The 230686-nt window shown below is 65.1% G+C and carries 190 protein-coding genes, 6 tRNA genes and 1 pseudogene (2 of these 197 cut by a window edge); 126 read left to right on the plus strand and 71 right to left on the minus strand.

What is annotated here, in order from left to right; all coding sequences use genetic code 11:
- From KY496_RS03670 to KY496_RS03680, 3 genes are all read right to left on the minus strand, one after another.
- A protein-coding gene (locus tag KY496_RS03670) for a dienelactone hydrolase (protein ID WP_219863929.1) crosses the window boundary here: on the minus strand, positions 1 to 585 show its 5' portion. It extends 450 nt beyond the left edge of the window; 585 of the gene's 1035 nt are visible here — the first part of the coding sequence; the start codon lies at positions 583 to 585; its stop codon lies off the left edge, out of view.
- 85 nt (positions 586 to 670) lie between these two features.
- Complete coding sequence (locus KY496_RS03675) at positions 671 to 1480, minus strand: alpha/beta fold hydrolase (protein ID WP_184237374.1); 810 nt, start codon at positions 1478 to 1480, stop codon at positions 671 to 673.
- A gap of 1 nt (position 1481) precedes the next feature.
- Positions 1482 to 2792, minus strand: a complete 1311-nt coding sequence (locus tag KY496_RS03680; protein WP_219863931.1) for an O-acetylhomoserine aminocarboxypropyltransferase — start codon at positions 2790 to 2792, stop codon at positions 1482 to 1484.
- A 200-nt stretch (positions 2793 to 2992) separates the two neighbouring features.
- Between KY496_RS03680 and KY496_RS03685 the strand changes: the two genes are divergently transcribed.
- Positions 2993 to 3445 carry a CBS domain-containing protein gene (locus KY496_RS03685; protein WP_005670324.1) on the plus strand — a complete coding sequence of 151 codons (453 nt, stop codon included), beginning with the start codon at positions 2993 to 2995 and terminating at the stop codon, positions 3443 to 3445.
- 59 nt (positions 3446 to 3504) lie between these two features.
- Here KY496_RS03685 and KY496_RS03690 read toward each other — a convergent pair whose 3' ends face one another.
- Complete coding sequence (locus tag KY496_RS03690; RefSeq protein WP_184237368.1) at positions 3505 to 5751, minus strand: EAL domain-containing protein; 2247 nt, start codon at positions 5749 to 5751, stop codon at positions 3505 to 3507.
- 203 nt (positions 5752 to 5954) lie between these two features.
- Here KY496_RS03690 and aroC point away from each other — a divergent pair, with 203 nt between their 5' ends.
- Positions 5955 to 7049: a chorismate synthase gene (gene aroC, locus KY496_RS03695; RefSeq protein ID WP_005670328.1), complete on the plus strand. Its 1095-nt coding sequence runs from the start codon at positions 5955 to 5957 to the stop codon at positions 7047 to 7049.
- Positions 7050 to 7103: 54 nt separating this feature from the next.
- Here the strand turns inward: aroC and KY496_RS03700 are convergent, their stop codons facing one another.
- A complete protein-coding gene (locus KY496_RS03700; protein ID WP_219863932.1) occupies positions 7104 to 8621 on the minus strand; it encodes an HDOD domain-containing protein in 1518 nt (505 codons plus the stop codon).
- On the minus strand, positions 8618 to 10369 hold the full coding sequence (locus KY496_RS03705; RefSeq protein WP_143054593.1) for a bifunctional diguanylate cyclase/phosphodiesterase: 1752 nt from the start codon (positions 10367 to 10369) through the stop codon (positions 8618 to 8620). Before KY496_RS03705 ends, KY496_RS03700 begins: the two co-directional genes overlap by 4 nt.
- Positions 10370 to 10717: 348 nt before the next feature.
- On the opposite strand from KY496_RS03705, the gene KY496_RS03710 reads away from it, so the two are divergent.
- From KY496_RS03710 to KY496_RS03725, 4 genes are all read left to right on the plus strand, one after another.
- On the plus strand, positions 10718 to 12409 hold the full coding sequence (locus tag KY496_RS03710) for an isovaleryl-CoA dehydrogenase (RefSeq protein ID WP_219863934.1): 1692 nt from the start codon (positions 10718 to 10720) through the stop codon (positions 12407 to 12409).
- A gap of 95 nt (positions 12410 to 12504) precedes the next feature.
- A complete protein-coding gene (gene upp / locus KY496_RS03715) occupies positions 12505 to 13155 on the plus strand; it encodes a uracil phosphoribosyltransferase (protein WP_005670336.1) in 651 nt (216 codons plus the stop codon).
- Between the two features lie 9 nt (positions 13156 to 13164).
- Entirely contained in the window at positions 13165 to 13536 is a 372-nt protein-coding gene (locus tag KY496_RS03720; protein WP_005670338.1) for an Hpt domain-containing protein, read from the plus strand.
- A gap of 342 nt (positions 13537 to 13878) precedes the next feature.
- Positions 13879 to 14082 (plus strand): cold-shock protein, encoded by a 204-nt coding sequence (locus tag KY496_RS03725; protein WP_005670341.1) that lies wholly within the window; start codon positions 13879 to 13881, stop codon positions 14080 to 14082.
- A 111-nt stretch (positions 14083 to 14193) separates the two neighbouring features.
- Here KY496_RS03725 and KY496_RS03730 read toward each other — a convergent pair whose 3' ends face one another.
- The gene (locus KY496_RS03730) at positions 14194 to 15099 is read right to left on the minus strand and encodes a LysR family transcriptional regulator (protein WP_005670344.1); all 906 of its coding nucleotides are present in this window, start codon (positions 15097 to 15099) and stop codon (positions 14194 to 14196) included.
- A 171-nt stretch (positions 15100 to 15270) separates the two neighbouring features.
- Here KY496_RS03730 and aceB point away from each other — a divergent pair, with 171 nt between their 5' ends.
- Positions 15271 to 16860: a malate synthase A gene (gene aceB / locus KY496_RS03735; protein ID WP_219863936.1), complete on the plus strand. Its 1590-nt coding sequence runs from the start codon at positions 15271 to 15273 to the stop codon at positions 16858 to 16860.
- Positions 16861 to 16909: 49 nt separating this feature from the next.
- On the opposite strand, the gene gloB is transcribed toward aceB, so the two are convergent.
- Positions 16910 to 17710 carry a hydroxyacylglutathione hydrolase gene (gene gloB, locus KY496_RS03740; RefSeq protein WP_005670348.1) on the minus strand — a complete coding sequence of 267 codons (801 nt, stop codon included), beginning with the start codon at positions 17708 to 17710 and terminating at the stop codon, positions 16910 to 16912.
- Positions 17711 to 17736: 26 nt separating this feature from the next.
- On the opposite strand from gloB, the gene KY496_RS03745 reads away from it, so the two are divergent.
- From KY496_RS03745 to KY496_RS03775, 7 genes are all read left to right on the plus strand, one after another.
- Entirely contained in the window at positions 17737 to 18507 is a 771-nt protein-coding gene (locus KY496_RS03745; RefSeq protein ID WP_219863938.1) for a class I SAM-dependent methyltransferase, read from the plus strand.
- Entirely contained in the window at positions 18504 to 18974 is a 471-nt protein-coding gene (gene rnhA / locus KY496_RS03750) for a ribonuclease HI (protein WP_219863940.1), read from the plus strand. Before KY496_RS03745 ends, rnhA begins: the two co-directional genes overlap by 4 nt.
- Before the next feature lie 73 nt (positions 18975 to 19047).
- Positions 19048 to 19755 (plus strand): DNA polymerase III subunit epsilon, encoded by a 708-nt coding sequence (gene dnaQ, locus KY496_RS03755; RefSeq protein ID WP_005670354.1) that lies wholly within the window; start codon positions 19048 to 19050, stop codon positions 19753 to 19755.
- 37 nt (positions 19756 to 19792) lie between these two features.
- Positions 19793 to 19867 (plus strand) — tRNA-Val (locus tag KY496_RS03760).
- Positions 19868 to 20030: 163 nt separating this feature from the next.
- Positions 20031 to 20105 (plus strand) — tRNA-Val (locus KY496_RS03765).
- 480 nt (positions 20106 to 20585) lie between these two features.
- Entirely contained in the window at positions 20586 to 21023 is a 438-nt protein-coding gene (locus tag KY496_RS27415; protein ID WP_081589991.1) for a BPSL0067 family protein, read from the plus strand.
- A gap of 12 nt (positions 21024 to 21035) precedes the next feature.
- Complete coding sequence (locus KY496_RS03775; protein WP_005670356.1) at positions 21036 to 21482, plus strand: STY0301 family protein; 447 nt, start codon at positions 21036 to 21038, stop codon at positions 21480 to 21482.
- Between the two features lie 91 nt (positions 21483 to 21573).
- Here the strand turns inward: KY496_RS03775 and KY496_RS03780 are convergent, their stop codons facing one another.
- Positions 21574 to 22203 (minus strand): class I SAM-dependent methyltransferase, encoded by a 630-nt coding sequence (locus KY496_RS03780; RefSeq protein WP_219863942.1) that lies wholly within the window; start codon positions 22201 to 22203, stop codon positions 21574 to 21576.
- A 143-nt stretch (positions 22204 to 22346) separates the two neighbouring features.
- Between KY496_RS03780 and KY496_RS03785 the strand changes: the two genes are divergently transcribed.
- Positions 22347 to 24341 carry an MHYT domain-containing protein gene (locus KY496_RS03785; protein WP_219863944.1) on the plus strand — a complete coding sequence of 665 codons (1995 nt, stop codon included), beginning with the start codon at positions 22347 to 22349 and terminating at the stop codon, positions 24339 to 24341.
- Here the strand turns inward: KY496_RS03785 and KY496_RS03790 are convergent.
- Entirely contained in the window at positions 24338 to 26347 is a 2010-nt protein-coding gene (locus tag KY496_RS03790; protein WP_229520409.1) for a GGDEF domain-containing protein, read from the minus strand. The genes KY496_RS03785 and KY496_RS03790 overlap by 4 nt on opposite strands.
- A gap of 373 nt (positions 26348 to 26720) precedes the next feature.
- Between KY496_RS03790 and KY496_RS03795 the strand changes: the two genes are divergently transcribed.
- The 7 genes from KY496_RS03795 (at position 26721) to KY496_RS03825 (ending at position 37832) form a co-directional block, all read left to right on the plus strand.
- Positions 26721 to 28118, plus strand: a complete 1398-nt coding sequence (locus KY496_RS03795) for an amino acid permease (RefSeq protein ID WP_273163547.1) — start codon at positions 26721 to 26723, stop codon at positions 28116 to 28118.
- 111 nt (positions 28119 to 28229) lie between these two features.
- Positions 28230 to 28844 (plus strand): isochorismatase family protein, encoded by a 615-nt coding sequence (locus KY496_RS03800; RefSeq protein ID WP_005670365.1) that lies wholly within the window; start codon positions 28230 to 28232, stop codon positions 28842 to 28844.
- A gap of 95 nt (positions 28845 to 28939) precedes the next feature.
- Positions 28940 to 30715, plus strand: coding sequence for a thiamine pyrophosphate-requiring protein (locus tag KY496_RS03805; protein WP_184237337.1), 1776 nt, complete (start codon positions 28940 to 28942; stop codon positions 30713 to 30715).
- Between the two features lie 146 nt (positions 30716 to 30861).
- A complete protein-coding gene (locus KY496_RS03810) occupies positions 30862 to 32316 on the plus strand; it encodes an iron-containing redox enzyme family protein (protein WP_157225697.1) in 1455 nt (484 codons plus the stop codon).
- 89 nt (positions 32317 to 32405) lie between these two features.
- A complete protein-coding gene (cphA, locus tag KY496_RS03815; protein ID WP_219863946.1) occupies positions 32406 to 35039 on the plus strand; it encodes a cyanophycin synthetase in 2634 nt (877 codons plus the stop codon).
- Positions 35040 to 35412: 373 nt separating this feature from the next.
- Positions 35413 to 36426 carry an IS110 family transposase gene (locus KY496_RS03820; RefSeq protein WP_005664362.1) on the plus strand — a complete coding sequence of 338 codons (1014 nt, stop codon included), beginning with the start codon at positions 35413 to 35415 and terminating at the stop codon, positions 36424 to 36426.
- Between the two features lie 77 nt (positions 36427 to 36503).
- On the plus strand, positions 36504 to 37832 hold the full coding sequence (locus tag KY496_RS03825) for an IS4 family transposase (protein WP_219863948.1): 1329 nt from the start codon (positions 36504 to 36506) through the stop codon (positions 37830 to 37832).
- 106 nt (positions 37833 to 37938) lie between these two features.
- Here the strand turns inward: KY496_RS03825 and KY496_RS03830 are convergent, their stop codons facing one another.
- The 5 genes from KY496_RS03830 to KY496_RS03850 all read right to left on the minus strand — a co-directional run bounded on the left by KY496_RS03830 (position 37939) and on the right by KY496_RS03850 (position 43712).
- A complete protein-coding gene (locus KY496_RS03830; protein WP_229520521.1) occupies positions 37939 to 38787 on the minus strand; it encodes an IS3 family transposase in 849 nt (282 codons plus the stop codon).
- Positions 38788 to 38798: 11 nt separating this feature from the next.
- Complete coding sequence (locus KY496_RS03835; RefSeq protein ID WP_005671221.1) at positions 38799 to 39116, minus strand: transposase; 318 nt, start codon at positions 39114 to 39116, stop codon at positions 38799 to 38801.
- Between the two features lie 224 nt (positions 39117 to 39340).
- Positions 39341 to 41929: a cyanophycin synthetase gene (cphA, locus tag KY496_RS03840; protein WP_219863950.1), complete on the minus strand. Its 2589-nt coding sequence runs from the start codon at positions 41927 to 41929 to the stop codon at positions 39341 to 39343.
- On the minus strand, positions 41926 to 42804 hold the full coding sequence (locus tag KY496_RS03845; RefSeq protein WP_219863952.1) for a cyanophycinase: 879 nt from the start codon (positions 42802 to 42804) through the stop codon (positions 41926 to 41928). The genes cphA (KY496_RS03840) and KY496_RS03845 overlap by 4 nt, the downstream gene beginning before the upstream one ends.
- A complete protein-coding gene (locus tag KY496_RS03850; protein ID WP_219863954.1) occupies positions 42801 to 43712 on the minus strand; it encodes an isoaspartyl peptidase/L-asparaginase in 912 nt (303 codons plus the stop codon). The genes KY496_RS03845 and KY496_RS03850 overlap by 4 nt, the downstream gene beginning before the upstream one ends.
- A gap of 184 nt (positions 43713 to 43896) precedes the next feature.
- Here KY496_RS03850 and KY496_RS03855 point away from each other — a divergent pair, with 184 nt between their 5' ends.
- The 4 genes from KY496_RS03855 (at position 43897) to KY496_RS03870 (ending at position 49799) form a co-directional block, all read left to right on the plus strand.
- The gene (locus KY496_RS03855; RefSeq protein ID WP_219863956.1) at positions 43897 to 45162 is read left to right on the plus strand and encodes an Hsp70 family protein; all 1266 of its coding nucleotides are present in this window, start codon (positions 43897 to 43899) and stop codon (positions 45160 to 45162) included.
- Positions 45163 to 45203: 41 nt separating this feature from the next.
- Positions 45204 to 45869 (plus strand): PolC-type DNA polymerase III, encoded by a 666-nt coding sequence (locus KY496_RS03860; RefSeq protein ID WP_219863958.1) that lies wholly within the window; start codon positions 45204 to 45206, stop codon positions 45867 to 45869.
- Positions 45870 to 45993: 124 nt separating this feature from the next.
- Positions 45994 to 47418, plus strand: coding sequence for a tetratricopeptide repeat protein (locus KY496_RS03865; protein WP_219863960.1), 1425 nt, complete (start codon positions 45994 to 45996; stop codon positions 47416 to 47418).
- Positions 47419 to 47630: 212 nt separating this feature from the next.
- The gene (locus KY496_RS03870) at positions 47631 to 49799 is read left to right on the plus strand and encodes a prolyl oligopeptidase family protein (protein ID WP_219863961.1); all 2169 of its coding nucleotides are present in this window, start codon (positions 47631 to 47633) and stop codon (positions 49797 to 49799) included.
- Between the two features lie 107 nt (positions 49800 to 49906).
- Here the strand turns inward: KY496_RS03870 and KY496_RS03875 are convergent, their stop codons facing one another.
- Positions 49907 to 50482, minus strand: a complete 576-nt coding sequence (locus KY496_RS03875) for a helix-turn-helix domain-containing protein (RefSeq protein WP_005671205.1) — start codon at positions 50480 to 50482, stop codon at positions 49907 to 49909.
- 236 nt (positions 50483 to 50718) lie between these two features.
- Here KY496_RS03875 and KY496_RS03880 point away from each other — a divergent pair, with 236 nt between their 5' ends.
- The 6 genes from KY496_RS03880 (at position 50719) to moaD (ending at position 57538) form a co-directional block, all read left to right on the plus strand.
- Positions 50719 to 51921 carry a glycine C-acetyltransferase gene (locus KY496_RS03880; protein ID WP_005671204.1) on the plus strand — a complete coding sequence of 401 codons (1203 nt, stop codon included), beginning with the start codon at positions 50719 to 50721 and terminating at the stop codon, positions 51919 to 51921.
- Positions 51922 to 51956: 35 nt separating this feature from the next.
- Positions 51957 to 52919, plus strand: coding sequence for an NAD-dependent epimerase/dehydratase family protein (locus KY496_RS03885; protein WP_184236496.1), 963 nt, complete (start codon positions 51957 to 51959; stop codon positions 52917 to 52919).
- An 89-nt stretch (positions 52920 to 53008) separates the two neighbouring features.
- Positions 53009 to 54397 carry an L-serine ammonia-lyase gene (locus tag KY496_RS03890; RefSeq protein ID WP_219863963.1) on the plus strand — a complete coding sequence of 463 codons (1389 nt, stop codon included), beginning with the start codon at positions 53009 to 53011 and terminating at the stop codon, positions 54395 to 54397.
- A 153-nt stretch (positions 54398 to 54550) separates the two neighbouring features.
- The gene (gene thrC, locus KY496_RS03895) at positions 54551 to 56026 is read left to right on the plus strand and encodes a threonine synthase (protein ID WP_219863965.1); all 1476 of its coding nucleotides are present in this window, start codon (positions 54551 to 54553) and stop codon (positions 56024 to 56026) included.
- Positions 56026 to 57273 (plus strand): gephyrin-like molybdotransferase Glp, encoded by a 1248-nt coding sequence (glp, locus tag KY496_RS03900; protein WP_219863967.1) that lies wholly within the window; start codon positions 56026 to 56028, stop codon positions 57271 to 57273. Before thrC ends, glp begins: the two co-directional genes overlap by 1 nt.
- Before the next feature lie 7 nt (positions 57274 to 57280).
- A complete protein-coding gene (gene moaD / locus KY496_RS03905; protein ID WP_005671194.1) occupies positions 57281 to 57538 on the plus strand; it encodes a molybdopterin converting factor subunit 1 in 258 nt (85 codons plus the stop codon).
- Between the two features lie 31 nt (positions 57539 to 57569).
- Here the strand turns inward: moaD and dctP are convergent, their stop codons facing one another.
- The 5 genes from dctP to KY496_RS03930 form a co-directional block, all read right to left on the minus strand.
- Complete coding sequence (dctP, locus tag KY496_RS03910) at positions 57570 to 58610, minus strand: TRAP transporter substrate-binding protein DctP (protein WP_005671192.1); 1041 nt, start codon at positions 58608 to 58610, stop codon at positions 57570 to 57572.
- 230 nt (positions 58611 to 58840) lie between these two features.
- Positions 58841 to 59059, minus strand: coding sequence for a hypothetical protein (locus KY496_RS03915; protein WP_184236484.1), 219 nt, complete (start codon positions 59057 to 59059; stop codon positions 58841 to 58843).
- A 13-nt stretch (positions 59060 to 59072) separates the two neighbouring features.
- Positions 59073 to 60038 carry an alpha/beta fold hydrolase gene (locus tag KY496_RS03920; protein ID WP_219863968.1) on the minus strand — a complete coding sequence of 322 codons (966 nt, stop codon included), beginning with the start codon at positions 60036 to 60038 and terminating at the stop codon, positions 59073 to 59075.
- A complete protein-coding gene (locus KY496_RS03925) occupies positions 60035 to 60238 on the minus strand; it encodes a helix-turn-helix transcriptional regulator (RefSeq protein ID WP_005671186.1) in 204 nt (67 codons plus the stop codon). Before KY496_RS03925 ends, KY496_RS03920 begins: the two co-directional genes overlap by 4 nt.
- Positions 60235 to 60633, minus strand: a complete 399-nt coding sequence (locus KY496_RS03930; protein WP_005671184.1) for a hypothetical protein — start codon at positions 60631 to 60633, stop codon at positions 60235 to 60237. Before KY496_RS03930 ends, KY496_RS03925 begins: the two co-directional genes overlap by 4 nt.
- A gap of 137 nt (positions 60634 to 60770) precedes the next feature.
- Here KY496_RS03930 and KY496_RS03935 point away from each other — a divergent pair, with 137 nt between their 5' ends.
- From KY496_RS03935 to KY496_RS03955, 5 genes are all read left to right on the plus strand, one after another.
- Positions 60771 to 62021 (plus strand): TIGR03862 family flavoprotein, encoded by a 1251-nt coding sequence (locus KY496_RS03935; RefSeq protein ID WP_184236475.1) that lies wholly within the window; start codon positions 60771 to 60773, stop codon positions 62019 to 62021.
- Positions 62022 to 62111: 90 nt separating this feature from the next.
- On the plus strand, positions 62112 to 62534 hold the full coding sequence (locus tag KY496_RS03940) for a YsnF/AvaK domain-containing protein (RefSeq protein WP_184236472.1): 423 nt from the start codon (positions 62112 to 62114) through the stop codon (positions 62532 to 62534).
- A 24-nt stretch (positions 62535 to 62558) separates the two neighbouring features.
- Positions 62559 to 63674: a YsnF/AvaK domain-containing protein gene (locus KY496_RS03945; RefSeq protein WP_219863970.1), complete on the plus strand. Its 1116-nt coding sequence runs from the start codon at positions 62559 to 62561 to the stop codon at positions 63672 to 63674.
- A gap of 70 nt (positions 63675 to 63744) precedes the next feature.
- Entirely contained in the window at positions 63745 to 64926 is a 1182-nt protein-coding gene (locus KY496_RS03950; protein WP_219863971.1) for a tetratricopeptide repeat protein, read from the plus strand.
- Positions 64927 to 64980: 54 nt separating this feature from the next.
- Positions 64981 to 65310 (plus strand): hypothetical protein, encoded by a 330-nt coding sequence (locus KY496_RS03955; RefSeq protein ID WP_071363001.1) that lies wholly within the window; start codon positions 64981 to 64983, stop codon positions 65308 to 65310.
- 9 nt (positions 65311 to 65319) lie between these two features.
- Here the strand turns inward: KY496_RS03955 and arfB are convergent, their stop codons facing one another.
- Positions 65320 to 65715, minus strand: coding sequence for an alternative ribosome rescue aminoacyl-tRNA hydrolase ArfB (gene arfB / locus KY496_RS03960; protein WP_219863973.1), 396 nt, complete (start codon positions 65713 to 65715; stop codon positions 65320 to 65322).
- An 86-nt stretch (positions 65716 to 65801) separates the two neighbouring features.
- Between arfB and KY496_RS03965 the strand changes: the two genes are divergently transcribed.
- On the plus strand, positions 65802 to 67019 hold the full coding sequence (locus KY496_RS03965; RefSeq protein ID WP_219863975.1) for a YeeE/YedE family protein: 1218 nt from the start codon (positions 65802 to 65804) through the stop codon (positions 67017 to 67019).
- Positions 67020 to 67236: 217 nt separating this feature from the next.
- Here the strand turns inward: KY496_RS03965 and KY496_RS03970 are convergent, their stop codons facing one another.
- The 6 genes from KY496_RS03970 to hpnC form a co-directional block, all read right to left on the minus strand.
- A complete protein-coding gene (locus KY496_RS03970) occupies positions 67237 to 68031 on the minus strand; it encodes a GIN domain-containing protein (RefSeq protein ID WP_229520410.1) in 795 nt (264 codons plus the stop codon).
- 19 nt (positions 68032 to 68050) lie between these two features.
- The gene (locus KY496_RS03975; protein WP_005671164.1) at positions 68051 to 68848 is read right to left on the minus strand and encodes a DUF1700 domain-containing protein; all 798 of its coding nucleotides are present in this window, start codon (positions 68846 to 68848) and stop codon (positions 68051 to 68053) included.
- 17 nt (positions 68849 to 68865) lie between these two features.
- Positions 68866 to 69015, minus strand: a complete 150-nt coding sequence (locus tag KY496_RS03980) for a hypothetical protein (RefSeq protein ID WP_177185558.1) — start codon at positions 69013 to 69015, stop codon at positions 68866 to 68868.
- Positions 69016 to 69046: 31 nt separating this feature from the next.
- Positions 69047 to 70456, minus strand: coding sequence for a hydroxysqualene dehydroxylase HpnE (gene hpnE, locus KY496_RS03985; RefSeq protein WP_219863977.1), 1410 nt, complete (start codon positions 70454 to 70456; stop codon positions 69047 to 69049).
- Positions 70443 to 71276 (minus strand): presqualene diphosphate synthase HpnD, encoded by an 834-nt coding sequence (hpnD, locus tag KY496_RS03990; protein ID WP_219863978.1) that lies wholly within the window; start codon positions 71274 to 71276, stop codon positions 70443 to 70445. The genes hpnE and hpnD overlap by 14 nt, the downstream gene beginning before the upstream one ends.
- 108 nt (positions 71277 to 71384) lie before the next feature.
- Entirely contained in the window at positions 71385 to 72194 is an 810-nt protein-coding gene (hpnC, locus tag KY496_RS03995) for a squalene synthase HpnC (protein ID WP_219863979.1), read from the minus strand.
- Positions 72195 to 72336: 142 nt separating this feature from the next.
- On the opposite strand from hpnC, the gene KY496_RS04000 reads away from it, so the two are divergent.
- The 12 genes from KY496_RS04000 (at position 72337) to KY496_RS04055 (ending at position 86463) form a co-directional block, all read left to right on the plus strand.
- Positions 72337 to 73476 carry an efflux RND transporter periplasmic adaptor subunit gene (locus KY496_RS04000; protein ID WP_219863980.1) on the plus strand — a complete coding sequence of 380 codons (1140 nt, stop codon included), beginning with the start codon at positions 72337 to 72339 and terminating at the stop codon, positions 73474 to 73476.
- On the plus strand, positions 73473 to 76562 hold the full coding sequence (locus KY496_RS04005; RefSeq protein ID WP_219863981.1) for an efflux RND transporter permease subunit: 3090 nt from the start codon (positions 73473 to 73475) through the stop codon (positions 76560 to 76562). The genes KY496_RS04000 and KY496_RS04005 overlap by 4 nt, the downstream gene beginning before the upstream one ends.
- Positions 76563 to 76804: 242 nt before the next feature.
- A tRNA-Leu gene (locus KY496_RS04010) sits at positions 76805 to 76891 on the plus strand.
- A gap of 31 nt (positions 76892 to 76922) precedes the next feature.
- Positions 76923 to 78263, plus strand: a complete 1341-nt coding sequence (gene tig / locus KY496_RS04015; protein WP_005671148.1) for a trigger factor — start codon at positions 76923 to 76925, stop codon at positions 78261 to 78263.
- A 70-nt stretch (positions 78264 to 78333) separates the two neighbouring features.
- Positions 78334 to 78957 carry an ATP-dependent Clp endopeptidase proteolytic subunit ClpP gene (gene clpP, locus KY496_RS04020; protein WP_005671146.1) on the plus strand — a complete coding sequence of 208 codons (624 nt, stop codon included), beginning with the start codon at positions 78334 to 78336 and terminating at the stop codon, positions 78955 to 78957.
- A 182-nt stretch (positions 78958 to 79139) separates the two neighbouring features.
- Complete coding sequence (gene clpX / locus KY496_RS04025) at positions 79140 to 80408, plus strand: ATP-dependent Clp protease ATP-binding subunit ClpX (protein ID WP_184236437.1); 1269 nt, start codon at positions 79140 to 79142, stop codon at positions 80406 to 80408.
- Between the two features lie 272 nt (positions 80409 to 80680).
- Entirely contained in the window at positions 80681 to 83095 is a 2415-nt protein-coding gene (lon, locus tag KY496_RS04030) for an endopeptidase La (protein WP_005671142.1), read from the plus strand.
- Between the two features lie 166 nt (positions 83096 to 83261).
- Positions 83262 to 83573, plus strand: coding sequence for an HU family DNA-binding protein (locus tag KY496_RS04035; protein WP_162819654.1), 312 nt, complete (start codon positions 83262 to 83264; stop codon positions 83571 to 83573).
- Positions 83574 to 83655: 82 nt separating this feature from the next.
- Positions 83656 to 83732, plus strand: a tRNA-Asp gene (locus KY496_RS04040).
- 26 nt (positions 83733 to 83758) lie between these two features.
- Positions 83759 to 83835: transfer RNA gene (locus KY496_RS04045), tRNA-Asp, on the plus strand.
- Positions 83836 to 83950: 115 nt separating this feature from the next.
- Positions 83951 to 85870, plus strand: coding sequence for a SurA N-terminal domain-containing protein (locus tag KY496_RS04050; RefSeq protein WP_219863982.1), 1920 nt, complete (start codon positions 83951 to 83953; stop codon positions 85868 to 85870).
- Positions 85871 to 86067: 197 nt separating this feature from the next.
- Complete coding sequence (locus tag KY496_RS04055; RefSeq protein WP_219863983.1) at positions 86068 to 86463, plus strand: hypothetical protein; 396 nt, start codon at positions 86068 to 86070, stop codon at positions 86461 to 86463.
- Here the strand turns inward: KY496_RS04055 and mnmH are convergent, their stop codons facing one another.
- Both mnmH and KY496_RS04065 read right to left on the minus strand, forming a co-directional pair.
- Positions 86464 to 87519, minus strand: coding sequence for a tRNA 2-selenouridine(34) synthase MnmH (mnmH, locus tag KY496_RS04060; protein ID WP_219865041.1), 1056 nt, complete (start codon positions 87517 to 87519; stop codon positions 86464 to 86466).
- Positions 87520 to 87534: 15 nt separating this feature from the next.
- Positions 87535 to 88161, minus strand: coding sequence for an arylesterase (locus KY496_RS04065; RefSeq protein WP_219863984.1), 627 nt, complete (start codon positions 88159 to 88161; stop codon positions 87535 to 87537).
- Between KY496_RS04065 and KY496_RS04070 the strand changes: the two genes are divergently transcribed.
- Positions 88160 to 88888 (plus strand): ABC transporter ATP-binding protein, encoded by a 729-nt coding sequence (locus KY496_RS04070; RefSeq protein ID WP_051205201.1) that lies wholly within the window; start codon positions 88160 to 88162, stop codon positions 88886 to 88888. The genes KY496_RS04065 and KY496_RS04070 overlap by 2 nt on opposite strands.
- 5 nt (positions 88889 to 88893) lie before the next feature.
- On the opposite strand, the gene KY496_RS04075 is transcribed toward KY496_RS04070, so the two are convergent.
- The gene (locus tag KY496_RS04075; RefSeq protein ID WP_219863985.1) at positions 88894 to 90393 is read right to left on the minus strand and encodes an NAD(P)H-hydrate dehydratase; all 1500 of its coding nucleotides are present in this window, start codon (positions 90391 to 90393) and stop codon (positions 88894 to 88896) included.
- 108 nt (positions 90394 to 90501) lie between these two features.
- Between KY496_RS04075 and KY496_RS04080 the strand changes: the two genes are divergently transcribed.
- Positions 90502 to 94104 carry a hydantoinase B/oxoprolinase family protein gene (locus KY496_RS04080; RefSeq protein ID WP_219863986.1) on the plus strand — a complete coding sequence of 1201 codons (3603 nt, stop codon included), beginning with the start codon at positions 90502 to 90504 and terminating at the stop codon, positions 94102 to 94104.
- 19 nt (positions 94105 to 94123) lie between these two features.
- Here KY496_RS04080 and KY496_RS04085 read toward each other — a convergent pair whose 3' ends face one another.
- Positions 94124 to 94498: a hypothetical protein gene (locus KY496_RS04085; protein WP_219863987.1), complete on the minus strand. Its 375-nt coding sequence runs from the start codon at positions 94496 to 94498 to the stop codon at positions 94124 to 94126.
- A 481-nt stretch (positions 94499 to 94979) separates the two neighbouring features.
- Entirely contained in the window at positions 94980 to 96611 is a 1632-nt protein-coding gene (locus KY496_RS04090) for a tetratricopeptide repeat protein (RefSeq protein ID WP_219863988.1), read from the minus strand.
- A 209-nt stretch (positions 96612 to 96820) separates the two neighbouring features.
- On the opposite strand from KY496_RS04090, the gene purL reads away from it, so the two are divergent.
- The 3 genes from purL (at position 96821) to KY496_RS04105 (ending at position 103194) form a co-directional block, all read left to right on the plus strand.
- Positions 96821 to 100840, plus strand: a complete 4020-nt coding sequence (gene purL / locus KY496_RS04095; protein WP_219863989.1) for a phosphoribosylformylglycinamidine synthase — start codon at positions 96821 to 96823, stop codon at positions 100838 to 100840.
- A gap of 199 nt (positions 100841 to 101039) precedes the next feature.
- Complete coding sequence (locus KY496_RS04100) at positions 101040 to 102038, plus strand: hypothetical protein (RefSeq protein ID WP_219863990.1); 999 nt, start codon at positions 101040 to 101042, stop codon at positions 102036 to 102038.
- A gap of 100 nt (positions 102039 to 102138) precedes the next feature.
- The gene (locus KY496_RS04105; RefSeq protein ID WP_219863991.1) at positions 102139 to 103194 is read left to right on the plus strand and encodes a S41 family peptidase; all 1056 of its coding nucleotides are present in this window, start codon (positions 102139 to 102141) and stop codon (positions 103192 to 103194) included.
- Positions 103195 to 103203: 9 nt separating this feature from the next.
- Here the strand turns inward: KY496_RS04105 and KY496_RS04110 are convergent, their stop codons facing one another.
- From KY496_RS04110 to KY496_RS04140, 7 genes are all read right to left on the minus strand, one after another.
- The gene (locus KY496_RS04110) at positions 103204 to 103590 is read right to left on the minus strand and encodes a GNAT family N-acetyltransferase (protein ID WP_157225742.1); all 387 of its coding nucleotides are present in this window, start codon (positions 103588 to 103590) and stop codon (positions 103204 to 103206) included.
- Between the two features lie 118 nt (positions 103591 to 103708).
- Positions 103709 to 104485 carry a peptidyl-prolyl cis-trans isomerase gene (locus KY496_RS04115; protein WP_005671109.1) on the minus strand — a complete coding sequence of 259 codons (777 nt, stop codon included), beginning with the start codon at positions 104483 to 104485 and terminating at the stop codon, positions 103709 to 103711.
- 82 nt (positions 104486 to 104567) lie between these two features.
- Positions 104568 to 105347, minus strand: a complete 780-nt coding sequence (locus KY496_RS04120; protein WP_005671108.1) for a peptidyl-prolyl cis-trans isomerase — start codon at positions 105345 to 105347, stop codon at positions 104568 to 104570.
- A gap of 106 nt (positions 105348 to 105453) precedes the next feature.
- Positions 105454 to 105747 carry a BolA family transcriptional regulator gene (locus KY496_RS04125; protein ID WP_005671106.1) on the minus strand — a complete coding sequence of 98 codons (294 nt, stop codon included), beginning with the start codon at positions 105745 to 105747 and terminating at the stop codon, positions 105454 to 105456.
- A complete protein-coding gene (locus tag KY496_RS04130; RefSeq protein ID WP_219863992.1) occupies positions 105744 to 106379 on the minus strand; it encodes a septation protein A in 636 nt (211 codons plus the stop codon). The genes KY496_RS04125 and KY496_RS04130 overlap by 4 nt, the downstream gene beginning before the upstream one ends.
- Before the next feature lie 10 nt (positions 106380 to 106389).
- Complete coding sequence (msrB, locus tag KY496_RS04135) at positions 106390 to 106785, minus strand: peptide-methionine (R)-S-oxide reductase MsrB (RefSeq protein ID WP_005671103.1); 396 nt, start codon at positions 106783 to 106785, stop codon at positions 106390 to 106392.
- Between the two features lie 52 nt (positions 106786 to 106837).
- On the minus strand, positions 106838 to 108280 hold the full coding sequence (locus KY496_RS04140; RefSeq protein ID WP_219865042.1) for a YdiU family protein: 1443 nt from the start codon (positions 108278 to 108280) through the stop codon (positions 106838 to 106840).
- Between the two features lie 240 nt (positions 108281 to 108520).
- Between KY496_RS04140 and KY496_RS04145 the strand changes: the two genes are divergently transcribed.
- The 3 genes from KY496_RS04145 (at position 108521) to KY496_RS04155 (ending at position 112665) form a co-directional block, all read left to right on the plus strand.
- Positions 108521 to 110167 (plus strand): 3-(methylthio)propionyl-CoA ligase, encoded by a 1647-nt coding sequence (locus KY496_RS04145; RefSeq protein WP_273162475.1) that lies wholly within the window; start codon positions 108521 to 108523, stop codon positions 110165 to 110167.
- A gap of 115 nt (positions 110168 to 110282) precedes the next feature.
- Entirely contained in the window at positions 110283 to 110480 is a 198-nt protein-coding gene (locus KY496_RS04150; protein WP_005671099.1) for a YqaE/Pmp3 family membrane protein, read from the plus strand.
- Positions 110481 to 110574: 94 nt separating this feature from the next.
- Positions 110575 to 112665: a 3-hydroxyacyl-CoA dehydrogenase NAD-binding domain-containing protein gene (locus tag KY496_RS04155; protein ID WP_219863993.1), complete on the plus strand. Its 2091-nt coding sequence runs from the start codon at positions 110575 to 110577 to the stop codon at positions 112663 to 112665.
- 80 nt (positions 112666 to 112745) lie between these two features.
- Here the strand turns inward: KY496_RS04155 and KY496_RS04160 are convergent, their stop codons facing one another.
- Entirely contained in the window at positions 112746 to 114446 is a 1701-nt protein-coding gene (locus KY496_RS04160; protein WP_005671094.1) for an MFS transporter, read from the minus strand.
- Positions 114447 to 114758: 312 nt separating this feature from the next.
- Here KY496_RS04160 and KY496_RS04165 point away from each other — a divergent pair, with 312 nt between their 5' ends.
- Genes KY496_RS04165 through KY496_RS04175 form a run of 3 tightly spaced genes read left to right on the plus strand, consistent with a single transcriptional unit; the run spans position 114759 to position 116804 of the window.
- Positions 114759 to 115061, plus strand: a complete 303-nt coding sequence (locus KY496_RS04165; RefSeq protein ID WP_219863994.1) for a Dabb family protein — start codon at positions 114759 to 114761, stop codon at positions 115059 to 115061.
- Between the two features lie 38 nt (positions 115062 to 115099).
- Positions 115100 to 115882: an SDR family oxidoreductase gene (locus KY496_RS04170; RefSeq protein WP_005671091.1), complete on the plus strand. Its 783-nt coding sequence runs from the start codon at positions 115100 to 115102 to the stop codon at positions 115880 to 115882.
- A gap of 16 nt (positions 115883 to 115898) precedes the next feature.
- Positions 115899 to 116804, plus strand: coding sequence for an SDR family oxidoreductase (locus KY496_RS04175; RefSeq protein WP_005671089.1), 906 nt, complete (start codon positions 115899 to 115901; stop codon positions 116802 to 116804).
- Positions 116805 to 116939: 135 nt separating this feature from the next.
- Here the strand turns inward: KY496_RS04175 and KY496_RS04180 are convergent, their stop codons facing one another.
- The 3 genes from KY496_RS04180 to KY496_RS04190 are packed head-to-tail and all read right to left on the minus strand — an operon-like array spanning position 116940 to position 119040.
- Complete coding sequence (locus KY496_RS04180; protein WP_005671088.1) at positions 116940 to 117701, minus strand: NRDE family protein; 762 nt, start codon at positions 117699 to 117701, stop codon at positions 116940 to 116942.
- Positions 117692 to 117979, minus strand: coding sequence for a DUF4936 family protein (locus KY496_RS04185; protein ID WP_005671086.1), 288 nt, complete (start codon positions 117977 to 117979; stop codon positions 117692 to 117694). The genes KY496_RS04180 and KY496_RS04185 overlap by 10 nt, the downstream gene beginning before the upstream one ends.
- 2 nt (positions 117980 to 117981) lie before the next feature.
- On the minus strand, positions 117982 to 119040 hold the full coding sequence (locus KY496_RS04190) for a folate-binding protein YgfZ (RefSeq protein WP_219863995.1): 1059 nt from the start codon (positions 119038 to 119040) through the stop codon (positions 117982 to 117984).
- A gap of 125 nt (positions 119041 to 119165) precedes the next feature.
- Between KY496_RS04190 and mltG the strand changes: the two genes are divergently transcribed.
- The 5 genes from mltG to KY496_RS04215 are packed head-to-tail and all read left to right on the plus strand — an operon-like array spanning position 119166 to position 122757.
- On the plus strand, positions 119166 to 120185 hold the full coding sequence (gene mltG / locus KY496_RS04195; RefSeq protein WP_219863996.1) for an endolytic transglycosylase MltG: 1020 nt from the start codon (positions 119166 to 119168) through the stop codon (positions 120183 to 120185).
- 18 nt (positions 120186 to 120203) lie between these two features.
- Positions 120204 to 120812, plus strand: a complete 609-nt coding sequence (tmk, locus tag KY496_RS04200) for a dTMP kinase (RefSeq protein ID WP_219863997.1) — start codon at positions 120204 to 120206, stop codon at positions 120810 to 120812.
- 2 nt (positions 120813 to 120814) lie between these two features.
- Positions 120815 to 121831 (plus strand): DNA polymerase III subunit delta', encoded by a 1017-nt coding sequence (locus tag KY496_RS04205; RefSeq protein ID WP_307718465.1) that lies wholly within the window; start codon positions 120815 to 120817, stop codon positions 121829 to 121831.
- A gap of 10 nt (positions 121832 to 121841) precedes the next feature.
- Entirely contained in the window at positions 121842 to 122219 is a 378-nt protein-coding gene (locus KY496_RS04210; RefSeq protein ID WP_071362970.1) for a PilZ domain-containing protein, read from the plus strand.
- Positions 122220 to 122235: 16 nt separating this feature from the next.
- Entirely contained in the window at positions 122236 to 122757 is a 522-nt protein-coding gene (locus KY496_RS04215; protein WP_005671077.1) for a GNAT family N-acetyltransferase, read from the plus strand.
- Between the two features lie 83 nt (positions 122758 to 122840).
- Here the strand turns inward: KY496_RS04215 and KY496_RS04220 are convergent, their stop codons facing one another.
- Positions 122841 to 123341 carry a hypothetical protein gene (locus tag KY496_RS04220; protein ID WP_005671076.1) on the minus strand — a complete coding sequence of 167 codons (501 nt, stop codon included), beginning with the start codon at positions 123339 to 123341 and terminating at the stop codon, positions 122841 to 122843.
- Between the two features lie 221 nt (positions 123342 to 123562).
- On the opposite strand from KY496_RS04220, the gene KY496_RS04225 reads away from it, so the two are divergent.
- The 8 genes from KY496_RS04225 to KY496_RS04260 all read left to right on the plus strand — a co-directional run bounded on the left by KY496_RS04225 (position 123563) and on the right by KY496_RS04260 (position 129379).
- Positions 123563 to 124345 carry a TatD family hydrolase gene (locus KY496_RS04225; protein WP_040778189.1) on the plus strand — a complete coding sequence of 261 codons (783 nt, stop codon included), beginning with the start codon at positions 123563 to 123565 and terminating at the stop codon, positions 124343 to 124345.
- Positions 124346 to 124348: 3 nt separating this feature from the next.
- Positions 124349 to 125011, plus strand: coding sequence for an ankyrin repeat domain-containing protein (locus KY496_RS04230; RefSeq protein WP_219863998.1), 663 nt, complete (start codon positions 124349 to 124351; stop codon positions 125009 to 125011).
- A 127-nt stretch (positions 125012 to 125138) separates the two neighbouring features.
- Positions 125139 to 126077: a methyltransferase domain-containing protein gene (locus KY496_RS04235; protein ID WP_219863999.1), complete on the plus strand. Its 939-nt coding sequence runs from the start codon at positions 125139 to 125141 to the stop codon at positions 126075 to 126077.
- A 146-nt stretch (positions 126078 to 126223) separates the two neighbouring features.
- Positions 126224 to 126424: a hypothetical protein gene (locus tag KY496_RS04240; RefSeq protein ID WP_005671072.1), complete on the plus strand. Its 201-nt coding sequence runs from the start codon at positions 126224 to 126226 to the stop codon at positions 126422 to 126424.
- 121 nt (positions 126425 to 126545) lie between these two features.
- Entirely contained in the window at positions 126546 to 126773 is a 228-nt protein-coding gene (locus KY496_RS04245) for a DUF6139 family protein (RefSeq protein WP_005671071.1), read from the plus strand.
- Between the two features lie 180 nt (positions 126774 to 126953).
- The gene (lpxO, locus tag KY496_RS04250) at positions 126954 to 127853 is read left to right on the plus strand and encodes a lipid A hydroxylase LpxO (RefSeq protein WP_005671070.1); all 900 of its coding nucleotides are present in this window, start codon (positions 126954 to 126956) and stop codon (positions 127851 to 127853) included.
- Positions 127854 to 127975: 122 nt separating this feature from the next.
- The gene (gene wrbA, locus KY496_RS04255) at positions 127976 to 128575 is read left to right on the plus strand and encodes an NAD(P)H:quinone oxidoreductase (protein WP_071362965.1); all 600 of its coding nucleotides are present in this window, start codon (positions 127976 to 127978) and stop codon (positions 128573 to 128575) included.
- A 105-nt stretch (positions 128576 to 128680) separates the two neighbouring features.
- Positions 128681 to 129379 carry a glutathione binding-like protein gene (locus KY496_RS04260; protein WP_219864000.1) on the plus strand — a complete coding sequence of 233 codons (699 nt, stop codon included), beginning with the start codon at positions 128681 to 128683 and terminating at the stop codon, positions 129377 to 129379.
- 12 nt (positions 129380 to 129391) lie between these two features.
- Here the strand turns inward: KY496_RS04260 and KY496_RS04265 are convergent, their stop codons facing one another.
- Positions 129392 to 130129, minus strand: coding sequence for an SDR family oxidoreductase (locus KY496_RS04265; protein ID WP_219864001.1), 738 nt, complete (start codon positions 130127 to 130129; stop codon positions 129392 to 129394).
- 162 nt (positions 130130 to 130291) lie between these two features.
- The gene (locus KY496_RS04270) at positions 130292 to 132274 is read right to left on the minus strand and encodes a U32 family peptidase (RefSeq protein WP_219864002.1); all 1983 of its coding nucleotides are present in this window, start codon (positions 132272 to 132274) and stop codon (positions 130292 to 130294) included.
- A gap of 167 nt (positions 132275 to 132441) precedes the next feature.
- Here KY496_RS04270 and KY496_RS04275 point away from each other — a divergent pair, with 167 nt between their 5' ends.
- The 6 genes from KY496_RS04275 (at position 132442) to KY496_RS04300 (ending at position 140820) form a co-directional block, all read left to right on the plus strand.
- Positions 132442 to 134754, plus strand: a complete 2313-nt coding sequence (locus KY496_RS04275) for an FAD-dependent oxidoreductase (RefSeq protein ID WP_219864003.1) — start codon at positions 132442 to 132444, stop codon at positions 134752 to 134754.
- Positions 134755 to 134924: 170 nt separating this feature from the next.
- Positions 134925 to 136028: a LacI family DNA-binding transcriptional regulator gene (locus tag KY496_RS04280; protein ID WP_184236370.1), complete on the plus strand. Its 1104-nt coding sequence runs from the start codon at positions 134925 to 134927 to the stop codon at positions 136026 to 136028.
- Between the two features lie 150 nt (positions 136029 to 136178).
- Positions 136179 to 136985 carry an SDR family NAD(P)-dependent oxidoreductase gene (locus KY496_RS04285; protein WP_219864004.1) on the plus strand — a complete coding sequence of 269 codons (807 nt, stop codon included), beginning with the start codon at positions 136179 to 136181 and terminating at the stop codon, positions 136983 to 136985.
- A gap of 85 nt (positions 136986 to 137070) precedes the next feature.
- Positions 137071 to 138066 (plus strand): D-xylose ABC transporter substrate-binding protein, encoded by a 996-nt coding sequence (gene xylF / locus KY496_RS04290; protein WP_219865045.1) that lies wholly within the window; start codon positions 137071 to 137073, stop codon positions 138064 to 138066.
- Between the two features lie 72 nt (positions 138067 to 138138).
- Positions 138139 to 139662 (plus strand): D-xylose ABC transporter ATP-binding protein, encoded by a 1524-nt coding sequence (xylG, locus tag KY496_RS04295; RefSeq protein ID WP_219864005.1) that lies wholly within the window; start codon positions 138139 to 138141, stop codon positions 139660 to 139662.
- Positions 139663 to 139677: 15 nt separating this feature from the next.
- Positions 139678 to 140820, plus strand: coding sequence for a sugar ABC transporter permease (locus KY496_RS04300; RefSeq protein WP_219864006.1), 1143 nt, complete (start codon positions 139678 to 139680; stop codon positions 140818 to 140820).
- A gap of 22 nt (positions 140821 to 140842) precedes the next feature.
- Here KY496_RS04300 and KY496_RS04305 read toward each other — a convergent pair whose 3' ends face one another.
- Positions 140843 to 142420, minus strand: coding sequence for an aldehyde dehydrogenase (NADP(+)) (locus tag KY496_RS04305; RefSeq protein ID WP_219864007.1), 1578 nt, complete (start codon positions 142418 to 142420; stop codon positions 140843 to 140845).
- A gap of 191 nt (positions 142421 to 142611) precedes the next feature.
- Here KY496_RS04305 and KY496_RS04310 point away from each other — a divergent pair, with 191 nt between their 5' ends.
- Genes KY496_RS04310 through KY496_RS04335 form a run of 6 tightly spaced genes read left to right on the plus strand, consistent with a single transcriptional unit; the run spans position 142612 to position 153506 of the window.
- Complete coding sequence (locus KY496_RS04310; RefSeq protein WP_229520412.1) at positions 142612 to 144801, plus strand: exo-alpha-sialidase; 2190 nt, start codon at positions 142612 to 142614, stop codon at positions 144799 to 144801.
- Positions 144798 to 147092, plus strand: a complete 2295-nt coding sequence (locus KY496_RS04315) for a glycoside hydrolase N-terminal domain-containing protein (protein ID WP_219864008.1) — start codon at positions 144798 to 144800, stop codon at positions 147090 to 147092. The genes KY496_RS04310 and KY496_RS04315 overlap by 4 nt, the downstream gene beginning before the upstream one ends.
- A gap of 32 nt (positions 147093 to 147124) precedes the next feature.
- Positions 147125 to 148798 carry a DUF5597 domain-containing protein gene (locus tag KY496_RS04320; RefSeq protein ID WP_219864009.1) on the plus strand — a complete coding sequence of 558 codons (1674 nt, stop codon included), beginning with the start codon at positions 147125 to 147127 and terminating at the stop codon, positions 148796 to 148798.
- 26 nt (positions 148799 to 148824) lie between these two features.
- A complete protein-coding gene (locus KY496_RS04325) occupies positions 148825 to 151695 on the plus strand; it encodes a TIM-barrel domain-containing protein (RefSeq protein WP_219864010.1) in 2871 nt (956 codons plus the stop codon).
- 47 nt (positions 151696 to 151742) lie between these two features.
- Positions 151743 to 152828: an SGNH/GDSL hydrolase family protein gene (locus KY496_RS04330; RefSeq protein WP_219864011.1), complete on the plus strand. Its 1086-nt coding sequence runs from the start codon at positions 151743 to 151745 to the stop codon at positions 152826 to 152828.
- A gap of 42 nt (positions 152829 to 152870) precedes the next feature.
- Complete coding sequence (locus tag KY496_RS04335) at positions 152871 to 153506, plus strand: hypothetical protein (protein WP_005671042.1); 636 nt, start codon at positions 152871 to 152873, stop codon at positions 153504 to 153506.
- Between the two features lie 7 nt (positions 153507 to 153513).
- On the opposite strand, the gene KY496_RS04340 is transcribed toward KY496_RS04335, so the two are convergent.
- Positions 153514 to 153714, minus strand: coding sequence for a hypothetical protein (locus KY496_RS04340; RefSeq protein WP_005671040.1), 201 nt, complete (start codon positions 153712 to 153714; stop codon positions 153514 to 153516).
- Between the two features lie 203 nt (positions 153715 to 153917).
- Here KY496_RS04340 and KY496_RS04345 point away from each other — a divergent pair, with 203 nt between their 5' ends.
- Positions 153918 to 154694 carry a hypothetical protein gene (locus tag KY496_RS04345; RefSeq protein WP_005671038.1) on the plus strand — a complete coding sequence of 259 codons (777 nt, stop codon included), beginning with the start codon at positions 153918 to 153920 and terminating at the stop codon, positions 154692 to 154694.
- A gap of 4 nt (positions 154695 to 154698) precedes the next feature.
- Here the strand turns inward: KY496_RS04345 and KY496_RS04350 are convergent, their stop codons facing one another.
- The 4 genes from KY496_RS04350 to KY496_RS04365 all read right to left on the minus strand — a co-directional run bounded on the left by KY496_RS04350 (position 154699) and on the right by KY496_RS04365 (position 162834).
- A complete protein-coding gene (locus KY496_RS04350; protein WP_219864012.1) occupies positions 154699 to 156267 on the minus strand; it encodes a glycoside hydrolase in 1569 nt (522 codons plus the stop codon).
- A complete protein-coding gene (locus KY496_RS04355) occupies positions 156264 to 157559 on the minus strand; it encodes an AraC family transcriptional regulator (RefSeq protein WP_219864013.1) in 1296 nt (431 codons plus the stop codon). The genes KY496_RS04350 and KY496_RS04355 overlap by 4 nt, the downstream gene beginning before the upstream one ends.
- A gap of 9 nt (positions 157560 to 157568) precedes the next feature.
- Complete coding sequence (locus tag KY496_RS04360) at positions 157569 to 159761, minus strand: beta-glucosidase (RefSeq protein WP_219864014.1); 2193 nt, start codon at positions 159759 to 159761, stop codon at positions 157569 to 157571.
- A 70-nt stretch (positions 159762 to 159831) separates the two neighbouring features.
- A complete protein-coding gene (locus KY496_RS04365; RefSeq protein ID WP_219864015.1) occupies positions 159832 to 162834 on the minus strand; it encodes a TonB-dependent receptor in 3003 nt (1000 codons plus the stop codon).
- 353 nt (positions 162835 to 163187) lie between these two features.
- Between KY496_RS04365 and KY496_RS04370 the strand changes: the two genes are divergently transcribed.
- The 8 genes from KY496_RS04370 (at position 163188) to selB (ending at position 174777) form a co-directional block, all read left to right on the plus strand.
- Positions 163188 to 165065 (plus strand): patatin-like phospholipase family protein, encoded by a 1878-nt coding sequence (locus tag KY496_RS04370; RefSeq protein ID WP_219864016.1) that lies wholly within the window; start codon positions 163188 to 163190, stop codon positions 165063 to 165065.
- Between the two features lie 147 nt (positions 165066 to 165212).
- A complete protein-coding gene (locus KY496_RS04375) occupies positions 165213 to 165566 on the plus strand; it encodes a hypothetical protein (RefSeq protein ID WP_005671024.1) in 354 nt (117 codons plus the stop codon).
- 132 nt (positions 165567 to 165698) lie between these two features.
- On the plus strand, positions 165699 to 168773 hold the full coding sequence (gene fdnG / locus KY496_RS04380; protein ID WP_219864017.1) for a formate dehydrogenase-N subunit alpha: 3075 nt from the start codon (positions 165699 to 165701) through the stop codon (positions 168771 to 168773).
- 4 nt (positions 168774 to 168777) lie between these two features.
- A complete protein-coding gene (fdxH, locus tag KY496_RS04385; protein WP_184236321.1) occupies positions 168778 to 169707 on the plus strand; it encodes a formate dehydrogenase subunit beta in 930 nt (309 codons plus the stop codon).
- Between the two features lie 10 nt (positions 169708 to 169717).
- Complete coding sequence (locus KY496_RS04390) at positions 169718 to 170353, plus strand: formate dehydrogenase subunit gamma (RefSeq protein WP_005671016.1); 636 nt, start codon at positions 169718 to 169720, stop codon at positions 170351 to 170353.
- A gap of 15 nt (positions 170354 to 170368) precedes the next feature.
- Positions 170369 to 171388: a formate dehydrogenase accessory protein FdhE gene (gene fdhE / locus KY496_RS04395; RefSeq protein ID WP_219864018.1), complete on the plus strand. Its 1020-nt coding sequence runs from the start codon at positions 170369 to 170371 to the stop codon at positions 171386 to 171388.
- 2 nt (positions 171389 to 171390) lie between these two features.
- A complete protein-coding gene (gene selA / locus KY496_RS04400; RefSeq protein ID WP_219864019.1) occupies positions 171391 to 172842 on the plus strand; it encodes an L-seryl-tRNA(Sec) selenium transferase in 1452 nt (483 codons plus the stop codon).
- Between the two features lie 18 nt (positions 172843 to 172860).
- On the plus strand, positions 172861 to 174777 hold the full coding sequence (selB, locus tag KY496_RS04405; RefSeq protein ID WP_219864020.1) for a selenocysteine-specific translation elongation factor: 1917 nt from the start codon (positions 172861 to 172863) through the stop codon (positions 174775 to 174777).
- Here selB and KY496_RS04410 read toward each other — a convergent pair.
- Both KY496_RS04410 and KY496_RS04415 read right to left on the minus strand, forming a co-directional pair.
- Positions 174739 to 175329 (minus strand): PEP-CTERM sorting domain-containing protein, encoded by a 591-nt coding sequence (locus tag KY496_RS04410; RefSeq protein WP_184236309.1) that lies wholly within the window; start codon positions 175327 to 175329, stop codon positions 174739 to 174741. The two genes, selB and KY496_RS04410, sit on opposite strands and share 39 nt — an antisense overlap.
- Positions 175330 to 175351: 22 nt before the next feature.
- Complete coding sequence (locus KY496_RS04415; protein ID WP_219864021.1) at positions 175352 to 177595, minus strand: phosphocholine-specific phospholipase C; 2244 nt, start codon at positions 177593 to 177595, stop codon at positions 175352 to 175354.
- 182 nt (positions 177596 to 177777) lie between these two features.
- On the opposite strand from KY496_RS04415, the gene udk reads away from it, so the two are divergent.
- The 4 genes from udk (at position 177778) to KY496_RS04435 (ending at position 179450) form a co-directional block, all read left to right on the plus strand.
- Complete coding sequence (gene udk, locus KY496_RS04420) at positions 177778 to 178455, plus strand: uridine kinase (RefSeq protein WP_005671004.1); 678 nt, start codon at positions 177778 to 177780, stop codon at positions 178453 to 178455.
- 32 nt (positions 178456 to 178487) lie between these two features.
- Positions 178488 to 178583: transfer RNA gene (locus KY496_RS04425), tRNA-Sec, on the plus strand.
- A 37-nt stretch (positions 178584 to 178620) separates the two neighbouring features.
- Positions 178621 to 179067 (plus strand): glycine cleavage system protein H, encoded by a 447-nt coding sequence (locus KY496_RS04430; RefSeq protein WP_219864022.1) that lies wholly within the window; start codon positions 178621 to 178623, stop codon positions 179065 to 179067.
- Positions 179064 to 179450 (plus strand): hypothetical protein, encoded by a 387-nt coding sequence (locus KY496_RS04435; protein WP_219864023.1) that lies wholly within the window; start codon positions 179064 to 179066, stop codon positions 179448 to 179450. The genes KY496_RS04430 and KY496_RS04435 overlap by 4 nt, the downstream gene beginning before the upstream one ends.
- Here the strand turns inward: KY496_RS04435 and map are convergent.
- From map to KY496_RS04450, 3 genes are all read right to left on the minus strand, one after another.
- The gene (gene map / locus KY496_RS04440) at positions 179447 to 180229 is read right to left on the minus strand and encodes a type I methionyl aminopeptidase (RefSeq protein WP_219864024.1); all 783 of its coding nucleotides are present in this window, start codon (positions 180227 to 180229) and stop codon (positions 179447 to 179449) included. The genes KY496_RS04435 and map overlap by 4 nt on opposite strands.
- Positions 180226 to 180438 carry a ParD-like family protein gene (locus KY496_RS04445; RefSeq protein WP_184236298.1) on the minus strand — a complete coding sequence of 71 codons (213 nt, stop codon included), beginning with the start codon at positions 180436 to 180438 and terminating at the stop codon, positions 180226 to 180228. The genes map and KY496_RS04445 overlap by 4 nt, the downstream gene beginning before the upstream one ends.
- 129 nt (positions 180439 to 180567) lie before the next feature.
- Entirely contained in the window at positions 180568 to 183672 is a 3105-nt protein-coding gene (locus KY496_RS04450; RefSeq protein ID WP_229520413.1) for a di-heme oxidoredictase family protein, read from the minus strand.
- Between the two features lie 393 nt (positions 183673 to 184065).
- Here KY496_RS04450 and KY496_RS04455 point away from each other — a divergent pair, with 393 nt between their 5' ends.
- From KY496_RS04455 to KY496_RS04480, 6 genes are all read left to right on the plus strand, one after another.
- Positions 184066 to 184422: a DUF2946 domain-containing protein gene (locus KY496_RS04455; protein ID WP_219864026.1), complete on the plus strand. Its 357-nt coding sequence runs from the start codon at positions 184066 to 184068 to the stop codon at positions 184420 to 184422.
- Positions 184423 to 184535: 113 nt separating this feature from the next.
- Positions 184536 to 185150: an SCO family protein gene (locus KY496_RS04460; protein ID WP_184236290.1), complete on the plus strand. Its 615-nt coding sequence runs from the start codon at positions 184536 to 184538 to the stop codon at positions 185148 to 185150.
- A 34-nt stretch (positions 185151 to 185184) separates the two neighbouring features.
- Entirely contained in the window at positions 185185 to 185658 is a 474-nt protein-coding gene (locus tag KY496_RS04465) for a copper chaperone PCu(A)C (protein WP_005670987.1), read from the plus strand.
- Between the two features lie 141 nt (positions 185659 to 185799).
- Positions 185800 to 186480, plus strand: a complete 681-nt coding sequence (locus tag KY496_RS04470; RefSeq protein WP_219864027.1) for a hypothetical protein — start codon at positions 185800 to 185802, stop codon at positions 186478 to 186480.
- A gap of 126 nt (positions 186481 to 186606) precedes the next feature.
- A complete protein-coding gene (gene cyoE / locus KY496_RS04475) occupies positions 186607 to 187536 on the plus strand; it encodes a heme o synthase (protein WP_005670983.1) in 930 nt (309 codons plus the stop codon).
- Between the two features lie 91 nt (positions 187537 to 187627).
- Positions 187628 to 189259, plus strand: coding sequence for a trehalose-6-phosphate synthase (locus tag KY496_RS04480; protein WP_219864028.1), 1632 nt, complete (start codon positions 187628 to 187630; stop codon positions 189257 to 189259).
- 152 nt (positions 189260 to 189411) lie between these two features.
- Here the strand turns inward: KY496_RS04480 and KY496_RS04485 are convergent, their stop codons facing one another.
- Entirely contained in the window at positions 189412 to 190350 is a 939-nt protein-coding gene (locus tag KY496_RS04485) for an alpha/beta fold hydrolase (protein WP_219864029.1), read from the minus strand.
- Positions 190351 to 190482: 132 nt separating this feature from the next.
- Here KY496_RS04485 and KY496_RS04490 point away from each other — a divergent pair, with 132 nt between their 5' ends.
- Positions 190483 to 191076, plus strand: a complete 594-nt coding sequence (locus KY496_RS04490; RefSeq protein WP_219864030.1) for an ABATE domain-containing protein — start codon at positions 190483 to 190485, stop codon at positions 191074 to 191076.
- A 70-nt stretch (positions 191077 to 191146) separates the two neighbouring features.
- Here the strand turns inward: KY496_RS04490 and galB are convergent, their stop codons facing one another.
- Entirely contained in the window at positions 191147 to 193951 is a 2805-nt protein-coding gene (galB, locus tag KY496_RS04495) for a beta-galactosidase GalB (protein ID WP_229520414.1), read from the minus strand.
- Between the two features lie 145 nt (positions 193952 to 194096).
- A complete protein-coding gene (locus KY496_RS04500; RefSeq protein WP_219864032.1) occupies positions 194097 to 195797 on the minus strand; it encodes a glycoside hydrolase family 43 protein in 1701 nt (566 codons plus the stop codon).
- Positions 195798 to 196207: 410 nt separating this feature from the next.
- Between KY496_RS04500 and KY496_RS04505 the strand changes: the two genes are divergently transcribed.
- Positions 196208 to 196621 carry an Rrf2 family transcriptional regulator gene (locus KY496_RS04505; RefSeq protein WP_219864033.1) on the plus strand — a complete coding sequence of 138 codons (414 nt, stop codon included), beginning with the start codon at positions 196208 to 196210 and terminating at the stop codon, positions 196619 to 196621.
- A gap of 199 nt (positions 196622 to 196820) precedes the next feature.
- On the opposite strand, the gene KY496_RS04510 is transcribed toward KY496_RS04505, so the two are convergent.
- The 3 genes from KY496_RS04510 to KY496_RS04520 all read right to left on the minus strand — a co-directional run bounded on the left by KY496_RS04510 (position 196821) and on the right by KY496_RS04520 (position 199960).
- Positions 196821 to 197993 carry a zinc-dependent alcohol dehydrogenase gene (locus tag KY496_RS04510; protein ID WP_219864034.1) on the minus strand — a complete coding sequence of 391 codons (1173 nt, stop codon included), beginning with the start codon at positions 197991 to 197993 and terminating at the stop codon, positions 196821 to 196823.
- A gap of 10 nt (positions 197994 to 198003) precedes the next feature.
- Positions 198004 to 198606: an SRPBCC family protein gene (locus KY496_RS04515; protein WP_219864035.1), complete on the minus strand. Its 603-nt coding sequence runs from the start codon at positions 198604 to 198606 to the stop codon at positions 198004 to 198006.
- A 190-nt stretch (positions 198607 to 198796) separates the two neighbouring features.
- Positions 198797 to 199960 (minus strand): L-dopachrome tautomerase-related protein, encoded by a 1164-nt coding sequence (locus KY496_RS04520; RefSeq protein ID WP_219864036.1) that lies wholly within the window; start codon positions 199958 to 199960, stop codon positions 198797 to 198799.
- Between the two features lie 376 nt (positions 199961 to 200336).
- On the opposite strand from KY496_RS04520, the gene KY496_RS04525 reads away from it, so the two are divergent.
- A complete protein-coding gene (locus KY496_RS04525; RefSeq protein ID WP_219864037.1) occupies positions 200337 to 201485 on the plus strand; it encodes a glutathione-independent formaldehyde dehydrogenase in 1149 nt (382 codons plus the stop codon).
- An 82-nt stretch (positions 201486 to 201567) separates the two neighbouring features.
- On the opposite strand, the gene KY496_RS04530 is transcribed toward KY496_RS04525, so the two are convergent.
- Positions 201568 to 201768 (minus strand): hypothetical protein, encoded by a 201-nt coding sequence (locus KY496_RS04530; protein WP_005670960.1) that lies wholly within the window; start codon positions 201766 to 201768, stop codon positions 201568 to 201570.
- Positions 201769 to 202302: 534 nt separating this feature from the next.
- Between KY496_RS04530 and KY496_RS04535 the strand changes: the two genes are divergently transcribed.
- The 7 genes from KY496_RS04535 (at position 202303) to KY496_RS04565 (ending at position 212286) form a co-directional block, all read left to right on the plus strand.
- Positions 202303 to 203388: a hypothetical protein gene (locus tag KY496_RS04535; protein ID WP_219864038.1), complete on the plus strand. Its 1086-nt coding sequence runs from the start codon at positions 202303 to 202305 to the stop codon at positions 203386 to 203388.
- A gap of 209 nt (positions 203389 to 203597) precedes the next feature.
- Positions 203598 to 205391 carry a hypothetical protein gene (locus KY496_RS04540; RefSeq protein WP_219864039.1) on the plus strand — a complete coding sequence of 598 codons (1794 nt, stop codon included), beginning with the start codon at positions 203598 to 203600 and terminating at the stop codon, positions 205389 to 205391.
- A 1362-nt stretch (positions 205392 to 206753) separates the two neighbouring features.
- Positions 206754 to 207119, plus strand: a complete 366-nt coding sequence (locus KY496_RS27420; protein ID WP_109343494.1) for a helix-turn-helix domain-containing protein — start codon at positions 206754 to 206756, stop codon at positions 207117 to 207119.
- 158 nt (positions 207120 to 207277) lie between these two features.
- A complete protein-coding gene (locus KY496_RS04550) occupies positions 207278 to 207976 on the plus strand; it encodes a hypothetical protein (protein ID WP_162819335.1) in 699 nt (232 codons plus the stop codon).
- Positions 207973 to 209952, plus strand: coding sequence for a hypothetical protein (locus tag KY496_RS04555; RefSeq protein WP_219864040.1), 1980 nt, complete (start codon positions 207973 to 207975; stop codon positions 209950 to 209952). The genes KY496_RS04550 and KY496_RS04555 overlap by 4 nt, the downstream gene beginning before the upstream one ends.
- Position 209953: 1 nt before the next feature.
- Positions 209954 to 210934, plus strand: a complete 981-nt coding sequence (locus KY496_RS04560) for an ATP-binding protein (RefSeq protein WP_162819333.1) — start codon at positions 209954 to 209956, stop codon at positions 210932 to 210934.
- Positions 210931 to 212286 (plus strand): TniQ family protein, encoded by a 1356-nt coding sequence (locus KY496_RS04565; RefSeq protein WP_109343490.1) that lies wholly within the window; start codon positions 210931 to 210933, stop codon positions 212284 to 212286. Before KY496_RS04560 ends, KY496_RS04565 begins: the two co-directional genes overlap by 4 nt.
- A 103-nt stretch (positions 212287 to 212389) precedes the next feature.
- On the opposite strand, the gene KY496_RS04570 is transcribed toward KY496_RS04565, so the two are convergent.
- Positions 212390 to 213457 (minus strand): cation transporter, encoded by a 1068-nt coding sequence (locus KY496_RS04570; protein ID WP_109343489.1) that lies wholly within the window; start codon positions 213455 to 213457, stop codon positions 212390 to 212392.
- A 101-nt stretch (positions 213458 to 213558) separates the two neighbouring features.
- The gene (locus tag KY496_RS04575) at positions 213559 to 213972 is read right to left on the minus strand and encodes a helix-turn-helix domain-containing protein (protein ID WP_109343488.1); all 414 of its coding nucleotides are present in this window, start codon (positions 213970 to 213972) and stop codon (positions 213559 to 213561) included.
- A 68-nt stretch (positions 213973 to 214040) separates the two neighbouring features.
- Here KY496_RS04575 and KY496_RS04580 point away from each other — a divergent pair, with 68 nt between their 5' ends.
- The 9 genes from KY496_RS04580 to KY496_RS27025 all read left to right on the plus strand — a co-directional run bounded on the left by KY496_RS04580 (position 214041) and on the right by KY496_RS27025 (position 224288).
- Positions 214041 to 215288, plus strand: a complete 1248-nt coding sequence (locus KY496_RS04580; protein WP_205289051.1) for a TolC family protein — start codon at positions 214041 to 214043, stop codon at positions 215286 to 215288.
- A 3-nt stretch (positions 215289 to 215291) separates the two neighbouring features.
- A complete protein-coding gene (locus KY496_RS04585; protein ID WP_219864041.1) occupies positions 215292 to 216524 on the plus strand; it encodes an efflux RND transporter periplasmic adaptor subunit in 1233 nt (410 codons plus the stop codon).
- A 36-nt stretch (positions 216525 to 216560) separates the two neighbouring features.
- Complete coding sequence (locus KY496_RS04590) at positions 216561 to 219746, plus strand: efflux RND transporter permease subunit (RefSeq protein WP_219864042.1); 3186 nt, start codon at positions 216561 to 216563, stop codon at positions 219744 to 219746.
- A 48-nt stretch (positions 219747 to 219794) separates the two neighbouring features.
- Positions 219795 to 221231, plus strand: coding sequence for a dihydrolipoyl dehydrogenase (gene lpdA, locus KY496_RS04595; RefSeq protein ID WP_109343485.1), 1437 nt, complete (start codon positions 219795 to 219797; stop codon positions 221229 to 221231).
- Positions 221232 to 221255: 24 nt separating this feature from the next.
- Positions 221256 to 221759 carry a signal peptidase II gene (gene lspA, locus KY496_RS04600; protein WP_205289050.1) on the plus strand — a complete coding sequence of 168 codons (504 nt, stop codon included), beginning with the start codon at positions 221256 to 221258 and terminating at the stop codon, positions 221757 to 221759.
- Positions 221760 to 221959: 200 nt separating this feature from the next.
- Positions 221960 to 222280, plus strand: a complete 321-nt coding sequence (locus tag KY496_RS04605) for a hypothetical protein (protein ID WP_162819332.1) — start codon at positions 221960 to 221962, stop codon at positions 222278 to 222280.
- Between the two features lie 182 nt (positions 222281 to 222462).
- Positions 222463 to 222825, plus strand: a complete 363-nt coding sequence (locus KY496_RS04610) for a CzcE family metal-binding protein (RefSeq protein WP_109343484.1) — start codon at positions 222463 to 222465, stop codon at positions 222823 to 222825.
- 218 nt (positions 222826 to 223043) lie between these two features.
- Positions 223044 to 223718 (plus strand): hypothetical protein, encoded by a 675-nt coding sequence (locus KY496_RS27020; RefSeq protein ID WP_229520415.1) that lies wholly within the window; start codon positions 223044 to 223046, stop codon positions 223716 to 223718.
- Positions 223719 to 223742: 24 nt separating this feature from the next.
- Positions 223743 to 224288 carry a cytochrome P450 gene (locus KY496_RS27025; protein WP_229446441.1) on the plus strand — a complete coding sequence of 182 codons (546 nt, stop codon included), beginning with the start codon at positions 223743 to 223745 and terminating at the stop codon, positions 224286 to 224288.
- Between the two features lie 281 nt (positions 224289 to 224569).
- Here KY496_RS27025 and KY496_RS04620 read toward each other — a convergent pair whose 3' ends face one another.
- Positions 224570 to 225184 (minus strand): cation transporter, encoded by a 615-nt coding sequence (locus tag KY496_RS04620; RefSeq protein WP_184236247.1) that lies wholly within the window; start codon positions 225182 to 225184, stop codon positions 224570 to 224572.
- A gap of 174 nt (positions 225185 to 225358) precedes the next feature.
- Here KY496_RS04620 and KY496_RS04625 point away from each other — a divergent pair.
- Positions 225359 to 225559, plus strand: a pseudogene (locus tag KY496_RS04625) (IS3 family transposase); the annotation flags it as partial.
- 30 nt (positions 225560 to 225589) lie between these two features.
- On the opposite strand, the gene KY496_RS04630 reads toward KY496_RS04625, so the two are convergent.
- The 3 genes from KY496_RS04630 to cadR form a co-directional block, all read right to left on the minus strand.
- Complete coding sequence (locus tag KY496_RS04630; protein ID WP_184236242.1) at positions 225590 to 226543, minus strand: arsenic resistance protein; 954 nt, start codon at positions 226541 to 226543, stop codon at positions 225590 to 225592.
- 78 nt (positions 226544 to 226621) lie between these two features.
- Positions 226622 to 228550, minus strand: a complete 1929-nt coding sequence (locus tag KY496_RS04635) for a cytochrome c/FTR1 family iron permease (RefSeq protein WP_184236239.1) — start codon at positions 228548 to 228550, stop codon at positions 226622 to 226624.
- Positions 228551 to 228680: 130 nt separating this feature from the next.
- On the minus strand, positions 228681 to 229109 hold the full coding sequence (gene cadR / locus KY496_RS04640) for a Cd(II)/Pb(II)-responsive transcriptional regulator (RefSeq protein ID WP_219864043.1): 429 nt from the start codon (positions 229107 to 229109) through the stop codon (positions 228681 to 228683).
- A gap of 90 nt (positions 229110 to 229199) precedes the next feature.
- Here cadR and KY496_RS04645 point away from each other — a divergent pair, with 90 nt between their 5' ends.
- Positions 229200 to 230686 carry the 5' portion of a heavy metal translocating P-type ATPase gene (locus KY496_RS04645; RefSeq protein WP_109343483.1) on the plus strand. The gene runs 949 nt beyond the window's last position, so 1487 of the gene's 2436 nt are visible here — the first part of the coding sequence; its start codon is at positions 229200 to 229202; its stop codon lies beyond the right edge, outside the window.

Consider the following 230686-nt stretch of genomic DNA (forward strand, 5'->3'; position numbering starts at 1 on the left):
GGCGCAATGGTGTGCAATCTGGCGCAGGTCCGGCCGGGCGCCGGCGGAGGCCAGCAACGTGGCGCCGCCCGCGGAGAACCCATACGCCCCGATCCGGCCCGGGTCGATGGCTGCGCTGCCTCTCCACCTCGTGAACAGATGGTCGATGGCGATGCCGACCTGCCTGGTGCGTCCGCTGATCCAGGGCACGGTGCCGGCAGCGCTCTGGTCGATGTGATTGTCGCCGGGGTGCATGGGCGCCGCGACGACGTAGCCGGCATCGGACAGCGCGAGCGCCAGGTCTGCGTGGCTGCCCGGACCGCCGGCATTTCCGTGTGAAATCACCACCAGCGGCAAGTTCCGTCCTGATACCGGCGCATCGCGCGCCACTGCCATCAGCCTGAGGCCGAGCCAGGTGGTCGGCCAGGCGCGCGCTTCGGTCGGATACCAGATGGCGACCGCGAATGCCTGGCCATCGGTGTCGTTCACGCGGACCAGATCGAATCCAACGGGGCGCTCGGCGCGCAAGGCGGTCCCGACCAGGACGATGCCGAACGCAGTGGCCCCGGCGAGCAAGACGATCGACAGGCGGCGAATCCATTTCATCGTCATTTTCCGAATAGGAAAGAATCGCCTTGTATTGCCCCTAAAAACAGGAAAAGAACATCCTCCGGAAATAAATTTTCCCTTGTTATCGGCTCATTGCAACAAAGCCGAGCAAGGCGTCGAGCACCGCATCCGGCGCTTCGCTCATCATCGCGTGGCCGGCGTCGACGGTGACGATCTTGCCGTGCCGGAGCGCACCGGTCAGCAGCTTCGTCGAGCGCGGCGGCGTCATCATGTCCTTCATGCCCTGCACGAACAGCGTCGGACAGGCAACCGAGGCGGCGGCAGTCTCGCCATTCGCATACGCATTGCAGGCGGCGAAATCCGTATGGAACAGCTGCGGCGCGCCGCGCGCCGCCATGCGCTGCATCAGGCGCCGCGCCGTGTTGATCACGGAGATGCCCGGACCGGCGGTCGAGGGGCCGGGCAACCAGGAGGCATGCGACCAGGCGGCGACCATGTCGATGGCCGCGTCCTGTTCGGTGCGCGCGGCTTCCAGCAGCGCGTCCGATACCCGCATCGGGTAGGTGGCGCCCAGCAGGACCAGGCCGCTCACGCGCTCTGGCGCGCGGTGGGTCGCCTCCAGGGCGATGAGCGAGCCCATGCTGTGCCCGGCCAGGACGGCGCGCTCCACGCCGGCCGCGGCAAGCAAAGCCAGGATCCAGCCCGCCATCGCTTCGACGCGCTGCAAGGGCGGGCCGCTGCTGCGGCCGTGCCCCGGCAGATCCGGCGCCAGCACCGCGTAGCCGCGATGGGCGAGGGCGCGGCTCTGCAGGGCCCAGACGGAATGGTCGTTCTGCGCGCCGTGAAGCAGCACGACGGCCGGCTGGCCTGGGTCGAATGCCTTGCCGCCGGTGTAGCAATAGGCCTGATGACCATGAACGTCGAGCAGCATCTCAGGCCCCCTTCGCGGCCAGCTTCAGGCCGCGCTTCAAGTCGTCGATCAGGTCGTCCGGGTCTTCCAGCCCGATCGACAGGCGCAACGTGCCTTCAGTGACCCCGCTGGCCGCCAGGTGCTCGGCCGGCACCCGGAAATGGGTGGTCGATGCCGGATGAATGACGAGCGACCTGGCGTCGCCCACGTTCGCCAGATGCGAGAACACCTGCAAGCCGTCGGCGAAACGGCGGCCGGCCGCGCGGTCGCCTTTCAGCTCGAAGGTGAAGACCGCGCCGCAGCCTTTCGGCAGGATACGCTGCGCCAGCGCATGGTCCGGGTGGCTGTCCTGCTCCGGATAGGACACCGACGCCACCATCGGCTGCGCGGCGAGGAACTCGACCACGCGCCGGGTATTGGCGACGTGGCGCTCCATGCGCAGGCCGAGCGTCTCGACGCCCTGCAGGATGGCGAAGGCGTTGTGCGGGCTCATTGCGGCGCCGAAGTCGCGCAAGCCTTCGCGCCGCGCGCGCAGGGCGAAGGCGCCGACGGTCGACTCGTCGCTGAACACCATGCCATGAAAGCCGTCATATGGCTCGCACAGGGTGGCGAAGCGGCCGCTCCGTTCATGCGCGGCCTGCCAGTCGAAGGTGCCGCCATCGACCAGCAGGCCGCCGATCGCGGTGCCGTGGCCGCACAGGAACCTGGTGGCCGAGTGGAACAGCAGGTCGGCGCCCAGCTCGAAGGGGCGCTGCAGGTAAGGGGTGGTGAAGGTCGCATCGACCATCAGCGGCAGGTCGTGCGCGTGCCCGAGCCCCGCGATCGCCGGGATGTCGAGCACGTCCAGGCCCGGATTGCCCAGCGTTTCGCCGAACAGCAGCTTGGTCGATGGCTTGATCGCGGCGCGCCAGGCATCGAGGTCGCGCGGGTCGACGAAAGTGGTCTCGACGCCGAACCTGCGCAGGGTATGGGCCAGCAGGTTGTGCGAACCGCCGTACAGCGCGCGCGAGGCCACGATATGGTCGCCGGCGCCCACCAGCGTGCTCAATCCCAGGTGCATGGCCGCCTGGCCGCTGGCGGTGGCGATGCCAGCCACGCCGCCTTCGAGCGCCGCGATGCGCTCTTCGAGCACCGCATTGGTCGGATTCGAGATGCGCGAATACACATGGCCGCTCTGTTCCATATTGAACAGCGCCGCGCCATGCTCGGAGTCGCGGAAGGCGAACGAGGACGTGAAATGGATCGGCGTGGCGCGCGCGCCGGTGGCGGGATCGGGTGCGCTGCCCGCGTGCAGGGACAGGGTGTCGAAACCGGGAGGTCGGGGAGCGCTCATGCTGGACTCGTATCAAAGGGATGGCGCATCCTAGCAGTTATGGGTCTTTGCGCAATCTGCGCTGCACCATCTTGTCACTGAGCGCGCACCATGATGCAGCGCAACGCTGGATTTTTTGGCGGGCATAGGCTACAGTCGGTGTTATGCCTTATACAAATTTATCCAGTATCAGCAATATTGACGAAGCGGGGGTGGCGAACATGAAAGTTTCGGAAATCCTGCAAGTGAAGGGCAATATCCTGTACACCGTGACGCCTGACCAGCCGCTGGTCGACGCGGTGACCACGATGTCCGAGAACGATATCGGTTCGCTGGTGGTGATGGAGTACGGCGACCTGGTCGGGATGCTGACCTTCCGCGAAGTGCTCAAGGCGCTGCACGCGAACGGCGGCTCGGTCGGCGCCGGCACCGTGCGCCGCCACATGGACGACAGCCCGATCACCGTGACCCCGGACACCGAAGTCAACGAGGTGCGCCGCATCATGCTCGAAAAGCATGCGCGCTACCTGCCGGTGATGGACGCCCGCACCCTGCTGGGCGTGATCTCGTTCTACGACGTCGCGCGCGCCGTGCTCGAAGCGCAAAGCTTCGAGAACCGCATGCTCAAGGCGTATATCCGCGATTGGCCGGCGGAGCAGAACGCGCCGGATTGAACCTCCGCGGGAATGACGCTGGTTTGATGTATCGATGACGATGCCGATCGCGGCATCGTTCACGCCGCGCGCGTCATCGGATTCCCCGCCAGCCACTCCAGCAACCCTTCCGGCGACAGCGGCCGCGCATACAGGAAGCCCTGCGCCAGCGGGCAGCCGAGCTGGCGCAGGATCTGCGCCTGGCGCTCGTCCTCGACTCCTTCGGCGATCACCGACAATCCCAGGTTGCGGCCCAGCTGCACCACCATCTGGGCGATGCTGCTGCCGCGCGCCGATCCGGTGATCTCGGTGACGAAGGTGCGGTCGATCTTGAGCCGGTCCACCTGCAGGCGCTGCAGATGCGAGAGCGACGAGAAGCCGGTGCCGAAATCGTCGATCGCGATCGACACGCCGGTGCGCTTGACCTGGGCCAGCTTCTCGACCAGCAGCGCCGGCTCTTCCATCGCCATCGATTCCGTGATCTCCAGCTCGATGTAGTCGGGCGGCGCGCCGGTGTCGGCCAGCGCGCGCTGCAGCATGTCGACGAAGTGCGGATGCCGGAACTGCACCTGCGAGACGTTCACCGACATCGTGAACTCGCGGTGACCCGCCGCGCGCAGGCGCATCAGTTCGGCGCAGGCCTGGCGCAGCACCCATTCGCCGATCTCGACGATCAGGCCCGAATATTCCGCGATCGGGATGAAGCGGTCGGGCGGCACCAGGCGGCCGTCATCCAGGCGCCAGCGCAGCAGCGCCTCGGCGCCGAACGGGCGGTTGGTGGCGAGGTCGACTTGGGGTTGGTAGTGCAGGAACAGCTGGCCGCGCTGGAAGCCGCTGCGCAGCGCGTGCATCATGCGCACGCGCTCGCGGATCTCGACGCCCATGCTGCGCGAAAAATAGAAGTGGCCGGCGCGCTGCTGCGACTTGGCGCGCTTGAGCGCGATGTCGGCGTCCTTCAGGGCGTCGGCGCCGCTGCCGTCGTGTTCCGGCAGGCGCACCAGGCCAAGGGTGGCGGACACCAGCACGTCCTGGCCGTCGATGCGGAACGATTCGCGGAACAGGGCCTGGATCTGGACCGGCTGCACCGCGTCGGCGTCGCCCAGCACGCAGAAGATGTCGCCGCCGATGCGGCCGATCTCCAGGCCAGGGGCCAGACGCGATGTCAGGCGCTGGCCGACCGCCACCAGCAGCAGGTCGCCGAAATGGTGGCCGAGGGCGTCGTTGGTTTCGGCAAAATGGTCGAGGTCGACCAGGGCCAGCACCGCGCCCGCGCGGCCCGGGCCGGCCAGGATGGCCTCGAGCAGCTCGACCATGCGGGTGCGGTTCGGCAGGCCGGTAAGCGGATCGTGGAACGCCGACTTGTTCAGGCTGGTGACCAGCTCGCAGTTGTCGAGGCATACCGCCACCATGCCGCAGAACACCTTCAGCAAGCGCCGCTCGACCTCGTCCATCGGCCGCTCGAGCGGGATGCAGGCCGCGAAATCGCGTCCGGCCTTGCCCGGGAAGTACATATTCAGCAGGCCGTCCTCGGCGCCGCACTGGCGCTGGAGCAGGGTGCGCTCGGCGGCGACCGCGAAATGGCCGGTCAATTCGCGGCCGTCGAGGTTGCGGCAGGCGCCGGCGGCGGCCACCGCGCGCAGGGTCTCGGGGCGGCCATGGCCGCTGTCGCGCGTGCACAGCACGCCCTCGGGCGGCTGGCCGACCAAGCGCCCGGCCTGGGCCAGGATGCCGGCCGCCACGTCGCGCACGCCGTGCAGGGTCATCAGCTCGGCGCAGGCGGAGACGATGTGTTCCATGCCGATGCGGTTGGCCTCGAGCGCGCGGATCTGCTGGTAAGAGCGGATCGCGGCCGCCACCGTCGTATACAGCTTGGTGCGGGTCAGCTCGGACTTGGTGCGGTAATCGTTGATGTCGTAGCCGCGGATGGCTTCCATCTCGGGCGCATAGCCGGGCTGGCCGGTGCGCAGGATGATGCGCACGTCGTGCAGGCCCAGCTCGTCGCGGATGCGGCGCACCAGCAGCAGGCCGGCGTCGGCCCTTTCCATCACCACGTCCAGCAGGATGACGGCGATATCGTGTTCACGCGCCAGCAGGTCGAAGGCTTCGCTGGCGGAATAAGCGTGCAGGAAGACCAGCGGGCGGCCCTGCATCTCGACGTTGCCGAGAGCAAAGGTGGTGGTCGAGTGCACGTCGGCATCGTCGTCGACCACCAGGATCCGCCATGCTGGACTCGGGGATGCGGCGGCGGCGGCTTCGTCGGCAAAGACGAGGTCGTCGGTAACGCTGTCATCCTTCAGTGGTCCTGATGGCGTAATCGATGCGGGCATGTGCTACGTCTCCAGGTTGGCTCGGCATGGATAACTTCAGTATATATGCAATTGTAAAAAGGAAAGAGCCCGTTCCGGGGCTGTTAGCGAAAAATATATCCATGAGGAAACATATTTGCGACAGTCGATCGTTCGATGTTCGTTTCTGCTTGCCAGACGGCCTGTTAAAATGGTAATTCGATCAATCCGAACTCATCATTACCATGTCCGGCAATACATTTGGCAAGCTGTTTTCCGTCACCACCTTCGGCGAATCGCATGGTCCCGCGATCGGCTGCGTCATCGACGGCTGCCCGCCCGGCATGACCCTGAGCGAGGCCGACATCCAACCGGAGCTCGACCGCCGCAAGCCCGGCACCTCGCGCCACGTCACCCAGCGCCAGGAGGCGGACCGGGTCGAGATCCTGTCCGGGGTCTACCAGGGCGTCACCACCGGCACGCCGATCGCGCTCCTGATCCGCAATGAAGACCAGCGCAGCAAGGACTACGGCAATATCGCCGAAAGCTTCCGCCCCGGCCATGCCGACTACACCTACTGGCATAAATACGGCGTGCGCGACCCGCGTGGCGGCGGCCGTTCGTCGGCGCGCCTGACCGCGCCGGTGGTCGGCGCCGGCGCCGTGGCCAAGAAGTGGCTGCGCGAGAAGTACGGCACCGAAGTCATGGGATACATGCGCGCACTCGGCGATATCGCCGTGCCGTTCGAGGGGTGGGAACACGTGCACGCCAATCCCTTCTTCGCCGCCACCGGCGACGCGGCCCTGCTGCAGCGCATGGAGGATGCGATGGACCAGCTGCGCCGCGACGGCGACTCGATCGGCGCGCGCATCGACGTGGTGGCCACCAGGGTGCCGGTGGGCCTGGGCCAGCCGATCTACGACAAGCTCGATGCCGACATCGCGTATGCGATGATGGGGATTAACGCGGTCAAGGGCGTGGAAATCGGCGCCGGCTTCGCCTCGGTGGCGCAGCGCGGCTCGGAGCATGGCGACGAGCTGACCCTCGAGGGCTTCGTCGGCAACCACGCGGGCGGCGTGCTGGGCGGGATCTCGACCGGCCAGGACATCACGGCGTCGCTGGCGATCAAGCCGACGTCCTCGATCCGGGTGCCGCGCCGCTCGATCGACAAGGCCGGCAATCCGGCGACGGTCGAGACCTTCGGCCGCCACGACCCCTGCGTGGGCATCCGCGCGACGCCGATCGCGGAAGCGATGCTGGCGCTGGTGCTGATCGACCACGCGCTGATGAACCGGGCGCAGTGCGGCGACGTGCAGGTCGCCACGCCAAAATTGACATGAGCGGGGTGGGTTGGTCGGCTGCGCCGTCCAACCCCGCCATGTCGCGCGGCCGCGTCAGACGCGGGTGACGATCGCTTCCATCTGATGCCGCCGCTCGACCGTGCGCACCACCAGCGCGCGCAGGTCGTTCAGCAGCGAGAACTCGGTCTGGCTCAGGATCACCTGCGGGAAGGTGCCGTCCCAGTCGCCATAGATGAAGCCCGCCGGCTGCCCGTGGGCCGACAGGGGAATGATCACGAAGCAGCGCGCCTCGGCCAGCGTGCCTTTCCACCAGCCCGGCAGCTTGGTCGCGAACTTGGTGTCGTGCGCGTTCTCGATGAAGATCACGCGGTCGCTCCCCAGCGCGGCGTGGAACACGTTCGGCTCGTAGACGTCGTCGAACGCCAGTTTCGGCAGCATCGCCTTGACGTCCTCGCCCAGCCCCAGGCGCGCCGAGTAGCGGCCTTCGCGCCGGTTGCGAAGAAAAGCGAATGAGCGCGTGAACGACAGGCCCTCGTGCATCGTCTCGAGGGCCATCGAGATCATCTGGCCGGCGGTGGCGGTGGCGCCGGCGTCGCGCATGTCGGCCACGCCGCTCATCAGGACCTTGTTGCCGGCAATGCGCTTCCTGGTGGCCGCGGCCTGTTGCGCGCGTTTTTCGGCCGGCTTGGCCAGCGGCGCGATCGACAGGTCGGACGCGGCTTCCACCTTGGCCTTGTCGATCGAGGCCAGGATGCCGCTCGCCGGCAGGCCCAGCATCGGGGCGAAGCGCTCGGCCAGTTGCGCGACCTTTTCGGCGCCGGCCGCGTCGTCGGCCCACAGGGCGTCGGCGGCCTGGGTCGACATGCTGCCCAGCGCGGCCAGCCAGTCCTCGTGGGCGAAGCCTTCGAAGCGCTCGCCCGGCTCGACCCGGCGCATGCCGGCCACCAGGTTGCGCGGCAGGCCCCAATGGGCGGCGGTGGCGCGGCCGACTTCTTCCAGCGACAGGCCGAGCACTTCCCGGGCGGCGTTCTCTTCGCGGCCTTCGCCGGCCGCTTCACGCATCCTGGTCCAGCGCTCCGGCATGTAGAAGGTCAGCATCATGCGGCCCAGCGAGTGCAGGATCGAGCACACCACGGCTTCTTCCGGGTCGCGCGAGCGGGCGTCGGCCGCCAGTTGCTGCGCCACCATCCCGGCCAGCACCGCCTTTTCCATCTCGACGTGGGCGGCCTCGGTGTCCGGGCTGCTGCGGCTCAGCTCCTCGATCAGCTTGAGGCCGAGCGCCAGGTGGCCGATCGACTCGGTGCCCAGCACCAGCACCGCCTTGGAGATGGTGTTGACGTGCTGGCCGAAGGCCGCATACATGCTGCTGTTGGCCAGGCGCAGCACCTTCTGGGTCAGCACCGGGTCGGACAGCACCGTCTGCGTCATCGAGAAGTCGCGCTCGTCCTCGCCGCGCATCGAGGCCAGGATGGCGCTGATGGCCTTGGTAAAGCCCGGCATGTCGCCCTGGCGCCGGATGCGCTCCCACAGCAGGGCGAGGGTGGCTTGCGACTTCGCCGAGTGCGGGCTGGTGGCCGGCGCAGTGGCCGTGATGCTGGCTTGTGTGGTCATGATTTTCCTGTCCGGTGGTCGGCCGGCAGAAGAGCGGTATAGAGATTTTCCTTGAGCGCCGTGACGGCCACGTTGGCCGGCATCGGCTTGCCCGTCAGGTAGCCCTGGACGTAATGGCAGCCCTGGTCGTCGAGCCAGGCCAGCTGCTCCTGGGTTTCGACGCCTTCGGCCACCACCGACAGGGAGAGGTGGCCGGCCAGGTCGAGTATCGCGTTGCAGATGGCGGCGTCCTTGTTCGACGCCGGCAGGTCCTTCACGAAGGCGCGGTCGATCTTGAGCACCGAGATCGGGAAGCGCTTGAGGTAGGCCAGCGACGAATAGCCGGTGCCGAAATCGTCGATCGCGATGCGCGCATGGCGCTCCACCATGCGCGCCAGGATGTCCTCGGCGTGCGCGGGGTCGACCATCAGGGTGCCTTCGGTGATCTCGAGCACCAGCTGGCGGCCGTCGAGGCCGGACAGCGCCAGGGCGTCGTCCAGCACCGTCAGGAAGCGGTCGCTGCGGAACTGGCGCGGGCTGATGTTCACCGAGATGTACAGCTCGCGCCCGGCCACTTCCTGGAACTGGCGGATCTGCATGCAGGCCGCCTTCAGGGCCCAGGCCCCGAGCAGGTTGATCAGGCCGTTGTTCTCGGCGATCGGGATGAAGCGCACCGGCGGCACCATGCCGAGGGTCGGGTGCTTCCAGCGCATCAGGGTCTCGAAGCCCTCGATGATGCGGCTCTTGGCGTTCACGATCGGCTGGTAATACAGCAGGAACTCGCCCTCGCGCACCGCGTTGAACATGGCCGCCTCGAGCGAGATGTCGTGCTGCGGCGGGCCCTGGTCGCCGGGGCTGTAGACCACGGCGCGGCCCTTGCCGGTTTCCTTGGCGCGCGACAGGGCGGCGTCGGCCAATGTCACCAGGCGCACCTCGTCTTCGGCGTGGTCCGGGTAGACCGCCACGCCGATCGAGGCGCCCAGGTAGATCGTGTGGCCGCCGGCCTCGAACGGCGACTGCAGGGTCGCCATCAGGCGTCCCGTGACGAGCTTGATCTGCGGCTCGGTGAAGGTCCCCGGCAGCACCGCCACGAATTCGTCGCCGCCGACCCGGGCCAGGGTGTCGCTGTCGCGCAGGGTGCGGCGCAGGCGCGCGGCCGCCATCTGCAGCACGGTGTCGCCCAGCGGGTGGCCCAGGCCGTCGTTGACCTTTTTAAAACCGTCCAGGCCAATGGCGGCGACCGAGAAGCCGTGGCCCGAGCGGCGCGCGTTGGCGATCACCATCCGGATCCGGTCCGACAGCAGCACCCGGTTGGGCAGTTCGGTCAGGGCGTCGTGGGTCGCCATGTGGCGCAGGCGTTCTTCGGTCGCATGCTGGACCGACATGTCGCGGCCGATCACCAGCAGCGGGGCGGCGTCGCCGGTCGCCAGGCGCGCGATCCTGAGTTCGAACCAGATGTCGCGCTCGCCCGAGCGGAAGCGGGTCTCGACCAGCACCGCATCAAAGCCCGCGGCGGCGCCGGCCAGCGCATTGCGCAGCGCCGGCTGGTCGATCTCGTGCGCCAGCGACAGCAGCGAACAGCCGGCTTCGAAGCCCGACAGCTGCTTCGCGCGCGTGCCGGCCGCGTGGATCGCGCCATCGGGCGCGACGCGGAACACGGCGTCGCCGGCCGTCTCCAGCAAGCCGTCGAGCAGCGCCGCGGGCAGCGCCGCGGTGTGCACATGAGCGGCCGGCTGGGGCGGGGGCACGGCGGAGGAACTGGTGTGCATGTTGTCCAGGAGCTTTCTTGCTTTATCGTTGCGGCACGTGCACGTCATGCCGATGTCACATGTGAATCCGTGCAAGTCTACCAAATCAGGGATGACTCTATCACTGAAAAATTCCGCAAAGCATTAGAAAGCACAAGTCATGCGGTGATTTCATCCTTATCGGGTCTGAGCGGCCTGCTTGCCCGGCAAGCATGTTGGCGCTAACCTGCTTGTTGGAGGATCAAGGTTCTCACGATGTATTGTCGCTTATTCTTGATTGTAACGACATAATAACGTGCAATTATGATGCCGCAATGCAACATTTTACCGCAACTTTGACAACGAGCAGATGTGCGCACAGGAGGGATGATGGACAGGTTCGCCACCCACGAGGTCGAAAACCAGGCGCCCGCGTTCTGCGGCATCAATCTGTATGCCTGCGATCCGGCGCTGCAAGAGGCGCTGCTGCGCGAGGGCGGCGGCTGGGCGGCGCCGCAGCTCGAGGCGCTCGGACAGCGGCTCGGCAGCGCCGAGGTCCAGGAGCTGGCGCGCCTTGCCAACGCCCATGGCCCGCTGCTGGCGAGCTTCGACCGCGCCGGGCGCCGCATCGACGAGCCCGAATTCCACCCCGCCTGGCATGCCCTGATGAGCCTGATGATCGGCGCCGGCGCCCACAGCGCGCCCTGGAGCGATCCGCGCCCCGGCGCCCAGGTGGCGCGGGCGGCGCAATACCTGCTGTTCGGCCAGGCCGAGAACGGCGCCCAGTGCCCGGTGACGATGACCTATGCGGCGGTGCCGGCGCTGCGGCGCGCGCCAGGGCTGGCGCAGGTGTGGCTGCCCAGGATCCTGTCGCGCGACTACGATCCCCGGCCCTTGCCGGTGGCGCAGAAGCGCGGCGCCCTGGTCGGCATGGGCATGACCGAGAAGCAGGGCGGTTCGGACGTGCGCGCCAACACCACGCGCGCCACGCCGCTGGGGGCGGACGAGCTGCGCGACGAAGGACCTGCGGGCGAAGGCGCCTGGCGCATCGTCGGCCACAAATGGTTCTATTCGGTGCCGCAGGCCGACGCCCACCTGGTGCTGGCGCGCTGCGACGAGTCGGCTGAAGACCCGGGCGCGGGCGCCCTGAGCTGCTTCCTGGTGCCGCGCTTTCTCGCCGACGGCCGGCGCAACGCGGTGCGGGTGCAGCGCCTGAAGGACAAGCTGGGCAACCGCTCGAACGCCTCGTCCGAGGTCGAATTCTGCGGCGCGCTCGGCTGGATGATCGGCGAGCCGGGGCGCGGCATCCCGACCATCCTCGAGATGGGCAGCCATACCCGCCTCGATTGCGTGCTGGGCAGCGCCGGCATCATGCGCGCCGCCCTGTGCCATGCGCTGCACCATGCGCGCGGGCGCATGGCCTTCGGCCGGCCGCTGGCCGAACAGCCGCTGATGCAGAACGTGCTGGCCGACCTGGCGCTCGAATCCGAGGCCGCCACCGCCTTCGCCCTGCGCCTGGCGCGCTGCTTCGACGAGGGGCAGGAGCCGTCCCAGGCGTTGCTGGGCCGCATCCTGACGGCGGCCGGCAAGTACTGGATCTGCAAGCGCGGCCCCGGCTTCGGCGCCGAGGCGATGGAAGTCATGGGCGGCAACGGCTATGTCGAGGACGGCCCATTGGCGCGCCTGTACCGCGAGCTGCCGGTCAATTCGATCTGGGAAGGGTCGGGCAACGTGATGTGCCTGGACCTGCTGCGCGCGCTCGGCAAGTCGCCGGACGCGGCGCGCGCGGCGCTGGCGGCCGAGCTGGCGCCGGCGGCGGGGCTGGACGAGCGTTTCGCCGACCACGCGGCGGCGCTGCTGGACGGCCTGGCGGCGCGCCTGTCGGACGAAGCCGGCGCGCGGGTGCTGGCCGAGCAGATCGTGGTGGCGGTGCAGGCCGCGCTCCTGCTGCGCCATGCGCCGCCGTATGTTGGCGAGGCGTTCTTGCTCACGCGTATACTGCAGCCGGTGGGCGGGGCCTACGGCCGGTTGCCTGCCGGAAACGACCTGGAGGCGATGCTGGCGCGCGCCCTCGTGGTATGAAATGCATTTTTTTCACGTGCAGGCCGGGACAAACGGCCGTGTGGCTGGGATAATGCGCGCTTGCATGCTTCACACAGAATCCATTGAATCCCGCCATGAAACAAGACCCGCGCTTCCCGAATCTCTATATCCTGAACCACCCGCTGATCCAGCACAAGCTGTCGCATATGCGCGAGCACGACACCTCGACGCGCACCTTCCGCGAACTGCTGCGCGAGATCACGCTGCTGATGGGATACGAGATCACGCGCGACCTGCCGCTGACCACGCGCTCGATCAAGACCCCGCTGGTGACCATCGATGCGCCGGTCATCGCAGGCAAGAAGCTGGCCGTGGTGCCGATCCTGCGCGCCGGCATCGGCATGAGCGACGGCCTGCTGGAGCTGGTGCCGTCGGCGCGCGTCGGCCACATCGGCGTGTTCCGCGACCCGGAAACCCACGAGCCGGTCGAGTACATGGTGCGCCTGCCCGACACCACCGAGCGCACCTTCATCCTGTGCGACCCGATGGTTGCCACGGGTAACTCGGCGGTGCACGCGATCGACGTGCTCAAGAAGCGCGGCGTGCCGGACGAGCAGATCCTGTTCCTGGCCCTGGTGGCGGCGCCGGAAGGCGTGCAGGTATTCCAGGACGCGCATCCGAACGTCAAGCTGTTCGTCGCTTCGCTCGACTCGCACCTGGACGAGGATGCCTACATCATCCCGGGCCTGGGCGATGCGGGCGACCGCATCTTCGGCACCAAGTAAGCGTCGCCCATGGCAACCGTGCAGCCGGCCGACCAGCAGTTCTTCGCGCGCCTCGCCGAACTCAACGAGAAGTTCGCGGCGCGGCTGCCGTCGACCATGGAGCGCCTGGCGGCGCTGTCGCAGCAACTGGAGCGCGCCGGCGAGCCGGGCTTCGACGTCGCGCCGGCGGCCGGCGAAGTGCAGGCCATGCTGCACACGCTGGCCGGCTCGGCGGCCACCTTCGGCTTTCGCGGCCTGGGCCACCATGCGCGCCTGCTGGAACAGCGGCTAAGGGTGTTGCGCGCTTTCGATGTGGTGGCCGCCACGGAGTGGCAAGCCTGGCGCGCGGAACTCGACGAATACGTCCGCGTCGCGCATCGCGACCCAAAATCCCTTGGCTGAGCGCTCGCCAGGTCGCTCACTCGCGCGCGGCGCTACGCAAGCGGCATGCGCAAACTCGCGGCAGAGCGGAATTTGATTCATCGCAAACATTTGGTCGGGTCTTACGCCTATATTTTCCCTCGTACGGGATAAAAACGCGCGCTCTCCTATTTATTGAATTTTAGAATCGTTGCAGCCAGGCGGTTTTTTTATTTAACGAAGAGGGTGCGCGCCGGTTTTATTCGGTATAATACGGGATCGTTGGGTTCGAGGTAGTAGTGCAGTCTGTCTGTCATTTCTTTCTTGCTTCTTCAAACGATCTGAAACGGGCGCAAGCCCAACTAACCGAAATAGGAAATTGTAATGGCAACTGGCATCGTTAAATGGTTCAATGACTCGAAGGGCTTCGGCTTCATCACCCCTGATGAAGGCGGCGAAGATCTGTTCGCGCACTTCTCGGCTATCCAGAGCACCGGCTTCAAGTCGCTGCAGGAGAACCAGCGCGTTTCGTTCGACGTGACCACCGGTCCGAAGGGCAAGCAAGCCTCGAACATCCAGCCTCTGTAATAGCCCAAGGGCTTTACGAGATAAAAATCCCCGGAATTGCCGGGGATTTTTTTTGCCTGTACTCCTCGAATCTTCCTCCGGCCTTCCCTGGCCCGGGCGGTAGCGGCGGCCTCAGGAATGGCGCCAGTAATCCGGCGCGGCGTAGCTGCGGCGCAGGAAATCCACGAAGGCGCGGATCCGCAGCGGCAGGTGGCGACGCTGGGCGAACACGGCATGGACGTCGTTGCCGGGCGCGGCGAAGTCGTCCAGCACGGTCACCAGTTCGCCGCTCGCGATCTGGCCGCCCACTTCCCACATCGAACGCCAGGCCAGGCCCTTGCCGGCCAGCGCCCAGGCATGCAGCACGGCGCCGTCGTTGCACACCATATTGCCGCCCACTTTCAGGGTCACCGGCTTGCCGTCGTCGATGAAGGTCCAGCCGCGCTGGCTGCCTTCGCTGCTGATCGGCAGGCAGTTGTGGCGCGCCAGGTCGGCCAGTTGGCGCGGCCAGCCGTGGCGCTTGAGATAGGCCGGGGAGGCCACCACCACGCGCCGGTTGTCGGCCAGCTTGACGCCGACCAGGTTCGAGTCGTCGAGGCTGGCGATGCGGATGGCCACGTCCACGCCTTCGGCCACCAGGTCGACCACGCGGTCGGACAGGTTCAGGTTGATGCTGACGTCGCGGTGTTCGGCCAGGAACGAGGGCAGCAGCGGCGCCACGTGCTGGCGCCCGAAGCCGGCCGGCGCCGACACCGTCAGGTGGCCCGAGGCGCGCATGCTGTGCTCCGAAATGGCCGACTCGGCGTCGCCCACCTCGGCCAGGATGCGCTGGCAATCCTCGAGGAAGGCGCTGCCTTCGTCGGTCAGGACCAGGCGCCGCGTCGTGCGCTGCAGCAGCTTGACCCCGAGCCGGGCCTCGAGCGCGTCGAGGCGGCGGCCGATCATGGCCGGGGCGATGCCCTCGGCGCGCGCCGCGGCGGACAGGCTGCCGCGCGCGACGACCTCGACGAAGGTCGCCATCTGGGTGAATTTGCCCATGTTCTTTACCCGTTCCCGCCTCTTATTTGATACAAAAACACACGGATGCTGTGAGAATTTGTATGGTTTAGCGCTATTCAGGTGAATATACTTGATGCAAAGACAAACGCCAAGAAGCGCCCGTGGCGGGCGCGGCGTCGCATGCATTGTTCATCAAACTCAGGAGGCCCTATGTCCCTCACCATCCCCGCCGGCATGCAGATCACGGGCGAAATCAAGCCCGGCTACGAAAACATCCTGGTCCCCGAAGCCCTCGAACTCGTGGTCCGGCTGGCGCGCGCCTTCGCCCCGCGCCGCCAGGAATTGCTGGCCGCACGCGCAGAGCGGGCGCGCCGGCTCGACGCCGGCGAACGTCCGGACTTTTTATCCGAGACCGCCCATATCCGCGACGGCGACTGGCGGATCGCGCCGATCCCGCCTGCGCTGGCTTGCCGGCGCGTCGAAATCACCGGCCCGGTCGAGCGCAAGATGGTCATCAACGCCCTCAATTCGGGCGCCGACAGCTATATGACCGACTTCGAGGATTCGAACACGCCGAACTGGGACAACCAGATCCAGGGCCAGGTCAACCTGTTCGATGCTGTCCGCAAAACCATTTCGCTGGAGCAGAACGGCAAGTCCTACCGGCTCAATGACAAGGTGGCGACCCTGATCGTGCGTCCGCGCGGCTGGCACCTGGACGAAAAGCACGTGCTGGTCGACGGCGAGCGCGTCTCGGGCGGCATTGTCGATTTCGCGCTGTTCATGTTCCACAACGCGAAGGAATTGCTGGCGCGCGGGGCCGGTCCGTATTTCTACCTGCCGAAGCTGGAATCGCACCTCGAAGCGCGCCTGTGGAACGACGTGTTCGTGATGACCCAGGACGCGCTGGGCCTGGCGCAGGGCACGATCAAGGCCACGGTCCTGATCGAGACCATTCTGGCCGCCTTCGAGATGGACGAGATCCTGTACGAGTTGCGCGAGCACAGCGCCGGCCTGAACGCCGGCCGCTGGGATTACATCTTCTCGTGCATCAAGAAGTTCAAGCATGACCGCGACTTCTGCCTGGCCGACCGCGCCAAGGTGACGATGACGGCGCCGTTCATGCGCGCCTATGCGCTCCTGCTGCTCAAGACCTGCCACCGGCGCGGCGCGCCGGCCATCGGCGGCATGTCGGCCCTGATTCCGATCAAAAACGATCCCGAGAAAAACGAGATCGCGATGGGCGGCGTGCGCACCGACAAGGCGCGCGATGCCACGGATGGCTATGACGGTGGCTGGGTCGCGCACCCGGGCCTGGTCGGGCTGGCGATGGAAGAGTTCACCAAGGTGCTGGGCGACAGGCCCAACCAGTTCGAGAAGCAGCGTCCGGATGTCGAGGTGACAGCCGCGCAATTGCTCGATTTCCAGCCCGAGACGCCGATCACCGAAGCCGGCCTGCGCTACAACATCAATGTCGGCATCCACTACCTGGGCGCCTGGTTGGCCGGCAATGGCTGCGTGCCGATCCACAACCTGATGGAAGACGCGGCGACGGCTGAGATCAGTCGCTCGCAGGTGTGGCAGTGGATCCGTTCGCCGAAGGGTGTGCTGGACGATGGCCGCAAGGTCACGACGGACATGGTGCGGGCGATGATTCCCGAGGAACTGGACAAGGTGAAGGTCGTGGCGGCCGACGGCACGCATGCGAGCTACGAGCGCGCGGCGGTGATCTTCGAACAGATGTCGACTTCGGACGAATTCGCCGAGTTCCTGACCCTGCCGCTGTACGAAGAGATCTGATGCATCCGCGTGGGCGGCCCTGGCCGTCCACGCGTCGGGGCGGCCTCGCTCAGAACGTATTCTTCCATTCGCGCAGCGCCGCGAAAGTGTCGACCGGCGTCGCCGCCGGCTGCAGGCGGCCGGCGTCGACCAGGCTGTGCGCGATGCGCGGCAGCCGATAGCGCAGGAAGGGATTGGTCGCCTTCTCGATCGCGATCGTCGACGGGATCGTCGGCTGGCCGGCCTCGCGCCGGGCGCCATCGGCCAGCACGCGCGCATCGAGCGCGGCATTGCCCGGCTCGACCGCCTGGGCGAAGCGCAGGTTCGACAGCGTATATTCGTGCGCGCAATACACCAGCGTCTCGTCCGGTAGCGTCGTGAATTTCTCGAGCGACTCCATCATCTGGCGCGGCGTGCCTTCGAACAGCCGCCCGCAGCCCGCGCCGAACAGCGTGTCGCCGCAGAACAGCCAAGGTGCGTCTTCGTCGCGCCGCACGTAGGCGATGTGGCCCAGCGTATGGCCCGGCACGTCCAGCACGTCGAGGGCAAGATCCAGCCCCGGCACCGCGATGCGTTCACCCTCGCCGAGCGGATGCGTCACGAGCGCGATGCCGTCGTCCCGCGGTCCGAACACGGGCACGTCCCACTCCTCGAGCAAGCCCGGCACACCCCCGATATGGTCAGCATGATGATGGGTGAGTAAAATGGCGGTCAGGCGCAGCTTGTGCGCGGCCAGGGCGGCCTTGACCGGTCCGGCCTCGCCAGGGTCGACGATGGCCGCGTTGCTGCCGTCGTGAATGAGCCAGAGATAATTGTCTTTAAAGGCAGGAAGCGTCAATACCGCCAGGTGTGTGCGGGGAAGAGTCGTCATGGTGAACCGTGGGTCAAAGAGGTGGCATGGATAGCGCATCCGAAAAATCCATTATAGCGCTCGACAACTGGCTGCAATCGCCGGCGGGCGCCTACGTGCGCGCGTTCGAGCAGGCTTGCCTGGACGAGCTCACGGTGGATATCTTCGGCTTCAACGCGCTGCAGATCGGCGTGCCCCAGCTCGATGCGCTGGCGGCCAGCCGCATGCCCAATAAATGGCAGGCGGCCACGCGCACGGCGCATGCGGACGAACTCGCGTTCGCCGCGGGCGGCAAGCAGATCGCGGTCGCGGTCGACTTCGAGGAGCTGCCGTTCGCCACCAGCAGCATCGATCTGGTGGTGTTGCCGCACGTGCTGGAGTTCGCGCTCGAGCCGCACCAGGTCTTGCGCGAAGTCGAGCGGGTCTTGATTCCGGAGGGGCAGGTGATCATCTGCGGCTTCAACCCGGCCAGCCTGTGGGGCATGCGCCAGGGCTTCCGGCGCGTCACGCAGAGCGACTACCTGCCCGAGTCCGGCGAATTCATTTCTTTGCCGCGCCTCAAAGACTGGCTAAAATTGCTGAACCTGGGCGTGACCCGCAGCCATTTTGGCTGCTACGCCCCGCCGTGCCGCACGGCCCACTGGCTCAGCCGCTTCGCGATGATGGAATCGGCGGGCGCACGCTGGTGGCCGTATCTCGGCGCGGTCTACGTGGTGCATGCGATCAAGCGGGTCAAGGGCATGCACATCATCGGTCCCGCATGGAACAAGAAAGCGAGCAAGCGCCCGGCGGCAGTGCCGGCCGCGAACAGGGAATGAGCGAACAACAAAACACGACGGCAGCAACCCCGACCCAGGTCGAGATCTACACCGACGGCGCCTGCAAGGGCAATCCGGGCACGGGCGGCTGGGGCGCGCTCCTGGTCTCGAACGGCCACGAGAAGGAAATCTTCGGCGGCGAGCCGAACACTACCAATAACCGCATGGAATTGCGCGCCGTGATCGAGGCGCTGGGCGTCCTGAACCGTCCGTGCAAGGTCGTGCTGCACACCGACAGCCAGTACGTGCAGAAGGGGATCTCGGAATGGATCCACGGCTGGAAGGCGCGCGGCTGGAAGACGGCGGCCAAGGAACCGGTCAAGAACGACGACTTGTGGAAGGCGCTCGACCAGGCGCAGCAGCAGCACGCCGTCGAATGGCGCTGGGTGCGCGGCCACAACGGCCACCCGGGCAACGAGCGGGCCGACGTGCTGGCCAATCGCGGCGCCGCCTCGGTGCGGCGCTGAGCCTTTCATCGCCGGAAGGCAAGGGCGGGCTTTGTTATACTTCGGTCCGCTTCATTTCATTAAGTAGAACATCATGCGCCAGATCGTCCTCGACACTGAAACCACCGGCCTGAATCCTCGCACGGGCGACCGCGTCATCGAGGTCGGCTGCGTCGAAATCTTCAACCGCAAGCTCACCGGCAATAATTTTCATCGCTATATCAATCCCGAACGCGAGTCGGACGAGGCGGCGCTCGCCGTCCACGGTTTGACCACCGAGTTCTTGAGCGACAAGCCGAAGTTCCATGAGATCGCCGAAGAATTGCGCGAGTTCGTGCAGGGCGCCGAGGTCATCATCCACAACGCGCCGTTCGACCTGGGCTTCCTGAACCACGAATTCACCCGCATCGGCCTCCCGCCGTTCGTCGAACACTGCAGCGGCGTGATCGACACCCTGGTGCACGCCAAGGAACTCCATCCGGGCAAGCGCAATTCGCTGGACGCGCTGTGCGACCGCTACGAGATCTCGAACGCGCACCGCAAGCTGCACGGCGCGCTGCTCGACTCGGAGCTGCTGGCCGACGTCTACCTGGCGATGACCCGCGGCCAGAACTCGCTGACGATGGACGTCGAAGTCGAAAGCGCGAACGCCGGCGACGCGCTCGAAGTGGTGCCGCTGGGCGAGATCATCGTGGTCGCGGCCAGCGCCGACGAACTCGCGGCGCACGACGACGTGCTGGTCGGCCTCGACAAGAACGTGAAAGGCAGCTGCGTGTGGAGGAATTATTCTCCGCAGGGGTGACGAGACAGTGATTCTGTGCCATAATACGCCTCGCTTCGGGAGGTTAGCTCAGGGGTAGAGCACTGCATTCACACTGCAGGGGTCGCAAGTTCGAAACTTGCACTTCCCACCAGAATTCGCAAGGGCCAGCAGCAATGCTGGCCTTTTGTTTTCCGCGAGCGTGGCAGGTACCGCTGCCTGGCCGTGTTTCTTTCGAGATCACGGCATCGGTACAAATAAGTTGGTCGATTGCCATTTGGAATAATCAAGACTCTATGGCATAATACGGCCTCGTTGGGAGGTTAGCTCAGGGGTAGAGCACTGCATTCACACTGCAGGGGTCGCAAGTTCGAAACTTGCACTTCCCACCAACAGGATTCTTCGAAACGCCCGCGCCATGCGGGCGTTTTGCGTTTGTGCTGTACCCGTTGCCATGAATCCCGGTCCACCTTCCTATCCCCCGTCGCGGCCTTGTTCCAGCGGTCAGATGTGCTTCCTCATTGCAGCGCCTGTATTGCGAGTTTGCTGGCAGTGAGCTGTCTTTCGGCCACTGAGCGATCTGCCTGAGCGACCAACGCGCAGGGCTGCCCAGCCCGGCTTGATCCACGCCCAGGCAGCGCGCACCGGGTCGTTGTCCCAGCGCTGTCGAACGGGGCGCTCCGGCGCCGAAGGCGCCAGCGGGCGCTCGACGGCGGGCGAGCCACTTCTATCCAGCAGCTGCAGCGTATTGCGCTCGGGGCCATCAACAGATCGCGGGTACAGCGCCACCAAAATCAGGTCAACGTCGACTGGCTCAAAGTAGGTTTCCTGTCGGCAGATAGCATCGACGTATTGCGACGTCGGGGACTTCAATGCCGCACGTTTATCAGAACGTTTCTGACCTTCAGGGCAAGGATCAAGTAGAGAACGGGGAATGTGTCCGTCTCGTCCAACACTTTCTTCCGCACGTGGGTCATACATCGACCTGGAGGCCTGGGGAGCGCGTTATCGACATACTGGAACGCGGTGGGCATATTGAGCAGGGAACTGCCGTCGCTACCTTTGTGAATGGCAGGTATCCCACTGGCGCCCACAAGCATGCGGGTTTCTACGACGGCGTGGTTACCAGCTGCGCCGCAAAGACAAGTGCAGGTCGTTGTAGTGTCATGGGCATAGTCCTGATGGATCAGTGGCGGGCAAAGCCCAGGATCGCAAGGCGTACGGTGTATCGGCGGGGTGGTATGTATTCGAACGGGGACTTCCCCGATATCTCCAATAATGCCGAAGCCCTTTACACCATTGCACGCTGACCGGAGAGTCCAATGCACCTGAACCTGCTATACGTTGTAGCCTGTGTGGCTGTGGGCATGTCCTGTGGTTCGGCGAAAGCTGAACAGCGCATTGTCTGTCCTCCTGCAGTCATGTCCGACCAGATTAAAGTCCAAGGCCCCCCTGGCTGGGCTGGAGCCTACCTGCCGGACATCAAGTTGAAGCTCGACAGTGCAGGCGCCCGCCTTGGGCCACTGGAGCAGGAAGGCGTGCTCAAGGGTGATGTTATCCAGAAGGGCGACACGGTGGAGCACAAGTTCTCGCTGACCGGGGGCGTCGCCGGCCAGCTGGACAAATGGATGGTCTGTACGTACGGAGGCAATGTATATCTGGCCCAGAAGTTGCCGAGCGCGACAGAGGAATGTACCGTTACCTATCGGCGTGAAACAGACACGAAAGCCAACCCGCCGTATGCCATGTCGGCCATTTCGTGCAAGTAGGCGTGCGGCCGTCGTCTTCGTCATCGCTGCGGCCCGACCGACATATCGCCGCAGTAAGGCCGTGAAGTCGTGGCGAGCCGGCTGGCGCTGGTCAAGGCTGCGCTCGACGCTTTTGTTCGATCTCCTGCTTGAGCTCCTCGGTGATCGTCCACGCATACACCGTCTTGTCGCGCACGCGCACGATTTGCTCCGGCGGCCACTGCGCGCCCATGTGAAAATCGTGCGAAACGACACGCGCGCCGACCCGCAACTGGCGCCATAGCTGCGGCATCAGCCGCAGGTTGACCTCGAACAGCAGGTACAGCATGACCACGCTGGCCGGACTGAAATCGGTGCGGAACAGGTCGGCCTGGCGAAAGCGCACGCGATCCTGCACCCCGGCCGCGCGCGCGTTGGCATGCGCCTCCCGGATGCGGTCGGGATCGAGATCGATGCCGACGCCGCGCGCGCCATACTTGCGGGCGGCCGAGATCACGATGCGGCCGTCGCCGCAGCCGAGGTCGTATACCACGTCGCCGCGGCCGACCTTCGCCATCGACAGCATGCGGTCGACGATGTCCTGCAGGGTCGTCACATACGGCACCTTGGGCAGGGGGCGCTCGGCGAGCGCGGGCCGGATCGTGGCCGGGGCCAGCGCCAGGCCGGCCAGCACGGCGGCGCCGTGCAGCAGGGCGCGGCGCTCATGGGCGACAGGCCCGGCGGTCGTCGGTTCGTCGGACAAGGCATTTCCTTCTGAAGAGGCGTTGAACGGGCCGTGCAAGCGTACCCGATATCGACCGCCAGGTCGTGTACACTGGCTCCGGCCGGCATGCGGCGCGCCGTCAGGCCGATCATAAAACAGGAATCCAAAAAGAGCGGGATAGCATGGTGAACGGGTATTACGAGCCGCTGCTGGTCGTCGTGTCGATCATGGTGGCCATCCTGGCGTCGTACACGGCCCTCAGCCTGGCGATGCGGGTGCGCCAGGCCCAGGGCCGCGCGCCATACTTCTGGATTGCCGGCGGCGCGCTGGCAATGGGCAGCGGCATCTGGGCCATGCACTTCATCGGCATGCTGGCCTTCCGCCTGCCGATCCCGGTCGGCTACGATCCCCTGATCACCTTCGTCTCCTGGCTGCTGCCGGTGGTCGCGTCCGGCCTGGCGCTGTGGCATGTGCGGCACCGCGAATTCCGGCGCCGCCAGCTGGTCTGGAGCGCCATCCTGATGGGCCTGGGCATCAACGCCATGCACTACACCGGCATGGCCGGCATGCGCATGGACCCCGCCATCACCTACACCCCCTGGCTGTTCGCGCTGTCGGTCGCGATCGCGATTGGCGCCTCGGCGCTGGCGCTGCAGCTCGGCCTGCGCCTGCGCGAGGATGATCACGGCCGCGGCGGCGCGCGGCGCGCCGTGCAGCTCGCGGCCAGTGTCATCATGGGCGGCGCGATCTCCGGCATGCACTATACGGGCATGGCCGCCGCCCACTTCGAGGCCGGCAGCGTGTGCCGCGCCGCGCTCGGCGGCGTCGACCAGGATCACCTGGCGGCCCTGGTCACGGTGGCCACCGTGGCCCTGCTCAGCATCGCGCTGCTGGCCACCATCTTCGACGCGCGTCTGGATGCGCGCAACCGCACGATCGCCGAATCGCTGCAGGCGGCGGCCGAGCGCCAGCAACTGTATCTCGACGAGCAGCGCGCCCGCGTCGAGGCCGAGCACGTCAGCCAGATGAAGGACGAGTTCCTCGCCACCCTGTCGCACGAGCTGCGCACGCCGCTCAACGCCATGCTCGGCTGGTCGCAACTGCTGTTGCAGGGCCACCGCGACGGCGCCATGCTGCGCCGCGGCCTGGAAACCATCGAGCGCAACGCGCGCGCCCAGTCGCAGCTGATCGAAGACATGCTCGACATGAGCCGCCTGCTGGCCGGCAAGGTGCGGATCGACGCGGCCCCGATCCAGCCCCAGGATTTCGTCAACGCGGCGCTCGAGACCGCGCGTCCGGCGGCGCTGGCGCGCAGCATCGCCCTGAACGCCAGCATCGACCACGGCGCCCGCCCGGTGCGCGGCGACCTGGCGCGCATGCAGCAGGTGATATCGAACCTGCTGTCGAACGCCATCAAGTTCACCGAGCCGGGCGGCGTGGTGACGGTCACGCTGCGGATGGACGGCGAAGGCGACGAGCGCGCGGTGGCGATCGACGTGGCCGACACCGGCGCCGGCATCGCGCCCGAATTCCTGCCCTATGTGTTCGATCGCTTCCGCCAGGCCGATTCCTCGTCGGCGCGGCGTCACGGCGGCCTGGGGCTGGGCCTGGCGATCGCGCGCCAGCTGGTCGAGCTGCAGGGCGGCGCGATCAGCGTGGCCAGCCGCGGCGAAGGGCAGGGCGCCACCTTCACCCTGCACCTGCCGCTGGCCGCGCCCGGCGCGGCGCCGGCGGCGCGGCTGGAGCCCCTCGCCGGCCTGCCGCTGACGCCGCCCGAGCTGGCCGGCATGACGGTGCTGGTGATCGACGACGAACTCGGTTCGCTGGAACTGGTGCAGCAGGTGCTGGCCGCCAGCGACGCCACGATCCTGACCGCCACCGGCGCGCGCGAGGCGCTGCGCCTGGTCGAGGCGCGCCGGCCCGACCTCGTCATCAGCGACATCGGCATGCCGCTGGTGGATGGTTTCGAGATGATCCGCCGCATCCGCTCGCTGCCGGAGCGCGAGATCGCGGGCGTGCCGGCCATCGCCCTGACCGCGTTCTCGCGGCGCGAAGACCAGCAGCGCGCGCTGGAAGCGGGATTCGACGACTACCTGGCCAAGCCGGTGGCCCCGGCGACCTTGCTGCAGACGGTTGCGGCGATCGTCGCCCGCCGCAACCTGCTGCGGTCGCTTTAAACGCCCGGCAGCACCAGGTCGAGCTCCAGGCCGCCTTCCGGACGGCGCAGGCCGGCCACCAGATAGCCGCGGTTGCGGCCCGCCTCCTTGCCCTTGTACAGCGCGCGGTCGGCCAGCGCGATCGCCTGCTCCCAGTCGGGCTGGACCGCGGCTTGCGCGCCGGCCCGCTCGCCATCCGGCGCGAACGGCAGCGACACCGCGCCGGCGGTGGCGCTGACCCGGAGCGCGCTGCCGTCTTCCAGCATGATCGGCGTGGCGGCAATCGCGTCCAGGATGCGCTTGACCAGCAGCGGGCGCTGCTCCTGGGTCACGCCCTGCGAATACACCAGGAATTCTTCTCCGCCCCAGCGCAGCACCATGTCCGATTCGCGCATCGCGGCGCGCAGGCGTTTGCCGACTTCGACCAGCACCGCGTCGCCTGCCGCGTGGCCATGCTCGTCGTTGATGCGCTTGAAGTGGTCGATGTCGAGCAGGGTGAAGCAGTCGGCCGAGTCCAGGCGCGGCGGCGCTTCGCCGGTGCGGCTGCGCATGCGGTCGAGGAAGGAGCGCCGGTTGAACAGACCGGTGAGCGGATCGTGGGCCGAGCGGTAGGCCAGCTCGTCGTTCAGTTCGGAAAGGCGGCGGCCGGTGAGCACCGATTTGCGGTACATCCACAGCACGCCGGCGCACAGGAACAATGCCAGCGACGCCCCCAGCGACGCGGCGGTCTGGAGCAGGCTGCGGTGGCGCTGCTCGGCATCCTTGACGGCGTTCTCCTGGCGCAGGGCGGCGATCTGGGCGGCGCGCTCGCGCGCCTTGAACTGTTCTTGCAGCGCTGAGATCGCCTTGTTGCGTTCATCGAGCGCCAGTTCCTGGATCACGGCTTCGCGTTCGCGCGTCGTGGCCAGGGCTTCGCGGAAGCGTCCGGCGGTTTCCAGCGCCTGGCTCTTCTCGGCCAGCAAGCGGCCGACGGTCGACATGGCGCCGGCCTTGCGCATCGCGGCGATCACCGCGTCGACCTGCTGCAAGCCTTCGCGCTGGCGGCCCTGGCCGAACAGGGCGAAGCCGAGGTTGGCCTTCGCCATCTGCAGGCTGATCCGGTCTTCGCTGCGCTCGGCCGGGACCAGGGCGGCGCGCGCCGCTTCCTCGGCTTGCTGGTAGCGGCCTGCTTTCAGGTGGGCGCCGGCGATATTGCCCAGCACATTCGCTTCGAGCGCGATCAACTGGTGGGCATGGGCCAGCTCGAGCGCGCGCCCGAAGGCTTGCTGGGCGGCCTCGAGCTCGTCCTGCACCACCAGGGCCCGACCCTCGAAAAAGTGAACGGCGGCAGCGGTGCGCGGCGGCAGCCGGGTCGCGCCGGCGCGGATCTCGCGCAGTGTCTCGAGCGCCCGAACCGGATCGCGCGCGTTGACGTACATGCGCGCCAGCGCCAGCCGGATGTCGGCATCGCGCGGGCTCCACAGGTCCGGATGGCGCCGCACCATGTCGAGCGCGCGCAGGAAGTGGCGCAACGCGCGGTCGTGCTGGCCGAGCGCGCTGTAGGCCATGCCGTGCAGCCCTTCGGAGCTGGCGCTGAATTCGAGACTGCCCAGCTTGCGGTAGCGTGCGTCAAGGGCCTCGAGCTGGCCGAGGGCCGCGGCCGGATCGTTGTTCTCGATCAGGCGCAGCACCCGCGCCAGGCTGGCCAGCGCGAGATTGAGCGGATCGCGTTCGGCCTCGGCCAGGCCGATGATAAGCTCGTTGGTTTCGAAGGCGTCGCGGAAGTTCCCGGCATCGGCCTGCATCCGTCGCAACAGGCGCAGGTAATGGATGCGCACCGCGTAGGGTGCGCCGGCGATCAGTTTCGGGCCTTCCTGCACCAGGATGGCGCGTGCCTGCGCATTATCGTGCTCGGCCATGGCCGCGATCTCGTCCAGCCGCGCATGCGGCTGCAATGCCGCCGGCGCCGGCCCGGCGAGCATGGCCAGCAGTGCGCCACTCGCGAGCGCCAGCGTGAATCGGGACGGGCGTCCATTGGGAAGAGTCATGGTGGCGGGATCGAGGGCGTGGCAGCGAGGGCGGGGCGGGACGGGTCAGCCCATTATCGAATGTTGATTTGAGGAAATCAAGCACAGGGACCCGGGCTGCGATGTTTACGCAACGGCTGTGTTCAAGAAGCAGAAATTCCCTGCCGGCATGTAAATTGCAGAAGATTTGTCAGATTGCTTTGATTCGCAACAGCATTCTGGTTATATTTGCACGTCTGCAAAAAGTTGACGGTTTGCAGGTGCAGCAAAAGCGGTTTCAAGTCAGGCATGCCGGCCCAACAGGCAGGATCTCGAGAGCGTGCCCGCACGACCTGCGGGCACGGCGCAATGACAAGACGCGGGACCACACACCTATTTGATTGGAGAACACGTAGTGAGTATTTTTAGAACCAAGAATCTGGATGCCATGCTGGCGGCCAGCGCCAAGCCGGGCGGACTCAAAAAGGTGCTCGGCCCGACCGACCTGATCCTGCTCGGTATTGGCGCCATCGTCGGCACCGGTATTTTCGTGCTCACCGGCACGGGCGCCGTCACCGCCGGCCCCGCGCTGACCATCTCCTTCATCGTGGCCGCCATGGCCTGCTGCTTCGCCGCCCTGTGCTACGCCGAGTTCGCCTCGACCGTGCCGGTTGCCGGCTCGATCTATACCTATAGTTACGCCACCCTGGGCGAATTCGTCGCCTGGATGATCGGCTGGGACCTGCTGCTCGAGTACGGCCTGGCCACCTCGACCGTCGCGGTTGGCTGGTCCGGTTATTTTCAGTCGCTGATGTCGGGCTTCGGCCTGGTGCTGCCGGACGCGCTGACCGCCGCCCCGGGCGCCCGCCCCGGCGTCGACACCCTGTTCAACCTTCCGGCTTTCCTGATCATGATCGCGCTGACCGCGATGCTGTCGCTGGGCATGCGCGAATCGGCGCGCGTCAACAACGTCATGGTCATCATCAAGACCGGCGTCGTGCTGCTGTTCATCGCCGTCGGCGTCGGCCATGTCCGTCCGGAGAACTGGGAGCCGTTCATGCCCTACGGCATGGGTGGCGTGATGAGCGCCGCCGCGCTGGTGTTCTTCGCCTTCATCGGCTTCGACGCCGTCACCTCGGCCGCCGAGGAAGTCAAGAACCCGAAGCGTGACCTGCCAATCGGCATCATCGGTTCACTGGTGGTCTGCACCATCCTGTACGTCGTGGTCGCCGCGATCATGACCGGCATCGTGCCGCACCTGGACTTCAAGGGCGTCGACCACCCGGTCTCGCTGGCGCTGCAGGTGGCGGGCGAGAACTGGATCGCCGGCTTCGTCGACCTGGCCGCCATCCTGGGCATGAGCACCGTGATCCTGGTGATGGCCTATGGCCAGACCCGCATCCTGTTCGCCATGTCGCGCGACGGCCTGCTGCCGTCGAAACTGTCGACCGTGCATCCGAAATACGGGACCCCGTTCTTCGCCACCTGGCTGGTGGGCATCATCTTCGGCCTGATCGCCGCCGTGGTGCCGCTGAACGTGCTGGCCGAGCTGGTGAACATCGGCACCCTGGCCGCCTTCACCCTGGTCTCGATCGCCGTGATCGTGCTGCGCAAGAAGCGTCCGGACCTGCCGCGCGCGTTCCGCTGCCCTGGCGTGCCGGTGATCCCGGGCCTGGCGATCGTGTTCTGCCTGGTCTTGATGTCCTTCCTGAGCTGGCATACCTGGCTGGCGTTCGCCATCTGGCTGGCGATCGGCGCCGCCGTCTACTTCGGTTATGCGCGCCAGCGCTCGCTGCTGAACAAGCCGCAGTAATCGCGCTCCACACGGCGGGCCATTCCGGCCCGCCGCATCGCCCCCGCCGGCGCTTCATGTTAATCTGCCATCTTTGACGCCGCGTGCGCGTCCTCGAAGTGGAGATGTCTCATGAGCGCCATCGTGCTCGGCCAGGGCGATGCCCTCCTGATCGTCGACCTGCAGGTCGACTTCCTTCCCGGCGGCAAACTGGGCGTCCCGCATGGCGACCAGGTCATCGCGCCGATCAACCGCCTGATCGACCTGTACCGGGCGCGTGCGCTGCCGGTCTATGCTTCGCGCGACTGGCATCCCGAACTGCATTGCTCCTTCGCCGGCCAGGGCGGCCCATGGCCGCCGCATTGCGTGGCCGGCACCGAAGGCGCCGGCTTTTCTTCCGAACTGACGCTGCCGGACGACGTCATCGTGGTGTCCAAGGCCGACACGGTCGAGGTCGATGCGTATTCCGCCTTCAGCGGCACCGGGCTGGCGCGGGCGCTGCGCGCGCGCGGCATCCGGCGTCTTGCGGTGTGCGGCCTGGCCACCGATTATTGCGTGCTCAACACCGTGCTCGACGGCCTGGCCGACTTCGAGATCCTGATCGTCGCCGAGGCCATGCGCGCGGTCGACGTCCAGCCCGGCGACGGCGACCACGCGATGACCCGCATGCTGGGCGCCGGCGCGGTGCCGGTGCGGCTGTCGGAGCATGGCCTGGTGGCCGACGTGGAGCTGGGCGCGCGTCTTTGACGCCGCGCGATTGCGTCCCTCTGGACGCTGGCGCACGGTAGTCCCTGCAGGGTCGTCCTAGGATCGCCTTTCCATCTTTGCGAAAGGACACCGGCATGACCAGCACCGTAGGAGATTTCCTGATCGAGCGTCTCGGGCAATGGGGCGTGCAGCGCGTCTATGGCTATCCGGGCGACGGCATCAACGGCATCCTGGCCGCCTTCGGGCGCCAGGACGCGATCGAGTTCGTCCAGTGCCGCCACGAAGAGATGTCGGCCTTCATGGCTTGCGGCCACGCCAAGTTCACCAACGAGGTAGGGGTGTGCCTGGCGACTTCCGGTCCCGGCGCCATCCACTTGCTCAATGGCCTGTACGACGCCAAGCTCGATCACCAGCCGGTGGTCGCCATCGTCGGCCAGCAGCAGCGCTCCGCGCTCGGCGCCCACTACCAGCAAGAGGTCGACCTGGTCACGCTGTTCAAGGACGTGGCGGGCGAGTTCGTGCAGATGGCGACCGACGCCGCCCAGGTGCGTCACCTGATCGACCGCGCATTCCGGATCGCCGGGGCGCGGCGCTGCGTGACCTGCATCATCATCCCGAACGACTTGCAGGAAGAAGACGCGGTGCCGCATCCGCCGCGCGAACACGGCAACACCTTCTCGGGCGTCGGCGCCGCGCTGGAGGCGGCGGTGCCGCCCCCGGAAGCGCTGCGCGCCGCCGCCGACCTGCTCAATGCCGGCGACAGGGTCGCGATCCTGGCCGGCGCCGGCGCCCACGGCGCGCTGGACGAACTGGTCGAGGCGGCCGAGCTGCTTGGCGCCGGCATCGCCAAGGCGCTGCTGGGCAAGGCCGTGGTACCGGACGACCTGCCGTTCTGCACCGGCACCATCGGCATGATCGGCACCCAGGCCAGCGACGCGATGATGAAGGAATGCGACACGCTCCTGATGGTCGGCTCCAGCTTCCCGTACGCCGAATTCCTGCCGCAGGAAGGCAGCGTGAAGGCGGTGCAGATCGACGTCGACGCGACCATGCTTGGCCTGCGCTATCCGATGGACGTGAATCTGGCGGGCGACGCACGCGCGACCCTGCGCGCTTTGATTGCGCTGTTGCGGCGCAAGGACGATCGCTCCTGGCGTGCGCGCATCGAGTCGAACGTGGCCGAGAGCTGGCGCGTGCTGGACGAACGCGCGCGTCAGCCGGGCAAGCCGGTCAACCCGCAGCGCGCCTTCAGCGAGCTGTCGCCGCGCCTGCCGTCAGACGTGATCTTGACCGGCGATTCGGGCTCGGTGTCGGCCTGGTATGCGCTGCACCTGCGCCTGCGGCGCGGGATGATGGCGTCGCTGTCGGGCGGCCTGGCGACCATGGGGTCGGCAGTGCCGTATGCGATGGCGGCCAAGATGGCGCATCCGGGACGGCCGGTGATCGCCCTGGCCGGCGACGGCGCCATGCAGATGAACGGCATGAACGGCCTGATCACGATCGCGCGCCACTGGCGCGACTGGGCCAATCCCACGCTCGTGGTGCTGGTGCTGAACAACCGCGACCTGAACTTCGTGACCTGGGAACAGCGCGGCATGCAGGGCGAGCCGAAGTACGAGGCGTCGCAGGAACTGCCCGACTTCTCGTATGCCGAGTACGCGCGCATGCTGGGGCTGGACGGCGTGCGGGTCGACGATCCGGACGCGCTCGGAGCGGCCTGGGACCAGGCCCTGGCGGCCGGCCGGCCCTTCGTGCTCGAAGTGCTGGCCGATCCGAACATTCCGCCATTCCCGCCGCACATCGTCGATGCCCAGGCCGAGAAATATCGGCAGGCGCAAGAGAAGGGCGATCCCGAGGCGGCCGACGTCGAACGCGGCATGCGCCAGCAGGGTGGCGACGCATCGGCGTAAGCAAATTGGCAAGCGATTGCTGCGCTGCGAGATATTATTTTGTAATCCCTCTCTTACATCCTCGCAGCGCGCCTACCGATTTTCGCAACATGGTCCAGCTTGGATAATGTCGGTAATCGTCCATGGGACACTTCACGATGCGAGACATGACACCAATGTTGTTAGCCGACGCGCCGCGCGTCGAGACCGCGCCCCTTGCCACCGCAGAAGGCGCGAAGGACCTGTACTTTTCGCTGTACGCCGATCCGTCAGCGACGCCCCAACAGGCCAAGGACTTCGTGGCCGCCCAGATCGCGGTCGCGCGCGAGCTGCCGTCCGACCTGCCCGCGAACCTGGACCAGCTGCAGGCGTGGATCGAACAGCGCACCGAGATCGTCGGCCAGCAGTACCGCGACTACCTCGCGGCGCGCAAGAACGGTGCGCCGCGCCGCTATTTCTCGTGCCGCGCGCATGCGCTGTACTTCATCAAGGGCGTGGCCCCGACCAAGCTGGTCGACGGCGCCTGGCTGTATGGCCTGACGCGCCAGTGGGACGACGTCGCCTTCCACCCCTTGATCAAGACCTATCTCGAAGAACTGGGCGACGGCCTGCCGGACAAGAACCATGTGACGCTGTACCGCAAGCTGCTGGCCACCCACGGCTGCGAAAGCTGGGAAGACCTGGGCGACGACCATTTCCTGCAAGGCGCGCTGCAGCTGGCGCTGGGCCACCACGCCGAGCATTTCCTGCCCGAAGTCGTCGGCTACAACCTGGGCTACGAACAGCTGCCGCTGCATCTGTTGATCACGTCCTATGAGCTGAACGAACTGGGCATCGACCCGTATTACTTCACCCTGCACGTGACGGTCGATAACGCCGCCAGCGGCCATGCGCGCAAGGCGGTGCAGGCGGTGCACGACCTGATGCCGAAGGTCGGCGACCGCGAAGCCTTCTGGCAGCGCGTGGTCGACGGCTACCGCCTGAACGAACTGGGCGCCAGCACGACCTCGGTGATCGGCGAGTTCGACCTGCAATCTGAACTGGTCGGCATCCTGGCCGCCAAGAGCGGCGTGGGCAAGAACATGCACTCGGATTACTGCCGCGTCGCCGGCCGCTCGGTCAACGACTGGCTGACCGACCCGGCGCAGATCCCGGCCTTCCTGGCCGCCCTCGAAGGCGCCGGCTGGATCAAGCGCGGCGAGGACGTCGAGCATAGCCGCTTCTGGCGCCTGGTCGAAGGCGAGCGGGCCGAGATGTTCGGCGTGTTCAACGCCTACGAATTGCAGGTGCTGCGCGACTGGATCACCTCCACCGCCGACGGCAAGCCGGCCAGCGCCCAGCGCGTGCTGACCGCGCGCGCGCGCCAGCGCACCCTCGACCAACTGGGGCAGGGGGCGCAGCGCAGCCATGCGCATCCAGTGCGCGGCCTAATCCGCCGCCACGCCAACCTGGACGATGCCGACGCCGATAACGAGCTGCGCCTGCTGGAGCAGCAGGTGGCGGCGGCCAACGGCAAGCAGGAGGCCATGCAGCTGCTCGGCCGCCTGCTGTCGCCCGAGATTCACCATACGGCGGTGGGCCTGATGGCTACCCGCATGTACACGCAACTGTTCGACGCCTGAAGCGCCCGCACTGCGACAAACGGCCGGCACGCGATAGAGAGCGCGTGCCGGCCGTGGCTACAAATAAGACTATTACAAGGAAATCACACGTGCAAATCCTCGAACAACGCTTCCTGCGCGGACCGAACGTCCACGCCGATTCGCCATGCCTGCTGTCGGTGGTCGACCTGCAGGACCTGTACGGCAAGTCCACCAAGGACCTGCCCGGCTTCAACCACGCGCTGCTCGAGCTGCTGCCGTCGCTGCACGGCGAGCGCCTGCCCGCCGGCCAGCCCGGCGGCTTCGCCCAGCGCCTGCGCGAAGGCACCTACCTGGGCCGCGTGATCGAGCACGTGACCCTGGAACTGCAAACCCTGGCCGGCGCGCCGGCCAGCTTTGGCCGCACGCGCCCGGTGAGCGGCCGTCCGGGCCAGTTCCGCATCGTGTGCGCCTACAGCTGCGAGAAGCTGGCCGAGCCGGCGTTCGACTTGGCGCTCGACCTGGTCACGGCGCTGGCGCACGGCGACGGTTTCGAGCTGGGGCCGCGCCTGGAGGAGCTGCGCGAGATCGCCGGACGTTATGCGATCGGCACCAGCACCGCCGCGGTGATCGCGGCGGCGCAGGAGCGCGGCATTCCGGTGCAGCGCATCACCGACGAAGCCAATCTGTTCCTGCTGGGCTGGGGCGTCCGGCAAAAACGCCTGCAGGCCACGACCACCGGCGACACCAGCTTCATCGCCGTGAAGATCGCCAGCGACAAGCAGCTGACCAAGGCCTTGCTGAAGGAAGCCGGGGTGCCGGTGCCGGAGGGCGACGTGGTCACTACCGTGGAGTCGGCCCAGCGCGTGGCGCGCCGCCTGAACGGGCCGGTGACTCTGAAGCCGCTGGACGGCAACCAGGGCAAGGGCGTGACGGTCGACTGCAATACGCCGGACGACGTCGCGCGCGCGTTCGAGTTCGCGCGCCAGTACGGGCGCCGCATCATCGTCGAGCGCCATGTGAAGGGGTGCGATTATCGCGTGCTGGTCGCCGGCGGGCGCGTGGCCGCGGCCTCGCGCCGCCGTCCGGCCCACGTGGTGGGCGACGGCATCAAGACCATCCGCGAGCTGGTGGAAATCGAGAACGCCAATCCGGCGCGCGGCGCCGGCCATGCGACGATCCTGACCCGGATCGCGCTCGACGAGCATGCGGCCGACATGCTGTCGCGCCAGGGCTTCGAGTTCGACAGCGTGCTGCCCGTGGGCGTGGTGGCCGAATTGCGCGGCAACGCCAACCTGTCGACCGGCGGGACCGCCGAAGACGTGACCGACCTGCTGCCCGATTCGACGCGCCTGTTGTGCGTGCGTGCAGCCTGCAAGATCGGCCTGGACGTGGCCGGCATCGACATCGTGTGCGAGGACATCGGCCAGCCGCTGGCGGCGCAGCGCGGCGCCGTCATCGAAGTCAACGCGGCGCCCGGCATCCGCATGCACCAGTATCCGAGCGCGGGCGAGGCGCGCGACGCCGGCGAGGCGATCGTCGATGGCCTGATGGGCGCGTCCGATGGCCGCATTCCCGTGATCGCGCTGACCGGCACCAATGGCAAGACCACCACCACCTTGCTGGTCGCGCATGCGGCGCGCATGGCGGGGCGCGTCACCGGCGTGACCACCACCGAGGGCGTCTTCATCGACGGCAAGCAGGTGGTGAAGGGCGACTGCACCGGTTACTGGTCGGCGCGCACGGTGCTGCACGCGCCGGAAGTGGAGATCGCGGTGCTGGAGACGGCGCGCGGCGGCATCCTCAAGCGCGGCCTGGCGTATGACCGTTGCGACGTGGCGGTGGTGCTGAACATCGCGGCCGACCACCTGGGCCTGGACGGCGTCGACACGGTCGAGGACCTGGCGCAGGTGAAGGCGGTGGTGGCGCAATCGGCGTCGAAGGCGGTGGTGCTCAACGCCGAGGACGCGCTGTGCGTGCAGATGGCGCGCCGCGTCAAGCCGGGCGCCGAAGTGCTGTTCTTCTCGATGGATGCCGAAAACCCGGTGCTGCTCAAGCACCTGGAAGACGGCGGCCGCGGCGCCTACCTGCAGGACGGCGCAGTGGTGATCGCCGACGGCCATATCCAGCAGGCGGTGATCAAGGTCGAAAGCATGCCGGTGGCCTTAGGCGGCCTGGCCCGCTTCAACATCGCCAATGCGCTGGCCGCTGCGGCGGCCCTGATGGCGTCCGACTTCAGCCACCTGCAGATCGCCGCCGGCCTGTCCACTTTTGTGTCGAACGGCCGCACCAACCCGCTGCGCACGAACATGTTCGACGTGCGCGGCGTGACGGTGATCGTCGACTACGCCCACAACCCGGCGGCATACGCCGCCATGGCCGACATGGCGCGCGGCATGCTCCCGGGCCAACTGGTCGGCATCGTGACCGCCCCCGGCGACCGCCGCGACAGCGACCTGCGCGAAGTGGGCAAAGTATGCGGCGCCCGCTTTGACGAACTGGTGGTCTACGAATCGCAAAGCCGCGGCCGCGCCGTGGGCGAAGCGGTCGACCTGATCCTGGCCGGCGCCGAAGAAGCAGTCGGCCTGACCGACACCCTGCACCGCGAACTGGAAGTAGGCAACGCCATCCGCCTGGGCCTGAGCCTGTGCGAGCCAGGCGACGTCCTGGTCTTCGCCTGCGGCTCGTCGCTCCAGGTCTTCGTCGACGCCATCCGCGCCACCGACCCCGAAAGCGCCGACCTGATCGCCGCCCAAACCACCTGACTCGGTCGCCCTGGCCGTCCCTCAATGAGGGTCAGAGTAAAATTGTTGGGCAATTTCCCAAATTCGCCCCGCAATCAATGAGGGTCAGCGTCGAATTATTGGCCAATAGCTTGGCGGACAACTAGGGTCGGAGTCGAATTAACGGCTCATCCGTGAAAGTTGTCAAACAATTCGACTCTCGTATATTGAAGGTGCCGCGGCGGAGCTGGTCTATGATGGCGACGAAGCGGTCGGGCGGAGTGATGCCGAACGACTCGAGTGCCGTTGAGCACGTGGGTCAGATAGGTGCCTCTGCCCGTTTCATTTTGTTAGTCCGAACGGTATCTTGGGCCATCGCACACGGCGTGGAGCCCGCATACGAGAGAGGCCAAAAATGAACACGACACGTAATGACGTGCTGGGAATCGATGTCAGCAAGAAGAAGCTAGACTTGGCCTTGCTGATCAATGGGAAGTTGAAGGCGAAGGTATTCGATAACACATCCGCAGGGCATCGTGCGCTGGTGGAGTGGTTACGTGACTCCAAAGCATCGCTGGCGACGCTGCACATCTGTATGGAGGCGACAGGTGTGTACTACGAGGCGATCGCCACGACGCTCCACGCTGAGGGATTCAAGGTCAGCGTGGTTAATCCAGCCTGTATCAAGGGCTTTGGATCGGGCGAGAACATCCGCAACAAGAATGACGAAATCGACGCTGCCTTGATCGCGCGTTATTGCGCGGCGATGAATCCGGAGCCTTGGGTTGCGCCGCCGCTTGAGCAGCGCCAGCTGCGTGCATGGACCTTGCGCGTGCAGTCCCTGAAGGACATTCGGCAGCAGGAACAGAACCGCATAGAAGCGCACATCGTGGCAGGCTTACAAGACGTTGCCGACAACGTCGCTGAGCACATCAAATGGCTTGATGCCGAGATTCGAAAGCTGCAGGATGATATCGACGATCACATTGATCGCCATCCAGGATTGAAGAACGATGCCGCACTCATCGCCAGTATCCCTGGGCTGGGGATGACGACGGTTGCCCGCATACTTGGCCATCTTGGCGACATTCGTCGCTTCAAAAACGCGAAAGCCTTCGCTGCCTTCCTGGGCGTCACACCCAAACAGCGAACCTCGGGCACGTCGCTCAAAGGCCGCACAATGCTCTGCAAAACCGGCAGCACATCGCTACGGGCAGCGCTTTTCATGCCCAGTATGGTCGCACGCCGACACAATCCAATCCTGCATCAATTCGCCGAACGCCTATTAGCGAACGGCATGGCCAAGCGAGCAGTGATCAGCGCTGTTACCCATAAGCTAGCGCATCTGATCTACGGCGTCGTTCGAACCGGCAAGCCATTTGACGCCAATTACCTTCACAAAAACCTTGCAATCCAAGACGGTATCTGACCCTAATGCCGCTAAGTTAACGATCTTTGCGGCATTTTTTCGTTGTAAACGTGGCTCAGAAATGTTAACTTTCGGCCATGCTTTCTGATGCCATCCCCCTCGTCATTGACCTACCTAATCCTCTTGAGTGGAGCCGCCTTGGCGAACATCTGCCCTACGAATGGGTGGAAGCTGCGTTAGTAGCGAACGATAAAGCGACTATCCGCTCTCGGCGGTTACCCGCGCAGCAGGTCGTCTGGCTAGTCATTGCTCTGGCGATCTATCGACACCGTTCCGTCAAGGACATTGTCGACTCGCTCGACCTGGCATTGCCCGAGTTGGCAGACCGTTGCATCACCTCCAGCGCGACAACGCAAGCTCGACAACGCTTGGGCTCCGAGCCGCTTGAATGGTTGTTTCACAAGTCGTCGCGGCAGTGGATTGCGCACGATGAAGCGCATTATCTGTTCAAGGGCTTGCATCTGCTTGCCATGGATGGCACGACATTGCGCCTGGCAGATAGCCCAGACAATCGCGAGCACTTTGGTTCTCAAATCTACCCCAACAACAAGGTTGCCAGCTATCCACAAGCACGCGGCGTGACCCTGATGATGATGGAAACCCAACTGATCCGTGATGCCCGTTTTGGACGCTACGACATCAGCGAAACGACGCATGCCCACTCTCTGCTCGAGAGCATTCCTGACGACTCGCTCACTGTGTTTGACCGAGGCTTTCTGTCAGCGCAACTACTATGCAATCTCGTCAACCATGGAACGAATCGACACTTCCTTGTTCCCGCCAAGAGCAACACCAAATGGACTCTAATCCTAGGCACGGACGACGATGGCATCGTGGAAATGATTGTCTCGCCTGCTGCACGCAAAAAAGATCCCGCTCTGCCAGAGACTTGGCGCGTGCGCGCCGTAAGAACACCGGATGACGGATCGGGAAAACAGCGGTACCTGCTTACGTCGCTGATGGATAGCAAGAAGTTCAAGGCGGTTGACTTGATTGCTTGTTATCTCCGACGCTGGCGTATCGAAACAAGTTATAGGGAACTGAAGCAGTCAATGATGGGCTCGGAGTTGACCCTGCGCAGCATGACGGTCAGCGGTACCGAGCAGGAAATCTGGGGGGCGATGATCGCTTATAACCTGATTCGCGTTGAGATCGCCAAGGCCGCGCTGGAAGCGAAATGCGAACCGACGAGCATCAGTTTTACTACTGCCCTGATGACCATCCAGAACGAGTTGATGATGACCGGCCCAGCAACAGCACAAGGGAGGATACCGGAGATGCTTAAGCGCTTACGTGGACGGTTGGTACTCGAACTGAAAGCGCAACGACCCGGACGAAAATTTGACCGCGTCGTTAAGGCAGTAGCTCAACGGTATACAGAAAAACGGCTATCGAGAAAACCTTAACTTAGCGGCATTAGGGTCAGAGTCGAATTATTGAGCAATTGCTCAAATACGCCGGCGAATTAATTGGGGTCGGAGTGAGATGCACCGGATTGGTGGACAGGGTTAATCAGGTACACCTGTGCATTTTTTCCACCTGAGCGGGCGTTCGGTAGCCGAGGGTTTGGTGGAGGCGCTGTTGATTGTAATACACGTCGATGTAATCAGCGATTGCAGCCAATGCTGACTCGTGATTATCGTAGATCGTGTGATGGGTTACTTCGTTCTTCAGGTTCGAAAAGAAGCTCTCTGCCACGGCATTGTCGTGGCAGTTTCCTCGCCTGCTCATGCTTGGTCGCGCCTGCTGATCCTTCAGATAATTTCTGAATATGGCGGAGGCGAACTGCGAGCCTTGATCGGTGTGACAGATCAGACCTGCTTGCGGTTTTTGCTGCTCAAATCCATTCTGCAGCGCTGCGATTGCCAGCTTCGCAGTTTGACTTGCACCGGTGGTCCAGCCGACGACGCGATGTGTGCATAGGTCGATGAATGCGGCCAGATGGAGGGGGCCGTTGCGGGTTGCGATCTGGGTCATGTCGCCTACCCACACCTTGTTTGGCGCCTTCCTGTCGAATGCACGCTTGACCAAGTCATCTGCTGGCGGTTCGAGTTTTTGGTAGGTGCGCATTTTTCTAAAGCGCGCGCTGCGACGCGTCTCAATGCCTGCGATACGACGCAACTTGGCCACGCGATTACGGCCGCAAGGTAGTCCTTCGGCTTGTAGCAGATGCCACATCTTGATCGTGCCAGGAGCATGGCGGTGGGCTTCGTGCAGTTCCTCGATGCGTGAACGCAGCGCCGCATCCTGGCTGCTACGCTTGCTTTCCGGGCGCTCGCGCGATGCATAGCAACCGCTACGGCTGACCTTCAACAAGCGGCACATCATGGCCACCGGATGTACCCCAATGTGCTCATGAATGAATGCGTACTTTACGGCTTGCGTCGCGCAAAGTACGCTTCCGCTTTTTTTAAGATGGTGTTCTCCAGCTTGAGGCGCTCATTTTCACGACGCAGCTTAGCAAGTTCATCTTCTTCCACTCCGGCCGGGCGACCAGGGCCCTTAAATGCCTTGTCAGTACCAGCTTCCTCGAGCCGTTTGGCCCACTTGTACAGCTGATTGCGCGGCACTCCAAGCTCAAGAGCGAGCGCCGTTGCGTTACCTTCCTGCTTGAGTCTGGCGACGGCACGCTTCTTGAAGTCGCTGGTGTGAATGGTGCGCTTTGCAGCTGGGGTCTTAGTGTCATCCATAGGCTCCATTGTCTCCTATTCTGGATGTCCACCAAACCCGGGCTACCTCAGAGTCGAATTATTGGCCAATTGCTCCGCAGATAATTAGGGTCAGAGTCGATTTAACGGCTCATCAGCAAAAGTTGTCAAACAATTCGACACTGACCCTGATTGGATTCGACACTGACCCTGATTGGACCCTGATTGGAGATGGGGAAAGAAAACGGCCCGGGAGGGCCGTTGGGTCAGATCGTGGCGGCGTCGATGCGGCGCGCGAGGTCGGGGCGGGTGGGGCGCAGGGCCTCGGTCAGTTCGGAGATCGAGGAGCCGCAGCCGAAGACCAGCACGTCGCCCGGACGGCACATCGACAGGCCCAGGCGGATCGCGCGGTGCACGTCCAGTTCCACCTGCAGTTGCTCGGCGTCGATCTTGCCGAGCTTGGCGCCGCGCGCCAGCAGGGTGGCGGTTTCGCCGGCGGGGCGGCCGCGGTTCTCGGTTTCGTAGATCACCAGTTCGTCGAAGCCGGCGGCGCAGGTTCGGCCGATGTCGACCAGGTCGGCGTCGCGGCGGTCGCCAGGGGCGGCGACCACCCCGACCAGGCGGCCCGGCGTCATCGCGCGCGCCATCTCGGCCAGGGCGGCGTAGGCCGCGCAGTTGTGGGCGTAGTCGACCACCACCGTCACGCCGTCCACGTCGAACAGGTTCGAACGCAGCGGATTGTGCTTGCTGTCCGAGACGAAGCCGCGCAGGCCGTCGGCGATCTCGTGGTTGGCGAAGCCGCAGGCGATCAAGGCCGCCGCCGCCGCCATCGCGTTGGCGATGTTGTAGCGCGCGCGCCCGCCCAGCGAAGAGGGCATCTCGCGCACGTCCATCAGCGCTTCGTGGCGCAGGCCGCTCGCGATCACGATCGTCGAATCCTGCAGGTAGACCCCGCGCCCGCCGTGCTCCACATGGCGCAGCAGCACCGGATCCTCGGCGTCCAGCGCGAAATAGATGATCTCGACGCCGTCGGCCAGCTCGGCCGCCATCCGCACGCAATACGTGTCCTCGGCATTGAGCACCACCGCGCGCGAGGCGCGCTTGGCCACCACCGCCTTCACCCTCGCCAGGTCGTCGATGGTGTCGATCCCGTCCAGCCCCAGATGGTCGGCCGAGACGTTCAGCACCACCGCCACGTCGCAGCGGTCGTACGCCAGGCCGCGCTTGAGGATGCCGCCGCGCGCCGTTTCCAGCACCGCGAAGTCGACGTCCGGCGCGCCCAGCACGCTGCGCGCCGAATGGTAGCCGGTGCAGTCGCCTTCATAGGCCAGCTGGCCGTTCAGGTAGACGCCGCTGGTGGTGGTCACGCCGGTGCGCAGGCCCGCCATGCGCACCGTGTGCTCGATCAAGAGGCTGGTGGTGGTCTTGCCGTTGGTGCCGGTGACGGCCACCAGGGGGATGCGTCCGTTGCAGCCGCCGAACAGCGCCTCGACGATGGCGTCGCCGGCGTCGCGCGGCGTGCCGCGGCTCGGGTACTGGTGCATGCGGATGCCCGGCGCCGCGTTGACCTCGATGACGCCGCCACGTTGGGCGCGCAGCGGCAGCGCGATGTCTTCGCAGATGATGTCGATGCCCGCCACGTCCAGGCCGATGGTGCGCGCGGCGCGGATGCAGATGTCGCGCGTCTCTTCCGGCAGCAGGTCGGTCACGTCCTCGGCGGTGCCGCCGGTCGACAGGTTGGCGTTGCCGCGCAGGTCGGCGCTCACGCCATCGTGCAGGACCGTGTCGAGGTCATATCCCTGCCGGGCCAGCGTCTCGTCGGCCAGGGCGTCGAGCGGAATTTTGGTGAGGATGTTGGTGTGGCCATCGCCGCGCGCCGGGTTGCGGTTTTCAAGCTCGACCAGCTCGCGGATGGTCGACTTGCCGTCGCCCGTCACGTGCGGCGTACGGCGCCAGGAGGCGGCCGCGATCTTGCCGCCCGTGACCAGCACGCGGTAGTCGCGGCCGCGCAGGTATTCCTCGACGATCACGCGCCGGCCATGCTTGCGCGCGAACTCGAAGGCGCGCGCCACGGCGTCAAGGCCGACGCAGTCGACGGTCACGCCCTTGCCCTGGTTGGCGTCCAGCGGCTTGATCGCCACCGGCCGCCCGAGCCGGCGCGCGATGCGCTGGGCCGCTTCGACCGTGGTGACGACGTCGCCTTCCGGCACCGGCACGCCGGCCCCGTCGAGCAGCGCCTTGGTCAGTTGCTTGTCGCTGGCGATGCCCACCGCGATCGAGTTGGTGGCGCCGGTGATGGTCGCCTGCAGCCGCTTCTGGCGGCTGCCCCAGCCCAGCTGGAACAGGTTTGCCGAATCAAGCAGGCGCAGGGCCGGGATGCCGCGCCGCAGGGCGGCGTTGACGACGGCGCCGGTGCTGGTGCCGATCGCATGGTGCTCGGCGGTGTCGCGCAATTCGGCGACGGCGGCGTCCAGGTCGAAGGCCTGGTCGAGCGCCAGCGCGTCGAGCAGGGCGATCGCGGTGCGCAGCGCTTCCTCGGCCACTTGCTCGATCGCGTAGCCGCATACCACGCGGCGGCGCTCGGGCTGTCCCAGGACCGGCAGGGTGGCGCTGTGCTCATCCGGGGCGCCGGCCAGGCGCTGCAACTCCATGACCACCGGTTCGAGCGCGTCGACCAGCAGCGCGTCGTCGGCGAGGCGCACCGCGGCCTCGAGCGGCAGCGCCGGCAGCAGTGCGAGCAGGCGCGCGGAAAAGCCGCGGCCCTTGGCGCCGCCGTTGTCCACCAGCGCCATCAGGCACGGACTGGCGGCGTACAGATTGGGCCCGCGCAGCAGGCGTTTTTCCTTGATTCTCATGACAGTGTCGTCCGTTTGGTGACGTTTTCCAGGAAGTCCAGCAGCTGGGGCGGCACGCGCTTGCCGGTCTGCTCCTGGCCATCGGGCAGTGCATATTTGCTGCCGGCCGGCAGCAGGTGCAGGCGCACGTCGATCAGCTCCGGCGTGGCGCGGTCCTTGATCTCGGCCACATTGGTGCTCATCGAGCGACCGTCGACCACGGTCACCGCGCCTTCGCCCACCACCTCGATGCCGACCCCGCGCTCGACGATCAGGGCCGTGTCTTCGTCGATGCCGATCCCCTGCAGATAGGGGTTCTGGGCCACCACCGACAACAGGCGCGACAGGCGCTGGCGTTCCGAGAAGTGCTGGTCGACCACCACGCGGTGCAGGAATCCGAGACCCGCGCCCAGGCTCACCGAGCCTTTCTCGGGCAGCAGGTCGGTGCGGCCTTGCGCCAGCATGTGACCCGACATGGCCGAGGCCCCGGCGCTGGTGCCGCCGATGGTGGCGCCGCGCACCTTGAGGGCGTTGTGCATCTCGGCGTCCATGGCGGTGCCGCCGATCAGGGCCAGCAGGCGTTTCTGGTCGCCGCCGGTCATGAAGATGCCGTCGGCCTCGCCCACCTTGCGCACGAAGTCTTCGCTGTTGGCGTCTTCGCGGCTGGTGATCTCGCAGTGGGCGCGTTCCTTCACGCCCAGTGTGCCGAACACGCCGTCGTAGATCTGCCACATTTCATCGGCGATCTGGCTGGCCGCCGTGATCACCACGATGCGCGCGCTGGCGCCGCCCGACAGTTCGACGAAGCGCGACAGGATTTCCATGTCGTGCTTGCGGTCTTCGCCGCCGCCGATGATGACCAGGTGGCCGTTCTTCTGTTTCGCTTGTTCGCTCATCGTTGCACCATTTTCGAGTAAGGCATGTCGCTGTTGCTGCAGGCGCCGGCGTCATGACGGCTGACCGCGATCAGCCCGACCTTGATCTCCGGCGCGAACAGGTCGATTCCGCGCTGCAGCGCCCGGTCGAGCGGCATGCCGTCTCCGATCCAGCCATAGACCGTGCGCGCCAGCAGGTGGCGCACGATGTGTTCGCCGATACCGGTCGCCGCCACCGCGCCTTCCGGCCCGGCATAGAAGCCGCTGCCGATGATCGGGGTGTCGCCGACGCGACCGAGCAGCGACGGCGCCGAGCCGCCGGTGGAGCAGGCCACCGCGAAGTGGCCGTCGGCGCCGCGCACCACGGCGCCGACCGTGTCGCAGGCGACGCCTTCGGGCAGGTTCAACGGGGTGTTGTAGTTCCAGAAGCGCTCGAACAGCGCGTTGTTCACGCCCGGCATGACCGGCACCGAGCCGGCCAGCTGCGTCATGATCTTGCGATGCGCGGCGCGCTGGCGTTCCGACGTCGGCAGGCTCTCGGGCATGCCGATCGCGCGCGCGAAGCGCGTGGCGCCGTCGCCGGCCAGCAGCCAGTGCGGCGTGTCGGCCACCGCGCGCGCCAGCTGCACCGGGTTCTTCACCGATTGCACGCAGGCGATCGCGCCAAGGCGGCCGCGGGTATCCATGATCGAGGCATCCATTTCGACGGTGGCGCCGTCGAGGCACAGCACCGAACCGCTGCCGGCGTTGAAGCGGCCATCGTCTTCGAGGGCGCTGACTGCGGCGATGGCGGCGTCCAGCGCCTCGCCGTTGACTTCCAGCTGCGCCAATGCGCGGCGCGCGGCGAGAACGCAGCCATCTTCGTTCTCGCGCGACGCGCCGGCGCCACCGTGTACCACGACGGCGCCAGCTTGTTGAGGCTTGCTCATCTCGTCCAATCCTTTTGCATTATTGTTATCGTCATTGGTCGCGCAGCTCCGTGTGCGACCAGCAGACATTATGCAAAAGCAACCGTCTGAACCATATCGGTAGCGCCGCCGTGTGTATGTAAGAGGCCGCTTACAGGGCAATCCAAATCTGGTAACATACCGCCCCTTCGATATAAAGGTTCCTATGGCGCACGCTTGCGGCGTTGACTTCGGCACGTCCAACTCCACTGTCGGCTGGCTCCGGCCAGGCACGACCCACTCCGCCCCCACGGCGCTCCTGACGCTCGAGGATGGCAAGCCCACCTTGCCGTCGGTGGTGTTCTTCAATGCCGACGACGAGCGGGTCAGCTATGGGCGCGCGGCGCTGGCCGAATACCTCGAGGGTTACGAGGGCCGCCTCATGCGCTCGCTCAAGAGCCTGCTCGGCACCAGCCTGATCGACGGCCAGACCGAGGTCGCCGGCCGCGCGCTGCCGTTCCGCGCGCTGCTGTCGCAATTCATCGGTGAGGTGAAGCGCCGCGCCGAAAGCCAGGCCGGCGTGCCGTTCGAGCGCGCGGTGTTCGGCCGTCCCGTCTTCTTCATCGACGACGACCCGCAGGCCGACCAGCTGGCCGAGGACACGCTGCGCGAGGTGGCGCAGGCGGTCGGCTTCAAGGAGATCGGTTTCCAGTACGAGCCGATCGCCGCCGCCTTCGACTACGAGGCGCGGATCGAGCGCGAGGAACTGGTCCTGATCGCCGACATCGGCGGCGGCACCTCGGACTTTTCGCTGCTGCGCCTCGGCCCGCAGCGCGCCGCGCGCAGCGACCGGCGCGACGACATCCTGGCCAATGGCGGCGTGCACATCGGCGGCACCGATTTCGACAAGTACCTGAGCCTGGCCAGCGTGATGCCGCTGCTCGGTTACGGCAGCAGCCTGCGTTCGGGCGCGGCGATCCCGTCCAGCTATTACTTCAACCTGGCGACCTGGCATACGATCAACCAGGCCTACACGCGCAAGAGCGTGACGCAGCTGGCCGACCTGGCGCGCGACGCGGCCGAGCCAGGCAAGATCGGGCGCCTGCAGAACCTGATCGACGAGCGCGCCGGCCACTGGTTGGCGATCCAGGTGGAGGGCGCCAAGATCGCGCTGTCCGACGCCGACACGGTGCGCCTGCAGCTCGATCGCCTGGCGCCGCCCGAGACCCTCGACGTCGCCCGCGCGCAGTTCGAGGCGGCCATTGCCGGCCTGGTCGACCAGGTGGCGACCACGGTGAGTAAACTGTTCGCGGATGCCGGGGTGAAGCCGGAGGACGTGGATACGGTATTCTTCACGGGCGGCTCGAGCGGCGTCGGCCTGCTGCGCGAGCGCATCGGCGCCATGGTGCCGGGCGCGCGCCGCGTGGAGGGCGACCTGTTCGGCAGCATCGGCACCGGCCTGGCGCTGGACGCGCTGCGCAGGTTCGGCTGAAGGTCTGGCCCGACCGCGCACATACAATAGAGGATGGAACGATGAGTGTTTATGATCGACCGCTGGTGATGCTCGACTTCGAGACCACCGGCCTGTCGCCCGAGATGGGCGACCGCATCACCGAAGTGGCGGCGCTGCGCATCGTCGGCGGCGAAGTGACGGAGCGCTACGTCTCGCTGGTGAACTGCGGCGTGCGGATCCCATCCTTCATCACCCAGCTGACCGGGATCACGCAAGCGATGGTCGACGGCGCGCCGCCGGCGCACCAGGTGGTGCCGGAACTGCTCGACTTCATCGGCGGCGACGTGCTGTCGGCCCACAATGCCAGCTTCGACGAGAAGTTCCTCAAGGCCGAAGGCGCGCGCTTCGGCCGCGCCACGTCGCACGCCGGCCTGGTGTGCTCGCTGAAGCTGTCGCGCCGCCTGTTCCCGGGCCTGGCCAGCTACAAGCTGGGCCTGCTCTCGCGCCAGCTCGGCATCGAGTTCCGCGGCGCCGCCCACCGGGCCGAGGCCGACGCCCAGGTGGCCGCCGACGTGCTGCTGCACGCCGCACGCCACCTCGGCCGCACCTGCGGCATCGAGCAGGTCGAGCCGGCGCTGCTGGTCTTGATCAACAAGGTCGCGGCCGCCAAGATTCCCGCCTTCCTCGACAAGTACGCGGCCACCGTGCGCGAGCGCCGCGCTGCCGCGGCCGCCGTCGCTGCCTGAGCCTTCTGACCCAACCGTGGCGGCGCGCGCGCCGCTGACCGTCCGATTGTGCGGTCGCAAATCCCGAATCCCTCGCTCTCCTTAAAATTTTAACAACGGGATTGAGAACGCCGAGAGGACTTCGATGAGCGAGGATGCCGCCCGACAGGGCACCGCCACCTACGAGTGGTTCCACCGCGCCGCCAGCGGCGGCAATCCCTACGCTCAGTTCAACCTGGCCCAGCTGTACCTGCGTGGCGACGGCGTCGCGCGCGACGAGGCCAAGGCGGCCGCCTGGCTGGCGCGCGCCGCCCAGCAGGGGCTGGCCTATGCCCAGAACCACCTGGGCGCCATGTACTACAACGGCCGCGGCGTGTGCCGCGATCACACGCGGGCGGCGCACTGGTTCCAGCGCGCCGCGGAGCAGGGCGACCGCTCGGCCCAGCACAATCTGGGACTCCTGTACCGCAAGGGCCGCGGCGTGCCGCGCTCGCACAAGGCGGCGATCGGCTGGTTCTACCGGGCCGCCGAACAAGGCATGGCGCGCGCCCAGACCCAGCTCGCCCAGGGTTATCTGCACGGCCTCGGCGTCAACGTCAGCCACCCGCTGGCGATGGCATGGTTCCGCAAGGCCGCGATGCAGGGTCACGTGCCGGCGCAGGTGCAACTGGCGCAAATGTATGCGCGCGGGCAGGGCGTGGCGCCCAGTCCGGCCCAGGCCCTGTACTGGTTCCGCCACGCGGCCGGGGCGGGCGACCCCACCGCCCAGCGCCAGCTCGGCGTGGCCTATGCCGAAGGCCGCGGCGCCGGCCCCGATCCAGCCCTGGCCATCCAGTGGCTCGAACGCGCGGCGGCCGGCGGCGAACGCGAGGCGCTGTACGTGCTGGGCGGGCTGCTCTCGGGCGGCGGCATGCCGCGCGACAGCGCACGCGCGCTGCGCTGCTACATGCAGGCGGCGGCCCGGGGCCACGTGCAGGCCCAGTACCGGGTGGCGCGCATGCTGGCCGGCGGTTGCGGCGTGCAGCGCGATCCGGCGCGCGCGCTCGAGTTCTACCTGCAGGCCGCCGAGGGCGGCGCCGCCAATGCCCAGTTCGCGCTGGGCCTGCTGTACGCCAAGGGCCAGGGCGTGCCGCGCGACCTGGCCCTGGCCGCGGCCTGGTACCGGCGCGCCGCCCAGCAGGGCGACGCCAGCGCCCAGAACAACCTGGGCGCCATGTATGCCTGCGGCGAAGGCGTGCCGCGCGACGACAATCTGGCCGCCCACTGGTACCGCCTCGCGGCGCGCCAGGACCACCCGCCGGCCCAGCACAACCTGGGCGGGCTGTACGCCGCCGGGCGCGGCGTCGCGAAGAATCCGGTGCGGGCCTGCATGTGGGCCTGGCTGGCGCGCCAGGGCCGCGGCCTCGACAAGGCGGCGCCGGCCGACGTCGCGCTGGCCGCCAGCACGGCGGCCAACGACTTTACCGCCTTGCTGAGCCCGGCCGAGCGGCGCCGGGCGCGGACCCTGGTCGAGCGCTGGCTGGCCTCGAAGACGAGTCCACGCCGGCTGCTCGGGCGCACCGGCGCATGAGCGTGTTCTCACGGCGCTGCGTGTTCCGCCGGGGTTTCGCGAGGTTTTCCTTAGACTCGCCGCATCCTGGCATGCGCGTGGCATGCATCGTCAATACGCGTCCGGCCGCGAGCGGCTGCCCGGGCAGCTACGCCATACTCAAGCATGTCATTTCGCGCTATGATGCCCTGCGGCCACAAGCCCACACCATCATTCAACAGCCCGAGAAGAATATGCACATGAGACTCGCCACGCTCGCCGCCGTCCTGGCCGCTGCTTTCGCCGCGCCAGCGATGGGGCAGAGCTGCTCGCCTGCCGGCCCTTCGCTGACCTATCCCGTGTCGAAGAAAGTCGACCAGACCGACAACTACCACGGCACCGTGGTGGCCGACCCCTACCGCTGGCTCGAGGACGCGAACAGCGCCGACACCAAGTCCTGGGTCGACGCCCAGAACAAGGTCACCCAGGCCTACCTGGCGCAGATCCCGCAGCGCGAGGCGATCCGCCAGCGCCTGACCCAGCTCTGGAACTACGAGCGCTACAGCGTGCCGGGCAAGGAAGGCGGCCGCTACTTCTACACGCGCAACGATGGCTTGCAAAACCAGGCCGTGCTGTACACCCTGAAGAACCTGAACGACCAGCCGCGCATGCTGCTCGACCCGAACACGCTGGCGCTTGATGGCACCGTCGCCCTGGCCGGCGCCGAGGTCAGCCCCGACGGCAAGCTGCTGGCCTACAGCATCGCCGCGTCCGGCTCCGACTGGAACGAGATCAAGGTGCGCGACATCGACACCGGCAAGGACCTGCCTGACCACATCAAGTGGGTCAAGTTCTCGAGCACCGCCTGGACCAAGGATGGCAAGGGCTTCTTCTACAGCCGCTACGACGAGCCGAAAGAAGCGACCAAGCTGGCCGACGTCAACTACTTCCAGAAGCTGTACTTCCACCGCATCGGCACGCCGCAAAGCGCCGACACCCTGGTGTACGACCGCGCCGACCAGAAGGAATGGGGGTTCGGCGGCCAGACCACCGACGATGGCCGTTACCTGATCATCACCACCACCAAGGGCACCGCGCCGAAGAACCGCGTTTCGTACAAGGACCTGTCCAAGCCCGATGCCAAGGTGGTCGACCTGATCGACAACTTCGACGCCGGCTACGACTTCATCGACAACGTCGGCACCGTGTTCTACTTCAGCACCGACCGCAACGCGCCCAAGAAGCGCATCGTCGCGATCGACATCAGCAAGCCGTCGGAGAATCACTGGAAAGAGATCGCCGCCGAAACCGCCGACACCCTGGCCGGCGCCGACATCATCAACAACCAGCTCGTGCTCGAGTACCTGAAAGACGCCAAGAGCGTGGTGCGCGTGGTGTCGCTCGAAGGCAAGCCGGTGCGCGAGATCGCGCTGCCGGGCATCGGCACCGTCGGTGGCCTCACGGGCAAGCGCCAGGACGCCGAGACCTTCTATTCGTTCACCGGCTTCACCAATCCGACCACGATCTACCGCCTGAACCTCAAGACCGGCGAGAGCACCGTGTTCCGCCAGCCGAAGGTCGCCTTCAACCCGGCCGACTACGAGACCCGCCAGCAGTTCTACACGAGCCGCGACGGCACCAAGGTGCCGATGTTCATCGTGTCCAAAAAGGGCCTCAAGCTGGACGGCTCGAACCCGACCTATCTGTACGGCTATGGCGGCTTCAATATCGCGCTGACCCCGAGCTTCTCGCCGGCCAACCTGGCCTGGATGGAGATGGGCGGCGTCTATGTAGTGGCCAACCTGCGCGGCGGCGGAGAATACGGCGAAGCCTGGCACCAGGCCGGCACCAAGCTGCAAAAGCAGAACGTGTTCGACGACTTCATCGGCGCGGCCGAGTGGCTGGTGCAGAACAAGGTCACCTCGCCGAAGAAACTGGCGATCGGCGGCGGCAGCAACGGCGGCCTGCTGGTCGGCGCGGCCACCACCCAGCGTCCGGACCTGTTCGCGGCGGCGATTCCGAGCGTGGGCGTGATGGACATGCTGCGCTTCCACAAGTTCACCATCGGCTGGGCATGGACTTCGGACTACGGCTCGTCGGAAAATCCTGACGAGTTCAAGGCCCTGGTCAAGTATTCGCCGCTGCACAACCTGAAGGCGGGCACCTGCTATCCGGCGACCATGGTCACCACCGCCGACCACGACGACCGCGTGGTGCCGGCGCACAGCTTCAAGTACGCGGCCGCGGCCCAGGCTGCCCAGGCCGGCTCGGCGCCGATCCTGATCCGCATCGACACCAAGGCGGGCCATGGCGCCGGCAAGCCGACCGGCAAGCAGATCGAGGAAGTCGCCGATCGCTGGGGCTTCCTGTCGCGTGAGCTGCACATGCAGGATGCTGCCAAGACGGTTGGCGGCTCGCACTAGGTAGTAACGATCACCCGGCGCTGCGCCGGGTGAACGAGACAACGGCCGCCAGGGCAACCCGGCGGCCGCTGATTTTCATGCCTGATTTTCGTGCCTGATTTGCAGGCCTACCGGTGGACCACCACCAATACGGCCTTCGCCTCGGTCTTGCCCGTATTGCGGATCACATGGTTCTGATCGGCCGGATACCTGGCCGTCGCGCCATGCCGCACCTTGCGCTTTTCGTTCCCCACCTCCAGCTCGACGGTGCCGGTGATCACGGTCAGGTGCTCGCCAGTGCCCGGATCGTGCGCCTGCGAGGCCAGCTCTCCGCCAGGCGCCAGGGTCAGCTCATACCATTCATACTTGCCCGCCAGGTCCATCGGCCCCAGGATGCGCAGCGAATAGCCGGCGTGGGCGCCGGGCAGGGTGGGGATCTCGTGGGCGTCGACCACCCGGATCAGGTCGCTCGTCCTCACCTCGGACGACAGCAGTTCGCCGATCTGAACGCCCAGCGCATTGGCCAGGCGCCAGGTGATGGCGATGGTCGGATTCGCCTTCTCGCGCTCGATCTGCGACAGCATCGACTTCGACACGCCGGCGATACGCGACAGGTCCTCGAGCGTCAGGCCACGCGCCAGCCGCAGGCGTTGTAGTGTGGCGCCAACTTCTGGCGGGGCATTGTTTGTTAGAGTGGTACTCATTTTCCGTTGGCTGCCTGTCTGGGTATTGCCTAATGCAAATTGCTAATAAGTATATGGGAAGCCGCTTGCCAAGTTCATTGGCTGGGCGTAAGATTCAATATATCGAATTTTTGTTCGAGATAGCGAACTAGTTCTCTACATCGAACGAACCAACGGTACAACATCCGCCGACCGCCGGTCAAGCCGCCGGTCTTGCCACGAGTTCAGCCACATTAAACAGGGAACAGGGGAACACCATGAGCGATCAAGCTTTCTACAGCAGCCTGCAGCAAAAACTCGCGACCTTGAAGATTGATGGCCTGTTCAAGCCCGAGCGCGTGCTGGCCTCGCGCCAGGGCGCCGAGGTGGTGGCGCAGGATGGCCGTACCCTGATCAATATGTGCGCCAATAACTACCTGGGCCTGTCGGGCGACGTCGAGACCCAGAACGCCGCCGCCGCCGCCCTTGAGAAGTACGGTTATGGCCTGTCGTCGGTGCGCTTCATCTGCGGCACCCAGACCGTGCACAAGGAGCTGGAGCAGGCACTCTCGAACTTCCTGGGCACCGAAGACACGATCCTGTACGCGGCCGCCTTCGACGCCAATGGCGGCGTGTTCGAGCCGCTGTTCGACGAGAACGACGCCATCATCTCGGACGCCCTCAACCACGCTTCGATCATCGACGGCGTACGCCTGTGCAAGGCCGCGCGCTACCGCTATGCCAACAACGACATGGCCGACCTCGAGAAGCAGCTGATCGCCGCCCTTGACGCCGGCAAGCGCCACAAGATCATCGTCACCGACGGCGTGTTCTCGATGGACGGCACCATCGCCCAGCTGGACAAGATCGTCGCGCTGGCGGAAAAGTACGGCGCCCTGACCATGATCGACGAATCGCACGCCTCCGGCTTCATGGGCGCGACCGGCCGCGGCACCCACGAGCATTGCGGCGTGATCGGCAAGATCGACATCATCACCGGCACCCTGGGCAAGGCCCTGGGCGGCGCGATGGGCGGTTTCACGTCGGGGAAAAAAGAAGTCATCGAAACCCTGCGCCAGAAGTCGCGTCCCTACCTGTTCTCGAACACGCTGGCGCCGATGATCGCCGGCGCCTCGCTGGCGGTGCTGGAGCGCATCTCCAAGTCGACCGAGCTGCGCGACCGCCTGCACGAGAACACCGCCTACTTCCGCCAGGAGATCGAGCGCATCGGCTTCACCATCAAGCCGGGCACCCACCCGGTGGTGCCGGTGATGCTGTTCGAGGCGCCGGTCGCGCAGAAATTCGCGGCGCGCATGTTCGAGCTGGGCGTGCTGCTGTCGGGCTTCTTCTATCCGGTGGTGCCGATGGGGCAGGCGCGCGTGCGCGTGCAGCTGTCCGCGGCCCATACCCGCGAGCAGCTCGACACCGTGCTGAAGGCCTTCGAGCAAGCCGGCAAAGAGCTGGGCATCATCAAGAACTAAGCAAGACCAATATACATAGAAGCAAGGAAGACAGCATGGAACGCATCCTCATCATCGGCGCCAACGGCCAGATCGGCAGTGAACTGGTCAGCGCGCTGGCCGACAAGCACGGCGCGCAGAACGTGATCGCCTCGGACATCGGCGACAAGAACCTGTACGGCGCCGCGCGCTATACCGTGCTCAATGTGCTGGACAAGGACAGCCTGGCGCGCCTGGTCGCGGATGAGGGCATCACCCAGGTCTACCAGCTGGCCGCCATGCTGTCGGCCACCGGCGAAAAGGCCCCGCTGAAGGCCTGGTCGCTGAACATGGACGGCCTGCTGAACATCCTCGAGATCGCGCGCGAACGGGGCGAAGCGGGCAAGCCGCTGAAGGTGTTCTGGCCATCCTCAATTGCCGCCTTCGGTCCGACCACCCCGAGCGAGAACACGCCGCAGTTCACGATCATGGATCCGACCACGATCTACGGCATCAGCAAGCTGGCCGGCGAGCGCCTGTGCGAGTACTATCACAGCAAGTATGGCGTCGATGTGCGCAGCATCCGCTACCCCGGCATCATCAGCTACAAATCGCCTCCGGGCGGCGGCACCACGGATTATGCGATCGCGATCTTCCACGCGGCCCTGCGCGGCGAAACCTATGAGTGCTTCCTGGGGCCGGAAACGACCCTGCCGATGATCTACATGCCGGACGCGATCCGCGCCACCATCGAGCTGATGGAAGCCCCAGCCGAGCAGGTCGCGATCCGTTCGTCGTACAACGTGGCGGGCGTGTCGTTCAACCCGCGCGAACTGGCCGCCGCGATCTCGAAGGCGCTGCCGGCTTTCCGCATCGACTACAAGCCGGACAGCCGCCAGCAGATCGCCGACTCCTGGCCGAAGAGCCTCGACGACAGCCGCGCCACCGCCGACTGGGGCTGGAAATCGCGCATTGGCGTCGACGAGATGGTCGATTCGATGCTGAAGAATATCGACGTGGGCCTGGGCGTGGCGGCGTAAGCCCCGCCTTGCCAGGACACGCATCCAACGGCCTGCCGCCTCGACGCGCCAGGCCGCAATCATTATAAGAACCGAAAAGTGAGACAAGCATGGACATGAGTGTTTTCGACCTGTTCAAGATCGGCATCGGCCCCTCGAGCTCCCACACCGTGGGCCCGATGGTGGCGGCGCGCCGCTTCCTGCTCGAGAGCGGGATGCTGGAACAGGCGGTCGGCGTCGAAGCCCACCTGTATGGCTCGCTGGCGCTGACCGGCGTCGGCCACGCGACCGACAAGGCCGTGATCCTCGGCCTGATGGGCGAGACCCCGCAGGACGTCGACCCGAGCGCGGTCGAGGACAAGCTGGCGGAAGCGGAATTCGACGGCGTGCTGCACCTGCTGGGCATCAAGCCGGTGCCGTTCAGTGCCAAGACCAACCTGGTCTGGCACAAGGCCTCGACCCTGCCGGAGCACCCGAACGGCATGCGCTTCGTGCTCCATCTGCAGGACGGCAGCATCATCGAGCGCATTTATTATTCGGTCGGCGGCGGCTTCATCACCGCGGCCGGCGAGAGCCAGGCGCGCGCGCCTGAAACGGACGCGGCGCCGGTCCCATACCCGTTCGACACGATGGCCCAGCTGCTCGAGCATGGCCGCCGCCATGGCCTGAGCATTCCGCACATGCTGCGCGCCAACGAGCGCACGCGCATGAGCGACGAAGAACTGGATGCGGGCCTGGACAATATCTGGCGCGTGATGCGCGAGTGCATCTGCCACGGCCTGGTAACCGAGGGCCGCCTGCCGGGCGGCCTGGACGTGCGCCGCCGCGCGGCCGGCCTGTGGAAGCAGGCACAGCAAGCGCAACAGCAACCACTGAACGCCTTGCCGCATGACGCGGTGCAGCAGGTGAGCCTGTACGCCATGGCGGTCAACGAAGAAAACGCGGCCGGCGGCCGGGTCGTCACCGCGCCGACCAACGGCGCCGCCGGCATCATTCCCGCAGTGCTGCGCTATTACGCCGAGGACTGCCGGCCGATCGATCCAGTGCGGGGCGTGCGCGATTTCCTGCTGGCGTCGAGCGCGATCGGCATGCTGTGCAAGAAGAACGCCTCGATCTCGGGCGCCGAAGTCGGCTGCCAGGGCGAGGTGGGCGTGGCTTGCGCGATGGCGGCGGCCGGCCTGGTGGCCGCGCTGGGCGGCAGCAACGAACAGATCGAAAACGCGGCCGAGATCGGCATCGAGCACCACCTGGGCATGACCTGCGACCCGATCGGCGGCCTGGTGCAGATTCCATGCATCGAGCGCAACGGCATGGGCGCGATCAAGGCGATCACCGCCGCCTCGCTGGCGATGAAGGGCGACGGCACCCATTTCGTGAGCCTGGACAGCGCGATCGAGACGATGCGCCAGACTGGCGCCGACATGCAGGTCAAGTACAAGGAGACCTCGCTGGGCGGGTTGGCGATTCATGTGGTGACGGTCAATCACGCGGCCTGCTGATACGGCCGTTCGTACAAACTTGGCCCCCCGCCTGCGCGGGGGCGGGGTAGTGGCGTATGCGCCACAACCCCGTTTTTTGCAGCACAGCATACATTTCCGCCCGCTCCCACTATAATAAAGTTTCAATGTGAGCCAACCGGATCTTCAAACTGTATGCATTATGTGTCCACCCGCGCGACGAGCGCGTCCGCAGCACGCAATCCCCAGCAATTCTCCGACATCCTGTTAGGTGGTCTGGCCCCGGACGGCGGCCTCTACCTGCCGGCCGAATACCCGCAGGTGACTGGCGCCGAGCTCGATGCCTGGCGCAAGCTCTCGTACGCCGAACTGGCCTATGAAATCCTGCGCAAGTTTGCCACCGACATCCCGGACGCCGACCTGAAGACGCTGACCGCGCGCACCTACACGCCGGAGGTCTACCGCAACGCCCGCGCCGACGAATCGAGCGCGGACATCACCCCGCTGCGCGTGCTGGAAGACGGCGTGCAGGGCAAGCTGGTGCTGCAGGCGCTGTCGAACGGCCCGACCCTGGCCTTCAAGGACATGGCGATGCAGTTGCTGGGCAATCTGTTCGAGTACGCGCTGGCCAGGAACGACGATGAATTGAACATCTTCGGCGCCACCTCGGGCGACACCGGCAGCGCCGCCGAGTACGCGATGCGCGGCAAGCGCGGCGTGCGCGTGTTCATGCTGTCGCCGCACAAGAAGATGAGCGCCTTCCAGACCGCCCAGATGTTCAGCCTGCAGGACCCGAACATCTTCAATATCGCGGTGGAAGGCGTGTTCGACGATTGCCAGGACCTGGTCAAGGCGGTCTCGAACGACCTCGAATTCAAGGCGCGCCAGAAGATCGGCACCGTCAATTCGATCAACTGGGCGCGCGTGGTGGCCCAGGTCGTGTACTACTTCCGCGGCTACCTGGCGGCCACCACCAGCAACGATCAGAAAGTGTCGTTCACGGTCCCGTCGGGGAACTTCGGCAATATCTGCGCCGGCCACATCGCCCGCATGATGGGCCTGCCGATCGACAAGCTGGTGGCCGCCACCAACGAGAACGACGTGCTGGACGAATTCTTCCGCACCGGCGTTTACCGCGTGCGTAAACCTGCCGAGACCTTCCACACCAGCAGCCCGTCGATGGACATCTCCAAGGCCTCGAACTTCGAGCGCTTCGTGTACGAACTGGTGGGCCGCGACGCCGAGCGCACGCATGCGCTGTTCCGCAAGGTCGACACCCATGGCGGCTTCGACCTGTCCGGCGCACCGGGCAGCGATGGCGACGAATTCAAGGATGTGGCGAAGTTCGGCTTCCTGTCGGGCCGCTCGACCCATCTTGATCGCCTGGCCACGATCCGCGACGTCGCCGACGACTTCGGCATCACGATCGACACCCATACCGCCGACGGCATCAAGGTCGCGCGCGAACACATGCAGCCGGGCGTGCCGATGATCGTGCTCGAGACCGCGCTGGCGGCCAAGTTCAACGAAACCATCCTCGAAGCGCTGGGCCAGGACGCCGAGCGTCCGGCCGGCTTCGAGGACATCGAGTCGCTGCCGCAGCGTTTCGTGGTCATGCCGGCCGACGTCGTCCGCATGAAGGCCTACATCGCCGAGCACACGGGGCTGTGATGAACGCACCGGTACAGAAAGCCCCCATGCTGTCGGTGCGCGAAGCGCTCGACTTCCTGCTGGAAGCCGCGCGGCCGGTGGAGCAGGTCGAGACCGTCGCGACCCTCGAGGCCAACGGCCGCGTGCTGGCCGCGGACCAGCTGGCGACGATCGACGTGCCGTCGGCCGACAATACGCAGATGGACGGCTATGCCGTGCGCGCGGCGGATTGCGCGGGCGGCAGCGCCACCCTCAAGGTCAGCCAGCGCATCCCGGCCGGCAGCGTCGGCCATGAACTGGAGCCCGGCACCGCGGCGCGCATCTTCACCGGCGCCCTGATCCCGCCGGGCGCCGATGCGGTCGTGATGCAGGAGCAGACCGAGGCGGTCGGCGACAGCGTCACCATCCACCATGCGCCGCGCGCCGGCGAGTGGATCCGCCGCAAGGGCGAGGACATCAGCGCCGGCGCCGTGATCCTGCCGGCCGGCAGCCGCCTGCGCAGCCAGGAACTGGGGCTGGCGGCATCCGTCGGCCTGGCCAGCTTGCCGGTGCGGCGGCGCCTGCGCGTGGCGGTGTTCTTCACCGGCGACGAGCTGACCATGCCGGGCGACGTGCCACCCGAGGGATTGAAACCGGGCGCCATCTACAACTCGAACCGCTTCACCCTGCGCGGCCTGCTGGAGAACTTCGGCTGCGAGATCAGCGACTTCGGCATCGTCCCCGATTCGCTCGAGGCGACCCGCGCCACCTTGCGGGAGGCGGCGCGCGAGAACGACCTGATCATCACCTCGGGCGGCGTCTCGGTCGGCGAGGAAGACCACATCAAGCCTGCCGTGGAAGCGGAAGGACGCCTGTCGATGTGGCAGATCGCGGTCAAGCCGGGTAAACCGTTGGCCTTCGGTGAAGTGCGCCGTGACGATGGCGCTGCGTTTTTTCTGGGCCTGCCCGGCAATCCGGTGTCGAGCTTCGTCACCTTCCTGCTGTTCGTGCGGCCTTTCCTGCTGCGCCTGCAGGGCGTGACGGGCCAGGTCGAGCCAAAGGGATATACGGTGCGCGCCGACTTCGACCTGCCCAAGGGCGACCGCCGCAACGAATTCCTGCGCGCGCGCCTGAACGCGGCCGGGGGACTGGACCTGTTCCCGAACCAGAGTTCGGGCGTGCTCACCTCGACGGTGTGGGGCGACGGCCTGGTCGACAACCCGGCGGGCAACCGCATCGCCGCGGGCGACCTGGTGCGCTTCATTCCGTTCGCCGAATTACAGTATTAGGAAAGACATGAAGATCAGTTTGAAATACTTCGCCGCGCTGCGCGAAGCCGTGGGCGCCGCGCAGGAGCAACTGGACCTGCCGCCGGATGTCGCGACGGTGGGCGGCGTGCGCGAACTGCTGCGCGCACGCGGCGGCGTGTGGGCCGAGGCCCTGGCGCCGGAACGTGCGGTGCGCATGGCGTGCAACCAGGTCATGTGCGGCGCCGATACGCCAATCGGCGAAGGCGCCGAAGTGGCATTCTTCCCGCCGGTGACCGGCGGTTGACAGCGGCCGGCCGCCGCGGCCGGCTGTTCCATCACAAGGCCGCGATCGACTGCTCCGCCAACGCCATCAATTTCGCGCAATTGCTGTTACGCGCCGCGAAATCCTTCCACGCCGTATTGCGCGCCACCGCCTGCCAGCCGCGCAGGGCTTCCGGAGTGAGGTCGACCACGCGCGCGCCGGCGCCGCGGTAGACCGACACTACCTCGGCATCGTCGACGCGCGCCATCTTCATCGCGAATTGCTCCAGGTCGGCGCCGACCTTGAGGATGGCTTCCTGCTGCGGCTTGGGCAAGCGCTCGAACACGGTGCGCGACATCAGGAGCGGCTCGAACATGAACCAGTACGAGCCGCCGCGCGCCGTGGTCAGCGAGCGGGCTGTCTCTTGCAGGCGGAAGGAAATGAGGGACGTCGACGAGGTCAGGGCCGCATCCAGTGCGCCGCTGCGCATGGCGGCGTGGATCTCGTTGGACGGCAGGCTGACGACGGTCGCGCCGGCGTCCTGCAGCAGCATGTCCATCTCGCGCGAGCCGCCACGCACCTTCAGGCCGCGCACGTCCCCGGGGTTGAGGATCGGAGCGCCGCGCGAGGCGACCCCGCCGGCTTGCCAGATCCAGCTGACGATCACCAGGCCCTGTTCGCCGAGGATGCGCGCCAGCTCGCGCCCGACCGGGGCGTTTTTCCAGCCATAGCCCTGATCGTAGGACGTGACCAGCGCCGGCATCAGCCCGATATTCGCTTCCGGCGCTTCGCTGCCCGCATACGACAGCGGCACCAGGGCCATGTCGAGCGAACCGCTGCGCAGCGCGCCGAACTGGGCGTTCGGCTGCATCAGGCTCGACCCCGGGTGGATCGAGAACTTCAGGCTGCCGCGCGTGCGCTTCTCGACCTCGGCCGCGAACATGCGGCACAGGCGGTCGCGAAAATCGCCCTGGGCGATGCTGCCGCCGGGGAACTGGTGCGAGATCCTGAGATTGCTGGCCTGGGCCCAGGCGGACTGCATCCATAGGGGACTGGTCGCGATCGCGCCCAGCATTGCCCTGCGGGTCGTAAACGACCGGTTGATTACCGACATATACATCCTCCAAGATGTTTTAACGGACTGCCGGGCGAATCGTGGCTGACCTCGTCGAGCGGGCGCCATCGTTCACGCTGGCGTGTACAAGAATATTCCTGCCACACCGCATGTCAAGCGGAATATTGCAGCTATGACAAAGGCATGCGGTTAACGTAGACCGGCGCCAACGCGGCAGTATCGCGCACGCTGGTGGAACCGGCCTTGATCCATCCTGGAGAATAGCCGCGTCAGCGGGCCTTGTCGGTAATGGCCTGGCTGGCCGAGCGCCAGCGCGCGGCGACGAAGATGGCGGCCGCGGCCAGCGACCACAGCAGGGTCGGGCCCCAGGTGCGGGCCAGGCTGTCGCCGCGCATCAGGTCGATTGCGCACAGCAGCAGGAACATGGTGCCGGCGGCCAGCAGGTACTGGCCGATCCAGTGGAGGTATGACTGTGACCCAGGACGCATGGAATGACTCCTTTCAACGGCGGTCGAAATAACGGCGCAGGATGCCGGCCAGCGCCAGCGGCTGGTCGATCATCAGGAAGTGGCGCGACGGCGCGATCGGCACCACCTCGACCGAGGGAATCCCTTCGACCAGCATCCGGTAATGCTCGACCTTGTCGTTCACCGTCAGCGCATCCTGAGCCGCATCGTACTGGTAAAACGGCGCCACGACCAGCACCGGGGCGCTGATCTTCGACAGGCCCGGGCGCAGGTCGAGCGCCAGCAGGTCGGCCACGTAGGCGCCGACCGCCTCGCGGTCGCTGCGCAGCAGCAGCGGCGTGATGTCGTCGGCCTTGCCGATGTCGAGCACGCCCTGGCCGCGCATGTACTGGCGCTGCTCGGCGGCGTAGGCATCCGGCCGGCTGGCCGCCATGCGGTTGCGCACGTTGATCGCGGCCTGCGGGCGCTGCTGCGGCGGCATGTTCTCGGTGCCGGGGAAGACCGGCAGGCCGTCCAGCGCCACCACGCCGCCGATGCCGTTGCCGAGGTCCTGCGCCACGGCGTAGGCCAGCGTGCCGCCCAGGCTGTGGCCGACGATGACCGGCTTGTCCAGCTTGCGCTCGGCGATCAGGCCGCGCAGGGCGGCGCGCGCGCCTTCGAACGGCGCCCAGTCGGACGTTGCGCGTGGCGCCGGGCGGCCATCGAAGCCGGGCAGGGTGACCACGTACAGGGTGAACTCGTCCTTGAACTGGCGGATCGTTTCCTGCCATACCCAGGGACCGCTGGCCAGGCCAGGGACCAGGATCACCGGCCGGCCGCGGCTGCCGTGGCGCTCGACCAGCAGGCCGCCGGATTCGAAGCGCTCGGCCGGTTCGATGGTGGCGGCGAAACGGTTGACGATTGGCGCCGCTGGAGGCGCGGCCTGCGCCTGGGCCTGGGCGATGGAAGCGGCGCTGGCAGCCAGTGCGGCGAGTGCGAACAACAGGGAAGCTTTCTTCATGCGGTCTCCTGATCGGGTGAAAAGATGGCTTCGACCGGCAGGCCGAACAACCGTGATATGGCGAAGGCGAGCGGCAGGCTGGGGTCGTAGCGCCCGGTCTCGATCGCGTTGATGCTCTGGCGCGAGACGTCGAGGCGTTCGGCCAGGTCGGCCTGGCTCCAGCCGTGTTCGGCGCGCAGCGCGCGAATGCGGTTCTTCATCGCCGGCGCAGCGCCCGCACCGTGCAGACCAGGACGGTGGCCGCGCACAACACCACCCAGACCGCGAACATCGACAGGCGCGGATAGCCGGCGGTCTCGAGGAAGCCATAGCTGAAGGTGAGCCCGGCGGTGAGCGCGGCGGCCAGCGCGAACGATTCGAGCAGGTAGCGGCGCAGGTATTCGTCGACCCGGTCCAGGTGGCGCGCGATGGCCCACAGCATCAGACAGAATCCCAGCATCGGCGACAGCAGGACCACGGTGCGCGGCACGCCTTCTGCCATCGGCCGGCCGTAGAGGATCGACGCCACCAGCAGGATCACATACACCGCGAAGGAGATGCCCAGCTCCCTCAGATAAGCCTTGCCGACCCGTCGTTCATGCGTGTTTGCTGTCATCGTCTCGCCCTCGAGTAGTAAAGGATACTTTACATCGTAGGCTTGCCGGGACGCTATGTCAAGCAACCTTTACATCGTCTTTGGCTGCCCGAACTCGACTACAATGCGGGTCCATCTTTTCCGTCCCCCGCACCGTCATGACCCAGTCTTCCATTTCCTCCAAGCGTGTCGCCGTGATCGGCGGCGGCCCCGCCGGGCTGATGGCGGCCGAGGTGCTGGCGCAAGGCGGCGCGCAGGTCGACGTCTACGATGCGATGGCCAGCGTGGGCCGCAAGTTCCTGCTGGCGGGGAAGGGCGGCATGAATATCACGCATTCCGAACCCTATCCCGATTTCGTGCGGCGCTATGGCGCGCGCCAGGACGAGGTGGCGCGCTGGCTGGAAGGATTCGACGCCGGTGCGGTGCGCGCCTGGATCCACGAGCTCGGCATCGAGACCTTCGTCGGCACCTCGGGCCGGGTCTTCCCGCGCGAGATGAAGGCGGCGCCGCTGCTGCGCGCCTGGCTGCACCGCCTGCGCGAGTCCGGCGTGCGCTTTCACATGCGCCATCGCTGGCTGGGCTGGCAGGATGGCCGGCTGCGCCTTGCCACGCCGGAAGGGGAGTTGCTGGTCGAGGCCGAGGCCACGATCCTGGCGCTGGGCGGCGCCAGCTGGGCGCGGCTCGGCTCGGACGGCGCCTGGCAGCCGCTGCTGGCCGAGCGCGGGGTCGCGCTGTCCCCGCTGGCGCCCGCCAACTGCGGTTTCGATGTCGGCTGGAGCGAGCATTTCAGCAGCCGCTACGCCGGCGCGCCGCTGCTTACGGTGGCCGCCGGTTGCGAGGACCAGGATGGCGCCATCGCCTGGCGCAAGGGCCAGTTCGTCATCACCGGGGGCGGCGTCGAGGGCAGCCTGGTGTACGCGCTGTCGGCGCCGCTGCGCGACCAGATCGCGCGTATTGGCGGCGCCACCCTCTGGCTCGACCTGGCGCCCGACCACGATGCCGGGCGCGTGTTCGACGAAGTGACGCGCCCGCGCGGGTCGCGCTCGATGTCCAGCCACCTGCAAAGCCGGCTCGGCATCAAGGGCGTCAAGGCCGGGCTGCTGCACGAATGCCTGTCGCGCGAAGAATACGCCGACCCCGTTCGCCTGGCCGCCGGCATCAAGCGCCTGCCGGTCAAGCTGCTGCGCGCGCGCCCGATCGACGAGGCGATCAGCAGCGCGGGCGGCGTGCGCTTCGATGCGCTGGCGGATGACACCGCAATGCTGGCCGCGCTGCCGGGCACTTTCGTGGCGGGCGAGATGGTCGACTGGGAGGCGCCGACCGGCGGTTATCTGCTCACCGCCTGCTTCGCCAGCGGCCGCGCCGCAGGGCGCGATGCGCTGGCCTGGCTGGAGCGCGCCGGCGCCTGAGCCGGTAATTGAACGCCAACGGTGCGCATGCCGTTCGTGGATTGGCGTAGGCTGGATCGTTCTTCTCGCAGCCTTGCCCAGGAGTGGACCATGTCCAGCACGCCTACCGAGCCGAGCGAACAGGAGCCCGTGCGCATTCCTGTCGTCGAGGAGCAGCTCGCGGTCGGCACCCGCATGGTCGACACCGGCCGCGGCGTACGCATCCACAAGACCGTCACCGAACATCCCGTCGCCATCGACGAACGCCTGCTGCGCGAGGAGCTGCGCGTCGAACATGTCCCGGTGGACCGCATCGTCGGCGCCGACGAGGCGCCCGGTCACCGCCACGAAGGCGACACCCTGGTCATTCCCGTGCTCGAGGAAGTGCTGGTGGTGGAGCGCAAGGTCCGCATCAAGGAAGAACTGCACATCACCCGGGTCCGGCACGAGGAGCGTCACCTTGATACCGTTTCGCTCAAGGCGGAACGGGTCGAGGTAGAACGTTTCGACGAGGCCGGCGATTCGGGCGCCTGAAGTCATCACCCAAGGAGGCTCATCATGCATCATACGCTAGTCGCGGTTTTCGACAACCGTACCGACGCGCAAAGCGCGTACGACCAGCTGCTGTCTTCCGGTTTCAGCCGCGAGAGCGTGCGGCTGTCCGAGGCCAATGCTGGCGGCGCCACCACCGCCGAAGGCATCGGCAGCAGCGTCAAGCACTTCTTCCAGGACCTGTTCGGCGACGAGGACAAGCACCACGCGAGCCGCTACGAAGGCGCGCTCGCGCGGGGCCAGCACGTGGTGACGCTCAGCGCCGAGACGTTGCCCGACGTCGAGCGCGCCGCCGACGTCGTCGAGGCCTTCGGGCCGGTCGACATCGACGAGCATTCGGATGGCGTCGGCACCGCCGGGGCATTGCTGACGGGCGCCGGGCCACGGCAAGGGGCGACGCCGGGTGCGGCGGCATCGAGCCAGTCGGCATCCGGCCAGTTGCAGGGCGCATCGGGCAGCGCCTCGCTGCAGCGCGACGTATCGACCAGCGCGGCCAGCGCGACCATCCCGGTGGTCGAAGAGCAGCTGCGGGTCGGCAAGCGCGAAGTCCAGCGCGGCGGCATGCGCATCTTCTCGCGCATCGTCGAGGTCCCGGTGCACGAAACCATCGGCCTGCGCGAGGAACACGTCGACGTCCAGCGGCGCAAGGTGGACCAGCCGATCAGCCCGAGCGACGCGGCGGCTTTCAAGGAGCAGACCATCGAGATGCGCGAGAGCGCCGAGGAAGCCGTGGTCGAGAAATCCGCCCGCATCACCGAGGAAGTCTCGATCGGCAAGCAGGTCAGCGAACGCCAGCAGCAGATCGACGACACGGTGCGCCACACCGAGGTCGACGTCGAGCGGCTTGGCGCGGGCATGTCCGACGACGAGCGCTACTATCGCGAGCATTTCAAGCTCACCTATGGCGCCAGCGGCGGGGCGTACGACGACTATGCGCCGGCCTATCTCTACGGTTCGCAGGTGGCGGGCAGCGGCAGGTACACGGGCCGTCAATGGGACGAGATCGAGCCCGAGCTGCGTACCGACTGGGAAGCGCGCCCGGGCGGCGCCTCGACCTGGGAAAAGATAAAGTCGGCCGTACGACACGGGTGGGACCGCATGACGGGCAAATACGACGCATGAGCCGTGACATTCGGTGAATAACATGGGGCGGGCGGCGCGGTAACATGGGTATTTTGTCGCCTGGCCGCCCATGACATCCATCCGTGTATTGCTATTGCCTGCGCTGCTGGCGTTCTTCACCACCGCGGCGTCGGCCGCCATGCAATGCGGCGAGCCATGCCACACCCTGGTGCGCGACGCCCACGTGCTCGAGGGGCAGGGCAAGTACCAGGAAGCGCTCGACAAGTACAAGGCCGCGCAGCAGGCCGACCCCAACGCCTCGCTGCCGGTGTCGCTGCAGGCCGGCCTGATGCTCAAACTGTCCAGCGTGGCCCCGAAGGACAAGGCGGCGCAGGTGCGCCAGGCGGCGCGCGCCCTGGCCGAGCGCGCGACCACGCTCGCCGCCGACGATCCGATCGCGCACGAGGTCTTGCGCATGCTGGACGACGACGGCGCGTCGCCCCTGCATACGCCGAATCCGCGCGCTGCGAAGCTGCTGGCCGAAGGCTCGGCCCTGTTCGCGCAGCGCAAGCCGAAGGAAGCCCTGCTCAAGTACGAAGCGGCGATGGAGGCCGACCCCAAGGCGTCGAGCGCCTGGGTGGGCGCGGCGGATTGCCACTTCATGCAGGGCGACTGGCCGCGCGCCGAGGCGCTGTTCCGGCGCGCCACCGAGATCGAACCGCAAAATGCGCAGGCGTGGCGCTTCCTGTCCGACGCCTTGCTGGCGCAGGGCCAACGCACCCAGGCCGAATCAGCCCTGTATGCGTCGATCGCGGCCGATCCGTCGCAACGTCCGAGCTGGGGCAAGCTGGCCAGGCTGCGCGCCGCCGCCGGCCTGCCATTGAAGTCGCTGGCGTTCAGGCGTGGCGTGCGCGTGGCGCAGGAGGCGGACGGCAAGTTCACGATCCATATCGACGAGTCGGCCGCCGGCCAGGCCGATACCCCGAACTACGCGATGCGGCTGCTGCTCGGCATGAGCGAATCCAACCAGCGCCAGTCGGAGAGCGCCGCCGACAAATCGCCGTACGAGATCGAACTGGGCGCGTGGCGCACCGCCCTGAAGGTGATGGACGAGACCAGGGCGCTCGGCGACCAGCGCGTGACCGACCCCGCCTTGCTGCAGATGCAGGCGCTGGCGAAGGATGGGCAGCTGGAGCCGGCGATCCTGCTGCTCCTGTTCCGCCAGTCGTATCGGCCGGCGCTGAACGCTTGGCTGGCCGCCAATCCAGGCGGCGTCAAAGGGTTCATCGACCGCTACGGCCTGCAGCCTTGATCGATTGGCAGGAAGCGAACGGCCGCGCATGTCGCCTTTAGGTATAGTGCGGCCATGCCTTCACCTGACAAACATCCCACTACGCCCGACGGAAGGTACTTCGTCGTCTCGGGCCGCTTGTGGCGAGCCAGCAATCCCGGCCTTGCGCCGGACGAGCGCCAGCAGCTGGTCGACCAGCTCATGAAGGCTCGGCGGGACGTCGGCGCCGCCCTGAAGGCGCGCGACGGCAATGCCGAGCGGGCCGCGCGCCAGGCGGTCGACGCAGCCAAGCGCGCCCTGGGAGAGCGTGGGCCGGTATGGTGGACCGATGGCGCGCCGGATCTCAATCGGCGGATGGTGGCGAATACGCCTTACGCAGCGTGGTTCGCGTCGCTCCAGGCCTGAAGGCGAAGATCAGTCGCTGACCTTGCCGCGCAAGGCCTTGGTCTGGCTGCTGCGCGCCTTGGCGTCCAGGCGCCGCAATTGCGACCCACGCGTCGGCCGGGTCGGGCGACGCGTCAGCGGCACGACCGCGGCCTTGTCGACCAGCTCCTGCAGGCGGCGCAGGCCGTCCTCCTTGTTCTGTTCCAGGCTGCGCGACTGCTGCGCCTTGAGCACCAGCACGCCTTCCTGCGTGATGCGCGCGTCGCTCGTGGCAAGCAGGCGATCCTTGACGTGTTGCGGCAGCGACGAGGCGCCGATGTCGAACCGCGCATGCACGGCGCACGAGACCTTGTTGACGTTCTGGCCTCCCGGACCCTGGGCCCGGATTGCGCTGAATTCGACTTCGAGAGGATTGATGACGGCCATGGCGTCATTGTAAACCGGCCGGCGGCCTGCAAACAAAGTGAAGATATTAGAGAATAGAGGGTTCCGTCTCAACTTCTTCGTCACTCATGACCAATTCTGCATCCTTGTCCGGCGCACGACGCGCCGACATCAACCTGCGGCCCTTCGGCGTCGCATTCCTGCTCATCGTGCTTGGCGCCTGGTACCTGACGCAGGTCGTCGGTCCGCGCCAGGCCGCGCTCTACATCGTCGGCGCGCTGCTCGGCGTCGCCTTGTACCACGCGGCCTTCGGCTTCACCTCGGCCTGGCGCGTGTTCATCGCCGACGGCCGCGGCGCCGGCCTGCGCGCGCAAATGCTGATGCTGGCCGTCGGCGTCGTGCTGTTCTTCCCGGCGCTCGCCGGCGGCACATTGTTCGGCAACCCGGTCACCGGGCTGGTGCAGCCGGCCGGCACGTCCGTCATCGTCGGCGCCTTCATCTTCGGCATCGGCATGCAGCTGGGCGGCGGTTGCGCCTCGGGCACGCTGTACACGGTCGGAGGCGGCAGCACGCGCATGATCGTCACGCTGTTGTTCTTCATCGTCGGCTCGCTGATCGGCACCGCCCACATGCCGTTCTGGACCGCGATGCCGCAACTGCCGCCGCTGTCGGCGGTGAAGGAACTGGGCCTGGCCCCGGCGCTGGCGCTGAACCTGCTCGTGTTCGCCCTGATCGCGGCCGTCACGGTCGTGGTCGAGAAGCGCCGTCACGGCCGGCTGGTCGCGGCGCAGTCGCAACCGACCGGCGGCGCGCGCTGGCTGCGCGGTCCGTGGCCGCTGGTGGCCGGCGCGCTGGCGCTGGTGGTGCTCAACTTCGCCACCCTGGCCCTGTCGGGCCGGCCGTGGGGCGTGACCTCGGCGTTCGCGCTGTGGGGCGCCAAAGCTGCATCGGCGGCCGGCATCGACGTCGCCAGCTGGACCTACTGGTCGAGCGGCGCCAACGCCGCCGCGCTGGCCGCGCCGGTGTGGAAGGATGTGACTTCGGTGATGGACATCGGCATCGTGCTCGGCGCGATGCTGGCGGCGGCGCTGGCCGGCCGCTATGCGCCGGTGTGGAAGCTGCCACTGCGTTCGCTGGTCGCGGCGGTGGTCGGCGGCCTGCTGCTCGGCTACGGCGCGCGCCTGGCCTACGGCTGCAATATCGGCGCCTATTTCAGCGGGATCATCTCGGGCAGCCTGCATGGCTGGCTGTGGCTGGTGGTCGCGTTCATCGGGAACGTGGTCGGCACGCGCTTGCGGCCGTTGTTCGGGCTGGAAGTGGAGCGGGTGAAGCTGGGCGGTTGCTGATCGGTCTTGTCCGTCCCTCCCGCCGCCGCGCGCTAGTGTCCGGAATAATTTCGGGAACTTGAAACAAGCCACTTCATAGGGCAAACCACGTCGTTCCCGCGCAGGCGGGAACCCAAGTGTGAGCAGCCGCCAGCCCAAAAGCTCGCCTCCGGGGGAACGACGTTTTCATGCTGACTTCGGAAGGCGCTTCGGCTTAACTCCAGGGTAGTTCAGCCGGCTAATCGTGATAACTCACGCTCCCGCTCCCCGCCCGGCTGATACTGCGCTCCCCCGGATTCCCATACACCTCGACATCGCCGCTGCCGCTGAGCGACACCTTCACCTTGCTGCGCGCCTGCACCGCACTGTCGCCCGAGCCGCTCTGGCTCACCGTGACCTCCTCGGCGCGCAGGTGCTCGGCGTCGAGGTGCCCCGAGCCGGTGGTGCTGGCGTCGAGCTCGCGCGCGGTGCCGACCACGGTGATCCGGCCCGATCCCATCAGGCGTGTCTCGACCCGGTCCATGGCGGCGCCGCCATTCACGTCCAGGTCGCCGCTGCCGGTCAGGCCCACCTTGGCGGTGCGGAAGCGTCCGTTGAAGCGCACGCTGCCCGATCCATTCAACTGCACCTCGATCTCGTCGCCCGAGAAGCCGTTGATGCTGCTGTCGCCGCTGCCGTCGATCCGGACCGAACTCAGGGCCGGCAAGGTCAGGTCGACCACCAGCGGTTCGCGGTGGCGCAGCACCATGCCGCGGATGCCGATGCGCAGCACGTTGCCGTCGCCCGTCACCTCGACATTGCCCAGCATGCGCTGCTCGCCGCTCACTTGCAGCGCAGGCGTGGCGCCGTAGCGCAGGTTCAGGTCGATCGGGCCGTCGAGTTCGACGACCTCGACGCCGGAAGGCACGCTGCGGGTGTCCTGCGACACAGCGCGGCGCTCCGTGATGCTGGTGGTGCCGTTGGCGCGCAGCATGCTGTAGCTCAGCGCCACCAGCACGGCGGCCAGCAGCAGCAGGGCGAGTCCGATTTTCATCAAGGCGCGCATGGTGTCCTTATCCCTTCAGCAGCGACAGGTTCATGTTCACGTAGCGGCGGATGCCCAGCAGCGTGTATTTGGTGAGGACGATCGACAGCAGGAACAGCGCGATGCCGCCCAGGATCAGCGCGCAGCCGAAGGCCACTTGCGTGCTGCGCGAGCCGGGGTCCATCTCGGTCGTGATCTGGATCTTGCGCTCCGCCACCGCCTCGGCCCCGCGCATGAAGCGCGAGTTGCGGTCGTCGCGCTCGGTGCGCGTCTCGGGGTTGTCCTCTTCAAGAGCAGGCGCCGGTTCGTCGAACACATGGATGCCGTTGGCGCCGATTGTGACCCGGGTCTGCGACTCGACCGGCTCGCCATCGTCGCTGATCACCATGCGCGTCAGCGGGGCGCTCAGGATCAGTTCGTTCGAGCCGGCCAGTCCGCTGGCGGTCACGGCGATGCCCGAGACGTAGACGCCGAAGGCGGACAGGTAGAGCGACATCAAGAGCGACGCGAACACCGCGGCCGGGATCAGCATGAACAGATTAAAAATCAACAGGCCGATGCCCGAGACGACGGTGCGCGCGACATTGCCAGATGGTTTCTTGTCTTTATTGCCATCCTTGAGGTCGGCCAGGTGGGCGCTGGTGCGCAGGGTCACCGCGACCTGGCGCGGATCGCCCAGCTCGGCGGCCACCTCGTGTTCCGGCCGGCCGGCGGCGCTCCCGTCGACGAAACGCTGCTCGTACCAGGCCAGGGTTCTGGCCTGGGTTTCCGGTGGCAGGCCCATCAGGGCCCGCTTGAGCGCGTCGAGGTATTCCAGCTTGCCCATGTCGTTGCGGCGCTCCGTCAATGGTGGCCGAGGGCCGGGATCGAGCCGATCGCCAGGACGGTCGCATGCGCCGAGCCGCCGATCAGTTCTGGCTTGACCAGCACCAGGGTGCTCAGCGCCACGATGGCAAGGATGGCAACGGCGTGCAGGCCGAGACGGGGTTTCATAGTCATTTCCATAAGACGGTTTTTGATGCTGCTACCTTACGGAATCGCCTGATGCGGCGCCATGGGTGTGCGACAGGCTGCGCTTTTCGCGGGGCAGGGCGCCGTAGGCACGGATGGCCGTCGCCGCCGCCTGGCCGCTGCGCACCGCCGTTTCCAGGGTGGCCGGGTAGTCGCTGGCCGTGTAGTCGCCGGCCAGCACCAGGCCGGGCAGGGCGGTGGTGTTGCCTGGCCGCACTAGTCCGGGTGTGCAGCTGAAGGTCGCGCGTTTCTCGGTGATCAGCTGGGTCCAGGTCGGATTCGCCAGTTCCGGCCGTCCGAAATCCTGGGCCAGTTGAGAGGCGATGGCTGCTGCCAGCTGCTCGCGCGGCAGGTTCGCCGCGTCGCCGGCGGCGCTGACCACCACCGCCAGCAGGCCGTCCTGGGCCGCATCCAGCTGGGCGCGGTCGAACACGAACTGGCCCCAGCGGTGTGCCGCAGGGTCGTCCAGCAGCGCGTAGAACGGCAGCGCGAGCCGGGTGCCGGGCGCGTATTGCAGGTAGCAGGTGGCGATCGGTTCGTGGGTGAAGGCCGCGAGCAGGCCGGCCACCTCGGCGGCTTCGGTGAGCCCCGCCAGCAGCGCGGCGCTCACCGGCGCCGGCGTGGCCAGCACCACGGCGTCGAAGCGCTCGGCCGGCAGGTCGCCGCCGGGCTCCACCTGCCAGCCGTCGCCCTCGCGCTTGATGCCCGCGACCTTCACGCCCAGGCGCACGGCATGACCCTGGCGCTCGAGCCAGGCGCCGGCCGGTTTCGGGAACAGCGCCCCCATCGGCAGGCGCGGCAGCAGCATGTCGGAGGCCGCGCGCCGGCTGGCGCCCAGGCTGTCGCGCAGCACCGCCAGGAACACATTGGCCGAGGCGCGTTCCGGCGGCGTGTTCAGGGCCGCGATGCACAGCGGGCGCCACATCAAGCGTGTCAGTCGTTCGGTCTGGTCGAAACGCTCGAGCAGCTCGAGCACCGTGCAGTCGTCGTTCAGCTGCCAGCCCATCCAGCGCCCGGCGCTGTTGAAGCGGGCCAGGGCCAGCTTGTCGGCGCGCTCGAGGCCCTTGGCGCGCAGCAGGGCGAACGCCAGGTGCAGCGGCGCCGGCAGGCGTGGCGCGGCGAAGTCCATGCCGTCGCCCCCCGCGGGATAGCGCATCTGGACCGGCAGGCGCAGGAATGCTGTCTTTTCGTCGACGCCCACCTGTTTCATCAGGCGCAGCGATGCGCGGTAGGCGCCCAGCAGGATGTGCTGGCCATTGTCCAGTTCCACGCCGCGCACTTCGACGCCGCGCGCCCGCCCGCCCAGGCTGCGCGCAGCCTCGTACAAGGTCACCTGGCAGCCCTGGCGCGCCAGCTCGACCGCCGCCGCGCAGCCGGCCCAGCCGCCGCCGGCAACCGCGACCCGCATGCTAGGTGCGGACATAGGTCTTCCACGCCAGCCACAGTTTGCGCAGCGGCGTGAGCGAGATGCGCTGGTTGAGCACGTGGAAACCGTCGCGCTGGATTTCGTCCAGCAGGGTGCGGTAGATGGCGGCCATCATCAGGCCGGGACGCTGGGCGCGCCGGTCTTCCTTCGGCAGCAGGGCCAGGGCCTCGTCGTAGATGGTTTGCGCGCGCTCGGCCTGGAAGCGCATCAGCGCTTCGAACTTCTCGCTGTGCTGCAGCTTGAGCAGGTCGTTGGCGGTGACGCCGAACTGCTGCAGGTCGTTGACCGGCAGGTAGATGCGGCCCTTGCGCGCATCGTCGCCGACGTCGCGGATGATGTTCGTCAGCTGGAACGCCAGGCCGAGCTTTTCGGCGTAGGCCAGGGTCTGCGGATTGGTGTAGCCGAAGATGCTGGCCGACAGGATGCCGACCACGCCCGCCACGTGCCAGCAATAGCGCTGCAGGCCGGGGTAGTCGAGGTAGCGGCTCTGGTCGAGGTCCATCTCCATGCCGTCGACGATGGCCAGCAGGTGTTTTTCTTCCAGTTGATAGGTGGCGACGTGCGGCTGCAGGGCCAGCATCACCGGGTGGGTCGGGGTGCCCAAATACATCTTCGAGACCTCGGTGCGCCACCAGGCCAGCTTGATGCGCGCCACCGAGCCGTCGGTGGCCTCGTCGACGGTGTCGTCGACTTCGCGGCAGAAGGCGTACAGCGCCGTGATCGCGCGCCGGCGCTCGGGCGGAAGAAACAGGAAGCTGTAGTAGAAACTGGAGCCGCTCTGGACGGTCTTTTGCTGGCAGTATTCGTCTGGAGACATGAAATCGTCGTGAAATGCTGGTCGGGGCGCGGCCGGATCGGGTCCCGGCGCGCTGTCAATCCGCTATCTTATCCGATGAACGTGAAATCGGGGTTGCCCGAAGGGTTATTACATACGTAATGCGCCCCAGCCGACCATGAACCAGTCGGGCGCCGACAGCACCGGACGGCGCCGGAACACGTCGTAGCCGGCCTGTTCGATGCGGTCGAGGATGCGCAGGCCGCCCTGGACCACCATCCGCAGCTCCCAGCCGATCCGGCCCGGCAGGCGCTTGGCCAGCGGAGCGCCGGACAGCATCAGCGCGCGGGTGCGCTCGACCTCGAAGCGCATCAGGGCCTGGAACGGGGCGTCGACCGTGCCGGCGCGCAGCGCCGCCTCGCTCACCTTGAAGCGCGCCAGGTCCTCCAGCGGAAGATAAATGCGGCCCTTCTCGAGGTCGATCGCCACGTCCTGCAAGAAGTTCGTCAGCTGCAGCGCGCTGCAGATGGCGTCGGCGTCGCGCAGATTATCGGCGTCGTCGGCGCCGTACAGCGCCAGCATCAGGCGCCCGACCGGATCGGCCGAGCGACGGCAGTAATCGAGCAGGCTGGCATAGTCGGCATAGCGCTGGGTGACGACGTCCTGCTTGAAGGCCGACAGCAGGTCGCGCATCGGGTCCAGCGGCAGGCGATACTGGGCGACGACGCCGGCCAGGCGGGCGAACATCGGATGCGACGACGTCGCGCCGACATCGATCAGGTCCAATTCACGTTCGTAGGCTTCAAGGGCGGCCAGCCGCTCATCCGGCGTGGCATGGCCTTCGTCGGCCAGGTCGTCGGCGCTGCGCGCGAAGGCATAGATCGCCTCGACCGCCGGCACCAGGCGGCGCGGCAGCAGGATCGAGGCGACAGGAAAGTTTTCGTAGTGGTCTACGGCCATTTTGGACGGATGACTCTAAAGTCATCTGATTTATCTATTTGCATGATTATAATTGCTGGAATACAAACTGGCGCTTATGTACCCCTCATGCGCAGCCAGCTCCGGCCCGAGACGCCGCAAGATCAGCCAAAGGATTGCCACTGTGTTTTCCCGATTTTCTTCTTCCGCCCTGCGCGCGGCCGTGCTGGCGCCGCTTGCCGCCGCCGCGCTCCTCGCCTGTTCCAAGCCCGCCCCGCCGCCCGAAGACGTGCGTCCGGTGCGCGTGACTACCCTGGCCGTCGATAGCGCGGGTGAGCGCCTGGAGTTCTCCGGCGACGTGCGCCCGCGCTACGAGTCGCAGCTCGGTTTCCGGGTCGGCGGCAAGATCGTCGAGCGCAAGGTGGACGTCGGCGCCACGGTCAGGCGCGGCGACGTGCTGATGCGGCTCGACCCGCAAGACCTGCGCCTGGCCGAAACCCAGGCCAGGGCCACCCTGCGCGCGGCCGAGACCGAGCGCGATCTGGCGCGCGCCGACTACAAGCGCCACGTCGACCTGCGCGCCCAGAATTTCGTCAGCCAGGCCGTGCTCGACACCAAGCAGAGCGCCCTGAAGGCGGCCCAGGCCAATGTCGACGCCGCCCGCGCCGGCCTGCGCGGCCAGGCCAACCAGTCCAACTATACGAGCCTGACGGCCGACGCCGACGGCGTGGTGACCGCCATCGAGGCCGAAGTGGGGCAGGTGGTGCAACCGGGCAGCCCGGTGGTGCGCGTGGCGCGCACGGTCGAGAAGGAAGTGGTGATCGGCATCCCCGAAGACAAGGTCGGTCAGCTGCGCGCGGCCAGCGACGTCACCGTGCGCCTGTGGGCCAACGAGGCCGTGGCGATCCCCGGCAAGATCCGCGAGGTGTCGCCGGTGGCCGATCCTGCCACCCGTACCTATACGGTGAAAGTGGCGATTCCCGAGAGCGCCGAAGTACGGCTGGGCATGACCGCGACCGTCGAACTGGCGACGAGCGGCAATGGCGCGGCCGGCCTGCGCCTGCCCTTGACCGCGCTGGTGCAGCAGAAGGGCGCCAGCGCCGTCTGGGTCGTCGAGAACGGCGCCGTCAAGCTGGTGCCGGTGCAGGTGGTCGGACAGGTGCGCAATGACGTGCTGGTCGCGGGCCAGGTCGCCGCCGGCCAGAAAGTCGTCACCGCCGGCGTCAACCTGCTGAAGAATGGCCAGAAGGTGCGCATCCTCACCGCCGACGTCTCGCGCCGCGCCGATACCGAGGCGCTCGTATCCGGCGAGGGCCGCAAATGAAGGGCTTCAACCTGTCGCGCTGGGCGCTGGAGCACATTCCGCTCACGCGTTTCCTGATCGCCGCCTGCATGCTGTTCGGGATCCTCAGTTACTTCGAGCTGGGCCAGGACGAGGATCCGCCCTTCACCTTCCGCGCGATGGTGGTGCGCGCCGTGTGGCCGGGCGCCACCGCGCTGCAGATGGCCGAGCAGGTGACCGACCCGCTGGAACGCAAGCTCCAGGAGACGCCCTACATCCATACCATCCGCAGCTTTTCCAAGCCGGGCGAGACCACCATCATCCTCGAACTGCGCGAATCGACGCCGCCGTCCGAGACCTCGCCGGCCTGGTACCAGGTGCGCAAGAAGATCGGCGATATCGCCGGCACCCTGCCGCAGGGCGTGATCGGACCGTTCTTCAACGATGAATTCGGCGACACCTACGGCTCCATCTTCGCGCTGTCGGGCGACGGCTTCACCTACGCCGAGATGCGCGACTATGCCGACTTCGTGCGCCAGCAGCTGCTGCGCGTGCCGCTGGTGGCCAAGGTCGAGCAGTTCGGGGTGCAGGACGAGAAGGTGTACATCGAGTTCTCGAGCAAGAAGTTCGCCCAGTTGGGCGTGCCGTTCGAGCAGATCGTCAACCAGATCGCGACCCAGAACGAGATCGAAGCCAGTGGCGTGCTGGTGACGCCGAGCGACAACCTGCAGGTGCGGGTGACGGGCGCGCTGCGCACGCTGGGCCAGATCGAGGACCTGCAATTGCGCGCCGGCGGCACCACCTTCCGCCTGGGCGACTTCGCCACCGTCAAGCGCGGCTACCAGGATCCGCCGGCGGAGAAGATGCGCTTCAACGGCAAGGAAGTGATCGGCCTGGGCGTGTCGATGCAAAAGGGCGGCAACATCATCACCATGGGCGAAGGCTTGAGCGAGACGGTGGCGCGCACCCGCTCCCAGCTCCCGGTCGGCATCGAGCTCGAACGGGTGGCCGACCAGCCGCAGGCGGTGACGGCCTCGGTCGGCGAGTTCGTCAAGGTGCTGATCGAGGCGGTGGTGATCGTGCTGATCGTGTCCTTCCTGGCCCTGGGCCTGCATACCAAGCCGAAGTGGCGCGTGGACGTGTATCCGGGCCTGGTGGTGGCGCTGTCGATCCCGCTGGTGCTGGCGATCACCTTCCTGTTCATGCGCATGCTGGACATTTCGCTGCACAAGATTTCGCTGGGCGCCCTGATCATCGCCCTGGGCCTCCTGGTGGACGACGCCATCATCGCGGTGGAGATGATGGTGCGCAAGATGGAAGAGGGTCTGTCTCGCTTCGAGGCGGCCACCTTCGCCTATACCTCGACCGCGATGCCGATGCTGACCGGCACCCTGATCACGGCGGCGGGCTTCCTGCCGATCGGCCTGGCCGAATCGGCCGCCGGGGAGTACACGTTTACGATGTTCTCGGTGAACGGGCTGGCGCTGCTGATTTCGTGGGTGGTGGCGGTGACTTTCACCCCGTACATCGGCTTCCTGCTGTTGAAGGTGAAGCCGCATGCTGCCGGCGAGGGCGGTCATCACGACGTGTTCGACACGCCCGGCTACCAGCGCTTCCGGCGCCTGGTGAACCGCTGCGTCGAGTGGAGAAAAACCACGATCGCGCTGAGCCTGGGCGTGTTCGCGCTGGGCGTGTTCGGCTTCAATTTCATCGAGAAGCAGTTCTTCCCGGATTCGAGCCGCCCCGAGCTGATGGTGGAAATGTGGTCGCCCGAAGGCACCAGCTTCGCCGCCAACGAAGCCGTCGTGAAGCGCTTCGAGGCCTTCCTGGCGAAGCAGGAGGGGGTGCAGAGCGTGACGAGCTACGTCGGCACCGGCAGTCCGCGCTTCTACCTGCCGCTGGACCAGATCTTCCCGCAGTCGAACGTCTCGCAGCTGGTGGTGCTGCCCGTCGATGCGGAAGCGCGCGAGCGCCTGCGCATGAAGATCATCGAGGTGTTCAAGGCCGACTTCCCCGAGGTGCGCGGTCGCGTGAAACTGCTGCCGAACGGGCCGCCGGTGCCGTACCCGGTGCAGTTCCAGGTGCTGGGGCCGGACATCGGCATGGTGCGGACCATCGCCGACCAGGTCAAGGAAGTGATGGCCGCCAACCCGAACACGCTGGGCGTGAACGACAACTGGAACGAATCGGTCAAGGTGCTGCGCCTGGACCTCGACCAGGACAAGCTGCGCGCGCTGGGCGTGACCTCGCAACAGGTGCGGCGCGTGGTGCAGACCACCCTGAGCGGCACCCCGATCGGCCAGTTCCGCGAATCGAACCGCCTGATCGACATGGTGGTGCGCCAGCCGCTGGAAGAGCGTTCGACCATCACCCGCTTGCAGGAAGCCCTGGTGCCGACCGCCGGCGGACGCGCCGTCACCATCAGCCAGGTCGCGCGGGTGCAGTTCGTGTGGGAGCCGGGCGTGGTCTGGCGCGAGGGCCGCGAGTGGGCGATCATGGTGCAGTCCGACGTGGTGGAGGGCATCCAGGGGCCGACCGTGACCGACCAGGTCGATGCCAAACTCGCCGATATCCGGTCCAAGTTGCCGGCCGGCTACCGCGTGACGGTGGAGGGCGCCGCAGCCGACAGCTCCGAGGCGGAGGCCTCGATCATGGCCAATGTGCCGCTGGTGCTGTTCATCACCTTTACCTTGCTGATGCTGCAGCTGCACAGCTTCTCGCGTTCGCTGCTGGTGTTCCTCACCGGTCCGCTGGGCGTGGCGGGTGCGGCGATGGCGCTCCTGATCCTGGACCGGCCGTTCGGCTTCGTCGCCAATCTTGGCGTGATCGCGCTGTTCGGGATGATCATCCGCAACTCGGTGATCCTGGTCGACCAGATCGAGCACGACATCGCGAATGGCAGCCATCCATGGGATGCGATCGTGGAATCGGCGGTGCGGCGTTGCCGGCCGATCCTGTTGACGGCCGCCGCCGCGGCGCTGGCCATGATCCCGCTGTCGAGGTCGACGTTCTGGGGGCCGATGGCGGTGGCGATCATGGGCGGCCTGATCGTGGCCACGGCGTTGACCTTGCTGTTCTTGCCGGCCTTGTATGCGACCTGGTTCCGCGTCAAGAAGCCGGAGTCGTGACTGGCGTGGGCGGGGCAGGGTGGACGGGGCAGGGTGGGAGGTTCGCCGTCCACGCGTCCGATATACGAATGAGCTGCAAGATTCATTGCGCGATACCCCGCACTCCTAAAAATGATGCCCAATAGTGTCAGAAATTCCAGTAAAATAATCGTTTGAAGTTGTAGCCCCTAAACATTGGAGTGCAGGGCGGCCGGTTTCACTGTCGGTCGTCCTTTGTTTTTGTGGCAATTATGCAATCCTGAGCGAGGATGGCGAAATTGGTAGACGCACCAGGTTTAGGTCCTGACGCCAGCAATGGTGTGGGGGTTCGAGTCCCCCTCCTCGCACCACGAATAATTATTTTTTTGGACGATTTTTACAATGGCAACTGCAGTCGAAACCCTGGGTAAACTCGAGCGTCGCTTGACGATCTCTTTTCCGGTCGCTGACGTCCGTACCGAAGTCGAAAAGCGCCTGAAACAGCAGGCCAAGACGGCCCGCGCGCCGGGCTTCCGTCCAGGTAAAGTGCCCCTGAAGATGGTTGCTGCCCAGTACGGCTACCAGATCGAAACCGACGTGCTGAACGACAAGGTCGGCCGCGCTTTCAACGACGCCGCCGTCGAGAACGAACTGCGCGTTGCCGGTTTCCCGAAAATCGAACCGAAGCAAGATGCGCCTGAAGGCACCCTGTCCTTCGACGCCACCTTCGAAGTGTACCCGGAAGTCGTGATCGGCGACCTGGCTGCCGTCGAAGTCGAAACCGTTTCGACCGACGTCAGCGACGTCGAGATCGACAAGACCATCGACATCCTGCGCAAGCAGCGCGTGCACTACCACACCAAGGGTGAGGCAGGCGAGCACGGCACCGGCGGCGAAGCCGTGGCTGCCAATGGCGACCGCGTGACCGTCGACTTCGTCGGCACCCTGGACGGCGTCGAATTCGCTGGCGGCAAGGCGGAAGACTACGCCTTCGTGCTGGGCGAAGGCCGCATGCTGCCGGAATTCGAAGCCGCGACCGTGGGCCTGAAAGTCGGCGAAAGCAAGACCTTCCCGCTGGCCTTCCCGGAGGATTACCATGGCAAGGACGTGGCCGGCAAGACCGCCGAGTTCACGATCACCCTGAAAGCCCTGGAGTGGGCGCACCTGCCGGAAGTCGACGCCGAATTCGCCCAATCGCTGGGCATCGAAGACGGCTCGATCGACAAAATGCGCGAAGACATCAAGGTCAACCTGGAACGCGAAGTGCGCGCCCGTGTCAAAGCACGTAACAAGGAAGCCGTGATGGACGCCCTGGTCAAGTCGACCGAACTGGACGTGCCGCAAGTCATGATCGAGCAAGATTCGGAGCGCCTGGCCGAAATGACCCGCCAGGACATGGCGCAGCGCGGCATGGACGTGTCCAAGCTGCCATTCCCGGCCGAGATGTTCAAGGACAAGGCAGAGCGCCGCGTGCGCCTGGGCCTGATCCTGTCGCAACTGGTCGCCGACAACAACCTGCAAGCTACCCAAGAGCAGGTGAAGGCCCAGATCGAAGACTTCTCGCAAAGCTACGAAGATCCGAAAGAAGTCCTGAAGTACTACTTCAGCGACCGTCGTCGCCTGGGTGAAGTCGAAGCTCTTGTATTGGAAGAAAACGTCGTCAACTATGTACTCGGCAAGGCGAAAGTGTCGACCACGACCATCGCTTTCGATGAACTGATGGGCAGCGTCCCACAGGCCTAAAGAATCGAACTTGCCGGCCTCCAGGGCCGGCATTTTTTTCAATGGCCTCTTTATAAGGAACGAGACAGGTATGATTCGTAATCCGGCATTGGATACACAAGCACTCGGCATGGTGCCGATGGTGATCGAACAGAGTGGCCGCGGCGAGCGCGCCTATGACATCTATTCGCGCCTCTTGAAGGAGCGCGTGATCTTCCTGGTCGGTCCTGTCAACGACCAGATGGCGAACCTGATCGTCGCCCAGATGCTGTTCCTGGAAAGTGAAAATCCTGACAAGGATATTTCGCTCTACATTAATTCCCCGGGCGGTTCCGTCTCGGCGGGGCTGGCGATCTTCGACACGATGAACTTCATCAAGCCCGACGTCTCGACCCTGTGCACGGGTCTGGCCGCCTCGATGGGCGCCTTCCTGCTGGCCGCCGGCGCCAAGGGCAAGCGCTTCTCGCTGCCGAACTCGCGCGTCATGATCCACCAGCCATCGGGCGGATCGCAGGGCATGGCGTCGGATATCGAAATCCAGGCCAAGGAAATCCTGTACCTGCGCGAGCGCCTGGCGCGCATCATGGCCGACAACACCGGCCAGAGCATCGAGCAGATCCACAAGGATACCGACCGCGACCGCTTCATGTCCGCGGAAGAATCCGTCGAATATGGCATGATCGACAAGGTCCTGACCAGCCGCGGCCAAGCCTGAACCTCTTAGAGGTGTTGGAAAAAAACGCCCGGACGCGATCACGTTCGGGCGTTTGTTTTTTATTTCGGGTAGCATGTTCGTACGTGCACAAGTTGCGCTGCCTCGTCAGCGTGTAACATTCGCACTTGTTGCGTACGTGTATAAGCGTTATATTCACAGCAATTCAATAGAGTCCTGCCCCCATGTCAGACAAAAAATCCTCCAGCGGCGAAAAACTTCTGTACTGCTCCTTCTGCGGAAAGAGCCAGCACGAAGTCAAGAAGCTGATCGCGGGACCGTCGGTGTTCATCTGCGATGAATGCATCGACCTGTGCAACGACATCATCCGCGATGAAACGTCGAACGTCGAAACGGTGGCGGGCGCCAAGTCCGACCTGCCGACGCCACACGAAATCACCGAACTGCTCGACCAGTACGTGATCGGCCAGCAAACGGCCAAGCGTATCCTGTCGGTGGCGGTGTACAACCATTACAAGCGCCTCAAGCACCTGGGCAAGAAAGACGAAGTCGAACTGGCCAAGAGCAATATTCTGCTCGTGGGCCCGACCGGCTCCGGCAAGACCCTGCTGGCCCAGACCCTGGCGCGCATGCTCAACGTGCCGTTCGTGATCGCCGACGCGACCACGCTGACCGAAGCCGGTTATGTCGGCGAGGACGTCGAGAACATCATCCAGAAGCTGCTGCAGAGCTGCAACTATGAAGTCGAAAAGGCGCAGCGCGGCATCGTCTACATCGACGAGATCGACAAGATTTCGCGCAAGTCCGACAACCCATCGATCACCCGCGACGTCTCGGGCGAAGGCGTGCAGCAGGCGCTGCTCAAGCTGATCGAGGGCACGATGGCGTCGGTGCCGCCGCAGGGTGGCCGCAAGCATCCGAACCAGGACTTCGTGCAGATCGACACGACCAACATCATGTTCATCTGCGGCGGCGCCTTCGACGGCCTGGCCAAGGTGATCCAGAACCGTTCGATCAAGAGCGGCATCGGTTTCGGCGCCACGGTCAAGAGCCAGAACGACGATTACAACGCCGAGATCCTGCTCGAAGCCGAGCCGGAAGATTTGATCAAGTTCGGTCTCATCCCCGAGCTGGTCGGCCGCCTGCCGGTGGTCGCCGCACTCTCCGAGCTGACCGAGGAAGCGCTGATCCAGATCCTGGTCGAGCCGAAGAACGCCCTGATCAAGCAGTATTCGAAGCTGCTCGAGATGGAAGGCGCCGAGCTGGAAATCCGTCCCGCCGCCCTGCACGCGATCGCCAAGAAGGCGCTGGCGCGCAAGACCGGCGCACGCGGCCTGCGTTCGATCCTCGAACACGCGCTGCTGGACGTGATGTATGAATTGCCAAGCCAGCAGAATGTCGTGAAAGTCGTCATCGATGAAAATACGATCACGAATGGCGCGAAACCTTTGCTGATTTATAGCGAAACCGCGAAGGCATCGGGAGAGAACTGAAAAAAGCGCGCACGCACGCTACAAAAAGGCTTGCCGTGCGGACTTAACTAGGTACAATCAATCTCAATAAAAGACTTCGGCTTCAATCGAAAAGCCACTCGCGGCGCGCCGCGCGGTGGCTTTTTCGTTTTTAACGGCGCTTTTATTAGAACGGCTATATTCTTCGGCAAGTTGAAATTTTTTTACTTGTAGAAAATATTTTCGCTGGGTGGCCCTTGTGTTTTCACTGCCCAGCGCCCAAGTTCAGCAACACGCTTTCTATAAGGTATGCCATGACAACTTCGAAATTAACCGAGCAAACGACGCTGCCGCTTCTGCCGTTGCGCGATGTGGTTGTGTTCCCGCATATGGTGATACCTCTGTTCGTCGGCCGTCCAAAATCCATCAAGGCGCTCGAAGCCGCAATGGAGCAGGGCAAGAGCATCATGCTGGCTGCCCAGAAGGCCGCCGCCAAGGACGAACCCTCAGCCGCGGACATCTACGAGATCGGCTGCGTGGCCAATATTCTGCAAATGCTGAAACTCCCGGACGGCACCGTGAAGGTGCTGGTGGAAGGTTCCCAGCGCGCGCGCATCGATAATATTACCGATGGCGCCACCCATTTCGTGGCCGACCTCACGCCGCTCAATTCGGAAATCGGCGACGATTCCGAAGTCGAAGCGATGCGCCGTGCGATCGTCCAGCAGTTCGACCAGTACGTCAAACTAAATAAAAAGATTCCGCCCGAGATCCTGGCTTCGCTGGCCGGCATCGACGACGCCGGCCGCCTGGCCGATACCGTCGCCGCCCACCTGCCGCTCAAGCTCGAGCAAAAGCAGGTGATCCTCGAGATCTTCAACGTCGCCAAGCGCCTGGAGCATCTGCTCGGCCAGCTGGAAGGCGAACTGGACATCCTGCAGGTCGAGAAGCGCATCCGTGGCCGCGTCAAGCGCCAGATGGAGAAATCGCAGCGCGAGTACTACCTGAACGAGCAGGTCAAGGCGATCCAGAAGGAACTGGGCGAAGGCGAAGAGGGCGCCGACATCGAGGAGCTCGAAAAGAAAGTCATCGCCGCCAAGATGCCGAAGGAAGCCCTGGAAAAAGCCCAGGCCGAGATTCGCAAGCTCAAGCTGATGTCGCCGATGTCGGCCGAAGCCACCGTGGTGCGCAACTACATCGATACCCTGGTGTCGCTGCCATGGAAGAAGAAGTCGAAGGTCACCGCCGATCTCGAGAACGCCCAGAACGTGCTCGAGCAGGACCACTATGGCCTCGACAAGATTAAGGAACGCATCCTGGAATACCTCGCGGTGCAGCAGCGCGTCGACAAGCTGAAGGCGCCGATCCTGTGCTTCGTCGGTCCTCCTGGTGTTGGTAAGACGTCCTTGGGTCAGTCGATCGCCCGCGCCACGAACCGCAAGTTCGTGCGCATGGCGCTGGGCGGCGTGCGCGACGAAGCCGAGATCCGCGGCCACCGCCGCACCTATATCGGCTCGATGCCGGGCAAGGTGCTGCAGTCGCTGGCCAAGGTCGGCGTGCGCAATCCGCTGTTCCTGCTCGACGAGATCGACAAGATGGGCGCGGACTTCCGTGGCGACCCGTCGTCGGCCCTGCTCGAGGTGCTGGACCCGGAACAGAACCACACCTTCTCGGACCACTACCTGGAAGTCGACTTCGACCTGTCGGACGTGATGTTCGTGGCGACCTCGAACTCGTTCAACATCCCGCCGGCGCTGCTGGACCGGATGGAAGTCATTCGCCTGTCGGGTTACACCGAAGACGAGAAGACCTCGATCGCCCAGCGCTACCTGCTGCCGAAGCAGATGAAGAACAACGGCCTGAAGGAAGACGAGATCAAGGTCGAAGAGTCGGCGATCCGCGACATCATCCGCTACTACACCCGTGAAGCCGGCGTGCGCTCGCTCGAGCGCGAAGTGTCGAAGATCTGCCGCAAGGTGGTCAAGATGCTGCTGCTGAAAAAGGGTTCGACCGCGGCCGAGAAGCGCGTGATCGTGAGCGCCAAGAACCTGGATAAATTCCTGGGCGTGCGCCGCTACGACTTCGGCGTGGCCGAGAAGGACAACCAGATCGGCCAGGTGGTCGGCCTGGCCTGGACCGAGGTCGGCGGCGACCTGTTGACCATCGAAGCGGTCAATGTCCCGGGCAAGGGCGGCATCATCCGCACCGGCACGCTGGGCGACGTGATGAAGGAATCGATCGAGGCCGCCCGCACCGTGGTGCGTTCGCGCGCACAGCGCTTCGGCATCAAGAACGAAGTGTTCGAGAAGACCGACATCCACATCCACGTGCCGGAAGGCGCGACGCCGAAGGACGGTCCGTCCGCCGGCATCGGCATGACGACCGCGCTGGTCTCGGCCTTCACCGGCATCCCGGTGCGCGCCGACGTGGCGATGACGGGCGAGATCACGCTGCGCGGCGAGGTGCTGCCGATCGGCGGCCTGAAAGAGAAGCTGCTGGCGGCGCATCGCGGCGGCATCAAGACGGTCCTGATCCCCGAGCAGAACGTGAAGGACCTGGCCGAGATCCCGGACAACGTCAAGAACAAGCTCGAGATCGTGCCGGTGCGCTGGATCGAAAAGGTCCTCGAGGTGGCGCTGGAACGCCAGCCGGAAGCGCTGTCCGATGTGCCTGCGGTCGCCGTGGCGCCGGCCCCGAGCGAAGGGCAGGGCGAAGTGGTCAAGCACTAAACACTGCAAGCAGTTCACGAAACAGGCGCCATGCGGCGCCTGTTTTTTTGCCCGTACCGCCTGTATTGACGGGCGCCGTTGCCGATCGACCGAAGCCGCCCTCGACCCGCCTCGCTTGACATCCCTATGTTGCCCTTGTTTAATATGTGCTTGCACTTTTGCAGCAATGGCGCGGTGTGCGTCACGAACGAAAACGAGGAAACGAGTGAACAAGACAGAACTGATCGAAGAAATCGCGAAGTCCGCGGACATTACGAAGGCCTCGGCGACGCGTGCACTCGACGCCATGATCGAAGCGGTCACCGAAAGCCTGAAGAAGAACGACAGCGTCACGCTGGTCGGTTTCGGCACCTTCACCGTGGGCGAGCGCGCAGCGCGTACCGGCCGCGATCCACGCACCAAGGAACCCATCAAGATCAAGGCTGCGAAGGTTCCGAAATTTAAGGCTGGTAAAGCGCTGAAAGATGCTGTAAACTAATGCCTTCTTCGCGATGACAAGCGTAGAAAGCAACAGGATAACGTCGTATCCATCCTGATGCTTGTTGTAGTGTTTATTTGCTGGAGCGGTAGTTCAGTTGGTTAGAATACCGGCCTGTCACGCCGGGGGTCGCGGGTTCGAGCCCCGTCCGCTCCGCCACCAAATAAACGCGATGACGAAAGTCTGGAGCGGTAGTTCAGTTGGTTAGAATACCGGCCTGTCACGCCGGGGGTCGCGGGTTCGAGCCCCGTCCGCTCCGCCAGAATTCGAGTAGTATGGAGTGCCCTGAAGGGTAGCTCCGCAAGAAGGGGCGAACGCAAGTTCGCCTTTTTTTTTAACTGTGCTGTTAATGCATTCTCAACCTTGAATGGCTGACCATGTTTGAATTTATTCGGACCCACAAGCGCTGGATGTACGGGATCCTGCTGCTCTTGATCATTCCCTCGTTCGTGTTCGTGGGGATGGAAAGTTACCAGAGCAACGATGGCGGCGCCGGTGTCGCCACCGTCGATGGCCAGAAGATCACGCAGCAGGAATGGGAAGACGCGCAGCGCCGCCAGATCGACCAGGCGCGCCAGGCGATGGGCGCGCAGTTCGACCAGAAGCTGTTCGAGACCTCGGAAGCCAAGCAGGCGATCCTGAACAACCTGGTGGCCGAGCGCGCCATCAACGCCGAGATCAACCGCGCGCACATGAGCGTGAGCGATGCGACCCTGCAGAAGACCATCATGGACATCCAGCAGTTCCGCCTGCCGGACGGCGGCTTCGACATGGAAGGCTACAAGGCCGCGCTGGCGGCGCAGGGCATGACGCCCGAGATGTTCGACCAGCGCCTGCGCCGCGACCTGACCGTGCAGCAGCTGTCGGGTTCGATCCAGGCTACCGCCTTCGCGCCGCGCACCGTGGCCAACCGCCTGTCGGACATCAACGACCAGGAACGCGAAGTGCAAGAGGTCCTGTTCCCGCTGTCGACCTATCTGCCGCAGGTGAAGGTCACCGACGAGATGGTCAAGGCCTACTACGACAAGAACGCGCAGCTGTTCCAGATCCCTGAACAGGTGAAGGCCGAGTACGTCGTGTTCGATGCGTCGACCGTCGAGAACCAGGTGCAGGTGACCGACGCCGAAGTCACCGACTACTACAACAAGAACCTCAAGAACTACACCACGCCCGAGCAGCGCAGCGCGAGCCACATCCTGATCACCGTGTCGCGCGACGCCAGCGCCGCCGACCAGGCTGCCGCGAAGAAGAAGGCGGAATCGGTGCTGGCCGAAGTCCGCGCCAATCCGGACAACTTCGCCGCCATCGCCAAGGCCAATTCGCAAGACCCGGGCTCGGCGCAGTCGGGCGGCGACCTGGGCGTGGTCGAGAAGGGCCTGTTCGTGAAGTCGGTCGAGGATTCGATCTACGCGCTGAAAGAGGGCGAGACGAGCGGCCTGGTGCAGTCGGAATTCGGCTGGCACATCATCAAGGTCACCGGCGTCAAGCCGTCGTCGCAGCGCTCGCTGGACGACGCCAAGGGCGACATCGCCGCCGACCTCAAGAAGCAGAAGATGGCGGCCAAGTACACCGAACTGGCCGGCGTGTTCAGCGAGACCGCGTATGACCAGTCCGAGAGCCTGAAGCCGGTCGCCGACAAGCTCAAGCTGCAGATCCAGACCGCCGACAACCTGACCCGCACGCCGAATCCGGCGCTGGGCTACTCGCCGATCAACAATGCCAAGTTCCTGGCCGCCCTGTTCAGCGCCGACGCGATCAAGAACAAGCGCAATACCGAAGCGGTCGAAGTGGCGCCGAGCGTGCTGGTGTCGGGCCGCGTGGTGGAGTTCCGTCCGGCCACCAAGCGTCCATTGGCTGAAGTCGAAGCGCAGATCCGCCAGCGCGTGACCCTTGAAGAAGCGGGCCGCCTGGCGCGCGCCGCCGGCGAAGCGAAGCTGAACGCCGCCAAGGCGTCGGGCGACGCCACCGGTTTCGGCGCGCCTGTGAGCGTGTCGCGCACCAAGGAGCCGGCCATCAACCAGACCGCCGCTATCGCCGTGCTGAAGGCCGACGTGACCAAGCTGCCGGCCTATGTCGGCGTCGAGGTGCCGGGCCAGGGGTATGGCGTCTACCGCATCGGCAAGGTGTCGCAACCGGCCCAGCCGGATACGGCGCGCCGCAAGCAGGAATCCGACCAGATCGGCAACCTGGTGGGCCAGCAGCAGATGTATGACTACGTCGAAGCGCTCAAGGCCAAGGCCAAGGTGAAGATCAACGTCAAGCCGACTGAACTCGGCGCGAATACCGACGGTCAGTAAGTAGATCGTCGGACGACAAAAAGCCCGGCTGCGCGAGCAGCCGGGCTTTTTGCGTTGTAGCGGCCTGTCCCGGTCAGGCGCGTCCTGACAGCGAACGATAGTGTACGAAGGAACTCTGCAAAAAGTCGAAGGTCAATAACATGATTGGCTGCGCCATGATGACGAGACAAACTCTTTGACGCCGAAAGGAGAACTACGTGGACGACGACGAGGACTCGGTCGACCCGGGCTGGCAGCGCCTGTATGACGCCCTGGTCCTCACCTGCAAGTGGTTCGGCGACGAAAACGCTTTCGGGCGCGCCGACTTCTGGGTGGTCGACGACGACTGGGGATGCCACAACCAGAAGCTCTGCGTGTCTTCCCAGGCCTTTCTCACACCAGAAGTCGCCCTGGCGATCCAGCGCTGCGTCAGGCAGGCCGGCGCTCCCGGGGCGCAGGTAATGATCCAGCTCGAGCTCCAGGGCGAGGCAGGCGCTGCGGTCCCTCCCGAGGGATTGATCGTCACGGCCGACGCCATCACCGAGTACTGGAATCTCGAGCGGGTGCGGGCGATCGTCGGCGACGACTTCTACCGCAGTCGCGCACCCAGTTAGCTAGGCGGCGTGCAGCCGGCGCGCCGCCTGCAGAAAGTCGTCCGGCGCGATGTCGTCCAGCGTCAGGACGTCGGCCTGCGGGTAACGCACGAAGTTGCGGTCGATCGAGCGCAGGTAGGCCGGATCGTAGTGCTGCGCCAGCAGCTGGTCGACCAGTTCCGCCATTTCGCCGCCGTTGGCCATCGCATGCCAGGCATCGATCTGCGTGCGGCCGTGCAGCTGCACCAGGTGATCGAGCTGGGTGTTGAGGGCCGACGGATCGGCGCAGAAGTGCTCGTAGTCTTCCATCAGCAGGCGCACGCGGTTCGGGCGCGACAGGTTGACGGCGATACAGGGCGAGGCGCGCATGCGCTCCATCACCAGGCCCGGAACGCGCAGGTTGCCGACCTTCTTGCTCTCGGACTCGACGAACACGGGTTTGCTCGGGTCGAAGCGGCGCAGCTTGTCCCACACCAGGCTTTCGAACATCTTCTGAGTCGGTTGCGGTTCGTTCGGCAGGTGGCCCAGCACCGAGCCGCGGTGGGCCGCAAGCTTCTCCAGGTCGAGCACCTGGGCGCCGATGCCGTCGAGCGTTTCGAGCAAGCGGCTCTTGCCGCTGCCGGTGGTGCCGCATACGACGCGAAAATTCAGTTCGGGCGGATTCTCCAGCGCCGTGCTCACGTGGGCGCGATAGGCCTTGTAGCCGCCTTCGAGCTGCGCCACCGGCCAGCCGATGCGCGCCAGGATATGCACCATCGCGCCGCTGCGGTTGCCGCCGCGCCAGCAATACACCAGCACACGCCAGTCGCGCGGTTTGTCGGCGAACAGCGTTTCGATGTGGCGCGCGATATTGTGGGCGACGATCGGCGCGCCGACCTTCTTGGCTTCGAACGCGCCGACCTGCTTGTACAGCGTGCCGACCTGGATGCGCTGCTCGTCGTTCAGGACCGGGCAATTGATCGCGCCGGGAATGTGGTCGAGGGCGTACTCGGCCTCGCTGCGCGCGTCGATGATCGCATCGAATCCGTCGAGTTGCGGCAGCAGGGCGTCGAACCCCAGGACTTCCGGATACTTCATGCTCATTGAAAAAGCTTATTTCTTGATTAGCGCCGCGAACTGCGGCCAGATGTTGTTGAGGATGATCGGATGCGCCTGGGCCGTCGGATGCAGCCGGTCCTGCTGGAACAGCGCCGGCTTGTCGGCCACGCCTTCGAGCATGAACGGCACCAGCGGCGACTTGGTGGACTTGGCGACGCTCTCGAACATATTGAAGAAGCGTTCGGTGTATGCACGCCCGTAGTTCGGCGGCATGCGCATGCCGACCAGCAGCACGCGCGCCCTGGTCTCTTGCGCCATGGCGATCATGGCGCGCAGATTCGCTTCGGCCGACGGCACCGGCAAGCCGCGCAGGCCGTCGTTGGCGCCCAGTTCGATCACGACGATGTCGGGCCGGTGCTGCTTGATCAGGGCCGGCAGGCGCGCGCGGCCGCCGCTGGTGGTCTCGCCGCTGATGCTGGCGTTGACCACCTTGGCGTCGATTTTCTCGCGTTGCAGTTTCTGCTCCAGCAGGGCCACCCAGCCCGCGCCGCGCGCGATGCCGTATTCGGCCGACAGGCTGTCGCCCACCACGAGCACCGTTTTTGGTGCAGAATAGGCGCTCGCCGTCGCGGCCAAGGTGAGGAAAGCGACGACAGTCAAATTTTTAAGAAAAGCTAGCATGCGTGATCATCCCGAGGCATTCAAAAACGGCGTCAGCGACGCCGGCGTTCATGCAGGCCGTCCGCCCGCGATCCAGGTAAGCGGTTTGTCGAAGAAGGTGGCCGACGCCAGCGGCGAGCTCACCATCCTGCAAAACGTCGATTTTACCGTGCAACCGGCCGAGACGCTCGCGCTCGTCGGCGCTTCCGGCTCCGGCAAGTCGACCCTGCTCGGCCTGCTGGCCGGTCTCGACACGCCATCGTCCGGCACCGTGCTGCTCGATGGCACCGATATCTTCGCCCTCGACGAGGACGGCCGCGCCGCCTTTCGCAAGGCCAAGCTGGGCTTCGTGTTCCAGTCGTTCCAGCTGCTGGCCCACCTGACCGCGCTCGAAAACGTGATGCTGCCGCTCGAACTGCGCGGCGACGCCGGGGCGCGCGAGAAGGCGACCGAGATGCTGGGCCGCGTCGGCCTGTCGAGCCGCCTGAAGCACTATCCCAAGTTCCTCTCTGGCGGCGAGCAGCAGCGCGTCGCGCTGGCGCGCGCCTTCGTCACCGAGCCGCCGCTGCTGTTCGCGGACGAACCGACCGGCAGCCTCGATGCCGCCACCGGCGAATCCGTCATCCAGCTGATGTTCGAGCTCAATCGCGAACGCGGCTCGACCCTGGTGCTGGTGACCCACGATCCGGGCATGGCGGCGCGTTGCGGCCGGACCATCACCATCGCTGCCGGCCGCCTGGTCGAGTAACACCGTCAACCGGCGGCGGCGTCCTTCCCCAGCCGGTTCACTACCTTGCGCACGGCCGCCGGCAGCTCGCCGGCGGTCATGCCGATCGGGCCGACGCCTTCGTCGACCAGCGCGTCGGCGGCAGCGCCATGCACCCAGGTGGCCGCCGCTGCCGCCTCCCATCCCGGCCAGCCCTGCGCCAGCAAGGCGCCGCAGATCCCGGCCAGCACGTCGCCGCTGCCCGCCGTCGCCAGGCCCGCGTTGCCCGTGGGGTTGACCAGCACCTCGCCGTCGGGCCGCGCGATCACCGTGCCCGACCCTTTCAGGATCACCGTCGCGTTGGTGCGCAGCGCCATTTCGCGCGCCGCTTCCAGGCGGTCCGATTGCACGACCGCCGCGGTCATCCCGAGCAGGCGCGCGCCTTCGAGCGGATGCGGCGTCAAGACCGCCGGCGCCGTGCGCTGCGCCAGGCGCGATTGCAGGTCGGGACTCGCGCCGATCAGGTTCAGCGCATCGGCGTCGATCACCAGCGGGCTGTCGCTGTCGAGGGCCTTGGCCAGCAGGCGGATCGCATTGGCCGAGTCGCCCATGCCGGGGCCGATCACCAGGGTGCGGCCAAGGAAATCGAAGTCGTCGGCCGCGCGGAACATGATCTCGGGCTGGCTGCTGTCGTAGCCGGGCGGCGTGCCCAGCGCGGCGACGAAGACGCGGCCGGCGCCGGCATACAGCGCGGCGCGCGCGGACAGCACCGGCGCGCCGGCCATGCCGTGGGCGCCGCCGACGACGGCGACGTCGCCGAAGCTGCCTTTATGGCTGTTGTGGCGGCGCGCCGTGAAACGGCCGGCGAACAGCGGCAAGCCGTTCAGGCGCGCCGTCGCGCGCGGCAGCCCATCGACGCCGACGCCGAGCATGTCGACCCGTACCTGGCCGGCATGGTCGCGGCCATCGGCCGTGTGCAGTCCGGGCTTGTCGGCGAGGAAGGTGATCGTGTGGGTGGCGCGCACCGCGATGCCGTCCGGGCCGATCACGGCCCCGGTGTCGGCGTCCAGCCCGCTCGGTACGTCGAGTGCCAGGATCGGGCAGCGGATCGTCTCGAGCCCGACCACGAGTTCGCGGTAGTCGCCGTCGACCGGCCGCTCGAGGCCGATGCCGAACAGGCCGTCGATCACCAGGCCCCATTCGGCGCCGGGCGGCAGCATGTCGATCCAGCCGACCGAGCCGGCGCGGGCGCGCTCGTAGGCGGCCGCCGTCTCGGCCGAGGCGTCGCGCCGGCCGGGCAGGTGCAGGACGGTGGCGTCGACGCCGGCCTCGGCCAGGTTGGCCGCGGCTTCGAGCGCATCGCCGCCATTGTTGCCGGGGCCGGCCAGCACCAGTACCGGCCGGTCGCGCCGGTCGCCCAGCAGCTCGAGGGCGAAGTCGGCGGCAGCCTTGCCGGCGCGCTGCATCAGGATGCCCGGCGCCAGGCCGGCGTAGGCTGCTTGTTCGATGGCGCGCAGTTGCGCGACCGTGTAAAGATGTCGTTCCATGCTCGTGTCTGGTCGTGAGGGACAGGTTTGATTGTCGTGCATTTCCGCCAACGTTGTCGCGCCGTCCGATCTACAATAGGCGTTTCACCGTTACAGCAGGAGCAAGGCATGGACTGGCAGTTCTGGATCGACCGAGGCGGCACCTTCACCGACATCGTGGCGCGGCGCCCGGACGGGCAACTCGTCACGCACAAGCTGCTGTCCGAGAATCCAGAACAGTACCGCGACGCCGCCGTGGCCGGCATCCGCCACCTGCTGGGCGTGGCGGCGGGCGAGCCGCTGCCGGCGGCCAGCGTCGAAGCCGTCAAGATGGGTACCACGGTGGCCACCAATGCGCTGCTCGAGCGCAAGGGCGAGCCGACGGCGCTGGCCATCACGCGGGGCTTCCGCGACGCGCTGCGCATCGCCTACCAGAACCGGCCGCGCCTGTTCGACCGCCACATCGTGCTGCCCGAGCTGCTGTATGCGCAGGTGATCGAGATCGACGAGCGCATGGGCGCCCACGGCGACGTCGTGCTGCCGCTGGACGAGGCATCCGCGCGCGCCGGCCTGCAGCAGGCCTTCGACGCCGGCCTGCGCTCGCTGGCGATCGTGTTCATGCACGGCTACCGCCACACGACGCACGAGGCGCAAGTGGCGCGCATCGCGCGCGAGATCGGTTTTACCCAGGTATCAAGCTCGCACGAGGTCAGCCCGATGATGAAGCTGGTCGCGCGGGGCGACACCACCGTGGTCGACGCCTACCTGTCGCCGATCCTGCGCCGCTACGTCGACCAGGTAGCGGGCGAGCTGCCGGGCGTGAACCTGCAGTTCATGCAGTCCAACGGCGGCCTGACCAATGCGCGCGCCTTCCAGGGCAAGGACAGCATCCTGTCCGGCCCGGCCGGCGGCATCGTCGGCATGGTGCGCGCCAGCCGGCTGGCCGGCTTCGAGCGCGTGATCGGCTTCGACATGGGCGGCACCTCCACCGACGTGTCGCACTTCTCCGGCGAGTTCGAGCGCGTGTTCGAGACCCAGGTCGCCGGCGTGCGCATGCGCGCGCCGATGATGAGCATCCATACCGTGGCGGCCGGTGGCGGCTCGATCCTGCATTTCGACGGCAGCCGCTATCGCGTGGGACCGGACAGCGCCGGCGCCAATCCGGGGCCGGCCAGCTATCGCCGCGGCGGACCGCTCGCTGTCACCGACTGCAACGTCATGCTGGGCAAGGTGCAGCCGAACTACTTCCCGCGCCTGTTCGGACCGGGTGGCGACGAAGCGCTTGACGCGAGCGCTGTACGGGCACGCTTCGACGAGATGGCGGACCAGATCGGCGCCGCTACCGGCGAACGTCCAGCGCCGGAGGCCGTGGCCGAAGGCTTCATCCAGATCGCGGTCGGCAATATGGCCAATGCGATCAAGCAGATCTCGGTGCAGCGCGGCCATGACGTCACCGACTACGCGCTCACCAGCTTTGGTGGCGCCGGCGGCCAGCACGCCTGCCTGGTGGCCGATGCGCTGGGCATGAAGACGGTCTTCATCCATTCGCTGGCCGGCGTGTTGTCGGCCTATGGCATGGGCCTGGCCGACCAGACCGCGATGCGCGAGCAGGCGGTCGAAGAGAAGCTGTCGGATGCGGCGCTCGATGCGCTGGCGGCGCGCCTGTCGGCGCTGGGCGATTCGGCGCGCGGCCAGTTGCTGCATCAAGGCGTGGAGCCGGGGCGCATCGCCCTGGTCGAGCGCGTGCACCTGCGGTATGAGGGCACCGATTCGGCGCTGGTGGTGCAGTTCGACGACGTGGCGTCGATGCAGGCGCAGTTCGAGCAGGCGTATAAACGCCGTTACTCGTTCCTGATGCCGTCGCGTGCGTTGATCGTCGAGGCGGTGTCGGTGGAGGCGATCGGCCAGTCCGACGCGCCGCCGGAGCAGCCGGCAAACGCGATGACAGCCGATGCCGCGCCGGCGCCGCAGGAAACCGTGCGCATGTACAGCGGCGCGCAGTGGCACGACACCGGCATCTACGCCCGCCGCACGCTGCAGCCGGGACACGTGGTGCGCGGCCCGGCGATCATCGCCGAAGACAATGCGACCACGATCGTGGAGCCGGGCTGGCAGGCGCAGGTCACCAGCTACAACCACCTGGTGTTGCAGCGCGTGGAAGCGCTGCCGGAACGGCGCGCGATCGGCACCACGGCCGATCCGGTGATGCTCGAGATCTTTAACAACCTGTTCATGTCGATCGCCGAGCAGATGGGCTTGCGGCTGCAGAACACGGCCTATTCCGTCAACATCAAGGAACGCCTGGACTTCAGCTGCGCGATCTTCGATCACGACGGCAACCTGGTCGCAAACGCGCCGCACATGCCGGTGCACCTGGGCTCGATGGGCGAGAGCATCAAGACCGTGATGCGCGAGAACGCGGGCCGGATGCGCTCGGGCGACGTCTACGTGCTCAACGATCCCTATAACGGCGGCACCCATTTGCCGGACGTGACCGTCATCTCGCCGGTGTTCGACGAAGCGGGGCAGGAAATCCTGTTCTACGTCGGCTCGCGCGGCCACCACGCCGACATCGGCGGCACCACGCCGGGCTCGATGCCGCCCGACTCGGATCACATCGAGCAAGAGGGCGTGTTGATCAACAATTTCAAGCTGGTCGACGGCCTCGATGGCGTCCTGCGCGAGACGCAAGCGCGCGCGATGCTGCAAGGTGCGCGCTACCCGGCGAGGAATCCCGACCAGAACATGGCCGACCTGCGCGCCCAGGTGGCGGCGAACCAGAAGGGCGTCGAGGAGCTGCGCAAGATGGTCGCGCACTTCGGCCTGGACGTCGTGCGCGCCTACATGGGGCATGTGCAGGACAATGCGGAAGAAGCCGTGCGGCGCGTGATCTCGGCGCTCAAGGACGGCAGCTTCCACTACGAGCTCGATAACGGCGCCCACATCGACGTCGCGATCCGGGTCGACCAGGCCACGCGCAGCGCGGAAGTCGATTTCACGGGCACGTCAGGCCAGCTGCCGAACAACTTCAATGCGCCGTCGAGCGTGTGCATGGCGGCGGTGCTGTATGTGTTCCGCACGCTCGTGGACGACGAGATTCCGCTGAACGCCGGTTGCCTGAAACCGTTGAAGGTCATCATCCCGCCCGGCTCGATGCTCAACCCGCATTATCCGGCCTCGGTGGTGTCGGGGAACGTCGAGACCTCGACCTGCATCACCAACGCGCTGTACGGCGCGCTGGGCGTGATGGCGGCGGCGCAGGGCACGATGAACAACTTCACCTTCGGCAACGCGCGCTACCAGTACTACGAGACCATCTCCGGCGGCTCGGGCGCGGGCGAGGGCTTCGACGGCACCGACGTCGTGCAGACGAATATGACCAACTCGCGCCTGACCGATCCGGAGATCCTGGAGTTCCGTTTTCCGGTGCGGCTGGAGAGTTACGAGATTCGGCACGGATCGGGGGGAGCGGGGCGCTGGCATGGCGGCAATGGCGGCGTGCGCAAGGTGCGCTTCCTGGAGCCGATGACGGCGGCGATCCTGTCAAACAACCGGATTCACGCGCCGTTCGGGATGGCGGGCGGGGAGGCGGCCCAGCGCGGGCGCAACCGCGTCGAACGTGCCGACGGCCGGGTCGAGGAGTTGGGCCATATCGGCAAGACCGATATGGGCGTGGGCGACGTGTTCGTGATCGAGACGCCGGGCGGGGGCGGGTACGGGGAACCCGCCTGATCCGATTTGCCCGGTTTGCTCAGCGCCGCTGGTGACCACGACCGTGGCCGCCGTGGCGGTGGCCGCCATGTCCGCCATGGTGGCCGCGCCACCCGTGGCCGCCATGATAGTGGCCCCTGCCGTGGTGATGGCCGTGCCCGTAGTGGCGTGGGCCGCGGTCGTAGTACGAGAATCCCAGGCCGAGCGTGACTGGCGGATAGGCGTAGGCAGGGCTGGAGTAGGGATAGGCGCCGTAATAGGGGTAGGCCGAATAGCTGGAGTAGCCATAGGCGGGCACGTAGGCGCCATCGTAGGTCGCATACGGAGGTCCGTAGGCCACGCAGCCTCCGAGACCGCATGCCAGCAAGAGCGAAAAAGTCAGGCGTTTCGCCGCGCCTTTGATCTGCAAGTTCATGGCAGACCCTCATCGGGGACGATGATTCATTCTAGTCCCTTGCCGGACGGGCGTTGGCGGTGGAGTTGTAAGGAATTGCTACGACGATAGGGGCGGCGGGCCGGGAAGGCGATGATTTGAACTCAGCCGCACCGATAAACGCTTCCGGACATAGAGGAAATGCATGTCGCAGCAATCAATCCCACGATTCGCTCTGCTCGCCGTATGCGGCTTGTTGGGTGCGTGTGGCACTACGAAGCCTGAAATGCCGTCTGCGGCCAATGCGGGTGCCCGGGCGCCCGGCGCTGCAGCACCGCTCGCCATGGTCGGCGTTGCCTGGGACAACTTCAATCACCGTGGCAATATGTGGGCGTGCCGGGACTTGGCCAGTGGCGAGATCGTCTCGACCAGCATGTGCCACGGCCTGGTCAGGGACGACCGCCATTGGCCGGGAATGGCGGTCCCATCCAGTTATCGCGGCATGCCCGACCCGTGACGTGATCTAGACAGTGGCAATACCATACTTCCTGCGCGCCGCCTGATACTCATCGGTCAACGCCACCAACCTTGGATGTTGCGCATCCTGCGCCCGAATCCCTTCCAGCAGCTGGGCCGCCGTGTCGCCCAGCGGGTGATCCCACCCCAGCTCGTTCACCTGGCGCAGGATGCCGCCGGCGGTGGCCACCATCACCTGCAGATTGTGCGGCGCGATGTGCAGCGCCTCGAGCAGGGTCTGCACCGCGCCGCGCACGTCGCCCATATTGCGCTTCTCGTCGGCCACGCCGAGCAGGATCTGCGCCTGCGCCCGCAGTTGCTGGCCCATGCCCTCGACCATGTCGGTGCGGCCGGCATTGACGAACACGTGCATCGCCTGGTCGACCGAGACGCCGCTGCCCGACTCGTTCATCACCGTCAGCATGACGTTGGATGCCTGCTCGTCCAGCTGGTGATCCAGGCACGCCTTGGCCAGGTCCATGCGCAGGCCGGGCGAGGTCGCGCCGCCGGCGCGCACCGCCGTCACCGCCGCCTGCAGCTCGGCGATCGCGGCGCCGGCGTTGCCGCTCTTGTCGAGCACGAGCGAGTTGGCATAGGCGCGGCAGGCGTCCGCCGCCGGGTTGCCGCGCATCGAGCGCTCCAGGTCGCGCACCACGCCGGTCGCGCCGAGCAGGTCGTCGCGCGTGACCAGCGCCTTGACCAGGTTGACGTGGTCTTCGGGATTGCGAAACTCCGAATAGCGGGCCTTGGTCACCACCTGGCGGAACGATTTTTCGGCGCCATCGACGTCGCCCGCCGCGAGCGCTACTTCGCCGAGCTTGCGCAGGCGCCGCACCACGTGCGGCGAGATCGCCACCGCGTCTTCGAGCACCTTCTTGGCCAGCTCCGGCTCGTGGCTCGCCTCCAGGCAGCGCGCCAGCAGGTCGTAGCCGGCCATCAGGCGCGGATTGGCGGCCAGCAGTTCTTCGAGGATGGTGCGGGCGTCGTCCACCTGGTCGAGCGCGAACAGGGTGCGCGCCATGCCCAATGCCGCCCAGCCGAGAGGACGCTCGGCCAGCACCTCGCGGTAGACGGCGGCGGCCTCGTGGTGCTCGTTCAGGCTCGTGTGCAATTCGGCGCGGATGCGGGCAAAGTCGGCGCCGTAGCGCGGTTGGGCGCCAGCGCCGTCGCGGCAGGCGGCGATCGCTTCGCGCGGCTTGCCCTGGGCCGCCAGCTGCCAGGCCGGGAGCAGGGCGGCGCGGCGCTCCAGTGCGCGCTTGATGCGCCCGCTCAGCATCTCCACCGTGAAGGGCTTGAGGACGTAGTCGGTCGGCGTCAGTTCGGCCGCGCTCACCACCTTGTCGTGGACGCCCTCGGAGGTGAGCATGATGAAGATCGTCGACGCCGAGATCAGGTGGTGGTGGCGCAAGTCTTCCAGCAACTGCTGGCCGTCCTGGCCTTCGCCGCTGCCGCCGGCCAGGTCGTACTCGCACAGGATGACGTCGTAGGCGCGCCGCTGCAGCTGGCGGATGGCCGTGTTGGCGTTGATCGCATACTCGACCTTGTTGATGCCCGCCAGGTTCAGCATGTTCTGCAGGCTGGTGCGCATTCCCGGGTTCGGGTCGACCACCAGCACCGCCAGGTTTCCATTCTCTTGCATCGTCGCTCTCGTCCAGGTCATCCGGCGCCACGCGGAAGGGCGCGTTTAAATATTGTCTACCGTAAAGATACCGGCAAGTTTCAATCCGATCAAGGAAACTGCAGTGCCATATTGTCAGTCGGCCGAGGGCCCGACCATAGTGCAACACTGTATAATAGCGGGCTATCTTCCACCCTAGCAGCCACGCTGCATCAACGACTGTCCAAGCCATGTTGATTCTGCCGGGTTCCAATGCCCTGTCCGCCTTCCGTAGCCAACGCCTCCTGAGCCAACTGCAAGCCGTCGCCCCGTCGATCGCCGCCGTCCAGGGACGCTTCTACCACTTCATCGACACCAGCGCGCCGCTCTCCACTGACGATACGCAACGTCTATCGGCCATGCTCACCTATGGCGAGCCGGCGGCCGAAACGCTGTACGAGGGCGTGACCGAGGAGTTCTTCGTCATTCCGCGCCTGGGCACGATTTCGCCGTGGGCCTCGAAGGCGACCGACATCGCCCACAACTGCGGCATGGCTCACGTGCACCGCATCGAGCGCGGCGTCGGCTACACCGTGGTCCTCAAGAGCGGCATCCTGGGCAGCAGCATCGGCGCCGCCAAGAAGCTCAGCAGCGAGGAACTGGAAGCCGTCAGCGCGCTGCTGCACGACCGCATGACCGAGTCGGTGCTGCGCAGCGCCGACGACGCCCAGCACCTGTTCAACGAACTCGAAGGCAAGCAGCTGGAAAGCATCGATGTGCTGGGCGCTGGTCGCGACGCGCTGGTGCGCGCCAACACCGAACTCGGCCTGGCGATGTCGGAAGACGAAGTCGACTACCTGCACGACGCCTTCACCAAGGCGCAGCGCAACCCGACCGACGTCGAGCTCATGATGTTCGCCCAGGCGAACAGCGAGCACTGCCGCCACAAGATCTTCAACGCCGACTGGATCATCGACGGCGTCAAGCAGGACAAATCGCTGTTCGGCATGATCAAGAACACGCACCAGCTGAATCCGCGCGGCACCGTGGTCGCCTACAGCGACAACTCGTCGATCATCGAAGGCGCCACCGTCACCCGCTTCTTCCCGCGCGACGGCCAGGAATACGGCGCGTCGACCGAGCTGGTGCACACCCTGATGAAGGTCGAGACCCACAACCATCCGACCGCGATCTCTCCGTTCCCGGGCGCCTCGACCGGCGCCGGCGGCGAGATCCGCGACGAGGGCGCGACCGGCCGCGGCGCCAAGCCGAAGGCGGGCCTGACCGGTTTCACGGTATCGAACCTGGTGCTGCCCGACGCCCAGCGTCCGTGGGAAAACGCATCGGACGTGACCAAGGGCGAGCGTCTTGACGCCGTCTACGGCAAGCCGGAGCGCATCGCCTCGCCGCTGCAGATCATGATCGACGGCCCGATCGGCGGCGCCGCCTTCAGCAATGAATTCGGCCGTCCGGTCCTGGGCGGCTACTTCCGCGCCTACGAGCAGAACGTCGGCGCCGCGAACGCGGTCTACGGCTACCACAAGCCGATCATGATCGCCGGCGGCATCGGCAACATCTCGGCCCGGCACACCCACAAGGACGAGATCCCGGTCGGCAGCCTGCTGATCCAGCTCGGCGGCCCGGGCATGCGCATCGGCATGGGCGGCAGCGCCGCCTCGTCGATGGCGACCGGCACCAACACCGCCGACCTGGACTTCGACTCGGTCCAGCGCGGCAATCCAGAGATGGAACGCCGCGCGCAGGAAGTCATCAACGGCTGCTGGCAGCTGGGAGAGGACAACCCGATCATCTCGATCCACGACGTCGGCGCCGGCGGCCTGTCGAACGCCTTCCCCGAAATCGTCAACGACGCCAAGCGCGGCGCGATTTTCGACCTGCGCAAGGTGCCGCTGGAAGAGAGTGGTCTGGCGCCGAAGGAAATTTGGTCAAACGAGTCGCAAGAGCGATATGTGTTGGCAATTTCGCCTGATGGCCTTACAAAATTTGCATCGCTGTGCGAGCGTGAGCGCTGCCCGTTTGCCGTGGTCGGCACCGCCACCGAAGAGCGCCAGCTGAAGCTGATCGATCAGCAAGAAGGTAATTCGCCGGTCGACATGCCGATGGATGTGTTGCTCGGCAAACCGCCGAAGATGCTGCGCGACGTCGAACACGTCCAGCACGTCTTCCCGCCGGTGGACCTGACCGGCATCGAGCTGCCGGAAGCCGCGCGTCGCGTGCTGCTGAACCCGGCCGTGGCCGATAAATCGTTCCTGATCACCATCGGCGACCGTACTGTCGGCGCCACCAGCGTGCGCGACCAGATGGTCGGCCCATGGCAGGTGCCGGTCGCCGACTGCGCCGTCACCGCGATGGCCTTCGAAGGCTTCGTGGGCGAGGCGATGGCGATGGGCGAGCGCACCCCGCTGGCCGTGATCGACGCCGCCGCCTCGGGCCGCATGGCCGTCGGCGAGGCGATCACCAACATCGCCGCCGCCGCCATCGACGACATCTCGGACATCAAGCTGTCGGCCAACTGGATGGCCGCCTGCGGCCAGCCTGGCCAGGATGCGGCGCTGTTCGACACCGTCAAGGCGGTCGGCATGGAACTGTGCCCGGCGCTGGGCGTGTCGATCCCGGTGGGCAAGGATTCGCTGTCGATGCGCACCACCTGGAACGACGAAGGCCAGAACAAGGCCGTCATCTCGCCGGTGTCGCTGATCGTGTCGTCGTTCGCGCCGGTTACCGACGTGCGCCGTTCGCTGACCCCGCAACTGCGCACCGACAGCGGCGAGACCTCCCTGATCCTGGTCGACCTGGGCCGCGGCAAGAACCGCCTGGGTGCCTCGATCCTGGCGCAAGTGACGCAGCAACTGGGCGACTCGGTGCCGGACGTCGATTCGCCGCAAGACCTGAAAGCCTTCTTCGTCGCGATCCAGCAGCTGAACAAGGACGGCAAGCTGCTGGCCTACCACGACCGCTCGGACGGCGGCCTGTTCGCCACGCTGACCGAGATGGCCTTCGCCGGCCGCACCGGCGTGTCGGTTAACCTCGACATCCTGACCATGGAAGGCGAGCACGCGTCCGACTGGGGCGACGCCAAGAACTGGGCCGGCCAGGTGGCCGAGCGCCGCAACGAGATGACCCTGCGCGCGCTGTTTTCCGAAGAGCTGGGCGCCGTGATCCAGGTGCGCGCGGACGACAAGAGTGCGGTGATGAACGTGCTGCGCGACCAGGGCCTGGGCGCCTGCAGCCACATCATCGGTAAGCTCAACGACCGCGGCGCGATCGAGTTCACCCGTGATGCGAAAGTGATCTACAACGAGTCGCGCAGCAGCCTGCACCGCCTGTGGAGTGAGACCAGCTGGCGCATCGCGCGCCTGCGCGACAACCCGGCGTGCGCCGATTCGGAATACGACCGCCTGCTGGACGAAACCGACCCAGGCATGCAGCCGAAGATCACCTTCGACCTGGCGGATAATGTCGCGGCGCCGTTCATCGCGACCGGCGTGCGTCCGCGCGTGGCCATCCTGCGCGAGCAGGGCGTCAACTCGCATATCGAAACCGCGTGGGTGATGCACCAGGCGGGCTTCGCCGCGATCGACGTCCACATGAGCGACCTGATCGCCGGCCGCGCCAAGCTGGACGACTTCCACGGCATCATCGCCGTCGGCGGCTTCTCGTATGGCGACGTGCTGGGCGCGGGCGAGGGCTGGGCCAAGACCATCCTGTTCAACCCGCAGCTCTCGGAGCAGTTCGCGAAGTTCTTCCAGCGCCAGGACACCTTCGGCCTCGGTGTCTGCAACGGCTGCCAGATGATGAGCAACCTGAAATCCATCATTCCGGGCGCGCATGCGTGGCCGAAGTTCACCCGCAACAAGTCGGAACAGTTCGAAGCGCGCTTCGGCATGGTCGAGGTGCTGGATTCGCCGTCGATCTTCTTCGCGGGCATGGCCGGCACCCAGGCGCCGATCGCCATCGCCCACGGCGAAGGCTTCGCCGACTTCTCGCTGACCGGCGACCTGAGCGCCGTCAACCAGTCGATGCGCTTCGTCGACAACCGCGGCCAGGCGACTGAGGTCTATCCGTTCAACCCGAACGGCTCGCCGGGCGGGCTGACCTCGGTCACCACCGATGACGGCCGCTTCACCGTGCTGATGCCGCACGCCGAGCGCGTGTTCCGCGCCGCGACGCATTCGTGGGCGCCGGAATCGTGGGGTGACGAGTCGCCATGGATGCGCATGTTCCGCAATGCGCGCAAGTGGGTTGGCTGATCGGTTCAAATGATATGGAAAACGCCTCTTCGGAGGCGTTTTTATTTGGCCCGCTGACCGTCTCATTTCGAATTCCGGAAATCACGGGGATTTGGCATTCTGGCGCTTATTCAAGGTGGGTAATTTTATCTACTGACATTTCTGGCAGTGGTTCGAGTATGCTTCTATGAAATAATCTGGATTTTAGCCGGAGATCCGGATGTCTGTTTTGTCGATTATCGCGTCGAATATCCCTGCGGCTACAGCAACATTTGTCGCGGCAGTGACGGCTTTGTTCGCCGCGCTCAAATATTACTCTGACAAAGCAGCCAAGGTTACCGAGTTCAGGAAGGCATGGGTTGAATCACTCCGGCTGGCGGTCGCGGAGTTTGGCGGCAGCATCCATTTGATTGTCGGAAGGATTTCGATCAAGTCAAAAGCGACCCCCGCCCCGGTACCGGCTAAAACTCCTTCAAAGTCACTTGAGGAAGAGCTTGCCAGCGAACTCCTTCCGTATTGGTCCAAGCTGAGGGTGTCGTACAACACCATTATCCTTCACTTGAACCCAGCAGAACACGAGTCTTATTTAATCGCCGAGAGGGCGGTGTCCGAATCCTGGCAGAGTAAGTTCCCACAAGGGACGAAAGACGCGCAAGTTTTCCGCTTCCTGTGCTGGTGCTTGAGCTTGGCGGATGCGCGAATTGGCGAGGTTCCGAGGCATCGGAAGTCGCGTTGGAACCGAAGGCAGAAATTTAAAAAAATCCCGTCCGCTGAGCAAGTTACCGTCGCTGCGTTAACGACAGCGCAGGAGAAACTGCGAGAATCTTGTACCGATTTCGGCTCGATCCTGCTGCTTGCGGCGTTCGCAACGCGTCAGCTGGCGCACGGCGACTACAAGACCGTGTTGAAGCATTATCCAGAGATTGAGCGTGGGATTCGTATAGTCGATACCGCTGCTGCGAACGTCGTGAAAGGCGTCTGGGAAGATGTCAAGAGAGGCGAGCCTAGCTCCCGGTGGGCGGGTCTCAGCGCATTAGGCATCTCGGTCCTTCTCATCGTTAGCATTGTCATCGGGCTAGTGTTGGCGCCAAAACAAAATAGTAGCTCATCTGGGACCAACTTCAATTTCTATCTTAACGACAAGCAGATCGGAACTGTAGCTGGAAGAACTGATGCCGCTCATCCGTCAATAACGGTCAAGGTCATGGATCGAGCGTAAGGTCTGACGGTTTGATGCAGCAATCATAAACGCCTCTCCGGAGGCGTTTTTTTCGCCGGCGCGATATACACTGTGTCGAACTCAACAAGGATTGGAGACCATGAACCCGATCGTCGTTCGTCCCTTATGCGCACTGATCATGGTGCTTTCCACCGCCGCGAATGCGGCTCCCGACGGCAGGCAGATCGACGCCGCGACACGCTCAGGCATCGTCCGCGAGCTGGCGCAGGCGATCGACGAGCAGTACGTTTTCCCCGACAAGGCGAAACTGATTGCCGAGCGCCTGCAGGCGAAGGAGAAGAGCGGCGCGTATGCGCGCATCTCGACGATGGAGGAACTGGCCAGCGTCCTGACCGACGACCTGCGCGCGCCGACCAAGGACCTGCACCTGAGGGTCAGGGTCAGCGCGCAGCCGCTTCCGGACATTCCCCCCGAGCCGACGCCCGAGATCGAAAAAATGATGCTCGGTCACCTGAAGGCCTCGAACTTTGGCGTACGCAAGATCGAAGCGCTGCCGGGCAATATCGGCTACATCGACCTGAGGACGTTTGCCCCGGTCGACTTCGCCAGGGACATCATCGGCGCCGCGATGCAGGTGGTCGCCGACACCGACGCCCTGATCGTCGACTTGCGCAATAACGGCGGGGGCGACCCGAACACGGTCGCCTTCATGTCGAGCTACCTGTTCGACAACCGCACCCACCTCAACGACATGGTCTGGCGCCACGAAGGGCGCCTTGAGTCGTTCTGGACCCAGGACGAGGTGCCGGGCAAGCGCTTCGGCGGCCAGAAGAAGATCTATGTCCTCACCAGCAAGAAGACCTTCTCGGGCGCGGAAGAATTCAGCTACAACATGCAACAGCTCAAGCGTGGAACGCTCATCGGCGAGACGACCGGCGGCGGCGCCCACCCGGGCGGCATGCGTCGCCTGCATCCCCATCTCTCGGTCTTCATTCCGAGCGGCCGGGCGGTCAATCCGATCAGCAAATCGAACTGGGAAGGCACGGGCGTCATCCCCGACGTGCCGGTCGCGGCGGACGAAGCCTTGCGTACGGCCCAGCGCCTGGCATTGAAGGCGCTGCTGGAGAAGCCGCGCGACGCCATGCATGCCGACCTGCTGCGCAAGCGCCTGGCCGAAGTCGACAAGCAGGGATAGGGCGGGCAGTCAGGGTATTGGACGCGCCAGGGTGTAACGTACGTCGGCGGCGCCGGCGTCGTCCCTGGTCCAGCCCTGGCGCGCATAGAACAGGTCGGCCCGCGTGCCGGCGCCCGTGTCGAGCGTGATCTCGGCGAAGCCTTGCTCGAACAGCCACGCCGTCACCAGTCCGAGCAGGGCTTTCGCCAGCCCCTTTCCCTCGTGCGCGGGATCGACGAACAGCGCCCAGATCGAGCCATCGAGCCGGTTGGCATAGCTGAACGCGACGGTGACGCCATCGACCTGCGCAATCCAGCCGCGGCCATCCTTTTCCAGAAAATCTTCATACATCCGCGGCGTGACCCGCGCCGGGTCGCGCAACCGGTTCTCGAACACTGATAAACGGACGCGGGACATCTGCGGGATATCGGCGGCGGTCGCGCGCCGGAAAACGGGAACAGATGAGCGCATTCGTACTCGCACAAAAGAAAAGAGCGCCCCCGCAGGAGCGCTCTTCGAGACGGCTGGACAGCGATTACTGCACCTTGGCCTTCTTGACCAGGCTTTCGCGGTATGCCGCCAGCTGACGCTGCTGCAGGCCTTCCGCGACTTGCTGCTTGACTTCGTCCAGCGGCGGGATCTTGGTCGCGCGCACGTCTTCCAGCTTGATGACGTGGAAGCCGAACTGCGATTTCACCGGGGTCTCGGTGATGGCGCCTTTTTGCAGGGCGACCATGGCCTTCGAGAACTCAGGCACGTAGGTCGCCGGGCTTGCCCAGCCCAGGTCGCCGCCGTTCTGGGCGCTGCCGTCCTTCGACTGCTTGGCCAGCTCTTCGAACTTGCCGCCGGCCTTCAGCTTGGCGATGATGCCCTTGGCGTCGGCTTCGGAATCGACCAGGATGTGGCGGGCGTGGTATTCCTTGTCGCCGATCATGGCCTTCTGCTTGTCGTACTCGGCCTTGATCTCGGCATCCTTGACCGGGTTCTTCTTGACGTAGTCGGCCAGCATCGCATTGATGATGATGCTCTGGCGGGCGTTGTCGATGGCCGATTTGACGTCGGCGCGGTTGCCGATGTTCTGCTTGTCGGCTTCCTGGATCAACACTTCACGGCTGATCAGGTCTTTCTTGATCGCATCGCGCAGCTCAGGGGAATCGGTGGCGCGGCCCTGGGCGACGACTTGCTTGACCAGCTGGTCGACCCTCGCTTGCGGGATCGCCTTGCCATTGACGGTTGCAGCGTTTTGCGCGAGTGCAGGCAGGGCAACCAATGCGGTCATGGCTAACAACAGGCGGGCTGGCTTCAAAATCATTGTTGAGATCCTATATAAACACGAAAAGTATCGCCGCAGGCGACGAAAGCCGGCGCATGCTCAGCGCCGGCGACAGCACATATTACTGCACCTTTGCCTTTTTGACCATTTGCTCCTGGTAGTCACGCAGCTTCTCTTGCGCCAGGGTGTCGGCGATCTGCGGCTTGACTTCTTCCAGCGACGGCAGCTTGACCGCACGGGTGTCGTCCAGCTTGATCACGTGGAAGCCGGCGTTGGTCTTGACCGGCACGTCGGTAATCGCGCCTTTCTGCAGCTTGGTGAAGCCGGCCGAGAATTCCGGCGGCAGGGCGTTCGGGGTCACCCAGTCCAGGTCGCCGCCATTGTTGGCGGTGCCGGTGTCCTTCGAGGTCTTGGCCAGGTCTTCGAACTTGGCGCCGCCTTTCAGCTTGCCGATGGCCGCCTTGGCTTCGTCTTCGGTCGTGAACAGGATGTGGCGCACATGGTATTCCTTGTCGCCGGTCTGCGCCTTGAACTTGTCGTACTCGGCCTTGATCTGGGCGTCGCTCACCGGATTCTTGGTGATGTATTCGCGGGCCAGGGCGTTGACGACGATCGACTGACGGGCATTGTCCAGCGCTTCACGCACTTCGGGCTTCTTGTCGTAGCCTTGCTTGACGGCTTCTTGCATCAGCACTTCGCGGGCGATCAGGTCGTTCTTGACGGCTTCGCGCAGTTGCGGCGAATCCTGGCCCTGGCCCTGGGCCACGACCTGCTTGACGACGGCATCGGCGCGCGACGAAGGGATCGCCTTGCCGTTCACCACTGCGAGGTTCTGGGCGAAAGCGGGAGCCGATGCAACGGCGACAAGGGCTAACAGCAGGCGAGCTGGCTTAAAGGTCATGTGTGTTCCTGTAGCGGGGATAGTTGCTGGACGAGATTGGATTAGTTCTTATGACTAGCAGTGACAATTGTCGGGCACATTACTTAAAACTGCCTGAAGCCGACACTCAGGACAGCTCGGAAGGCGCGGTCGCGTTGATGGCGAGCGCGTGGATTTCCGCCTTGTTGATCATATCGTGAACGGCATCATACACAAGACGATGGCGCATGACCAGCTTGAGGCCTTCAAAGCGGGATGACACGATTTTGACCGTGTAATGGCTGCCGCCGGAGGCCGCGCCGGCATGGCCGGCGTGCAGGTGCGAGTCGTCGATGATCTCGAGCGACGCCGGGGCCAGCTCGGCCTCGAGGATCGCGCGCAGGCGTGCTTCGCGGTCGCCTTTGCTGGTTGCAGTGGTCATGCTTCTTCCTCCTTGATGTATTTTGAGAGCATCATCATCTGGATCACGATGAATCCGAACATGATGCCGGTAAAGCCGAACAGCTTGAAGCTGACCCAGGCGCTGGTATCGTTACGGAAGACCACGAAGGCCATCAACAAGTTCAGCAGGCCCATGCCGGCGAAGAACAGGATCCAGCTGTAGCCGAGCCGGTTCCACACCAGATCGGGCAGCTTGATATTGGCCTCCATCACGGAGCGCATCAGGTTCTTCTTGTAAAACACCTGCGCCACCAGCAGGGCGACGGCGAAGGCCCAGTACAGGATGGTCGGCTTCCATTTGATAAACAGGTCGTCATGGAAATAGATCGTGGCGCCGCCGGCAACCAGGATCACGGCCATCGACAGCCACAGCATATTGTCGACCTTGCGGCCGCGCACCAGCAGGTAGCCGACCTGCAGCGCGGTGGCGACGATCGCCACCGCGGTGGCCAGCAGGATCGCCGATTGCGCCGGCGGCACCGCGCCGCCCGCGATCAGCCCGCGCAGGTACTCGACCGCCATGCGGTGCGCCCAGTCCTGGTTGCTGTCGCCGTACTTGTAGACGCCGAAGAACAGGATGACTGGGAACAGATCGAACAGAAATTTCTTCACCGCGCCACCCTCAGATCGGTTCGAACCGCATGGCGGCCGAGTTGATGCAGTAGCGCAGCCCGGTCGGCGGCGGGCCGTCCGGGAACACGTGGCCCAGGTGGGCATCGCACACGCCGCAGATGACTTCGGTGCGCACCATGCCGTGGCTGCGGTCGACTTTCTCGATCACATTTTCCGGGTCGAGGGCCGTGAAGTAGCTGGGCCAGCCGCAGCCCGAGTCGAACTTGGTGTCCGATTCGAACAGCGGGGTGTCGCAGCACACGCAGTGATAGATGCCGTGTTCATGGTGGTCCCAGTACTTGCCGGTGAAGGCGCGCTCGGTGGCGGCGTGGCGCGTCACCTGGTATTCGATCGGGTCGAGCTGCTCGCGCCACTCGGCGTCGGTCTTGGTCACTTTGTCGGTCATGATTCTCTTTCGTGGTGTGAGAGGCCAGGCTCAAATGAGGCCCGGGGCGGGCTCAGGACGAGCAGCTCACCTCGAGGTGGGCCGCCCAGTCCGGCGGCAGGGTCGCATAGGATGCGTTCTCGGGCTGCTCGTCGAACGGGCGTTCCAGCACGGCCAGCAGCTTGTGCACGCCGCCGAAGTCGCCGTTCTGCGCCTGTTCGATGGCGATCTGCGCCAGGTAGTTGCGCAGGATGTACTTCGGATTGACCCCGTGCATGGCCTCGCGCCGGGCCGCGTCGCTGCTCCCTTCCTGGCGCAGGCGGGCGCGGTACTCGGCGGCCCAGGCGTCGAAGGCGGCGCGGTCGATGAACAGGTCGCGCAGGGGTTCGTCGGCGGCCGGCTCCTCGACCTTCAGCTCGCCCAGGCGGCGGAAGAACAGCGTGAAATCGGCGTGGTTGTCTTGCAGCAGCGTGAACATATTGTCGAACAGCGCCGCATCGCCGTCGCGCGTCTCCTTCAGGCCGAGCTTGGCATGCAGCAGGGTGTCGAGCTGGCGGCCGAACTCGGGGCGGTAGACGTCGAGGGCCTCTTCGGCCACTTCGGGCTCGCCGATCAGCGGCAGCAGGGCATTGCCCAGCGCATAGCAGTTCCAGTGGCCGACCGGGACCTGGTTGGCGTAGGAGTAGCGGCCACCCTGGTCGGTGTGGTTGCAGATGTGCTTGGCATCAAACGCTTCCATGAAGCCGAACGGGCCGTAGTCCAGCGTCAGTCCCAGGATCGACATATTGTCGGTGTTCATCACGCCATGCATGAAGCCGACCGCCTGCCAGTGCGCGATCATGCGCGCGGTGCGGCGGGTGACTTCGGCCAGCAGCTCCTTGTACGGATTGGCGGCGCCCAGGAATTCCGGGTAGAACTGGCGGATGACGTAGTCGGCGAGCGTTTTCAGCTCGGCCTCGCGCCCGCGCGAGGCCCAGTGCTCGAACGAGCCGAAGCGCACGAAGGTGGGCGCCATGCGCGTCACCACGGCGGTGCTTTCCATGGTCTCGCGCGCCACCTGTTGCGGCGAGCCGGTCACCATCAGCGCGCGCGTGGTCGGGATGCCGAGCGCGGCCATGGCCTCGGAACACAGGAATTCGCGGATCGACGAGCGCAGCACGGCGCGGCCATCGCCCATGCGCGAATACGGCGTGCGGCCGGCGCCTTTCAGTTGCAGCTCCATCGGGCCGGTCGGCGTGGCGATCTCGCCCAGCGTGATCGCGCGGCCGTCGCCCAGCTGGCCGGCCCAGACGCCGAACTGGTGGCCGGAATACACGGCGGACAACGGCTGCGAACGCGCCGCGACCTTGTTGCCGGTAAACACGTCGACGAAGTCGGGGCGCGCGAGATCGGCCGCATCCAGCCCGATCAGGGCGGCAGCAGGGCTGCTCGCCGCAATGAAATGTGGCGAGGGCAGCGGCGTCGGCATGAGGCGCGTGTAGAACGCCGGTGGCAATTCGCTGAACGAATTGTTCAGTGGAAGTTCGTCGGCAGTGATGGCAGTGTCCGTGGCAAAGTGGTCAAGATTGGCGGGATTTTACCGCACCCGGCCGATTCTATTCGCGCACCGGTGCGGTGTGGGCCGGCGTTACATCCGGTAACCGCTCATTGCCGATCTGGCTCAAGGGGTTGATGCGGTGCATCATCGAATCCGGTTGACGGGCGCAGGATGCGGGGACGACACTTTCCACGCTGCCATTCTGATCACGGAGACCCAATGCACCCAATGAGTCAGTTGCAAGGCCAGATGATGGATCAACCGCTGCTGATTTCTGGCATCCTCGAGTTCGCGGCGCGCCATTACGGCGCCACCGAGATCGTCTCGCGCCGCGTCGAGGGCGACCTGCACCGCTATACCTACCGCGATTGCGCACGCCGCGCGCGCCAGCTGGCCAATGCGCTGGCGGCGCTGGGGATCGGCATGGGCGAGCGTATCGCGACGCTGGCCTGGAATGGCTACCGGCACCTGGAACTGTATTACGGCGTGTCCGGTTCGGGCGCGGTGCTGCATACGATCAATCCGCGCCTGCATCCCGAGCAGGTGGCCTATATCGTCAACCACGCCGAAGACCGCGTCCTGTTCTTCGACCTCACGTTCTTGCCGGCGATCGAGGCGATGGCGCGTCAGTGCAAGACCGTCAAGGCGTATGTCGCCCTGTGCGGACGCGAGCACATGCCGCCCGCCGGCGCGATTCCCGGCCTGCTGTGCTACGAAGAGCTGATCGGGGCCGCCTCCGGCGACTACGACTGGCCGCAGTTCGACGAGCGTTCGGCGGCGTCCCTGTGCTACACCTCGGGCACGACCGGCAACCCGAAAGGCGCCTTGTACTCGCACCGCTCGACCGTGCTGCACGCCTACGCGTCGGCGCTGCCGAACGCGCTCGGCATCGGGAGCGCCGACGTGGTGCTGCCGGTGGTGCCGATGTTCCACGTCAACGCCTGGGGTTTACCGTACTCGGCGCCGCTGGTGGGCGCGAAGCTGGTGTTCCCGGGACCGGCGCTGGACGGCAAGTCGTTGTACGCGCTGTTCGAGGCCGAGGGCGTGACCTTCTCGGCCGGCGTGCCCACGGTCTGGCTCGGCCTGGTGAACCACGTGCTGGAGGGCGGCTTGCGGTTCTCGACCTTCCGCCGCACCGTGATCGGCGGCTCGGCCTGTCCGCCGGCGCTGATGGACCTGCTCATCGACCGGCTGGGCGTGCAGGTGGTGCACGCCTGGGGCATGACCGAGATGTCGCCGCTCGGCACCGCCTGTACCCCGCTGGCCCGGCATGCCGGCTTGCCGCAGGAGGCGCAGCGCGCGCTGCTGAGGAAGCAGGGCCACGCGATCTGCGGCGTCGACATGAAGATCGTCGACGACGACGGCGCCGAACTGGCGTGGGACGGCGCGACCTGTGGCCACCTGCTGGTCCGGGGGCCGTGGGTGGTGTCCGGGTACTTCCGGGGCGAGGGCGGCGACGTGCTGCAGGACGGCTGGTTTCCGACCGGGGACGTGGCCACCATCGATGCCGATGGCTACCTGGCGATCACCGACCGCAGCAAGGACGTGATCAAGTCGGGCGGCGAGTGGATCGGCACCATCGACCTGGAAAACGTGGCGATGTCGCACCCGGCGGTGCTGCAGGCGGCCTGCATCGGCGTGCAGCATCCGAAATGGGCCGAGCGGCCCTTGCTGGTGGTGGTGCGCCGGCCCGGCATGGAGGTCAGCCGCGAGGAGCTGCTGGGCTGGTTCGCCGGCAAGGTGGCGCGGTGGTGGACGCCGGACGACGTCGTGTTCGCCGACAGCCTGCCGGTGGGCGGCACCGGCAAGATCCAGAAGAACAAATTGCGCGAGGCGTATGCGGGACATCGGTTGCCGGCTGCCTGACGCGATGGCAGGTCTCGGCCGCATGCGGTGCGGGCGGCGCCAACAGGGCGCGGCGAGCGCGCACGGACAGGTAGACTGTTATCACTTTTGACAACTTTCGCTCACAGGATTCTCCATGCGCCTGCTCATCGCCCTCATTCTTCCCTGGCTGACCTTCTTCACCATCGGCCGCCCGATCGCCGGCATCATCTGCCTGATCCTGCAAATCACCCTGATCGGCTGGCTGCCGGCCGCCATCTGGGCCGTCTACGCCCTGAGCCAGTACAAGACCGACCAGAAGATCGAGCGGGCGCGCCAGCAGCGCGATTTCTGATCCCGGCCGGCCGTTGCCTGAATAGTACGCTCGTGCATTTTCTGCGGTATAGTGGATGGCTCATCCAGCACCACCTACAAGGAGAACGAGAGACATGAGCGCCGACTACCAGGTCCACGGCAGCGTTGCCGTCATCACCCTGAACAACCCGCCGGTCAACGGCCTGGGGCTCGCGACCCGCAGCGCCGCCGTGCAGGGCGTGCAGGCGGCAGAAAGCGATCCGGCGGTCAAGGCGATCGTGCTCACCGGCGCCGGCAAGGCCTTCTCGGGCGGCGCCGACATCCGCGAATTCAATTCTCCGAAGGCCCTCACCGAGCCGACCCTGCACTCGCTGATCCGGGTGGTCGAGGGCTCTTCCAAGCCGGTCGTGGCGGCGATCCACAGCGTGGCCATGGGCGGCGGCCTGGAGCTGGCGCTGGGGTGCCACTACCGCGTGGCGCTGCCGGGCGCCCAGATCGCGCTGCCCGAAGTGAAGCTGGGCCTGATCCCGGGCGCCGGCGGCACCCAGCGCCTGCCGCGCGTGCTCGGCCTGGAAAAGGCGCTGGGCATGATTCTTGGCGGGATCCCGATGCCGTCCGAAAAGCTGGCCGGCACGCCGCTGTTCGACGAGGTGTTCCAGGCGGGCGCCGAGCTGCTGCCGACCGCCATCGCCTACGCCGAGCGCATTGCCGACCTGCGTCCGCTGCCGAAGGTGCGCGACCGCGTGGTCGAGCACCCCGACGCCGCCGGTTTCCTGGCCTCCGCGCGGGCCCAGGTCGATGCCGCCGCCGGCCCGTTCCCCGCGCCGCGCGCCTGCGTGGAGGCGGTGGCCGCCTCGGTGACGGCCGATTCGTTCGAGGACGGCTTGCGTTTCGAGCGCGAGCGTTTCATTCAACTGACCACGACGAGCGAATCGAAGGCGCTGCGCCATGCCTTCTTCGCCGAGCGCGCGGCCGGCAAGGTGCCGGACGTGCCGGCCGATACGCCGTTGCGCAGCATCGCGCGCGCGGCGGTGGTCGGCGCCGGCACCATGGGCCGCGGGATCGCCATGAACTTCGCCAACGCCGGCATTCCGGTGACGCTCCTCGAAACGAAGCAGGACGCCCTGGACCAGGGGCTGGCCGCGATGCGCAAGCTGTATGAGAGCGGCGTGAGCAAGGGCAAGCTCAAGCCCGAGCAGCTCGAGCAGCGCATGGCGCTGGTGACCGGCACGCTGTCGTATGACGCCATCGCCCAGGCCGACATCGTGGTCGAGGCGGTATTCGAGGACATCGGCGTCAAGGAACTCGTGTTCCGCGAGCTGGACAAGGTGATGAAGCCGGGCGCGATCCTGGCCACCAATACCTCGACGCTCGACGTCAACCGGATCGCCGCCTTCACGCGCCGCCCCCAGGACGTGATCGGCCTGCATTTCTTCAGCCCGGCGCACGTGATGAAGCTGCTCGAGATCGTGCGCGGCGCCCGCACCGGCAAGGATGTGCTGGCCACGGCGCTGGCATTGTCCAAAAAGCTCAGGAAGATCGGCGTGGTCTCCGGTGTGTGCGATGGCTTCATCGGCAACCGCATGCTGGAGCAGTACCTGCGCCAGGCGGTTTTCCTGCTCGAAGAAGGCGCGCTGCCGGAGCAGGTCGACCGCGCGATCGAGGCCTTCGGCTTCGCGATGGGTCCGTTCCGCATGAGCGACCTGGCCGGCAACGACATCGGCTGGCACATCCGCAAGCGCCGCGCGCTGGAGTCGCCGGGCTTCACCTATTCGAAGCTGCCGGACCTGCTGTGCGAACAGGGGCGTTTCGGGCAGAAGACCGGCGCCGGCTGGTACGACTACCGCGCGGGCGAACGCAAGGCATTGCCGTCCGAGGCGGTGAACGACATGGTCGTGCGCCATTCGGCCGACATCGGCGTGACGCGGCGCGCGATTGCCGACGAGGAGATCGTCGAGCGCCTGGTGTATGCGCTGGTGAACGAAGGCGCCAGGATCATCGAGGAGGGCATCGCGCTGCGCGCTTCCGACGTCGACATGGTGTACCTGAGCGGGTATGGCTTCCCCTTGCATCGGGGCGGGCCGATGCTGTACGCGGACAGCGTCGGTTTGCCGAAGGTGCTGGCGGCGGTCGAGGGCTTCGCGCGGGGGCGGCAAGGAGAGGCGTGGGAGCCGGCGCCGCTGCTGGCGCGCCTGGCGTCGCTGGGGCAGGGCTTCAACGGCTGAGAGTAGCCTGCGGGAGTCGGTCGATTCGAAAAAAATGCCGCTGGATAGCCAGCGGCATTGTTCTTTCTGCGCGCGCGGTCTCAGTCGTTGGCGTAGATATTGTTGTCCTTGGTCTCCCGCACGAACAGTGCGCCGATCACGAAGGTGATGAGCGCGATGACGATCGGATACCACAAGCCGTAATAAATATCGCCCTTGAACGCCACCAGCGCAAAGGCCGTCGTCGGCAGCAGGCCGCCGAACCAGCCGTTACCGATGTGATACGGCAGCGACATCGAGGTGTAGCGGATGCGGGTCGGGAACATCTCGACCAGCATTGCCGCGATCGGGCCGTACACCATGGTCACGTACAGCACCAGGATGAACAGGAAGACCACCAGCATCGGCTTGTTGATCTGCGTTGGATCGGCCTTGTCCGGATAGCCGGCGGCCTTCAGGGCGCCGGTCACTTCGGACTTGAGCGCCGCTTCGCTGGCCAGCGAGGCCTTGTCGAAGTTGAGGTTATCCGGCGTCATGACGGCGTTGAACGAACGGTACTCGGTGTCGCCGATCTTGATGGTGGCGACGGTGCCGGCCGGCGCGTCGACGCGGTTGTAGCTCACCGAGGCGGCGGTCAGCATGCGCGTGGCGATGTCGCACGAGGACGGGAATTTCTTGGTGCCGGTGGCGTCGATCTGGAAGCTGCAGGTGTTCGGATCGGCGACGACGACGACCGGCGAGGTCTTGATCGCGGTTTCGAGCGCCGGGTTGCCGTAGTGGGTGATGGCCTTGAAGATCGGGAAGTAGGTGGCGGCGGCGATCACGCAGCCGCCGAGGATGATCCACTTGCGGCCGATCTTGTCCGACAGCGCGCCGAAGATGATGAAGAACGGGGTCGCCAGCAGCAGCGCGATCGCGATCAGGATGTTCGCGGTCGGATCGTCGATCTTGAGCGTCTTGGTCAGGAAGAACAGGGCGTAGAACTGGCCGGTGTACCACACCACGGCCTGGCCCATCGTCAGGCCGATCAGGGCCAGCAGGGCGATCTTGGCGTTCTTCGGCTTGAGGAAGGCTTCGGACAGCGGCGCCTTCGAGGTCTTGCCCTCGGCTTTCATCTTGGCGAAGGCCGGCGACTCGTTCATCGACAGGCGGATCCAGACCGAGATGCCGAGCAGGATCACCGAGATCAGGAAGGGAATGCGCCAGCCCCAGGCCTGGAACTCCTCTTCGCCGGTCAGGGTGCGGGTGCCCAGGATCACCAGCAGCGACAGGAACAGGCCGATGGTGGCCGTGGTCTGGATGAAGGCCGTGAACAGGCCGCGCTTGCCGTGCGGCGCGTGCTCGGCCACGTAGGTGGCGGCGCCGCCGTATTCCCCGCCCAGCGCCAGGCCTTGCAGGATGCGCAGTGTGACCAGGATGATCGGCGCCGCGATGCCGATCTGGGCGTAGCTCGGCAGGATGCCGACCAGGAAAGTCGAGGCGCCCATCAGCAGGATGGTCACCAGGAAGGTGTACTTACGGCCGATCATGTCGCCCAGGCGGCCGAACACCAGCGCGCCGAACGGGCGCACGATGAAGCCGGCGGCGAAGGCGAGCAGGGCGAAGATGAAGGTGGTGCTGGGGTCGCCGATGAAGAACTGCTTGGCGATGATGGAAGCGAGCGAACCGTAGAGATAGAAGTCGTACCATTCGAAAACGGTGCCGAGGGAAGAAGCGGCGATGACCTTGCGCTCTTCCTTGGTAAGTCCGGCGGAGGTCGGTGCAGCTTGTCCTCCGACAGTATTGCCGGGTGTGATAGCCATGGGTGTCTCCGTAATTAATTTTGTGTAACCGGAAATGCTGATTGTTGGTCAGCTAACTTCACTGTGCGCCCGAAACCTTACGCGAATCTTGCATCCAGCTTACACATGGCTTACAAGCCCGCTCTCGTGCTCCGCTTTTCCGTGTCGGACTACTCCCCGTTCATAGGAGAGAATCCTCCTATTTAATCCCCATGATGAAATCGACATTTCTTCGCGAACGGTCGTGCTGCCGCTATGCTATGCTCGACCGGCTTCCCTCTGCGGCAACGTCCGGGAAGGCACCCGCCCTCAATGAATAGAACAGGAAACGGAATGATCAAGCACATCGTGATGTGGAAACTGAAGGAACAGGCCGAAGGCGCCGATCGCGCGACCAATGCGCGCGAGATGAAGCGCCGGCTGGACGAGTGCGCGACGGTCGTGCCGGGCATCCTGACCTTCGAGGTGACCTTGGCCCAGCCCGACCTCGAAGCGACCTACGACGTGGTGCTGTATTCGGAGTTCGCCGACCGCGCCGCGCTCGAGGCTTACATCAAGCATCCAACCCACCAGGCCGTGGTGCCGTTCATCGGCGCCATCCGCGAAGGCCGCCAGTGCATGGATTACGAGGTCTGAGCCGCACAGCTTTCCGATAACGACAACCAGGAGACCCCATGCGCACCACCCAGGAGCTGTTTTCACTGAAGGGCAAGACCGCCATCGTGACCGGCGGCTCGCGCGGGCTTGGCCTGCAAATGGCGCAGGCGCTCGGCGAGCAGGGCGCGCGCCTGGTGATCTCGTCGCGCAAGCAGGAGGAGCTCGACGCCACCGTGGCCCAGCTGCACGCGCTCGGCATCGAGGCCAGCTGCTTCGCGGGCGACCTGTCCGACCCGGGCCAGGCGCAGGCGCTGGTCGAGGCGGCGATCGCGCGCCTCGGCCACGTCGATATCCTGATCAATAACGCCGGCGCCACCTGGGGCGCGCCGGCCGAGGACTATCCGCTCGAGGCCTGGGACAAGGTGATGAACCTGAACGTGCGCTCGGTCTTCCTGGTGTCGCAGGCGGTCGGCAAGTTGTCGATGATCCCGCGCCGCTACGGCCGCATCGTCAATATCGCGTCGATCGCCGGCCTGGCCGGCAACCCGCCCGATGCGATGCAGACGCTGGCGTACAACACGTCCAAGGGCGCGGTGGTAAATTTCACCCGTACGCTTGCCGGCGAGTGGGGGCGCTACGGCATCACGGTCAACGCGATCGCGCCGGGCTTCTTTCCGTCGAAGATGACGAAGGGCGTGCTCGCCGCCTATGGCGTCGATGGGCTCGCGGCCGCGGCGCCATTGAAGCGCCTGGGCGACGATGAAGACCTGAAGGGCGCCGTGGTGCTGTTCGCTTCGGATGCCGGCAAGCACATCACCGGGCAGGTGCTGGCGGTGGATGGCGGGGTGACGGCGGTCTAGTTTAGGGAGGGGCTAAATGGACGAGTTTCACGGAAAGGTTGCGGCCATCACGGGCGCCGCCAGCGGCATGGGGCGCGAGTTCGCCAACCTGGCCGCCAGCCTCGGCATGAAGCTGGTGCTGGCCGACGTCCAGCCCAAGGCCCTCGAAAAGGCGGCGGATGAACTGGCGAAGCAGACCGAGGTGCTGGCCATGGTGTGCGACGTGCGCAAGGGCGAGCACGTGCAGGAACTGGCCGATTCGGCGATGGCGCGCTTCGGCGTGGTGCACCTGGTGTTCAACAATGCCGGCGTCGGCGCCGGCGGCCTGGTGTGGGAGAACTCCGAGGAAGATTGGGAGTGGGTGCTGGGCGTAAACCTGTGGGGCGTGATCCACGGCGTGCGCGCGTTCACGCGCACGATGCTCGAGTGCGCCGCGCAGGACCCTGGCTATCGCGGCTGGATCGTCAATACCGCATCGATGGCGGGCTTGCTCAATTCGCCGGCGCTGGGCATCTACAACGTCTCCAAGCATGCGGTGGTCTCGCTCACCGAAACCCTGTACCACGACCTCAAGCTGGTCGACGCGCCGATCGGGACTTCGGTGCTGTGCCCGTATTTCATCCCGACCGCGATCGCGCAATCGCACCGCCACCGGCCGGACGAACTGCGCACCGACGAAATCATGACCGCGAGCCAGATGGCGGCGCAGGCGCTCACCGAAAAAGCGGTCGGCTCCGGCAAGGTGTCGGCGGCGGACGTCGCGCGCCTGACGTTCGACGCGATCCGCGAAGAGCGCTTCTATGTGTTCTCGCACCCGCAGGCGCTGGGCGCGGTGGCCGAGCGCATGGACGCGCTGGTGCATGCACGGCAGCCGGCCGATCCGTATGCGGCGACGCCGCATTTGAAGGAGATCTTGAAGGCGGGGATGAAAGGAAGGCGGTAGCGTTGGCGGCGAGATCGACTGGCACGAGGTCGTGGCGTGGGCGGGTCCCCCGCCCACGCGTTCAATCCAGGCAAGGGTTATCGCAACATCGCCCTAAGTTGAACGCGTGGACGGCGAGGCCGTCCACCCCACGTCTCACGCTGCAGCGACGACGCCAGGCTGCACCACCCGCTCATGCAACTCCGGCGCCGCATCCCGATACAGCTTGACCACGGTCGAGGTGCGCGTGCCATACTCGGGCGACTCGATGCATACCGGCGACAGCATGCGCTCCATCTCGATCGGCACGCCGGTCTCGGGCAGGCGCACGTCCGGCGCGCGCGTGGTGTCGGCCAGCATCTCGAAGTACGCATCCTCGGGCGCCCCCTGGCACAGCAGGCTCGCGAATTGCGCCTTGGTGCGCAGCACCTTGGGCCAGGGCGTGTCCAGCAGGCCGTTCGAGATGCCGTAGATGCGGCCACGCTCCAGCGGCTGGCCGTTGCGCGGATCGTCCTTGCCGCGGTTCGAGTACCAGTACAAGGTCTCGCCGTCGCCCAGCACCAGGTTGTAGCCGTTGTACAGGTCGGGGCGCGCCGCCAGTTCGGCCACGTAGGCCGCCGCATCGAGTTCGCCGCGTAGGTAGTCGGCCACCAGCGCGCCGCGCGACGGCGCATCCAGCCGGCGTTCTTGCGGGCTGCGGATATTGGTCAGCGCCGCGAAGCGCGGGCCGTTGGGGCCGGTGAGCGAGACGCCCATCCAGCTGCCGCCGCCCTGCAGGTCGCGGCCCGCGATCACATGCGGCGCCTGCGGCCAGGGGCCGGCCGGCGTGGCGGGGCGGTCATAGAACTCGTCGCGGTTGGCGGCCGCGATGACGGGCACGCCGGGGACGACGTGCCATGCAAAGACGATCAGGCACATGGCAGGTCCGTGAAAATTTCAAGGCGGCGCGGCCCGGCGAGATACGGCGAGATGCCGGCATCGTCGACGACCTGCGCCAATACCGCTTCGAAGCCCTCCGTCACGCCCGGATAGACTTCCATCCAGGTCTGCAGGCCGTCCTTGTCTTCGGGGCGGCGCTTGAGCGCCACCCGCACGCCGGCATCCTGCTCCAGGCGGCGCGCCATGGCATGCACCAGCGGCGCCAGCCGGGCGGCATCGATGCTGCGCACCTTGTAGTAGACGTAGAAGTCGACCATCGCTAGTCGTCGATCGCGTCGAGGCTGTAGGGCATGGGCAGGAAACGCAGCGGCGCGCCGGCGGCCGAGCCCAGGCGCACCTCGTCATCCAGCGCGGCCAGCTTGATCTCGACCAGGGCATCGGCGCCGCCGCGGCCATTCGGCGCGGCGTTGACGACCATGCCGCAGGGTTGGTCGGGGTCGGCCACCGAAAACACTTCATCGCCGGCGCGGGCGGCGGCATTCTCGATGCCGGCCAGCGCGGTGCGGCGCTTGATCTTGCCCAGGTATTTGGTGCGCGCGACGATTTCCTGGCCCGGATAGCAGCCTTTCTTGAAATTGACGCCGCCCAGCAGCTCGAGGTTGACCATCTGCGGCACGAACTGCTCCTGCGTGGCGGCGCTCACCTGCGGCTCGCCGGCGTGGATCGTGGCCAGGCGCCAGGCCTGGTTGCCGCCCAGGGCCAGTTCTTCCTTCAATACCGGCAGGGCAGCGCTTGCTGCCTCGGTCGAGGCGAGCCACAGGTAGCGTGGCGCGCCGAAGGCGTCGTTCAGGCGCAGCACGGTGCCGAACTCGCCGCTGGTCTTGCCCATCGGCGCGCCTGGCAGCGTATTGACGAAGCGGCCGAGCGCCGCCTGCGCCCTGGCGCCACCAAGGCCGAGCACGGCCGCGAACGGCGCTTCGTCGGTGGCGTCGCGCAGCTTGGCTTTGCTGCGCAGCACAAACATCGACAGGCGTTTTTGCAGCGGCGCCTGGATCGCGCGCGGCAGCTGCAGATAGACGGTATCAAGGTCGCGCCACATCAGGAAGCTCGCTTGCAGGCGGCCTTTCGGCGTGCAGAAGCCGGCGAAGCGGGCTTCGTCTTGCCGCAGGTGCTCGACGTCGTTGGTGAGCTGCGCATGCAGGAATTTCGCGGCTTCTTCGCCGGCGACGGCGATCAATCCCTGGTCGGTCACGGTGGCGACAAAGCCGGCCGCGAGTGCGTCAATCTCCAGGGGCTGGCCGAAGTCCTCGACCTGGGTGGCTTCGTCGAGATGGAAGCGGGCGCCATGCGTGGCGAGGTGATCAGTCCAGTTACTCATGAAAATCCGAAATATTTTGGCAATTAGGCTTTATCATTACGGCCTCATTATAGAGTTGTCGGGGAAATCGCGCCGGGAGCGCCGCAATCCGCACCAGCATCCACGTTCGTACCCGCACACACCACATGGCATTCATAAAAAAATTACTCGTTACCGGCGTCGTGGTCACGCTGGCAGCCGCAGGCGGATTTTCCTGGTGGACCAAGCATTCGCTCACGACCAGCGGTGAACCGATCGAATTCACGATCAATCCCGGCAGCGGTGTCGCAGCGAGCGCGCAGCAGATGGTGGCGGCCGGCGTGCCGATCAACCCGACCATGTTCGTGCTGCTGGCGCGCCTGACGGGCGACGCCGCGCGCATCAAGGCCGGCAGCTATGAACTGAAACCGAATACCAGTCCGCGCGGCCTGCTGACCCAGCTGGTGCGCGGCGAGTTCGCGCAAGAAGCGATCACCATCATCGAAGGCTGGACCTTCCGCCAGATGCGCCAGGCGATCGGTTCGCACAACCGCCTCAAGCACGACACGGTCAAGCTGTCCGACCAGGAATTGATGGGCAAGATCTCGACCGAGTTCAAGGAGCCGGAAGGCTTGTTCTTCCCGGATACTTATTTGTTCGCCAAGGGCTCGTCGGAAATCGAGATCTATCGCCGCGCACACCAGGCGATGCTGGAGCACCTGAACGCGGCCTGGGAAAAGCGCAACAAGGAGCTGCCGTACAAGACCCCGTACGAAGCGCTGATCATGGCCTCGATCGTCGAGAAGGAAACGGGCCAGAAGAGCGAGCGCAACATGATCGCCGGCGTGTTCGTCAATCGCCTGCGCACCGGCATGCTCCTGCAGACCGACCCGACCGTGATCTACGGCATGGGCGAGGCGTTTGCGGGCCAGATCCGCAAGAAGGACCTGCTGACCGATACCCCTTACAATACCTATACGCGCAGCGGGCTGCCGCCGACGCCGATCGCGCTTCCCGGTTTGCAGTCGCTGAACGCGGCGCTCGCGCCGGCCGAGACGCCGGCGCTGTATTTCGTCGCGCGCGGCGACGGCACCAGCCACTTCTCGAACAACCTGCTGGACCATAACCGGGCGGTCAACCGTTTCCAGCGTGGCATCATGAACCAGCCACTTACCGAATCCCATTAACACGAAGCAGGGCAGCACATGCAGGGCAAGTTCATTACATTCGAAGGCATCGATGGGGCCGGGAAATCGACCCACATCGGCTTCGTCACCGATTACCTGACGTCGCGCGGCAAGCAGATCGTCTCGTCGCGCGAACCGGGCGGCACGCCGCTCGGCGAAAAGCTGCGCGACTTGCTGTTGCACGAAAAGATGCACCTGGAAACCGAAGCGCTGCTGATGTTCGCCAGCCGGCGCGAGCACATCGCGCAAGTCATCGCTCCCAATCTGGCCGCAGGCAAATGGGTGCTGTCGGACCGTTTCACCGACGCCAGCTTCGCCTACCAGAGCGGCGGCCGCGGCCTGCCGCGCGCCAAGATGGAAGCGTTGGAAGCCTGGGTGCATCCCGAACTGCAGCCCGACCTGACCTTGCTGTTCGACGTGCCGCTCGAAGTGGCGCGCCAGCGCCTGGACGCGACGCGCACGCTGGATAAATTCGAGCGCGAGCAGGCCGACTTCTTTGCGAAATGCCGCGCCGAATACCTGCGCCGCGCGGAGCAATTCCCCGAGCGTTTCGTCGTGGTCGACTCGACCAGGAGCATTGCCGATATCCAGGCCAACCTGGCCCAAGTTCTGGAGAAATTGTTGTGACGATGTACCCGTGGCAAGGGGCCGCCTGGTCCCAGCTGCAGCAGATGCGCGCGCGCATGCCGCATGCGATCCTGTTCCATGGCCCGGCCGGCACCGGCAAGGCCGACTTCATCGAGACGTTTGCCCAGGCCCTGCTGTGCGAGAGCCCGCGGCCCGACGGCCATGCCTGCGGGGCCTGCGCGTCCTGCGGCTGGTTCGTGCAGCACAATCACCCGGATTACCGCCGCGTGCGGCCGGAGGTATTCGAAGACGATCTGCCGGCCGACGGCGAGGACGGCGAAGCGGGCGCCAAGTCGAAATCGACCAGGGCGCCGTCGAAAGAGATCAAGATCGAGCAGATCCGCAACTTGTCGGATTTCATGAACATCTCGACCCACCGCCAGGGCTTGCGGGTGGTGGTGCTGTATCCGGCCGAGGCGCTGAACATGCCGGCGTCGAATGCGCTGCTCAAGACCCTGGAAGAACCGCCGCCGGGCACCGTGTTTCTGCTGTCTTCAAACAGCCTCGACCGCCTGCTGCCGACGATCCTGTCGCGCTGCCGCAAGTTCGCGCTGCCGATGCCGTCGCACGACGAAGCCCTGGCCTGGCTCAAGGAGCAGGGCGTGCCGGACGCCGAAAGCTGGCTGCGCGAGCAGGGCGGCGCGCCGCTGGCGGCCCTGGCCGAATCGAGCAACGGCAACCGCGACGACATGGAGGCGCTGCTGCAATTCCTGGCGCGGCCGGCGCCGGATTCTGCGCTGCGCGCCGCCGAGAAGCTGGCCAAGGCCGAGTTGCCGGCCCTGGTGTCCTGGACCCAGCGCTGGCTGTACGATGTGTTTTCGTACAAATTGTCGGGCAATATCCGCTACTACCCGCGCTACCAGAAGGAGCTGGCGGCGCTGGCCGGTCGCGTCAATACACCGGGCCTGCTGCGCGTCATCAAGGCCGTGAACGAGCGGCGGGCTGTGGCGGATCATCCTTTGTCGGCAAAATTGTTTGTCGAAGATATGCTGCTTGAGTACACTGCGTGCTGCACATGAAAGGACCACGATGAGCGTCACCCAGCCAGAGACGAATGCAGCCCAGGCCCCGCGGCCTTCGGTGCTGTCGCTGGCGATCAAGGAAAAGGCGGCGCTGTACGCGGCCTACATGCCGTTCCTGAAAAACGGCGGTATGTTCGTGCCCACCAACAAACCTTATAAAATCGGCGACGAGATCTACCTGATCCTGGCGCTGATGGACGACCCGAACAAATACCCGATCGCCGGCACCGTGGCCTGGATCACGCCGAGCGGCGCCAATAACAACAAGGCGCAGGGCATCGGCGTGCATTTTCCGGCCGACGAGGCCGGACAGCGCGCCAAGGCCCGCATCGAAGAAATTCTCGGCGCGGCGCTGCGGTCGTCGCGCGCAACCCATACCCTGTAACCACCACACCCGTTTCATGCCATCCTACGTCCATCGCCTGGCTCGACGCGACGACCTGCCGGTCATCGTCGACATCTACAATTCCACCATCGCTTCGCGCGAAGTCACCGCCGATACCGCACCTATTACGGTCGAATCGCGCGAAGCGTGGTTCAACGACCATACGCCGGACCGTCGTCCGCTGTGGGTGATTCACGATGCCGAGGACAAGCGCGAGCATCCCGAAGTGCTGGGCTGGCTGTCGTATTCGAACTTCTACGGCCGTCCGGCCTATTCGGGCACGGCCGAGGTGTCGATCTATATCGCCGAAAGCGCGCGCGGCAAGGGACTTGGTCGCTACTGCCTGGAGGTGGCGATGGCGTTCGCGCCCGAGGTCAAGGTGCATACCTTGCTGGGCTTCATCTTCGGGCATAACCAACCAAGCCTGGCACTGTTCCGCAAATACGGCTTCGAAACCTGGGCCAATTTCCCACGTGTAGCCAATCTCGACGGGATCGAGCGCGACCTGATCATCCTGGGCAAGCGCGTCGTAGACTGATGTAAAAAGAGCGGGATGCATACCGCTCTTTTTTTCGGGCCGTTACGTTGCCGTGTCAGCGCAGCCTGGTGCTGCTTCAGCGATCACTTTTTCGGCTTGTAGTACACATGACCCGATAACTTGATCGTACCGGCCCCGTTGGACAAGTCTTCGGTGCCGCTCAAATAGCCGCCGCCGGTTGCGCGAGCATAGGTGCCGGAGCCGCCGGTGATGGTGAAGGTGCCGCCGTTCATGACGTAGGCAGTGCCTGCGCCGGTGGGAACGAACTGGCCACCGTAGTTGGCGAAAATCTGGTCGCCGTTCGGATACAGCACGATGAACTTGCCATTGCTGAAGGTGAATGTGGTGCCGGACTGGGCGAAGCAGTCTCCGCCGACGAACGCGACTGGCGTGCCTTCGGCCGTCTGGCCGTGGCCGGCAAGCTTGCCGCCGAGGGTGGACGCACATTGCGGCGCAGGGCCAACCTTTTCATTGAATACGCCATTGATTTCAAGCGCTTTGCCAACGGTCGGACCGGCCGAGGCCGAAAAAGACGCGGCCATCAGGACCAGGCTGGACAGGAGGCGAAGTGAGACAGTCTTCATTACAATATTTCCTTGGCTGTTAAAAAAATGATATTGCACATACTAAGATAAGCGACGAATTTTGTTGCGCGCACGATTCAATTTTTCACGTTGTTGCAAGTTATCCACGCTTCCCGCCTCGACAACCTGATTCCCCGCCCTTGTCAGGAGCAAAGAGTGATGCTCCTGTCCGGTGAGTGGCCCGCATGGCGCTCCCCGACGCCTGCCTTTACAATGGCAGGATGTACATCGATTCCCATTGCCACATCAATTTCCCGGAACTGGCAGCCCGCATGCCTGAAGTCCTGGCCAAGATGGCCGAGAACAAGGTGACGCACGCCCTGTGCGTGTCGGTCGACCTGCCTGACTTCCCGCAAGTGCTCGCCCTGGCCGAGCAACACCCCCACATCTTCGCCTCGGTCGGCGTCCATCCCGACTATGAAGACACCCCCGAGCCGACCGTGCAGCAGCTGGTCGAGCTGGCCAACCACCCCAAGATCGTCGCGATCGGCGAGACCGGCCTGGATTACTACCGGCTCGAAGGCGACCTGGAATGGCAGCGCGAGCGCTTCCGCGTGCACATCCGGGCCTCGCGCGAGACGCGCAAGCCGCTGATCATCCATACCCGCGCCGCCAGCGAGGACACGATCCGCCTGATGAAGGAAGAGGGCGCCGGCACGGACGCCGGTGGCGTGGCCGGCGTCATGCACTGCTTCACCGAATCGCTGGCCGTGGCCGAGGCCGCCATGGCCCAGGGCTTCTACATCTCGTTCTCGGGCATCGTCACCTTCAAAAGCGCCAAGGAACTGCAGGCGGTGGCGCAAGCGGTGCCGCTCGAGCGCATGCTGATCGAGACCGACTCGCCGTATCTCGCGCCGGTGCCGTTCCGCGGCAGGATGAACGAGCCGGGCTATGTGGCCCACGTGGCCGAGTACATCGCCACGCTCAAGGGCGTTTCGCTGCGCGAGGTGGCCGACCGCACCAGCGAGAATTTCTTCAATCTGTTCCAGACCGCCAGGAGCTGACCGATGCCGATCCGCCGCCTGCTTGCCGCCAGCCTGCTGTTTGCCGCAATTGCCGGCGCCCACGCCGCCCTGCCGCCCACGCCGCAGCAGGTGAGTTCCTTCTTCCGCGCCGTGCAGATGGATGACGCCAACACGGTGCGCAAGATGGTCGGCGCGGTCGTCAATGCCAACGAGCTCAATCCCCTGGGCGGCGAGCCGGCCCTGGTGCTGGCGATCCGCGAAGGCGCGCGCGAGGTGATCCTTGAGCTGCTGCGCCATCCGGGCACCGACCTCGAGCGCAAGGCGGTGAATGGCAATACGGCGCTGATGATGGCCGCCTTCAAGCGCGATGAAGAGGTCGTCCGCGCGCTGCTGAAAAAAGGCGCCAAGGTCAACCAGCCGGGCTGGACCGCGCTGCACTACGCCGCCGCCAGCGGCGACGACAAGATCGCGCAATTGCTGATCGAACATGGCGCCAAGCTCGACGCCGTGTCGCCGCGCCCCAGCGGCGCCTTCACGCCGCTGATGCTCGCTGCGCGCGAAGGGAAGGACGCGACGGCGCGGCTGCTGGTCGCCCGCGGCGCCAATACCGCGCTGAAGAACACGGAAGGGCATACCGCGGCCCAGATCGCCAGGCAGGCGGGCCGCGACGAACTGGCCAGGGAGCTCACTGCTTCAGCCCGCTGATTTTGTCCGCGTGACAATTCGCTCGTGAATTGGACGGTAAAACGCGCTTAGCTCGACCAATTGCGTGAGGGCAACGGTATCCATAATGTGTCTACGGTTTAACGACCACCGACCAACAAGGATACCCATGCTCAACGAACGCGAAATCGAAAGCTGCTACCTGGGGCAGTTCATTCCAGTCCACTACCATCACAATATGCTGATGGACCAGAACCGGATGCACAGCTTCAAGAATGCCATCCATTATTCCGTGTTCCCCGGCGCGAAAGTGCTGGAGCTGGGTGGCGGCACCGGTGTGCTGTCTTTCTTCGCGGCCCAGAGCGCCTCGAAAGTGTATTGCGTCGAGTTCAACCCGGACATGGTGCAGGAAGCGCGCCGCTTCCTGGCGATGAACCCGAACGGCCACAAGGTTGAAGTGATCCATGCCGACGCCTTCGACTACCTGCCGCCGGAGCCGGTCGACGTAGTGATCTGCGAGATGATCCACGTCGGCATGCTGCGCGAAAAGCAGGTCGAAGTAATCGAATCGTTCAAGCGCCGCTACCTGGCCAAGTTCGGCGGCCCGCTGCCGCTGTTCATGCCGGAAGCCGTGATCATGGCGGCCCAGCCGATCCAGCAGGCGTATGACTTCGACGGCTTCTATGCCCCGATCGTGCAGTTCCAGGAAACCGGCGTGGTCCAGCCAGGCACGGTCGAGCTGGCCCAGCCCGCGGTGTACAGCATTCTCGATTTCAGCCAGCCGGTCGACAGCCTGATCGCCTGGGAAGGCTCGCTGCTGGTGGAGCAGGGCGGCACGCTGAACGCGATGCGTTTCGTCACCAAGAACGTGCTGGCCATCGTCCAGGAACAGGCGACCACCATCGACTGGCTCAACCATTACATGACCCTGCCGCTGTACCGTCCGGTCGAGGTCAAGGCCGGCGACCTGCTGCGCATCTCCTTCGCCTACCGCGCCGGTGGTTCGATCCCGTCGCTGCAGGCCTCGATCAAGGTCGAGGTGGTGGCCGAGCAGGCGGAAACCGGGGCGCACGCGCCGGCGGTCGAGGAAGCGGCCACCTACGCCTGATGCGGCAATCATGGGCGGACCGGTCGGTCCGCTCATCCTTTCCGGCGACCGTTCGGGCCGCCATTTCCCCCGTTTATCGCACGCCGCTGTCCCCATTGCCTCTTTCGGCATACATTCACCATGCTGCTTCTTCATGGAGAATGACAATGCTGAGTTTCCTGGTATGGTTGGTGCTGCTGTTCCTGTGCTGGCCAATCGCGCTGCTTGCCCTGGTGCTGTATCCTGTGGTGTGGCTGCTGTTGCTGCCGTTCCGTCTGCTTGGCATCGGCGTCGACGCCGTGTTCGGCCTGTTGCGCGCGATCGTCATGCTGCCCGCGCGGGTGCTTGGACACAATCCGGCGCGCTGACGCGCCTGCTCGGGTATTCGGCAAAGTGTTCGGCAGATAACAGACTATGGCCACTTGATCTTCTACTGTGGAGCTGCGTGCTTTCATCCGGAAAGCGCGCATTGAATAGAGGAAAATGACTATGCGCCTGGATATTTACCGCAGAGCCGAACACGACGGCAAGTTCTCGTACCTGGCCGTGCCCGAAGCGAAGAACATTCCCGAAGAAGCCACCAATACCGACTGGGAGATCGAAGCACGCGCCTTCGAGGTCGACGACAATGCCGACCAGATCGCGGATTTCGACATCGATAACCTCAACGGCCAGATCGCCGAAAAAGGTTATGCGATGACGTCGGTACTGCACTGACATTTTCCTGGCGGGTATTGCCACCGCCAGCGCCGGCAGGCGGGCCATGCGGCCCGTGCGCCGGCGCCACCCTCCCTCTCCAGCGAGTCGGCGGGGCCGCCACGGCCCAGCAGCCGATGTGGTATCCTGCGTCCTTGATCAAGTAGGTCGGCCACTCCCATGGCTGCGATGGAGGATGTGATGAAGTGGGTCGTTGTGGGTTTCTATATTCTGTCTATCCTGCACATCCATTTCCGCGGGCGCGTGCGCCTGCCGTTCCGTCGCCAGATCTTCGACCACTCGTCGTTCATGGCGCCGATCAATATTTTCATGCACAAGTTCTCGAAGGTGCCGAACACGCCCTTCATCCCGGTGAGCGAGTTCCCCGAACTGGCGCGCCTGCAAGAGAACTGGCCGATCATCCGCGCCGAAGCCGAGAACCTGCTCGCGCTCAAGAAGATCAAGGCCGCCGAGCAGAACGACGATGCCGGCTTCAATTCCTTCTTCAAGAACGGCTGGAAGCGCTTCTACCTCAAGTGGTATGACGCCAGCCATCCGTCGGCCGAGCGCCTGTGCCCGCAAACCTATGCGCTGCTGCAATCGATCCCCTCGGTCAAGGCGGCGATGTTCGCCGAGCTGCCGCCGGGCGGCAAGCTGAACCCGCACCGCGACCCGTTTGCCGGCTCGATGCGCTACCACCTGGGCCTGGCCACGCCGAACGACGACCGTTGCTTCATCGACGTCGACGGCGAGCGCCACAGCTGGCGCGACGGCCAGGGCGTCGTGTTCGACGAAACCTTCATCCACTGGGCGATCAACGGCAGCGAGAGCGACCGCGTGATCCTGTTCTGCGACGTCGAGCGCCCGATGCGCTACCGCTGGATGCAGGCCTTCAACCGCTGGTTCGGCCGCACCGTGATGACCGCCGCCGCCTCGCCGAATGAAACCGGCGACCAGGTCGGGCTGGTGAGCAAGCTGTTCCGCATTTCCTTCTATGCCGGGCAGTACCGCCGCCGCTTCAAGGCCTGGAACAAGACCGCCTACAACATCACCCGCGTGCTGCTCGTCGTCGCGCTGGCCGCCTTCATCTACTGGATCTGATCCCACTTAAGCCATAGTGCGCGCGGGCAGCCGCGCCTGCACAATCCATGTGGTCCCGAAAACGGGCGTTCGGCCATTGTCGCTACAATGGCCGTCCCGAATCCCACACATGGAGGAAGTCGATGGCAAAAGTACTGGTACTGTATTACTCGACGTATGGCCACATCGAGACGATGGCGAACGCCGTCGCCGAGGGCGCGCGCAGCACGGGGGCGACCGTCGACGTCAAGCGGGTTCCCGAGACCGTCCCCGAGGACGTCGCCAAGGGCGCCCACTTCAAGCTCGAGCAGGGCGCGCCGATCGCCACCGTCGCCGAGCTGGAGCACTACGACGCCATCATCGTCGGCGCGCCGACCCGCTACGGCCGCATGCCGGGCCAGATGGCGGCCTTCCTCGACCAGACCGGCAGCCTGTGGGCGCGTGGCGCCCTGAACGGCAAGGTGGGCGGCGCCTTCACCTCCACCGCGACCCAGCACGGCGGCCAGGAAGCCACGCTGTTCTCGATCATCACCAACCTGCTGCACTTCGGCATGACCATCGTCGGCCTGCCGTACAGCTACCAGGAGCAGATGACGCTGGACGAGATCGTTGGCGGCAGCCCTTATGGCGCCACCACCATCGCCGGCGGCCAGGGCCAGCGCCAGCCGAGCGAGAAGGACCTGGGCGGCGCCCGCCACCAGGGCGAACTCATCGCCAAGACCGCCAACAAGCTGTTCGGCTGATCGATGCGATGCCGCCCGCTGCAGCCAAGTGCGCAGCGGGCGCATTGAATCTTTGGTATCGTGGAACTCTGCCGCCACGGCGGTGCTCGATGAGGCGCCAACGACATGACCAAGCTTTCCGATTTTCCCATCACCCAGAAATGGCCGGCCGCCCATCCCGAGCGGTTGCAGCTGTACTCGATGCCGACCCCGAACGGCGTCAAGATCCCGATCATGCTCGAAGAGATCGGCCTGCCGTACGAGGCGCACAAGGTCGACTTCGCCAAGGACGAGCAGAACTCGCCAGCCTTCCTGTCGCTGAACCCGAACAACAAGATTCCCGCCATCCTCGATCCGGACGGCCCGGACGGGCAGCCGCTGGCGCTGTTCGAATCGGGCGCGATCCTGCTCTACCTGGCCGAGAAGAGCGGCAAGCTGATTCCGCAGGATGCGGCGGGACGCTACCGCGTCATCCAGTGGGTGATGTTCCAGATCGGCGGTGTCGGACCGATGTTCGGGCAGCTCGGCTTCTTCGTCAAGTTCGCCGGCAAGGATTATGAGGACAAGCGCCCGCGCGACCGCTACGTGGCCGAATCGCGCCGCCTGCTCGGCGTGATCGACGCCCAGCTGGCGCAGCACACCTGGATCGCGGGCAACGACTTCACCATTGCCGACATCGCGGTATTCCCCTGGATTAATGGTTTGCTGAACTTCTACGAGGCGGAAGACCTGATCGGCGCCGAAGACTTCGGCAATGTGAGGGACGCGCTGGAGCGTTTCCTGGCGCGCCCCTCGGTCAGGAAGGGACTCAAGATCCCGTCCTGACTCGGCTTCGGATCAGTAGGGGCTGGACGTCGGCCGCACGATCATTTCGCTGACGTCGACGTCCGCCGGCTGCTCGATGGCGAAGGCGATGGCGCGCGCGATCGCTTCCGGCTTGATGGCGCCCTTGCGGAATTCGCGCATCGTGTCGCGCGCCAGCGGGTCCGAGATCGAATCGGCCAGTTCCGACTCCACCACGCCGGGCGAGACCAGCGTCACGCGGATGTCGCCGCCCACTTCCTGGCGCAGGCCCTCGGTAATGGCGGCCACCGCGAACTTGGTGGCGCAGTAGACGGCCGCCGTCGGGCTGACGGTATAGGCGCCGATCGAGGCGATGTTGATGAACTGGCCGCTGCGGCGCGCCTGCATTCCCGGCAGCACGGTGGCGATCCCGTGCAGCACGCCGCGGATGTTCACGTCGATCATGCGGTTCCATTCGTCGATCTTGAGCGCATCGAGCTTCGACAGCGGCATCACGCCCGCATTGTTGATCAACACGTCGACCTGGCCATGGCGCTCGCGGGCGAAGTCGACGAATTCGCGCATGCTTTCCAGGCTCGTCACGTCGAGCTGGGCGACGTCGGCCTTGCCGCCGGCTTCGCGGATGTCGGCCGCCAGCGCCACCAGGCGTTCGGTGCGGCGCGCGCCCAGCACCACGCGGTGGCCGAGCGCGGCGAGATGGCGGGCGGTGGCTTCGCCGATGCCGCTGCTGGCGCCGGTGATCAGGACGACTTTGGACAGTTGGTCTTTCATGGTGGGCTCCGTTGTGTGGACAGTGGAGCCAGTATGGACGCGCACGCCCGCGCCGCCCACGCCGAAAAAACGCCGCGGATTGCACGATCCTCCGGATATGACAATGGCGCCCGCAGGCGCCATCCAGGAAGCGGCGGCTTCGGGCCGCCGCAACGACGCCGCTTACGCCTTTGCCGGGTCGCGCGGACGCTGGCGGTGGAAGGTCAGCGGGGTGTAGGCCACGTTCGACGGCGGCGGCGATTTGAGGATGTTCGTCTTCATGGCGCCCACCACGTGCATCTCGCACGGCTTGCAATCGAAGCGCAGCGTGTATTTCTCGTCGCCGCTGACCAGCGTCATCGGCTCGGCCTTCACCTGGCCCTGCACGCCTTGCACGCCCTTGGCCTGCTTCGGGCACAGGTTGAACGAGAAGCGCAGGCAGTGCTTGGTGATCATCAGCGACACTTCGCCGGCTTCCTCGTGCGCTTCATACGCCGCGTCGATCAGCTGCACGCCGTGCTTGTGATAGAAGGCGCGCGCCTTGTCGTTGTAGACGTTGGCCAGGTAGCTGAGCTGGGTTTCCGGGTAGACCGGCGGCGGTTCCACCGGCGCCTTGCGCTGCGGGCGCTCCCAGGCCGCCAGGCGCGCGGCCTCGTGCGCGGCGATGGCGTCGCGGCGCAGGGCGTTGATGGCGGCGCTCGGCACAAACCACGGCTGGCTCAGCTGCAGCGCGACGTGGCCGGCCTCGAACATCGTGTTGCCGAGCTTGGCCAGGCTGGCGCGCAGCCCGGCCTCGGCCTGGGCCGCCTGCTGGGCCGGCTCCAGTGCGAGCATGGCTTCGGCGCTGGACGCGATGCCGTCCTCGTCGACGACGTCCAGGCGCAGGCCGCCCGGCACTTCGCTCAGGATCAGGTCGATCGCCACCTTGCGCTCGGACGACTTTTTACTGAGCGTGGCTTCCCACTGGTGGTCGCGGTTGCGGTGGATGACGGTGCCGACCTTCAGGCCGGCCAGGCTCGGCATCGGCTCGTTCGGGAACACGCGCCAGCGCTGGCCGTCCGGTTCCTCGCCCAGTTTCTCGGCGCGGTTGGCCTGGATGCCGCAGGTGGCGCGCTTGTTCATGTAGTTCAGGCCGTCGCCATTGGCCATCGGCGCATTGGTGACGATGTCGAAGCTGTCGCCGTTCAGGCGCGCCACGATGCCCAGTTCCACGCCAACATACTTGGGCGAATCGAAGGCGCCGATGTCCGGCAGGCGGCCCTGGGCGAAGTATTCGGTGTGGCCGCGGTGGAAGTTCTTGTCGACGTCGGGCGTGAACATCACGCGGGTGCGGCCGCTGGCGGCGCGCGCGAACTCCGGACGGCGCTCGAGCAGCTCGTCCAGCAGCAGGCGGTAGTGGGCGGTGATGTTCTTGACGTAGCCCATGTCCTTGTAGCGGCCCTCGATCTTGAACGAGCGGATGCCGGCATCGACCAGCGCTTCCAGGTTGCGGCTCTGGTCGTTGTCCTTCATCGACAGCAGGTGCTTGTCGTAGGCCACCACGCGACCCTGGCCGTCGGAGAGGGTGTAGGGCAGGCGGCAGGCCTGCGAGCAGTCGCCGCGGTTGGCCGAGCGGCCGGTGTCGGCGTGCGAGATATAGCACTGGCCCGAATAAGCCACGCACAGCGCGCCGTGCACGAAGTATTCGAGCGGCGTGTCGGTGGCGGCGTGGATCTTGCGGATCTGCTCGACCGTCAGCTCGCGCGCCAGCACCAGCTGCGAAAAGCCGACGTCGCCCAGGAATTTCGCCTTCTCGGCGCCGCGGATGTCGCACTGGGTGCTGGCGTGCAGCTGGATCGGCGGCAGGTCGAGTTCGAGCAGGCCCAGGTCCTGGATGATCAACGCATCCACGCCGGCCTCGTACAGCTGCCAGATCTGCTTGCGCGCCAGATCGAGTTCGCTGTCGTGCATGATCGTGTTCATGGTCACGAAGATGCGCGCGCGGTAGCCGTGGGCGAACTTGACCAGCGCGGCGATATCTTCCAGCGGATTGCTGGCGTTGTGGCGCGCCCCGAAGGCCGGTCCGCCGATGTACACGGCGTCGGCGCCGTGGAGGATTGCCTCGCGGCCGATCTCGGCGGTCTTGGCGGGCGAGAGCAATTCGAGCTCGTGGGCAAGCAGGGACATGGGTTTTCCTTTGGGGCGAAGGACGAGATTATAGCGAGATGGCGCCTGCGCGTCATGCCTCGCGTGGCGCGTTGTCAGCATGGAACCATCTTCGTTCGCGGTCGAGCGAACGCCGCAGCCCGGCCGCGGTCCAACCCGCATCGACGCCGCTTGCGAAAGGATGGCCGATGGCCGATCAGCCACATACCCCGGAGCCGGCCGTGCAGGATCACGCGCGGCATGCGAGCTACCTCCTGCTCGGCGGCGGCCTGGCCGCCGCCACTGCCGCCGAGACGCTGCGCCAGGAGGGCGCGCAGGGCGCCATCGTCATCGTGGCGGACGAGCGCGACCCGCCTTATCACCGGCCGCAGCTCTCGACCCGCTTCCTGGAGGGCGACGCCGCGCCGCCGCTGGCGACGGTGTTGCCGCTTGAATACTTTCACGACAATGGCGTGACCCTGCTGTCCGGCGTGCGCGCGACAAGCCTCGATGCCGACGCCCAGCTGGTGCGCACCGACCACGCCGGCGCCATCCGCTACGACCGGCTGCTGGTCGCCACCGGCGTGCGTCCCGTGCATCTCGCGGTGCCGGGCGCCGGGCTGCCCGGCATCCACTACCTGCGCACGGCCAGCGACGCGCGCCTTCTGCGCGGCGCAATGGAGGGCGCGGCGCGGGCCGTGGTGGTCGGCGCCGGCTTCATCGCCCTCGAGATGGCGGCGGCCTTCGCGCGCAAGGGCATGCGGGTGACCGTGCTGGCGCGCCACGGCATGTTGTTCGACAAGCTGCACGACCACGGCATCAGCGACTACCTGCGCGCGCTGTACGCCGGCCAGGGCGTGGAGGTGCTGGCCGATACGGTCGCCGCCTTCCATGGCGAGCGGCAGGTCGAGATGGTCGTCACTGAGGGCGGGCGCCGGCTGCCGTGCGAGCTGGTCGGGGTCGGCATCGGCGTCGCGCCCGATCTCGGCTGGCTGGAAGGCAGCGGCCTGGCGCTGGACGACGGCGTGTGCGTCGACCAGTACCTGCAAGCCTCGCATCCGCTGGTGTGGGCGGCGGGCGACGTCGCCAATTTCACCGACCCCGTGTTTCGCCTGCGCCACCGCATCGAGCACTGGGACAATGCGGTCAAGCAGGGGCGGCTTGCGGCGCGCAATATGCTCGGCATGCGGCTGCGCTATGACGAGGTGCCGTATTTCTCTTGCGAGCTGCTCGGCCAGGGCTTCCAGTTCCTGGGCCATCCCGAGGCCGGCCACCAGCATGCCCGCCTGGGCCTTCCCGAAACCCGTTCCTGGGCCTGCCTGTATCTGGACCACGAGGTGCCGCGCGCCCTGTTTTCCACGGGGCGGCCGGCGATCGAGACGCGCGCGATCGAGTCGCTGATCCGCTACCGCACGAATATCGGCTGGGCCTGCAAGCGCCTGCACGAGCCCGACTTTTCCATCACGCGCATCCCCAGCCAGACCGCGCTGATCCTGCAGGGCGGCGGCGCGCTGGGCGCCTTCGAATGCGGCGTGGCGCGGGCGCTCGAAGACGCGCGCATCCAGCCCGACGTCATCGCCGGGGTGTCGATCGGGGCCTTCAATGGGGTCATCATGGCGGCCAATCCAGGCCATGCCGCCGCCGCGCTGGAGGATTTCTGGCGCCGCCTGTCGCTCGACGTGCCGCAGGCGGCGCAGGCGCTGCTCGACGACCGGGCGCGGCGCCTGCTCGGTTCGTGGCAGACGCTCGCTTTCGGCGTGCCGGCCTTCTTCAGGCCGCGCTGGAGCGGCATGTTGACGAGTATGTTCGCGGGCATGGAGCCGCTCTCCTGGACCAGCTTCTACGACCCGACCCCGGTCAAGGAACTGTTGCAACGCTACGTCGATTTCGGGGCGCTGAAATCGAGTGCGGTACGACTATTGGTCAGCGCGGTCAATGTCGAGACGGCGCGCCTGGAAATCTTCGACAGCTACGTCGACGACCTGAGCGCCGACCACATCCTGGCCAGCGGCAGCCTGCCGCCGGGCTTTCCCTGGACCACCATCGACGGCAAGCACTACTGGGATGGCGGCATCATCAGCAATTCGCCGCTCGAACTGCTGCTGGAGCATTCGGGCACGGCGCGCAAGCGCATTTTCATCGTCGACCTGTACCCAGAGACAGGTTTGCTGCCCACCAGCCTGATGGAAGTGCTGGGGCGGCGCGACGAGATCGTGTTCGCCGAACGCATCCGGCGCGACAGCGCCGAGCAATCGCTGGTGCGCGACTTTCGCAAGCTGGTCGAGGGCATCCTGGCCTACGCCACCTCGCCGGAGCAGGCCGAGCAGGTGCGCCAGTGGCCCACCTATATCCAGCTGATGGGCGACAAGGATGCCGCGCCCAGCATCACCCGGATCGTGCGCAAGGGGAGCGAATGCGAGACGGCGGCGCGCGACTATGATTTTTCGGCGTTGTCGATCGCGCGCCATATGGAAGAGGGTCGGGCGGCGGCCAGCGAGGCGCTCGCGGCGCAGCGCGGCTAGCGATATGATCGCAACTCGTGGCGCGCATGTTAGCGCAAACGCCGCGCACATTCTCCCTGTTTCGCTTAGGAATCAACCCTTACCGGCAAAATCGGAACAGGTCCCGATGGCAAATCCGTAACTATGCTAACATCGACCAACATTACTAACTTCTAAAGAAATTCACCGACATGAGTAAAACGAGCATCGAGGCCGTCCGCGAATCGATGGAGCAGGGCAAGCCCACCATGGTGGACGTGGCCAGGCTCGCCGGCGTGTCCGCGATGACCGTGTCGCGGGTCATGAACGGCAAGAGCCTGGTGCGCGAAAGCACGCGGCGCAAGGTGGCCGAGGCGGTCGCGGCGCTGAACTACACCCCGAACCAGGAAGCGCGCAACCTGGCCGGCTCCAAGCCGATCCGCGTCGGCTTCCTGTACAGCAATCCGAGCGCCGCTTACCTGAGCGAATTCCTGGTCGGCCTGCTCAACCAGTCCGGCCTCAACAACGTCCAGCTGTTCGTCGAGAAGTGCGAGGCCGGCAACCACGAGATCGAGCATACCCAGCGCCTGATCAATAACGGCCTGGATGGCGTGATCCTGCCGCCGCCGCTGTGCGACAGCGTCGCCGTGCTCGAGTGCGTGGCCAAGGCAGGGATTCCGGCGGTGGTCGTGGCCTGCGGCTCGCCGGCCCCCGGCGTCGGCGCGGTCAGCATCGACGACTACGAGGCGGCGCGCTACATGGCGCGGCACCTGATCGCGCTGGGCCACCAGCGCATCGGCTTCATCGTCGGCCATCCGAACCAGACAGCCAGCGCGCGCCGCCTGGACGGCTACCGCGCGGCGATCGCCGAGAAGGGCGCCGACGCCTCCGACGAGCTGGTGGTGCAGGGCATGTTCACCTACCGCTCGGGCCTGGACGCGGCCGAGCAGTTGCTGGGGTTGCCGGAACGGCCGACGGCGATCTTTGCCAGCAACGACGACATGGCGGCGGCCACGGTGGCGGTCGCGCACCGCCTGGGCCTGGACGTGCCGGGCGACCTGACCGTCACCGGTTTCGACGATACCGCTCTGGCCACCACGATCTGGCCGGAACTGACCACCGTGCGCCAGCCGATCGCCGGCATGGCGCGCGAGGCGGTGCAGGCCCTGGTGCGCCGGGTGCGCGCGCTGCGCGAAGACGAACCGGCCGAGCCGGAGCAGACCCACATGGACTTCGAGCTGGTGCGCCGCCAGTCCGACGCCGCCCCCCGTATCCGTCCGCCGGCACGCCTGCCGTCGGTGGCGAAAGCGCGCTGACATCCGGCAAATCCGGCCGCTGTGAAATCCATTTCAATAATTCGTTGACAACCGTCGAAGGCGCCCATTAGACTGGGATGATTGCGCTAACACTCCTGTTAAAGGGGTGTTCTTCGCATCCATAATACTCAGAATAATCTGGAGACGACCATGACGGCACATGCCGACCCTACGCCGGGCGCCCCGACGCAGGTCTACGCGACCTATCCGGACCTGCGCGACAAGCGGGTCGTGATCACCGGGGGCGGCTCGGGGATCGGCAGCGAACTGGTCCGGGCCTTCGTCGGCCAGGGAGCGCGGGTCTGGTTCCTCGATATCGCGAATGCCCCGGGCCAGGCGCTGGCCAGCGCGCTCCACGCCGCCCCACATGCGCCGCATTTCCTGCACTGCGACCTGACCGACCTCGATGCGCTCGCCGCGAGCTTCGCCGCCATCGAGCAGGAGGCCGGCGGCATCGACATCCTTCTCAACAACGCCGCCAACGACGACCGCCACCGCATCGAAGACGTGACGCCGGCGTATTGGGAAAACCGGATGGCGGTCAACCTGCGCCACCAGTTCTTCTGCGCCCAGGCGGCAGCCGGTTCGATGCGGCGCCAGCAGGGTGGCGTGATCCTCAATGTCGGCTCGATTTCCTGGCACCTGCCGCACACCGAGCTGGCGCTGTACATGACGGCCAAGGCCGCGATCGAGGGCCTCAGTCGCGCCCTGGCGCGTGACCTGGGTCCGGACCATATCCGCGTCAACACCGTGGTGCCGGGCGCCGTGCGCACCCCGCGCCAGCAAGCGTTGTGGCATACCCCGGCCGAAGAAGACCGTATCCTGGCCGGCCAATGCCTGCCGGCGAGAGTCGAAATGCAGGACGTGGCGGCGCTGTCGCTGTTCCTGGCGTCGAACAATGCGCGCCGCTGCAGCGGCCGCGAATACTTCGTCGACGCGGGCTGGTACGGCGCCTGACTCGAATAGAATGTCAATACGGCGCGCCGCGCAAGCGAGCGCGCCGACAATAAAGGAGACAACGATGAAACAAGGCTTCACGAAGATGGGCATCGCCATCGCACTCGGCAGCGCGCTGCTGTTCGCATCGGCGCCGAGCATGGCCGACGCCAGGAACCCCAAGATCGGCTTCTCGATCGACGACCTGCGGCTGGAGCGCTGGACGCGCGACCGCGATTACTTCATCGGCGCGGCCGAAAAGCTCGGCGCCAAGGTCTATGTGCAGTCGGCCGACGCCAGCGAGCAGCGCCAGATCGCCCAGATCGAGAACCTGATCTCGCGCGGCGTTGACGTACTGGTGATCGTCCCCTACAACGCCACGGTGTTGAACAACGCGATCCGCGAAGCGAAGAAGGCGAAAATCAAGGTGCTGTCGTACGACCGCCTGATCCTCAATGCCGACGTCGACGCCTACATCTCGTTCGACAACAAGGCGGTGGGCGAGCTGCAGGCGCAGTCGATCGTCGGCTTGAAACCGAAGGGTAATTACTACCTGCTGGGCGGGGCGCCGACCGACAACAACGCCAAGATCCTGCGCGAAGGCCAGATGAAGGTGCTGCAGCCGCTGATCGACAAGGGCGACATCAAGGTGGTCGGCCGCCAGTGGGTCAAGGACTGGAGCGCATCGGAGGCGATGTCCATCGTCGAGAATGCGCTCACCGCCAACGGCAACAAGATCGACGCCGTGGTCGCGTCCAACGACGCCACCGCCGGCGGCGCGATCCAGGCGCTGGCCGCGCAGAAGCTGGCCGGCAAGGTGCCGGTGTCCGGCCAGGACGCCGACCTGGCGGCGGTGCGGCGCGTGATCGCCGGCACCCAGGCGATGACGGTTTACAAGCCGCTCAAGACCATCGCCACCAGCGCCGCCACCCTGGCGGTGCAGCTGGTGCGCAATGAGAAGCCGGCCTATAACGCCCAACTCAATAACGGCTACAAGCAGGTCAGCACCGTCCTGCTCAAGCCCATCCTGCTGACCAGGTCGAACGTCGACCTGCTGATGAAGGACGGCTTCTATACCCAGGGCCAGCTGGCCGGCAAATAAGCGCGGATCTCTCCTTTCCCCGTACTTGCTTCGGTGGTGCGGGGATTTTTTCACGCCTTGGGAAATGGTGCGATGTCGGGCTATCTGCTTGAAATGAAGGGAATCGCCAAGCGATTCGACGGGGTGCCGGCGCTGGACGGCATCGACCTGGCGATCCGGCCGGGCGAATGCGTCGGCCTGTGCGGCGAGAACGGGGCCGGCAAGTCGACCCTGATGAAAGTGCTGTCGGCGGTCTACCCGCACGGCAGCTGGGATGGCGAGATCGTGTGGGACGGCCGGCCGCTCCGTGCGCGCTCGGTGCGCGAGACCGAAGAGGCCGGGATCATCATCATCCACCAGGAACTGATGCTGGTGCCCGAGCTGACCGTGGCCGAGAACATCTTCCTGGGGAACGAGATCACCTTGCCGGGCGGCCGGCTCGATTATCCGGCCATGAACCGGCGTGCGGAGGAAATCCTGCGCGGCCTGCGCCTGCCGGACGTGAACGTGGTGCTGCCGGTGAAGCACTATGGCGGCGGCCACCAGCAGCTGATCGAGATCGGCAAGGCACTGAACAAGAACGCGCGCCTCTTGATCCTGGACGAGCCGTCGGCCTCGCTCAGCGCCTCCGAGATCGACGTGCTGCTCGAGACGGTGCGCGACCTGAAGGCGCGTGGCGTGGCCTGCGTCTACATCTCGCACAAGCTCGAGGAAGTGGCGGCCATCTGCGACACCATCGTCGTCATCCGTGACGGCAAGCACATCGCCACTACGCCGATGCCGCAAATGAGCGTGGACCGGATCATTGCCCAGATGTGCGGGCGCGAGATGAACCAGATGTATCCGTCGCTGCCACACGACATCGGCGACGTGGTGATGGAGGCGCGCCACATCACCTGCTATGACTCTGAGAATCCAAGGCGCAAGAAGGTGGACGACGTCTCGTTCCAGGTGCGGCGCGGCGAGATTCTCGGCATCGCCGGCATCGTCGGCGCCGGCCGCACCGAGCTGGTGACCGCGATCTTCGGCGCCTATCCGGGCCGCCACGAGGGCGAGGTCTGGCTCGAAGGCCAGCGGGTCGACACCGCCGACCCCTTGAAGGCGATCCGCGCCGGCTTCGCGCTGGTGCCCGAGGACCGCAAGCACCACGGCATCGTGCGCGACCTGTCGGTGGGCGAGAACATCACGCTGTCGGTGCTGCAGCGCTATGCGCACCTGAGCCGCATCGACGACGGCGAGGAAGCCAGCGCGATTGGCGGACAGATCGCGCGCCTGGCGCTCAAGACGGCCAGCCCCGCGCTGCCGATCACGGCGCTCTCGGGCGGCAATCAGCAGAAGGCGGTGCTGGCCAGGATGCTGCTGACCGGCCCCAAGGTGCTGATCCTCGACGAGCCGACGCGCGGCGTCGACGTCGGCGCCAAGTTCGAGATCTACCGCCTGATGCTGGAACTGGCGGCCCAGGGCATCGCCATCGTCATGGTCTCTTCCGAGCTGGCCGAGGTGCTGGGCGTGTCCGACCGCGTGCTGGTGCTGGGCGAGGGCCGCTTGCGCGGCGATTTTCTCAACGATGGCCTGAGCCAGGAGACGGTGCTGGCCGCCGCCCTGGGCCAGGCCTGACAAGCAAATAACCCCATGGATACAACGACACTCAAGCGGCTGTTCACCCAATATAAAATCCTGGCGCTGCTGGTGGCGGTCGCGCTGATCTGGACCTTCTTCCACTGGATGACCGAGGGCGGCTTCACCTCGGCGCGCAACGTCTCGAACCTGATGCGCCAGATGTCGATCACCGGCATCCTGGCCTGCGGCATGGTGTTCGTCATCATCGCCGGCGAGATCGACCTGTCGATCGGTTCGCTCCTGGGCCTGCTGGGCGGGATGGCGGCGGTGCTCGACGTCATCCATGGCATGCCGTTGCCGCTGTCGATCGCGGTGGTGCTCGGCGCGGGCCTGTTGTGCGGCTTCCTCAACGGCTACCTCACGGCCTATGCGGGCATACCGTCCTTCATCGTCGGCCTTGGCGGCATGCTGGCCTACCGCGGCGTGGTGCTGGGCCTGACGGACGGCGCCACCGTGGCGCCGGTCTCGCCCGGCTTCGAGCAGATCGGGCAGGCCTATCTGCCGCCGGCATGGGGCATCGGGCTGGGTGTGCTGCTGTTCGCGCTGGCCGGCGTGCTGGCCTGGCGCCAGCGGGTCAACCAGGCGCGCCACGGCTTGCCGGTGATCGCGCTGTGGCGTTCGGTGTTTCGCGTGCTTCTCGTTGGCGTGGTGCTGGTGGGCCTGATCTCGACCTTCAACAGCTATGAAGGCATTCCGCTGCCGGTGCTGATCCTCCTGACCCTGCTGGGCGTGTTCAGCTACATCGCGCGCCAGACCGTGTTCGGCCGCCGCATCTATGCGGTGGGCAGCAATATGGAGGCGACCCGCCTGTCCGGCATCGACGTGCGCAAGGTCAAGCTGTGGATCTTCGGCCTCATGGGGCTGATGTGCGCGCTGGCGGGCTTGATCAACACCGCGCGCCTGGCGGCCGGTTCGCCCTCGGCCGGCGTGTCGGCGGAGCTGGACGTGATCGCGGCCTGCTTCATCGGCGGCACCTCGATGCGCGGCGGCGCCGGCACCGTGCATGGCGCCCTGGTCGGCGCGCTGGTGATGGCCAGCCTGGATAACGGCATGTCGATGCTCGACGTCGACGCCTACTGGCAGATGATCGTCAAGGGCCTGATCCTGACCCTGGCCGTGTGGCTGGACGTGGCCACGCGCAGCAATACCCGCTGACACGCGGCCACGTCGTTGGTGATTACGCGAGCTTCACTTCACCATCCACCAGGCGCACCAGGCCGAGCGGATTGCCGTCCTTGAGCGCGTCCGGCAGCAGGCCGGCCGGCACGTCCTGGTAGCACACCGGCCGCAGGAAGCGCTCGATCGCGGTCGCGCCGACCGAGGTGCTGCGCGCATCCGAGGTCGCCGGGAACGGCCCGCCGTGGACCATCGCGTACGACACCTCGACGCCGGTCGGGAAGCCGTTGAACAGGATGCGGCCCACCTTGCGCTCCAGCAGCGGCAGCAGGGCGCCGGCCAGCGCATGGTCGCTCTCGACGGCGTGCACGGTGGCGGTCAGCTGGCCTTCCAAGTGGCGCGTCACGGCCAGGATCTCGTCCTCGTTGCGGCAGGCGATCATCAAGGAAACCGGTCCGAAGATCTCTTCTTCCAGCGCCGGGTTGGCCAGGAAGGTCGCGGCGTCGCACTGATACAGGGCGGCGCGCGCGGCGCAGCCCGGGCCTTCCTGGCTGCCGTTCGCCACCAGCTGCACGCCGCCCACGCCCGCGCGTTTGCCGATGGCGTTGTCATAGGCTTGATGGATGCCGGCCGTGAGCATGGTGCCGGCGGGCTTGAGCTGGAGCGCGGCGGCGGCGGCGTCGCGGAAGGCGTCGAACTGCGGGCCGGCCAGGCCGATCACCAGGCCCGGGTTGGTGCAGAACTGGCCGACGCCCAGGGTCAGCGAATCGACGAAGGCGCCGGCCAGCTTTGCGCCGCCGGCCTCCAGCGCGCCCGGCAGCAGGTAGACCGGGTTGATGCTGCTCATTTCGGCGTACACGGGAATCGGTTCCTTGCGCTTCGCGGCGATCTGGCTTAGTGCCAGGCCGCCCGCGCGCGAGCCGGTGAAGCCGACGGCGCGGATCGCCGGATGGCTCACGAGGTCGCCGCCGATCCCGTTGCCTTCGCCGATCAGCAGCGAGAACACGCCTTCCGGCATGCCGCATTCGAGCGCCGCCTGCAGCACCGCCTTGCCCACCAGTTCCGACGTGCCGAGGTGGGCGTTGTGGGCCTTGACCACGACCGGGCAACCGGCGGCCAGGCTTGATGCGGTGTCGCCACCGGCCACCGAGAACGCGAGCGGGAAGTTACTGGCGCCGAAGACGGCGACCGCGCCGAGCGGAATCTTGCGCATGCGCAGGTCTGGGCGCGGCGGCGTGCGCTCGGGCAAGGCCGAATCCAGCGTCGCTTCCAGGAAGTGGCCGTCGCGGACCACCTTGGCGAACAGCCGCAGCTGGTTCACGGTGCGGCCACGTTCGCCCTCGAGGCGGGCCGCAGGCAGGCCGCTTTCCTGCGAGGCGCGTTCGATCAGCAGCGGGCCCAGGTCCTGGATGCGCTGGGCGATCGTCTCCAGGAAGCGCGCGCGCTGCTCGAGGGGTAGGGCGCGATAGGGATCGACGGCGGCATCGGCCAGTTCGCAGGCGCGCGCCAGGTCGGCCGGCGTCGCCAGGCCGAAGTCGGGCTCCAGGTCTTGCTTCTTTGCGGGGTCGTAGGCGCGCACGGCGCCGGCGCCGCCGCGCAGGATCTGGTGGCCGATGATCATTTCGCCGCTGATATTCATTGTGGGTCTCCTGGTTGGATGTGATGGGGTCGTTGATGTCATACGCAATCAGACGCTGCTGCGGGATCGGCGATAAAACATTCAGCCCAAATGATAACGTTTTCTGTTAGCGCGAACATTTTAGTTGCAAGCGCCCCCTGTATTGATTAGCATGGTTGCCAGCAAGCCAATAATAAATACAGGCAGGAGACATGATGCGTACCACGATCGCCCGTCGACCCGGCATGGGTTGGCGCAGGGTCCTGGGTGTGGTTGCGGCCGTGTGCGTCGCCGCCGCTGCCATGGCCGCCCCCGTCGTCCCGAACGGCGCGGGCTATGTCTGGGACAGCGTCGCCATCGGCGGCGGCGGTTTCGTGACCGCGATCGTGCCGAGCCGCAGCGAACCGGGCATCGCCTACGCCCGCACCGACGTCGGCGGCGCCTACCTGTGGCGCGCCACGGAGGGCCGCTGGACGCCGCTGCTCGATTGGGTGGCCGAGGACCAGACGGGCTTGCTGGGCATCGACGCGCTGGCGATCGACCCCGACAACGCCGCCAACGTGTGGTTGCTGGCCGGGATCGCCTACCTGAACGGCGGACGCACCGCCATTCTGCGCTCGCGCGATTACGGCAAGAGCTTCGAGGTGGTCGACGTCAGCGCCCAGTTCAAGACCCACGGCAACGGCTTCGGACGCCAGGGCGGCGAACGGCTGGCCGTCGATCCGGGGGCCGGCAAGCGCCTGTACCTGGGCTCGCGCCGCGATGGCCTGTTCGAGAGCGCCGATGGCGGGCGCAGCTGGCAGCGCAACCAGGCGCTGGCGGTGACGACCACGCCCAACGACGTGGGCCTGAACATCGTGCTGCCCGACCCCGCCAGCGTCCGGCAGGGCCGCGCGCAGCGGCTGTTCGTGGGCGTGTCGCGCTTCGGCAGCGTCGGCCCGAACCTGTACCGCAGCGACGATGCCGGCGCGAGCTTCGTGCCGGTGGCGGGCAGCCCGGCCGGCCTGATGCCGCAGCGCGCGGCCTTCGACGGCGCCGGCAAGCTGTACATCACCTATGCCAACGGCGCCGGCCCGCATCCGGACAAAAGCGGCAGCGAGCCGATCGACCGCGGCCAGGTGTGGCAATACGAGATCGCCAGCGGCGCCTGGCGCAACGTGACGCCGGTGGGCGAGAGCCGCCCGTTCGCCGGCGTCAGCGTCGATCCTGGAAATCCCAGGCGGCTGGTGGTTTCCACCATCAACACCTTCATCACGCAGGGCGATGCGCGCGGCGACCGCGTCTTCGTGTCGAACGATGGCGGCGCCAACTGGGTCGACGTCATCGCGCGCGGCTTCCGGCGCGACGCGGCCGGCGTGCCCTGGCTCGAGGGTCACGCGATCCACTGGGCCGGCTCGGTCGAATTCGATCCGCTCGATCCGCGCGCGGTATGGGTCACGTCCGGCAACGGCGTGTTCCGCACGCCCGATATCGATGCCACGCCGGCCACCTGGACCTTCACCGTGAAGGGCCTGGAAGAGACGGTGCCGCTCGGCCTGGTCAGCCTGCCGGGCGCGCCGCTGGTCTCGGCCATCGGCGACTACGACGGCTTCGTGCACGACGACCCGGCGCGCCCGGGCCGTATCCACCAGCCCGAGATCGGCACCACCACCGGGCTCGATGGCGCCGCCCGCCGTCCCGGCAGCATGGTGCGGGTGGGCGATGCCATGCTCATCACGCGCGACGGCGGCGACACCTGGACCCGGACGCCGACGCTGCAGGGCAAGCGCGGGCGGGTCGCGATGTCGAGCGACGGGGCGACCCTCGTGCATGCGCCGCAGGGATCGGCGACCCTGTACCGCTCGGCTGACGATGGCGCCAGCTGGACGCCGGTGGCGGGCCTGGCGGGACGCGATTTGCGCGCGGTCGCCGATCCGGTCAACCCGAAAGCGTTCTACGCCTACGACGACAAGGCGCTGATGGCAAGCGTAGATGGCGGCGCCAGCTTCGCGCCGCGCGCCAGCCTGCCGCCGGGCGGCTCCAGACTGATTCGTGCGTTGCCGGGCCGCGACGGCGACCTGTGGGTGGCGCTCAAGGACGGCGGCCTGGTGCGCTCGCGCGATGGCGGCGCCAGCTTCGCGCCGCTGGCCGGCGTCGGCTACTGCGGCGCGGTCGGTTTCGGCAAGGCCGCACCGGGCAAGCGCGAGCCGACCGTCTACATCTGGGGCAGCGTCAAGGGCGTGCGCGGCGTCCACCGTTCGCTCGACCTGGGGCGCAGCTGGCAGCGCATCAACGACGACGCCCACCAGTACGGCGGCCCCGGCGACGGCCACTTCATCGTCGGCGACATGAACCGCTTTGGCGTGGTCTACATGAGCACCGCCGGCCGCGGCATCGTCTATGGAAGGCCGGGACCGATATGAAGATGTTCTCCAGCCTGCGCATCCTGCTGGGCGCCTGCGCCTTCTCGCTGGCGGCAATCAGCGCCGCCGCGCCTGAGATGATGCTGCGCTACGATCGGCCGGCCCGGGACGACGACCAGGGCTGGGAAAAAGAGGCGCTCCCCATCGGCAATGGCCGCATCGGCGCCATGGTGTTCGGCCAGCCGGGCCGCGAACACCTGCAGTTCAACGACATCACCTTGTGGACCGGCGACGACAAGACCATGGGCGCCTTCCAGCCCTTCGGCGACCTGCTGGTCGAGCTGCCCGGCCACGAAAGCGGGGTGACCGACTATCGCCGCACGCTCGACCTCGGGCGCGGCGTGCACACGGTGACGTATACGCATGGCGGCGTGCGTTACCGGCGCGAAGCCTGGGCAAGTTTCCCGGCCCAGGTGATCGTGCTGCGCCTGACTGCCGACCGGCCCGGCCGCTACAGCGGCGCCGTGTCCCTGACGGACCGTCATGGCGCCCATCTCGCCGTGGCCAACGGCCGGCTGCATGCGACCGGCACGCTGGCCGGCTTCGCGCTGCCCGACCAGGCGCCGAGCGGCAACGTGATGTCCTACGCCAGCCAGGCGCAGGTGATCAGCGATGGCGGCAAGCTGGTCGCCGACGGCCAGCGCATCGCGTTCGCGGGCGCCGACGGCCTGACCCTGATCCTGGGCGCCGGCACCAGCTACGTGCTCGACGCCGCGCGCCGCTTCGAAGGCGGGCATCCGCTGGCGCGCGTGACCGCACAGGTGGACGAGGCCGCGGCGCGTGCGCCAACGGCACTCCTCGAGGAACACGTCGCGGATTTCCGACGCCTGATGCAGCGGGTGGCTATCGACCTGGGCGAGACGCCGGCCGCTCGCCGCGCACTGCCGACCGATGCGCGCCTGCTGGCCTACACGAAAGCGGGCGGCGATCCGGAACTCGAGGCCCAGTACTTCCAGTACGGCCGCTACCTGCTGGCCTCCAGTTCGCGCGGTTCGCTGCCGGCCAATCTGCAGGGCCTGTGGAACAACAGCCTCACGCCGCCGTGGAATGCGGATTACCACACCAACATCAACATCCAGATGAATTACTGGCCGGCCGAGGTGACGAACCTGGGCGAGCTGGCCTTGCCGTTCTTCGATTTCGTCAACGGCATGGCCCCGGTATGGCGGCGCGCCACCGCCGAAGAATTCCGCCGCGCCGATGGCCAGCCGGTCCGGGGCTGGACCCTGCGCACCGAGTCGAATCCCTTCGGCGCCATGGACTATCTGTGGAACAAGACGGGCAATGCGTGGTATGCCCAGCACTTCTGGGAACACTACGCCTTCAACCGCGACGAGCGCTTCCTGCGCGAGGTCGCCTATCCGGTGATGAAGGAGGCCAGCGCCTTCTGGCAGGACCATCTGAAAGAGCTGCCGGACGGGCGGCTGGTCGCGCCGCAGGGCTGGTCGCCGGAACACGGCCCGGTCGAGGATGGCGTCGCCTACGACCAGCAGATCGTATGGGACCTGTTCAACAACACGGTCGAGGCGGCCGGCATCCTGCGGGCCGATCCGGAGCTGCGCGCGCAGCTAGCCGCCATGCGCGACCGCCTGGCCGGGCCGCGCATCGGCAGCTGGGGCCAGCTGCTCGAATGGCTGGAAGAAAAGAAGGACCCGGTGCTCGACACGCCGCGCGACACCCACCGCCACGTGTCGCACCTGTTCGCGCTGTTCCCGGGGCGCCAGATCGATCCGGTGCGCACGCCGGACCTGGCCCGCGCCGCGCGCCGCACGCTGGAAGCGCGCGGCGACGCCGGCACCGGCTGGTCGATGGCCTGGAAGATGGCGTTCTGGGCCAGGTTGCACGACGGCGAGCGCGCCCACCGCATGCTGCGCGGCCTGCTGGCGGCGCCGGGCGCGCGCGCGGCCGAACAGGCCGGCGTCTTTTCGGAACATAACAACGCCGGCGGCACCTATCCGAACCTGCTCGACGCCCACCCGCCGTTCCAGATCGACGGCAATTTCGGCGCCACCGCGGCGATCGCCGAGATGCTGCTGCAATCGCAGGGAGGCGAACTGCACCTGCTGCCGGCGCTGCCGTCGGCATGGGCGCGCGGCGCGGTGAAGGGATTGCGCGCGCGTGGCGGGTATGAAGTGGACCTGCGCTGGGCTGACGGACGCTTGCAGGGCGCCACGGTGCGTGCGGTGGCCGGTAACGGCGGTCCCGTCAAGGTCCGCTACGGCGCGAAACTCATCGAGATCGATCTGGCGGCAGGGCAAAGCCGCAGCCTGGACCCGGCGCAGTTGCGCTAACGACAAGAATGACAACGAAGGAGACGAACAGCATGACCCTGAAACCACTCGCCCGCCGGCTCGCGCGCCTCTGCCTGTTGTTGGCCAGCGCCGGCGCGGCGGCGGCCGATCCCGAGCTGCCGCGCCTCGTCGAAAAGGATGGCCGGCACGCCCTGATGGTGGACGGCGCGCCGTTCCTGATGCTCGCGGGTCAGGCCCATAACTCCAGCAACTATCCGGGCGCCTTGCCCAAGGTCTGGGCGGCGCTGAAGGACGCGCACGCCAATACCCTCGAGATGCCGGTCGCCTGGGAACAGGTGGAGCCCAAGGAAGGGGAGTTCGACTTCAGCTTCCTCGACACCCTCGTTTCGCAGGCGCGTGAAAACGATATCAGGCTCGTCATCGTCTGGTTCGGCACCTGGAAGAACACGGGGCCGGGCTACCTGCCGGAATGGGTCAAGTTCGACAACCGGCGCTTCCCGCGCATGAAGGACAAGGACGGCAAGACGGTCTACAGCCATTCGCCGTTCGGCGAGCAGACGCTGGCGGCCGACCGGCGCGCCTTCGTCAGGATGATGGAGCACATCAGGAAGATCGACAGCGGCCACCGCACCGTGATCATGGTGCAGGTCGAGAACGAGGTGGGCACCTATGGCGTCCCGCGCGACCATGGCGAACGCGCCGAGGCGGCCTTCCGCCAGCAGGTGCCGGCCGCGGTGCTGGCGCGCCAGAAGCCGAAGGTGGCGGGCGTGACCCAGGGCAGCTGGCGCCAGGTGTATGGCGACTACGCCGACCAGTACTTCCATTCCTGGGCCATCGCCAGCTATATCGAGTCGATCGCCAGCGCGGGGCGCGCGGTGTACGACCTGCCGATGTTCGTCAACGCCGCCCTGCGCGAGCCTTCGCTCGACGGCAAGCCGGCGGCGCCGTGGAAAGCGAACTTCGCCAGCGGCGGGCCGACCTGGGACGTGATCGACATCTACAAGGCGGCGGCGCCGCACATCGACCTGGCCGCGCCCGACATCTATATGCCCGAGTCGAACAAGGTGACGGCGGTGCTGAAATCGTACCAGCGGCCGGACAACGCCTTGATGGTGCCGGAGATGGGCAATGCGGCGGGCTATGCGCGCTACGTGTACCAGATCCTCGGCATGGGGGCGCTGGGCGTGGCGCCGTTCGGGCTCGACTACTTCGACTACAGCAACTACCCGCTGGGCTCGAAGTTCACCGACCGCCGCATGGTCGAGCCCTTCGCCACCGTGTATGGCGTGTTCGCGCCGATGCAGCGCCAGTGGGCGCGCTGGGCCTTCGAGGGCCGCACCCACGGCGTGGCCGAGGGCGACGACCGTGCGCCGCAGACGGTGGCGCTGGAGGGCTGGAAGGCGACCGTGTCGTTCCGCGAATTCCAGTTCGGCGAGCGCCAGTACCTGAAGGACAAGAGCGAGTTCAAGGAAGGAACCGAGAAGCCCGGCGGCGGCGTGGCCATCGCCCAGGTCGGCGAGAACGAGTTCGTGCTCGTCGGCCAGCAGGCGCGCGTGAAGTTCGCGGGCGATGGCGCGAACGCGGGCAAGCCCTCGCTCTTGGGGCGGGTGGAGGAAGGCCGTTTCGACGCCAATGGCCGCTGGGTCATGGAGCGCAACTGGAACGGCGACCAGACCGACTATGGCCTGAACCTGCCGGCGGCGCCGGTGGTGCTGAAGGTCAGGCTCGGGACGTACCAGGAATAACAACGATGAAGACAGGAGATATGCAAATGCGTATGACACAGGTGGCAGCCGCGGCGCTGTTCCTCGCCTCCGGGCTCCAGGCCCATGCGGGCACTTTCCAGCAGACCGCCACCGGCATCGAAGTGCGGCCCGATAGTGGCGCCAAGGTGGTGCGCCTGAACCTGATGAGCGACAACATCATCCAGGTCGTGAAGCTCGCCGAGGAGAACAGGACGCTCACGCCCTCGCTCATGACGGTGGCGACGCCGTGCGCCGACAAATGCGCGTTCACGGTCACGCCCGCGACGGACAACGTCCAGCTCAAGGCGGGCAAGATCTCGGCCACCGTGTCTCTGAAAGACGGCCAGGTCCAGTTCTTCGACGCCGCCGGCAAGCGTTTCCTGGCCCAGGCGTCCGAGTCGATGCAGCCGGTCGATGTCGGCGGCAAGCCGTTTTTGGCGATCAAGCAGGGCTTCAATCATGGCACGCGCGACGCCTATTACGGCCTGGGCCAGCACCAGAACAACCAGATGAACTACAACGGCGAAGACGTGCTGCTGGCCCAGCACAATATGATCGCCGCCGTGCCCTTCGTGGTGTCGGACAAGGGCTATGGCCTGCTGTGGGACAACAACTCGATCTCGCGCTTCGGCGACGCCACGCCCTACGACCACATGTCGCGCGACCTGGTCTTGCGCAGCCTTGATGGCAAGCAGGCCGGCCTGACCGCGCGCTACTACGTCGACGGCAAGCTGGCGCTGACGCGCCAGGAGAAGGACATCGACTACCAGTACCTGAAGGACGTGGACGAGAACTGGCCCAAGGAGCTCAAGCCGGCCAAGGACCTCAAGAACGTGCGCGTGGTATGGGAAGGCACCATGAGCAGCGACAAGCCGGGCGTGCACAAGATGCAGCTCTATTCCTCGGACTACGCCAGGCTGACGGTGGACGGCAAGGAAGTGATGGACGTGTGGCGCATGGGCTGGAACCCGTGGTACCACAACTTCGAGGTCAAATTCGACAAGAACAAGCCGGTCAAGCTGCACCTGGAATGGAAGCCGTCGGGCGGCATGGTGGCCATCACCCACAACAATCCGCTCCCGGCGCCCGAGCGCCATTCGCTGACCATGTCGTCCGAGATCGCCGAGGCCATCAACTACCACGTGATCAGCGCCGACAGCATGGACGGTGCGATCGCCGGCTACCGCCACCTGACCGGCCAGGCGCCGATGATGCCGAAATGGGCCTACGGCTTCTGGCAGTCGCGCCAGCGCTATGAAACCCAGCAGCAGCTGCTCGACGCCCTGGGCGAATACCGCAAGCGCGGCTGGCCGCTCGATAACATCGTGCAGGACTGGTTCTACTGGCCCGAGGATGGCTGGGGCTCGCACGACTTCGACAAGACCCGCTTCCCGGATCCGAAGGGCCTGGTCGACGCCGTCCACAAGCAGAATGCGCGCATCATGCTGTCGGTGTGGGGCAAGTTCTACGCCAATACCGACAACTACAAAGAGCTCGCGTCCAAAGGATACATGTGGACCAAGAACGTCGAGAACGGCTCGCGCGATTGGGTCGGCAAGGGTTACCTCAACAGCCACTACGACCCGTACACCAGGGAGGCGCGCGAGATCTATTACCGCCAGCTCAAGACCAAGCTGGTCGACCTGGGCTTCGACGCCTGGTGGATGGACAATACCGAACCCGACGTTCTGTCGAACAGTCGCCTCGAAGACTTCAAGCAGCTGATCGGACCGACCGTGTATGGCGCCGGCGAGATCACCTTCAATCCCTACAGCCTGGTGAGCACGGGCGCCATGATCGATGGCCTCAAGCGCGACCAGCCCGACAAGCGCCAGTTCATCCTGTCGCGCTCGGGCTTTGCCGGCATCCAGAGGAATAGCGTGGCGGTGTGGAGCGGCGACACGGTCGGACGCTGGAACAATCTGTACGACCAGATCGCGTCGGGCACCAATATGTCGATGTCGGGCGTTCCGAACTGGACCCACGATATCGGCGGCTATGCCCAGGAAGTGCGGTTCCAGAGCGGCGACGTCGGCTCGGCCCAGGAAAACCGCGCCACCAGCCGCGCCAAGGCCAATCCGGAAGACATGGAAGAGTGGCGCGAGCTGAACCACCGCTGGTTCCAGTTCGGCGCCTTCACGCCGCTGTTCCGTTCGCACGGCGAGGTGGTCAAGCGCGAGATCTATAACATCGCCGCCGGCGACGACGCCATGCGCGACAATATGGTCTGGTGGCTGAAGCTGCGCTACCGCCTGATGCCGTATATTTACACGATCGCATCCGACACCCATTACCGCTCGGGCACCATGATGCGCGGCCTGGCGATGGACTTCCCGCTCGATGACAAGGCGAAGAACGTCAAGGACCAGTACATGTTCGGGCCTTCGTTCCTGGTGGCGCCGGTGTACGAGTACAAGGCGCGCCAGCGCCAGGTCTACTTGCCGGCCGGCGCCGACTGGTACGACTTCCATACCGGCGAGCGCCACCAGGGCGGCGCGACCCGCACCATCCAGGCGCCGCGCGAGCGCATGCCGCTGTTCGTCAAGGCCGGCTCGGTGATCACGGCCGGTCCCGTGACCCAGTACGTGGACGAGAAGCCCGATGCGCCGCTGACGCTGTTCGTGTATGCCGGCGCCAACGGCCTCGCGACCCTGTACGAGGACGACGGCGTGACGAACGCCTACCAGCGCGGCGAAGCCAGCCGCATCCCGATCAGCTACGACGACAAGGCCGGCGTGGTGCAGATCGGCGAGCGCGTCGGCCGCTACCAGGGCATGGTCGAGAAGCGCGAGTTCCGGGTGCGCGTGATCAAGCCGGGGGTGTCGACCGCGGCCGATATGGATGCGTCGGACAAGTCGGTGGTGTATGAGGGCAAGCCGGTGAGCATCAAGCTGTGATTACCCGCCGGGCACGTGCGCGTGCCCGGCATTTTCAGTCGACACCCATGAACATCTTCTCTTACGCGGCCTGCCTGGCCCTGGCCGGTCTGCTCCACCTGGCGCCCGCCCATGCGCTCGAGACGGTCGCGCCCGACCACCAGCACTTGCAGTACACGGGCCGCATCGATTTCAGCGACCGCCGCGCGCCGGTGCTGAGCTGGCCGGGCACGTCGGTGGCGGCCACCTTCACCGGCACCTCGCTGTCCATCGTCCTCGACGACCAGCACGGCAAGAATTACTACAACGTCTTCCTCGACGGCGACACCGAGCGGCCGATCATCCTGCAGCTCGACAAGGGGAAGAAGAGCTACCTCGTGGCCAACGGGCTCGCGCCCGGCGTGCATCGGGTGTTGCTCACCAAGCGCACCGAGGGCGAGGAGGGCGCCACCGTGTTCCTCGGCCTGGCGCTGGACGACAAGGCGGCATTGCAGGCGCCGCCGGCCAGGCCGGGCCGGAGGATCGAGTTCTTCGGCGATTCCATCACCAGCGGCATGGGCAACGAGGCGCCTGACGATGGCGAGGATCATCACGGCAAGGACAAGAACAACTATCGGTCCTACGCCGCGATCGCCGCCCGCCAGCTCGGCGCCGAAGCGCATTTCACCTCGCAGGGCGGCATCGGCATCATGATCAGCTGGTTCCCGTTCACGATGCCGGACTTTTACGACCAGCTGAGCGCGGTCGGCGACAATGACAGCCGCTGGGACTTTTCGCGCTGGACGCCCGACGTGGTGGTGGTGAACCTGATGCAGAACGATAGCTGGCTGATCGGCCGCGACCACAAGCTGCAGCCCGAGCCCGATGAAGCGCAGCGGATCGCGGCCTACCAGGCTTTCGTCGCGCGCGTCAGGTCGCTGTACCCGAAGGCGTATATCGTGTGCGCGCTCGGCAGCATGGACGCGACCAGGGCCGGATCGCCCTGGCCAGGGTATGTCGAGACCGCCGTCACGAACCTGCGCTCGGCCGGTGACGCGCGCATCGACACGCTGTTCTTTCCGTTCACCGGTTATGGCAAGCACCCGCGCGTGGCGCAGCACCAGGCGAACGCGGACTTGCTGACCACTTTCGTACGCCAAAGAGTGGGGTGGTAGGGCGGTGCTGTATCATGCCGGGCTTCGTTACGAAAGCCGCACATGCTCATCATCACCATCAAGCAGGGCAAGGAACAAGCTATCCTTGCCGGCGACCCCTGGATCTACCAGTCCGCGATCGACAAAGTCGACGGCAAGCCGCACGAGCGCAACAAGATCGGCGTGACCGCGCTGGTGCAGTCGTCGTCGCGCCGCTTCCTGGCGCGCGCCGCCTACAACGCCAGGTCGCAGATCGCGGCCCGCGTCTGGACCCTGCGCGAGGATGAAGCGGTCGACCATGCGCTCATCAAGCGCCGGGTGCAGGCCGCCATCGAACGGCGGCTTGACACCTGGCGCGCGGTCGGACCGGATGCGCTGGTCCAGCTGGTCGACGGGGAAAAGGATGGCCTGCCCGGCCTGGTGGTGCAGGGCTATGGCGGCCCGGACGGCTACCTGGTCTGCCAGTTCAACGCCGGGGGCGTCGACCTGTGGAAGGTGCCGGTGGTGCAGGCGCTGCTGGCCGCCACCGGCTGCCCCAACGTCTACGAGCGCTGCGACGCGCTGGTGCGCAAGGCCGAAGGCTTGCCGTTCGCGCCCGGCGCCCTGGCCGGCGAGGAGCCGCCGCAGCGCCTGATGGTGCGCACCCGGGACAGCCTGGCGCCGATGGATATCCGCACCGGCTTCACCTACCCGCGCTGAACCGGGTTCAGGCCAGCGCTTCCTTCGCCGCCTCTTCGGGCGTCAGTGAATCGTAGAACTGGTCGGTGAACCACTCGATCTGTTCTTCGATGTGATCCTGGGCCTGCTTGACGGTGGCGCCGCCGGCGACCAGGAAACCTTCCACTTCGATGCACCACTGGATGAACGCCAAGGTTTCTTCGTCCAGTTCTTCTTCCTTCTTTGCCATATCGATTCCCGTAATGTTGCGTGATCAGTGAACGCTGGATTGGAGCGAGCAGCGTTGCACGATTCTAACGTAGCCGTATATCGACGCCAATGCTTCACGGCGAGGACGGGCTAACCGGTCTGCGGCTTGTTATAGATATAAAAAGCCGCCCGCGGTGCGCGTCATCATACGCTCTCTATCGACGCAGATTCAGGGAGGTCGCGATGAAATTGCTCTTGGCGCGCACAATGCTTGTCGGCTCGATCCTCGGGCTGTCGGGTTGCGCAGCATTCGATTGGTGGCCGCAGTCAACGGCCAATGCGGGCGGAAAGCCTGGGGAGCAGTCATCAAGCAATACCGCAGGCGGTCCGGAAACATTCCCGCGCATCCCCGATGTCGGGCCTGGCGGGGCCGGTCAGACAGCGCCCGCCGGGCCGGCCGACACTTCCGCTCCCGCTCCCGCTCCCGCTCCCACGCCCGACCTGGCGAAGGCGCCGGCGGCCGTCGTCGCGGCCGGGCTCGATAGCGCGACCGTCGTCGACATGCTCGGCATGGCGTGGCAAGGCCTCCAGCGGCCGCAACCGATCGACCCGGCCATCGGGAAATACCTTGGCGGTTTCGGCGTCGTGGTCGACATGCTGCAAAGAGGCTTCGATGTCCGCGCCGCGCGCGAGGCGCATGCCGGCGTGGTGCGGCTGCGCGACGCGATGGGACCGGGTGAGACCAAGATCATCCACGTCAAGCAGGGGGCGGACGGCCGGGTCCAGGTCTATGAAGTGCCCAACCGTTTCGCGCCGATCGTGAAGAACCCGGGCGAGAAGGTCATCGAGTCAGAGATCGTCACGCCCGAGGTCGTCGTCCAGCGCGACGGCAGCGTGCTGCACATGTTCACCTCGCGAAGCGCGCTCACGCAAAAGGCGCGGGCAAGCTATGACCAGGAATGGCCGGCGTTCTACAAACGCGCCGATGCGGCGATCGCCGCCATCCTGGCGAAAGGCTGACCCATCATTTCGCTGGAGCGAACTGCAGCAGGTAGACGTCGTTCTCGCGTAGCGGCAGGCTGGTGGCCAGGCGGCCATCGGCGCCGACGGTGACCGTCTTCTGCTGCGACGGCTTGCCGGTGGCTTGCGCCTTGAGCGTGGCGACCTGCTGCCGGGTCAACTGCTTTGGCGAGCCCATGCCGATATAGGCGGTGAAGGCGTCGTTCTGCTTGTAGCCGACCTGCGACACCGTCATGGCGTAGGCGCCCGGCTTCAGGCCGCGCAGCGTCACGGCGACCTGGCCCTTGGCCTTCGGCGGCAAGTCCTTGATGTAGAACTGCTGGTTGTTGACCTTGTCGGGCAGCGTCTGGGTCACGTCCCATAGCAGGACCTGGGCATTGCCTTTGTCGTCGACGGTCGCCCAGGAATCCTTGTCCGCATTCTTGAGCTCCGTGTGGCCGAGCTGGTTCAGGAACTGGTAGGCGAAATAGGCCGGCTTCTTGATGCCCTGCGTGTTCATCAGCCCGAAGCCGCCGTGGAAGGCCTCGAAGCGCGGACCGGGCTCTTCGAAGATATCGGTGAACACCCAGTACGACATCGATTGCACCGCGCCGCTGCTCTGCTTGAGCTTTTTCAGGATGTAGGCGGCCTGGTGATAGCTGTCGTGGGTCGGGTCGGCCGGGGTGTACGACGAACTCCATTCGGTATAGTGCAGCTCGAGCTTCGGCATGCTCGAGGCGGCGATCTCCCTGCGGTTCTTGAGCACGTCGCTGGCCACCGCCATCTCGTCGCGGCTCAGGACCGTGCCCTTGGTGCCGAATTCGTCCAGGTAGCCTTCACCGACGCCATACGAATGGGTGCTGACGAAGTCGAGCGGCACCTTGTTCTTGTCGGCATAGGCCATCATTTCGGGAATCCAGGCCGCGCCGGCGGTGGCCGGGCCGCCGACCCGGTAGGAGGAATCGACACGCTTGATGGCGCGCGCCGCGTGGGCGTACAGCCGGAAGTACTCGTCCTGGGTGCCGGCCCAGAAGCCGTCCAGGTTCGGTTCGTTCCATACTTCGAAGTACCAGCTCGCGACTTCCTCCTTGCCATAGCGTTCGGTCCAGTGCCGCGTCAGGGCCTCGATCAGGCGCTCCCACTGGCCGTAGTCGCGTGGCGGCGTGACGTTGCCGCGCCACCAGAAGATGGTCTTGGCGCCGCTGGCCATGGCATTCGGCATGAAGCCCAGCTCGACGAAGGGCTTGATGCCGATCGAGAGCAGGTAGTCGAACAACGCATCGATGTACTGGAAGTTGTACTGTTCCTTGCCCTGGGCGTCGATCTTGTACACGCCCATGTCGTCGGTCAGGAGGCCGTGGAAGCGGATGTAGCGAAAGCCCGCGTCGCGCCGGATCTCGGCCAGCTGCTGCTGCCAGTCGGCGCGCAAGCCTTCGTTGGCGCGCCCGGCGCCGACCGACAGGGTGAACATGCGGTCGAGCTTGCCCTGGACCTGGGTGACGTCGACGTCGATGTTGCGCTGCTGCGCGAGCGCGCCGAGAGGCAGGATGAGCGCCGCGGCCATCAAGGCCTGGGCGAATGGCGTGTGTCTCATGGATCGAATTCCCGTGGTGAGCCTGGTGAAGCCCCAGCATACGGTGCGCCACCCGCCATGGCATGCGCCATGCGGATAGTTGAAGCAATCGTGCCGGACGTGTCAGGTTCAGGCGCCATGCAGGGCGCGCCGGCCAGCGTGGCGCGGAACGCCTTCGGCGTGCAGCCATACTCCTCCTTGAAAAGCTTGTTGAAGTAAGAGGCGTTGTTGTAGCCGACCGTGTAGGCGACCTCGGAGACCGTGGCCGATCCCTTCTCGGCCAGCAGCCGCGCCGCCTCGGCCAGGCGCAGCTTGTTCAGGTAGCCGGTGAAGGTGAAGCCCAGTTCGGCCTTGAGGATCTCGTTGACCTTGTTGCGGTTGACGCCGGCCGCCTGCACCACGGCGTCCAGGTCCAGGTCGGCCTCGGCATAGCGGCTCGCCATCGCCTGCAGGATGGCCGCCTTTTCGCGGTCGCGCCGCGGCGCCAGCGGGAGTTCGAGCGACAGCTGCTGGTAGGCCACGATCGGCAAGTCCTTCTGCAGCTTGTCCTGCAGCTCGCGGCGCAGGGCGCGCGCGTGGGCGCGGAACAGCCACAGGCCGAAGCCGGCCCAGGCGAGCAGAAGAAACGCGCCGGGCATGATGATCCAGCGCAGGTCGCGGCCATGCAGGGTCAGGCTGCTCACGTCGACCACCAGCGCCACGTCGCGCGGTGTCTGGAAGGTGCTGCCGATGGCCAGCTTGGGCACCTGGTCCAGGCGGTAGGATTGGCGCGACAGCGGCAGTCCCGCATGGGCGAACCACCATTGCGGCGTCTCCATGCGCGTCAGGTCCAGTTCGACCCGGCTGCCTTGCTCGTTGCAGGAAAAGAAGCTCGATGGAGCGCGGTAGCTGGCCGGGTCGCCGCGCCGGGACAGGCCCTCCTCAAAGGTCGGCGCCACCAGCGACAAGGTGTTCTGTGGCGCGCAGGTGGCGATGAAGGACACCGAGGCAAAGCGCGTCAGGTCGGCGTGCGCCGGCTCACCGTTCGGTCCAAGGAAGAACAGGTTGGCTTCCGCGTAGGGATAGGTCGTGCCGCTGGCGACGTTCAGCGCCATGCGCAGACGCCGGCCGTCGTCGAGCACCCGCACGTTCGATGCGCCGCCGGCCGAGGCGTCGCCACCCGGGTGGACGCGCCAGGCCGCCTGGCCGTCGCCCGGGCCGCTCAACAGCGCGACGTCCAGGAAGCTGCGCCGGTAGCAGGCAGTGCCCAGCACCAGGCTAGCCGCGAGCAGCGCCAGGAGGGCCAGCAGCGCCCGGCGTTGGAAGGCATGCATGGCGAACTGTCAGCGAGCGCCTGCCGCGAACTCGCGCGCCGGCAGGCGCACGGTCACCGTCTGCACCGGAGCGTCGGCCGCCGTCGCGAGCATCACCCGGTATTCTCCGGCCGCGATCTTCCAGCGGTTCGATGCGGCGTCGAACACCGCCAGCGTGCGCGGGTCGACCGCCACCTTGCTGGCGCGACGCTCGCCGGCGTTCAGGGCCAGCTTGTCCCAGCCGCCCAGCCGTTTCGGCGCCTCCCAGCCGGCGCCGACCTTCGACACGTACACCTGCGGCACCGCCTTGCCGGCGCGCGCGCCGCTGTTCAGTGTGTCGAAGCTGACCTGGATGCCGCCGTCCGCCGCCTCGGCCTTCAGATTGGTGTAGGTGAAGCTGGTGTACGACAGCCCGTGGCCGAAGGCGAACAGCGGTTTGTGCCCCTTCAGGTCGAACCATTTGTAGCCGACCGCCGCTCCCTCGACGTCGTAGTCGACGTCGAAGCGGCTGTCCTTGGGCAGGTCGAGGCCATCGAGCCTGGGCCGCGGCAGCTGGTTCTCGGCCAGCGGGAAGGTCTGCGGCAGGCGTCCCGAGGCATCCACTTCGCCGCTCAGCACGCGCGCGATCGCTTCGCCGCCGTTCGTGCCCGGATACCAGGCCTGGACCACCCCGGCCACGGCGTCGATCCACGGCATCGTCACCGGGGTGCCGGTCTGCAGCACCACCACCGTGCGCGGATTGGCCTTGGCCACGGCGGCGATCAGCGCGTCCTGGGCGTTCGGCAGCGACAGGTTCGGCACGTCGTTCGCCTCCGAGGTCCATTGGGTCGCGAACAACAGCACCACGTCGGCACCGGCGGCGACCTTCGCGGCGGCGGCTGTATCCTTGCCATCGTGCCAGTCGAGCCTGGCCTTGCTGCGGCGCGCCAGGGCCTGCATCGGCGAACCCGGCAGATAGACCATCGGCCCCGGCCAGGCCTGCGGTCCCTCGTTCGGCACCGCCATGCCGCCACGCGGATAGACCTGGGCCGAGCCGCCGCCGGACAGCACGCCCTTGTTGGCATGGCCGCCGATGATGGCGATGCGCTTCAAGCCCGGGGCCAGCGGCAGCAGATTGCCCGCGTTCTTGAGCAGGACGATGCCTTCCTCGGCGTCTTCCTGCGAGATGCGGGCATGGGCGGCGTAGTCAATCTCCTTGTCGCGCACCTTGACCGGGTGGTCCAGCACGCCATGCGTGCCCATCGCCCACAGGATGCGCGCCACCATGTCGTCCAGGCGCTGCTCGGGCACGTGGCCGTTCTGCACCGCTTCCTTGAGGGCGCCGTCGAAGTAGGGCGACTTGTCGAAGGGGTAGCCGGACTGCTGGTCCAGGCCCGCCAGCGCCGCCGGGATGGTCGAATGCACGGCGCCCCAGTCCGACATCACATAGCCCTTATAGGCCCAGTCGCGCTTGAGCACCTTGTTCAGCAGGTGGTCGTTCTCGCAGCCGTACACGCCGCCGATGCGGTTGTACGCGCACATGACGGCGCCCGGGTTGCCGCGTTCGATGGCGATCTGGAAGGCCAGCAGGTCGGACATGCGCCCGGCGGCGTCCTGGATCTTGACGTTCAGGTGGTTGCGGCCCGTTTCCTGGTCGTTGTAGGCATAGTGCTTGACGGTCGAGATCACGTGGTTCGACTGCACGCCGCGAATCTGCTCGCCGGCCATGATCCCGGCCAGCAGCGGGTCTTCGCCGGTGTATTCGAAGTTGCGGCCGTTGCGCGGCTCGCGCGCCAGGTTGACGCTCCCGCCCAGCATCACGTTGAAGCCCGACAGGCGCGCCTCCTTGCCGATCATGGCCGCGCCCTTGAAGGCCAGCGCCGGGTTCCAGGTGGCGGCGGTGGCGATCCCCGCCGGCAGCGAGGTGCGCGCGCGGGTCTGCTTGCCCGGCTGCGAGGCGACGCCGATGCCGGCGTCGGTCAGCCACTGCGGCGTGATGCCCAGGCGCTCGATGCCCTTGATGTAGCCGGCCGACTGCGCCAGCGCCTCGCCAGGGGGCTGCTTGCCCTGGAATTCGGCGCCAAACTGGCCGAACACCATGCCGATCTTTTCGTCGATGGTCATCTGGCTCACCAGCTTGGCCGCCCGTTGCTGGGCGGCGTCGGGAGCGGCTTGCGCGCACTGGACGGCGCAGGCGGCGGCGAGGGCAATGGCCCAGCGGGCGTTCGGCAAAGCATGCTGCATACTCTTGTCTCCTTGTCTTCTTGTTTGATGGCCGCGCCGCCCTGGACGGAGGCGCGGCCGGTTCGCGACCTCAGAACGTCACGCCGAGACGCACGCTGTAGCGCGGCCCCGTTACGAACCACGCGCGGCCCTTGTCGCCGACATGGTGGGTCATGATCTGCTTGTACCTGGCGTCGGTCAGGTTCTGGGCCTGGAAGTCGATGCGGTAGTTGTCGTTGAACTTGTAGCTGACGCCGCCATCGAGCTGGCCATAGTCGTCGGCCCAGATCGGCAAGCCCCAGGCCACGACGCTCTGGCCGAAGGTCGGGCTGTCCGGATTGCTGTCCACGCCATTGGTGCCGTTGGTGCCGTTGTTGTTATTGCCCAGCAGGCTCTTCGAACGCCAGCTCCACGCCAGGCGCGCCGACCACGGACCGCGGTCGTACAGCAGCGCCAGGTTATACGAGTTGCGCGACATGTATTCCAGCGGCAGGTCGCCGAAGGTGCGGCCGTCGGTATCGCAACCGTTCAGGTTCAGGTTGAGGTTGGCGGCGTTGTTGCCGGCCGTGCACCACGGCGAGAACACCGGGCTGTACAGGTCGCGCTTGGTCTTGACGTGGGTGTAGTTGGCCTGCACCCCGAAGCCCGCCAGCCAGCCCGGCAGGCGGTCGAAGTACTGCTGGTAGGCGACTTCGACCCCGCGGGCGCTGCCGCGCGCGCCGTTCACCGGCGTGGCGACGGTGAAATCGATTGCACGTCCGGCCGAGTCGATCAATTGATAGGACCGGCTCTGCTTGATGATGATGTCGCGCAGGCGCTTGTCGAACAGGCCGACGGTGAGCGAGCCGGCCTTGGCGAAATACCATTCGGCGGTGAGGTCGATATTGCGCGAGGTGACCGGACGCAGCATGGGATTGCCGATCGCCTCGCCGGTATGGCCGACCGAAGTGACGTTGGTGACCTGCCCGGCGCCGGTGCCGGTGGTCGTGCTGCTGACGTTCTGGCTCAGGGTGGTATAGGCCTGCAGCTGGTCGAAGTTCGGCCGCGACATGCCCTTGCCGATGGCGAAGCGGAACTGCAGCTCGTCGCTGGCCTTCAGCCGCAGGTTCAGGCTCGGCAGCCAGTTGTGGTAGCTGTTCTCATAGTCCTCGCGGCCGGCGAACGGCGCGATCACCGGTACCGGCAGGCCGGTGGTGCCGCCCGGCGGAACGATGAAGGTCGAGTTGTACACGGTGTAGCCGTACGAATCGGATTCGGTCTTCACGTAGCGCAGCCCGACGTTGCCGTCGATGGGGAAGCGCAGGTCGTCGAAGGCAAAGCGCAGCTGGCCATAGATCGCCTTGGTCTTCTCTGCCTGCTCGTTGTCGCCCGATGGGTTGGCTTCGCCGAAGGCGGCCGGCGTCCACGGCGTGCAACTGTTGCCTGCCTCCGCGCACAGGATGTCGTGGAAGCCGTGCAGCTGGGCATAGCTGCCGGGGAAGCCGGCGGTGACCGACGCCGCCGGGAAGATGATCGCCGGGACGCTGGCGTCGCCGTTGAAGAAGTTGTTGAACTGGTTGACCGTGGTCGGCGCCTGGAAGCGCGGGTCGCTCAGGTAGGCCAGGTTATTGATCTGCCACGGCATCATCCAGCGCTGCGAGATGCCGACCCAGTGGTAGTTCGGGTTGGAATTGATGGTCTTGGCGTCACGGTCGGTCAGGCGCACGCCGACCCGCAGGTCGCGCAGCACCGGGTGGTCGAAGTCGTACTTGACGTCGCCTTTCCACGCCTTCTGCTCGGCCACGCTGCGGTCGAGGTGCTCTTGCGAGAGGGCCCAGAAGAAGTGATTCGGGTCGCTCATCGCCGCGGCCTGCGCCGGGCTGAAGGTGATGCGCGGCAGCGGGCCCGTCACGTCGAGGTTCAGTTCCGGCATCAGGGTGCCGAGCGCCACCGTCGAATCGAAGCCTTCCGAGCGCGCCTTGACGTGCTGGAAGTCGGAAGTGAAGGTCCAGTTGCTGGAGGGCTTCCATTCGACGTTCCAGGCGATGTCGGTGGTGACCGAGTCGCGCGTCGCGGTGCGCGCATTGTTGGCGTACTCGATGCTGCCGGCGGCCGGGTTGGTGATGGTGCCGCTCAGGAAGGCGCCGTTGGCGTCATACACGCCGTTGGTCACGCGCAGGTTGGTCGGGGTGCCCTCGGCCGAGAACAGCGCGTTCTCGTCCCAGCGCATATCGTATTTGGAGCGGAACCAGGTCAGGTGGCTCTTGAGGGTATTGTCCTTCTTCCACTGCAGCGCGCCATAGGCGCCCTGGCGCTTGCGGTCGAAGTCGAGCGTGCGCCATTGCGCTCCCTTGGGGATCCAGACGGTGCGGCCCGGCTCGGCGCCGGCGACCGGATAATACGGCTCGACCTGGAAGGCGTCGGTGCGGGTCACGCTGCGCGAACTGGCGAAATTGACCAGCGCGCCGATCTCGCCGATGCCGGTCTGCCATCGGTTCGAGTACAGCAGCGAGCCGGCGGGGTGGGTCTTGCCTTTCTTGAGCTCGGAGTAGGTGCCTTCGATGCTGCCCGAGATGCGCTGGCCCTTGATGTCGAAGGGCAGGGCGGTGCGCAGGTTGACCAGGCCCGAGATGCCGCCCTCGATCTGCTCGGCCGACGGGTTCTTGTAGACGTCGACGCCGGCCATCAGCTCGGGCGGCACGTCCTCGAAATTCAGGGCCCGGCCGCCGGTCGACGAGAACGAATCGCGGCCGTTCAGCTCCGAGCGCACCCAGCTCAGGCCACGGATCGACACGCCCGACCCTTCGACCGAGAAGTGCTCGGGGTCGGCGCGCGACATGGTGCGGTCGATGGTCACGCCGGGAATGCGCTGCAGCACTTCGGTGATGGACTTGTCGGGCAGCTTGCCGATGTCTTCGGCGACGATCGAATCGACCACTTCGTCCGAGTTCTTCTTGAGCTGCTGGGCGCTGTCGAGGGCGGCGCGCTGGCCGGTGACCGTGACCACCTGGGGAGCCGCGCTCGCCGCTGGCGCTGCTTGCTGAGCAAAAGCCGCGGACAAGCAGCACAGATGTGCGACGCCCACGGCAATGGCCGACTTGTTCAACTGTCTCATATTGTGTCTCCGTCTTTGTTTGAAGAACCCATCTATGGGGTCCCTTATCTGGTGCTGCCGGGATCGGCGACCGCCGGACGATGGCAATCGCGCAATCTGTCAGTAAATATAACACCTAATGTTAGGCGCAATCATTGGCTGAATGGGCTTGTCGTAAATATTTATTGATAACGTTGCGGTTTTGATGAAATCGTTATCATGACGCGACGTTTCCGGGCTGGCGCCGGGCCGGACATGGAACTGTGCGCGCCGCCAACTGCCTAAAAGCGACAGGCCGGCGTTTACCGGTGCCTGGCACTTCATCCATGGGCGAATGCCTGCCTCGATTGTCGATCTGGACGAGGGAGGAGATCATGCCTATCAAAAACATCGCCATCGCCTGCCAGGGCGGCGGCAGCCACGCGGCCTATGCCGCCGGCGCCTTGCCGGCGCTGCTGCCGCAGTTTCACAATGCCGAGCTGGCGTCCGGACAGGGGCGGGCGCTGGCGGATGGGGCTGCCGACATACTGCAGCTGACCGGCATCAGCGGCACCTCGGGCGGCGCCATCAGCGCCTTGCTGGCCTGGTATGGCTACCTGCTGGGCGGCCCCGAGGCCGCCAGGGCCGGGCTCGAGCGCTTCTGGGATGCGAACTGCGCCAGCGCGCCCGGTGAACGCCTGCTGAACGACATCGGCCAGTGGGTCGGCGGCCTGACCCAGGTCGACCTGAAGCTGAGTCCCTACCTGTCGCCGCTGCGCGAGATCGAGCGCTTCGCCACCGCCACCTGGCCGATGCTGACCACGATGTATCCGCCGCTGGGCGGCTGGATCCGCGGTCATTACTTCCAGCTGCGCGAGTCGATCGCGCCGCACGTCGACTTCGACCTGGTCGGGGCCATCGGCGACTTTTGCAGCATTCCGCAAGAAATCAAACGCTGGCAGGCGATCGCCCTCGAGGAACGCATGGCCGATAGCGCGCGCGAGCGCGAACGGCTGCAGGCGCGCCAGGCCGCGATCGAGCACGACCTGCGGGCGCGGCTGGCGTCCAGCGGCTGGATCGCGGCCTGGTCGCGGGCGCACCGGCTGGCGCCGGGCACCTTGCTGCGCACCACCTTCGAGACCCTCGAGCTGCCCGAGCTGCGCTTCGAGGCGGACGCCCTGGGCCGCCTGGCGCAGGCGGTGCGCGACGCCGCCCGGGCGCTGCCGCAATTGCTGGTCGGCGCGGTGGACATCGACAGCGGCGCCTTCGTTGCCTTCAGCTCCGAGCGCGCGCCAATCGACGCCGGCATCACCCTCGACGCGGTGGTGGCCTCGGCCTCGCTGCCGTGGGTCTTCATGGCGCAATCGATCCAGGCGCTCGACCCCGAAACCCACGAGCCGCGCCGCATGGCGTGCTGGGACGGCCTGTTCTCGCAAAACCCGCCGATCAAGAATTTCATCTCGTCGGGCGTGGATCCGGCCAAGAAGCCGGACGGACTGTGGATCCTGCAGATCAACCAGGACCGCTACGACTTCAGCGGCAAGTTCGCCGGCCCGGGCAACGCCCAGTCGGGCGACGAACTGTGGCATCGTCGCGACACCCTGTCCGGCAACCTGTCGCTGAACCAGGAAGTGGCCTTCATCGAAGCCGTGAACGGGCGGCTGGACGATCCGGGCCAGCGCTCGCGTCCCCACGACAAGCCGATCGAGGTGGTGCGCATCGTGCTCGACGGCGAGGCGGTCGGCGCCGCAGTGCGCAAGGAGCTGGGACTGTTCTCGAAGTTCGACCGTGATCCGCAGCTGGCCCAGGCCTTGCTGGCGCACGGACGCGAGCAGGCCCGGCGCTACCTGGCGCTGCGCGCGCAATCCGGCGCGCTGTGGCAGGCGCTGGCCGAACAGGTGGGCATGATGGGAGCCAGGCCCAGCGAGCGCCTGGCCCAGGCCATGCCGTACCTGCCGGGCCATGCGCGCATGGCCGGCGGCCTGGTGGCGCCGGACGTGATCACGATCGAGGGCGCCGGCCAGGCCAGCCTGCGCTGGCATGCGAGCGAAGCCGAGGTGGAGGGCCAACTGGTGCGGATGAAGGGGCGCACGCTGCTGCGCATGGGAGAGGAGGGGTGGCGGCTGGGCGAGACGCGCCTGCTCGATGTCGCCGCAAGGACGGCGCCACCGGCCGGCGCACACGAGGGCGAACGGCCGCAGGCGGACCTGCCGTCCGCGGCGCGCCGGCGCGCCGCGCGCAAGGGCGATGGCGGCGAGGCGTCTTTACATTAGCAGGCGCGCTGAGATTAGCACGACAATCGCGGGACAATTCTCACCTAATGTCACGCAGAAATTGTATACATTGCGTAAAATACTTATTTGTAGCGTTCATGAATTCATATATATTCCCGATATATCTCAAGGTCAACGGATATTGCAATGCAACATAACTCATATAGCAAGAATCGCATCCTGTTGAGCACCGGCGTGTTGGCCGCCGTGCTCGCCCTGTCCGCTTGTGGCAAGAAGTCGGACGTCGAGGCCTCCCCGGCCCCGACCGATCCCGCGTCGCCCGCAGCTGTCGCCACCCAGAATCCCGATCCGCACGCCGCTATCGTGGCCGAGCCGGCCACCGCGCCGTCGACGGTCCCGGGCACCGGTCCGGGCGAAGGCGGCACCGCGATCGGCGGCGTGGTCGCCGGCCAGGATGCGGAAAAGCCCCGCGACAGCGGTGCTTCGGAACCGACCGGTGGCGATGGCGCCACCCAGGCAACGACGCCGCCGGCCAGGTAACACGACCGGCGACGTAGCAAGGCGCGCACGCCACTGACCGTGGCAACGTCGCGATCGGCAAAGATGCCGGGGCCTAGACCCCGGCAGATCCTTTTGCGGCGTGCGCAATCCATTACTAGTAGGAGAACCTAGATGGGCATGAATCGTAGGCAGTTCCTCCGCGTGAGCGGGGCGGGACTGGCCGCGTCTACTATCGTCGCGCTCGGCTTTTCGCCGCTGCCGGCAATGGCCGAGACCCGGCACTATAAACTGGCAAAGGCCAAGGAGACGCGCAACACGTGTCCGTACTGCTCGGTGGGCTGCGGCCTGCTGATGTACAGCATCGGCGACGGCGCAAAGAACGTCACCTCGGACATCATCCATATCGAAGGCGACCCGGACCATCCGGTGAACCGCGGCACCCTGTGCCCGAAAGGCGCGGGTCTGCTCGACTTCGTGCATTCGCCGAACCGCCTGAAGTACCCGGAAGTGCGCGAGCCTGGCAGCAAGGAATGGAAGCGCGTGTCCTGGGACGAAGCGATGTCGCGCATCGCCAAGTTCATGAAGGACGACCGCGATGCGAACTTCGTGGTCAACAACGCCGAAGGCAAACTCGTCAACCGCTGGACCAGCACCGGTATGCTGTGTGCGTCCGCGGCGAGCAACGAAACGGGCTACATCACGCACAAAGCGATGCGTTCGATGGGCATGCTCGTCTTCGATAACCAGGCTCGCGTTTGACACGGACCTACGGTGGCCGGTCTGGCCCCGACGTTCGGACGTGGCGCGATGACCAACCATTGGGTTGACATCAAGAATGCCGATGTAGTACTGATTATGGGCGGCAATGCCGCCGAAGCTCACCCTTGCGGTTTCAAGTGGGTGATCGAAGCCAAGCATCACAATAAAGCCAAGCTGGTCGTGGTCGACCCGCGCTTCACGCGTTCGGCCGCCATGAGCGACTATTACGCGCCGATCCGCGCTGGCTCCGACATCGCCTTCCTGGGCGGCGTCATCAATTATCTGCTGAGCAATGACAAGATCCAGACCGAATACGTCCGGAGCTATACCAACGCCAGCTTCATCGTCGGCCCGGACTTCAAGTTCGAGGATGGCCTGTTCTCGGGCTACGACGAAACCAAGCGCCGCTACGACAACAAGTCGTGGGGCTACGCCATGGGCGAAGACGGTTACGCCAAGGTCGATCCGACCATGCAAGACCCGAATTGCGTCCTGCAGGTGATGAAGCGCCATTACTCGCGCTATACCCCCGAGCAAGTCAGCAAGATCACCGGCACCCCGGTCAAGCAGTTCCTGAAAGTGTGCGAATACATCGCGTCGACCGCCGTTCCGGGCCGCGCCATGACCATTCTGTACGCGCTGGGCTGGACCCAGCACAGCCAGGGCAGCCAGATCATCCGTACCGGCGCCATCATGCAGCTGCTGCTGGGTAACGTCGGCGTCGCCGGCGGTGGCCTGAACGCACTGCGCGGCCACTCCAACATCCAGGGTCTGACCGACCTGGGCCTGCTGTCGAACTCGCTGCCGGGCTACCTGTCCCTGGCGACCGACAACGAGCAGGACCTGGAGACCTACTACAAGCCGCGCGCGCTCAAGCCGCTGCGTCCGAACCAGATGAGCTACTGGCAGAACTATCCCAAGTTCTTCGTCAGCCTGCAAAAAGCCTGGTGGGGCGATGCCGCGACCGCGGAAAACAACTGGGCCTTCGACTACCTGCCGAAGATCGACAAGCTGTACGACGTGCTGCAGGCCTTCGAGCTGATGGGCCAAGGCAAGTTGAACGGTTACATCTGCCAGGGTTTCAACCCGGTTGGTTCCTTCCCTAACAAGAAGAAGATCATCGCCGGCCTGTCGAAGCTGAAGTTCCTGGTGACGATGGATCCGCTGAACACCGAGACCTCGGAATTCTGGCAGAACTTCGGCGAGTCGAACGACGTCGATCCGACCCAGATCCAGACCACCGTGTTCCGCCTGCCGACCACCTGCTTCGCCGAGGAAGACGGTTCGCTGTCGAACTCGTCGCGCTGGCTGCAGTGGCACTGGAAGGGCGCCGAGGCGCCGTACGAGGCCAAGCCGGACATCGAGATCATCGCCGACCTGTTCACCCGCATGAAGAATGCCTACATCAAGGATGGCGGCGCATTCCCTGACGCGATGGTGAACCTGTCCTGGCCGTACAAGATCCCGCACAGCCCGTCGGCCGAGGAACTCGCCAAGGAGTTCAACGGCAAGGCGCTGGCCGACCTGTACGATCCGAAGGATCCGTCCAAGCTGCTGCTCAAGAAGGGCCAGCAGGTGCCGGGCTTCGGCGTGCTGCGCGACGATGGCTCGACCGCCAGCGGCTGCTGGATCTATGCCGGCGCCTGGACCGAGGCCGGCAACCAGATGGCCAACCGCGACAATGCCGACCCGTACGGCATCGGCAATACGCTGGGCTGGGCCTGGGCATGGCCGGCGAACCGCCGCGTGCTGTACAACGGCGCTTCGGCCGATCCGAAGACCGGCAAGCCGTGGAATCCGCACCGCAACCTGATCGCATGGAACGGCAGCAGCTGGACCGGTTCCGACATTCCGGACATCCGTCCCGATGCGAATCCGGGCGACGAAGACCGCGTGCAGCCGTTCATCATGACGGCCGAAGGCGTGTCGCGCCTGTTCGCGCCGACCGGCATGGCCGAAGGTCCGCTGCCTGAGCACTACGAGCCGTTCGAGTCGCCGTTCCCGGTCAACCCGATGCACCCGAAGAACCCGAAAGCCCGCGCCAATCCGGCGGCGCGTGTGTTCAAGGGCGATATGGAAGCATTCGGCACCGCGAAGGACTTCCCGTACGTCGCGACCAGCTACCGTCTGACCGAGCACTTCCACTACTGGACCAAGAACGTCCAGAGTAACGCGATCATCCAGCCACAGCAGTTCGTGGAGATCGGCGAAGAGCTGGCCAAGGCCAAGGGCATCAGCAATGGCGACATGGTCAAGGTCTCGTCGATGCGCGGCTACATCAAGGCCAAGTGCGTCGTGACCAAGCGTATTCCGCAGCTCGACTGCGATGGCATGAAGGTGGATACGGTGGGCTTGCCGAACCACTGGGGCTTCGTCGGTTTGACCAAGCCGGGCTTCCTGGTGAACACGCTGACCCCGTTCGTGGGCGACGCGAATACCCAGACGCCTGAGTTCAAGTCGTTCCTGGTCAATATCGAAAGGGCTTAATACCATGTCTTCGCTTCAATCTCTCGATATCGCGAAGCGGTCGGCGACGACCGCGACGACGCCGGTGGCGCGTACCCACAAGGCCGAGGTCGCCAAGCTGATCGACGTCTCGAGCTGCATCGGCTGCAAGGCATGCCAGGTGGCGTGCATGCAGTGGAACGACCTGCGCGACGAAGTCGGCGAAAACCACGGCACGTACGACAACCCGCGCGACCTGACGCCGCAGTCGTGGACGGTCATGAAGTATTCGGAAGTCGTCACCCAGACGCCTGACGAAGGTGACCGCCTCGAGTGGCTGATCCGCAAGGACGGCTGCATGCACTGCGACGAGCCGGGCTGCCTGAAGGCCTGCCCGGCGCCGGGCGCGATCGTCAAGTACACCAACGGCATCGTCGACTTCATCAGCGAGAACTGCATCGGCTGCGGCTACTGCGTCGCCGGCTGCCCGTTCGACGTGCCACGCATCAGCAAGGTGGACTCGAAGGCCTACAAGTGCTCGCTGTGCGCGGACCGCGTGGCAGTGAACATGGAGCCTGCCTGCGTGAAGATCTGTCCTACTGGCGCCATCCGTTTCGGCACCAAGGAAGACATGATCGAATACGCGGGCGACCGTGTGGTCGACCTGAAGGAGCGCGGTTACCAGAACGCGGGCCTGTACAATCCGGCCGGCGTCGGCGGCACGCACGTCATGTACGTGCTGCAGCATGCTGACAAGCCGAACCTGTACTCGGGCCTGCCGGAAAACCCGACCATCAGCCCGACCGTGGCGCTGTGGAAGGGCGTGGCCAAGCCGCTGGGCGTGGCCGCGATGATCGGCGCCGCCGTGGCCGGTTTCTTCCACTACATGAAAGTGGGTCCGATCGAGACCCATGTGGATGAACCGCCGGTGCAGCCGACGCCCGACGCAGACCAGCGTGAAGACACACGCGTTTAAGGAGAAGAACATGTTTATCACTCGCTATCGCGACCGTACGCGGATGAACCACTGGGCCGTGGCCCTGCTGTTCATCTGCGCCGGTCTGACCGGGCTGGCATTGTTCCATCCTTCGATGTACTTCTTCAGCGCCTTCTTCGGCGGTGGACAGTGGACCCGCATCCTGCACCCGTTCTTCGGGCTGTTCATGGTGCTGGGCTTCGTGTTCCTGTTCTTCGCCGTGGTGCGCGACAACTTCTGGACCAAGTCCGACACGGAATGGGTCAAGAAGGCGCCGCACATGGTGACCACAGGCGACGAGCACGGCATGCCGCCGGTGCACAAGTACAACGCCGGCCAGAAGGGCGTGTTCTGGGTGTTCGCGATCAGCCTCGTGCTGCTCCTGATCACCGGGTTCATGTTCTGGCAGCCGTGGTTCGCGGACTTCTTCTCGATTCCGCTGCGCCGCGCCGCGATGCTGGTCCATGCCGTGGCAGCGTTCGCGCTGGTGCTGAGCGTGATCATCCACGTGTACGCCGCCATCTGGGTCAAGGGCTCGTTCCGCGCCATGACCCGTGGCACCGTGCACGAGGACTGGGCGAAGTCGCACCATCCGTTGTGGTATAAGGAAGTCACGCAAGACAATGCCTCGCGCAAGAAACGTTAAGGACTTCACTGCTCTATGAGTGTTACCAAAGCAACACCGCTGCTCAGCCCGGAAGAAATCGCGGTCCGGTCCGGGCAGCAGATGCCCTACCTGCACCTCCCGGTGCGGGCAGAGCTGTTCGCCACCCGTGAAACCCGCCTGCGCGAGCTGGCGGCCGGGCATGCGATGCGCGACTTCCTGCTGTTCGCCGCCGAACTGGCGCACGTCCAGCATGAAGTCCTGCAGGACTATCCGGAAGTCGCGCTGCCCAGCAGCGACGACTTGTTGGCCGCCGGCCGCGCCGCCCAGGCGCCGCTGCCGGCGCCGCTGTGGCCGCGTGACCCGGCCTGGCGTGCGGCATTCCGCCGCATGCTGGAGCTCCTGGTCCCGCGCCTCGCGGGCAGCCCGGCCCAGGCGGCCGTGCAGGCCTTGCTGGCCGCCAGTGACGACCATCTCGAAGGCCAGGCCGAACTGCTGCTGCAAGGCGCGGCCGGCCTGGACATGAGTGCGGCGCCACTGGTGGCGGCCGGCCTGCAGGTCTACTGGACCCATATGGTGCTGGCGGTCCAGCAGACCCACGGCGCGGCGCGCCAGGAACCGTTCGGGCGTACGCTCGACGTGACCTTGTGCCCGTGCTGCGGCAGCCTGCCGACTTCGTCGATCACCAGGCTGGATGCCAGCGGCAGCAACTTCCGCTACCTGAACTGCGCACTGTGCTCGACGCAGTGGCATATGGTGCGGGTCAAGTGCAGCCACTGCCAGTCGACCAAGGGCATCCACTACCACTCGCTGCAGGCGGTGGCCACCGATGGCGCGCAGGAAGACACGGCGCAGGCATCGGTCCAGGCCGAAACCTGCGACGAGTGCGGCCACTACCTCAAGATCGTGCGCATGGAGCGAGATCTCCACGTCGATCCGGTGGCCGACGACGTGGCCACGCTGACACTGGATATTTTGGTGTCCGAAGCAGGCTTCCAGCCGCATGGCGTCAACTTGTTGCTGCTCACGGGCGGCGAAGAGGACGCTGGCGAGTCCGACGAACGAACGAGGAACTGACCATGTCGCTTGACGAGTCCGTGGTCCACGGCTCGAAGGCGACAGTCAAGGATCTGCCTTCGATCGATAAACTGCTGCGCCTGCCATCCGTGCAGGCGCTGGTTTCCAGCCACGGCCATACCCTGGTCGCGCTGGAAGCGCGCGCGCAAGTGGACAAGCTGCGCGCGCAGGCCCTGGCCGGCGCGCTCCCCGCGAGCGCGCTGTTGCCGGAGGCGCTCGGCCACATGCTGGCCGGGCGCATCGCCGCACGCCTGGCGCCGAATATGCGCCGGGTGATCAACCTGACCGGTACGGTCATCCATACCAATCTCGGACGCGCCGTCCTGCCGCAAGCGGCAATCGACCACCTGGTGGCGATGATGGCCGGCCCGAACAACCTCGAATACGAACTCGCCAGGGGCAGCCGGGGCGATCGCGACAGCATCGTCGAAGACCTGCTGTGCGAGATCACGGGCGCCGAAGCCGCGACCGTGGTCAACAACAACGCCGCCGCCGTGCTGCTGTCGCTGGCGGCGCTGGGCGGCGGACGCGAGGCGATCGTCTCGCGCGGCGAACTGGTGGAAATCGGCGGCGCCTTCCGCATGCCCGACGTGATGGCCAGCGCCGGCGCCCACATGGTCGAAGTCGGCACCACCAACCGCACCCACCTGGCCGACTACGAACGCGCCATCAACGAGCGCACCGCGCTCCTGTTGAAGGTTCACACCAGCAATTACGCGGTGCAGGGCTTCACCAGCGCGGTGTCGGAGGCGGAGCTCGCTCCTCTGGCGCGCGCCCGCGGCGTCGCCCTGGTCAGCGACCTGGGCAGCGGCTCGCTGATCGACATGGGCAAGTACGGCCTGCCGCAGGAACCGACGCCGCAGCAGATGCTGGCGGCCGGCTGCGACGTGGTCACTTTCTCGGGCGACAAGCTGCTGGGCGGGCCGCAGGCCGGCCTGATCGTCGGCTCGAAGGAATTCGTCACCCGCATCCGTAAATTCCCGATGAAGCGTGCGCTGCGCCTGTCGAAACTGCCGCTGGCGGCGCTGGAAGCCACCCTGCGGCTGTATCTGCAGCCCGAGCTGCTGGTGCGCGACTTGCCGACCCTGCGCTGGCTGACGCGCACCCAGGAACAGGTGGGCGCCACCGCGACCGCCATCCTGACGCCGCTGCGCGAGGCGCTGGCGCCGCGCTATACGGTGACGCTGGAGACGATGCTGAGCCAGATCGGTTCCGGCTCGCTGCCGATCGATCGCCTGCCGTCGAGCGGGCTGGCGATCGCGCCTAACCTGAATGGCAAGCGCGGCATGGGCACCGCCCTGGACGCGCTGGCCGAAGCGCTGCGCGCGCTGCCGCTGCCGGTGATCGGCCGCATCGCCGAAGACCGCCTGCTGCTCGATTGCCGCTGCATCGACGACCCGGCCGAGCTGCTGGGGCAATTGGCCGCGTTGCGGGCGGCGCTCGTCGAAGAGTAAGAACCTAAAGGATTTCGCATGATCGTCGGCACCGCCGGACACATTGACCACGGCAAGACCGCGCTGGTGCGCGCGCTGACCGGCATCGACGCCGATCGCCTGCCGGAAGAAAAAAAACGCGGCATCACCATCGAATTGGGCTATGCCTGGATGCCGCTCGAGGATGGCGCCCGGATCGGCTTCGTCGACGTGCCGGGCCACGAAAAGCTGGTGCGCACCATGGTGGCCGGCGCCAGCGGCATCGATTTCGGCCTGCTCCTGATCGCGGCAGACGACGGCCCGATGCCGCAGACGGTCGAGCATGCGACCATCCTCTCGCTGCTCGGCGTGCGGCGCGGCGCCGCCGTGATCACCAAGGTCGACCGCGTCGATGAGGCCCGCCTGCGCGAGACCGAGGCGGCGGTCGCCGGCCTGCTGGCCAGCGCCGGGCTCGACGAGTATCCGGTGCTGCAGGTGTCGAGCATCCGCGGCGACGGCATCGATGCCTTGCGCGCGCTGCTGGTGCGCGAGCTGCATGCCGCGCCCATCGACGGCGTGCCTGGCGCGGGCTTTCGCATGGGCCTGGACCGCGCGTTTACCCTTGACGGCGTGGGCACCGTGGTCGCGGGCAGCGTCTCGAGCGGCAAGGTCGGCATCGGCGACGGCCTTGCGCTGGCCGCTGCGCCGGACAGGGAATACCGGGTGCGCAGCCTGCAGGTGCACAGCCGGGCGGCGCAGGAGGCGCACGCCGGCCAGCGCTGCGCGGTCGGCCTGGCCGGCCTGGAACGCAGCGACGAGTTGCGCGGCCAGGTGCTGTGCGACCCGGCGATCGCGCTGACGACGCAGCGCATCGACGTCTGGCTGCAGGTGGCGGCCACCGAAGAGCGCGCGCTGCGCTCGGGCACCCTGGTGCACCTGCACGCCGCGACCCAGGATTGCCTGGCCACCGTGGCGGTGCTGGGCCAGCCGTCGATCGCGCCCGGCGCGGCGGCGCCGGCGCAACTGGTGCTGCACAAGCCGGCCAACGTCTGGCACGGCGACCGCTTCATCCTGCGCGACGCCTCGGCGATCCGCACCATCGCCGGCGGCTCGGTGCTCGATCCGCTGGGACCCGTGCGCTACCGCCAGACGCCGGAACGCCTGGCCTATCTGGAGACCCAGCGCGCCATCGAGCCGATGACCCGCCTGCTGGGCGCGCTGGCCCAGGCGCCGTATGGTGTCAACGGCGCGACCTGGCTCAGGAGCAGCGGCCTGGCGCGCTGGCCGTTCGACCTGGACGCGGTGCCGGACATCGTGGTCGGCGCCGGCGGCGAATGGCTGATTTCACGCGCTCGCCTGCAGGAAAACGAGGCCGGCCTGCTGCGCGCGCTGGGCGACTTCCACGCGAAATACCCGGACGAGATCGGCCCCGACCTGCTGCGCGCGCGCCGCCTGGCCGCCCCGCGCATGCCGGAGGCATTGTGGCTGCAGCTGACCGAACACATGATCGCGACCGGCAGCCTCAATCGCCGCAACGGCTTCCTGCACCTGCCGGAGCATGGCGTGGCGCTGCGCGCGGCCGAGCAGGTGGTGGCCGAACACGCGCTGCCGAAACTGCTGGACGGCCGCTTCGATCCACCCTGGGTGCGCGACATCGCTCAGACCGCGCGCCTGCCCGAAGTCCAGGTGCGCCAGGTGCTGGGCCGGATGGCGCGCGGCGGCGACGTGTACCAGGTGGTCAAGGACCTGTTCTACCACCCGGCCGTGATGCAGGAGGCCGCCGACCTGGTGCGGCGCCTGGCGCGCGAAGATGCCCAGGGTCAGGTCACGGCAGGGCGTTTCCGCGACGAGACCGGCCTGGGCCGCAAGCGCGCGATCCAGATCCTGGAATTCTTCGACCGGATCGGCTTCTTGCGCCGGGTCGGCGACGTGCACCTGCTACGGCCGGGGACCTTGCTGTTTCCGCCGAAGGACTAGCAGGCCGCCAAGGCCGGCCAGCATCAGGGCCGGCATGCCCGGCTCCGGCACCTGGGCCGGATCCGCGAAAGTGAAGTCGTCCATCGCGTATGAACCCTGGGCGCCGGTGCGCACGACCACCGAATCGATCGCGCCATCCCATCCGGCGTCGAGGAAGGCCGACACGCCCGAGAGTTGCAGGGACGCCGAGCTGGCGACCAGGCGGTCGCCGAAGTAGAGGTCGAAGTGCACGCTGCCGTCCTCATACCCGGAGAACCAGGCGCCGTTGAATACCGTCGGCGCGAGGAAGCGGATCGTGCTCGCGATCGGCCCGCCGTCGATCCAGTCGGTCGTGACCTGGCCCAGGCCGGAGTGCGGCGTGAAAGGCGCTCCTTGCGCGGTAAAGACATTCAGGCCGGACGCCGACCAGTCCAGGCCACCATAGTTGCCGGGCACGGCGGCAAAGCCGTCTGGGCCAACGATGTCGTCGAAGTCCAGCACCGCGGCCGCGGCGAACGGAGCGCACAGCGCGATGGCGGCGCCGACCGCCAAGTTGCGAATGATCGATTGCATGAGAATTCCTTTCGATGGTTGTCTAGATGCGGCCCAGCGCCGGGTCGCTGACCGTGTGGCGGCCGGTCTCGACGCGGCCGGCGAAGCGGCGCAGGTAGTCGGGCTGGCCGGAGACGGTGGCGCTGAAGTCGTACCAGTAATCGTTGCCGGCGACCGGGATGCGCACCGTGAGTTCGGTGCGCGGCGCCAGCGTGTGCTGCTGCCGTAGCGCTGCATAGGCATTCGCGCCCAGGTTGAAGGTGCAGGGCGCGGCGCCGGCGTTCACCAGGCGCAGCACCAGTTCGCCGGCAGCGGCGTCGCAGCGCACCTGCACATCGGGCCGCGGCTGGCCCGCCGCCACGGCGCGCAGCGCGCTGCCGGTGAAATGACGGTGGTAGCCGTTCGGTCCCAGCACCCACAGGTCGTAGGCGCCGCCCACCGCCGGCGTCCATACGTCCGACAACGACTTGCCCGCTTCGACCGTGTAGCGGCGCGGGATGGCGGCCAGGTTCTTGCGGTCGTAGACGTGAAACACGGCGCCCTGGCGGCCGGTATTGATGAAGTTCAGCGCCAACCGCGCCGCGGCCATCGTCGCGCCCGGCTGGACCTCGCAGGTGGTCGCCAGCTCGTATGGCAGCGCGCGCGAGGGACGCGTGCCCGTGGCCTGGACGGGCATCTGCGGCGCGGACGGCGCCGGGATCTGCGGCAGCCTTTGCTGGGCGGCGCGCAGGGCGTCCGCTTCACCTTTCGTCTTGCGGCCTTTCAGCACGGGCAGCGCCTCGTCGTTGGGCGACACGAAGTTGAACGCGCTGGTGAGATCGCCGCACACGGCGCGCCGGAACGGACTGATGTTCGGCTCCTTCACGCCGAAACGCGCTTCCAGGAAGCGCAGCACCGAAGTGTGATCGAACACCTGCGAGTTGACCCAGCCGCCGCGGCTCCACGGCGAGATCACGTACATCGGCACCCGTGGGCCGGGGCCGTACACGCGGCCGTCCGGCGCCGGCTGTTTGGTGCTGCCGGGCGGCCGTGGATGCGTGTAGTACTCGTGCGCCAGGTCGCCGGGCGCCAGCGTGGACTTGCCGGCGTAGCCGCCCTTGCCGTCGGGTGACGGCGCCGAGGGGGAGGGCACGTGGTCGAAGTAGCCGTCGTTCTCGTCGAAGTTGACGATCAGTACGGTCTTGCTCCAGACCTCGGGGTTGGCGGTCAGGGCGTCCAGCACCTCTTGCAGGAACCAGGAACCCTGCACCGGGCTCGATGGGCCTGGATGCTCGCAGTAGATCGATGGCGCGTTCATCCACGATACCTGCGGCAGCTTGCCCTCGCGGATGTCGCGCCTGAAGGCGTCCAGGTACTGCTCGGGCCGGGTCCCCGGCAAGGTGTTGGCGATGCCCTTGTAGAGCGGATTGTTCGGGTTGTCGGTCGCCGCGTCATAGGCTTTATAGGGCAGCGACTGGCCGGTATTGGTGTAGGGCTGGCCAGGCGCGCCGCCGCTCGAGACGGGGTAGCCCGACGCGATATTGGCGCGCCTGAACTGGCGGAAGGCGCCCAGCATATTGTCGCCCCACTCGTCGGGCATGTTCTGGTAGCTGATCCAGCTGATGCCGGCCGCTTCGAGACGTTCGGCATAGGTGGTCCAGGTGTAGCCGGTATTGACGCCGCCCGGCAGGCCGTCGATCGCATCCCACTCGTTGGTGACGAAGGCCCGGCCGGTCGGCACCGCGCCATTGGTGCCGGTCAGGAAGAACGAGCGGTTGGCGTCGGTCCCGGTGTGCATCGCGCAGTGGTAGGCGTCGCACAGGGTGAAGGCATTGGCCAGGGCGAAGGCGAAAGGGATTTCGCTTTCCTTGAAATAGCCCATCGAGATCGGATTCTTGTAGCGCGGCCACTGGTCCATGCGGCCGTTGTCCCAGGCCAGCTGGCTGTCGAGCCAGTCGTGCGGCGTGCCGTTGGCGCGCTGGGCATTGCCCTTGCTGCCGTCGAGGTGGAAGGGCATCATCAGGTTGCCGTTGCCCATGCGCTGCTGCCACACGGTGCGGCCTTCCGGCAGGGGAATCGGGAAGCGGTCGCCAAAGCCGCGCACGCCGGCCAACGTGCCGAAGTAATGGTCGAAGGCGCGGTTCTCCTGCATCAGGATCACCACGTGCTCGACGTCGCGGATGGTGCCGGTGGCATTGTTGGCGGGGATGGCCAGCGCGCGCTGGATGGCGGGCGGGAAGGCGGCGTAGGTGGCGGCGGCGATGCCGGCGCGGGCGCTGCTGCTCAGGAATCTGCGGCGTGAAGTCATGAGATCTGTCCGGAAATGTTCGATTGCGATTGGGCAACAAACTGTGCCGCTGTGTGTTGTCGTGCCGACATGGCTTGCAACTTCGCCAAGGTAAGCGACGTGCATGACGATGTCATGACACGCGGGCGCGCGAACCCGCGTCGCCCCTGTCGAAACCCCCGCCGCTCCGGTATCATGGCGGGATGAATCAGAACCCTTCGCAACCTTTTGTACCCTTCGTCATTGGCGTCGCCGGCGGCAGCGGCAGTGGCAAGTCGACGGTGACGCAGCAAGTGCTGTCGTCGTTCGGCGCCGATCTCGTCTCTGTCGTCATGCAGGACGACTACTACCGCGACCAGACCCATCTCACCATGGCAGAGCGGCGCGAGCAGAACTACGATCACCCGCAAGCCTTCGACTGGCCGTTGCTGGTCGAGCACGTGCGCGCCTTGCGCAACGGCGAATCGATCGCGATGCCGATCTATGACTTCACCGTGTCCAACCGCACCGACCAGACCATTCCCGTCAAGCCGGCCCCGGTGATCGTGATCGAGGGCTTGTTCGCCCTGTACGATGCCGACCTGCGCGACATGATGTCCCTGAAAATCTTCGTCGACACCGCGCCCGACGTGCGCTTCATCCGCCGCCTGCAGCGCGACGTCGCCGAACGTGGCCGTTCGCTGGACAGCATCGTCGGCCAGTACCTGGACACGGTGCGTCCGATGCACAAGCAGTTCATCGAGCCGACCAGGCGCAAGGCCGACATGATCCTGCCGCACGGCGCCAACGGCCCGGCGATCGACGTCATCACCACCAAGGTGGCGAGCGTGCTCGGCAAACTGCAGATCCTGGAGCGTCGTTCCAGCCCGGCACTGGATTGAATTGCCCGCACGCGGTAAAATGCGTGCTCATCGGAAGGAAATCGTCCCTGGTGGGGCGGCTGGGCTTCAAACCCAGTTGGTGGCGCCATGCGTCGCCGGGTGGGTTCGACTCCCGCATCCTTCCGCCATGCCGTTGCCCCTTAGATCCTTCCCCAGACCAACACCATGCTCATTCTCGGCTTCGACTATCCGGACGACTGCTATTTCGATCTCGAGAACGATATGTGGTGCCGCGACCTGGGCGATGGCCGCATGCAGATCGGCGTCAGCGCCTTCGGCGTCAAGATCAGCGGCAACTACTTCTATATGTGCCGGCCGAAGTCGGTCGGCACCGAGCTCGAGCAGGGCAAGACCATGGGCGTCGTCGAGCTGAGCAAGACGGTGGTGACGATCAAGACGCCGGTTTCCGGCGCCGTGGTCGAGATCAACGAGCTGCTCGAAGACCAGCCCGAACTCATCAACCAGGACCCGTACGGCAAGGGCTGGATCGCCGTGGTCCAGGCCAGCGACTGGGAACAGGATCGCGCGCGGCTGGCGCATGGCGCCACCCTGGTCGAACAGGCCGAGCGCCGCATGCGGCTCGAGCCGATCGACGACTGGATCAAGCCGTGAGCCAGGAGCAGCGCGGGCTGGCCATCCTGGTCTGGTCGTGCGACCTGACACGGCCCGAACTGCTCGCGACGCCCTTCATGACCGCGCAGGCCGCGGCGGCGCTCGACATGCGGGTCAAGATGCTGTTTTCCAGCCAGTCGGTGCAGTGGCTGCTGGCTGACAATGCGGCGCGCCTGACCGGCTTCGGCGCCGAACAGTGGACGATAGCACGTCACCTGGAGGCCAGCTTCGATCTGGACGTGGAGATCCGCGCCTGCACCCAGGCGCTGCATGCCAGCGGCGCCGACCGCTCCCTGCTCGCACCGCAGTGCGCCGGTGTCGAAGGCATGGTGTCCTTCGTCGAGCAGGGCAGCGCGCCGGGCTGGCGCATGCTGGTGTTCTAAGCGGCGACGGCGGCGACCATCGCGCGCTCTTCGGGACGCAGCGTCAGCACCGCGACGCCAGTGGCCGTGACGGCCACCGTGTGCTCGAACTGCGCCGACAGCGACCCGTCGCGCGTCACCACCGTCCAGCCATCCTCCTCGGTGCGCACGCTGCGTCCACCCCGGTTGAGCATGGGTTCGATGGTGAACACCATGCCCTCACGCAGCTTCAGCCCGGTTCCTTTTGATCCGAAGTGCAGCACCTGCGGTTCCTCGTGCATCTCGCGGCCGATGCCATGGCCGCAATACTCGCGCACCACCGAACAGCCATTGCGCTTGGCATGGCGCTCGATGGCCCAGCCGACGTCGCCCAGGGTGGCGCCGGGCCGCACCGCGCGAATGCCCTTCCACATCGCCTCGTAGGTGGTCTGCACCAGCCGGCGCGCGTCCAGGCCAACCTGGCCGACCAGATAGGTCTTGCTGGAGTCGGCGATATAGCCGTTCTTTTCGAGCGTGATGTCGAAGTTCACGATGTCGCCATCCTTCAGCACGTCGGTCGTCGACGGCACGCCGTGGCAGACCACGTGGTTGATGGAGGAATTGAGCACGAAACCGTAGTCGTACTGGCCCTTGCTGGCGGGCCGTGCGCCGAGTTCATCGACGATGAAGCGCTCGACGAGCGTATCGACCTCGAGGGTCGTCATGCCGGCCAGGGACAGCTGGTCGAGCATCCCGAACACGGACGCCAGCAGGCGGCCCGACTCGGCCATCAGCGCCAGCTCATGCGGTTGCTTGGTCATGCCGCGCTCAGGGTGAGGGGCGGCGCCGACACGCCGGCGGCGGCCAGCTCGCGCGCGACGATCTCGTTGAAGCTGAGGGTGGGATTGGTTTCGCACAGCATGCCGACCTTGATCCAGAATGCGGCTTGCGCATTGATCGAGCGGCAGGAAACCCTGGTGGCGAGGCGGACCTGGTCGTGCAGGTCGTCCTCGATGTTGACGATGCCCATGGCGATACTCCAATATATGAATCGTATGTTGAGTATATACGTTCCATATATTCCGTCAATGCGGTTGCTGTAAAAAATGGCGCCGGGATCGCTCCCGGCGCCATTCATCCTGGCCTTGCCGCGTTCAGCTTACAGCGAGCGCAGGAAGGCCATCAACTCGTCGCGCTGGGCCTTGTTCAACTTCGCGAAGCGGTTGCGCGCGGCGGCGGCTTCGCCGTCGTGCCACATGATCGCTTCGGTCAGGTTGCGCGCGCGGCCGTCGTGCAGGTAGCCGACGGCGCCTTCGCGGTCCAGCACCTTTTCGGTGTAGCCCAGGCCCCACAGCGCCGGCGTGCGCCACATGCGGCCGCTGGCCTGGCCTTCCTTGTAGTCGTCGGCGAGGCCAGGCCCCATATCGTGCAGCAGCAGGTCGGTGTAAGGTCGGATCGTCTGGTCGCGCAGCTCCGCGAACAGGTGGTTCGAGCCGGTCTTCATCGAGGCGGTGTGGCAGGCCACGCAGCGCATGGCTTCGAACAGCTTGGCGCCGGCGGCGACCTGGCGGGTGTCGACGTCCAGTTCCTCGATCGGCGACACGCCTTTCGGGAAGCCGCTCGGCAGGCTGCGCTGGGCAGGCACGGCCAGCAGGGCCAGGTAGTTCGAGATCTGCTGCAGGTCGGCTTCCGAGATGCCGCGTTCCTTGGGCGCCGTGGCGCAGCCTGCCGGGTTGCTGTCGCAGCTGCGGTTCGGATAGACCGGCGAGGTCACCGACATGTCCTGCAGCAGCGCGCTGGCGGTCTGGTGACGCAACGTCGCCTTCGAGGCCTTCCAGCCGAAGCGGCCCAGGTGCACCGCGCCGGTCTCCGGATCGAACACGAAGTTGGCCACGCCCTTGACGCCGTCCTGGTCGGGCGTGCTGCGCACGCGCGCCAGGATGTCGGCCTCGGGCACCGCTTCGAGCAGGCCGGCGCCGATCATCGGCTGGGCCGCGCGCAGCGACACCGTGTCCGGCGTCGGGCCGTCGAACACCAGCACCGGCTTGCGCAACTGCACGTCGGTGCCGTCGGCGAGCTTGACCGTGCGCGTGTCGAACTCCTTGACGCGCACGCCGCCCCAGTTCTGCGGCGTGCCGGCCGCAGTGGAGGCGTTCATCTGCACCGTCGTGCCATAGGTCGGGTGCGGCAGCTGGGCGCCGTCGGCCGCGGTCGTGGCCACGCGCACGGCCATGGTGTCCAGGCGCCGGCCCACTTCGGGCGCCGGGCTGCGGCCGTTATTCGTATGGCAGGCGATACAGGCGGCCTGGTTGAACCGCTGGCCCTGGAGTCCGGAGATGTTCGGATGCGGATCGTTGCCCGGCTCGTTGTGCTTGCCGGTGGTGAAGTTGGTGTGCACCAGGCGGCGCCCTTCGACGAAGCGCTGCATGTTCTGCATGCCGGTGTTGTTGTGCGGCTGCTGGAACATGAAACTCCCGTTGTCGCTGTAGTTATAGGACACCGAGCCGATGCCGCCCGACAGGGTGTCGAGGGGCAGCGGCGCGTTCATCAGGCGCGGCCGCACGCCATACCACGGCCGCAGGCCCTGGCCGACCACATAGGTCCACTCGTTCGAGTAGTAGCGGATGCCGCCGAAGTCGCCCTTGGCCTGCATCGCCGCGGTGGTCGAGAACATCGAGGGCGAGATCTCGACCATGTCGCCGGCCACCAGCGGCCTGGCCGGGACGCTGCGGCCGTTCGGGAAGCCGTCGGCGTTCAGTTCGGCGTGGCCCGGATAGTTCCAGTGCTGCAGGGCGCAGTCGCCGTTGGCCAGGTTCGCGTTGTACAGCGTATTGTTGCGCGGGTAGGGCGTCGCCGGGCACATCGCGACCTTGTCGTTGACCAGCTGGCCCGGATTCATCCAGCCGAAACCGGTGACCCCCGGCCGGTCGAAGCCGCGGAAGAATGCCACTTCGCCCGGCCGGAAGTCCACCTGCGTGTACTGGTTGACGATCAGGACCGGACGGGTGTTGTTCGGCACGCGGCTGCGGTCGATGATCTCGACGCCCCAGGTGCGGTTCTGGTGATACTGCGGCACGAAGGTCAGGTGCCGGCCCGGGCCCTTGTCGCGCGGCAGGCCAGTGGCGAGGTCGACCGTCTCGTTGGGGCCGTAGCCGATCTCGTTCCACTCCTCGCCGCGTTCGCGACCATGGCGGTCCTGGACGCGGACGCCGAAGCGGGTCACCAGGGTGCCGTCCGCCAGCGTGAACTGGAGCGACTCGAGGGCGTCGTTCGAACCCGGCAGAGGGGTCCATCCGTTGCCGTTGGCCGGGAATGCGTGCGCCGACGTCGGCTGCGCGGGGATGGTGTTGTCGCTGCCCGGGGTCTTGAACTCGACCTCCCACAGCGAGTAGCCATACTGCGTGGCGCGCATCAGGCCCTGCAGGCGCACATGCCTGGCGACGATATTGAGGTTGAAGAATTCCTCGACGCCGCCCTGGCCCTTGTCGACGATGCGCAGGTCGGTCCAGTTGACGTTGTCGTTCGAGGTCTGCAGCTTGTACTGCTTCGCGTAGGAATTCTCCCAATTGAGCTTGATGTAGCCGATCGGGGTCGGCGCGGCGAAGTCGAACTGGATCCAGCCGCCATTGCCATCGTCCTGGTGGCTGGCCCAGCGGGTGTTCGGCTTGCCGTCGATCGCCATCGAGGCGCCCAGGCCGCCGTTCTCGGGCCGCGACGAGCTCGCGCCGGCCGGCTTGACGGGCACGCCCGGCTTGCTCAGGTCGACCGGGATCCCGGGAGCGGGTTCGGTCGGCGCGTCGGGGTTGGACGGGGTGCCGGTGAAGGCCTGGATCTCGAGGATCGAATAACCATACTGGCCGGCGCGCTCGATGCCTTTCACGCGCAGGTAGCGGCCCTCGCCGGCGAAGCCGGTCAGGTCCTCGACGCCGCCCTGGCTGTCGTTCACGGTCTTGATCGTGGTCCAGCTGTCGCCGTCCTCGGAAACCTGCAGCGCGTACTTGCGCGCGTGCGCGTTCTCCCAGTCGATGCGGACCCGGGTGATGACCACGTTCTGCGCGAACTCGAGCGTGAAGTCCTGGTCATCCGTGAACCGGCTGCCCCAACGGGTGTTGCGGTCGCCGTCGATCGCGAACCTGGCGTCGAGGTCGTCGCGCTCGCGCGACGTGGCGGTGGCGGCTTTCGGGGTGAGGGGCATTTCCGGGCCCTCGGCCGCTGCGGAAAAGGCGTTGAACAGGCTCTTGCTGGCGCTTTGCATGGAAGACATGGGCGATTCGCCATCTCCACCACCGCAACCGGCAAGCAATACCGTGAGCGCGAGTGCGAGGCCGGGCATGCGGTAACGGCCTGAGGACTGCCCGCGAGGCAGTAGGTTCATTTGATACTCCTTGGTTATCCATTCTTGATTGGGAATCCTGCGCCGGCGGCAACCGCCATCCGCACCGCGCAGGCCTTGCCTTTTCCGCGTGCCTTGCGGCCGTCTTCTGGTACCTCCCCCTTGATACCAAGGGTTAATTGCTCTAAGGCAACTTTTTGCCGTTAAGATATCCGGCACGTCAATACCTGTCAAGCGCATGCGTCATGATCCACACGATGAAAGCGATCCTGGATGCAGCTTGCCGTTGACGGGAGTGGAAGTCATCACCAATAATCGAAGGTCATGCACATCCTGCGCACATCGTCGATGCTGGTCCGTCTGGTCCTGGCCTGGTTCGTCCTTACCCTGGGCGCCGCCAGCGCCGCACCCATGGTGCAGCCAGTCTCGATGGCGCTGGTATGCGCCGACGGTGGCGTCAAGGTCGTGCTCGTCGACCGCGACGGCGCCGCCGTGCACCCCAGGGGGCATACCCTCGATTGCCCGCTGTGCCTGCCCGCCGCCGCACCGCCGCCGCTGGCGACGCCATGCGTTCCGCCGCCGCAGCCGGCCGCCGCGGTGGTGCATGTGCCCGCCGTCTTCCACGTCGCCGCCACCGTCGGCGCGCCGCTTCCGCCACGCGGGCCGCCCGCGCACTCCTGACGTTCTCGCGCCGGCGACAAGGTCGGCGCAGTCTTTATGCGCGCAGCGCGGCGTGCCCCATGGGGGCGCGCCCGCAGGTCGCGCTCAACGTACAAGTAGTCAGGAGTAGCAAGATGCATCAACGAGTTTCACGTCATCCCTCGCGCCGCGCCTTCGTGCTGTCCGGCGCGGTCCTCGCGCTGGGCGCGCTGGCCGGCTGCAGCATGGGCAGTTCGGTCAGTTTCAACGGCGCCGACATCACCGGCGCCGATTTCGGCCGGGATTTCCGCCTCAAGGATCCGAGCGGCCAGGAACGCACGCTGGCCGACTTCAAGGACAAGGTCGTGCTGGTGTTCTTTGGCTTTACCCAGTGCCCGGACGTGTGCCCGACCGCGCTGGCGCGCGCGGCCGAGGTCAAGGCCCTGCTGGGGCCGGACGGCGACCGCCTGCAGGTGCTGTTCATCAGCGTCGATCCGGAGCGCGACACGCCCGAGGTCCTGCATGCCTATACGGCGGCCTTCGATCCGACCTTCCTCGCCCTGTACGGCGACCAGGAACGGCTGGCCGAGACCGCGAAGGAATTCAAGGTGATCTACCAGAAAGTGCCGACCGGCGATTCCTACACCGTCGACCATACCTCGGTCACCTATGCCTACGACACCAAGGGCAAGCTGCGCCTGAAACTGTCGCACAGCCAGTCGGCGATCGAGTACGCTGCCGACGTGCGCAAGCTGCTGCATGCCGCCTGAGCCCCGCCAATCCAGACCATTCAAGGAGAACACCATGAAGCACTTCATCCGCACCGTCGCCGCCGCCGCCATGCTGGCCGCCGTCGCAAGTTCCGCCCAAGCCCAGGCCAACGTCACCGTCAAGGACGCCTGGGTGCGCGCCACCGTTCCACAACAGAAGGCGACCGGCGCCTTCATGCAGCTCCAGGCCGCCAAGGACAGCAAGTTCGTCTCGGTCAGCTCGCCGCTGACCCCGACGGTCGAGGTGCACGAGATGGCGATGCAGGGCGACGTGATGCGCATGCGCCAGGTGCAGTCGGTCGAGCTGCCCGCCGGCAAAACGGTGGAGCTCAAGCCGGGCGGCCATCACATCATGATGATGAACCTGAAAGCCCAGGTGAAGGAGGGCGATACGGTGCCGTTGACGCTGGTATTCGAGGGCAAGGACGGCAAGCGCGAGCAGGTCGAGATCAAGGCGCCCGTGAAAGCCCTGAACAGCGCCGCCAAGCCAGCCCACGCAGGCCACTGAGCGGTACTTGACCTGAAAACAACAACCACCGGTAGGATTTTCACGTAAACCAATCGTGCGCGTGATGCTGCTTCGTACAATCGCCTGATTGCCGACGGGTCTCCCGACAGGGAGCCGCGGCCTCATGCGAATGGAGCGCTTATGCGACGAAGTCTTTCCTGGTTGCCGGCCGGACGCGGCGAATGGGCGCTGCTGGCGGCGCTGGCCGCCTGCTATCCGGCCAGCCTGGTGCTGCCGGCGACCTGGTCGCGCGAGGGCGGGCTGCTGGAAAGCCTGCAGGTGCTGGTGCTGGGGGCCGGCTGCGTGCTGGCGCTGCTGATGTACTTGCGCGCGCGGCCGGCGCGCGTCGCCATGCTGGCGCTGTGGGCCGCGCCGGTCTGGCTGCTGCTGGCGGGGCGCGAACTCAGTTGGGGGAGGGCATGGCTGTCCGGCCCTGCCAGCGAGACCATGGCCGCGACGGCGCTCCAGATCGAGCCGCTGGTCAAGCCCGGCGCCGCCGTGCTGCTGGCCTGGCTGGTGCTCAGCGCCCTGTACTACCGGATCGACGGGCCGCTGCGGGCCGCCTTCTCCCACCGCCTGCCCTGGGTGCTCCTGGTCGTCATGTTTGCGGCCGCCCTGGGATCGACCTGCGCCGAGGGCCATATGTCTTGTCATCTCGACAGGGTGATTCCCACCGCCCAGACGTTCGAAGAATGGTGCGAGCTGCTTGGCTATATCGCGCTGTGCATGGTCCAGCATGTGGTTTTCATGCATCAGATGCCGGCAAAACCGGTTCCCGGCGTCGTGCATGCGCCCGCGGCAGTGCCCGAAGAAGCGGCTTAGCCGGCCTGAATTGCATGGCATGTACGGCAACTGAGACATTTTGCCCGTTTGTCTGCGCCGCGATTTCCTCTAGGATGTCGGGTTTTGGGTAAAGGACCGCCATTGTCGCACCGCGGTCGAGCGATCATGTCGAACGTTAAAGTTGTAGATGTAGAAACGGCGGAACTGGGCGACCGCGCCGCTGCCGGCCTGGCCCGCCATTGTTCGCAGTACTGGGCGCTGACCAAGCCGCGCGTCACGATGCTGACCGTGTTCTGCGCCGTCATCGGCAGCCTGCTGGCCAGCGAGGGATTCCCCGGCTGGAGCGTGCTGCTGTTCAGCGGCGCCGGCATCTGGCTGCTGGCCGGCGCTGCTTTCGCAGTCAACTGCCTGCTCGAAGCGCGGATCGACGCCCGCATGGCGCGCACCGCCCGCCGCGCGACCGCCAGCGGCAGCCTGAGCCCGCTGCACACTGTCGTCTTCTCGCTGCTGCTGGGCGGCGCCGGCGCCGCGCTGCTGTATACCCGGGTCAATCCGTTGACGATGTGGCTGACCCTGGCGACTTTCGTCGGCTACGCCTTCATCTACACGCTGCTGCTCAAGCCGAACACCCCGCAAAACATCGTGATCGGCGGCTTCGCGGGCGCGATGCCGCCGGCGCTGGGCTGGGCCGCGGTCGCCAATACGGTGCCGCTGGAAGCCTGGCTGCTGGTCCTGATCATTTTCTTGTGGACGCCGCCGCACTTCTGGGCGCTGGCGATGTACCGCCGCGACGAGTACGCGCGCTCCGGCCTGCCGATGCTGCCGGTCACGCACGGCATGGCGCACACCGGCCTGCAGGTGTGGCGCTACAGCCTGGCGCTGGCGGCCGGCGCCGCGCTGCCGTGGGCGGTGGGGATGAGCGGCGTGGTCTACCTGGTGGCCGCCTGTGCGCTGAACGCCGTGTTCCTGCGCTACGGCTGGCTGGTCCACAAGCGTTACAGCGACCGGATCGCCCGTAAATCCTTTGCCTGGTCGATCATGTACTTGGCGCTGCTATTCGCGGCGCTGCTGCTGGACCATTACATTCCGGTCTGAATTTCCGACTCTGAGTTGCTTCTGGGTAAATTGTCAGTTTGAGTACGCTGGCGCACGGTGGGTTGGAACGTTAACATATTAAGCTGTTTGCATGACAGCGAGATACCAAACCCACCCCACCACGCGGGTGCGCGGCAATCCAGCGCATCTACCGACGCATCTTCCAGAGCAGCTGCCCGGCGATGGCCGCCACGGCCGCAACCATCAACCGCCGGCTGGCCTCCTCACGCCGGACGACGTGCGCGACAGCGCCGACCTGGCGCGCCTGCTCGAGCAGCTGGGCTGTGGCGACGACCTGATCGTCGTCTCGAACCGGGCGCCATGCATCCATTCCCATACGCCGGACGGCATCGCGGCCCAGCGTCCCGCCGGCGGCCTGGTCACGGCGCTCGAAGCCGTGCTGGCCAAGGAGGGCGGCTGCTGGATCGCCCACGGTAGCGGCGACGCCGACCGCGCCACCTGCGACGAGCGCGACCATGTGCGCAAGCCATACCTGGACGCACCCTACCGTCTGCGCCGCCTGTGGCTGGACGAGGACCAAGTCGCCGGCTACTACGACGGCCTGTCCAACGAAGGCCTGTGGCCGCTATGCCACCGCACCGACGTCGAGCCGACCTTCCGCGCCGCCGATTGGGAGCATTACGTGCGGGTCAACCGCCGCTTCGCCGAGGCCGTGGTGGCCGAAGCCGCGAGCGCGCGTCCGGTGGTGCTGGTCCAGGATTATCACCTGGCGCTGGTGCCGCAGATGGTGCGCGAGCGCCTGCCGGAGGCGGTCATCGTGCTGTTCTGGCATATTCCGTTCCCGGCGCCGCAGCGCCTGGCACGCCTGCCATGGCGCGAACAGGTGATGGCGGGCTTGCTGGCCAGCACCGTGGTCGGCCTGCAGACCCCGGCCGACCTGGCCAACTTCCAGCTGGCGCGCGCCGCCTGCGCCCAGGATGTTGGCGCCGCCCACGTCGACGCCTATCCGATCTCGATCGCCTGGCCCGGCCGCCAGGAGCTGCCCGCGCCCGGCTTGGGCGACGAGGTCCGGCGCCGCTTCGGCATCGCGCCGGGGGTGCGCCTGCTGGTCGGCGTCGACCGCATGGATTACACCAAGGGCATTCCCGAGCGGCTGCAGGCCTTCGAACTGCTGCTGGAGGAGCGCCCGGAACTGCTGGGCCAGGTGACCTTGCTGCAGATCGGCGCGCCATGCCGCGGCGCCTTGCCCGCCTACCAGGAGATCGCGCGCCAGGTGAACGCGCTGACCGACAGGATCAATGCCCGCTTCAGTAATCATGCCGACCATGGCGCCTGGCGGCCGGTGGTGCTGCATGCCGCCAGCGCCAATGCGGCCACCGTCAGCGACTGCTACCGCGCCAGCGACGTGTGCCTGGTCACGAGCCTGCACGATGGGATGAACCTGGTGGCCAAGGAATTCGTGGCGGCGCGCAATGACTTGCGCGGCGCGCTGGTGCTCAGCCGCCAGGCCGGGGCCGCGGCCGAACTGGAGCAGGCCTTGCTGGTCGAGCCGCGCGACATCGCCGGCATCGCCCGCGCCATCGGACGCGCGCTGGACATGTCGCCCCAGGAACAGATGACCCGCATGCGCGCCATGCGCGGCGTGGTGAGCCAGAACACGGTCTTCGGCTGGGCAGCCCGCCTGCTGGGCGACGGCATGCGGATCGCGGCCGGCCGCGGCGCACGTCCGGCCCTGGCCCGGCTCGGGCAGCGGGCTGCCTAACTCAGCGATATCGGGGAATCCATCCAGCTGGCGATCGCGCCGGTGCGCGAGATCGTGACCTGTTGCAGCTTCATGCGCGCGCAGCAGCTGAAGGCGCTGGCCGGCTGCGGCGCTGCGGCGCAGTAGCGGCCAGGGCCGGCCGGCGCGTTGGTCTACCGGCGCCCGCCCAGGTGGCGGTCCAGGAAGTCGCGCATCGCGCCCGCGATCTCGGCGCCGTGGGTCTCGATCGCGAAGTGGCCGGTGTCCAGGAAACGCACCTCGGCCTTCGGATTGTCGCGCTGGAAGGCTTCGGCGCCGGGCGGCAGGAAGAAGGGATCGTTCTTGCCCCAGATGGCCAGGGTCGGCGGCTGATGGCGACGGAAGAATTCGTGCAGCTGCGCGTATTGCTTGATGTTCGTGCCGTAGTCGACCAGCAGGTCCATCTGCGGATCCACGCCGATGCGCTCGATCGCCTCATGGGCCAGCAGATAGCCGTCGGGCGCCACCCCTGACGTGTCCTTCACTCCCTCCACGTACTGCCATTTGAGCATGTCGAGCGTATTGAACTTGCGCAACGCCTCGCGATTCGCGGGCGTCGGATCGGCCCAGGCGGCCCGCATCGGCGCCCAGCCCGGGCTCAGGCCTTCTTCGTAGGCATTGCCGTTCTGGCTCACGATCGCCGTGATCTGTTCGGGATGGCGCACCGCCAGGCGCCAGCCGACCGGCGCGCCGTAGTCGAACACATAGATCGCATAGCGCTGCAGGCCCTTGGCGGTGGTGAAGGCGTCGATCACGTCGGCCAGGTTGTCGAAGGTGTACCTGAAGGACTTGCCGGTGTTCGTCAGTCCGAAGCCGGGGAGATCGGGGGCGACCACATGGTAGCCGGTGGCCAGCTGCGGGATCAGTTCGCGGAACATGTGCGACGAGGCGCCGAAGCCGTGCAGCAGCAAGACGGCGGGCGCGTCTTTCGGGCCGGCTTCGCGGTAGAACACGTCGGCGCCCCCGGCCTGGATCGTGTCGTAGCGCACGACGGGCGCCTGTTCCGCAGCCGGGGCAGCGCCGGCGCTGCCGATTGCGGCTGCCATCAAGAGTGGATTCAATATGCTTTTCATGACGAGCTCCCTGTATGAGGTGGGTTATTTAAGTAACCATCAACGATGGATTTAAGGGGTTATGAATCCAGTATGGCATGCTTTAAGTAACCATTCAAGTATAATGTTGATGGTTATTGCAAAAGGAAGACCATGGCTGACAACACACAAGAGGCGGCCTTGAGCGAACCGCTGCTCATCGCCGATCACCCGGCGCTCGATCTGCTCAATACCGAAGCCGGCAAGGGCGGGCAGTACGTCGATTTCTGGGGCAGTTGGGATGATGTCGTGCGCTGGCTGGCGCGCTGCGGCATCGATGCGGGCCAAGCGGGCGACCAGGCGGCCAGGGACGGCCTGTTACGGGACGCCAGGGAGTTGAGGTCGATCGCACGCGAACTCGTCGAGCGGCGCAAGGAGGGAGAGCGGGGGAGTCCGGATCGGATCAATCGTTACCTGGCGGCGATGCAGTCGGCGCCGGTGCTGGAGTGGGGCGAGGACGGCCCCCGGCTCGCGCGCCGGCTACCCGCGCCGTCGCCGCGGCAGGCGCTGGGCCAGGTGGCCGAGTCGGTGGCGCAGTTGCTGGCCACCGGACAGTTCGAGTACGTGCGCCAGTGCGAACATCCCGATTGCGTGCTGTGGTTCTATGACCGCACCAAATCGCACCGCCGGCGCTGGTGCAGCATGGCGCTGTGCGGCAACCGGCACAAGGCGGCCGAGTTTCGCAAGCGCACCCGCGCCACGGCTTGAGTCGGCGGCGTGCAGCGCTGATTGCAACTGCACGCGTTGCGGTTGGCGGGAGGCCGCGCTTGCAGGGTGATCACGGCCGTCGGTGCGCCTGGGTCGGGCCGTCCGCGGGCTGTGCCTGCAGCGTCACCGACGCCGGCGCCAGCCCCTCGGCCGTCACCCGCACCGTGATCGGGCCGCTGGCGCCCGGCCTGGCGCGCACGATGCCGAGCACCAGCCCGTTGAAGGCGGCGCGCTCCGCCGACGGGAACGGTTCGAAGCTGGTCGGGTCGCCGTTGTCGGTGGCCACCAGTTCGCCCGGGCCCTCGACCGTGAAGCTCACCCGCTGCATGCTGCGCGGCACATCGACGCCAGCCTTGTCGGCGATGCGCACGGTGACGAACGCCAGGTCGCGCCCATCGCCGGCGATCGTCGTGCGATCGGCGCCGGCCTGCAGCGATGCCGCGGCGCCCGCCGTTTTCACGCTCGCGCGCGCCCATTCCTGGCCGGCCTTGTAGCTCACCACACGCACCTCGCCCGGCTCGTACCTGACCTCGTCCCAGCGCAGGCGGTAGGTGAACGGCGCCTTCTTCTTGCGGCCCTGCGACTTGCCGTTGACGAACAGCTCGGCCTCGTCGCCCGAGGTGAACACGTGCACGGGCGTCACCTGGCCGACCCGCTCCGGCCAGGTCCAGTGCGGCAGGATGTGGGCCATCCTGAAGTCCGGACGCCAGCGCGACTGGTACAGCCAGAAGCGGTCCTTCTTGAAGCCGGCCAGGTCGAGGATGCCAGTGTAGGAACTGCGCGCGCCGTAGTACGGGGTCGGTTCGCCCAGGTAGTCGAAGCCGGTCCAGACGAATTCGCCGGCAACGTAGGGATGGCGGTCGAGCGAGGCGAACACCTTGTCGGCCGACGAGCCGAAATCGACCGCGTAGAGCTCATAGGAGCTCACCTGCTGCAGCGTCGAGTCGCCGCCGCGGCCATCGCGCACGATCGAGCTGTCGGTTGGATGGACGGGGAAGAAATACACGCCGCGACTGCTGAACGCCGACGCCGATTCGCTGGTGAGGATCACCTTGTCCGGGAACGCCTGGTGAAAGCCCGGATACTGCGGCGGCGTGCGGATGCGGTCGGTGCCCTCGAACTCCGGATCCTGGCGGATGCCTTCGCCCTGGTAGTTCAGGCTGATGATGTCCACCTCCGCCGGCAGCGGCATGTGCGGCTTGGCGTAGTTCATGGACAAGGTGGTGGGGCGGCTCGGGTCTTCGTCGCGCGCGATCGTATGCAGGCGACGCGCGAGCGCCGCGCCCTCGTGGTCGGTGTACTGCTCGCCGACCTCGTTCCCGATGCTCCACATGATGATCGACGGGTGGTTGCGGTCGCGCCGGATCATCGCGCGCAGGTCCTGCTCGTGCCAGTCGTCGAAGATCAGGTGGAAGTCGAGCGGCGTCTTCTTGCGCTGCCACGAGTCGAACACCTCGTCCACCACCAGGATGCCCATGCGGTCGGTCAGTTCGAGCAGTTGCGGATCGGGGGGATTGTGGGCCATGCGCACGGCGTTGGCGCCCATCTCCCGCAGCAGTTCGAGCTGGCGTTCGGCCGCGCGCACGTTGAAGGCGGCGCCGAGCGCGCCGAGGTCGTGGTGGTTGTTGACGCCGCGCAGCACGATCTTTTCGCCGTTGACGAACACCCCCTCCTTGCCGTCGAAGCGCAGCGTGCGGATGCCGAACGGCGTCTCGACACGGTCGACCACGCGGCCATCCTGGCGCACCGTGGTCACGGCCAGGTAGCGGTTGGGCTGCTGGGTCGGCGGCGGCCCCCACAGGCGCGGCCTGGCCAGGGTCGCCGTGCCGTCCACGCTGGCGCTGGCGCCCGGCATGACAGTCGACGCGGGAGACGTCACGCGCGCCACCGGCTGGCCGGTGGGCCTGCCCTGGGGGTCGAGCTCCAGCAGTTCGGTGATGACCTCCGCCTTGACCGGCGCGGCGCCCTTGTTGTCGAGGGTGACGCGCCAGGCCACCTGGGCGGATTGCTTCGACACGCGCGGCGTGGTGAGCTGCACGCCCCACTGGCCGACGTGCAGCGGCGCCGTCTTGGTGATCCAGACGTTGCGGTACAGGCCCGCGCCGGGATACCAGCGCGCCGATTCGGGCGTGTTGTCGAGGCGGATCGCGACCTGGTTGCTGGCGCCCGGCGTCACGTAGGGAGTCAGGTCGATGCGGAACGAGTTGTAGCCATAGGGCCAGCCGCCGGCCAGCCGGCCATTGACCCAGACGCTGGCATAGGCCATGGCGCCGTCGACGTCGAGGAAGATCTGCTTGCCGCGGTCGGCCGCACTCAGCGCGAGCGTCTTGCGATACCACGCCGGCCCCCAGGTCTTGAGGCGGCCCATGCCGCCATACGGTCCGGTTTCCAGGAAGGGGCCGGCGATCGCCCAATCGTGCGGCAGGCGCACCTGAGTCCAGGCGCTGTCGTCGAAGCCCAGGCGCGCGTACGGCGCATCGATGGCCGGGTCAAGCGCCGGCCGCGCATGGCGGCGCGCCGGATCCTTGATGAAGGCATTGCCGCTCGGGAGTATCCATGGCTTGAGCAGGGCCACGCCGCCGCGCTCGACCCGGACCGCCTGATCGGGCCTGGCGTCGGCGTCCTTGCCGTCGGCCGACTTCTTGACCTCGGGGCGCACGTCATACAGGTAGGGCGCCGAGTCGCCGCCCGGGTCGCCCAGGGTGAAGCGCCAGCCGTCGTTGAAGTCGATGCGCTGGCGTCCCTCGGATGGCGCGACCTGCGTGGCCGGCTGGGCGGCGGCCGGGGGTGTCGCCAGCGTCGTGCCGAGCGCCGCGGCCAGCAGGCAGGCGGCAAAGGCAGCGTCAAGGGCGCGGGGCGCGCGGCTGCCTGCCATGAATGTTGGCGGATGTCGTTCCAAGTCTCCTCCTGTCGATATTGTTATGCTCGAGGCATGTTATCCGATAAGCCTACCATTGCTTAACTTAAAATGGTAGCGCATAACAAGATATGTTAGAACTCGGTGGAGCCTGTCAATACGGCTAGTCTGGACCTGTCGCGCCGGAGCGCCAGACGTAAGGGCCGACGATCGTCCCGGTGAATCCGCCGGCCCTGCTGGTCGACAGGAAGCTTGCATCGACCCCGGCGCGCAGCACGCGCCGCACGCCACCGGCGCTGTAGAAGAAGTCCATGCGGCCGCCATCGAAGCGGATCTCCAGGTCGATCGCGTCGCCGTCCACGGGTGCGCTGGCCAGCAGGCGGTCGGCGTCGCCCTTGTCGCGCACGGTCAGGGCCAGCACGTCGCGCTGGCCCATCCGCGCCATCCCGTAGAACAGGTGCGAAGCGTCGCTCTGGTAGGCAACCAGTCCGGCGCGGTCGCCTTCGCCGGCGGGACGAAAGCGCAGGCGGGTAGCGACCGTGGCGATGTGATGCTGCTGGCGGCGCGCGAGGAAGGCCGGCGTGGCGTCCAGGTCGCCGAGCCGGCCGCGCGGCTCCAGCATCAGGCGGCCCGCTTCCAGGCGGTGGAACGGCGCCGCCGGGGTGCGCACGCCGATCCAGGCGTCGGACAAGCGGGCGCCGTCGAATTCGTCGACATAGGCGAAGTCGCCGGACAGCGGCAAGGCGGGCCGCGCTTGCGCCGGCAGCGCCGGCCGGGCGGCGACGAAGGGAATCGCCTTGCCGTCCTCGAGCACGAGCGGCCAGTCGTCCTTCCAGCTGACCGGCAGCAGGAAGGTTTCGCGTCCGATGTTGTACATGCCGTCGCGGTAGGGGCGGGTGGCCAGGAAGGTTGCCCACCATTGCCCATCCGGGGTCTGGACGAACTTGGCGTGGCCGGCCGAGGTCACCGGGTTCGGGCGCGCCGGATCGAGCTTGCGCTGGCTGAGGATCGGATTGTGCGCGTAGGGCGTGAACGGGCCGCGCACGCTGGTCGAGCGGAACACCACCTGGGAGTGGTTGTCGCCGGTGCCGCCCTCGGCCGCGATCAGGTAGTAGTAGGCGCCGCGGCGGAAGATGTGCGGTCCTTCGATCCAGCTGGGCTCGGCCGCGATGTCGACGCCGCCGTTGACGAGCAGGGTGCGCTCGCCCTTGACCGCCAGTGCGGCCGGGTCGAATTCCTGGATCCAGATGGCGCGATGGCCGTCGTAGCGCGGCTTCCCGGCCGGCGCGTCGTTGCCGACCAGGTAGACCTTGCCGTCCGCATCCCAGAACAGCGAAGGATCGATGCCGCCGAAGGCCAGCTTGACCGGCTCGGACCAGGGGCCTTCCGGCCTGGAGGCCGTCATGACCATATTGCCGCCGCAATCGACGCAGGTGGTGACCACATAGAACACGCCCTCGTGGTACGAGATGTCGGGGGCGTAGATGCCGCGCGACGAGCGCAGGCCCTGGAAATTCGCCTGCGAGGGGCGGGTGATCACGTTGGCGACCTGGGTCCAGGTGCTCAGGTCGCGCGAGTGGAACAGCGGCAGGCCGGGGAAGTTCGTGAACGAGGAGTTGATCAGGTAAAAGTCGTCTTCCACGCGCAGCACGGAAGGGTCGGGGTAGTAGCCGGACAGGATCGGGTTGCGGTACTGGGTGGCGCTAGGGGTCGCCGTTTCCTGCGACCGTCCTTCGTAGCTGAAGCGTTCGAAGAGGGCGGCCTGTGGCGATATGGCGTCGACATCGGGTTGGCCGCCCGGAGCGGAGCAGGCCGCCAGTGCGGCCAACGATGCCAGGCCTGCCAGGGTACGTGGAGAAATCATGATGACCTTGAAAAAAGTGGCCCCGCGTGGGTGGGCCTCGTAAAGCGGACGGAGAGAGCGAAAACGGATCGGTGCCGCATGATTGCGCAATCATTGTCGTTCAATAAATACCAGACTGCAATGTTTAGGCATCTAAAAGGTGTGGCTTGAAAGGGTGCGCTGTTTCATCGTATTGAAAAACGTAACTAACCAACATAATAACCAACCCACCAAATTATCCTCATAGCCGCGAACTACGGACGAAGTAACACTACCCACCATGGCCACCAAAAAAGAGGCGGCAATCGAGGCGACCGGGCGGGAGGGGCGCGGCGACGCACTCTGATAAATAAGAACTTCTGGAGTAGCGATTGCGGCCTGCTATTCCGATACTTTCGGAGTTGCGGTATGCTGGCGTGAGGAGGATATCGATGAGAGCTGATTTCAGGCTGGCGCGCATGCTGCATGCGCTGGTTCATATACACGGACGCAAGGGCACGACGAGTTCGGAAGAGCTGGCCGTCGTGCTGGACACCAATCCGGTCCTGGTCCGCCGCATGATGGGTGGTTTGCGCGATGCGGGTTATGTGCAATCGACGGCGGGACGCAATGGTGGCTGGGTGTTGTCGGTGGACCCGGACAGCATCACGATGCTGGATGTCTACGAGGCGCTCGAGGAGCCGGTGATCTTCGCCATCGGGGCCAATGTCGACCATCCGGGCTGCGCCCAGGAGCAAGCGATCAATGGCGCGCTCGAGGTGGCGATGGCGCAGGCGGCGGGCGCCTTGCTGCGGGAGTTCAGCCAGGTCAAGCTGTCGGCTTTCATGCCGCCGCAGAATGCTTGACTGGATCGCCGGGGCAGGTCGCTGGCGTCAAGAGTAAATCGCCACTGGTGGAGTGGCGATTAAGTGGTATTGCATTTCGTCGAGTGACGGTATCCGCGCGTTGCCGCCTCGCGCCGGGAAAACCGATCGCTGCGCCCGTGAAGTGCCTTGAGATAAAGATTCCGGCACTCCACGAGTGGCAATCAGGCCAGGTCGGCCGTTACGGCGCAAACACCGCGCGCACGCAGCCGTCCTTCTTGTGCTTGAACATGTCGTAGCCGCGCGGCGCGTCTTCCAGCGAAAAGCGGTGCGTGGCGAGATAGGCAGGGTTCAGCTCGCCTTTCTGTGCATGCGCCAGCAGCCGTTCCATATAGGCTTGCCCGTGCTGCTGGGCGGTGCGCACCGTCATCCCCTTGTTCATGATGGCGCCCATCGGGAACTTGTCGATCAGCCCATAGACGCCGAGCACCGACAGCGTGCCGCCCTTGCGGCAGGCCATGATGGCTTCGCGCAGGGCCTGTCCACGGTCGGTCTCCAGGTGCAGCGCCTGCTTGACGCGGTCATAGGCGTATTGGGGCCCGGTGCCGTGCGCCTCCATGCCCACCGCGTCGATGCAGGCATCGGGGCCGCGTCCCCCCGTCATTTCCTTCAACACGTCCAGCACGCTGTCGACCTGCGTGTAGTCAATGGTCTCGGAACCGGCGTGCGTGCGCGCCATCTGCAAGCGCTCGGGGAAGCGGTCGATCGCGATCACCCGTTCGGCGCCCATCAACCGCGCGCTTTGCTGCGCCATCAGGCCCACGCCGCCGCAACCCCAGACGGCGACCGTGTCGCCTGGCTGGATGTCGCAAAAATCGGCGCCCATATAGCCGGTCGGCGCCGCATCGGACAGAAACAACGCGGTCTCGTCGGCCACCCCGTCGGGGACCTTGAAGCAATCGTTGTCGGCGAACGGCACGCGCACGTATTGCGCGTGCGCGCCGGCGTAGCCGCCGAAGGCGTGGGTGTAGCCGTAGATGCCGGCCGTCGGATAGCCGCCAAGGAGCGGTTCCTGCAGCTCGGGCTTCGGGTGCGTGTTGTCGCACAGGGAGTAAAGGGAATGCTGGCAGTACCAGCATTGTCCGCAAACGATGAACGAGGGGACGACGACGCGGTCGCCCTTCCTGACGCGCTTGACCGCCGGGCCGACTTCCTCGATCACGCCCATGAACTCATGGCCGATTACGTCCCCGGCCTTCATGCTCGGGATATAGCCGTCGATGAAGTGCAGGTCCGAGCCGCAGGTCGTCGACAGGCTGACGCGCAGGATGGCGTCATGGGGATTCACGATCTCGGGGTCCTTCACCGTGCCGACCCGCAGGTCGTTCACGCCGTTCCAGTAAAGTGCTCGCATGGCCTGTCCTTCAGTGTGTGTCGGCGCGAGCAGCGCTCTGGCGCGCGGTGGTTGGGATCTCGCCGGTTTCGACGAGGTTCTTGAGGCGCCTGAGCGCGCCATCGGCGACCAGGCGCAGGGGTACGGTGCCCAGCAATTCGAAAAGCCACTCGCCGAGCGCGCCGCCAGGCGGCTCGAAGCGCAGGCGCAGCGTCACGACGGTGCCGCGACCGGCCGGGGCGGGGTGGAAGCGGATCCACCCCTCGTTCGAGACCGCGCCATCGGACAGCGCGCGCCAACCCATGCCCGCGCCGGAATGGCCCACCGTCTCGGTGTCCCATTCGCAGGCGCGGCCGAGCGGACCTTCGATCTTCCAGTGCATCCGGCCTTCGCCGGTGGCGTGCACGGTCGCGAAGCCGGACATGATCTGCGGCAGCGTACGCGGGTCTTGCCAGTACTGGCGCAATTCTTCCTGATTCTTGCCGATCGTGATCGAACGCTCGACCTCCGGGGCGCCGCCGGTATTCGCCTGGCCGGTCTGCGTGCTGCGCAGCGCGCCCAGCGCGCCCGCGCCGGCGACCGCGCTCAGCGCGAGCGCCGCGGCGCCTCTCCTGCGGCCGCCGAGTCCGGCCACGATGGCCGCGCCCCCCAACGCGATGGGAATCCAGCCAAGATTGTGCGACGGCCCAGCGTGTGAACCCGCTCGCGATGCCGTGCCCGGTGGTGCGGCAGAGTGTCTGCTTGCCATGATTGAGCTCCCTTGCTGATTGCCCACCGAGCGGACTGGTTGCAGGTTGGCGGCGCCGGAGCGCCGCATGAGGATGTCACTTGCGCGGCGCAGGCAGGCGCCACAGCTGGGTCGGCAGCGCCAGCGGCGCCTCCCGGTTGAAGAAGGCGGAATCCTGGATGCGCGAGGTGGTCACGTACAGGCTGCCGTCCGGCCCCTCGCTGAAGGTGTCGGGCCAGCGCAGGCGCGGATCCTGCAGCACCGTGCGTACGACGCCGGCCGGGCCTTCGGACAATCTGCGCGCCTTGATGGCGTGGTCCTCGATCGAGGTGAGGTAAAGGATGTCGGCGCCGCGCCCGATCCAGAGGCCGTCGGTCGGCCCGACCTGGCCGTAGCGCTGGACCTGGCTCCAAAGGTCTTCTCCGGCCAGGCCCTGTCCGATGAGCGCCGCGCTCCGGATGCGATACAGGGTGGTGCCGGTCAGCGCTTTCCAGTACAGCCAGGCGCCGTCGGACGACAGGGCAATGCTGTCGGCCGCGAACAGCACCGGGCGTCCGTCCGGATAGCGCAGCGGTTTGCCGTCGGTGCGCACCACCACCCCTTTTTCGGGTTGGGTGGACGGATGGCCGTCCAGCACCCGGCGCGCCTTGCCGCTGGCCAGGTCGACCACGACCAGGGCGCCGCGCTGCCCGGCATCGGTGAGGAAGGCATGCCTGCCGTCGTGCGAGAAGCGCACGTCGTTGAGGTAGGAGCCGGGAATCGCGACGTCCTGGCCGAACCGGATCACCTGCGCCACGCGGTCGGTCGCCAGATCGATGCGCACCAGCTTCGGTCCTCCCGGCACGAGGCCGTCCACGGCGGGCGCCGCGGGATCGACCACCCACACGCTGCCGCGCCCGTCGGCGACCACGCTTTGCACGCAGACCCAGTGCTGCGCGGGATCGAGCTCGTCGCGCCGGACGTTGCGCCAGGCATTCCATTGCTCGTTGGGATAAGGACGCAGGCTGCCGTCCTTCATGACTTCGGCGACCGAGACCGGCGCATCTTCTGTCCAGCGCGGAAAATTGACGAACAGCCGTCCCCGTTCGCTGACGGTCACGCCGGTCACCTGGTGTTCGAACTGGGCAGCCTGCTGCAACGTCGCACCCGTGCGGCGGTGCTCGGACTGCGCGGCGGACACCTCGGTTTGCGCCGTTGCCGTGGCGGCGGACCAGCCGGCGCCGGCAAGGACGAGTGCGAGAAACGTGGCAGTGATTCGCATGACGCTTCCTTTCTGAAGACAGCAGCGTGCGCTGCAAGAACCCCGAGAACTGGACGCCGCCGATCGCCGGCGGAACATGGAATGCGCAAAGCTACACCGATCGCCACCACCCCGCAAGGCTGCTTCGCGAGTTTGTGAAGACGTCCAAATAAAGCGACTCGGCTGTGCTCGCTTCAATCGAATCGCCGCTTGCGGCGGGGCGAACGCGTGTCTAACCTGTGTCGCTTCTGCCACCGACCATCGATGCGTCGGCGGCAGGCAGATGGTTCCGCGGGCGCCTTTCGCGGATATCGCCAACCACTGCCGGAACAGATTGCCGCGTGTCGTCATTGGGCACGCAGGGCAGGCTATTTCCTGGCAGCTCAAGGAGTGGATTATGAAAGCTGTTGTCTATCGAGGCCCCAACCAGGTGGCCGTCGAAGATGTGCCGGATCCAAAGATCGAACGTCCGACGGACGCCATCGTCCGAATCACCAGCACCAACATCTGCGGCTCCGACCTGCACATGTACGAGGGGCGGACCGACTTCGAGCAGGGCCGCGTCTTCGGCCACGAGAACCTCGGCGTGGTCATGGAAGTCGGTCCCGCGGTCGAGCGGCTCAAGCCCGGCGACTGGGTCTGCATGCCCTTCAATATCAGCTGCGGACATTGCAGGAACTGCGAACGCGGCCTGACCGCCTATTGCCTCAAGGCGAACGAACCTGGCGTGGCCGGCGGCGCTTTCGGCTTCGCCGACATGGGACCATGGCAGGGCGGGCAAGCCGAATACCTGCGCGTGCCCTGGGCCGACTTCATGTGCCTGAAGCTGCCGCCCGACGCCGAGGAAAAGCAGTCCGACTACGTGATGTGCGCCGACATCTTCCCGACCGGCTGGCACGCGACCGAACTGGCCGGCATGAAGCCCGGCGACGCGGTGGTGATCTACGGCGCCGGACCGGTCGGCCTCATGGCCGCGCATTCTGCGATGATCAAGGGGGCGTGCAGTGTGATGGTGGTCGACTGCCACTCGGACCGGCTCAAGCTGGCCGAGTCGATCGGCGCGATCGCGATCGATTTTTCCAGGGAAGACCCGGTGCAGCGGGTGATGGACCTGACCCATGGGCAGGGCGCGGACGTGGGCTGTGAGTGCGTCGGCTACCAGTGCCACGACCACCACCATCACCGGCAAGAGCGGCCCAATCTCACGATGAACAACCTGGTCAATTCGGTCAAGTTCACCGGCGGGATCGGCGTGGTGGGCGTGTTCGTGCCGGAGGACCCGAACGGCCCGGACGCCCTGGAAAAGGAAGGAAAGATCGCGCTCGATTGGGGCAAGCTGTGGCTCAAGGGGCAGCGCGTCGCCACCGGCCAGTGCAACGTCAAGGCCTACAACCGGCAGCTACGCGACCTGATCCACGCCGGCCGAGCGAAACCTTCGTTCATCGTGTCGCATGAGTTGAAGCTGGACCAGGCGCCGGACGCCTACAAGCACTTCGACGTGCGAGATCACGGCTGGACCAAGGTGATTCTGCATCCTGGTTCCTAGCGGAGCAGGGCGCATCCGACGATAGTCGAAAACGTGTGCCGGAAAATGCCGCCCATCCGGACGGCATGTCTTGCCAGCGACCTTAGAAGCCGCACCAGTCCCTGCACTCGTTGAACTCTTGCCGGCAGTGCGCCGATTCCTCGGCGTTCGTGCTCAATTGCAGGCAGGCGTCCAGTACCTGGCCGCAGCCGCGGACGCACGCTTCAACGTCCTGCCACGCAAACACCGAAGTGCTGGCGCCGATACCAATAGCAAACAGCAGGGTAGCCAGTTTCTTGTTCATCCATTGCTCCTTGAAGAGGTTGATGCTCGACGGGGGACTGCTGCAAATATCAGCGCATACGCCAACCCTGACTTGAATGTCTTCGCAAGCATGGGCGCCTCGGGCTTCAGATATTCTTGAAAATCTCATGCACATACGGTGAGCGTCAATGTGCTGAGAATGGGATGTGGGTGTAGATGCGTTTTCATGCCGGCTGAATGGCTGAATTCCACAGCCTTGATACTGCTGTTGGCACCGAGCGGCTGAGTTGGGCCAGCGAGAAATGCAGGCGTCACCCTCCGTCAGACCACGCTTCTCGATTTTGAATCGCAACTGCTGAAGTGACGATTTGTCCCGGTGCAGCGTACGATGGATCCCGTTAGCGACAACATTGAACAAGCGCATTTTTGGCGCTGACGACAGATTGTCTGCAGGGGGAAAGGACGAAAGGCTGTTTCGACGACACGCGAGAAGTTGATTCGAGGCCGAGTAAAGGCAAAATGGGGTTATCATCAAGTAATCTGATCGATAAGTCCATTCATCCAAGGTCGCCACATGCGAGCACCACTCCAATCAAGAAGTGACCCTGATGCCGTCCAAATCAAAACCGCTTCGATGGCGAGATTGGTCGACAACCGGCCTACGGCGGTGGCGCAACGCAAACTCGGCGAAATGATCGATAACAGCCCGCGCGCGCTACAGCAACGGGCGCTGGGCGACGCCGTTCGCGGGGGCCCTATTGTTCAACGGGTCGTTGAAGGCTACAAGCCTGGAACGCTGGCAAAAACCACGAAGGTCATGAATGGCCTGACGGGCAAACAGCGGAAATACGTCCAGGAGCTGCACAATGAAGAAGATGAAATCTATACGGTGGAGGACGCGCGGGCGGAGGCCATTGAACACCGTAACAGCGGGGACGATGACGATAGCGAGATGGAAGAAGAAACGTCCGATCCTGCCGATGCCCCGAATCCGTATACGTGGGAGGTGTTAAAAAAGGCTGCATTCACGTCCGCCGACGCCAGCATACAGTCGGTCGTGAGTAACTTCGGACACCCCACCCAGGCGGTGACCGCCGTGTACCAGACACTGGGCCAGAGGATTGCCGCCGCTGTGAAAAGCAAACCGAACGTGCTGCTCGACCAGGATTTGGTCAACGAAGTGTACCAGGTCCTCGACGCCCAGTTGCCTTTGCATTTCGGCGCCAATCCCTTCCTTTCCGGGGCCTGGCAGAAGAACCTGTCTGACTATTCTGGCAGCAAGGAGGGCACAGCCTTGTACGGAGTAATGCGCACGAAACTAACGCATGATCTCCGCGAGGTTCACGGAGGCGGCAGTAGCGTGGACTTCAGCGACGTCCTGCACGCTGTCAGCGGGCGACCGCCCGAGGCACATCACTTCCTGTTCAAGGCGATCTTTGGCGAGCATGCGACCCGGGACATTAACTTGGGACTCACGGAACGCAGTCCACGGGAATCGGAATTCGGCCCCGGGCAGCATGAGCTGATGCACTACGTGGCCTCGGGTGCGAATGCCAATAAGTTCAAGGTCTTGACCATGCAGTTTGTCCACATTTACAACGAGTGGGTCAAGGACAGATTCAAGGAGCAGCTACTCGCCCCGATTGCCAAAAGTACGTGACCAACTGGCACTGACAATGCCTGGCAGTTCATCGCATGAGTTCATCGGCTGCGCAATGCCGCGCAAATTCTCGCCAACATGCCACCAATAAGGATACCTGCCGCACCCTGGCCGATAGTCATTGCAGACAAAAAAAGTAGAATGCGGGAACGGCATCCCGAGTGGCCGGGACTGTCGGGTTCCCTCATTCAATTAAACGGCTCTGGTTCATGTACTTGCTTGAATATCTGGAAAAACGCCTGACCGGTGATGCCTGGACGATCGGTCGGCAGCTGATGTATTTGCCTTGGAACTGCGACCTTGACCTTCTGAAACCACACATTCCGCATGATGTTTTCGTCCGTTTTGCGAAAGTGCAGCGTTACTGCCGGTCGCGTATCCAACCCGGCACCAAAGCACGATTTCTGGGGCTACGATTTCATTATGTCGCGCTTGACGCATTCGTTGTGACCAGCCCCACTCAAATGGAGCATGCTCAATCACGGCTCCTGGAAATGCACGACAGTTTCGTCGGCCAAGCCATCGAAGACCTTTTAAAGGAAGGACAATCGTTCCAGTCTTTCTCAGCTCAGGATCAGGCAGCCTTCATCTCGCTCTACGCGCTATCGTGTTTTTGTCTATGGGTGCTCGCAGGCATCGTCGTTCCTCGCAAAGGCATCATTCCTTATCAGCTTGCCGACGAGGAGCCGATCCTGGAGGCCATTCGTCTGTACTGGTTCGGGCACCATTGGAGCTTTCACAGCAATATTGCGGACATCATGCTCCGGACGGCGGTGCACTCGGCCTTATGCGCGAATGGCGCCTCATTAGAGCAGGGCGTTCGGGCGCGTCACCCAGCGTTCGTCGATTTTGTCGAGAATACGCTCGACAAAACCATTTCATTTCATGGGGATTTTGTGGACTTGATTTACTCCGTCGACAAGGCCCTCTACAAGCGGCTGGCGCGACGGACGGAACTGATCTGCTATCTGTATCTCATGAGTTATGCCGACTTCCAGAAGCTAAAGGTTTCGGATGTCATCGCCGGCAACCACACCGCCTTACCTCAGGACTATCCGGTCGCGTCCATCTACGCGGCCGGTTTCCTGCACAGCGAACTGGACGAACTTTTCGCCGAGTCTGAGAGTGCTCGCGAGGGCGAAGCGCTCATCGTTCGATCCGGCCCAGACACACTTCGCATGGGCATGCTGGGCCTGAAGTATGGGCTGATTTCGTCCTTGAATCCCATGCTCGCCAAGATGACGAAACGCGGCGACTGGTTCGACAAAAAATACTTACCCGCCTACCTGAACAAGCGGGTGGGTACTGCGTGCTATCGGTATGGACAAGAGGTCACAGCGAAATCGGAGAAGGAAGGAAAGTATGACATCGACTTGATCGTCGCCGATGAAACCCTTGAGCGGCTCTACTTTTGCCAGATCAAGCACCGGGTTGCAAGTCTGCTGCCATACTTCCGCGATGAGCTCGACGAATATGCGAAAAACAAGCAGCTCAACAAGGCCGTAGATCAGCTACTCGGTAGCAGGGCGCAGTTCGGCGATCCGGTTTTCCTAGAACGGATTCGCGCATCCCTGAAAGAGTCTGGAGTGTCGTCTACGTTCTTGGCAAAGGTCGACCACCGGTTCCTTGCAGAGAACACGGGATTTATCGTTATTCATACGATTGAAAACCTCGATTTTGCGTTGAAAAATGGTGTGGCATTCTATGAATGGAATACCTTCCGCAATCTGTTACGTGGCCAGCTTACCAGTTATTCGAAAGAGAGGATTGACATCATGAATCTCGATCTTGACGGTCTGCCCCTTGATGATCCGAATAGGCTGTCAAGCGTACTGATGGAACTGGTCGGGAAGCAGGACAATGAGAATCCCTTGCATCCGGGGCGCCAATTGCTGTTTGCAATGAATAGCTATCTGAGCGTGAAAGAGAAATGGAGCATCACCGTTGGTGGGTGCCGGATCTTCGACGTCAATGGAGCGGAGCTGACGTTTCCAATCCTGTAGGCCGAGATGAGGTTACCTAGCACTCGGACGTGGATGTTTATTGACAGCAATCCACAACGATTCGTGGGGATTCAGGCCGCGGAGAACGGTCACAAAGCTCGCGAGAGTGACGCCGTTTTGTCTTGGTAACCCAGCTTGCGGATCAACTTCAAGCTGAAGCCGACACTGAGGTTAAAGTTGTGCGCGCGCGAACGGCGGAACTGCAGGAAGCGCATGAGCATGCCCAGGCTGCGCTGGAATCGCAGCTGGGCGACGTGCGGCAACCATGGAGGACGTGTTCCGAAAATAGGCCTCGGCTAAGCAGAACCTGGCAAGCCTGAAGGACCAGCTGCGCCTCGAACAAATTGCTGCCATGAACAGCAGGATCGGCGCGAGTAGTCAGGCAGTACTCGTACCTAAATCAGGTGACGTAATTTTCGACTAAGTGACTGAATTGTTTGGGATTCGTGCAAGAGTCATCTATTTTGAGTACTTCGGCATTTCTCTCGTCGGCAACATTGTACCTAAATATGGTGACTTAGTTGATGGGATCGAATTCAAACCTATAGATGTAGACTTAGCGCACATCCCCGCATTTTCCTTGACCTGCTAGTTAGCAAGACGTTGGCAGCACTGGGCAAATTGAAACCAGCTCAGCTTTCAAATATCCTCGCAATAGTCACCCTCCGTACGAAGTTCAAGCTTCATGGATTTAGCAAAACATCGAGCATCAATCGCATTCAATTTTCCTTATCGAAATACCAATTTCCAGGAGTAATCATAATGCTCCTTGGTAGAGCTGCCGACTCGGCTACGCCGATTTGATCCATAGTTAGTTATTGATGTCGGAAAAAGTTACTTTTCAGGTGCTTGGCGCGGAGGATCGCTACGGGACCGACCCACTGTCCTCGTAGGCATGGCAAAACCGAACCCTAGGCCAAGCAGCGTCGCCTTAAAAGTTAGTTTTGAGCGATTCGTCTAGACGTTATCTAGATAATCCGTAGTTGGTTGTTGACGTCGCAAAAAGTTACTTTTCAGGTTTGCGCGCGAAGGCGCTTTGCCACACAGATGCTCTGTCCTCGTAGAGATGGAGAAACGGCACCCTCGGGCCAAGCAACGGCGCCCTAAAAAGTTAGTTTTTGGCGAATCGACCAGGCGTTATCTAGACATCTGCCCTTACGAGCACCGCGTTCTTGTCTCGCAACTGAATATACGTGGTGCAGCCTTTGGAACACCAACGCAGATATTATCTGGGGCGGTCGTCGTAGCAGAGAAAGCAGTATCGCCAGCATTATCTAAACCCAGGGAATATTTTGCTTGCGGAATACCGAAAGCAGTTGTATAAACTGCATTCGCACTCAAAATCAGCTTCCGCCTTAAAACATGCGAGCAGCCGAAACTAACTTTGGCAGTGAATTGTATGCCCTAAGAATTCGCACAGGCGTGACGCAAGCAGACGTTGCCTCTCGTGCCGGATTGGGTAGAGGCTACTACTCGCAGCTGGAGAATTCAAGAAAGGGGCCGCCTTCGACGCTCCTCTTGTGCCGCATCGTCGAGGCGCTGGAACTGAGCGACGCTGAGTCGCACCGTTTGTTCGCTGTCGCGGTTGCAGATCGGTGCGCCGCGACTTGTCACAGTTCTGTGGCCTCGACCTCTATAGCACCACTCGTGAAGTCATTGATTCAATCGGCGCCCAGGATTACACACGAGCAAGCGGCGCGTATCGCAGCGATCCTTAAGGAGGAATAAATGTAGAAAACGACGAACCCCCTACAACTGAGATCCGCCGCTTTCTGGCCGAGATAGTATCTTCGAACGTGGAAATTCTAAGATATCGCTCTCCGGCCGGACGGTCAACTGTTGTTTTCAAAAAAGCTGCATCCGTCTATTAACTGGAGGGTAGAGCAATGGTGAAAGCAGTCTTAGAACCCGTTTGCGCAAGTGCACATGCGCGGGAAACTTTTACGCCTTTGTCCGTGATACGCAAACGCGCGGCCAAGGTATCGAATCTCTGGATCTTCGATTCCCCCAAGAACAATCGCCGCCTTACCGTGTCCGGTGACGTGCCCTTCATGCACTTGATGCTACTTGAAGGTGATACGGGCGTTGCTGGTTACGAACTCGTCGATGATCCTTTTAAAGTTGCTTCAAACAGTGATGCCGGCTATGTCAGGGTACGCAGCCGCGACGGCGCTGAGCATTGGATCGTCATAGCTCGTTCTGGGCGCTCTTCATCAGGCAAGGAAAGTGATCCCTCGATTCCGGAGGGTCTGCGAGAGAAGGCATCATCGGCCGGTGTAGAAGTTCATGCGCGCAGCGAACTTGAACTGCTTGGGAAAGAAGTCTTCCTGGACAACTGGCTCATGCTCTGCGCAATCATGACCCGTGTCAAAGCTTATCCCACGTATCGCGAAACCGAGCTGTTCTTGGCATTAATGTCTCGACATGGCGCGTTGCGCGTACAGGATGTCTTGGCCGACGCCCGGGCCGATCGGAGCATCATGCTTGCCGTGGTGGCCAGGGCGCTCCAGGAAGGCACGGTGCATACCGATCTGACTCGCCGCCTATTCGGAACTCACTCGCAACTCGACCGGGTGCGGTCATGAGTGTCCCACGTAGCCGGACCCTTATTCCTGCTGCCTTTGCGAACTTGTCGCAGTGGCCAGCACCTGATGAGGAAGTCCTGAACGAAGAAATCCTGCGTATTTACCGACCTCGTAAGCTGGCTGTCGCAATGTACGCGGACGGAGTAGCGCACGAACAGATCACAGCTGCTACGGCGATACCGCGCCAGAAGATTTTCTACCTGGTTGGCCGATGCATGGCTGGTGGTGAGGACGGCACGATCGCCGGCTTTCGTGCGCTGGTGCCTTGGAAGCGTTTGCGCGGCTACGAGCGACGTGCTCCAGTTGTCCATGAGCGAGGTGAAGGATCGGGTGGGTGTGCAGGTGCTCTATCGCAGCTGTTCGCGCGATTTCCCGAAGTGGAGCTACACATTCGGAACCGCTTTCTTGGCACTGGAGAGCGTTCGGTTCGAGTAGTTCGGATCAGCTACGCCGAGCTTCATGGTGAATTTCTTGACCAGCTACGCTCACTGGGTTTTACGTCGGAGGACTGGCCATTCAGTACGAAGAATTGCGGATACAAGTCTCTTCGGCAATTTTGTATCGGTTTGCTGAGCGAGAACGCAACGCGCTGGTTCTCGGCTCGCTCTGGAGAGGAAGCGGCGCGTCGACATGGGGTCGGTTCTGGGAGGCGCAGCCTTTTTCCGCAGCTTCGCGGCTATGGCGCCTGCCAATTAGATTTCCATAAAGTCGACGCAGCTTCAGTTCTGATCCTGGAGACCGAAGATGGCGGACGCTTGCCAGTACCGCTTGCTCGCTGGCACATCGGCTTTCTTATTGAGGAGCGATGGAATCTTGTGCTGGGCGCGTTTGTAGCGCTCGAGGGGAACCCGAGCGGGGACAGTGTGCTAGAGGTGGTCGAGTCCGCGATACGTCCACCGGCCGAAGAAAGCGATGCGGCTACTTGCCCATTAACTGTTGACGGCAAGGTTTTCCCCATACAAATCATGCCCGAGATAGCGTTCCAGGGCTTCGGCGTCCTGAAAATGGATAACGCATGGTCGAATGCGGCGACCGAAGTCGTCGATAACATAATCCGTACACTCGGTTGTGCGATCAATTTCGGTCCGGTCAAGGCGTGGTGGCGTAGGCATCCAGTTGAAAGGATTTTTGGCAAACTGAGCGAGCGTGGTTTAAAAAGACTGCCTTCCACATTCGGGTCTGGGCCAAAAGACACGCGCCGCAATAAGCCCGTCGAGCAGGCCGTGAAGTTCGAGATCACCATACGTGACCTCATTGATGTCATTTATGCCTGCATCAGAGAGCACAACGAGGAAGGGAATGAGGGTAACAATTTCTCTTCGCCGATAGGAGCGCTCCAGCATGGCTTGAATCGCTCCGATTCGGGAGTGTTTCTGCAGCCTTTACCCATTCCGGCGCAGCAAGACTTGAAGCTTCTTTCTCATGTCGAAGTTGTTAAGGTTTGCGGCAGCCGCAAGAATAACATCCGGCCTCATGTGACTCTCGGGCGATGGAAATATACAAACGCCGCGCTTGCGAACGCCTACGACCTCATCGACCGGCAACTCATCGTCTACTGCGATCGACGCGATGTCCAGGTCGCAAATGCGACCGTACTCGAGACGGGCGAACAGCTCGGCGCTCTGCAGGGCCCGGCGAACAAGCAAGGACACCATATTTCCTGGCGTAACCGTGCACTTATGAACCAGGCAGGTCTGTCGCAACGCCTGCATGAGAATTCGACGTCAGTGGCGGCACGCTGGTGCGATGGCAAGGCGGACGAACTGCGCGAACGCAGCAAGCGTGCTCGAAACGCCAAGCGCGCTTCTAAGGAAGCGCTCTCCCTTTCCAAGGTCCAGGCCGATCAAAAGCGCATCGGTGATAAAGCGGCGCTAGGGGACTCACTGATACCTTCCCCACCTTCAATCTTGCCAAAGACCGGTAGCTTCTTCGATTTCGAAGCTCCCAAGACTGGTCCTACTTATTTAGGAGATTAAATTGACTGCATTCGCTAACCTACTGACGATCGACCATCCTGCATTTAATCGAAATACTGTCCTATTGACCGAACCAATCAAGGAACTCTACCAAATCGTCCGCCACATCCTGCTCGTGCGCGAAAGCGGTTGCTGTTTCACTGCGCAAAGCGGTGTAGGAAAGACTCGCGCGCTTGTACTACTCGAACATCTACTGCGTGACCGCATGCCCGAGTTGGTCGTGATCCGGCATAACAGTTGGAACCAGCAGGTTTCATCGATCCGGGCATTCTTCAAACATTTTCTTACTGCGGTAGGTCACCCGGAACTTCGTGGCGAGACCTTCGACCTGCGCCACCGACTTGTGCGACGCCTCATTGATCTGGCTCGAGTATATCAGTCACCGTTTGTCGTGCTCCTTATCGATGAAGCAAATGCCATGCGTCTCGAAGATTTCCTCTTCCTGAAAGATATCTATAACGAGCTGGACCGTGAAGGCGTCCAGTTGGTAACGATCATGATGGGACAGGACCCAGATTTTTCCGACGTTATTGGCCACCTTCGGGAGATGGGCAAGTCTGACCTCATCTCTAGATTTGCACGGCGCCGTCAATCGTTTCGAGCATTCTCGTATAAGGAAGATGTGGCGTCAATTTTTGCTCAGTATGATAGTTCCGTCTGGCCCGCTGAAACTTCCCAGACCTGGACCCAGTTCTTTATGCCGACTGCCTGGGACGCTGGATTTCGGCTGGAAAACGAAACCACAAGGTTTTTCGACGCTGTGAAAAAATGTTCCCCGCATTCGGTCCACAAAGTGGGTTTTCCAGCCCGACAATTCTTCACGGCACTACGGCGCTATCTCACGGTCCAGCACCATCGCGACGCACCGGGGGTTTTTCCAAGCTCGGAAGCTTGGGACGACGCTGTTGACTTTGCACTTTTGGCGGACTCAATTGCCGAAATGAAAGGTGAGGCCAAGCGGGCACAAGGGAGACCGCGATGAAGATTTACGATAACGCCGTTAGAGAGTTTCCTTCCAACGCCGCGCTCGATTTGGTTCCCTTGCCGGAAGAATCGATGGTCTCCTCAATATGGCGATTCGCATGGCGTAACGGCCTCGGAGTAAAAGAACTGCTTACCCATTGCACGCACGGTGCGGGCTATCAGAAAGAGCATGCCACTTTTTCCTATAAGCGTGGTTTCGACCCGGACGTGTTCAGCCACAGCAGCTGGTGGATTGATGAGCCGAGTGAAAAAGAGGTATTCGGATCATCATCTGAAAAACATAGGTCTATATGGTGGAATACTGCGTTTCGCTATTGTCCCCTATGTCTAGGGCATCTTTATCATAGCTTCTGGCATCAATCGAAGTTTCTCTCCCACTGCCCGCTAGATGGAGCAGCACTGCGCGATACTTGTTACTCGTGCGGCAAGCATTTGCCCACTTATGGATTTCATCAAGAGATCCTAAGCAGGCCATACGTCTGCCCGCACTGCAACGGTCCCATCTCAGGCGTTGGATTGAGCGTGGATGCTCGGTTGGAGATACAGCAAAGCAAAAGGGAATACGCGCGAGCTTTTGAAAGTCTTGATCATTGGTGGGAGGAGTCGACAGCAGTACGCAATCAGCTGGAATCATTTTTGTCTTCACGGGCATATCATTTCTCGCCGTGGTTGAGGCCTGAAACTACATGGCTACAGTGGGTTATTCACCAAGTCCCCCCGCCGGCAACGCTACCTTTCACGACACGCGAAGTTCCCCAACTCGTGGTCTTGACTTGGAAAATCGCTCTTGAACGATGCGACCCTATGAAAAGCGTCCTTTTTCCGAAGCGTTGGAAAACTGAAAAACTTAGTCTTGCAATAAAGGTTTATCGTGCAACGCTACGACGGTTACTTCGCGTAATCGCAGAATCGGAACCGTTCGACGATGAGGACTATGTTCGTCATCGAGCCGAATCCATCAAAGACCTTCTGAATTCTCCGAGCGGCTGCAACATGAAATTATTAGCCTTCATCATGCTCAGAAATAGCTACGAGACCTATTTTAGTGTGATGCATGCATCGCCAGACCAAGCAGATTTCCAGGACTGGAATGTGGGATTCCCTTATGGGAACGAGTTTGCACAGCGGGTAAGGATATGTTGGCGGGCGCAGTTTATCGCTGAGTATGCAGCGTTCTATTGGTGGCTAGTCGCTGTGCGGGATGGGAGGAAAAGAGTTGGCGACTTCAGAAGAGAAACCGCGACAATGAGTCATGTTGATGTGAAGTTCGACGGAAGTAATGGTGACTATATTATTGGTAAGGTCGCCTTCCCAGCTGTTGATGGACTTCGGCTTAGTCTGTCTCCCTGATGCCATAGGTGGGTGAAACCGGATAATAAAGTAGCTTCCATGACCGGTGGTGGCAGCTCGCCACCTACCGGTCAGCCATTCATGCAACAAAAACGCTTTACCGCTACCTCAGTTTAAGGATCCGGCGCGCACCAGTGAGCACGATGACGGCGATGATGGTGCCCACAACAAGATCGGGGTAAGGCGAACCAGTCCAGGTAACCAACACTCCAGCAGCGATCACGCCGAGATTGGCGATAACGTCGTTGGCGGAAAATATATAACTTGCCTTCATATGCGCACCCCGATCACGTTTCTTGGCGATCAAAATCAGGCAGGCAGCGTTAGCAATGAGGGCTACGGTTCCGACACTCATCATCAAAACAGATTCGGGTTCACTGCCAAAGAAGAAACGTCGAACCACTTCACTCAGCGCACCTAGTGCGAGCACGAGTTGAAGCCACCCAGCCACGTGGGCCGCACGAGTTTTTAGCGCAGCCGCGCGCCCAACAGCGTATAACGCTAAACCATAGACTGCTGCATCGGCGAACATGTCGAGCGAATCGGCTACTAATCCTGCGGATTCTGCGATTAACCCCCATGTGAGTTCGACCACGAACATCACAGCATTTATAGCCAGCAGCAGCCGCAACGTCTTCGCCTCTGACGCGTCTCCAGCTTTATCGGAGCCGCTAGTCGATTGGGACAGGTCTGGACGGGAACTGATCAGGTGGGCGCCCAAGTCTAATCGTGTCAGCTTCGACAATATAGGATCGATGTTTCCCGAGTGTGCTACGTGGAGCTGCCTTGCCGAGAGATCGAAGTTGAGCGAATGTATGCTTTCGACATCAGCTACCGCCATGCGGATCATGTTCTCCTCAGACGGGCAGTCCATCTTCGGTATTGCGAGCGTGCTGATCGTGCGTTGTACGGTAGAGCGTGGCTCAGCCGGACGTGAGCTGCGAAGCTCCACCCCCAGTCGCAATGGTTGAAGGACGTCGAAAAGGATATCTGCGCTCCCACGGTGGAGCACTCTGACGGTTCGGGTATTTAGGTCGAAGGCGATATGATCGATGCCGTCGACTTTGTCCAAAGCCATCCGAATCAAGTTTTCTTCAGACGGACAGTCCATTTTGGAGACGAACAGCTCGGTTTCAAGGCCGCTAGAAGGCGTGGTCTGATTTTGTGTCATGAAAGTGAGTTTTTTGATGGCTGGTTATTGGAGGGTAAACCTTCAACCAGCTTCAAGGTCAAGTGTGCTCAGGACCTGTGATTGGCACCACGCTGAGTGAGCTACCCGGCTTGTCCCGCCGGCGCGAGGGCATCAATGATGCCGCAATCGGCAAATCGACCGCCCCGGCATGAAACCAGCAGACGGGAAAGATGTTCTTTCAATAAGTTGAGGTCTCTGATCTTTTGCTCGACCTCGGCAAGGTGTTGTTCTGTCAGCGCTGTCACGGCGCAGCAGTCGCCGTCTCGCTGGTCGGAGAAGGCCAACAGGCTTCGAACTTGGTCGACCGTGAACCCGATCTCCCGTGCACGGCGAACAAAGCTCAGGCGGGCTACATCCTCGCTCCCGTACAGCCGGTAGTTGCTGCCGGAGCGGGATGGAGAGTCGAGCAACCCAATTTTCTCGTAATAGCGAATCGTCGCTGGGGGCATCTGCGCCGCAGCGGACAGCTGTCCTATCGTAAATGTGCGTGACATATGCTTGACATTAAAGTGGCTTCAAGGTTTATAAAGCTCATTTATTAATCCGTCAAGCAAATCCAATCATGCGCATCAAGATCAATGCTTCTGTCGCCACGACCCTGTTGGTCATGTGTATGGCCGCAGGCTCTGCCTTTGCTGAGGGCACTCCACTGACGCTTGCCGAGGCCGTCGCACGGGCTAGACTCCACGCGCCGCAATTGCAGGGCGCTGACGCAGCCTTGCGCATCGCCGATGCCAATGTACGCCAGTCTGGACTTCGACCGAACCCGACACTTTCCCTTGAGGCTGAAAATGTCTTGGGATCGGGACGCTACTCCGGTTTCGGTGGGGGAGAAAAGACGGTCGCGCTGTCAATGCCCTTGGAGCTCGGTGGTAAACGCGGCGCGAGGATGCGCGTGGCCCAGGCTGAACGGGCCGCCGCCGGTATTGGGGCGCGCTCCGCGGAAGCGGAGCTGACATTTCTGATTACCGAGGCGTTCGTTACCCTTGCTGCCAACGAGCGCTATGTCGCGATCGCAAAAGCTGGTCATGAACTGGCTGCGCGTGCTCACCATGCAGCACGCGAACGGGTGCGCGTCGGAAAAGCATCTCCAATAGAGGAGCAAAGGGCGGACGTGCTGCGAATCAATACGGAGGTTCGTCTGGGCAAAGCACTACGCGCCGCCGAACTGGCCCAGAAAACGGTCGCACGGCTGACAGGCACGGCGATGCCGCTCACGATCGCGTCCACGTGGTTCGAGCAAATAGAACGCAGCGAGATGACGCCGGCAGCAGGGCAGGGGTTGGCGATCGCAACAGCAGAGGCCGAGGTGGCCGCTGCGGAAGCTCGCGTCGATGCGGCCAGGCGCGACCGGATACCGGACGTAACGCTGACCGCAGGCATGCGCCGTTACGGCGAATCGTCCGACAAGGCCGCTGTGCTCGGCCTGTCGGTCCCACTGCCATTGTTCAATCAGGGCACGGCCGCGCTGGCGCGCTCGCGGGCGGAATTCGATCGGGCTTCCGCCGCGCGCCGCGGCGTCGCACTGCAATTCGAGCAATCCAGCGCGCAGGCGGAAGCCGAGGTGGCCGACGCATTGGCGGCCGCACGGGCCGCCAATGGCCCCGCGCTCGCCGCCGCAGAAGAAGCGGCGCGCATCGCGAGGATCGGATACGCCGAAGGAAAATTCCCGCAACTCGAATTGATCGAGGCCGAGCGCTCTTTGGCCGAAACCCGCGAAAGCTCGGTCGACGCGCTCGCAGCACTCCATACTGCCCGGGCACGTCTGGCTCGGCTCCAAGGTTCCAACTCTCCAATTTATAAGGATTGACCCATGCAAGCGGTATTCCGATCGGGCCTGTGCGCCGCGATGATCCTGTTGAGCGCATGCTCCCCCAAGCCAGAAACAGCCCCTAAAGTAGCGGCCGAACAGGGTGAAAAAACGGCGACCGCCTCAGGCGAGAAAGCCGAGAAGGCCGAGAAGAGCGGCGAAGCCGGCGAGCGGGGCGAAGCTGCGGAGAGAGAAGGCGAAGCCGAAGCCAAGGAAGATTTTGTATCGCTATCGGACCAGCAAATCAAAGCCGCGGGTATCGAGATCATGCCGGTTCGACAGTCCTTCGCTGGGGCGGTCGAGGCGCCTGCAGTCATCGCGGCAGACCCGAAGCATGCAGCCGTCGTCTCGAGCGCCGTTGGCGGCCGGGTTGTCGAGGTCCGGCGCAACCTGGGCGACCCGGTCGCTCGGGGCGACGTGCTGGCTGTAATCGAAAGCCGTGACGTAGCCCAGCTCAGGGCCGACGTTGAAATCGCCAAGCGGCAGTACGAGCTCTCGCAAGCCACGTTCGCGCGCGAAGAACGTCTGTTTGGCGAAAAAGTCACCTCGCGACAGGAATTCGAAATTGCGCGCAATGCCGCGCAAGAAGCACGCACCCGCCTTCGCCTGGCCGAGCAACAACTCGCCGCCGCCGGGGGAACGGGCGGAGGGCAGCTTAACCGGCTGATGCTGCGCTCCCCGATCAAGGGCAACGTCACGGCGCGGCAGATCGCCCTGGGCGACATCGTCGCGCCGGACGCACATCTGTTCGAAGTGGCCGACCTCAACGAACTGGCCGTCGAGCTTTCGCTGTCGCCGAACGACGCCGCCCGCGTCACCGTCGGCACTGCGGTGGACGTGTCGATTGATGGCCGCACCGGCGCAGGCCGCATCACCCACGTATCGCGCGTCCTCGATCCCGCCACCCGCCAGGTACGCGCCATTGCACGGCTGTCGAACGGGGAGGGAAGCTGGCGCATCGGCGAGACGGTCAGGGCATCGATCGCGCTCGAGGGCGGTACCGGCGGCACCCAGCTGGCCATTCCACGGACCGCCGTGCAGACGGCGGAGGACAAGCCGAGCGTGTTCGTCCGGGAGAAAGAAGGGTTCGCGATCAAGCGCGTCGTCCTCGGCGGTAACGCGGCCGGCTACGTCAAGGTGGTGTCCGGCCTCGACGGCAAGGAACAGATTGCGGTCAGCAATACTTATCTGCTGAAGGCGGAGCATGGCAAGGGAGAGGCAGGGGACGATGACTGATTTCCTCGTTCAACGGCTCCTGAAGGATACCCAACCATGATTGCTCGCATCGTCAACTTTTCCGTTGCGCGGCGGTGGCACGTCCTCATCGCCACCATCCTGCTGTCGATCCTCGGCGCATTCGCACTGACGCGCCTGCCGATCGACGCGGTACCGGATATCACCAACACGCAGGTGCAGATCAACGTCGTCGCACCGGCGCTCGCGCCGGCCGACGTCGAACGACAGGTCACCTATCCGATCGAGACGGCGTTTGCCGGCATTCCCGGACTGGAATCCACGCGCTCGTTGACCAGGCATGGATTTGCACAGGTCACGACGGTCTTCAAGGACGGCACGGATATCTATTTTGCTCGCCAGCAGATAGCGGAGCGGCTGCGCGCCGTCGAGCGCAACTTGCCCCCGGGTGCTACTGCGAGCCTGGGTCCGATCGCGACCGGGCTTGGCGACGTCTACATGTGGACGGTGGAGTACGCCTCCAAGCCGGCCCAGAAAGTCGGTACGTCGGCCGGCTTGCAGGCGGACGGAAGCTATATCACCCCGGAACGGGAAGTGCTGCGCGGCGCTGTTGAGAAGGCTACCTACCTGCGCACGGTGCAGGACTGGATCGTCGCACCGCAGCTCAAGAATACCGAAGGGCTGGCGGGCGTCGACGTCATCGGGGGCTACGTCAAGCAGTATGTGGTCACGCCGGATCCGCAACGACTAGCGGCCCTGGGCATCAGCCTGACGATGCTGGGCGAGGCATTGGAGCGCAATAACACGAGCGCCGGCGCCGGCGTCGTCGTCCAGAACGGAGAGGCCCTCACCGTCAAGGCCGATGCGCGCATCACCTCATCCGAAGAACTGGCAAAGACCGTCATCACCACCCGTAACGGCACGCCAGTGCTGGTGTCGCACGTCGCTAGCGTCGGCCTGGGGCAGGAGGTGCGTTTCGGCTCGGCGTCCGAAGGCGGCCAAGAGGTCGTCGTCGGTACGGCCGTGATGCGCATTGGCGAGAACAGCCGGACCGTTGCCGCCGCCGTCGATGTCCGACTCAAGGAAATCGCACATTCCTTGCCGCCCGACTTGCTCATCCGGCCAGTCCTCGACCGCACTCGGCTGGTCGATGCCACCATCAAGACCGTGGCAACCAATCTGACCGAAGGCGCGCTTCTGGTGATCGCCGTCCTGTTCGCGCTACTCGGAAACCTGCGCGCGGCGCTGATCGCCGCAGCCGTTATTCCGGTCACCATGCTCCTGACCTCGGCGGGCATGCTCGAGGCGGGACTCTCGGCAAATTTGATGAGCCTGGGCGCGCTGGACTTCGGCCTGATTGTCGATGGCGCCGTGATCATCGTAGAGAACGCGCTGCGCCGCATCGCCGAACACCAGCATGCGACTGGCAAAACTCTTACCAAAGCGGAGCGCCTTGATTCCGTTGCGGCCTCCGCGCGCGAAATGATCAGGCCAAGCGTCTATGGCCAGGCGATCATCATTCTCGTCTATGTCCCCCTGTTGACGTTCCAGGGGGTGGAAGGCCGGATGTTCGCACCGATGGCGGTAACGGTGATTCTGGCCCTGGTATTCGCTTTCATTCTTTCTCTTACCTTTGTGCCGGCGGCGATCGCGCTATGGCTTTCGCGCCATGTCAATGAAAAGGAAAACCGACTGGTCAAAGCCGTATCCACGTCCTATGCACCTTGGCTGGACCGTGCACTCGCGAAGCCCAAGCTGACCGGCGTACTAGCGACCGTCGGTTTTGCGGGCGCGCTGGGTCTGTTTACAACGCTGGGCCAGGAATTTCTCCCGACCCTCGACGAGAAAGACGTGTTGCTGCAGGTCGCCCGCATTCCCGGAACCTCCCTGGACCAGAGCCAGGCGATGCAGTTCGCTGTCGAGAAGGCGGTCGGCAAGCTGCCCGAGGTAAAGCTGGTCTTCTCCCGAACAGGTACGGCTGAACTGGCCGCCGACCCTATGCCGCCGAATATCACGGACACCTTTGTCATCGTTAAAGACCGTTCGGAATGGCCGGAACCCGGGATGAGCAAGGCCGAGCTGGTTGAGAAGATCGAGAAGGCGGTTGCAGGCATCCCGGGCCAGAACTACGAGCTGACCCAGCCGATCCAGATGCGCTTCAACGAACTGCTGGCCGGCGTACGGGGCGACATTGCCGTCAAGGTCTACGGCGACGATTTCAACGCCATGATCCGCACCGCCGAGCAGGTTGCCGAAAAACTGCGTGCGGTCGAGGGCGCGGAGGACGTCCGGGTAGAGCAGGTGCAGGGGCTTCCGCTGCTCGATGTGCGGCTGGACCGCGACGCCATGGCGCGGGTTGGATTATCCGCTCAGGACGTGCACGACACACTGGCGGCAGCCATCGCGGGCCGGGAGGCTGGTTCCATCTATGAAGGCGACAGGCGCTTCGACGTGGTGGTGAAACTGGGTGAGACCAGCAGGAACGATGTGGAAGCCTTGCGCCAGTTGCCAGTGCTGACGCCAAGCGGCAGTTTCGTGCCGCTGGGGTCGGTGGCCGCGCTGGAGACGGCCAAGGGACCGAACCAGATCAGTCGCGAGAACGGCAAGCGTCGCGTCGTGGTACAGGCCAACGTGCGCGGACGTGACATCGCCAGCGTGGTCAGCGAAGCGCGCGCAAGCATCAACGCGGACGTACGGGTGCCCGCCGGTGCATGGATTACCTGGGGCGGGCAATTCGAGAACCTCGAGCGTGCGCGGATGCGTTTGGCAGTCGTGGTACCAGCCTGCTTCGCGCTCATCATCGCGTTGCTGTACTCGGCTGTTGGGTCTTGGCGTTCGGCCGCGGTCGTGTTTACGGGCGTGCCTCTCGCCCTGATCGGGGGTATCGCCGCACTCTGGCTGCGTGGCATGCCGTTTTCGATCTCGGCGGCCGTTGGATTCATCGCACTGTCCGGCGTCGCTGTCCTCAACGGGCTGGTAATGGTGGGCTCGATCGACGACGTGGCGAAACAGCTTCCGTGGGCACAAGCGGTGCGCGAAGGTGCGCTGCGGCGCCTGCGCCCCGTCTTGATGACGGCACTGGTCGCATCGCTGGGCTTCGTCCCGATGGCATTGGCAACCGGCGCCGGCGCCGAGGTGCAGCGGCCGTTGGCCACCGTTGTGATCGGAGGCCTGATCTCCGCTACGATCCTGACGCTGTTCGTGCTGCCGACGCTTTACCAGCGCTTCGCCCGTCCGCCCGAGAACGTGGCGGAGGGAATTTGAACAGTCCAGTAGAGTGAACGCAAGGACTCGAACATTGGAAGGAATCACATGAAAGCGCAATACGACCTGGTCATCGTTGGCGCGGGTTCAGGCGGGTACATCGCCGCAATCCGCGCCGGACAACTCGGCTTGTCCGTGGCCTGCATTGAATCGAATCCTTACGCCGCACCCGACGGCCAGGCGCGCCCCGGAGGAACCTGCCTGAACGTGGGATGCATTCCATCCAAGGCATTGCTTGCGTCGAGCCACCTGTACGAACAGGTCGTCCACCACACCGCCGAGCACGGTATCACCACTGGCGGCGCGGCGATCGAGGTCGACAAGATGATCGATCGGAAGGACGGGGTGGTCTCGAAAATGGCCAAAGGGATCGAATACCTGTTCAAGAAGAACAAGGTCGACTTTATCAAGGCGCGCGCGCGCTTCGTCGGGATGCAGGACGGGGTATATTCCCTGGAAGTCTCGGCCGAAAATTCCGTGCAGGAGATCAGCGCGGGTAACGTGATCATCGCCACCGGGTCGAAGCCGCGCCAGCTGCCAGGCACCCGGATCGACAATGCAATCATCTGCGACAACGCCGGAGCGCTCGATTTCCGCGAGGTGCCGAAACGCCTGTGTGTGGTTGGCGCCGGCGTGATCGGTCTCGAGCTAGGCTCAGTGTGGCGGCGCCTGGGTGCGGATGTCACCCTGCTCGACGCCATGCCGGACTTCCTGCCCGGCTGCGACACCGCCGTGTCCAAGGAAATGCTCAAGCTGATGTCTGGCCAAGGGCTGAAATTCGACCTTGGCGTGAGCATCGACAGCATCGCGCTCAGCGGCGGCGGGGTGCAGATTTCGTATCGCGACCGTGCTGGCGCCGCCAAGGAGCTCGCTTGCGACAAGGTGATCGTGGCGATCGGGCGCGTGCCCAATACGGATGGGTTGGGAATCGAGGCAATTGGCCTGGAGCTTGACCAGCGCGGCTATGTGCCGGTCGATGAACACTGCCGCACGATATTGCCGAACCTGTTTGCCATCGGTGACGTCGTGCGCGGGCCAATGCTTGCGCACAAGGCCGAGGAAGAGGGAATCATGGTCGCCGAGATCGTCGCAGGGCAATCCGGGCAGGTGAATTACGCCGCCATCCCCTTCATCATCTACACGAGTCCCGAAGCCGCGTGGGTTGGCAAGACGGAGCAGGAACTGGCACGCGAAGGCCGCGCATTCAAGTCGGGACAGTTCCCTTTCTCGGCCAACGGGCGCGCACTCGGCCACGGCGACGCACAGGGGTTTGTCAAGGTCCTAGCCGATGCCGAGTCGGACCTTGTGCTGGGCGTGCATATCGTCAGCTCGCTCGCGTCGGAAATGATCGGTGAAGCGGCAATGGCGCTCGAGTTTTCGGCGTCTTCGGAGGACATTGCCCGGATCTGCCACGCGCACCCGACATTGTATGAAGCAATCAGGGAAGCGTCGCTCGCTGTCGACAAGCGTGCGCTGAACATCTGACCGTCAACTGTATAGGAACCGATAGTGGCCAAACCCTTTTCACCGCTCGCTGCCGTGTTGGTCGCCGGGCTTATCGCACTTGCCGACCTGGTCACCAAGGCCGCAATCGTGGAACATCTGGCCTACGGCCAGCAGATCGAGTTGTTACCCTTGTTGAACATCGTCCATGTGATCAACCAGGGAGCGGCGTTCGGTCTTCTGGCCACGGCCGGCGGATGGCAACGCTACCTTTTCATTGTTGTAGCCGTACTCGCGTCGATCCTGATCGTCCGGATGATCCGGAAACCTGAAACAGGCTCCGCGGAAAGGATCGCTCTGGCGATGATCCTTGGCGGAGCGGTTGGCAATCTCGTTGACCGAACTGCGCGGATGGGCGTCGTTGACTGGATCGATGTGCATGCAGGAGCGCATCACTGGCCAGCTTTCAACATCGCCGATATCGGGATCACGGTCGGCGCCACGCTCATCGTTTTGCACGCGCTGTTCGGTGGCCGTGCAGCACCTCCGGTATCCGACAAGACCCGATAGTCATCGCCCCCTGGACGCGCACTGCCACCCGAAGCATGGCCAGTCGCGCGGGGCGGTCTGAACAGGGCGACGATCCAGCCCATACAGAACAAACATAATCAGATCTACAACAATTCGAGACCCATGTTTCTGCCCGGCGGGCGTTGTAAAATTTGCCATACTCCAGTGTTCTCTTCCGTAACCGAGCAGTCAAGGACTCCATGAAGCGCCTGTTTCTGATCATATTGTTCGCGCTTTTGCCCTTACAGACTGGCTGGGCGGCAGGATGGTGCGTGATTTCCGACGACGCGTCGGCCATCGCAGCGGTATCCGACGTAACCGGGGCTGCAAATCCGATAGACGTGCAGCTCGAAGCTGGCTGCAGCGCAACTTGTGTATCGGCATGCGACTTGCAGCCCCTCGGCAGCGATTCTTCCGTGATCGAATGGTCAGGGCTGTCGCGCTCCTATCCCGGCAGACTCAATCAGCTAAATTACCAGTCTCCAATACTGGACGGCCCGATTCGGCCGAAATGGCACTGATCATCGAAGCCGGCAACTACCGCCTGCGCTTGATGGGTAATCGTGCACAAGCACTGCACGACCCCATCCGTCTCTACAAATAATGCAGCCGCAACTGACTTACTCCCGACCATGGCGGCCCACAATCGGCCACGTCGAGAGTCAGTGCGCTTGAAAAATCAAACATTCAACAGGAAAATTCAATGAAAACTCACATCAACTTCTTATCCGCGGTACTTCTCGCGTGCATGTTCATTCCACTCGACTCGCGGGCCAATGAGGGGGGCATGCCCTCAGAGAGCGCCGCAGAAGCGAAGACTGGTAGAGCAGCACCGTTCGGCTACTCCTCCAATGCAGCGCCTGACCGCGTTATCACAATAGTGGAAGGCAAGACCAGATCGATTCACGTCAAGCGACTCGAGACTGTCCGTATTGTAGACGGTCCAAGAAACCTTACCTGGACCTTCGATACGCTCGGCCTGTCGCCGATCTCCTTGGCGAACATCCTTCCAAACGCAACGAACGTAACAATCTATGTTGAGGAAAGTCCAATGTACGCCAACTAAGCTTCGCCATTTGGCGTTCTGGTAGGGCGCTATCACTAGTTCGAAGCCGCCCGCGGTTTCGAGCTAGTGTGAAGCCTGATATGCAATCTACCGGGCGAATACAAGCCGGGGGCACGTACCCCACGTGCGACGCTATTGATATGAGCAGTGCTGAAACAAGCGCCGCTTAACTACGTGCTCGGGCAGTATGAAGACGGCTCAATTTGACGGAGACGCTCATGCATGAGATACCGCGAGATGGTGTTCCAGACAGTACTCTTTCGTTCGCCCGGGACGGCTATCTTTTCATTACTAAACGTTGTACGCGCCTGGGGACCGACCTGTTTCGCCCACGACTGATGCTTCAATCGACGGTTTGTATGCGCGGCGAAGAATTGGCCAGACTATTTTATGACAATGAGAGGTTCAAACGCACCGGTGTTGCTCCATCGAGACTCCAGGAAACACTGTTTGGCCGAGGAGGCGTGCAAGGACTGGACGGTAATTCCCATCGGTGCCGAAAGGAAATGTTTCTCTCCTTGATGAGCGCCGAGCGTATTGCGGAACTGGCGGAGCTCAGTGCCGCGCAATGGCACAGGTCCGCGGCAAATTGGGAGCGCCGCTTCCAGGTGGTTTTATTCGACCAAGCGTGTGAAAGCTTGTGCCGGGCCGTCTGTGCCTGGACAGGAATCCCGCTGGTTGAGTCCGAAGTCAGGAATAGAACGGATGACTTCGTAGCGATGATCGATGCTGGCGCGGCGATCGGTCCAAGACACTGGCGTGGAAGATGGGCGCGAAACCGCGCTGAGCGCTGGATCGAGGGTCTGGTAGAAGATGTGCGTCATCACCGGCTAACGGTGGATGAAGACTGCGCACTATATGCGATCTCATGGCATCGCGATTTGTCTGGGTAATTGCTCGACAAGCGAACTGTGGCGGTGGAACTCATCAACGTTGCAAGGCCAACGGTCGCGGTCGCCTGGTATATCATGTTCGCGGCCATGGCTTTGCATCAGCACCCGCAATGCGGTGAGCGTTTGCTGGCTGCCGAAGCGCACTACCTCGATTATTTCGTTGAAGAAGTCCGCAGGTTTTATCCGTTTTTCCCGGTGGTAGCTGCGCGCACGCGGCGGGAGTTCGAATCGAAGGGCTATCGTTTTCCGAAAGGAGAAAGGGTCCTGCTCGACTTGTATGGGACGAATCACGATCCGAGGCTTTGGGACGAGCCCCATACATTCATGCCCGAACGTTTTCGTCAATGGAAGCGTAGCCCTTTCAGCTTCATTCCACAGGGAGGGGGGGAATATCTCGATGGTCACCGTTGCCCTGGCGAGTGGATCACCGTCGAACTGATGAAAGTTGCCGTTGTGTTTCTCAGCACCAGCGTAAGGTACAGCGTACCTCAGCAGGATTTGCGGATGAGCCTCTCACGCATACCGGCGTTGCTGTCCAGCCGTTTTGTGATTGGTAATGTACAAATCTGATCACCTGAGGGAAGGGAAATACCTGCCTGATGAGAATGTCCGGAGTTCCGCGTCAGACCTCTCTGATTTGCGTTGCCAGTAATGCTCCGACCAGACAGAGAACTCGGGTTAGCAAAATACCAGTGCCTGCTTCGCACTTGGTTCAACAACTGCGTTTCCGCCCGCGATTTCGATCATGTTACGACGGCCAGCCGCCATAAGGCGCTTTCCGTCAGCTTAGTCGTATACCACACTGGATGTATCTCTGTTGCGCGTGCAGGGTTCGAATGGAATACCTCGTATCACGACTGATGTCCTTTTGCCTCTGAGAGGATTTCATAACCTCCCTTCCCAGCAATGAACGAAACCACTGTTCCAAGCAGCAGATCAGGAAGGTTTGAATTTGTCCACATTACTAACGCGCCCGAAAGCACGATTGCGCCGTTCACAAGCGAATCGTTATTCGTGAATATAGTCGAGGCCTTGAAATTGATGTCCTGGCCGCGATGCTGCTTCAGCAGGCGAATGCAATAGATATTCAGTAGGGCATTTGTTGCAGCCATGGCCATCATGGCTGGTCCCAGCGGTGCCTCACCGCCAAGAAAACGACGGACAACTTCAACCAACAATAGGCAGGCGAAACCAATGAGGAGCCAGCCAGATAATTGCGCCGCACGCTTCTTGATTGTGCTGGATCTACCGACCGCGTACAGACTGACGCCATAGACTGCAGCGTCACCCAGGTTGTCAAGGCCAGCGCCAACCACGGCAGTTGAAGATGCCCATATTCCGACAGTCACCCCGGCCAAACACTGGCCCAGATTGATTAGCAAGACCTTCCATAAAATGCCACGATCACGCTCGTTGGAACCGTCCAGACCTGATTCGTCATCGCTGTCCTTGCCAATATCCGACATCGGATCTCCAAAAGATTGCAGGAAGAACGCGCCCAGCGCTTTTCTCTACCGGACGCGCTTGGATGAACACAGAATACGTCAGTTACCAAAGCGAGCGCGCACATATCAAACACGAGCCAGGTAAGAAGCTTGGATTAGGGTTGCCGAGCACTTGCAGTAAACTGCCATGACAACGCACGCATGGAGCGCGTCTGGCGACGCCTGAAGGGCGGATTGATCCATCGCCAGTGGTATGCGACCAGGGCCGACGCTGAACCGGCAATTACGAAATACATCAAGATCTTCTGGAACCACCAGCGGCGCCATTCGCGTCTCGGCTATCTATCGCCAGCATTGTTTGCCGAAAAGATCAGCAGATGGCAGCTGGCTGCTTGAAACGGACGTGTCCACTATTGACAGTACAGCTCACTTGACCAGGGCAGGAATTGCACGCACATAGACCAGTTCACTGCCCAGTTCGACCAGGGTTTGTGTGATCACAGCCGCCGCCGCAATTCCACGCAAATCGTCGGGTAACGCGAGCGCGAGCGGCAGCACTACCAGAGAATTGCGCGTCGACGCGCTGAAGGTCACGGCGCGAGCCGCTGCTACCGGCAGTTTGAACATGCGCGACGTGAAAGCTCCTACCAGTGGGGCAAGCACCATGAAGCCAATATAAACCGGAATGACCGGCACCAATTGTTCGATCTCCCTGATGATCGCTCCGATCTGCGAACCGATGACGACCACCAGCACTGCGGCCATGGCTGGGACCGGGAGCCAGGCCCATCCGATATTCCATTTCTCGACGATGGACGATCGCTTCGCGAGTCCGGCAGTAGCCACCGCAAGCAACAGCGGAGCCACGATCAGCAGCAGGAATGCGTCGACAAACGGCGCGACAGCGATGACGACGCCAGATTCGCCGCCAGTTATTACGCTGAGGTAGATGGGCAGTAGGAGCAGCTGAAGCAGGAGCAGGATTGGCGTGGCAGCCAGGGTCAGGCGCGAATCGCCTTTCCCGAGATGAGTGAATACGACGACGTAGTCAATACATGGCGTCAGCAGAACCAGGAGAGCGCCGATTAACAGCGCAGGACGATCGCTCAGTCCACGCGTCAAGACCCATACCAGAAGCGGTATCAGCACAAAATTGGCGACCAAAACTGCAGATATGAACGCTCGATTACCCAACCCCTTCCTTAGCTCGAGAAAGGGAATCTGCAGAAACATCGCATACATCAGGACCGCAATGGCAGGTGTCACCAACAGATCAAGCCTGGCCGCAGCATCAGGCGCAAGGATCCCCCCGAGCACGGCCAAGGCGGCACTTACAACATAGACTGGAATCTGATTCCGTTCCAGGCTTTCGCGGTTCAAGTTGTTTCCCTCTCGGCGATAAGGTGATGATTACCCGGCAGGCATCAGCCGCGACGCCTGCTGCGAGCCATTCAATAACTATTTGCGGACCTTCATCAGATTGAAGCCGAAGCCAAGACCAGCCGCCAAGAGCAGGGCCAGTTGCGCCGCATAAGTCTCTATCGTCGGGTAGAGGCCGAGGACCGGCATCCGCGGTCCCGTGACCGGTGTGGCCGTCAGCCATCCGGCTTCCTGCAGCCCTGCGATTCCTTTTCCGACCAGGACAACTGCCAGGGCGGCCACCAGCACGGAGCTGAACGAGAAGAATTTACCGATCGGCATGCGTGCGCTGGTACGCAGGAAAATGACAGCAATTATCGACAGCAGGACCAGGCCTGTAACGAATCCTGCCAACAGCGCAGGGCCGTTGCCGTCGGCGCCGAGCGCCGAGTAAAACAAAACCGTTTCAAAGACTTCCCGGTATACCGCGATGAATGCCAGGGCAAATAACGCCCATGCGGAGCGTTTTTCCATCGCCGCTGTCAAATGCTGCTTCAGGTAGGCTTGCCATTGTCCGGCCTGGCCTTTCTGGTGCATCCATAGCCCGACCGACAGCAGCACCGCGGCGGCGAAGAGCGACGAGAGGCCTTCGGTCACTTCACGGCTTGCACCACTGATGCTGACCACATAGGTGGCCACTACCCATGTCAAGGCGCCTGCCGCCAGCGCCGAGATCCAGCCGGCGTGCACGTAGTGCAAGGCCTGTGGACGCTCCGCTTTGCGGAGGAACGCAACCATCGCAATCACGATCAACAGGGCTTCGACACCTTCGCGCAGGAGAATAGTCAACGCGCCCACGAACACCGTCGTCGCGTCGGTCTTGTTCGCGCCGGTAAGCTCCTCGACACGTACGAAATACGCGTCGAGTTGAGAGGCGTATTCGGTCGCACGCAACACATTGCCTTGTGCAACCGCGCCCCGGTATAGCTGCATGGTTCGCTCCACGTCCACCAGGAGCTGGCGGTCCGTCGCGTCGAGCCTCGCCTCGAGCGGCTCGAAGCCGTCCAAGTAAGCCGATAAAGCAAGCTCGGTGGCCTTCGCCCGCTGCTTATTCTTCAAGGCATCCAGGCTGTCCTGCAGCAGTTTGCGCGCAAGGACGATGCCCTTGCGTTCCTGCTGCTCCTGTACGGCCTCGGGGTGGGTGCGTGCGTAGGCCAGGACCGCCCGCGCGGTCGACGGTGAGCCAGCCTTCGCCAGTTCTTCTTCGGTCGCCGTCACGAGCGTGTTCATGTCGGGAATCGTGGCGGCCGCGGAGGTGTTCTGTGCAAACGCAGACGCTCCGACTGCGACGTCCGTGTCCTTGAACGCCAGGCTGCCGACATAGAACGCCAGAGACCAGCGGTCATGCTCGGACAAGCCTGCAAAGGCCGGCATCGATGTGCCCTCGACACCCTGGCTGATGACCTGATATAGGGCCATGAGAGAGCGGGAGCGGGCTCTTTCCTCATCGGTAAATGCGATTGGTTTAGGTTCGAGCTTGGCCGCGAGTGGCCCATCGCCGGCGCCGGCCGCTCCATGGCATGAAGCGCATTGCGCTTGGTACAGCGCCGCACCGCTGGCCAGATCGGGCAAGGCGCGCGGCGCAACAGGGAAGGGGTAGGCCTGCAGCAGCAAACGGTTTGCCTCTCGCGCAAGCAGGGAAACCTGTTGCGGCGCTTCCTTGCGCTTGACCGCCTGCTTCAGCTTGGTGGTGGCAGCTGCCAGTTCTGCATGCAAAGGATGCGGAGGCAATGCCGTCACCTGGTTCTGTGCGCGCGTCGAGAACTCCTGCATTTCGCCGTATTCGAGTTCGCTGACAATCGCTCCGTTCTGGACCGCGCCGGCGTAATCGACGGCGACATAATCGAGCAACTGCCAGAGCTGGCGGACTTCTGCTTCCGATGATGTGGGACTAGCGTGTGTCGTACCGATCACGCAGCAGCAGAACATTACGAAGGCGATTAGCCGACGCCAAATGGGGTACGTCATATCGGGATACTTGTCTTCAGGTTCGAGAACCTGATATTAAACACCTTCAAGCTACTTGAAGGTCAAGCGCATTGTTCCGGCTGTTCGCTGGTTCAGCAATGCAGTGATGGCGCGGAAAGTCCAGGGCTAGTCAATGGCGCCCAGGCCTTACTGGCTCGTCGCAAACGTCCGCAGCGCCGAGCGCCTGCAGGATTTCACATGGATTTGTGCTGTCGGTGGCGATGCAACGGCTCCTGAGGTCTCTGAGCTGCGCTTCTAGTACTGACAGATTTGCTATACGGTCGACGATGTGCCCGATGTGCTTGTCGAGCAACGCGTTGACGCTCTCGCAATTTTTTCCGGGCGCCTCGCGAAAATCGAGCAGCGTCCGGATCTCATCGAGTGTCATGTCCAAGGCGCGGCAATGCCGAATGAACAGCAAGCGCTCAGCGTGAAGCTCGTTATAAGCTCGATAATTGTTTGCCGACCTTTCAGGCGGAGCGAGCAATCCGATGCGCTCATAGTAGCGGATGGTTTCAACCAAGCAGCCTGACCGGTCTGCCAATTCGCCAATCTTCAAGAAAAATCCCGGTACGTTAACTTAGTGCTTGACCCCGTACCCGCTACAGGGTGTTCAATGTGAACTATACACAGTTCTCGAGGAGTCGTCATGTCGGAATGCCAGACGAAATCATGTTGCGAAAAATCTGCACCGATCGAGACCGCGGGTGCCTCATCTGCAGCCTTGGACCATTCTCTTCTCATTCGCATCGACCAGATGGACTGCCCGACAGAAGAGGGACTGCTGCGGCAAGCGCTCGGACGCGTTGCAGGCGTCGGAAAGCTCGAGTTCAATCTTGTCCAGCGCCGCTTGCGGGTGGAGCACAGCCTCGGCGATCCACAGGCGATCCTTGCAGCAGTACGCGCGGTCGGCATGGACCCGGTGATTGAACAGACCGAGGAGCAAAGCGGGTCAGCAGCCGGCACTGTTTTCCGCATCGAGAACATGGATTGCCCCACCGAGGAGACGCTCATCCGTAACAAGCTGTCCGGCATGCCGCAGGTCGAACAGCTCGACTTCAATCTCGTCCAGCGTCGCTTGGTCGTCAGGCATAGTGGGCCGGCAATGGCGATCCTGGATGCACTGACGTCCATCGGTATGCAGGCGGTGCTCGTTGCAGCTGGGCAAGGACGAGCCGCTGCGGTCCCATCGGTCTCCCGAAAGCGGCAGTATTCAGTCCTTGCCCTGGGCTTGGCCGCAGCAGTCGGTGCCGAGGTCGTCGCATGGACGACGGGCGATGAAAACTGGTGGCCAGTCATCCTGCTATCGCTGCTTGCGATCGCGACGACGGGCTTGGGGGTGTACAAGAAAGGCTGGATTGCGGTCAAGAACCGCAATTTGAATATCAATGCCCTGATGTCAATCGCCGTGACCGGCGCGGTACTGATCGGGCAATGGCCCGAAGCGGCGATGGTCATGGTCCTTTTCGCGCTTGCCGAGATAATCGAGGCCCGCTCGCTCGACCGTGCGAGAAACGCCATCCAGGGCCTGATGGCATTGACACCCGAACGGGTAAGCGTGCGCCTTGACGACGGCAACTGGAGTGAACAGGACGCCACCACGGTCGCGATCGGCGCCCTGGCCCGTGTCGCACCCGGCGAGCGGATCGCCCTGGACGGGGAAGTGACCACTGGCCAGTCGTCAGTCAACCAGGCGCCGATCACGGGCGAGAGCATGCCGGTACCGAAGACGGTCGGCGACAAGGTGTTTGCCGGCACGATCAATGAAACGGGCTCTTTCGAATACCGTGTCACCGCCGGCCACAGCAACTCGACCCTGTCGCGCATCATCCGCGCGGTCGAGGACGCGCAGGGCAGCCGCGCGCCCACGCAGCGTTTCGTCGACCGCTTCTCCAGCATCTACACGCCCATCGTGTTCGCCATTGCGCTCGCCGTCGCCCTGGTGCCGCCGCTCATGCTGGGCGCCGAATGGATGCCATGGATTTATAAGGCGCTTGTCCTGCTGGTGATCGCTTGCCCCTGCGCCCTGGTGATCTCGACCCCGGTCACCGTCGTCAGCGGCCTGGCTGCGGCGGCGCGGGCCGGCATCCTCATCAAAGGCGGCGTCTACCTGGAGCAGGGCGGCAAGCTGCGCTC

It is taken from the genome of Massilia sp. NP310, from assembly GCF_019443485.1.
Classification (GTDB): Bacteria; Pseudomonadota; Gammaproteobacteria; order Burkholderiales; family Burkholderiaceae_D; genus Telluria; species Telluria timonae.

Excerpts from the sequence above, each read along its gene's own strand:
- KY496_RS04050 (WP_219863982.1), top strand. The coding sequence starts at position 83,951 with ATGTTTGAATTTATTCGGACCCACAAGCGCTGGATGTACGGGATCCTG.
- thrC (WP_219863965.1), top strand. The coding sequence starts at position 54,551 with ATGCATTATGTGTCCACCCGCGCGACGAGCGCGTCCGCAGCACGCAAT.
- KY496_RS04510 (WP_219864034.1), bottom strand. The coding sequence starts at position 197,993 with ATGCGAGCACTTTACTGGAACGGCGTGAACGACCTGCGGGTCGGCACG.
- KY496_RS04465 (WP_005670987.1), top strand. The coding sequence starts at position 185,185 with ATGAAGCACTTCATCCGCACCGTCGCCGCCGCCGCCATGCTGGCCGCC.
- wrbA (WP_071362965.1), top strand. The coding sequence starts at position 127,976 with ATGGCAAAAGTACTGGTACTGTATTACTCGACGTATGGCCACATCGAG.
- KY496_RS03805 (WP_184237337.1), top strand. The coding sequence starts at position 28,940 with ATGACCAGCACCGTAGGAGATTTCCTGATCGAGCGTCTCGGGCAATGG.
- moaD (WP_005671194.1), top strand. The coding sequence starts at position 57,281 with ATGAAGATCAGTTTGAAATACTTCGCCGCGCTGCGCGAAGCCGTGGGC.
- lpdA (WP_109343485.1), top strand. The coding sequence starts at position 219,795 with ATGAAAGCGCAATACGACCTGGTCATCGTTGGCGCGGGTTCAGGCGGG.
- map (WP_219864024.1), bottom strand. The coding sequence starts at position 180,229 with ATGACCAAGCAACCGCATGAGCTGGCGCTGATGGCCGAGTCGGGCCGC.
- purL (WP_219863989.1), top strand. The coding sequence starts at position 96,821 with ATGTTGATTCTGCCGGGTTCCAATGCCCTGTCCGCCTTCCGTAGCCAA.
- KY496_RS04410 (WP_184236309.1), bottom strand. The coding sequence starts at position 175,329 with ATGCAATCGATCATTCGCAACTTGGCGGTCGGCGCCGCCATCGCGCTG.
- KY496_RS03880 (WP_005671204.1), top strand. The coding sequence starts at position 50,719 with ATGAGCGATCAAGCTTTCTACAGCAGCCTGCAGCAAAAACTCGCGACC.
- KY496_RS03965 (WP_219863975.1), top strand. The coding sequence starts at position 65,802 with ATGACCAATTCTGCATCCTTGTCCGGCGCACGACGCGCCGACATCAAC.
- KY496_RS04320 (WP_219864009.1), top strand. The coding sequence starts at position 147,125 with ATGACCCTGAAACCACTCGCCCGCCGGCTCGCGCGCCTCTGCCTGTTG.
- msrB (WP_005671103.1), bottom strand. The coding sequence starts at position 106,785 with ATGACCGACAAAGTGACCAAGACCGACGCCGAGTGGCGCGAGCAGCTC.
- hpnC (WP_219863979.1), bottom strand. The coding sequence starts at position 72,194 with ATGGCCGTAGACCACTACGAAAACTTTCCTGTCGCCTCGATCCTGCTG.
- dnaQ (WP_005670354.1), top strand. The coding sequence starts at position 19,048 with ATGCGCCAGATCGTCCTCGACACTGAAACCACCGGCCTGAATCCTCGC.
- KY496_RS04155 (WP_219863993.1), top strand. The coding sequence starts at position 110,575 with ATGAGCGCCGACTACCAGGTCCACGGCAGCGTTGCCGTCATCACCCTG.
- KY496_RS04445 (WP_184236298.1), bottom strand. The coding sequence starts at position 180,438 with ATGGGCATCGTCAACATCGAGGACGACCTGCACGACCAGGTCCGCCTC.
- KY496_RS04370 (WP_219864016.1), top strand. The coding sequence starts at position 163,188 with ATGCCTATCAAAAACATCGCCATCGCCTGCCAGGGCGGCGGCAGCCAC.
- KY496_RS04185 (WP_005671086.1), bottom strand. The coding sequence starts at position 117,979 with ATGGTCGACTTCTACGTCTACTACAAGGTGCGCAGCATCGATGCCGCC.
- cphA (WP_219863950.1), bottom strand. The coding sequence starts at position 41,929 with ATGAGAATCAAGGAAAAACGCCTGCTGCGCGGGCCCAATCTGTACGCC.
- KY496_RS03710 (WP_219863934.1), top strand. The coding sequence starts at position 10,718 with ATGGACAGGTTCGCCACCCACGAGGTCGAAAACCAGGCGCCCGCGTTC.
- glp (WP_219863967.1), top strand. The coding sequence starts at position 56,026 with ATGAACGCACCGGTACAGAAAGCCCCCATGCTGTCGGTGCGCGAAGCG.
- KY496_RS27020 (WP_229520415.1), top strand. The coding sequence starts at position 223,044 with ATGCATGAGATACCGCGAGATGGTGTTCCAGACAGTACTCTTTCGTTC.
- KY496_RS04165 (WP_219863994.1), top strand. The coding sequence starts at position 114,759 with ATGATCAAGCACATCGTGATGTGGAAACTGAAGGAACAGGCCGAAGGC.
- KY496_RS04505 (WP_219864033.1), top strand. The coding sequence starts at position 196,208 with ATGAGAGCTGATTTCAGGCTGGCGCGCATGCTGCATGCGCTGGTTCAT.
- KY496_RS04080 (WP_219863986.1), top strand. The coding sequence starts at position 90,502 with ATGGACTGGCAGTTCTGGATCGACCGAGGCGGCACCTTCACCGACATC.
- KY496_RS04325 (WP_219864010.1), top strand. The coding sequence starts at position 148,825 with ATGCGTATGACACAGGTGGCAGCCGCGGCGCTGTTCCTCGCCTCCGGG.
- xylG (WP_219864005.1), top strand. The coding sequence starts at position 138,139 with ATGTCGGGCTATCTGCTTGAAATGAAGGGAATCGCCAAGCGATTCGAC.
- KY496_RS04035 (WP_162819654.1), top strand. The coding sequence starts at position 83,262 with ATGGCGCGGTGTGCGTCACGAACGAAAACGAGGAAACGAGTGAACAAG.
- KY496_RS04075 (WP_219863985.1), bottom strand. The coding sequence starts at position 90,393 with ATGGAACGACATCTTTACACGGTCGCGCAACTGCGCGCCATCGAACAA.
- KY496_RS04375 (WP_005671024.1), top strand. The coding sequence starts at position 165,213 with ATGCAACATAACTCATATAGCAAGAATCGCATCCTGTTGAGCACCGGC.
- KY496_RS04455 (WP_219864026.1), top strand. The coding sequence starts at position 184,066 with ATGCACATCCTGCGCACATCGTCGATGCTGGTCCGTCTGGTCCTGGCC.
- arfB (WP_219863973.1), bottom strand. The coding sequence starts at position 65,715 with ATGGCCGTCATCAATCCTCTCGAAGTCGAATTCAGCGCAATCCGGGCC.
- KY496_RS04565 (WP_109343490.1), top strand. The coding sequence starts at position 210,931 with ATGAAGATTTACGATAACGCCGTTAGAGAGTTTCCTTCCAACGCCGCG.
- KY496_RS03890 (WP_219863963.1), top strand. The coding sequence starts at position 53,009 with ATGGACATGAGTGTTTTCGACCTGTTCAAGATCGGCATCGGCCCCTCG.
- upp (WP_005670336.1), top strand. The coding sequence starts at position 12,505 with ATGAAACAAGACCCGCGCTTCCCGAATCTCTATATCCTGAACCACCCG.
- KY496_RS04535 (WP_219864038.1), top strand. The coding sequence starts at position 202,303 with ATGCGAGCACCACTCCAATCAAGAAGTGACCCTGATGCCGTCCAAATC.
- KY496_RS04350 (WP_219864012.1), bottom strand. The coding sequence starts at position 156,267 with ATGAGACACACGCCATTCGCCCAGGCCTTGATGGCCGCGGCGCTCATC.
- fdxH (WP_184236321.1), top strand. The coding sequence starts at position 168,778 with ATGTCTTCGCTTCAATCTCTCGATATCGCGAAGCGGTCGGCGACGACC.
- KY496_RS03920 (WP_219863968.1), bottom strand. The coding sequence starts at position 60,038 with ATGAAGAAAGCTTCCCTGTTGTTCGCACTCGCCGCACTGGCTGCCAGC.
- KY496_RS04225 (WP_040778189.1), top strand. The coding sequence starts at position 123,563 with ATGTACATCGATTCCCATTGCCACATCAATTTCCCGGAACTGGCAGCC.
- KY496_RS04580 (WP_205289051.1), top strand. The coding sequence starts at position 214,041 with ATGCGCATCAAGATCAATGCTTCTGTCGCCACGACCCTGTTGGTCATG.
- KY496_RS04110 (WP_157225742.1), bottom strand. The coding sequence starts at position 103,590 with ATGTCCCGCGTCCGTTTATCAGTGTTCGAGAACCGGTTGCGCGACCCG.
- KY496_RS03860 (WP_219863958.1), top strand. The coding sequence starts at position 45,204 with ATGAGTGTTTATGATCGACCGCTGGTGATGCTCGACTTCGAGACCACC.
- KY496_RS04355 (WP_219864013.1), bottom strand. The coding sequence starts at position 157,559 with ATGCATGCCTTCCAACGCCGGGCGCTGCTGGCCCTCCTGGCGCTGCTC.
- KY496_RS04555 (WP_219864040.1), top strand. The coding sequence starts at position 207,973 with ATGAGTGTCCCACGTAGCCGGACCCTTATTCCTGCTGCCTTTGCGAAC.
- KY496_RS04150 (WP_005671099.1), top strand. The coding sequence starts at position 110,283 with ATGCGCCTGCTCATCGCCCTCATTCTTCCCTGGCTGACCTTCTTCACC.
- KY496_RS04610 (WP_109343484.1), top strand. The coding sequence starts at position 222,463 with ATGAAAACTCACATCAACTTCTTATCCGCGGTACTTCTCGCGTGCATG.
- KY496_RS03725 (WP_005670341.1), top strand. The coding sequence starts at position 13,879 with ATGGCAACTGGCATCGTTAAATGGTTCAATGACTCGAAGGGCTTCGGC.
- KY496_RS04085 (WP_219863987.1), bottom strand. The coding sequence starts at position 94,498 with ATGAACTTGCAGATCAAAGGCGCGGCGAAACGCCTGACTTTTTCGCTC.
- mltG (WP_219863996.1), top strand. The coding sequence starts at position 119,166 with ATGGCATTCATAAAAAAATTACTCGTTACCGGCGTCGTGGTCACGCTG.
- KY496_RS04265 (WP_219864001.1), bottom strand. The coding sequence starts at position 130,129 with ATGAAAGACCAACTGTCCAAAGTCGTCCTGATCACCGGCGCCAGCAGC.
- KY496_RS04235 (WP_219863999.1), top strand. The coding sequence starts at position 125,139 with ATGCTCAACGAACGCGAAATCGAAAGCTGCTACCTGGGGCAGTTCATT.
- KY496_RS03775 (WP_005670356.1), top strand. The coding sequence starts at position 21,036 with ATGCACCTGAACCTGCTATACGTTGTAGCCTGTGTGGCTGTGGGCATG.
- KY496_RS03865 (WP_219863960.1), top strand. The coding sequence starts at position 45,994 with ATGAGCGAGGATGCCGCCCGACAGGGCACCGCCACCTACGAGTGGTTC.
- KY496_RS03925 (WP_005671186.1), bottom strand. The coding sequence starts at position 60,238 with ATGAAGAACCGCATTCGCGCGCTGCGCGCCGAACACGGCTGGAGCCAG.
- KY496_RS04340 (WP_005671040.1), bottom strand. The coding sequence starts at position 153,714 with ATGGCAAAGAAGGAAGAAGAACTGGACGAAGAAACCTTGGCGTTCATC.
- KY496_RS04240 (WP_005671072.1), top strand. The coding sequence starts at position 126,224 with ATGCTGAGTTTCCTGGTATGGTTGGTGCTGCTGTTCCTGTGCTGGCCA.
- clpX (WP_184236437.1), top strand. The coding sequence starts at position 79,140 with ATGTCAGACAAAAAATCCTCCAGCGGCGAAAAACTTCTGTACTGCTCC.
- KY496_RS04145 (WP_273162475.1), top strand. The coding sequence starts at position 108,521 with ATGCACCCAATGAGTCAGTTGCAAGGCCAGATGATGGATCAACCGCTG.
- KY496_RS03915 (WP_184236484.1), bottom strand. The coding sequence starts at position 59,059 with ATGCGTCCTGGGTCACAGTCATACCTCCACTGGATCGGCCAGTACCTG.
- KY496_RS04245 (WP_005671071.1), top strand. The coding sequence starts at position 126,546 with ATGCGCCTGGATATTTACCGCAGAGCCGAACACGACGGCAAGTTCTCG.
- KY496_RS04285 (WP_219864004.1), top strand. The coding sequence starts at position 136,179 with ATGACGGCACATGCCGACCCTACGCCGGGCGCCCCGACGCAGGTCTAC.
- KY496_RS04310 (WP_229520412.1), top strand. The coding sequence starts at position 142,612 with ATGATGCGTACCACGATCGCCCGTCGACCCGGCATGGGTTGGCGCAGG.
- KY496_RS04550 (WP_162819335.1), top strand. The coding sequence starts at position 207,278 with ATGGTGAAAGCAGTCTTAGAACCCGTTTGCGCAAGTGCACATGCGCGG.
- KY496_RS03785 (WP_219863944.1), top strand. The coding sequence starts at position 22,347 with ATGGTGAACGGGTATTACGAGCCGCTGCTGGTCGTCGTGTCGATCATG.
- KY496_RS03825 (WP_219863948.1), top strand. The coding sequence starts at position 36,504 with ATGCTTTCTGATGCCATCCCCCTCGTCATTGACCTACCTAATCCTCTT.
- clpP (WP_005671146.1), top strand. The coding sequence starts at position 78,334 with ATGATTCGTAATCCGGCATTGGATACACAAGCACTCGGCATGGTGCCG.
- KY496_RS03945 (WP_219863970.1), top strand. The coding sequence starts at position 62,559 with ATGCATCATACGCTAGTCGCGGTTTTCGACAACCGTACCGACGCGCAA.
- selA (WP_219864019.1), top strand. The coding sequence starts at position 171,391 with ATGTCGCTTGACGAGTCCGTGGTCCACGGCTCGAAGGCGACAGTCAAG.
- KY496_RS03685 (WP_005670324.1), top strand. The coding sequence starts at position 2,993 with ATGAAAGTTTCGGAAATCCTGCAAGTGAAGGGCAATATCCTGTACACC.
- KY496_RS03720 (WP_005670338.1), top strand. The coding sequence starts at position 13,165 with ATGGCAACCGTGCAGCCGGCCGACCAGCAGTTCTTCGCGCGCCTCGCC.
- KY496_RS04430 (WP_219864022.1), top strand. The coding sequence starts at position 178,621 with ATGCTCATTCTCGGCTTCGACTATCCGGACGACTGCTATTTCGATCTC.
- lon (WP_005671142.1), top strand. The coding sequence starts at position 80,681 with ATGACAACTTCGAAATTAACCGAGCAAACGACGCTGCCGCTTCTGCCG.
- KY496_RS04525 (WP_219864037.1), top strand. The coding sequence starts at position 200,337 with ATGAAAGCTGTTGTCTATCGAGGCCCCAACCAGGTGGCCGTCGAAGAT.
- KY496_RS04330 (WP_219864011.1), top strand. The coding sequence starts at position 151,743 with ATGAACATCTTCTCTTACGCGGCCTGCCTGGCCCTGGCCGGTCTGCTC.
- KY496_RS04205 (WP_307718465.1), top strand. The coding sequence starts at position 120,815 with ATGTACCCGTGGCAAGGGGCCGCCTGGTCCCAGCTGCAGCAGATGCGC.
- KY496_RS03845 (WP_219863952.1), bottom strand. The coding sequence starts at position 42,804 with ATGAGCGAACAAGCGAAACAGAAGAACGGCCACCTGGTCATCATCGGC.
- KY496_RS03820 (WP_005664362.1), top strand. The coding sequence starts at position 35,413 with ATGAACACGACACGTAATGACGTGCTGGGAATCGATGTCAGCAAGAAG.
- selB (WP_219864020.1), top strand. The coding sequence starts at position 172,861 with ATGATCGTCGGCACCGCCGGACACATTGACCACGGCAAGACCGCGCTG.
- KY496_RS03745 (WP_219863938.1), top strand. The coding sequence starts at position 17,737 with ATGGATAGCGCATCCGAAAAATCCATTATAGCGCTCGACAACTGGCTG.
- KY496_RS04345 (WP_005671038.1), top strand. The coding sequence starts at position 153,918 with ATGAAATTGCTCTTGGCGCGCACAATGCTTGTCGGCTCGATCCTCGGG.
- KY496_RS04570 (WP_109343489.1), bottom strand. The coding sequence starts at position 213,457 with ATGACACAAAATCAGACCACGCCTTCTAGCGGCCTTGAAACCGAGCTG.
- KY496_RS04175 (WP_005671089.1), top strand. The coding sequence starts at position 115,899 with ATGGACGAGTTTCACGGAAAGGTTGCGGCCATCACGGGCGCCGCCAGC.
- KY496_RS04390 (WP_005671016.1), top strand. The coding sequence starts at position 169,718 with ATGTTTATCACTCGCTATCGCGACCGTACGCGGATGAACCACTGGGCC.
- KY496_RS04470 (WP_219864027.1), top strand. The coding sequence starts at position 185,800 with ATGCGACGAAGTCTTTCCTGGTTGCCGGCCGGACGCGGCGAATGGGCG.
- lpxO (WP_005671070.1), top strand. The coding sequence starts at position 126,954 with ATGAAGTGGGTCGTTGTGGGTTTCTATATTCTGTCTATCCTGCACATC.
- aroC (WP_005670328.1), top strand. The coding sequence starts at position 5,955 with ATGTCCGGCAATACATTTGGCAAGCTGTTTTCCGTCACCACCTTCGGC.
- tig (WP_005671148.1), top strand. The coding sequence starts at position 76,923 with ATGGCAACTGCAGTCGAAACCCTGGGTAAACTCGAGCGTCGCTTGACG.
- KY496_RS04635 (WP_184236239.1), bottom strand. The coding sequence starts at position 228,550 with ATGACGTACCCCATTTGGCGTCGGCTAATCGCCTTCGTAATGTTCTGC.
- KY496_RS03700 (WP_219863932.1), bottom strand. The coding sequence starts at position 8,621 with ATGACCACACAAGCCAGCATCACGGCCACTGCGCCGGCCACCAGCCCG.
- hpnE (WP_219863977.1), bottom strand. The coding sequence starts at position 70,456 with ATGTCCGCACCTAGCATGCGGGTCGCGGTTGCCGGCGGCGGCTGGGCC.
- KY496_RS04100 (WP_219863990.1), top strand. The coding sequence starts at position 101,040 with ATGTCTGTTTTGTCGATTATCGCGTCGAATATCCCTGCGGCTACAGCA.
- KY496_RS04415 (WP_219864021.1), bottom strand. The coding sequence starts at position 177,595 with ATGACTTCACGCCGCAGATTCCTGAGCAGCAGCGCCCGCGCCGGCATC.
- KY496_RS04280 (WP_184236370.1), top strand. The coding sequence starts at position 134,925 with ATGAGTAAAACGAGCATCGAGGCCGTCCGCGAATCGATGGAGCAGGGC.
- KY496_RS04260 (WP_219864000.1), top strand. The coding sequence starts at position 128,681 with ATGACCAAGCTTTCCGATTTTCCCATCACCCAGAAATGGCCGGCCGCC.
- rnhA (WP_219863940.1), top strand. The coding sequence starts at position 18,504 with ATGAGCGAACAACAAAACACGACGGCAGCAACCCCGACCCAGGTCGAG.
- KY496_RS03855 (WP_219863956.1), top strand. The coding sequence starts at position 43,897 with ATGGCGCACGCTTGCGGCGTTGACTTCGGCACGTCCAACTCCACTGTC.
- KY496_RS04450 (WP_229520413.1), bottom strand. The coding sequence starts at position 183,672 with ATGTCTTCCATGCAAAGCGCCAGCAAGAGCCTGTTCAACGCCTTTTCC.
- KY496_RS04365 (WP_219864015.1), bottom strand. The coding sequence starts at position 162,834 with ATGAGACAGTTGAACAAGTCGGCCATTGCCGTGGGCGTCGCACATCTG.
- cyoE (WP_005670983.1), top strand. The coding sequence starts at position 186,607 with ATGTCGAACGTTAAAGTTGTAGATGTAGAAACGGCGGAACTGGGCGAC.
- KY496_RS03970 (WP_229520410.1), bottom strand. The coding sequence starts at position 68,031 with ATGAAAATCGGACTCGCCCTGCTGCTGCTGGCCGCCGTGCTGGTGGCG.
- KY496_RS03835 (WP_005671221.1), bottom strand. The coding sequence starts at position 39,116 with ATGGATGACACTAAGACCCCAGCTGCAAAGCGCACCATTCACACCAGC.
- KY496_RS03790 (WP_229520409.1), bottom strand. The coding sequence starts at position 26,347 with ATGACTCTTCCCAATGGACGCCCGTCCCGATTCACGCTGGCGCTCGCG.
- KY496_RS04210 (WP_071362970.1), top strand. The coding sequence starts at position 121,842 with ATGAGCGTCACCCAGCCAGAGACGAATGCAGCCCAGGCCCCGCGGCCT.
- KY496_RS03850 (WP_219863954.1), bottom strand. The coding sequence starts at position 43,712 with ATGAGCAAGCCTCAACAAGCTGGCGCCGTCGTGGTACACGGTGGCGCC.
- aceB (WP_219863936.1), top strand. The coding sequence starts at position 15,271 with ATGTCCCTCACCATCCCCGCCGGCATGCAGATCACGGGCGAAATCAAG.
- KY496_RS04480 (WP_219864028.1), top strand. The coding sequence starts at position 187,628 with ATGACAGCGAGATACCAAACCCACCCCACCACGCGGGTGCGCGGCAAT.
- KY496_RS03870 (WP_219863961.1), top strand. The coding sequence starts at position 47,631 with ATGCACATGAGACTCGCCACGCTCGCCGCCGTCCTGGCCGCTGCTTTC.
- KY496_RS04500 (WP_219864032.1), bottom strand. The coding sequence starts at position 195,797 with ATGATTTCTCCACGTACCCTGGCAGGCCTGGCATCGTTGGCCGCACTG.
- KY496_RS04065 (WP_219863984.1), bottom strand. The coding sequence starts at position 88,161 with ATGCTAGCTTTTCTTAAAAATTTGACTGTCGTCGCTTTCCTCACCTTG.
- KY496_RS03930 (WP_005671184.1), bottom strand. The coding sequence starts at position 60,633 with ATGACAGCAAACACGCATGAACGACGGGTCGGCAAGGCTTATCTGAGG.
- KY496_RS04180 (WP_005671088.1), bottom strand. The coding sequence starts at position 117,701 with ATGTGCCTGATCGTCTTTGCATGGCACGTCGTCCCCGGCGTGCCCGTC.
- KY496_RS03940 (WP_184236472.1), top strand. The coding sequence starts at position 62,112 with ATGTCCAGCACGCCTACCGAGCCGAGCGAACAGGAGCCCGTGCGCATT.
- KY496_RS04490 (WP_219864030.1), top strand. The coding sequence starts at position 190,483 with ATGGCTGACAACACACAAGAGGCGGCCTTGAGCGAACCGCTGCTCATC.
- xylF (WP_219865045.1), top strand. The coding sequence starts at position 137,071 with ATGGGCATCGCCATCGCACTCGGCAGCGCGCTGCTGTTCGCATCGGCG.
- KY496_RS03885 (WP_184236496.1), top strand. The coding sequence starts at position 51,957 with ATGGAACGCATCCTCATCATCGGCGCCAACGGCCAGATCGGCAGTGAA.
- KY496_RS04220 (WP_005671076.1), bottom strand. The coding sequence starts at position 123,341 with ATGAAGACTGTCTCACTTCGCCTCCTGTCCAGCCTGGTCCTGATGGCC.
- KY496_RS04300 (WP_219864006.1), top strand. The coding sequence starts at position 139,678 with ATGGATACAACGACACTCAAGCGGCTGTTCACCCAATATAAAATCCTG.
- KY496_RS04620 (WP_184236247.1), bottom strand. The coding sequence starts at position 225,184 with ATGTCGGATATTGGCAAGGACAGCGATGACGAATCAGGTCTGGACGGT.
- KY496_RS04005 (WP_219863981.1), top strand. The coding sequence starts at position 73,473 with ATGAAGGGCTTCAACCTGTCGCGCTGGGCGCTGGAGCACATTCCGCTC.
- KY496_RS04090 (WP_219863988.1), bottom strand. The coding sequence starts at position 96,611 with ATGCAAGAGAATGGAAACCTGGCGGTGCTGGTGGTCGACCCGAACCCG.
- hpnD (WP_219863978.1), bottom strand. The coding sequence starts at position 71,276 with ATGTCTCCAGACGAATACTGCCAGCAAAAGACCGTCCAGAGCGGCTCC.
- KY496_RS04270 (WP_219864002.1), bottom strand. The coding sequence starts at position 132,274 with ATGTCCCTGCTTGCCCACGAGCTCGAATTGCTCTCGCCCGCCAAGACC.
- KY496_RS04520 (WP_219864036.1), bottom strand. The coding sequence starts at position 199,960 with ATGCGAATCACTGCCACGTTTCTCGCACTCGTCCTTGCCGGCGCCGGC.
- galB (WP_229520414.1), bottom strand. The coding sequence starts at position 193,951 with ATGGCAGGCAGCCGCGCGCCCCGCGCCCTTGACGCTGCCTTTGCCGCC.
- KY496_RS03800 (WP_005670365.1), top strand. The coding sequence starts at position 28,230 with ATGAGCGCCATCGTGCTCGGCCAGGGCGATGCCCTCCTGATCGTCGAC.
- KY496_RS04170 (WP_005671091.1), top strand. The coding sequence starts at position 115,100 with ATGCGCACCACCCAGGAGCTGTTTTCACTGAAGGGCAAGACCGCCATC.
- KY496_RS04460 (WP_184236290.1), top strand. The coding sequence starts at position 184,536 with ATGCATCAACGAGTTTCACGTCATCCCTCGCGCCGCGCCTTCGTGCTG.
- KY496_RS27420 (WP_109343494.1), top strand. The coding sequence starts at position 206,754 with ATGCGAGCAGCCGAAACTAACTTTGGCAGTGAATTGTATGCCCTAAGA.
- KY496_RS03935 (WP_184236475.1), top strand. The coding sequence starts at position 60,771 with ATGACCCAGTCTTCCATTTCCTCCAAGCGTGTCGCCGTGATCGGCGGC.
- mnmH (WP_219865041.1), bottom strand. The coding sequence starts at position 87,519 with ATGAAGTATCCGGAAGTCCTGGGGTTCGACGCCCTGCTGCCGCAACTC.
- KY496_RS04540 (WP_219864039.1), top strand. The coding sequence starts at position 203,598 with ATGTACTTGCTTGAATATCTGGAAAAACGCCTGACCGGTGATGCCTGG.
- KY496_RS04575 (WP_109343488.1), bottom strand. The coding sequence starts at position 213,972 with ATGTCACGCACATTTACGATAGGACAGCTGTCCGCTGCGGCGCAGATG.
- gloB (WP_005670348.1), bottom strand. The coding sequence starts at position 17,710 with ATGACGACTCTTCCCCGCACACACCTGGCGGTATTGACGCTTCCTGCC.
- KY496_RS04230 (WP_219863998.1), top strand. The coding sequence starts at position 124,349 with ATGCCGATCCGCCGCCTGCTTGCCGCCAGCCTGCTGTTTGCCGCAATT.
- KY496_RS03950 (WP_219863971.1), top strand. The coding sequence starts at position 63,745 with ATGACATCCATCCGTGTATTGCTATTGCCTGCGCTGCTGGCGTTCTTC.
- KY496_RS04070 (WP_051205201.1), top strand. The coding sequence starts at position 88,160 with ATGCGTGATCATCCCGAGGCATTCAAAAACGGCGTCAGCGACGCCGGC.
- KY496_RS04160 (WP_005671094.1), bottom strand. The coding sequence starts at position 114,446 with ATGGCTATCACACCCGGCAATACTGTCGGAGGACAAGCTGCACCGACC.
- KY496_RS04115 (WP_005671109.1), bottom strand. The coding sequence starts at position 104,485 with ATGATTTTGAAGCCAGCCCGCCTGTTGTTAGCCATGACCGCATTGGTT.
- tmk (WP_219863997.1), top strand. The coding sequence starts at position 120,204 with ATGCAGGGCAAGTTCATTACATTCGAAGGCATCGATGGGGCCGGGAAA.
- KY496_RS04335 (WP_005671042.1), top strand. The coding sequence starts at position 152,871 with ATGCTCATCATCACCATCAAGCAGGGCAAGGAACAAGCTATCCTTGCC.
- KY496_RS27415 (WP_081589991.1), top strand. The coding sequence starts at position 20,586 with ATGCCGCACGTTTATCAGAACGTTTCTGACCTTCAGGGCAAGGATCAA.
- KY496_RS03980 (WP_177185558.1), bottom strand. The coding sequence starts at position 69,015 with ATGAAACCCCGTCTCGGCCTGCACGCCGTTGCCATCCTTGCCATCGTG.
- KY496_RS04120 (WP_005671108.1), bottom strand. The coding sequence starts at position 105,347 with ATGACCTTTAAGCCAGCTCGCCTGCTGTTAGCCCTTGTCGCCGTTGCA.
- fdhE (WP_219864018.1), top strand. The coding sequence starts at position 170,369 with ATGAGTGTTACCAAAGCAACACCGCTGCTCAGCCCGGAAGAAATCGCG.
- KY496_RS04485 (WP_219864029.1), bottom strand. The coding sequence starts at position 190,350 with ATGAAAAGCATATTGAATCCACTCTTGATGGCAGCCGCAATCGGCAGC.
- KY496_RS04190 (WP_219863995.1), bottom strand. The coding sequence starts at position 119,040 with ATGAGTAACTGGACTGATCACCTCGCCACGCATGGCGCCCGCTTCCAT.
- KY496_RS04125 (WP_005671106.1), bottom strand. The coding sequence starts at position 105,747 with ATGACCACTGCAACCAGCAAAGGCGACCGCGAAGCACGCCTGCGCGCG.
- KY496_RS04275 (WP_219864003.1), top strand. The coding sequence starts at position 132,442 with ATGGCCGATCAGCCACATACCCCGGAGCCGGCCGTGCAGGATCACGCG.
- KY496_RS04585 (WP_219864041.1), top strand. The coding sequence starts at position 215,292 with ATGCAAGCGGTATTCCGATCGGGCCTGTGCGCCGCGATGATCCTGTTG.
- KY496_RS04105 (WP_219863991.1), top strand. The coding sequence starts at position 102,139 with ATGAACCCGATCGTCGTTCGTCCCTTATGCGCACTGATCATGGTGCTT.
- KY496_RS04305 (WP_219864007.1), bottom strand. The coding sequence starts at position 142,420 with ATGAATATCAGCGGCGAAATGATCATCGGCCACCAGATCCTGCGCGGC.
- KY496_RS03975 (WP_005671164.1), bottom strand. The coding sequence starts at position 68,848 with ATGGGCAAGCTGGAATACCTCGACGCGCTCAAGCGGGCCCTGATGGGC.
- KY496_RS03875 (WP_005671205.1), bottom strand. The coding sequence starts at position 50,482 with ATGAGTACCACTCTAACAAACAATGCCCCGCCAGAAGTTGGCGCCACA.
- KY496_RS03810 (WP_157225697.1), top strand. The coding sequence starts at position 30,862 with ATGACACCAATGTTGTTAGCCGACGCGCCGCGCGTCGAGACCGCGCCC.
- KY496_RS03675 (WP_184237374.1), bottom strand. The coding sequence starts at position 1,480 with ATGCTGCTCGACGTTCATGGTCATCAGGCCTATTGCTACACCGGCGGC.
- KY496_RS04590 (WP_219864042.1), top strand. The coding sequence starts at position 216,561 with ATGATTGCTCGCATCGTCAACTTTTCCGTTGCGCGGCGGTGGCACGTC.
- KY496_RS04315 (WP_219864008.1), top strand. The coding sequence starts at position 144,798 with ATGAAGATGTTCTCCAGCCTGCGCATCCTGCTGGGCGCCTGCGCCTTC.
- KY496_RS03730 (WP_005670344.1), bottom strand. The coding sequence starts at position 15,099 with ATGGGCAAATTCACCCAGATGGCGACCTTCGTCGAGGTCGTCGCGCGC.
- udk (WP_005671004.1), top strand. The coding sequence starts at position 177,778 with ATGAATCAGAACCCTTCGCAACCTTTTGTACCCTTCGTCATTGGCGTC.
- KY496_RS03690 (WP_184237368.1), bottom strand. The coding sequence starts at position 5,751 with ATGCCCGCATCGATTACGCCATCAGGACCACTGAAGGATGACAGCGTT.
- KY496_RS03680 (WP_219863931.1), bottom strand. The coding sequence starts at position 2,792 with ATGAGCGCTCCCCGACCTCCCGGTTTCGACACCCTGTCCCTGCACGCG.
- KY496_RS03705 (WP_143054593.1), bottom strand. The coding sequence starts at position 10,369 with ATGCACACCAGTTCCTCCGCCGTGCCCCCGCCCCAGCCGGCCGCTCAT.
- KY496_RS03955 (WP_071363001.1), top strand. The coding sequence starts at position 64,981 with ATGCCTTCACCTGACAAACATCCCACTACGCCCGACGGAAGGTACTTC.
- KY496_RS04360 (WP_219864014.1), bottom strand. The coding sequence starts at position 159,761 with ATGCAGCATGCTTTGCCGAACGCCCGCTGGGCCATTGCCCTCGCCGCC.
- dctP (WP_005671192.1), bottom strand. The coding sequence starts at position 58,610 with ATGTCGGTAATCAACCGGTCGTTTACGACCCGCAGGGCAATGCTGGGC.
- KY496_RS04530 (WP_005670960.1), bottom strand. The coding sequence starts at position 201,768 with ATGAACAAGAAACTGGCTACCCTGCTGTTTGCTATTGGTATCGGCGCC.
- KY496_RS04215 (WP_005671077.1), top strand. The coding sequence starts at position 122,236 with ATGCCATCCTACGTCCATCGCCTGGCTCGACGCGACGACCTGCCGGTC.
- KY496_RS04605 (WP_162819332.1), top strand. The coding sequence starts at position 221,960 with ATGAAGCGCCTGTTTCTGATCATATTGTTCGCGCTTTTGCCCTTACAG.